The 227,957-nt window shown below is 59.8% G+C and carries 207 protein-coding genes (2 of these 207 only partly in view); 95 read left to right on the forward strand and 112 right to left on the reverse strand.

Features of this window, described 5'->3' with window-relative positions; translation table 11 throughout:
• From clpB to rluD, 3 genes are all read right to left on the reverse strand, one after another.
• A protein-coding gene (gene clpB / locus ACM6JQ_RS28190) for an ATP-dependent chaperone ClpB (RefSeq protein WP_007909871.1) crosses the window boundary here: on the reverse strand, window positions 1-1,580 show its 5' portion. The gene continues 985 nt to the left of window position 1, outside the view; only the first 1,580 of its 2,565 coding nucleotides appear in the window; the start codon lies at window positions 1,578-1,580; its stop codon lies off the left edge, out of view.
• A gap of 130 nt (window positions 1,581-1,710) precedes the next feature.
• The gene (gene pgeF / locus ACM6JQ_RS28195) at window positions 1,711-2,433 is read right to left on the reverse strand and encodes a peptidoglycan editing factor PgeF (protein WP_123375915.1); all 723 of its coding nucleotides are present in this window, start codon (window positions 2,431-2,433) and stop codon (window positions 1,711-1,713) included.
• Window positions 2,430-3,392, reverse strand: a complete 963-nt coding sequence (rluD, locus tag ACM6JQ_RS28200) for a 23S rRNA pseudouridine(1911/1915/1917) synthase RluD (protein ID WP_007909858.1) — start codon at window positions 3,390-3,392, stop codon at window positions 2,430-2,432. Before rluD ends, pgeF begins: the two co-directional genes overlap by 4 nt.
• Window positions 3,393-3,543: 151 nt before the next feature.
• Between rluD and ACM6JQ_RS28205 the strand changes: the two genes are divergently transcribed.
• The 4 genes from ACM6JQ_RS28205 to ACM6JQ_RS28220 all read left to right on the forward strand — a co-directional run bounded on the left by ACM6JQ_RS28205 (window position 3,544) and on the right by ACM6JQ_RS28220 (window position 7,851).
• Window positions 3,544-4,560 (forward strand): outer membrane protein assembly factor BamD, encoded by a 1,017-nt coding sequence (locus ACM6JQ_RS28205; RefSeq protein WP_007909854.1) that lies wholly within the window; start codon window positions 3,544-3,546, stop codon window positions 4,558-4,560.
• 126 nt (window positions 4,561-4,686) lie between these two features.
• On the forward strand, window positions 4,687-4,929 hold the full coding sequence (locus tag ACM6JQ_RS28210; protein WP_007909852.1) for a PP0621 family protein: 243 nt from the start codon (window positions 4,687-4,689) through the stop codon (window positions 4,927-4,929).
• Window positions 4,919-6,508, forward strand: a complete 1,590-nt coding sequence (locus ACM6JQ_RS28215; protein ID WP_007909850.1) for a sensor histidine kinase — start codon at window positions 4,919-4,921, stop codon at window positions 6,506-6,508. The genes ACM6JQ_RS28210 and ACM6JQ_RS28215 overlap by 11 nt, the downstream gene beginning before the upstream one ends.
• Window positions 6,505-7,851, forward strand: coding sequence for a sigma-54-dependent transcriptional regulator (locus tag ACM6JQ_RS28220; protein ID WP_414895056.1), 1,347 nt, complete (start codon window positions 6,505-6,507; stop codon window positions 7,849-7,851). Before ACM6JQ_RS28215 ends, ACM6JQ_RS28220 begins: the two co-directional genes overlap by 4 nt.
• 115 nt (window positions 7,852-7,966) lie before the next feature.
• Here ACM6JQ_RS28220 and thiO read toward each other — a convergent pair whose 3' ends face one another.
• Genes thiO through ACM6JQ_RS28255 form a run of 7 tightly spaced genes read right to left on the reverse strand, consistent with a single transcriptional unit; the run spans window position 7,967 to window position 14,732 of the window.
• Window positions 7,967-9,067 (reverse strand): glycine oxidase ThiO, encoded by a 1,101-nt coding sequence (gene thiO / locus ACM6JQ_RS28225; protein WP_414895057.1) that lies wholly within the window; start codon window positions 9,065-9,067, stop codon window positions 7,967-7,969.
• Between the two features lie 57 nt (window positions 9,068-9,124).
• A complete protein-coding gene (locus tag ACM6JQ_RS28230) occupies window positions 9,125-9,526 on the reverse strand; it encodes a type IV pilin protein (RefSeq protein WP_007909846.1) in 402 nt (133 codons plus the stop codon).
• 15 nt (window positions 9,527-9,541) lie between these two features.
• Entirely contained in the window at window positions 9,542-12,625 is a 3,084-nt protein-coding gene (locus tag ACM6JQ_RS28235; protein ID WP_414895058.1) for a pilus assembly protein, read from the reverse strand.
• The gene (locus ACM6JQ_RS28240) at window positions 12,612-13,091 is read right to left on the reverse strand and encodes a PilX N-terminal domain-containing pilus assembly protein (RefSeq protein WP_007909844.1); all 480 of its coding nucleotides are present in this window, start codon (window positions 13,089-13,091) and stop codon (window positions 12,612-12,614) included. The genes ACM6JQ_RS28235 and ACM6JQ_RS28240 overlap by 14 nt, the downstream gene beginning before the upstream one ends.
• A gap of 11 nt (window positions 13,092-13,102) precedes the next feature.
• Entirely contained in the window at window positions 13,103-13,816 is a 714-nt protein-coding gene (locus tag ACM6JQ_RS28245; protein ID WP_095114075.1) for a PilW family protein, read from the reverse strand.
• Window positions 13,813-14,262 (reverse strand): type IV pilus modification protein PilV, encoded by a 450-nt coding sequence (gene pilV, locus ACM6JQ_RS28250; RefSeq protein ID WP_007909841.1) that lies wholly within the window; start codon window positions 14,260-14,262, stop codon window positions 13,813-13,815. The genes ACM6JQ_RS28245 and pilV overlap by 4 nt, the downstream gene beginning before the upstream one ends.
• Window positions 14,259-14,732 carry a GspH/FimT family pseudopilin gene (locus ACM6JQ_RS28255; RefSeq protein ID WP_095114074.1) on the reverse strand — a complete coding sequence of 158 codons (474 nt, stop codon included), beginning with the start codon at window positions 14,730-14,732 and terminating at the stop codon, window positions 14,259-14,261. The genes pilV and ACM6JQ_RS28255 overlap by 4 nt, the downstream gene beginning before the upstream one ends.
• Before the next feature lie 130 nt (window positions 14,733-14,862).
• Here ACM6JQ_RS28255 and ACM6JQ_RS28260 point away from each other — a divergent pair, with 130 nt between their 5' ends.
• Entirely contained in the window at window positions 14,863-15,417 is a 555-nt protein-coding gene (locus ACM6JQ_RS28260) for a GspH/FimT family pseudopilin (RefSeq protein ID WP_095114073.1), read from the forward strand.
• Here ACM6JQ_RS28260 and ispH read toward each other — a convergent pair.
• From ispH to murJ, 6 genes are all read right to left on the reverse strand, one after another.
• Window positions 15,389-16,333 carry a 4-hydroxy-3-methylbut-2-enyl diphosphate reductase gene (gene ispH / locus ACM6JQ_RS28265; RefSeq protein WP_007909838.1) on the reverse strand — a complete coding sequence of 315 codons (945 nt, stop codon included), beginning with the start codon at window positions 16,331-16,333 and terminating at the stop codon, window positions 15,389-15,391. The two genes, ACM6JQ_RS28260 and ispH, sit on opposite strands and share 29 nt — an antisense overlap.
• A 136-nt stretch (window positions 16,334-16,469) precedes the next feature.
• On the reverse strand, window positions 16,470-16,907 hold the full coding sequence (fkpB, locus tag ACM6JQ_RS28270; RefSeq protein WP_174245140.1) for an FKBP-type peptidyl-prolyl cis-trans isomerase: 438 nt from the start codon (window positions 16,905-16,907) through the stop codon (window positions 16,470-16,472).
• Window positions 16,908-16,914: 7 nt separating this feature from the next.
• Entirely contained in the window at window positions 16,915-17,427 is a 513-nt protein-coding gene (gene lspA, locus ACM6JQ_RS28275) for a signal peptidase II (RefSeq protein ID WP_095114072.1), read from the reverse strand.
• On the reverse strand, window positions 17,420-20,251 hold the full coding sequence (gene ileS, locus ACM6JQ_RS28280; protein WP_414895059.1) for an isoleucine--tRNA ligase: 2,832 nt from the start codon (window positions 20,249-20,251) through the stop codon (window positions 17,420-17,422). The genes lspA and ileS overlap by 8 nt, the downstream gene beginning before the upstream one ends.
• 13 nt (window positions 20,252-20,264) lie before the next feature.
• The gene (ribF, locus tag ACM6JQ_RS28285) at window positions 20,265-21,203 is read right to left on the reverse strand and encodes a bifunctional riboflavin kinase/FAD synthetase (RefSeq protein ID WP_007909828.1); all 939 of its coding nucleotides are present in this window, start codon (window positions 21,201-21,203) and stop codon (window positions 20,265-20,267) included.
• 129 nt (window positions 21,204-21,332) lie between these two features.
• Complete coding sequence (gene murJ, locus ACM6JQ_RS28290; RefSeq protein WP_007909826.1) at window positions 21,333-22,871, reverse strand: murein biosynthesis integral membrane protein MurJ; 1,539 nt, start codon at window positions 22,869-22,871, stop codon at window positions 21,333-21,335.
• 252 nt (window positions 22,872-23,123) lie between these two features.
• On the opposite strand from murJ, the gene rpsT reads away from it, so the two are divergent.
• Window positions 23,124-23,396, forward strand: coding sequence for a 30S ribosomal protein S20 (rpsT, locus tag ACM6JQ_RS28295; RefSeq protein ID WP_003228351.1), 273 nt, complete (start codon window positions 23,124-23,126; stop codon window positions 23,394-23,396).
• A gap of 198 nt (window positions 23,397-23,594) precedes the next feature.
• Here the strand turns inward: rpsT and ACM6JQ_RS28300 are convergent, their stop codons facing one another.
• The 5 genes from ACM6JQ_RS28300 to rplU form a co-directional block, all read right to left on the reverse strand.
• On the reverse strand, window positions 23,595-24,062 hold the full coding sequence (locus ACM6JQ_RS28300; protein WP_007909822.1) for a CreA family protein: 468 nt from the start codon (window positions 24,060-24,062) through the stop codon (window positions 23,595-23,597).
• A 10-nt stretch (window positions 24,063-24,072) separates the two neighbouring features.
• Complete coding sequence (proB, locus tag ACM6JQ_RS28305) at window positions 24,073-25,191, reverse strand: glutamate 5-kinase (RefSeq protein WP_042704923.1); 1,119 nt, start codon at window positions 25,189-25,191, stop codon at window positions 24,073-24,075.
• A gap of 220 nt (window positions 25,192-25,411) precedes the next feature.
• The gene (cgtA, locus tag ACM6JQ_RS28310; RefSeq protein WP_123375908.1) at window positions 25,412-26,635 is read right to left on the reverse strand and encodes an Obg family GTPase CgtA; all 1,224 of its coding nucleotides are present in this window, start codon (window positions 26,633-26,635) and stop codon (window positions 25,412-25,414) included.
• 193 nt (window positions 26,636-26,828) lie between these two features.
• Window positions 26,829-27,086 carry a 50S ribosomal protein L27 gene (rpmA, locus tag ACM6JQ_RS28315; protein ID WP_007909818.1) on the reverse strand — a complete coding sequence of 86 codons (258 nt, stop codon included), beginning with the start codon at window positions 27,084-27,086 and terminating at the stop codon, window positions 26,829-26,831.
• Window positions 27,087-27,120: 34 nt separating this feature from the next.
• Window positions 27,121-27,435 (reverse strand): 50S ribosomal protein L21, encoded by a 315-nt coding sequence (rplU, locus tag ACM6JQ_RS28320; protein ID WP_003176051.1) that lies wholly within the window; start codon window positions 27,433-27,435, stop codon window positions 27,121-27,123.
• A gap of 239 nt (window positions 27,436-27,674) precedes the next feature.
• Between rplU and ACM6JQ_RS28325 the strand changes: the two genes are divergently transcribed.
• The 3 genes from ACM6JQ_RS28325 to ACM6JQ_RS28335 all read left to right on the forward strand — a co-directional run bounded on the left by ACM6JQ_RS28325 (window position 27,675) and on the right by ACM6JQ_RS28335 (window position 29,594).
• On the forward strand, window positions 27,675-28,643 hold the full coding sequence (locus ACM6JQ_RS28325) for a polyprenyl synthetase family protein (RefSeq protein ID WP_007909817.1): 969 nt from the start codon (window positions 27,675-27,677) through the stop codon (window positions 28,641-28,643).
• A 146-nt stretch (window positions 28,644-28,789) separates the two neighbouring features.
• Complete coding sequence (locus ACM6JQ_RS28330) at window positions 28,790-29,131, forward strand: zinc ribbon domain-containing protein YjdM (protein WP_007909815.1); 342 nt, start codon at window positions 28,790-28,792, stop codon at window positions 29,129-29,131.
• Window positions 29,132-29,336: 205 nt separating this feature from the next.
• A complete protein-coding gene (locus ACM6JQ_RS28335) occupies window positions 29,337-29,594 on the forward strand; it encodes a hypothetical protein (protein ID WP_034153845.1) in 258 nt (85 codons plus the stop codon).
• Window positions 29,595-29,725: 131 nt separating this feature from the next.
• Here ACM6JQ_RS28335 and ACM6JQ_RS28340 read toward each other — a convergent pair whose 3' ends face one another.
• From ACM6JQ_RS28340 to ACM6JQ_RS28350, 3 genes are all read right to left on the reverse strand, one after another.
• The gene (locus tag ACM6JQ_RS28340; protein WP_034153844.1) at window positions 29,726-30,343 is read right to left on the reverse strand and encodes an FKBP-type peptidyl-prolyl cis-trans isomerase; all 618 of its coding nucleotides are present in this window, start codon (window positions 30,341-30,343) and stop codon (window positions 29,726-29,728) included.
• 122 nt (window positions 30,344-30,465) lie between these two features.
• A complete protein-coding gene (locus ACM6JQ_RS28345; RefSeq protein WP_007909802.1) occupies window positions 30,466-30,771 on the reverse strand; it encodes a DUF6482 family protein in 306 nt (101 codons plus the stop codon).
• Window positions 30,772-30,906: 135 nt separating this feature from the next.
• Window positions 30,907-31,395: a TIGR00645 family protein gene (locus ACM6JQ_RS28350; protein WP_007909801.1), complete on the reverse strand. Its 489-nt coding sequence runs from the start codon at window positions 31,393-31,395 to the stop codon at window positions 30,907-30,909.
• Window positions 31,396-31,554: 159 nt separating this feature from the next.
• On the opposite strand from ACM6JQ_RS28350, the gene ACM6JQ_RS28355 reads away from it, so the two are divergent.
• A complete protein-coding gene (locus tag ACM6JQ_RS28355) occupies window positions 31,555-33,384 on the forward strand; it encodes a hypothetical protein (RefSeq protein ID WP_414895060.1) in 1,830 nt (609 codons plus the stop codon).
• 36 nt (window positions 33,385-33,420) lie between these two features.
• On the opposite strand, the gene ACM6JQ_RS28360 is transcribed toward ACM6JQ_RS28355, so the two are convergent.
• Together ACM6JQ_RS28360 and ACM6JQ_RS28365 are read right to left on the reverse strand one after the other, a co-directional pair.
• A complete protein-coding gene (locus tag ACM6JQ_RS28360; RefSeq protein WP_007909799.1) occupies window positions 33,421-33,735 on the reverse strand; it encodes a hypothetical protein in 315 nt (104 codons plus the stop codon).
• 309 nt (window positions 33,736-34,044) lie between these two features.
• Window positions 34,045-36,483, reverse strand: a complete 2,439-nt coding sequence (locus ACM6JQ_RS28365) for a Lon protease family protein (RefSeq protein WP_007909798.1) — start codon at window positions 36,481-36,483, stop codon at window positions 34,045-34,047.
• Window positions 36,484-36,784: 301 nt separating this feature from the next.
• Between ACM6JQ_RS28365 and ACM6JQ_RS28370 the strand changes: the two genes are divergently transcribed.
• The 4 genes from ACM6JQ_RS28370 (at window position 36,785) to ACM6JQ_RS28385 (ending at window position 40,298) form a co-directional block, all read left to right on the forward strand.
• Complete coding sequence (locus tag ACM6JQ_RS28370) at window positions 36,785-37,273, forward strand: DUF3015 domain-containing protein (protein ID WP_007909797.1); 489 nt, start codon at window positions 36,785-36,787, stop codon at window positions 37,271-37,273.
• 94 nt (window positions 37,274-37,367) lie between these two features.
• Window positions 37,368-39,221, forward strand: a complete 1,854-nt coding sequence (locus ACM6JQ_RS28375) for a DUF4105 domain-containing protein (RefSeq protein ID WP_007909796.1) — start codon at window positions 37,368-37,370, stop codon at window positions 39,219-39,221.
• Window positions 39,222-39,376: 155 nt separating this feature from the next.
• Entirely contained in the window at window positions 39,377-39,733 is a 357-nt protein-coding gene (locus ACM6JQ_RS28380; protein WP_016986195.1) for a hypothetical protein, read from the forward strand.
• Between the two features lie 70 nt (window positions 39,734-39,803).
• On the forward strand, window positions 39,804-40,298 hold the full coding sequence (locus ACM6JQ_RS28385; protein ID WP_123375906.1) for a GreA/GreB family elongation factor: 495 nt from the start codon (window positions 39,804-39,806) through the stop codon (window positions 40,296-40,298).
• Here the strand turns inward: ACM6JQ_RS28385 and gdhA are convergent.
• From gdhA to ettA, 3 genes are all read right to left on the reverse strand, one after another.
• Complete coding sequence (gene gdhA, locus ACM6JQ_RS28390) at window positions 40,295-41,632, reverse strand: NADP-specific glutamate dehydrogenase (RefSeq protein ID WP_414895061.1); 1,338 nt, start codon at window positions 41,630-41,632, stop codon at window positions 40,295-40,297. The two genes, ACM6JQ_RS28385 and gdhA, sit on opposite strands and share 4 nt — an antisense overlap.
• 101 nt (window positions 41,633-41,733) lie before the next feature.
• Window positions 41,734-41,985, reverse strand: a complete 252-nt coding sequence (locus ACM6JQ_RS28395; protein ID WP_414895062.1) for a hypothetical protein — start codon at window positions 41,983-41,985, stop codon at window positions 41,734-41,736.
• 15 nt (window positions 41,986-42,000) lie between these two features.
• The gene (gene ettA, locus ACM6JQ_RS28400; protein ID WP_007909789.1) at window positions 42,001-43,665 is read right to left on the reverse strand and encodes an energy-dependent translational throttle protein EttA; all 1,665 of its coding nucleotides are present in this window, start codon (window positions 43,663-43,665) and stop codon (window positions 42,001-42,003) included.
• A gap of 285 nt (window positions 43,666-43,950) precedes the next feature.
• On the opposite strand from ettA, the gene morA reads away from it, so the two are divergent.
• The 5 genes from morA (at window position 43,951) to ACM6JQ_RS28425 (ending at window position 52,477) form a co-directional block, all read left to right on the forward strand.
• The gene (morA, locus tag ACM6JQ_RS28405) at window positions 43,951-47,799 is read left to right on the forward strand and encodes a cyclic di-GMP receptor MorA (RefSeq protein WP_414895063.1); all 3,849 of its coding nucleotides are present in this window, start codon (window positions 43,951-43,953) and stop codon (window positions 47,797-47,799) included.
• A 253-nt stretch (window positions 47,800-48,052) separates the two neighbouring features.
• A complete protein-coding gene (gene glyA, locus ACM6JQ_RS28410; protein ID WP_007909785.1) occupies window positions 48,053-49,306 on the forward strand; it encodes a serine hydroxymethyltransferase in 1,254 nt (417 codons plus the stop codon).
• A gap of 335 nt (window positions 49,307-49,641) precedes the next feature.
• Window positions 49,642-50,955 carry a C4-dicarboxylate transporter DctA gene (locus ACM6JQ_RS28415; RefSeq protein WP_007909782.1) on the forward strand — a complete coding sequence of 438 codons (1,314 nt, stop codon included), beginning with the start codon at window positions 49,642-49,644 and terminating at the stop codon, window positions 50,953-50,955.
• Between the two features lie 87 nt (window positions 50,956-51,042).
• On the forward strand, window positions 51,043-51,747 hold the full coding sequence (locus ACM6JQ_RS28420) for a FadR/GntR family transcriptional regulator (protein ID WP_007909780.1): 705 nt from the start codon (window positions 51,043-51,045) through the stop codon (window positions 51,745-51,747).
• Between the two features lie 19 nt (window positions 51,748-51,766).
• Window positions 51,767-52,477, forward strand: coding sequence for a GntR family transcriptional regulator (locus ACM6JQ_RS28425; protein WP_414895064.1), 711 nt, complete (start codon window positions 51,767-51,769; stop codon window positions 52,475-52,477).
• A 98-nt stretch (window positions 52,478-52,575) separates the two neighbouring features.
• Here ACM6JQ_RS28425 and yjiA read toward each other — a convergent pair whose 3' ends face one another.
• The 3 genes from yjiA to ACM6JQ_RS28440 form a co-directional block, all read right to left on the reverse strand.
• Entirely contained in the window at window positions 52,576-53,547 is a 972-nt protein-coding gene (yjiA, locus tag ACM6JQ_RS28430; RefSeq protein ID WP_007909778.1) for a GTPase, read from the reverse strand.
• A gap of 164 nt (window positions 53,548-53,711) precedes the next feature.
• Complete coding sequence (locus ACM6JQ_RS28435; protein ID WP_003228401.1) at window positions 53,712-53,909, reverse strand: YbdD/YjiX family protein; 198 nt, start codon at window positions 53,907-53,909, stop codon at window positions 53,712-53,714.
• A gap of 15 nt (window positions 53,910-53,924) precedes the next feature.
• Window positions 53,925-55,991: a carbon starvation CstA family protein gene (locus tag ACM6JQ_RS28440; RefSeq protein ID WP_414895065.1), complete on the reverse strand. Its 2,067-nt coding sequence runs from the start codon at window positions 55,989-55,991 to the stop codon at window positions 53,925-53,927.
• A 159-nt stretch (window positions 55,992-56,150) separates the two neighbouring features.
• On the opposite strand from ACM6JQ_RS28440, the gene ACM6JQ_RS28445 reads away from it, so the two are divergent.
• The gene (locus ACM6JQ_RS28445; protein WP_007909775.1) at window positions 56,151-56,519 is read left to right on the forward strand and encodes a PilZ domain-containing protein; all 369 of its coding nucleotides are present in this window, start codon (window positions 56,151-56,153) and stop codon (window positions 56,517-56,519) included.
• A 127-nt stretch (window positions 56,520-56,646) separates the two neighbouring features.
• Here the strand turns inward: ACM6JQ_RS28445 and radA are convergent, their stop codons facing one another.
• The 3 genes from radA to katB are packed head-to-tail and all read right to left on the reverse strand — an operon-like array spanning window position 56,647 to window position 60,203.
• Window positions 56,647-58,014: a DNA repair protein RadA gene (gene radA, locus ACM6JQ_RS28450; protein ID WP_007909773.1), complete on the reverse strand. Its 1,368-nt coding sequence runs from the start codon at window positions 58,012-58,014 to the stop codon at window positions 56,647-56,649.
• Window positions 58,015-58,057: 43 nt separating this feature from the next.
• Window positions 58,058-58,603 carry an ankyrin repeat domain-containing protein gene (locus ACM6JQ_RS28455; RefSeq protein ID WP_414895066.1) on the reverse strand — a complete coding sequence of 182 codons (546 nt, stop codon included), beginning with the start codon at window positions 58,601-58,603 and terminating at the stop codon, window positions 58,058-58,060.
• Between the two features lie 58 nt (window positions 58,604-58,661).
• Window positions 58,662-60,203 (reverse strand): catalase KatB, encoded by a 1,542-nt coding sequence (katB, locus tag ACM6JQ_RS28460; RefSeq protein WP_414895067.1) that lies wholly within the window; start codon window positions 60,201-60,203, stop codon window positions 58,662-58,664.
• Window positions 60,204-60,489: 286 nt separating this feature from the next.
• On the opposite strand from katB, the gene mscL reads away from it, so the two are divergent.
• Window positions 60,490-60,903: a large-conductance mechanosensitive channel protein MscL gene (gene mscL, locus ACM6JQ_RS28465; RefSeq protein WP_007909770.1), complete on the forward strand. Its 414-nt coding sequence runs from the start codon at window positions 60,490-60,492 to the stop codon at window positions 60,901-60,903.
• A 46-nt stretch (window positions 60,904-60,949) separates the two neighbouring features.
• On the opposite strand, the gene ACM6JQ_RS28470 is transcribed toward mscL, so the two are convergent.
• Entirely contained in the window at window positions 60,950-61,726 is a 777-nt protein-coding gene (locus ACM6JQ_RS28470; RefSeq protein ID WP_414895068.1) for a ferredoxin--NADP reductase, read from the reverse strand.
• A gap of 282 nt (window positions 61,727-62,008) precedes the next feature.
• Here ACM6JQ_RS28470 and ACM6JQ_RS28475 point away from each other — a divergent pair, with 282 nt between their 5' ends.
• Both ACM6JQ_RS28475 and ACM6JQ_RS28480 read left to right on the forward strand, forming a co-directional pair.
• Window positions 62,009-62,722, forward strand: a complete 714-nt coding sequence (locus tag ACM6JQ_RS28475) for an autoinducer binding domain-containing protein (protein ID WP_176472365.1) — start codon at window positions 62,009-62,011, stop codon at window positions 62,720-62,722.
• 178 nt (window positions 62,723-62,900) lie between these two features.
• On the forward strand, window positions 62,901-64,025 hold the full coding sequence (locus ACM6JQ_RS28480) for a methyltransferase (protein WP_095114061.1): 1,125 nt from the start codon (window positions 62,901-62,903) through the stop codon (window positions 64,023-64,025).
• Window positions 64,026-64,097: 72 nt separating this feature from the next.
• Here ACM6JQ_RS28480 and ACM6JQ_RS28485 read toward each other — a convergent pair whose 3' ends face one another.
• From ACM6JQ_RS28485 to ACM6JQ_RS28495, 3 genes are all read right to left on the reverse strand, one after another.
• Window positions 64,098-64,265 carry a DUF2474 domain-containing protein gene (locus ACM6JQ_RS28485; protein WP_095114060.1) on the reverse strand — a complete coding sequence of 56 codons (168 nt, stop codon included), beginning with the start codon at window positions 64,263-64,265 and terminating at the stop codon, window positions 64,098-64,100.
• A 70-nt stretch (window positions 64,266-64,335) separates the two neighbouring features.
• The gene (cydB, locus tag ACM6JQ_RS28490) at window positions 64,336-65,343 is read right to left on the reverse strand and encodes a cytochrome d ubiquinol oxidase subunit II (RefSeq protein ID WP_007909749.1); all 1,008 of its coding nucleotides are present in this window, start codon (window positions 65,341-65,343) and stop codon (window positions 64,336-64,338) included.
• 3 nt (window positions 65,344-65,346) lie between these two features.
• The gene (locus ACM6JQ_RS28495; RefSeq protein ID WP_007909747.1) at window positions 65,347-66,795 is read right to left on the reverse strand and encodes a cytochrome ubiquinol oxidase subunit I; all 1,449 of its coding nucleotides are present in this window, start codon (window positions 66,793-66,795) and stop codon (window positions 65,347-65,349) included.
• 392 nt (window positions 66,796-67,187) lie between these two features.
• Here ACM6JQ_RS28495 and ACM6JQ_RS28500 point away from each other — a divergent pair, with 392 nt between their 5' ends.
• Window positions 67,188-68,426, forward strand: coding sequence for an MFS transporter (locus tag ACM6JQ_RS28500; RefSeq protein ID WP_007909739.1), 1,239 nt, complete (start codon window positions 67,188-67,190; stop codon window positions 68,424-68,426).
• A 12-nt stretch (window positions 68,427-68,438) separates the two neighbouring features.
• Here ACM6JQ_RS28500 and ACM6JQ_RS28505 read toward each other — a convergent pair whose 3' ends face one another.
• Together ACM6JQ_RS28505 and ACM6JQ_RS28510 are read right to left on the reverse strand one after the other, a co-directional pair.
• Window positions 68,439-68,984 carry a DJ-1 family glyoxalase III gene (locus ACM6JQ_RS28505; RefSeq protein WP_414895069.1) on the reverse strand — a complete coding sequence of 182 codons (546 nt, stop codon included), beginning with the start codon at window positions 68,982-68,984 and terminating at the stop codon, window positions 68,439-68,441.
• 66 nt (window positions 68,985-69,050) lie between these two features.
• Window positions 69,051-69,500, reverse strand: a complete 450-nt coding sequence (locus ACM6JQ_RS28510) for a DUF4879 domain-containing protein (protein ID WP_007909735.1) — start codon at window positions 69,498-69,500, stop codon at window positions 69,051-69,053.
• Window positions 69,501-69,722: 222 nt separating this feature from the next.
• Between ACM6JQ_RS28510 and ACM6JQ_RS28515 the strand changes: the two genes are divergently transcribed.
• A complete protein-coding gene (locus tag ACM6JQ_RS28515) occupies window positions 69,723-71,018 on the forward strand; it encodes an NCS2 family permease (RefSeq protein ID WP_007909733.1) in 1,296 nt (431 codons plus the stop codon).
• Window positions 71,015-72,094 carry a tRNA (uridine(54)-C5)-methyltransferase TrmA gene (trmA, locus tag ACM6JQ_RS28520; RefSeq protein ID WP_007909731.1) on the forward strand — a complete coding sequence of 360 codons (1,080 nt, stop codon included), beginning with the start codon at window positions 71,015-71,017 and terminating at the stop codon, window positions 72,092-72,094. Before ACM6JQ_RS28515 ends, trmA begins: the two co-directional genes overlap by 4 nt.
• Window positions 72,095-72,152: 58 nt before the next feature.
• On the opposite strand, the gene ACM6JQ_RS28525 is transcribed toward trmA, so the two are convergent.
• Both ACM6JQ_RS28525 and ACM6JQ_RS28530 read right to left on the reverse strand, forming a co-directional pair.
• Window positions 72,153-72,596: a DUF2442 domain-containing protein gene (locus ACM6JQ_RS28525; RefSeq protein WP_095114057.1), complete on the reverse strand. Its 444-nt coding sequence runs from the start codon at window positions 72,594-72,596 to the stop codon at window positions 72,153-72,155.
• Entirely contained in the window at window positions 72,593-73,021 is a 429-nt protein-coding gene (locus ACM6JQ_RS28530; RefSeq protein WP_081498730.1) for a DUF4160 domain-containing protein, read from the reverse strand. Before ACM6JQ_RS28530 ends, ACM6JQ_RS28525 begins: the two co-directional genes overlap by 4 nt.
• A 330-nt stretch (window positions 73,022-73,351) precedes the next feature.
• Here ACM6JQ_RS28530 and aroQ point away from each other — a divergent pair, with 330 nt between their 5' ends.
• Both aroQ and ACM6JQ_RS28540 read left to right on the forward strand, forming a co-directional pair.
• The gene (gene aroQ, locus ACM6JQ_RS28535) at window positions 73,352-73,792 is read left to right on the forward strand and encodes a type II 3-dehydroquinate dehydratase (protein WP_007909727.1); all 441 of its coding nucleotides are present in this window, start codon (window positions 73,352-73,354) and stop codon (window positions 73,790-73,792) included.
• A gap of 5 nt (window positions 73,793-73,797) precedes the next feature.
• On the forward strand, window positions 73,798-74,652 hold the full coding sequence (locus ACM6JQ_RS28540) for a shikimate dehydrogenase (protein ID WP_414895070.1): 855 nt from the start codon (window positions 73,798-73,800) through the stop codon (window positions 74,650-74,652).
• 113 nt (window positions 74,653-74,765) lie between these two features.
• On the opposite strand, the gene ACM6JQ_RS28545 is transcribed toward ACM6JQ_RS28540, so the two are convergent.
• Together ACM6JQ_RS28545 and quiC are read right to left on the reverse strand one after the other, a co-directional pair.
• Window positions 74,766-75,443, reverse strand: coding sequence for a TetR family transcriptional regulator (locus ACM6JQ_RS28545; protein WP_007909725.1), 678 nt, complete (start codon window positions 75,441-75,443; stop codon window positions 74,766-74,768).
• 101 nt (window positions 75,444-75,544) lie between these two features.
• Complete coding sequence (quiC, locus tag ACM6JQ_RS28550) at window positions 75,545-77,446, reverse strand: 3-dehydroshikimate dehydratase QuiC (protein WP_007909724.1); 1,902 nt, start codon at window positions 77,444-77,446, stop codon at window positions 75,545-75,547.
• A gap of 356 nt (window positions 77,447-77,802) precedes the next feature.
• Here quiC and ACM6JQ_RS28555 point away from each other — a divergent pair, with 356 nt between their 5' ends.
• The gene (locus ACM6JQ_RS28555) at window positions 77,803-79,140 is read left to right on the forward strand and encodes an MFS transporter (RefSeq protein WP_007909718.1); all 1,338 of its coding nucleotides are present in this window, start codon (window positions 77,803-77,805) and stop codon (window positions 79,138-79,140) included.
• Window positions 79,141-79,266: 126 nt separating this feature from the next.
• Here the strand turns inward: ACM6JQ_RS28555 and ACM6JQ_RS28560 are convergent, their stop codons facing one another.
• The 4 genes from ACM6JQ_RS28560 to ACM6JQ_RS28575 form a co-directional block, all read right to left on the reverse strand.
• A complete protein-coding gene (locus ACM6JQ_RS28560; RefSeq protein ID WP_007909717.1) occupies window positions 79,267-80,145 on the reverse strand; it encodes a DMT family transporter in 879 nt (292 codons plus the stop codon).
• A 99-nt stretch (window positions 80,146-80,244) separates the two neighbouring features.
• Window positions 80,245-81,060 carry a sugar phosphate isomerase/epimerase family protein gene (locus tag ACM6JQ_RS28565; RefSeq protein ID WP_414895071.1) on the reverse strand — a complete coding sequence of 272 codons (816 nt, stop codon included), beginning with the start codon at window positions 81,058-81,060 and terminating at the stop codon, window positions 80,245-80,247.
• A 2-nt stretch (window positions 81,061-81,062) separates the two neighbouring features.
• Window positions 81,063-82,124 carry a Gfo/Idh/MocA family protein gene (locus ACM6JQ_RS28570; protein WP_414895072.1) on the reverse strand — a complete coding sequence of 354 codons (1,062 nt, stop codon included), beginning with the start codon at window positions 82,122-82,124 and terminating at the stop codon, window positions 81,063-81,065.
• 152 nt (window positions 82,125-82,276) lie between these two features.
• Entirely contained in the window at window positions 82,277-83,053 is a 777-nt protein-coding gene (locus ACM6JQ_RS28575) for an IclR family transcriptional regulator (protein WP_414895073.1), read from the reverse strand.
• A gap of 175 nt (window positions 83,054-83,228) precedes the next feature.
• Between ACM6JQ_RS28575 and ACM6JQ_RS28580 the strand changes: the two genes are divergently transcribed.
• From ACM6JQ_RS28580 to ACM6JQ_RS28595, 4 genes are all read left to right on the forward strand, one after another.
• On the forward strand, window positions 83,229-84,968 hold the full coding sequence (locus tag ACM6JQ_RS28580; protein WP_007909713.1) for an FAD-dependent oxidoreductase: 1,740 nt from the start codon (window positions 83,229-83,231) through the stop codon (window positions 84,966-84,968).
• On the forward strand, window positions 84,952-85,785 hold the full coding sequence (locus tag ACM6JQ_RS28585) for an aldo/keto reductase (RefSeq protein WP_414895074.1): 834 nt from the start codon (window positions 84,952-84,954) through the stop codon (window positions 85,783-85,785). The genes ACM6JQ_RS28580 and ACM6JQ_RS28585 overlap by 17 nt, the downstream gene beginning before the upstream one ends.
• Window positions 85,786-85,977: 192 nt before the next feature.
• Window positions 85,978-86,865, forward strand: a complete 888-nt coding sequence (locus ACM6JQ_RS28590; RefSeq protein WP_123375888.1) for a neutral zinc metallopeptidase — start codon at window positions 85,978-85,980, stop codon at window positions 86,863-86,865.
• Entirely contained in the window at window positions 86,866-87,816 is a 951-nt protein-coding gene (locus ACM6JQ_RS28595; RefSeq protein WP_414895075.1) for an alpha/beta hydrolase family protein, read from the forward strand.
• Window positions 87,817-87,930: 114 nt separating this feature from the next.
• Here ACM6JQ_RS28595 and ACM6JQ_RS28600 read toward each other — a convergent pair whose 3' ends face one another.
• The 3 genes from ACM6JQ_RS28600 to ACM6JQ_RS28610 all read right to left on the reverse strand — a co-directional run bounded on the left by ACM6JQ_RS28600 (window position 87,931) and on the right by ACM6JQ_RS28610 (window position 90,069).
• A complete protein-coding gene (locus ACM6JQ_RS28600) occupies window positions 87,931-88,524 on the reverse strand; it encodes an HAD family hydrolase (RefSeq protein ID WP_007909708.1) in 594 nt (197 codons plus the stop codon).
• The gene (gene tesB / locus ACM6JQ_RS28605; protein ID WP_003228466.1) at window positions 88,521-89,390 is read right to left on the reverse strand and encodes an acyl-CoA thioesterase II; all 870 of its coding nucleotides are present in this window, start codon (window positions 89,388-89,390) and stop codon (window positions 88,521-88,523) included. Before tesB ends, ACM6JQ_RS28600 begins: the two co-directional genes overlap by 4 nt.
• 109 nt (window positions 89,391-89,499) lie before the next feature.
• Entirely contained in the window at window positions 89,500-90,069 is a 570-nt protein-coding gene (locus tag ACM6JQ_RS28610) for a GNAT family N-acetyltransferase (RefSeq protein WP_038361818.1), read from the reverse strand.
• Between the two features lie 81 nt (window positions 90,070-90,150).
• Here ACM6JQ_RS28610 and ACM6JQ_RS28615 point away from each other — a divergent pair, with 81 nt between their 5' ends.
• Together ACM6JQ_RS28615 and ACM6JQ_RS28620 are read left to right on the forward strand one after the other, a co-directional pair.
• Entirely contained in the window at window positions 90,151-91,071 is a 921-nt protein-coding gene (locus tag ACM6JQ_RS28615; RefSeq protein WP_007909706.1) for a histone deacetylase, read from the forward strand.
• A gap of 280 nt (window positions 91,072-91,351) precedes the next feature.
• Window positions 91,352-92,599, forward strand: coding sequence for a TIGR03862 family flavoprotein (locus ACM6JQ_RS28620; protein WP_414895076.1), 1,248 nt, complete (start codon window positions 91,352-91,354; stop codon window positions 92,597-92,599).
• Between the two features lie 235 nt (window positions 92,600-92,834).
• Here the strand turns inward: ACM6JQ_RS28620 and ACM6JQ_RS28625 are convergent, their stop codons facing one another.
• Together ACM6JQ_RS28625 and yedA are read right to left on the reverse strand one after the other, a co-directional pair.
• Window positions 92,835-94,172, reverse strand: coding sequence for a DEAD/DEAH box helicase (locus ACM6JQ_RS28625; protein WP_007909704.1), 1,338 nt, complete (start codon window positions 94,170-94,172; stop codon window positions 92,835-92,837).
• Between the two features lie 52 nt (window positions 94,173-94,224).
• Window positions 94,225-95,160: a drug/metabolite exporter YedA gene (gene yedA, locus ACM6JQ_RS28630; RefSeq protein WP_095114045.1), complete on the reverse strand. Its 936-nt coding sequence runs from the start codon at window positions 95,158-95,160 to the stop codon at window positions 94,225-94,227.
• A gap of 162 nt (window positions 95,161-95,322) precedes the next feature.
• Here yedA and ACM6JQ_RS28635 point away from each other — a divergent pair, with 162 nt between their 5' ends.
• Entirely contained in the window at window positions 95,323-95,778 is a 456-nt protein-coding gene (locus ACM6JQ_RS28635) for an Lrp/AsnC family transcriptional regulator (protein WP_123375885.1), read from the forward strand.
• Window positions 95,779-95,908: 130 nt separating this feature from the next.
• Here ACM6JQ_RS28635 and ACM6JQ_RS28640 read toward each other — a convergent pair whose 3' ends face one another.
• The 3 genes from ACM6JQ_RS28640 to ACM6JQ_RS28650 form a co-directional block, all read right to left on the reverse strand.
• Window positions 95,909-96,514, reverse strand: coding sequence for a PolC-type DNA polymerase III (locus ACM6JQ_RS28640; protein WP_123375884.1), 606 nt, complete (start codon window positions 96,512-96,514; stop codon window positions 95,909-95,911).
• Window positions 96,515-96,555: 41 nt separating this feature from the next.
• Complete coding sequence (locus ACM6JQ_RS28645) at window positions 96,556-97,035, reverse strand: NYN domain-containing protein (protein WP_007949802.1); 480 nt, start codon at window positions 97,033-97,035, stop codon at window positions 96,556-96,558.
• Window positions 97,036-97,173: 138 nt separating this feature from the next.
• Window positions 97,174-97,932: a DUF2076 domain-containing protein gene (locus ACM6JQ_RS28650; protein WP_007909684.1), complete on the reverse strand. Its 759-nt coding sequence runs from the start codon at window positions 97,930-97,932 to the stop codon at window positions 97,174-97,176.
• 178 nt (window positions 97,933-98,110) lie between these two features.
• On the opposite strand from ACM6JQ_RS28650, the gene ACM6JQ_RS28655 reads away from it, so the two are divergent.
• The 3 genes from ACM6JQ_RS28655 (at window position 98,111) to ACM6JQ_RS28665 (ending at window position 100,911) form a co-directional block, all read left to right on the forward strand.
• Window positions 98,111-98,785, forward strand: coding sequence for a YciC family protein (locus ACM6JQ_RS28655; protein ID WP_007909682.1), 675 nt, complete (start codon window positions 98,111-98,113; stop codon window positions 98,783-98,785).
• A gap of 74 nt (window positions 98,786-98,859) precedes the next feature.
• Entirely contained in the window at window positions 98,860-99,939 is a 1,080-nt protein-coding gene (locus ACM6JQ_RS28660; protein WP_095114043.1) for an endonuclease/exonuclease/phosphatase family protein, read from the forward strand.
• A gap of 51 nt (window positions 99,940-99,990) precedes the next feature.
• Complete coding sequence (locus ACM6JQ_RS28665) at window positions 99,991-100,911, forward strand: hypothetical protein (protein ID WP_414895077.1); 921 nt, start codon at window positions 99,991-99,993, stop codon at window positions 100,909-100,911.
• Window positions 100,912-100,960: 49 nt separating this feature from the next.
• Here the strand turns inward: ACM6JQ_RS28665 and ACM6JQ_RS28670 are convergent, their stop codons facing one another.
• The 4 genes from ACM6JQ_RS28670 to ACM6JQ_RS28685 all read right to left on the reverse strand — a co-directional run bounded on the left by ACM6JQ_RS28670 (window position 100,961) and on the right by ACM6JQ_RS28685 (window position 105,521).
• Window positions 100,961-101,797 carry an ABC transporter ATP-binding protein gene (locus ACM6JQ_RS28670; protein ID WP_007909677.1) on the reverse strand — a complete coding sequence of 279 codons (837 nt, stop codon included), beginning with the start codon at window positions 101,795-101,797 and terminating at the stop codon, window positions 100,961-100,963.
• Complete coding sequence (locus ACM6JQ_RS28675; protein ID WP_123375883.1) at window positions 101,785-102,588, reverse strand: ABC transporter permease; 804 nt, start codon at window positions 102,586-102,588, stop codon at window positions 101,785-101,787. The genes ACM6JQ_RS28670 and ACM6JQ_RS28675 overlap by 13 nt, the downstream gene beginning before the upstream one ends.
• A gap of 10 nt (window positions 102,589-102,598) precedes the next feature.
• Entirely contained in the window at window positions 102,599-103,585 is a 987-nt protein-coding gene (locus ACM6JQ_RS28680) for an ABC transporter substrate-binding protein (RefSeq protein WP_095114041.1), read from the reverse strand.
• Between the two features lie 445 nt (window positions 103,586-104,030).
• The gene (locus ACM6JQ_RS28685) at window positions 104,031-105,521 is read right to left on the reverse strand and encodes an aldehyde dehydrogenase (RefSeq protein ID WP_414895078.1); all 1,491 of its coding nucleotides are present in this window, start codon (window positions 105,519-105,521) and stop codon (window positions 104,031-104,033) included.
• 221 nt (window positions 105,522-105,742) lie between these two features.
• Here ACM6JQ_RS28685 and ACM6JQ_RS28690 point away from each other — a divergent pair, with 221 nt between their 5' ends.
• Window positions 105,743-106,657, forward strand: a complete 915-nt coding sequence (locus ACM6JQ_RS28690; protein WP_095114039.1) for a LysR family transcriptional regulator — start codon at window positions 105,743-105,745, stop codon at window positions 106,655-106,657.
• Between the two features lie 111 nt (window positions 106,658-106,768).
• Here the strand turns inward: ACM6JQ_RS28690 and hrpB are convergent, their stop codons facing one another.
• Entirely contained in the window at window positions 106,769-109,288 is a 2,520-nt protein-coding gene (hrpB, locus tag ACM6JQ_RS28695) for an ATP-dependent helicase HrpB (RefSeq protein ID WP_414895079.1), read from the reverse strand.
• Between the two features lie 110 nt (window positions 109,289-109,398).
• Between hrpB and ACM6JQ_RS28700 the strand changes: the two genes are divergently transcribed.
• Entirely contained in the window at window positions 109,399-109,818 is a 420-nt protein-coding gene (locus ACM6JQ_RS28700; RefSeq protein WP_007909665.1) for a hypothetical protein, read from the forward strand.
• 12 nt (window positions 109,819-109,830) lie between these two features.
• Window positions 109,831-110,739, forward strand: a complete 909-nt coding sequence (locus ACM6JQ_RS28705) for a cation diffusion facilitator family transporter (protein ID WP_123375878.1) — start codon at window positions 109,831-109,833, stop codon at window positions 110,737-110,739.
• Here ACM6JQ_RS28705 and ACM6JQ_RS28710 read toward each other — a convergent pair.
• The gene (locus ACM6JQ_RS28710; protein ID WP_414895080.1) at window positions 110,733-111,797 is read right to left on the reverse strand and encodes a DUF6515 family protein; all 1,065 of its coding nucleotides are present in this window, start codon (window positions 111,795-111,797) and stop codon (window positions 110,733-110,735) included. The two genes, ACM6JQ_RS28705 and ACM6JQ_RS28710, sit on opposite strands and share 7 nt — an antisense overlap.
• Window positions 111,798-112,248: 451 nt before the next feature.
• On the opposite strand from ACM6JQ_RS28710, the gene ACM6JQ_RS28715 reads away from it, so the two are divergent.
• Window positions 112,249-112,728: an Lrp/AsnC family transcriptional regulator gene (locus ACM6JQ_RS28715; RefSeq protein ID WP_008081091.1), complete on the forward strand. Its 480-nt coding sequence runs from the start codon at window positions 112,249-112,251 to the stop codon at window positions 112,726-112,728.
• Between the two features lie 280 nt (window positions 112,729-113,008).
• Entirely contained in the window at window positions 113,009-113,218 is a 210-nt protein-coding gene (locus ACM6JQ_RS28720; protein WP_007909655.1) for a DUF2788 domain-containing protein, read from the forward strand.
• Here ACM6JQ_RS28720 and ACM6JQ_RS28725 read toward each other — a convergent pair.
• The 4 genes from ACM6JQ_RS28725 to ACM6JQ_RS28740 form a co-directional block, all read right to left on the reverse strand.
• Window positions 113,213-113,848 carry a pseudouridine synthase gene (locus ACM6JQ_RS28725; RefSeq protein ID WP_414895081.1) on the reverse strand — a complete coding sequence of 212 codons (636 nt, stop codon included), beginning with the start codon at window positions 113,846-113,848 and terminating at the stop codon, window positions 113,213-113,215. The genes ACM6JQ_RS28720 and ACM6JQ_RS28725 overlap by 6 nt on opposite strands.
• A 72-nt stretch (window positions 113,849-113,920) precedes the next feature.
• A complete protein-coding gene (gene amn, locus ACM6JQ_RS28730; RefSeq protein WP_414895082.1) occupies window positions 113,921-115,420 on the reverse strand; it encodes an AMP nucleosidase in 1,500 nt (499 codons plus the stop codon).
• A gap of 192 nt (window positions 115,421-115,612) precedes the next feature.
• Window positions 115,613-117,262, reverse strand: coding sequence for an acyl-CoA dehydrogenase family protein (locus ACM6JQ_RS28735; RefSeq protein ID WP_095114034.1), 1,650 nt, complete (start codon window positions 117,260-117,262; stop codon window positions 115,613-115,615).
• Window positions 117,263-117,357: 95 nt separating this feature from the next.
• A complete protein-coding gene (locus tag ACM6JQ_RS28740) occupies window positions 117,358-119,712 on the reverse strand; it encodes a hybrid sensor histidine kinase/response regulator (protein WP_007909651.1) in 2,355 nt (784 codons plus the stop codon).
• 347 nt (window positions 119,713-120,059) lie between these two features.
• Here ACM6JQ_RS28740 and ACM6JQ_RS28745 point away from each other — a divergent pair, with 347 nt between their 5' ends.
• From ACM6JQ_RS28745 to ACM6JQ_RS28760, 4 genes are all read left to right on the forward strand, one after another.
• On the forward strand, window positions 120,060-120,857 hold the full coding sequence (locus ACM6JQ_RS28745; RefSeq protein WP_414895083.1) for a hydroxymethylpyrimidine/phosphomethylpyrimidine kinase: 798 nt from the start codon (window positions 120,060-120,062) through the stop codon (window positions 120,855-120,857).
• 18 nt (window positions 120,858-120,875) lie between these two features.
• A complete protein-coding gene (gene thiE / locus ACM6JQ_RS28750) occupies window positions 120,876-121,499 on the forward strand; it encodes a thiamine phosphate synthase (protein WP_007909649.1) in 624 nt (207 codons plus the stop codon).
• Window positions 121,500-121,514: 15 nt separating this feature from the next.
• Entirely contained in the window at window positions 121,515-122,798 is a 1,284-nt protein-coding gene (gene hemL, locus ACM6JQ_RS28755) for a glutamate-1-semialdehyde 2,1-aminomutase (RefSeq protein ID WP_007909648.1), read from the forward strand.
• A gap of 225 nt (window positions 122,799-123,023) precedes the next feature.
• Complete coding sequence (locus ACM6JQ_RS28760) at window positions 123,024-123,578, forward strand: tetratricopeptide repeat protein (RefSeq protein ID WP_003228518.1); 555 nt, start codon at window positions 123,024-123,026, stop codon at window positions 123,576-123,578.
• Window positions 123,579-123,702: 124 nt separating this feature from the next.
• Here the strand turns inward: ACM6JQ_RS28760 and ACM6JQ_RS28765 are convergent, their stop codons facing one another.
• On the reverse strand, window positions 123,703-124,032 hold the full coding sequence (locus tag ACM6JQ_RS28765) for a DUF1820 family protein (protein WP_003185742.1): 330 nt from the start codon (window positions 124,030-124,032) through the stop codon (window positions 123,703-123,705).
• A gap of 133 nt (window positions 124,033-124,165) precedes the next feature.
• Between ACM6JQ_RS28765 and miaB the strand changes: the two genes are divergently transcribed.
• The 5 genes from miaB to lnt all read left to right on the forward strand — a co-directional run bounded on the left by miaB (window position 124,166) and on the right by lnt (window position 129,540).
• Window positions 124,166-125,494: a tRNA (N6-isopentenyl adenosine(37)-C2)-methylthiotransferase MiaB gene (miaB, locus tag ACM6JQ_RS28770; RefSeq protein WP_007909647.1), complete on the forward strand. Its 1,329-nt coding sequence runs from the start codon at window positions 124,166-124,168 to the stop codon at window positions 125,492-125,494.
• Window positions 125,495-125,671: 177 nt separating this feature from the next.
• Window positions 125,672-126,670: a PhoH family protein gene (locus ACM6JQ_RS28775; protein ID WP_042704951.1), complete on the forward strand. Its 999-nt coding sequence runs from the start codon at window positions 125,672-125,674 to the stop codon at window positions 126,668-126,670.
• Window positions 126,663-127,157: an rRNA maturation RNase YbeY gene (gene ybeY / locus ACM6JQ_RS28780; protein WP_007909643.1), complete on the forward strand. Its 495-nt coding sequence runs from the start codon at window positions 126,663-126,665 to the stop codon at window positions 127,155-127,157. The genes ACM6JQ_RS28775 and ybeY overlap by 8 nt, the downstream gene beginning before the upstream one ends.
• 5 nt (window positions 127,158-127,162) lie before the next feature.
• Window positions 127,163-128,002 carry an HlyC/CorC family transporter gene (locus ACM6JQ_RS28785; protein WP_007909641.1) on the forward strand — a complete coding sequence of 280 codons (840 nt, stop codon included), beginning with the start codon at window positions 127,163-127,165 and terminating at the stop codon, window positions 128,000-128,002.
• A gap of 14 nt (window positions 128,003-128,016) precedes the next feature.
• The gene (lnt, locus tag ACM6JQ_RS28790) at window positions 128,017-129,540 is read left to right on the forward strand and encodes an apolipoprotein N-acyltransferase (RefSeq protein ID WP_123375874.1); all 1,524 of its coding nucleotides are present in this window, start codon (window positions 128,017-128,019) and stop codon (window positions 129,538-129,540) included.
• Window positions 129,541-129,627: 87 nt separating this feature from the next.
• Here the strand turns inward: lnt and ACM6JQ_RS28795 are convergent, their stop codons facing one another.
• Together ACM6JQ_RS28795 and ACM6JQ_RS28800 are read right to left on the reverse strand one after the other, a co-directional pair.
• Window positions 129,628-130,389, reverse strand: coding sequence for a YdcF family protein (locus tag ACM6JQ_RS28795; protein WP_095114029.1), 762 nt, complete (start codon window positions 130,387-130,389; stop codon window positions 129,628-129,630).
• 104 nt (window positions 130,390-130,493) lie between these two features.
• Entirely contained in the window at window positions 130,494-130,817 is a 324-nt protein-coding gene (locus tag ACM6JQ_RS28800) for a hypothetical protein (RefSeq protein ID WP_007909621.1), read from the reverse strand.
• A 255-nt stretch (window positions 130,818-131,072) separates the two neighbouring features.
• Here ACM6JQ_RS28800 and leuS point away from each other — a divergent pair, with 255 nt between their 5' ends.
• The 5 genes from leuS to ACM6JQ_RS28825 all read left to right on the forward strand — a co-directional run bounded on the left by leuS (window position 131,073) and on the right by ACM6JQ_RS28825 (window position 137,172).
• The gene (gene leuS / locus ACM6JQ_RS28805) at window positions 131,073-133,679 is read left to right on the forward strand and encodes a leucine--tRNA ligase (protein WP_414895084.1); all 2,607 of its coding nucleotides are present in this window, start codon (window positions 131,073-131,075) and stop codon (window positions 133,677-133,679) included.
• Between the two features lie 87 nt (window positions 133,680-133,766).
• The gene (gene lptE, locus ACM6JQ_RS28810) at window positions 133,767-134,372 is read left to right on the forward strand and encodes an LPS assembly lipoprotein LptE (RefSeq protein ID WP_007909616.1); all 606 of its coding nucleotides are present in this window, start codon (window positions 133,767-133,769) and stop codon (window positions 134,370-134,372) included.
• A 39-nt stretch (window positions 134,373-134,411) separates the two neighbouring features.
• A complete protein-coding gene (gene holA, locus ACM6JQ_RS28815; RefSeq protein ID WP_007909614.1) occupies window positions 134,412-135,449 on the forward strand; it encodes a DNA polymerase III subunit delta in 1,038 nt (345 codons plus the stop codon).
• Between the two features lie 175 nt (window positions 135,450-135,624).
• Window positions 135,625-135,789, forward strand: coding sequence for an alternative ribosome rescue factor ArfA (gene arfA, locus ACM6JQ_RS28820; protein ID WP_007909612.1), 165 nt, complete (start codon window positions 135,625-135,627; stop codon window positions 135,787-135,789).
• 60 nt (window positions 135,790-135,849) lie between these two features.
• The gene (locus tag ACM6JQ_RS28825; protein WP_007909611.1) at window positions 135,850-137,172 is read left to right on the forward strand and encodes a lytic murein transglycosylase; all 1,323 of its coding nucleotides are present in this window, start codon (window positions 135,850-135,852) and stop codon (window positions 137,170-137,172) included.
• Window positions 137,173-137,275: 103 nt separating this feature from the next.
• Here the strand turns inward: ACM6JQ_RS28825 and ACM6JQ_RS28830 are convergent, their stop codons facing one another.
• The 13 genes from ACM6JQ_RS28830 to ACM6JQ_RS28890 all read right to left on the reverse strand — a co-directional run bounded on the left by ACM6JQ_RS28830 (window position 137,276) and on the right by ACM6JQ_RS28890 (window position 149,854).
• Complete coding sequence (locus ACM6JQ_RS28830; protein ID WP_007909609.1) at window positions 137,276-138,223, reverse strand: S66 peptidase family protein; 948 nt, start codon at window positions 138,221-138,223, stop codon at window positions 137,276-137,278.
• Between the two features lie 171 nt (window positions 138,224-138,394).
• Window positions 138,395-139,393, reverse strand: a complete 999-nt coding sequence (gene lipA, locus ACM6JQ_RS28835) for a lipoyl synthase (RefSeq protein WP_162130178.1) — start codon at window positions 139,391-139,393, stop codon at window positions 138,395-138,397.
• A 25-nt stretch (window positions 139,394-139,418) separates the two neighbouring features.
• A complete protein-coding gene (gene lipB / locus ACM6JQ_RS28840; RefSeq protein WP_008087909.1) occupies window positions 139,419-140,066 on the reverse strand; it encodes a lipoyl(octanoyl) transferase LipB in 648 nt (215 codons plus the stop codon).
• Window positions 140,066-140,341, reverse strand: a complete 276-nt coding sequence (locus tag ACM6JQ_RS28845) for a DUF493 domain-containing protein (RefSeq protein WP_007909603.1) — start codon at window positions 140,339-140,341, stop codon at window positions 140,066-140,068. The genes lipB and ACM6JQ_RS28845 overlap by 1 nt, the downstream gene beginning before the upstream one ends.
• Window positions 140,342-140,426: 85 nt before the next feature.
• A complete protein-coding gene (locus ACM6JQ_RS28850) occupies window positions 140,427-141,584 on the reverse strand; it encodes a D-alanyl-D-alanine carboxypeptidase family protein (protein WP_007909601.1) in 1,158 nt (385 codons plus the stop codon).
• 187 nt (window positions 141,585-141,771) lie between these two features.
• Window positions 141,772-142,782 carry a septal ring lytic transglycosylase RlpA family protein gene (locus tag ACM6JQ_RS28855; protein ID WP_007909599.1) on the reverse strand — a complete coding sequence of 337 codons (1,011 nt, stop codon included), beginning with the start codon at window positions 142,780-142,782 and terminating at the stop codon, window positions 141,772-141,774.
• On the reverse strand, window positions 142,782-143,792 hold the full coding sequence (gene mltB / locus ACM6JQ_RS28860) for a lytic murein transglycosylase B (RefSeq protein WP_007909597.1): 1,011 nt from the start codon (window positions 143,790-143,792) through the stop codon (window positions 142,782-142,784). Before mltB ends, ACM6JQ_RS28855 begins: the two co-directional genes overlap by 1 nt.
• 17 nt (window positions 143,793-143,809) lie before the next feature.
• Window positions 143,810-144,913, reverse strand: coding sequence for a rod shape-determining protein RodA (gene rodA / locus ACM6JQ_RS28865; protein WP_042704880.1), 1,104 nt, complete (start codon window positions 144,911-144,913; stop codon window positions 143,810-143,812).
• Between the two features lie 31 nt (window positions 144,914-144,944).
• Window positions 144,945-146,840: a penicillin-binding protein 2 gene (gene mrdA / locus ACM6JQ_RS28870; RefSeq protein WP_007909593.1), complete on the reverse strand. Its 1,896-nt coding sequence runs from the start codon at window positions 146,838-146,840 to the stop codon at window positions 144,945-144,947.
• A gap of 10 nt (window positions 146,841-146,850) precedes the next feature.
• The gene (gene rlmH, locus ACM6JQ_RS28875) at window positions 146,851-147,318 is read right to left on the reverse strand and encodes a 23S rRNA (pseudouridine(1915)-N(3))-methyltransferase RlmH (RefSeq protein WP_003185785.1); all 468 of its coding nucleotides are present in this window, start codon (window positions 147,316-147,318) and stop codon (window positions 146,851-146,853) included.
• A 9-nt stretch (window positions 147,319-147,327) separates the two neighbouring features.
• Entirely contained in the window at window positions 147,328-147,819 is a 492-nt protein-coding gene (gene rsfS, locus ACM6JQ_RS28880; RefSeq protein WP_007909591.1) for a ribosome silencing factor, read from the reverse strand.
• Window positions 147,820-147,891: 72 nt separating this feature from the next.
• Complete coding sequence (gene nadD / locus ACM6JQ_RS28885; RefSeq protein WP_007909589.1) at window positions 147,892-148,614, reverse strand: nicotinate-nucleotide adenylyltransferase; 723 nt, start codon at window positions 148,612-148,614, stop codon at window positions 147,892-147,894.
• Complete coding sequence (locus ACM6JQ_RS28890) at window positions 148,583-149,854, reverse strand: glutamate-5-semialdehyde dehydrogenase (protein ID WP_095114093.1); 1,272 nt, start codon at window positions 149,852-149,854, stop codon at window positions 148,583-148,585. Before ACM6JQ_RS28890 ends, nadD begins: the two co-directional genes overlap by 32 nt.
• Window positions 149,855-150,031: 177 nt before the next feature.
• Here ACM6JQ_RS28890 and ACM6JQ_RS28895 point away from each other — a divergent pair, with 177 nt between their 5' ends.
• From ACM6JQ_RS28895 to ACM6JQ_RS28920, 6 genes are all read left to right on the forward strand, one after another.
• Window positions 150,032-150,727, forward strand: coding sequence for a DNA-3-methyladenine glycosylase (locus ACM6JQ_RS28895; protein ID WP_007909587.1), 696 nt, complete (start codon window positions 150,032-150,034; stop codon window positions 150,725-150,727).
• 37 nt (window positions 150,728-150,764) lie between these two features.
• Complete coding sequence (locus tag ACM6JQ_RS28900) at window positions 150,765-152,081, forward strand: bifunctional DedA family/phosphatase PAP2 family protein (protein ID WP_007909586.1); 1,317 nt, start codon at window positions 150,765-150,767, stop codon at window positions 152,079-152,081.
• Window positions 152,082-152,431: 350 nt separating this feature from the next.
• Window positions 152,432-154,462: a hypothetical protein gene (locus tag ACM6JQ_RS28905; protein ID WP_414895085.1), complete on the forward strand. Its 2,031-nt coding sequence runs from the start codon at window positions 152,432-152,434 to the stop codon at window positions 154,460-154,462.
• Window positions 154,463-154,514: 52 nt separating this feature from the next.
• On the forward strand, window positions 154,515-157,994 hold the full coding sequence (locus ACM6JQ_RS28910; RefSeq protein ID WP_414895086.1) for a calcium-binding protein: 3,480 nt from the start codon (window positions 154,515-154,517) through the stop codon (window positions 157,992-157,994).
• A gap of 108 nt (window positions 157,995-158,102) precedes the next feature.
• Window positions 158,103-160,088, forward strand: a complete 1,986-nt coding sequence (locus tag ACM6JQ_RS28915) for a hypothetical protein (protein WP_414895087.1) — start codon at window positions 158,103-158,105, stop codon at window positions 160,086-160,088.
• Window positions 160,089-160,243: 155 nt separating this feature from the next.
• On the forward strand, window positions 160,244-162,112 hold the full coding sequence (locus tag ACM6JQ_RS28920; protein WP_414895088.1) for a hypothetical protein: 1,869 nt from the start codon (window positions 160,244-160,246) through the stop codon (window positions 162,110-162,112).
• A 336-nt stretch (window positions 162,113-162,448) separates the two neighbouring features.
• On the opposite strand, the gene ACM6JQ_RS28925 is transcribed toward ACM6JQ_RS28920, so the two are convergent.
• From ACM6JQ_RS28925 to ACM6JQ_RS28935, 3 genes are read right to left on the reverse strand one after another with little or no spacing between them, the layout of a single operon-like run.
• Window positions 162,449-163,039, reverse strand: a complete 591-nt coding sequence (locus ACM6JQ_RS28925) for an LON peptidase substrate-binding domain-containing protein (RefSeq protein ID WP_007909580.1) — start codon at window positions 163,037-163,039, stop codon at window positions 162,449-162,451.
• Window positions 163,040-163,049: 10 nt separating this feature from the next.
• Window positions 163,050-163,766, reverse strand: a complete 717-nt coding sequence (locus ACM6JQ_RS28930) for an LrgB family protein (RefSeq protein WP_108226259.1) — start codon at window positions 163,764-163,766, stop codon at window positions 163,050-163,052.
• Window positions 163,766-164,128, reverse strand: coding sequence for a CidA/LrgA family protein (locus ACM6JQ_RS28935; RefSeq protein WP_007909577.1), 363 nt, complete (start codon window positions 164,126-164,128; stop codon window positions 163,766-163,768). The genes ACM6JQ_RS28930 and ACM6JQ_RS28935 overlap by 1 nt, the downstream gene beginning before the upstream one ends.
• A gap of 194 nt (window positions 164,129-164,322) precedes the next feature.
• Here ACM6JQ_RS28935 and ACM6JQ_RS28940 point away from each other — a divergent pair, with 194 nt between their 5' ends.
• The 3 genes from ACM6JQ_RS28940 (at window position 164,323) to ACM6JQ_RS28950 (ending at window position 167,277) form a co-directional block, all read left to right on the forward strand.
• The gene (locus tag ACM6JQ_RS28940; RefSeq protein ID WP_007909575.1) at window positions 164,323-164,778 is read left to right on the forward strand and encodes a MaoC family dehydratase; all 456 of its coding nucleotides are present in this window, start codon (window positions 164,323-164,325) and stop codon (window positions 164,776-164,778) included.
• Window positions 164,779-164,880: 102 nt separating this feature from the next.
• Window positions 164,881-166,608 carry a C13 family peptidase gene (locus tag ACM6JQ_RS28945; protein WP_414895089.1) on the forward strand — a complete coding sequence of 576 codons (1,728 nt, stop codon included), beginning with the start codon at window positions 164,881-164,883 and terminating at the stop codon, window positions 166,606-166,608.
• A 27-nt stretch (window positions 166,609-166,635) separates the two neighbouring features.
• The gene (locus tag ACM6JQ_RS28950; RefSeq protein ID WP_007909571.1) at window positions 166,636-167,277 is read left to right on the forward strand and encodes an oxidoreductase; all 642 of its coding nucleotides are present in this window, start codon (window positions 166,636-166,638) and stop codon (window positions 167,275-167,277) included.
• A 127-nt stretch (window positions 167,278-167,404) separates the two neighbouring features.
• Here ACM6JQ_RS28950 and ACM6JQ_RS28955 read toward each other — a convergent pair whose 3' ends face one another.
• From ACM6JQ_RS28955 to ACM6JQ_RS28970, 4 genes are all read right to left on the reverse strand, one after another.
• Window positions 167,405-167,689, reverse strand: coding sequence for a YceK/YidQ family lipoprotein (locus tag ACM6JQ_RS28955; RefSeq protein WP_007909569.1), 285 nt, complete (start codon window positions 167,687-167,689; stop codon window positions 167,405-167,407).
• Window positions 167,682-168,329, reverse strand: coding sequence for a flavin prenyltransferase UbiX (gene ubiX / locus ACM6JQ_RS28960; protein ID WP_007909567.1), 648 nt, complete (start codon window positions 168,327-168,329; stop codon window positions 167,682-167,684). Before ubiX ends, ACM6JQ_RS28955 begins: the two co-directional genes overlap by 8 nt.
• On the reverse strand, window positions 168,326-169,675 hold the full coding sequence (mpl, locus tag ACM6JQ_RS28965; protein WP_007909560.1) for a UDP-N-acetylmuramate:L-alanyl-gamma-D-glutamyl-meso-diaminopimelate ligase: 1,350 nt from the start codon (window positions 169,673-169,675) through the stop codon (window positions 168,326-168,328). Before mpl ends, ubiX begins: the two co-directional genes overlap by 4 nt.
• A 266-nt stretch (window positions 169,676-169,941) precedes the next feature.
• Window positions 169,942-171,855 (reverse strand): sigma-54-dependent Fis family transcriptional regulator, encoded by a 1,914-nt coding sequence (locus ACM6JQ_RS28970; protein ID WP_414895090.1) that lies wholly within the window; start codon window positions 171,853-171,855, stop codon window positions 169,942-169,944.
• Between the two features lie 301 nt (window positions 171,856-172,156).
• On the opposite strand from ACM6JQ_RS28970, the gene ACM6JQ_RS28975 reads away from it, so the two are divergent.
• The 12 genes from ACM6JQ_RS28975 (at window position 172,157) to ACM6JQ_RS29030 (ending at window position 184,309) form a co-directional block, all read left to right on the forward strand.
• Entirely contained in the window at window positions 172,157-173,677 is a 1,521-nt protein-coding gene (locus ACM6JQ_RS28975) for an aldehyde dehydrogenase family protein (RefSeq protein WP_016984137.1), read from the forward strand.
• Between the two features lie 178 nt (window positions 173,678-173,855).
• Window positions 173,856-175,307 carry an ethanolamine permease gene (eat, locus tag ACM6JQ_RS28980; protein ID WP_007910884.1) on the forward strand — a complete coding sequence of 484 codons (1,452 nt, stop codon included), beginning with the start codon at window positions 173,856-173,858 and terminating at the stop codon, window positions 175,305-175,307.
• Window positions 175,308-175,359: 52 nt separating this feature from the next.
• Window positions 175,360-176,754 carry an ethanolamine ammonia-lyase subunit EutB gene (locus ACM6JQ_RS28985; protein WP_414895091.1) on the forward strand — a complete coding sequence of 465 codons (1,395 nt, stop codon included), beginning with the start codon at window positions 175,360-175,362 and terminating at the stop codon, window positions 176,752-176,754.
• Window positions 176,755-176,759: 5 nt separating this feature from the next.
• Window positions 176,760-177,584 (forward strand): ethanolamine ammonia-lyase subunit EutC, encoded by an 825-nt coding sequence (gene eutC / locus ACM6JQ_RS28990; RefSeq protein WP_414895092.1) that lies wholly within the window; start codon window positions 176,760-176,762, stop codon window positions 177,582-177,584.
• A gap of 115 nt (window positions 177,585-177,699) precedes the next feature.
• On the forward strand, window positions 177,700-178,161 hold the full coding sequence (locus ACM6JQ_RS28995; RefSeq protein ID WP_007910890.1) for a GNAT family N-acetyltransferase: 462 nt from the start codon (window positions 177,700-177,702) through the stop codon (window positions 178,159-178,161).
• 229 nt (window positions 178,162-178,390) lie between these two features.
• Window positions 178,391-179,041 (forward strand): DedA family protein, encoded by a 651-nt coding sequence (locus ACM6JQ_RS29000; RefSeq protein ID WP_007910892.1) that lies wholly within the window; start codon window positions 178,391-178,393, stop codon window positions 179,039-179,041.
• A 4-nt stretch (window positions 179,042-179,045) separates the two neighbouring features.
• Complete coding sequence (locus tag ACM6JQ_RS29005; RefSeq protein ID WP_414895093.1) at window positions 179,046-179,858, forward strand: zinc-dependent peptidase; 813 nt, start codon at window positions 179,046-179,048, stop codon at window positions 179,856-179,858.
• A 112-nt stretch (window positions 179,859-179,970) separates the two neighbouring features.
• The gene (gene ppa, locus ACM6JQ_RS29010; RefSeq protein WP_003205933.1) at window positions 179,971-180,498 is read left to right on the forward strand and encodes an inorganic diphosphatase; all 528 of its coding nucleotides are present in this window, start codon (window positions 179,971-179,973) and stop codon (window positions 180,496-180,498) included.
• Window positions 180,499-180,721: 223 nt separating this feature from the next.
• A complete protein-coding gene (locus ACM6JQ_RS29015; protein ID WP_042704877.1) occupies window positions 180,722-181,468 on the forward strand; it encodes a helix-turn-helix transcriptional regulator in 747 nt (248 codons plus the stop codon).
• A 483-nt stretch (window positions 181,469-181,951) separates the two neighbouring features.
• Window positions 181,952-183,127 (forward strand): GGDEF domain-containing protein, encoded by a 1,176-nt coding sequence (locus ACM6JQ_RS29020; protein WP_095114013.1) that lies wholly within the window; start codon window positions 181,952-181,954, stop codon window positions 183,125-183,127.
• A gap of 127 nt (window positions 183,128-183,254) precedes the next feature.
• Window positions 183,255-183,812: a hypothetical protein gene (locus tag ACM6JQ_RS29025; protein ID WP_095114012.1), complete on the forward strand. Its 558-nt coding sequence runs from the start codon at window positions 183,255-183,257 to the stop codon at window positions 183,810-183,812.
• A gap of 62 nt (window positions 183,813-183,874) precedes the next feature.
• Entirely contained in the window at window positions 183,875-184,309 is a 435-nt protein-coding gene (locus tag ACM6JQ_RS29030) for a hypothetical protein (protein ID WP_007910907.1), read from the forward strand.
• A 24-nt stretch (window positions 184,310-184,333) separates the two neighbouring features.
• On the opposite strand, the gene ACM6JQ_RS29035 is transcribed toward ACM6JQ_RS29030, so the two are convergent.
• From ACM6JQ_RS29035 to ACM6JQ_RS29060, 6 genes are read right to left on the reverse strand one after another with little or no spacing between them, the layout of a single operon-like run.
• Entirely contained in the window at window positions 184,334-185,146 is an 813-nt protein-coding gene (locus ACM6JQ_RS29035) for a YfaP family protein (protein WP_414895094.1), read from the reverse strand.
• Window positions 185,147-185,149: 3 nt separating this feature from the next.
• Window positions 185,150-186,769 carry a DUF2300 domain-containing protein gene (locus ACM6JQ_RS29040; protein WP_095114010.1) on the reverse strand — a complete coding sequence of 540 codons (1,620 nt, stop codon included), beginning with the start codon at window positions 186,767-186,769 and terminating at the stop codon, window positions 185,150-185,152.
• A gap of 1 nt (window position 186,770) precedes the next feature.
• On the reverse strand, window positions 186,771-191,345 hold the full coding sequence (locus ACM6JQ_RS29045; protein ID WP_414895095.1) for an alpha-2-macroglobulin family protein: 4,575 nt from the start codon (window positions 191,343-191,345) through the stop codon (window positions 186,771-186,773).
• Window positions 191,342-191,992, reverse strand: a complete 651-nt coding sequence (locus ACM6JQ_RS29050; protein WP_007910912.1) for a DUF1175 domain-containing protein — start codon at window positions 191,990-191,992, stop codon at window positions 191,342-191,344. The genes ACM6JQ_RS29045 and ACM6JQ_RS29050 overlap by 4 nt, the downstream gene beginning before the upstream one ends.
• Window positions 191,977-193,689: a DUF2138 domain-containing protein gene (locus ACM6JQ_RS29055; RefSeq protein ID WP_007910914.1), complete on the reverse strand. Its 1,713-nt coding sequence runs from the start codon at window positions 193,687-193,689 to the stop codon at window positions 191,977-191,979. The genes ACM6JQ_RS29050 and ACM6JQ_RS29055 overlap by 16 nt, the downstream gene beginning before the upstream one ends.
• 36 nt (window positions 193,690-193,725) lie before the next feature.
• A complete protein-coding gene (locus ACM6JQ_RS29060; protein WP_007910916.1) occupies window positions 193,726-194,517 on the reverse strand; it encodes a YfaP family protein in 792 nt (263 codons plus the stop codon).
• A 278-nt stretch (window positions 194,518-194,795) separates the two neighbouring features.
• On the opposite strand from ACM6JQ_RS29060, the gene ACM6JQ_RS29065 reads away from it, so the two are divergent.
• The 5 genes from ACM6JQ_RS29065 to ACM6JQ_RS29085 all read left to right on the forward strand — a co-directional run bounded on the left by ACM6JQ_RS29065 (window position 194,796) and on the right by ACM6JQ_RS29085 (window position 201,196).
• Window positions 194,796-195,941 (forward strand): Fic family protein, encoded by a 1,146-nt coding sequence (locus ACM6JQ_RS29065; protein ID WP_007910918.1) that lies wholly within the window; start codon window positions 194,796-194,798, stop codon window positions 195,939-195,941.
• A gap of 112 nt (window positions 195,942-196,053) precedes the next feature.
• On the forward strand, window positions 196,054-196,296 hold the full coding sequence (locus ACM6JQ_RS29070; RefSeq protein WP_003228627.1) for an exodeoxyribonuclease VII small subunit: 243 nt from the start codon (window positions 196,054-196,056) through the stop codon (window positions 196,294-196,296).
• Entirely contained in the window at window positions 196,293-197,180 is an 888-nt protein-coding gene (ispA, locus tag ACM6JQ_RS29075; protein WP_095114006.1) for a (2E,6E)-farnesyl diphosphate synthase, read from the forward strand. The genes ACM6JQ_RS29070 and ispA overlap by 4 nt, the downstream gene beginning before the upstream one ends.
• A gap of 91 nt (window positions 197,181-197,271) precedes the next feature.
• Window positions 197,272-199,170, forward strand: a complete 1,899-nt coding sequence (gene dxs / locus ACM6JQ_RS29080; protein WP_095114005.1) for a 1-deoxy-D-xylulose-5-phosphate synthase — start codon at window positions 197,272-197,274, stop codon at window positions 199,168-199,170.
• Window positions 199,171-199,309: 139 nt separating this feature from the next.
• Entirely contained in the window at window positions 199,310-201,196 is a 1,887-nt protein-coding gene (locus ACM6JQ_RS29085; protein ID WP_095114004.1) for a TonB-dependent receptor domain-containing protein, read from the forward strand.
• Between the two features lie 114 nt (window positions 201,197-201,310).
• Here ACM6JQ_RS29085 and ACM6JQ_RS29090 read toward each other — a convergent pair whose 3' ends face one another.
• From ACM6JQ_RS29090 to nrdR, 12 genes are all read right to left on the reverse strand, one after another.
• Entirely contained in the window at window positions 201,311-202,111 is an 801-nt protein-coding gene (locus tag ACM6JQ_RS29090) for a cobalamin-binding protein (RefSeq protein ID WP_095114003.1), read from the reverse strand.
• A complete protein-coding gene (locus ACM6JQ_RS29095; RefSeq protein WP_122661425.1) occupies window positions 202,111-202,530 on the reverse strand; it encodes an MFS transporter in 420 nt (139 codons plus the stop codon). The genes ACM6JQ_RS29090 and ACM6JQ_RS29095 overlap by 1 nt, the downstream gene beginning before the upstream one ends.
• A complete protein-coding gene (gene ribA / locus ACM6JQ_RS29100; RefSeq protein ID WP_016984117.1) occupies window positions 202,527-203,144 on the reverse strand; it encodes a GTP cyclohydrolase II in 618 nt (205 codons plus the stop codon). The genes ACM6JQ_RS29095 and ribA overlap by 4 nt, the downstream gene beginning before the upstream one ends.
• Window positions 203,145-203,365: 221 nt before the next feature.
• Complete coding sequence (locus ACM6JQ_RS29105; RefSeq protein WP_414895096.1) at window positions 203,366-204,118, reverse strand: substrate-binding periplasmic protein; 753 nt, start codon at window positions 204,116-204,118, stop codon at window positions 203,366-203,368.
• 37 nt (window positions 204,119-204,155) lie between these two features.
• Complete coding sequence (locus ACM6JQ_RS29110; RefSeq protein ID WP_007910933.1) at window positions 204,156-204,659, reverse strand: phosphatidylglycerophosphatase A; 504 nt, start codon at window positions 204,657-204,659, stop codon at window positions 204,156-204,158.
• Window positions 204,656-205,621: a thiamine-phosphate kinase gene (thiL, locus tag ACM6JQ_RS29115; RefSeq protein ID WP_123375853.1), complete on the reverse strand. Its 966-nt coding sequence runs from the start codon at window positions 205,619-205,621 to the stop codon at window positions 204,656-204,658. The genes ACM6JQ_RS29110 and thiL overlap by 4 nt, the downstream gene beginning before the upstream one ends.
• 27 nt (window positions 205,622-205,648) lie before the next feature.
• Window positions 205,649-206,149, reverse strand: a complete 501-nt coding sequence (gene nusB, locus ACM6JQ_RS29120; protein ID WP_007910937.1) for a transcription antitermination factor NusB — start codon at window positions 206,147-206,149, stop codon at window positions 205,649-205,651.
• The gene (ribE, locus tag ACM6JQ_RS29125) at window positions 206,146-206,622 is read right to left on the reverse strand and encodes a 6,7-dimethyl-8-ribityllumazine synthase (RefSeq protein WP_003228649.1); all 477 of its coding nucleotides are present in this window, start codon (window positions 206,620-206,622) and stop codon (window positions 206,146-206,148) included. The genes nusB and ribE overlap by 4 nt, the downstream gene beginning before the upstream one ends.
• A gap of 91 nt (window positions 206,623-206,713) precedes the next feature.
• Complete coding sequence (ribBA, locus tag ACM6JQ_RS29130; protein ID WP_007910939.1) at window positions 206,714-207,805, reverse strand: bifunctional 3,4-dihydroxy-2-butanone-4-phosphate synthase/GTP cyclohydrolase II; 1,092 nt, start codon at window positions 207,803-207,805, stop codon at window positions 206,714-206,716.
• A gap of 16 nt (window positions 207,806-207,821) precedes the next feature.
• On the reverse strand, window positions 207,822-208,499 hold the full coding sequence (locus tag ACM6JQ_RS29135; protein ID WP_414895097.1) for a riboflavin synthase: 678 nt from the start codon (window positions 208,497-208,499) through the stop codon (window positions 207,822-207,824).
• A gap of 47 nt (window positions 208,500-208,546) precedes the next feature.
• A complete protein-coding gene (gene ribD / locus ACM6JQ_RS29140) occupies window positions 208,547-209,680 on the reverse strand; it encodes a bifunctional diaminohydroxyphosphoribosylaminopyrimidine deaminase/5-amino-6-(5-phosphoribosylamino)uracil reductase RibD (protein WP_414895098.1) in 1,134 nt (377 codons plus the stop codon).
• On the reverse strand, window positions 209,677-210,141 hold the full coding sequence (gene nrdR / locus ACM6JQ_RS29145; protein WP_007910946.1) for a transcriptional regulator NrdR: 465 nt from the start codon (window positions 210,139-210,141) through the stop codon (window positions 209,677-209,679). The genes ribD and nrdR overlap by 4 nt, the downstream gene beginning before the upstream one ends.
• 128 nt (window positions 210,142-210,269) lie before the next feature.
• Here nrdR and ACM6JQ_RS29150 point away from each other — a divergent pair, with 128 nt between their 5' ends.
• The 3 genes from ACM6JQ_RS29150 (at window position 210,270) to trxA (ending at window position 212,455) form a co-directional block, all read left to right on the forward strand.
• On the forward strand, window positions 210,270-210,734 hold the full coding sequence (locus ACM6JQ_RS29150) for a YbaY family lipoprotein (RefSeq protein WP_123375935.1): 465 nt from the start codon (window positions 210,270-210,272) through the stop codon (window positions 210,732-210,734).
• A complete protein-coding gene (locus ACM6JQ_RS29155; protein ID WP_414895099.1) occupies window positions 210,731-211,384 on the forward strand; it encodes a class I SAM-dependent methyltransferase in 654 nt (217 codons plus the stop codon). Before ACM6JQ_RS29150 ends, ACM6JQ_RS29155 begins: the two co-directional genes overlap by 4 nt.
• A gap of 198 nt (window positions 211,385-211,582) precedes the next feature.
• Window positions 211,583-212,455: a thioredoxin gene (trxA, locus tag ACM6JQ_RS29160; protein ID WP_414895100.1), complete on the forward strand. Its 873-nt coding sequence runs from the start codon at window positions 211,583-211,585 to the stop codon at window positions 212,453-212,455.
• An 88-nt stretch (window positions 212,456-212,543) separates the two neighbouring features.
• On the opposite strand, the gene ACM6JQ_RS29165 is transcribed toward trxA, so the two are convergent.
• Window positions 212,544-212,903 carry a hypothetical protein gene (locus ACM6JQ_RS29165; RefSeq protein ID WP_123375849.1) on the reverse strand — a complete coding sequence of 120 codons (360 nt, stop codon included), beginning with the start codon at window positions 212,901-212,903 and terminating at the stop codon, window positions 212,544-212,546.
• Window positions 212,904-213,038: 135 nt separating this feature from the next.
• On the opposite strand from ACM6JQ_RS29165, the gene ACM6JQ_RS29170 reads away from it, so the two are divergent.
• The 5 genes from ACM6JQ_RS29170 (at window position 213,039) to ACM6JQ_RS29190 (ending at window position 217,232) form a co-directional block, all read left to right on the forward strand.
• Entirely contained in the window at window positions 213,039-213,638 is a 600-nt protein-coding gene (locus tag ACM6JQ_RS29170) for a DUF2796 domain-containing protein (RefSeq protein WP_414895101.1), read from the forward strand.
• Between the two features lie 139 nt (window positions 213,639-213,777).
• Window positions 213,778-214,488 carry an ABC transporter ATP-binding protein gene (locus tag ACM6JQ_RS29175; protein ID WP_016984101.1) on the forward strand — a complete coding sequence of 237 codons (711 nt, stop codon included), beginning with the start codon at window positions 213,778-213,780 and terminating at the stop codon, window positions 214,486-214,488.
• A 1-nt stretch (window position 214,489) separates the two neighbouring features.
• Window positions 214,490-215,755, forward strand: coding sequence for an ABC transporter permease (locus ACM6JQ_RS29180; RefSeq protein ID WP_095122172.1), 1,266 nt, complete (start codon window positions 214,490-214,492; stop codon window positions 215,753-215,755).
• A gap of 11 nt (window positions 215,756-215,766) precedes the next feature.
• Window positions 215,767-216,285 carry a DUF3299 domain-containing protein gene (locus tag ACM6JQ_RS29185; protein WP_007910961.1) on the forward strand — a complete coding sequence of 173 codons (519 nt, stop codon included), beginning with the start codon at window positions 215,767-215,769 and terminating at the stop codon, window positions 216,283-216,285.
• Window positions 216,286-216,533: 248 nt separating this feature from the next.
• The gene (locus ACM6JQ_RS29190; protein WP_007910962.1) at window positions 216,534-217,232 is read left to right on the forward strand and encodes an OmpW/AlkL family protein; all 699 of its coding nucleotides are present in this window, start codon (window positions 216,534-216,536) and stop codon (window positions 217,230-217,232) included.
• Between the two features lie 367 nt (window positions 217,233-217,599).
• Here the strand turns inward: ACM6JQ_RS29190 and ACM6JQ_RS29195 are convergent, their stop codons facing one another.
• Together ACM6JQ_RS29195 and ACM6JQ_RS29200 are read right to left on the reverse strand one after the other, a co-directional pair.
• Window positions 217,600-218,532, reverse strand: coding sequence for an NAD-dependent epimerase/dehydratase family protein (locus ACM6JQ_RS29195; protein ID WP_095113993.1), 933 nt, complete (start codon window positions 218,530-218,532; stop codon window positions 217,600-217,602).
• Window positions 218,525-219,409 carry a sugar nucleotide-binding protein gene (locus ACM6JQ_RS29200; RefSeq protein ID WP_095113992.1) on the reverse strand — a complete coding sequence of 295 codons (885 nt, stop codon included), beginning with the start codon at window positions 219,407-219,409 and terminating at the stop codon, window positions 218,525-218,527. Before ACM6JQ_RS29200 ends, ACM6JQ_RS29195 begins: the two co-directional genes overlap by 8 nt.
• A 323-nt stretch (window positions 219,410-219,732) precedes the next feature.
• Here ACM6JQ_RS29200 and ACM6JQ_RS29205 point away from each other — a divergent pair, with 323 nt between their 5' ends.
• A complete protein-coding gene (locus ACM6JQ_RS29205; protein WP_414895102.1) occupies window positions 219,733-224,019 on the forward strand; it encodes a DEAD/DEAH box helicase in 4,287 nt (1,428 codons plus the stop codon).
• A gap of 142 nt (window positions 224,020-224,161) precedes the next feature.
• Here ACM6JQ_RS29205 and ACM6JQ_RS29210 read toward each other — a convergent pair whose 3' ends face one another.
• On the reverse strand, window positions 224,162-226,255 hold the full coding sequence (locus ACM6JQ_RS29210) for a mechanosensitive ion channel family protein (protein ID WP_414895103.1): 2,094 nt from the start codon (window positions 226,253-226,255) through the stop codon (window positions 224,162-224,164).
• A 400-nt stretch (window positions 226,256-226,655) separates the two neighbouring features.
• Between ACM6JQ_RS29210 and ACM6JQ_RS29215 the strand changes: the two genes are divergently transcribed.
• Window positions 226,656-227,582 carry a DUF72 domain-containing protein gene (locus ACM6JQ_RS29215; RefSeq protein WP_007917195.1) on the forward strand — a complete coding sequence of 309 codons (927 nt, stop codon included), beginning with the start codon at window positions 226,656-226,658 and terminating at the stop codon, window positions 227,580-227,582.
• Window positions 227,579-227,957, forward strand: partial view of an endonuclease/exonuclease/phosphatase family protein gene (locus ACM6JQ_RS29220; RefSeq protein ID WP_007917196.1) — the 5' end (the start) only. It continues 419 nt past the right edge of the window; 379 of the gene's 798 nt are visible here — the first part of the coding sequence; the start codon lies at window positions 227,579-227,581; its stop codon lies off the right edge, out of view. Before ACM6JQ_RS29215 ends, ACM6JQ_RS29220 begins: the two co-directional genes overlap by 4 nt.

The following is a 227,957-nucleotide window of genomic DNA, read 5'->3' on the forward strand; positions in this document are numbered from 1 at the left end:
AGCAGTTGGTTTTCGCTCTTGCCGTGCTGATCGACCATTTGCAGGCTACGCTCCAGATCCGGGATCACCCCGTACTGCAACTCGGCCATGCGGTTAAGGTCGCCCTTACGGCGTGCGGCTTCCAGCTCCTGACGCGACTGTTCGATCTTCTGCTGAATCTGCGCAGAACCCTGCACCTCGGCTTTCTCCGAGTTCCAGATTTCTTCCAGGTCCGAGTACTCGCGCTCCAGACGGACGATTTCTTCCTGGAGTTTTTCCAGACGTTTCATCGCCGCTTCGTCGCTTTCTTTCTTCAGCGCCTGGGATTCCACCTTCAACTGAATCAGGCGACGCTCCAGACGATCGAGCACTTCCGGCTTGGAATCGATTTCCATGCGGATACGGCTCGCGGCCTCGTCGATCAGGTCGATGGCCTTGTCCGGCAACTGCCGGTCAGTGATGTAGCGATGGCTGAGCTTGGCCGCGGCGATGATCGCGCCGTCGGTGATCGCCACTTTATGGTGAACCTCGTAACGCTCTTTGAGGCCCCGCAGGATGGCGATGGTGTCTTCTTCGCTTGGCTCATCCACCAATACTTTCTGGAAGCGTCGCTCGAGCGCCGCGTCCTTCTCTATATATTGGCGGTACTCGTTGAGCGTGGTCGCACCGACGCAGTGCAACTCGCCGCGCGCCAGTGCTGGCTTGAGCATGTTGCCAGCGTCCATCGAACCTTCGCCCTTACCGGCGCCGACCATGGTGTGCAGTTCGTCGATGAACAGAATGATCTGCCCTTCCTGCTTCGACAGCTCGTTGAGCAGCGATTTCAGGCGCTCTTCGAACTCACCGCGATACTTGGCACCGGCAATCAACGCGCCCATATCCAGCGAGAGCAGACGCTTGCCTTTAAGGCCGTCCGGCACTTCGCCATTGATGATGCGCTGCGCCAGGCCTTCGGCGATTGCGGTTTTACCCACGCCGGGCTCGCCGATCAGCACCGGGTTGTTCTTGGTGCGGCGTTGCAGAACCTGAATGGTGCGACGGATTTCGTCATCACGACCGATCACCGGATCGAGCTTGCCGTCTTCGGCGCGCTTGGTCAGGTCGACGGTGTATTTATCCAGCGCCTGCCGCGACTCTTCGTGGTTGGCGTCGTTAACCGCTTCGCCGCCACGCAGGTTATTGATCGCGTTTTCCAAAGCTTTCTTGCTCACGCCCTGGCCGAGCAGCAACTTGCCGAGCTTGCTGTTCTCGTCCATCGCCGCGAGCAACACCAGTTCGCTGGAAATGAACTGATCGCCCTTCTGCTGGGCCAGCCGGTCAGCCTGGTTAAGCAGGCGCGCCAGATCCTGCGACATGTTGACGTCGCCAGTCGGGTTCTGGATTTTTGGTAATTGGTCGAGCTCTTTGGTCAGCTCTTTACGCAAGCTGTTGACGTCGAAGCCCACCTGCATCAGCAGAGGTTTGATCGAACCACCCTGCTGTTCAAGCATGGCTTGCATCAAGTGCGCCGGCTCGATGGCCGGATGATCGTGGCCGACAGCCAACGACTGGGCGTCGGACAAGGCCAACTGTAATTTGCTGGTTAAACGGTCTATACGCATGGGTCACCTTCCTTTTGAGCAGGCCGGACCTAAAAAACCATCCTGAATAAAGAAACCTGCCAGATACCACTGTAGATGCGGTCGATTCTGCAAGATTCAAGCGTCAGGCAGTTGATGCAGATCAGACAGTCTAGCGGGTGAGCCAAACCAAGGAGGCGAAGCGACCGGTGCGTGAAGCACGGCGATAGGAGAAGAAGCGTGGATCGGTCACGGTGCAGAAGCCACCGCCGTAAACCGCTGTGACACCACGAGCCGCCAGGCGCAGGCGCGCCAGCAAGTAGATGTCAGCCATGAACTTGCCGGCATTGTGGCTCGGCACGAAGGCATCTGCCGCTGCGGGCAATTGATCAATAAAGACTTCCCGCACTTCCGGGCCGACTTCAAAGGCCTTCGGGCCAATCGCCGGGCCGAGCCAGACCAAAACGTCTTCAGCCGGAACATTGAGGCTGTCGAGGGTCGCTTCCAGCACACCCGCCGCCAGACCACGCCAACCGGCGTGAGCCGCTGCGACGCGAGTACCGGCACGATCGCAGAATAATGCTGGCAGACAGTCTGCCGTCATCGCCGCGCAGGCAATGCCCGGCGTTGCCGTCCAGCTGGCATCGGCGGTCGCAACAATGCCCGGATCAGCATGCGCCACGGCAATCCCGTGCACTTGCTGCAACCAGGCAGGCTGTATAGAGAAGTGATCGGTCAGGCGCCGTCGGTTCTCGGCAACAGCCTCAGGACGATCATCGACATGATCGCCGAGATTGAGGCTGTCGAACGGCGCCTCGCTGACACCGCCCTCGCGGGTGGTGACGCAGGCTTTGACGCTGGCCGGCGCAGGCCAGTCCGGCGTCAGCCAGTTCATCCGACGAAGGCCTCGCGATCCTGCTTGAGCAGGGTCAGCAGCCAGACGAAATCTTCTGGCAGCGGCGATTCCCAGCTCATGCGCACACCGGTCGTCGGATGATCGAGTTCAAGGAAGCGCGCATGCAGGGCCTGACGCGGGAAATGCTTGAGGGACTCAACCATCGTCGGGTTTGCCGCCGGCGGAATGCGGAAACGGCCGCCATACGCCGGATCACCGACCAACGGGAAGTTGATATGCGACATGTGCACGCGAATCTGGTGAGTACGACCGGTTTCCAGCTTCACCCGTACGTGGGTGTGGGAGCGGAAGCGCTCCAGCACGCGGTAGTGGCTGACGGCAGGCTTGCCACCTTCCATCACCGCCATGCGCTGGCGCTGCTGGCCGTGACGACCGATCGGGGCGTTGATCTTGCCCCCGGCGGTCACGACACCAATCACGATGCACTCATAGATGCGGCTGACGCTGCGACTCTGCAGTTGAGTAACAAGCTTGGTCTGCGCCTGAATGGTCTTGGCCACCACCATCAGACCGGTGGTGTCCTTGTCCAGACGATGCACGATGCCGGCACGCGGGACATTGATGATGTCCGGCACGTGGTGCAGCAAGGCGTTGAGCAAGGTGCCATCGGCGTGACCGGCAGCCGGGTGTACCACCAGGCCCGCAGGCTTGTTGATCACCAGAATGTCGTCGTCTTCATAGACGATGTCGAGCTCGATGTCTTGGGCGATCCATTCACCCTGGGCTTCCTGCTCGGCAGTCAGCTCAAGGATGGCACCGCCGTGCACGATGTCGCGAGGGCGGATGACCGCCCCGTCCACAGTCAGGCGACCTTCTTTGATCCAGGCGGAAAGGCGCGAGCGTGAGTGCTCAGCGAAGAGTTGGGCAGCGACTTGATCGAGGCGTTGGCCGCCCAATTCGGACGGCACCTCTGCGCGAAGTTCAATTTTATCGGACATGCTCTGACTGTGCGTCGGCACAGCTTTTGGTTTCGGCTGCGCGCTTGTGGTTAAATACGGCGTCTTTTGCCCCGAGGCTTTTCAACGGGGCGCTCATCATAACAGGACGGCCCCGCCCAAGACAGCGGCCGTCATAGGGACGCAAGCCGCCATGCAAGTGAAACACCTGCTGCTGATCGCCATCCTCGCATTGACCGCTGCTTGCTCATCGAAGGAAGTCGTAGACGAAAACCTCAGCGAAGCCGAGCTGTATCAGCAGGCTCAGACTGACCTGGACAACAACAGCTACACCAGCGCCACAGCCAAGCTGAAGGCTCTGGAGTCGCGTTATCCGTTCGGTCGCTACGCCGATCAGGCACAGCTGGAGCTGATCTACGCCAACTACAAGAACGCCGAGCCGGAAGCTGCAAAGTCCGCCGCCGAGCGTTTCATTCGTTTGCATCCGCAGCACCCGAACGTGGATTACGCCTACTATCTGAAAGGTCTGACCTCTTTCGACCAGGACGTCGGCCTGCTGGCGCGCTTCCTGCCGCTGGACATGACCAAGCGTGACCCGGGCGCCGCCCGCGACTCGTACAACGAGTTCGCACAGCTGACCAGCCGTTATCCGAACAGCCGCTACGCGCCGGACGCCAAGCAGCGCATGATCTACCTGCGCAACCTGCTGGCCGCTTACGAAATCCACGTGGCCGACTACTACCTGACCCGTCAGGCGTATGTAGCCGCTGCCAACCGTGGCCGTTACGTAGTGGAAAACTTCCAGGAAACCCCATCGGTCGGCGACGGCCTGGCAGTGATGACTGAAGCCTACCAGCGCCTGCACCTGGACGAACTGGCGGCCACCAGCCTGGAAACCCTGAAGCTCAACTACCCGAACCACCCGAGCCTGCAAGACGGCCAGTTCGTGCCACGGGTTGCCGAAGCCGACAACCGTTCGTTCCTGAGCAAGGCGACGTTGGGTCTGATCGAGTCGCGTCCACCGCTGCCGCCGGGCGAAACCCGCGCCAACCAGGACGTGCAGAAGCAGTTCCAGGACGCGAAAGACGCGATCCCGAACGAGCTCAAGCCTAAAGACGAAAACGGCGACGTGATCGAAGAGCCGGAACCAGAGTCGAGCAACACCGACCGCTCGTGGTTCAGCTACATGACTTTCGGCGTGTTCGACTGATCACACCGGCGGTACAGAAAAGGGAGATCTGCGGATCTCCCTTTTTCATTTCTGCGCTTTAATCCGCTGTGCGCTCGTCAGCTCCTTGGCTAAACTGCCGGATCATCAGTCGAAAAGCCGCTCATCATGCTTCGTTTATTGTTCTGGATCGTCGTGATTTTTGCCGCGATATGGTTGTGGCGTAAATTCAAGGCGCCTGCCGCGTCCAACCCATCCAATCGCCCAAATCGCGAACAGGACGCGCCACCGATGGTGCGCTGCGCCCATTGCGGCGTACATTTGCCGCGCGACCGTGCGCTGAGCGTGCAACAACAGTGGTATTGCAGCCAGGCTCACCTCGAGCAAGGCCCGGGCTCCAGTGATCGCTGAGGCCACCCACGCCGACAGCAAACAGGCGCAGCGCCTGCTGCGCCTTTATCATCTCTACCGCTTAAGCATCGGCATCACCCTGGTGCTGCTGATCTCCAGCAACATGGACAACCGCCTGCTGACGTCGGCCAATGACGAACTGCTGCGCGGTGGCAGTTGGCTGTACCTGATCCTCAATATTCTGTTGGTGGTGTTCCTGGAGAACACACGACGGCCGGCGCAGCTATTCAGCCTGGCCCTCGTCGATATCCTGCTTTTATGCGCATTGTTCTTTGCTGCGGGCGGCGTCGGCAGTGCGCTGGGTAATTTGCTGATTGTCTCGGTGGCGATCAGCAACACCCTGCTACGGCGACGCATCGGCCTGTTGATCGCCGCTATCGGTGCGCTGGGCATCGTCGGCTCGAGTTTCCTGCTCGGCTTCAACCATCCCCTGAGCGCCAATGAATACTTGCAGGCCGGCACCCTCGGCGCTCTGTGCTTTGCCGCCTCGCTGTTGGTGCAAGGCTTGATCCGACGCCTGGAGGTCAGCGAAACCCTGGCCGAGCAACGCGCCAGCGAAGTGGTGGGGCTCGAAGCCCTCAACGCGCTGATCCTGCAACGCATGCGCACCGGCATTCTGGTGCTCGACGAGGCGCGTCGGGTGCAACTGGCCAACCACAGCGCGCAAACCCTGCTCGCGCAATCGCAACTTCAGGGACATCTGATCGATGACTATTCGATGGCGCTGGTTGATCGCCTGCAACTGTGGATGAACAACCCGACCCTGCGCCCACAGAGCCTGAAAATCCCCGGCAACGGCCTGGAGCTGCAACCGAGTTTCATCGCCCTCGAACAAAGCCCAAACCAGCAAACCCTGGTGTTTCTCGAAGACCTCGCGCAAATCGCCCAACAAGCTCAGCAACTGAAACTCGCTGCGTTGGGGCGACTGACCGCTGGCATCTCCCATGAGATCCGCAACCCGCTGGGCGCCATCAGTCACGCCGCACAGCTATTGGCTGAATCCGAGGAACTCGATAGCGCCGATCGGCGTCTGACGCAGATCATTCAAGACCACTCCCAGCGCATGAACCGAGTCATCGAAAACGTCCTGCAACTGTCTCGCCGCCAACAGAGCGCCCCGCAACGACTGGATCTCAAGCCGTGGCTGGAAAACTTCGTTGTTGAAAGCCGCGAACAGGCCAGCGAGCGCCAGCAGATTCACCTGCGAATCAATTCGGGGGATTTCACCACGCTGATGGACCCCAACCAGCTCACGCAAATTCTCGACAACCTGTTACGCAACGGCTGGCGCCACAGCGCCCTGCTGCACGATCAGGCGCAAGTCTGGCTGGCCCTGTTCATCGATCCCGAGAGCCAGTTGGCGGTCCTTGAAGTGCAGGACAACGGCCCCGGCGTGCCTGCCGATGAACAGGCGCATCTGTTCGAACCGTTCTTTACCACCAGCAGCCAGGGCACCGGCCTTGGGCTTTATCTGTCCCGTGAGCTGTGCGAAAGCAACCAAGCGCGCCTAGACTTTCAATCACGCCAAGGCGGCGGCTGCTTTCGCATCACCTTTGCTCACGGACGGAAACAAAGTTGAATACGAGCCCACGGCAAAAAATCCTCATCGTCGACGACGAACCGGACATCCGCGAACTCCTGGAAATCACTCTGGGACGGATGAAGCTCGACACCTACAGCGCACGCAATCTGGCTGAAGCCCAGGCGCTGCTGAACCGCGAGAACTTCGATCTGTGCCTGACCGACATGCGCCTGCCCGATGGTACGGGGCTGGAACTGGTGCAGCACATCCAGCAACGTTATCCACAACTGCCGGTGGCGATGATCACCGCCTATGGCAGCCTGGAAACGGCCATCAACGCTTTGAAAGCAGGTGCTTTCGACTTCCTGACCAAACCGGTCGACCTCACGCGCCTGCGCGAACTGGTCGGCACGGCCCTGCGCATGCCGGCGGCAGGAGGCAGCTCTACAACGATAGAACGGCGCTTGCTGGGCGATTCGCAGCCGATGCGCAGTCTGCGCAAGCAAATCGACAAACTCGCTCGCAGCCAAGCGCCGGTGTACATCAGTGGCGAGTCGGGCAGTGGCAAGGAACTGGTCGCGCGGCTGATCCATGAACAAGGGCCGCGCGCCAGCCAGCCGTTCGTGCCGGTGAACTGTGGGGCAATACCTTCGGAGCTGATGGAAAGCGAGTTTTTCGGCCATCGCAAAGGCAGTTTCACCGGCGCGGTCGAAGACAAGCCGGGGCTGTTTCAGGCGGCCCATGGCGGCACGTTGTTCCTCGATGAAGTGGCAGACTTGCCGCTGTCGATGCAAGTGAAGTTACTGCGCGCGATTCAGGAAAAAGCCGTGCGCAGTGTCGGCGGCCAGCAGGAAAGCGTGGTCGATGTGCGGATCCTCTGTGCCACGCACAAGGACCTCGATGCCGAGGTCGCGGCCGAACGCTTTCGTCAGGACCTTTATTACCGCCTGAACGTGATTGAATTGCGCGTGCCGTCCCTGCGTGAGCGCCGTGATGACATTGAAGTGCTGGCAGCCAATATGCTCAAGCGCCTCGCCAAGGACACCGGCCAACCAGCAGCACGCTTGCATCCGCAGGCGTTGGAAGCGCTGAAGAATTACCGGTTTCCGGGGAATGTGCGGGAGCTGGAAAACGTGCTCGAACGGGCGCACACCTTGTGTGAAAACCGCACGATCGAGGCAGAGGATTTGCGCTTGAGCGAGGGGAACTGCGCGGCGGATGGCGCGATTGCCGATCTGACGCAGATCGACAATCTTGAGGATTACCTGGAGAACGTCGAGCGGAAGCTGATTCTGCAAGCGCTGGAGGAGACGCGCTGGAATCGTACGGCGGCGGCGCAGCGCTTGAGTCTATCGTTCAGGTCGATGCGTTACAGGCTGAAAAAACTCGGTTTGGACTGAGGGCCCCTTCGCGAGCAAGCTCGCTCTCACATTGGATTTTGTGACCGACAAAGATCAACTGTGGGAGCGAGCCTGCTCGCGAAAGCGATCTGCCAGGCTACAGAGAAATATCAGACTAAATGCGGCCTTCAGGCGCATACGGCGCCGGATCAATAATCGGCGCCCTTCCCAGCATCACATCGGCAAACAACTGACACGACGCTGGCGCCAGCACCAGCCCATTGCGGTAATGTCCGCAGTTCAGCCACAACCCGGCAAACCCCGGCACACGGCCAATGTACGGAATGCCCTCCGGCGACCCCGGACGCAACCCTGCCCAGTGCCCTACCACTTCGGCCTCTGCCAGCGCCGGCAACAATTCCACCGCTGAAGCCTTGAGACTTTCCAGCGCAACGTCGGTTGGGGTCTTGTCGTAACCTTCGTGCTCCAGCGTGCTGCCGATCAGGATATGACCGTCACGACGCGGAATCGCATAACGCCCTTTGGCCAGCACCATGCTCGGCAGGAAATCTGCCGCACATTTATAGAGAATCATCTGGCCTTTGACTGGTTCGACCGGCAATGTCAGATCCAGCGTCTTGAGCAGATCACCGCTCCACGCCCCCGCGGTCAGTACGACCTGATCACCGTTGATCACACCCTTCGACGTCTCGACGCCAACAACCTGCCCGCCCTCACGGACAAACCCGCTGACTTCGCACTGTTCGTGAATCGTCACGTTAGGCAGTGCCTGCAACGCCGCTTTCAGTGATTTCACCAGACGCGGATTGCGCACGTTGGCGACATCCGCCATGTAGATCGCTCGGGAGAAACCGCCACCGAGCACCGGCACCGCATCATGCGCCGCCGAGATATCCACAGCCCGCAGCGGCCGGCTTTCCCGCTCGGCCCAAGCCAGCGCTTCGGCTTCATCGTCCAGATCCAGCCAGTACAGGCCGGTGGTATGTACTTCAGGATCCACCCCGGTGTCAGCGAACAAACGCTCGCCGAGCTGTGGATAAAAATCCTGCGACCAGTGCGCCAGTGCCGTGACCGCCGGGCTATAACGCCACGGATATAACGGCGAAACGATACCGCCGCCCGCCCAGGACGATTCCTGGCCGAGGTTCGAGCGATCGAGCAGCACCACGCTGCGTACTTCGGAGGCGAGATTGTAGGCGGTCAGCAGGCCAATCACCCCGCCACCGACAATCACCACTTGCTGTTGCCTGGTCATGTTTGATCCAACCGTAAAAAAGACAGTGGGCGCAAAAGGCACCCGAAAGAAAGCGCCTCAGCGGCCCCAGCAATCCTTGGTGGTCAGCCCGGTAGTCGCGTTGTTCATGCTTCTGACACCGGTGTTGGTCAGGGTGAAATCCCCGCATTTGTCGGTGGCCATGGCCGTGCCCGTCTTGCGGGTGGCGGTCAACAGGAAGGTCTGGTCAGCGATGGTCGGGGTGATGGTGTAGAAATCAGTGCCCGTGCTGAGCCCGGTAACGCCGGTGTAGACATTGCTCTTGGTGTAGAAACGTTCAAGGGTCTGCGCCTGCTCCGAGAGCAGCGACACCACTTCGGCGCGACGGCCCTTTTTCACATATTCGGTATAGCTCGGTGCGGCGATGGTGATGACGATCCCGATGATCGCAATCACGATCATGATTTCGATCAGGGTGAAGCCTCGGTTGGATCTGCGCATGCCTCAAACTCTCGCTTACTGTATTTGTCGCCACATGATACGACGGCTGCCGCCACCGCCCTTTTCTACAATGATCGTGATGGTGCCACTGGTGTCGGTCGTACCCTTGCGCTTGCCATCGCTGGAGACGAAGTTCAGGGTCGGAATGCCACCGGTGAATATCACGCCGCTGGAGATCGAGTCATTGCTGTCGACCAAACCGTCAGAGCTGGTATCGAGCACGGCGTAATTGAGCATCTTACCGCTGAACGCATCCAGTTCGACCAGTTTGCCGGTACCAAAACTCGCACAGGGATCAGTGGTATCAACACTCGCCGTGGTAAAGACAACACGGCCCAGCACGATACTCGCCTGATTGATCACCCGCTCGCCGGTCAGCACGTTGTTGTACACCAGCGGAAGATACCAACCCTTCTCCGCCGGATACGTCGTGTCATTCTGCGTTGTGGTCAGAAACTGTCCAGAGCTGCCGGAGAATGATCCGGTGATCGCCTGCGGCTGCAAACTGCTGACGGTCAACTGTCCAGAACCACCATCGGCGTCCCACACGGAATAGAACGCCTGCAAATCCTTGTTGGTCTTATCGGCCGTTTCATTGAACTTGCCGGTACCGACGAAGACCTGTTTGCCGCCCAGCGCGTTATCCGCCAGTAACGGCTGCGCGGTGATCGGTTGAGTCGCCCCGCCCGCCGTGGTGAACAGTGGCTTGCCGGAAAACGCCACGCCCCAACTATCGGAGGACGTGGCACTCAGGTCGAACTTCCATAACCGCCCCTTCAAGTCGCCACCGTAAGCGGCCTGCACCACATTCGAAGAGTTGACCTTGAGTTTCACCGACGACAAACCGTTGGTGGTTTCCGTGCTGTCGATAACGATTTTCCTGATCAGCGAACCGTCCAGCGCATCCAGTACATACAGGGCCGCCACGCCCGAATTACTGCCGTAGCCATTGGCAATGAATGTCGCCCAGCGACCATTGGCCAAGCGTGCCACTTCCGGACGGGCGTAGGCATAACCCAGATCATTGAATGCGTTCGCAGCACTGGCGGTGGCCGGCGCACTGACCTCCCACAAGGCCTTGATCACATTGCCCGCAGACGCATCAAACAGTTGCAGCCCGTAGAAGGTTTTACCCCCGGCACCGGTGCCGCCAATGGCCAGGGTTTTCCACGCGGTGCCGGACTGCGCGTCGAACACCCCAACCTGACCGTCTACCAAAAACTTGTGGCTCACACCGTTGACGTAGCTGGTATCGGCGATCAGGCGCAATGACGGCAGCACACTGGACGGCATGTAGGCGTAACGGCGAGTACCGTTCGCCGAATTGATCACGTTGACGAAACCATCGTTGGCGTTGACGACCAGGCTGGTGTTCATATTCGCAGCCTTGGTGGCCAGGTAAGTGCTGTAGCTGGTGTCACCGGAAAGATCGGAGGCGGTTTTGTCTGATGGCGAAGCCAGCACCAGCGGCGAATTGATGATGTCGCCGAGCAGCACGCTGCGCACTTTCAGCCCGGCCTTGTTCGTGCCCTTGCTCCACTCCACCAGATCAATGCCACTGATACCGGTGGGCAATCCCTGACTCAGCGTGGTCTGCTGGGCCGGGGAAAAGTTGCCGTAAGCCAGGGTTACCGCTGCGTTGCTCAGGGTATTCCATGACTGAAAGGTCGCGGCGGTGGCGGCTGGCACGATGGTGGTGTCGGTCGTCCACTGCGCCGCCGAGGTATTGACCGTCCCGGTCGAGGTGAACCCGAACGACTTGATCGTGCCGCGCCAGTCCTTGGGGTCATAAGTGGTTTGATAAAAGCTGCTGCTGGACGTCAGTGTGGTTCCGCTGGTGACTCCCGCGCCGCCGGAGCCGGCCTTGGACGTGATGTCGCTCAGCGCCGAGGATAAGGCGGCGTTGAGCCCGGTACTGTCGGTCGCCTGGTAATACCTGCCCTGTCCATAACTGGCGGCGTCCGACAGCATGTCATTATCGGCGGTGAAACCCACGGTGTAGGTGTTCATGTTCTGTTTGGGAAAATCCACCGCATTCCAGCTCTTACCCGCTGCGTCGGTGCCGGTCGAACGCATATCGATGTCAAAGGCAAACTTGGCGATGTCATCCAGATACAGCGTATCCCCTTCACCATCACCGTTAAGGTTGTTGCCGTCATTGTTGACGCCATCCCAGTTCGGCAAACGGCTGCCGCCCAGTGGGTCATTGGTGGGGAAAGTACGGTCGAAGGTCGGCAAGCCGTCGGTGATCACCACACCATAGTTTTTCTGGCAGCGGTACTGAATCGGGCTGGTGTAGGTGGTCGGTGTGCTGTTGTAGTACGGCGCCATGCCACGCATGTAACGAGTGATTTCGTAATAGGTTTCCGCCAACGGCGTGTTGGCCACGGCGCTCAAACCGTTGATGGAAGAGATCAGTGCGTTGTAATTGGTGTCGGCCTGGGCTTGAGTCACGCTGCCGGACACCGGCGACAAATCGCTGATCGCACGAGCAATGAAACCGCCATTGCCGGAATTGTTGCTGGTGGCCGGATTGAATGTCGACAGACCCATACGCAACGTGCGGTTGCTGCTGACCAATGCCGTGGAGACGTTGCGCGCGACGTTGATGCGGTAGTCGTTGGGAATCGCCCCGGTGGTGAAATCGCGTGTGCCGTTGTTGATGGCCAGGCCGAATACGTAGGAAATGTAATCCCCTGAGTAACGCGTATTGCCGCTGCCGACCGGATCCGGCAGCTTCAGGCACAACGGCGCCAGACTGTTGTTATAGAACGCATAGGCGCCGCCGGAGCAACCTGATGTCGGCAGGCTGGACAGAAAGATCGTATCGCCGGTAATCGCTGTCGAACTCAGGCACAGGCCAAGTAAGGCGTTGCATTGCCGGGCCGGGGTGAAATTGTCGGTGGGGTCAAAACCGGTCGCATAGATGATGCTGTTCATACTCCCCGAATCGTCGATCAGCAGCATGACGTTGGGTGGTACCGCTGCCGCACTCAACAGCGGCGAATCGGAAGGCGTGAACGCATACGCCGGCGCGGCCAGATAACAGCTCAGCAGCATGCCGATCCATACTGATATGCAGCGCTCAATACTTCGCATAAACACTCTCCACCACGCTACGCGAAGTGCCGGCGATGCCGACCGCTGTAACCCGATACAACGTCGCCGAGGTGTTGCTCGGTACGTTCACGGCCGTCAGAGTCGTACCGATGTTCTGTACTCCATAGAATCCATTGCCGGCCGCAATCCAGGTCACCCCGGAAGTCGAATTGAGTCCCGCCGCGCTGACCACCGACGACTCCGCCGGCGGCGCGCATTGCGTGGTACCGCTGCATACAGCCAGCGAATAACTGTCCAGTTGCACCGCACTTTCGCCAATGCGCAACGCCGCCTCGGCAGTCTGGAACGACTGATTGCGCAGGCTCACGCTGCCGGCCATTTTTTCCTGCAGGTTGGCGCTCTGCATCGACGACAGACCAATCAGGGTCAGTAACAACAGGAATACCAGACTGACCAGCAAGACCATGCCGTGCTGCGCCTGACGGGTGTGGAGAGTCATCCTCATCGCCGCGCCCCTCACTGCAAGCGGTTGCGCAAAGCGGCAACCACGTTGAAGGTTTGATTGCGCACCCGGTTGTTCGGGTCGGTGAGGGTCAGGCTCAGGCGCACACTGCGGATGCGCGCCGGATCACTGGGATTGGCGCTGTAAGTCGAAGCGGCCACATCCGTTGCCGAACTGGCCAGACCGAACATCACGGTGAACGCACTGACGTTGTTCACCAGCACCTGCTGCGCAGGATTGCCGCTGCCGGTGCCCATGAGAATCTGATTGTTGCTGAAGCTGTAGATCAGACGCCGGATCGGGAACGCGATCTGGCCGCTCGCCGGGGAGCGCAAGCCGGTATAGGCCGTTGCGCTGTTGCGGCAATCGGAGACCACGGTCCAGGTTGGCGTGCCCCCGCCGCTGCCGATATCGGCAGTGACCAGCGTCAGTTTGAGGTTGGCATTGTCCCAGTTGATCGGCGTGACCTGCGCAGCGTTGAAGTCGCCCGCACTGCTCGAATCGGTAATGGTGCCAAGACAGCCGAACATCCCGACCATGCGAATTTCCTGAATCATCTTGCTCAACACAAACCGTGCGTCTTCCTGCATCGCCGCGGCAGTGTTCTGGCTGACATAAGTATTTTTCGCCGCGATGAAAATCTGCACCACGCCCAGCACCACGATGAGCCCCAGTGCCAAAGCAATAAGTAATTCGATCAGACCGAATCCACGGTTTTGCTGCTTCATGGCGTGGCCACCGGATCAACCGCAGCGCGGCTGGTCAGGACAAAGCTGCGCTGGGCGCTGGCGGTGTTGGCGGCTCGCGCATCGCTCCAGTTGATGGTGATGGTGTAGACGCGCTGATTGAGGGTGATGCTGCCAGTCGCGGTCGGCCCACCGAAGTTGGTGATGTTGGTAGTGAAATCGTAGAGGTCCTGATCGCGGGCAACGCTCAGATTGCCCGAGGTCGGCGGCGTGGCGGTGTAGTCGGCGCCGGAGTTGGCGCGGATGCGGTCCATCATGTCGTAGGCAATGAAACTGGCCTGACTGGTCATCCGTGAGCTATCGGTGTACTTCAGCGCATTCAGTTGCACCGCTGCCGCGCCCAGCAGCCCGACCGTCAGAATCAGCAACGCGACCAGCACCTCGATCAGCGTCATGCCGTGCTGTGCATTTTTGCTCCCTGCCCTCATCCGCAACTTCCACCCAATTGAATTCGTCCGTTCAAACACACGCTCAGCGTCCTGCTTTGCGTTCCCAACGTGTAACTGATGACCACCGCCGTCGACGGCGCCGCCAGACCGCCAAGGTTGTTGAAATCCAGTGCGGTCACTCCTGAGGGTAGCGTCAGAGTCGCACCACTGCTCATCGCGGGAACAACCCGCAACACATTGGCCGGAGTGCCAGTACTGTCATAAACCGCCAGTTCACCGGTCCAGACGCTGCCGCCGGCAGTCGGGCGCAGGCGCAAGGTAGTACCTCGATTTATGGCTTCGAGCCTGGCGAAATTGATCGCCCGTTGCAGATCGCCCATCTCGGTATCAGCCCTGCTGCCCTGTACCGAACGGGTGAACGCCGGCACCGCCAGGGTAATCAGGATCACAAAGATCGCGATCGCAACCAACAACTCGATCAGCGTGAAACCTTTTGTACGAAGATCCATCGATGCCCTCCGTTGCCGTCGGCTATACCTGCTTCTACACGCTAGAACATTCAACCGGCCCGCGTCGGTTGATTTGCCCTGCCCGGCGCACGGAGCGCGCCGTTCATCACATTCCACGGAGGGTGTTTTCATGCCGCAACAGGGTTTCAGCCTGATAGAACTGCTTATGGGACTGGCGATTGGCGCAATTGTTCTGCTGCTGGTCAGTCCGGCGTTCGCCACGCTCAGAGAATCGAGCCATCGGGATCAAGCGGCGCAATCGCTGCTCGATGGCCTGCGTAACGCTCGCACACTGGCCATCACGCGCAATCAGAGCGTGGTGATTCATGGCATCAACGGCGACTGGAGTCAGGGCTGGCGGATCATTCTGGATATCAGCGGCAAAGGGCCGAAGGACAGCAGCAATCCGCTGCTGCAAGAGCGTGCGAGTGACACGCAGGTGCCGATTGTCGGCAATTGGTCGGTGAGTCGTTACGTACGTTTCAGCAGTCTGGGGCAACCACTGATGCCCGGGCGGGCGTTTCAGGCTGGGACATTACATGTCTGCTCGGCTCGCGAGCCGGTCAGTCAGCGCCAGATAGTACTGGCGGCGACCGGTCGCGTGCGCCTGAACAGTCAAGAGACTGAGCAGGCGCTGTGTCAAAAAACCGAAAACGTCAGATCGAACGCACGCGCAGCTCTTTAGGCATCGAGAACGTAATGTTCTCTTCACGCCCGGCCAGTTCATCGGCACCGGTAGCGCCCCAGGCCTGCAATTGCTGAATCACGCCGCGCACCAGTACCTCCGGCGCGGAAGCACCGGCGGTAATGCCGATACGCTCAACGCCATCGAACCAGCTCTTTTGCAGGTCTTCGGCACCGTCGATCAGGTAGGCCGGTGTGGCCATGCGCTCGGCGAGTTCACGCAGACGATTGGAGTTGGAGCTGTTCGGGCTGCCGACCACCAACACCACGTCGCACTCGTCAGCCAATTGCTTGACCGCGTCCTGACGGTTTTGCGTGGCGTAGCAGATATCGTCCTTGCGCGGGCCGCCGATAGCCGGGAAGCGCGTGCGCAGCGCATCGATGACACGACTGGTATCGTCCATCGACAGCGTAGTCTGGGTGACGAAAGCCAGTTTGTCCGGGTTGTGTACCTGCAATTCGGCGACGTCTTTCTCGTCTTCAACGAGGTAGATCGCGCCGCCATTGCTGCCGTCGTACTGGCCCATGGTGCCTTCGACTTCCGGGTGACCGGCGTGACCGATCAGGATGCACTCACGACCGTCGCGGCTGTATTTCGCCACTTCGATGTGCACCTTGGTCACCAGCGGGCAAGTGGCGTCGAATACTTTCAGGCCACGGCCGGCGGCTTCGGTGCGCACAGCTTGGGAAACACCGTGAGCACTGAAAATCACGATGACATCGTCCGGCACCTGATCCAGCTCCTCGACGAAGATCGCCCCGCGACTACGCAGGTCTTCAACGACAAACTTGTTGTGCACCACTTCGTGACGCACGTAGATCGGCGGCCCGAAGACTTCCAGGGCGCGGTTGACGATTTCGATCGCCCGGTCCACGCCGGCGCAGAAGCCACGGGGGTTGGCGAGTTTGATTTGCATGCTGTGCCTCGTGTCTTGCGCGCGAAAACAATGAATTACTAATTGTGGGAGCGAGCCTGCTCGCGAAAGCTGACTGACATTCAACACTGATGTCGCCTGACACACCGCATTCGCGAGCAGGCTCGCTCCCACATTTTTACAGCGCTTTAACGTTGATGATCTCGACGTCAAAGGTCAGCGTCTTGCCCGCCAGCGGGTGGTTGAAGTCGATGGTCACTTGCGTGTCGTCGAACTCTTTCACCACACCCGGCAGCTCAGTATTGGCCGCATCGTTGAAGATCACCAGCAAACCCGGTGACAGCTCCATATCGACGAACTGCGAGCGCGGAATGATCTGTACGTTTTGCGGGTTCGGTTGGCCGAAGGCGTTTTCCGGCTCGACGGTCAGCGTGCGCTTGTCGCCGGCCTTGAAGCCGAACAGCGCTGCTTCGAAACCCGGCAGCAGGTTGCCGTCGCCGACCTTGAAGGTCGCCGGGGCTTTGTCGAACGTACTGTCGACGGTGTCGCCGTTCTCCAGGCGCAATGCAAAGTGCAAGGTGACTTCCGTGTTCTGGCCGATGCGTTGCTCAGCCAATACCTGTTCAGTCATGAACGGCTTCTCCGGTCTTTTTACTTTTGAACATATCCAGTGCCAGCATCACCGCGCCAACCGTAATCGCGCTGTCGGCGAAGTTGAACGCCGGGAAGTACCAGCGGTTCTGCCAGTGCACCAGAATGAAATCGATCACATGGCCCAAGGCAATGCGGTCATACAGATTGCCCAGCGCGCCGCCCAATACCAGCGCCAGCGCGACGGCCAGCCAGGTTTCGTTGCGGCCCAGACGCTTGAGCCAGACCACCAGCACCACACTGACCACAATCGCGATCAGGGCGAACAGCCAGCGCTGCCAGCCGGAGCTGTCAGCCAAAAAGCTGAAAGCAGCGCCGGTGTTGTAAGCCAGGGTCCAGCTGAAGTAATCGGGAATGATCACGATCTGCTGGAACATTTCGAGCTTGCCTTCGAAGTAGAACTTGCTGGCCTGGTCGATGACCAGAACCAGCAAGCTCAACCACAGCCAGCTCAACCGTCCGAAACGGCCAACGGCATTAGGCATAGTGACGAACCTCGCCAGCGCCGCTGATGTTGTCGACGCAACGACCGCAGATTTCCGGATGCTCCGGGTTCACGCCGACGTCTTCGCGGCAGTGCCAGCAACGGGCGCACTTCGGGAAGGCCGATTTGACGATCTTCAGCTTCAGGCCGCTGACTTCAGTCACTACCGCATCAGCCGGTGCCTGAACGAACGGCGCAACGCTTGCGGTCGAAGTGATCAGGACAAAGCGCAGTTCGTTGCTCAGCTTGGCCAGATCGGCGCTCAGGGCGTCTTCGGCGTACAGCGTCACTTCGGCTTGCAGGTTGCCACCGACAGCTTTCGCTGCGCGCTGGATTTCCATTTCTTTGTTGACCGCTACTTTGACCGCCATCACGCGTTCCCAGTAGTCGCGACCCAGTTCCACGTCAGCCGGCAGTTCGGTCAGGCCTTCGTACCAGGTGTTGAGCATCACCGATTCGTTACGCTCGCCCGGCAGGTATTCCCACAGTTCGTCAGCAGTAAAGGCGAGGATCGGCGCGATCCAGCGCACCAGCGCTTCGGAGATATGGAACAGCGCGGTTTGCGCCGAACGGCGGGCCTTGCTGTTGGCGCCAGTGGTGTACTGACGGTCCTTGATGATGTCGAGGTAGAAACCGCCCAGCTCCTGCACGCAGAAGTTGTGAATCTTCGAGTAGACGTTCCAGAAACGGTATTCGCCGTAGTGCTCTTGCAGCTCGCGCTGCAGCAGCAAGGTGCGGTCGACCGCCCAACGATCCAGCGCGAGCATTTCTTCGGCCGGAAGGATGTCGGTGGCCGGGTTGAAGCCGGTCAGGTTCGAGAGCAGGAAACGCGCGGTGTTACGGATACGACGATAGGCGTCCGCACTGCGCTGCAGGATCTGGTCGGAAACCGCCATTTCGCCGGAGTAGTCGGTCGAAGCCACCCACAGACGCATGATGTCGGCGCCCAGGGTGTCGTTGACCTTCTGCGGCGCGATCACGTTGCCCAGCGACTTGGACATCTTGCGGCCGGCTTCGTCGACGGTGAAACCGTGGGTCAGCAGTTCGCGGTACGGCGCGTGGTTGTCGATGGCGCAACCGGTCAGCAGCGACGAGTGGAACCAGCCACGGTGTTGATCGGAACCTTCCAGGTACAGGTCGGCACGCGGGCCGCTCTCGTGACCCATCGGGTGCGAACCGCGCAGGACGTGCCAGTGCGTGGTGCCCGAATCGAACCAGACGTCGAGGGTGTCGCTGATCTTGTCGTACAGCGGCGCTTCGTCGCCGAGCAGTTCGGCAGCGTCCATCTTGAACCAGGCTTCGATGCCTTCGACTTCAACGCGTTTGGCGACTTCTTCCATCAGCTCGACGGTGCGTGGGTGCAGTTCGCCGCTTTCCTTGTTGAGGAAGAACGGGATCGGCACGCCCCAGTTACGTTGACGCGAGATGCACCAGTCCGGACGGTTGGCGATCATCGAGTGCAGGCGCGCCTGGCCCCAGGCCGGAACGAACTTGGTGTCTTCAATGGCTTTGAGCGAGCGCACACGCAGGGTGTCACCGCTGGTTGGCTCTTTGTCCATGCCGATGAACCACTGCGCGGTGGCGCGGTAGATCAGCGGGGTCTTGTGGCGCCAGCAGTGCATGTAGCTGTGTTCGATGACGGTGGTGTGCATCAGCGCACCGACTTCGGTCAGCTTGTCGACGATGGCCGGGTTGGCCTTCCAGATGAACTGACCGCCGAAGAACTCCAGCGACGGCACGTACACGCCGTTGCTCTGCACCGGGTTGAGGATGTCGTCGTTGACCATGCCGTATTTCTTGCAGGTCACGAAGTCGTCCACGCCGTAGGCCGGAGCGGAGTGAACCACACCGGTGCCAGCGCCCAGTTCAACGTAGTCAGCCAGGTACACCGGCGACAGACGGTCGTAGAACGGGTGACGGAAGTTGATCAGTTCCAGCTGTTTACCGGTGGTGGTGGCGATGACCGAACCTTCCAGGCTGTAACGCGCCAGGCAGGCCTCGACCAGCTCTTCAGCCAGTACCAGCAGCTTGTCGCCGACATCAACCAACGCGTAGTTGAATTCCGGGTGAACGTTGAGCGCTTGGTTGGCCGGGATGGTCCACGGGGTAGTGGTCCAGATCACGATCGAGGCAGGCTTGCTCAACGATGGCAGACCGAACGCGGCAGCCAGTTGGGCTTCGTCAGCGATCGGGAAGGCCACGTCGATGGTCGAGGACTTTTTGTTCTCGTACTCGACTTCCGCTTCAGCCAAAGCCGAACCGCAGTCGAAGCACCAGTTCACAGGCTTCAAGCCCTTGAACACGAAACCGCCCTTGACGATTTCCGCGAGGGCGCGGATTTCACCGGCCTCGTTCTTGAAATCCATGGTCTTGTACGGGTTAGCCCAATCGCCCAGCACGCCGAGACGGATGAATTCGGACTTCTGCCCTTCGATCTGCTCGGTGGCGTAGGCACGGCACAGTTCGCGGGTCTTGTCCGCGCCCAGATTTTTGCCGTGGGTCACTTCAACCTTGTGCTCGATCGGCAGGCCGTGGCAGTCCCAACCCGGAACATACGGCGCGTCGAAGCCCGACAGGGTCTTCGAGCGGATGATCATGTCCTTGAGAATCTTGTTCAGTGCGTGACCGATGTGGATCGTGCCGTTGGCATACGGAGGGCCGTCATGCAAAACGAACTTCGGACGATCCTTGCCAATCTCGCGCAACTTTCCGTACAGGCCAATACTGTCCCAGCGCTGCAGGATCTGCGGTTCGCGCTGTGGCAGGCCGGCCTTCATTGGGAAGGCGGTGTCCGGAAGGTTAAGCGTGGCTTTATAGTCGGTCATTTAAGGCTCTTCATTAGCGATGGGCGCTAGGTGCGGCTAGTGCACGGGCGGTGGCGACATCCGCATTGATCGCCGTTTTCAATGCCTCCAGGGAGGCGAAGCGCTGCTCTTCACGCAGCTTTTGGTGGAAAACCACCGTCAAACGCCGGTCATACAGATCGCCGGCAAAATCTAAAAGATGGACTTCAAGGTGGGCCTTGCCATCACCTTGCACCGTAGGCCGTACGCCGATATTGGCGACACCGGGCCAGGTCTTGCCGTCGATATCGACATCCACCAGGTACACCCCGGTGAACGGCACGCGACGACGCTTGAGTTGAATGTTCGCAGTCGGCGTACCCAGTTGCCGGGCCAGCTTCTGGCCATGCAGCACGCGACCGGCGATGCGGTACGGGCGGCCGAGCAAACGTTCGGCCAAGGCAAAATCGGCGGCGGCCAAGGCGTTGCGCACTTGTGTGCTGCTGACGCGAATGCCGTCCAGCTCGACGGTTTGTGCCGCTTCGACGGTAAAACCGTGCATCTGCCCGGCCTGCATCAGAAAATCGAAATCGCCGAGGCGGTCGCAGCCGAAGCGGAAATCATCGCCGACTTCCAGGTGCTGCACGCCGAGGCCATCGACGAGGATGGTGTCGACGAACTCACTCGCGCTGAGCTTGCTCAAGCGCTGGTTGAACGCCAGGCACAAGACCCGGTCAACGCCTTCGGCAGCCAACAATTGCAGCTTGTCGCGCAACCTTGCCAGACGCGCCGGCGCAGTCTCGGGGGCAAAGAACTCCCGTGGCTGCGGCTCGAAAATCACCACGCAGCTGGGTACGCCCAACTCGAGCGCACGCTCACGCAGTCGGGCCAGGATAGCCTGGTGACCACGGTGAACACCGTCAAAGTTGCCAATAGTGGCGACGCAGCCCCGATGCTGGGGGCGCAAGTTGTGGAGGCCTCGAACCAGCTGCATAACGCGCTTCTTGCTCATAAAGTGGTCGATTATAACCACACCCGACGGTCGACGACAGGCAACACCGTAACGCAAAGTGAACGAGCCGACAAAACTGCCGGCCCGGGCCTGCTTATAAAGGGTAAAACCTTAGCTCAAGGCCTTGCGATTGAAGTCTCGCAGGCGGAAACCGAGCAGCAGCAACATACCGAAATAAGCGACCACGCCCGCCGCGACCAATGCGCCCAGACGCAGAAAGCGCTCAAGCATGTGCCCCTGATCCCACGCCGGCATGAAATGCATGCCCAGCAACAGCACTGCCGACATCACCGCCACCGCGATAACCAGTTTGAAACCGAACTTGGCCCAGCCCGGCTGCGGCTGATACATCTGCTGCTTGCGCAGTTGATAGAACAGCAATCCGGCGTTGAGACAGGCACCGGCACTGATCGCCAGTGCCAGCCCCGCGTGCGCCAACGGGCCAATCAGCACCAGGTTGAACAACTGAGTAACCACCAGGGTGAAGATTGCGATTTTTACCGGCGTACGGATGTTCTGTTGCGCATAAAAGCCCGGCGCCAGAACCTTGATCACGATAATTCCGAGCAAACCGACAGAGTAAGCAATCAATGCGCGCTGAGTCATTTCGGCGTCGAAGCCACTGAACTGACCGTACTGGAATAACGAAACAGTCAGCGGCTCGGCGAGAATCCCCAGCGCCAGCGCACAGGGCAGCACCAGCACAAAGCACAGGCGCAGGCCCCAATCGAGAATCCGCGAATATTCGTGGCGATCTTTGCTCGCGTAAGTTTTCGCCAGGGTCGGCAGCAGGATTGTGCCCAGCGCCACACCCAGTACGCCGGACGGCAACTCCATCAGGCGGTCGGCGTAATACATCCACGACACCGAGCCTGCGACCAGAAACGAGGCGAAGATGGTGTTGATGATCAGCGAGATCTGGCTGACCGAGACGCCGAGAATCGCCGGCAGCATCTGCTTCATTACGCGCCAGACGCCGGTATCGCGCAGATTCAGACGCGGCAGTACCAGCATGCCGATCTTTTTCAGGTGCGGCAGTTGGTAGAGCAATTGCGCCAGACCACCGACCAGCACCGCCCAACCGAGCGCCATCACCGGCGGGTCAAAGTACGGTGTGAGGAACAGCGAAAACACGATCATGCTGACGTTAAGCAGAGTCGGCACGAAGGCCGGCACGGAGAAACGGTTCCAGGTATTGAGAATCGCGCCCGCCAGTGAGGACAGGGAGATCAGCAATATATAAGGGAAGGTCACCCGCAACAGATCAGAAGTGAGCTGGAATTTTTCCGGCGTGTCGGTAAAACCCGGAGCCGTAGCCCAGATCACCCAGGGTGCGGCAATCATGCCCAGCGCAGTCACCACCGCGAGCACCAGTGTCAGCAAACCCGAGACATAGGCAATGAACGTACGGGTTGCCTCTTCACCTTGCTGGCTTTTGTATTCAGCGAGAATCGGCACAAAAGCCTGAGAGAAAGCACCCTCGGCGAAGATTCGTCGCAACAGATTGGGCAGTTTGAAGGCAATAAAGAAGGCATCCGTCGCCATCCCGGCGCCGAATGTACGGGCAATCAGCGTGTCACGAACAAAGCCCAGAATCCGGGAAAGCATCGTGATAGAGCTGACGGCGGCCAACGATTTGAGCAGATTCATTGAGGGAATTTGTGCCTGTCGATAAACAGCAGGCGAACAAAGCGCCTACTTGTGCGATACTCCGCGCCGCAGCAGCACAGAGCCAAAGCTCGCGAGTTTACAGGTCAAGCGCCGGAAATAAATATCCCGCCTCTTTATACCTACCACTTAGCGGAACGTTTCAAGTGCCCTTGACAAGACTTCAACTCATCGGCATGATTCGCGGCCTATTTTGTTTGCTATTTCCTAAAAAGTCTTTCGAGGAGCTCGACGGTGGCCAACTCACCTTCCGCCAAAAAACGTGCAAAACAGGCTGAGAAGCGTCGCAGCCACAACGCCAGCCTGCGTTCCATGGTTCGCACCTACATCAAGAATGTAGTTAAAGCCATCGACGCAAAAGACGCTGAAAAAGCTCAAGCTGCATACGTTCTGGCTGTGCCAGTTATCGACCGCATGGCCGATAAAGGCATCATCCACAAGAACAAGGCTGCTCGTCATAAGAGCCGTCTGAATGGCCACGTCAAAGCACTGAAAGAAGCTGCTTAATCCGACGTAGTCATTAAAAAACCGACCTTAGGGTCGGTTTTTTATTGCCTGTGATTTAACAAATCCCAGCGCAAAAAAATGTAGGAGTGAGCCCACTCGCGATAGCGGTGTCACAGTCAATAATTGCATCGACTGACACACCGCTATCGTCGGAACGCCGCCCGGAGCAGGCTCACTCCTACAATTGGTTTTGCGGTGCTATTGCTGGACGGGCACCCACGGCAGGATCGGGATGGCGGTCACGGCATTCTGCGGACTGCCTTCGATCAAGCGGTCGCTGTAGACCAGATACACCAGCGTGTTGCGCTTTTTGTCGAGGAAACGCACCACCTGCATGGTCTTGAATACCAGCGAAGTGCGCTCCTTGAACACCTCATCGCCATCCTTCAGATCACCCTTGAACTTGATCGGACCAACCTGGCGACAGGCGATCGACGCCTCGGCGCGATCCTCAGCCAGACCGAGACCGCCCTTCACACCGCCCGTCTTGGCGCGCGACAGGTAACAGGTCACCCCTTCGACTTTCGGATCATCGAAAGCCTCGACCACAATGCGGTCGTTCGGGCCGACAAACTTGAACACCGTCGACACCTGACCGATTTCCTCGGCCGAGGCGAGCAATGGCATTGCCATCAGCAAGCCCAACAATCCTTTCGCTAAACGCATCGAGTTTTCCTTAGACCAGAATCAGGTTGTCACGGTGAACCAGTTCCGGCTCCGCCATGTAACCGAGCAAACCGACAATCGCATCCGACGACTGACCGATGATTTTTTGCGCTTCCAGCGCACTGTAGTTAGCCAGGCCCCGGGCAATCTCACGACCGTCAGGCGCCACACAGACCACCATTTCGCCGCGGCGGAAACTGCCCTGCACCAACTTCACACCGACAGGCAGCAGGCTTTTATTGCCCTTGGACAACGCCGACACCGCCCCCTCATCCAGCACCAGGGTGCCGCGAGTTTGCAGATGCCCGGCCAGCCATTGCTTGCGCGCCGCGAGCATGCCGCGCTCAGGCGACAGCAAGGTGCCAATGCGCTCACCCGCTTTCAGGCGATCAAGCACGCGCTCAAGACGCCCACCGACAATGATGGTGTGCGCACCGGAACGCGCAGCCAGTCGCGCCGCACGCAGCTTGGTCTGCATGCCGCCGCGCCCCAGCGCACCACCCGTGCCGCCCGCTACCGCATCGAGGCTCGGATCATCGGCGCGCGCTTCGTAAATCAGCTGCGCTTCAGGGTTGTTACGCGGATCAGCGTCGAACATGCCGTCGCGATCGGTCAGGATCACCAGCAGATCCGCCTCGACCAGATTCGCCACCAACGCCGCCAGCGTGTCGTTGTCGCCGAAACGGATTTCATCAGTGACCACAGTGTCGTTTTCGTTGATCACCGGGATGACTTTCAGCTCGACCAGTGCGCGCAAGGTGCTGCGGGCGTTCAAGTAGCGCTTGCGGTCGGACAGGTCGTCGTGAGTCAGGAGAATCTGTGCAGTGTGCCGGCCATGCTCAGCGAAGCTCGACTCCCACGCCTGCACCAGACCCATCTGACCAATTGCCGCAGCCGCCTGGAGCTCGTGCATCGCACTGGGTCGTGCGGTCCAGCCCAAACGACTCATGCCGGCCGCCACCGCCCCAGAGGACACCAGCACCAACTCGACGCCAGCCTCATGCAAGGCCACCATCTGCTCGACCCAGACACTCATTGCCGCGCGATCCAGCCCCTTGCCATCAGCTGTCAGCAAAGCGCTGCCGATCTTCACGACCCAACGCTGCGCACCTGTCACCTTGCTCCGCATCATCTTCAACCTTAGCTTGAGGGCAGCGCGACCCAGCGCCGCCCATGACGTTATTTGTGACTTGCGATTTCCAGATACTAAAACGCCGCTCGATTGAGCGGCGCCTTAGAAAAACGGCTTGCAGCGATGATAACACCGCCCTGAGATGAAGACTCAGCAGACACCAGCGATCTTCTGAAGGTCAAAAGATCGCAGCCTGCGGCAGCTCCTACCCAACGAATCAGTCACGCACGTAAATGATTTCCGGACCGTCTTCGTCATCCACATCTTCTTCGTCCCAATCATCGTCGCCGATGTCATGGACCGACTTCACACCGCTGCGACGCAGGGCACGCTTGTCATCCAGCGCCTGCAGTTGCGCGCGAGCTTCGTCTTCGATGCGCTGATCGAGATCGGCCAGCTCTTCCTTATACGCCGGGTCGGCAGCCAAACGGTCGGCACGATCTTCCATGTAACGCATGATGTCGTGGCACAGACGCTCGGTACCGATCTTGGCGATGGCCGAGATCACGTAGACCGGACCGGTCCACTCGAGGCGATCAACGATTTCCTTGACGCGCTCATCGTGATCCTCTTCAAGGATCTGGTCGCACTTGTTCAGTACCAGCCAACGATCACGCTCAGCCAGGGACGGGCTGAACTTGATCAGCTCGTTGACGATCACTTCAGCGGCATCCGGTGCACTGCTGTCATCCAGCGGCGCCATGTCGACGAGGTGCAGCAGCAGACGCGTACGCGCCAAGTGCTTGAGGAAGCGAATACCCAGACCGGCACCGTCGGAAGCACCTTCGATCAGACCCGGAATGTCGGCAATGACGAAGCTCTTCCAGCGATCAACGCTGACCACACCGAGGTTCGGCACCAGCGTGGTGAACGGGTAATCGGCAACTTTCGGCTTGGCGGCCGATACCGAACGGATAAAAGTACTTTTACCGGCATTCGGCAAGCCCAGCAGACCGACGTCAGCCAGGACTTTCATTTCCAGCTTCAGGTCGCGCTGCTCACCCGGCTTACCCGGAGTGGTCTGACGCGGCGCACGGTTGGTACTGGATTTGAAACGAGTGTTACCCAGACCGTGCCAACCGCCCTGCACGACCATCAGCTTCTGGCCAGCCTTGGTCAGGTCGCCAATCACTTCTTGGGTAGCAGAGTCGATCACCGTGGTGCCGACCGGCACGCGCAGGATCAGGTCTTCGCCTTTTTTACCGGTGCAGTCAGTGCTGCCGCCGTTGGAACCACGCTCGGCATCGAAGTGCCGGGTGTAACGGTAGTCGACCAGGGTGTTGAGGTTTTCATCGGCCATCATGTAGATGGAACCGCCATCACCACCATCACCGCCGTTCGGACCACCGTTTTCGATGAACTTTTCCCGACGGAAACTCATGGCGCCATTGCCGCCGTCACCAGCCTTTACGCGAATCGATACTTCATCAACAAACTTCATAACCAACGCCTCTCGCCATACGGACGAGCCGAAAAACAATCAAGACATAAGACTCTTGCAAAAATGAGCGCAGCGACCCCAAAACACGACATGTATCGCACGCCGACAGCCCATACAAACAGTTTTGCAAGAGACTCACCCCACAAACGAAAAAGCCCCGTCGCAAGACAGGGCTCTTCCAGCGATCTCGCGATTAAGCCGCGATTACGCTCACGTAACGGCGGTTGAAAGCGCCTTTTACTTCAAACTTGATCACGCCTTCGATTTTCGCGAAAAGGGTGTGATCTTTACCCATGCCAACGCCGTAACCAGCGTGGAATTGGGTGCCGCGCTGACGCACGATGATGTTGCCGGCCTTGATGACCTGGCCGCCATACATCTTCACGCCAAGGCGTTTGGCTTCTGAGTCGCGACCGTTACGGGTACTACCACCAGCTTTTTTGTGTGCCATGAGTCAATTCTCCTAGTGAGGAATTAGGCTGAAATTAAGCCTGAATACCGGTGATTTTGATCTCGGTGTACCACTGGCGGTGGCCCATACGCTTCATGTGGTGCTTACGGCGACGGAACTTGATGATGCGGACTTTATCGTGACGACCTTGGGAGATCACTTCAGCCACAACGGTAGCGCCAGCAACAACTGGAGCGCCGATATTCACGTCGTCGCCATTGGCAACCAACAGAACGCGATCAAAGGTAACGGATTCGCCGGTAGCGATTTCCAGTTTTTCGATCTTCAGGTATTCACCTGGGGCGACTTTGTACTGCTTGCCGCCAGTAACGATTACTGCATAAGACATGGTATTTCTCCGATAATCCTGCTCACCCAGCTCTTTATAAGAAGAGGTATTGGCTGGCATGGCTGCATTAGGCTGGAAGGCCCGTTGCAATTGCGTAAGGCAGGTGCTGCCCAGGAAGTTCAGGGTGCGCGATTGTACGCAAGGCGCGGCAGCCTTGCAAGTAGCCGTCCATCGCGCCTTGACAGGTCTGGACGGGGGTCCTAGCATGCCGCGCAACCCTTCTGGAGCGACTCTCGCTGATGCAACCCCAAGCTTTCTACCGCGCGGTGGCGGACGATTTTAGCGCCGTCGACGGCATCATCAAGAAGCAGCTGACTTCCCGAGTACCGCTGGTATCGAAAATCGGCGATTACATTACCTCGGCCGGCGGCAAACGTCTGCGTCCTTTATTAGTGTTGCTGTGTGGCAAGGCCCTGGGTCGCGAAGGCGACGACATGCGTCTGCTGGCCGCCACCATCGAATTCCTGCACACCGCCACTCTGCTGCATGACGACGTCGTCGACATGTCCGGCATGCGCCGTGGCCGTTCGACCGCTAACGCCATGTGGGGCAACGCCCCGAGCGTGCTGGTCGGCGACTTCCTGTATTCGCGCTCGTTCGAAATGATGGTCGAACTGGGCTCGATGCCGGTGATGAAGATCCTCTCCCAGGCCACGCGCATCATCGCCGAAGGCGAAGTGCTGCAACTGTCCAAGGTGCGCGACGCCAGCACCACCGAAGAAACCTACATGGAAGTCATCCGCGGCAAGACCGCGATGCTCTTCGAAGCCTCAACCCACAGTGCTGCCGCACTGGCCGGCGCTACCGCCGAACAGAGCGAAGCGCTGCGCACGTTTGGTGATCACCTCGGTGTGGCGTTCCAGTTGGTCGACGACCTGCTCGACTACAAGGGTGACGCCGAAACCCTGGGCAAGAACGTCGGTGACGATCTGGCCGAAGGCAAGCCGACCCTGCCGCTGATCTACACCATGCGCGAAGGCACGCCGGAACAGGCTGCACTGGTACGTCAGGCGATCCAGAAAGGCGGGATCGAAGACCTGGAAAGCATCCGTATTGCCGTAGAAGCTTCCGGTTCGCTGGAGTACACCGCGCAACTGGCCCGTGATTATGTAGCCCGTGCGATCAAGTGCCTTGAGGCGCTGCCAGCCAGTGAATATCGGGATGCACTGGTTGAACTGAGCGAGTTTGCGGTCGCCCGTACGCACTGATATCGCTGAAGCAAGATCAAAAGATCGCAGCCTTCGGCAGCTCCTACAGGGGTTGTCGACGCTGCGATCTTTTGCTTTTGACTGCCTGAAAAGCTAAAACCCTATACAATGTGCGACTTTTAGCGATCCATACCCAAGGAGCCTTAGTGAGCACGTTGCCACCCTGCCCAAAATGCAATTCCGAATACACCTACGAAGACGGTAGCCAACTGGTGTGCCCGGAGTGCGCCCACGAGTGGTCCGCCAGCGGCGAAACCGAAGTGGCGTCCGATGATGCCGTGAAGAAAGATTCGGTCGGCAACGTCCTGCAGGACGGCGACACCATCACCGTGATCAAGGACCTCAAGGTCAAGGGCACCTCGCTGGTGGTCAAGGTCGGCACCAAGGTCAAGAACATCCGCCTGTGCGATGGCGACCACGACATCGACTGCAAGATCGACGGTATCGGCCCGATGAAGCTCAAATCCGAGTTCGTCAGAAAGGTCTGAATCTGTTGTCATCCATCCCGCGCCAGACGTGGGATGGAGCTTCACCCTCCGCGCTCCGCCCCAATAAAACCGCGCAATAGCCAAACGCCAGCCGTTTTGACCTTACGCAATCTTTACCCGGAAAATCTCAGAATCCGCCAATAGACGCTTGCTATTTAATGAATAAGAATTATTCTCATTGAAACCCTTCAAGGAGATGAGAACCATGACTTATTTGATCGACGCGTGGCTGGATCGCCCACACCCTTACCTCAGAATCCTCCATCGGGAAACCGGTGAAGTCTGCGCGGTGCTTGAAGAAGAGGCTCTGCATGAACTGCAGGATCAAGGGGATCTGGACGTCAGCAGCCTCAATTCCAGCGAGCCGCTGGTGCTCAAGGAACTGGTGCGCAATCTGTTCCTGTTCTGCTATGCCCGGGCCTTGCGCCCGACCAGTGAGCTGCATCACAAGATAGAACTATGAGCATCACCCAAAAAACTGTGGGAGCCAGCCTGCTCGCGATGGTATCAACGCGGTCCTGAAGGAAAACCCGGTCGACCCTATCGCCAGCAGGCTGGCTCCCACATTAGCCCGCCATCAAGGCAGGCCCGGTCTTACAGAACGTCCAGCAGCTCGACGTCGAATACCAGAACGCTGTGCGGCGGGATGCTGCCAACGCCTTGAGCGCCGTAAGCCAGTTCGCTCGGCACGTACAGACGCCATTTGCTGCCGGCATTCATCAGTTGCAGGGCTTCGGTCCAGCCGGCGATCACGCCGCCAACCGGGAATTCTGCAGGCTGGCCACGCTCGTAGGAGCTGTCGAACACAGTGCCGTCGATCAGTGTGCCGTGGTAGTGCGTACGTACTTGATCTTCACGGGTCGGCTTGGCGCCTTCGCCCTGAGTCAGCACTTCGAACTGCAGGCCGGAAGCCAGGGTGGTGATGCCTTCACGCTTGGCGTTTTCAGCCAGGAAGGCCAGGCCTTCGCCAGCAGCGGCTTCAGCTTTGGCAGCCGCTTCGGCTTGCATGATCTCGCGGATAACCTTGAAGCTGGCGGACATCTCTTCCTGGCCAACACGGCTTTCCTTACCGGCGAACGCGTCGGTCAGGCCAGCCAGGATCGCGTCCAGGCTCACGCCCGGTGGCGGGTTGTCGCGCAGCTGGTCACCCAGCTGACGGCCGATGCCGTAGCTGACGCGGGTTTCGTCGGTGGACAGATTTACTTCGGACATGACACTGCTCCGCTGTGCGGACGGCCACAAGACTTGCCGTGCGTGCACAGCGCGTCCCGGCGCGCCCGGAACCAAAAGGGCGAGCAGACTAGCACAGATGCTCAGGCGATGGCGCGCAAGGCCTACAGCGCCGAACCCCAGGCCAGTGGCACTTTCAGACTTTCCTCGCTGCTCGGGCCCAGGCCACACATTTCATCGTGTACCGAGGTGTGCACGAGATTGAACGGCAGCACCGGGAAGGCATGCAGCAAATCCCGCGCATGCTCCACCGAACGCAGTGTCAGCATGTTGCCTTTGAGATCACTTAACGGATATGCCGCACCATGCATCCGTGCTTCGAGCAGATAAATCCCGCCTTCCATGGAGATCAGGTTCAACTCATCGACCTTCTTGGCGATGGCATACGCATTCAACTCTTGCAGGTTCATGAACGCACCTCAGACAGTGGCGAATCAGGACCTCTACAGGGATATGCCCGCACGCATCAAAGCACAAGCCACAAATGACACCGCCCGTCTGTTTCGCAACAGACGGGCGGTGTTTTTGCAGCGATCAACGGTTGATCAGTGCTTGGTGACCTTGTCCAGGTAACCCATGGCGAACGCCGAGACGACGAAGGTCATGTGGATGATCACGTACCACATCAAGTGCTCGGGATCGACGTTCTTGGCATCCATGAAGATGCGCAGCAAGTGGATCGAAGAGATCGCCACGATCGAGGCCGCCACTTTCATCTTCAGCGACGAAGAGTCCATGGTGCCGAGCCAGCTGAGTTTTTCCTTGCCTTCATCAATGTTCAGTTCAGAGACGAAGTTCTCGTAGCCGGAAATCATCACCATCACCAGCAGGCCGCCAACCAGCGCCATGTCGATCAGCGACAGCAGCACCAGAATCAGTTCCGACTCGGCCATCGAGAACACGTTGGGCAGGATGTGAAAAACTTCCTGGAAAAATTTCAGTGCCAGCGCCAGCAGCCCGAGGGACAGCCCGATATAGATCGGCGCCAGCAGCCAGCGCGAGGCGTACATTGCATTTTCGATAAAGCGTTCCATTGAATCTCACACAGGGGGCTGGAAATGGCCGCGAGTATACCAGCCCCCCATGACAGCCAGAAACTGCCCGAAAATCCGCCACCTGCGCGTGTGGGTGTTTTTTTTCTGCTAGTGTCCAAACCATTGACAGCCCAGTGACTGTAGACAGGACGTGTGGAAATGGATGTGCGATTACCGATAATGACGGCCGGAATCTGCCTTGCTCTGTTGATCAGCGGTTGCTCGCCCGGCGACGAGAAACACGCCGCCAGCCTTGAAGAAAAAACGGCAAAGTTCGAACAGTCACTGGACGCCATCACCGATCCAAAACTCAAGGACGCCATCACTGAACTCGGCGGCTCGCTGCTGCTGCTCGAACGGGCGCAGATCAAACTCGACGACAACCCACCGCACACCGAATACGGTGAAGACGCCCTCGCCGTGCTCAAGCACTACCCTGCCCCGCAGACGCTGGTCGACACGTTTATCAATGGCTTGTTCGTGCTGCACAAGGACGCCAGTTCCGATTACCTCACCGATCTGCAACCGGTGTTCCCGTTCAACCTGAACATTCCCGGCGGTTTCCTGTTCCCCCATGGCGTGGAATGGCAGTCAGTGACCTTGAGCAACAAACGTGTGATCGCCTATCAGCCGGAATGGTCAGAAACCGATCCTGGCATTCAGCTCAGCCCTTCCAGCTCCAACGTCACCAACCCCGATGACCTGACCGTGACCTATCCGTTCATTGATGGGCTGAACGTGGACAAGAAGTCCCTGCCGCAACCGGTCAGCCTGCAAGGCCAGATCGAAGTCATCGCCCCGCGCCGCCTGTACAGCTTCGACCTGACACAACAGGACGTCGGCCAGACCCGCAGCAATGACAACCTCAGCGTCAAACTGCTGAAACTTGCAAACAACTACGCCGAAGTCGAATTCAGCAACAACCTGCCACTGGCTGCGGAAGTCGCAGAGGCGCAGCTCAATCCGCTGATCGTCCAGGCCCGCGATAAAACCGGGCAGTATCTGGTACGCGCCGGTTCGATCAACGAGAGTCCGGAGCAAGTAGCCTTCTACGAAAAACAACTGACGTACCTGCAACAGCAGAAAGCCTGGAGCGCTACGCTGGAAAAGCAGCTGACCCAGGAACAACAGGATTTCGAGCAGAAACACCCGCGTCGCTACAACAAGGTCTATTTCAATGGCCCGATCGAAACGCTGGAAGTCAGCGTGCTGGATTTTTCTTCGGCGACCGTGACCCGCAAATCGCTGGATCTGCCGATTCGTACGTTCAATCAGCACACCACGGAGAAAACCATCCAGCCGCTGGATCCCTCGGTGACGGTGTACGACGATCTGGCGGTTAGCTGGCTCAAGGGCGCGAGCCTGACCGAAGAGCAATTGAAGGCTGGCATCCGCGTCCATCAGTCCGTGGAAGAACCGAGCGCAGCGCGCATCGAGTTTTCCCATCGCCGCACGTTCAACGATGAGTTGCTGGGCGATGACTTCAGTCCGGGTGTCAGTCCGGTCACGTTCTTTACCGAAAAGCGCAGTGGCAAGCTCGATGAACCGATCGAACTGCCGCCCGAGGCCTATCAAGTCGATCCGCTGCGCGCGACGATCACCTACGACCTGAACCTGTTCCCGGAAACCCCGGCGATTGCGGTAGGCTCAATGCCGCTGTTTCTCGCCACGGTGGCCAAACAGGCATACGACGCCAAGTCCTTGCCCAAAGGCCTGGAGATCAAGAACAACCAATTGGTGGTGGATCTGAAACTGTTCCCGCCCAACGAGTGGCGTTTCTTCGTCAAAGACGACAGTGGCAACTACCTCAAGCAGATTCTCTCGGTCAGCCACGATGCAAGCGCAGAAGGCCCGGCGTTGTTTGGCGTGCATTATTTCTATGGCTGCCCGACCCACGTCGAAGCCTATCAGCGAACCGACCTCGCCACCGTGCAATACGGTTTTGAGGTCAAGCTCGACAAGGCGCCGATGCCTGAGACTGCGCCTTGAAGGGCAAGATCAAAAGATCGCAGCCTGCGGCAGCTCCTACAGGGCGCGGCCGCGACCACCGTTGATCTGCCGCAACTGCGCTTGCAGGTGCAGGCTCCAGATCTGCGGATCGTCAGCCAGTTCGTAGCCATGCAAGGTCAGACTTTCGACAATGGTGTCGAGTATCGATTCGGCGGCGACCGGCCCATGAAACGGGCCCTGGGCTTTGATGGCAGAAGGTTGTTCGCCGGCCATGCCGGCCGCGAAGAGCAGCGTCCACATACCGTTATCGCCGGCCAACGGCTTGATGGCGCATTCGATACGGGTCACAAGACCCAGGCATTGACGGGTGAGACAGAGGTTGCGCGACATGGCGGCGACCCTCGGTGAAGCCGGTATTCAGCCCCCACGGGAGGACTGGCTCGATCCAGTGATACTGTCGATATCCTTGAGCTGAGAATAGAAGAAAAGTCCGCTGCGCAAGCCGAATGAAACCAGAAGGCGCCGAATGGTCATTGTGTGAATATTGGCGCCAGAGTAGTGGCGATTTCCCGAAGATCCCCACAAAAAAAAATGTAGGAGTGAGCCTGCTCGCGATAGCGGTGAACCAGTCGACTTATTCGCCGACTGACACTCCGCTATCGCGAGCAGGCTCACTCCTACAGTTTGACCGCGCCAGGCTTAAGCCGGCTTGGCTTCGGCCAAGGCCTCTTGCGCCAGTTCCTTCTCGGCTTCCTTGAGGTCTTCTTCGCTGATCATTTCAGCGATGTCGCGCAAGCGCTCCACCACCCGCGCGTTGATGCTGCCTTCCGGGAATTCGCCATCGGCATTCGGCTCACCGGCCGGTTCACCGACCAGCAGGCTCAACGCCTCGTCGGCCTGACGCACCGCGTACACGTGGAACTGCCCGGCACGCACTGCCGCCAGGACTTTCTCATCGAGCATTAGCGTAGCGACGTTGGCCTGCGGAATGATCGCGCCCTGCTCGCCCGTCAGCCCGCGTGCTTCGCAGAGACGGAAGAAGCCTTCGATCTTCTCGTTGACCCCGCCCACCGCCTGCACTTCGCCAAACTGATTGATCGAACCGGTGATCGCAAAGCACTGCTTCAACGGGGTTTTCGACAGCGCCGAAATCAGCGTGCACGCCTCACCCAGCGACGCACTGTCGCCATCGACGTAACCGTACGACTGCTCCAGCGCGATGCTCGCGGAAATAGCCAGCGGGAATTCCTGAGCGTAACGGCTGCCCAGATACCCGGTGAGAATCATCACGCCTTTGGAGTGAATCGGCTGCCCAAGGTTGACTTCACGCTCGATGTCGACGATGCCGCTGCCGCCCGGATACACCGTGGCGGAAATCCGCGCCGGCACACCGAATGCCGAATCACCGACTTCGAGTACGGTCAGGCCATTGCATTTGCCGACCGCCGCACCATCAGTGTCGATCAGGATGATCCCGGCGAGCATGTCGTCGAGAATCCGCGCCGACACGCGACCGGTGCGTGTGGCCTTGGCTTTCAACGCACGTTCGATATGCCCGGCATCGGTCATCTCATCGCCGGCCAGATGACGGATGAAATCCGCTTCGCTGACCAGTTGGAACAGATCACCGATACGTGCCGACAAACGCCCCTGGTGCTCGGCCAAACGAGCGCTGTACGTCGCCAGACGTGCCACCGCATCGGCGGTCAACGGTGCCATGCCTTCTTCCGACGTGCGGGTTTTCAACAGCTGGGCAAATTGTTCCAGGCTCTCGTCGACCATCGGGATGTCTTCGTCGAAATCCACGAGGACGCGGAACATCTCCTGGAAGTCCGGATCGAGGTCTTGCAGCGTGTAGTACAGAGAGCGCGCACCGATGATGATGACTTTGACCTGCAACGGAATGTGCTGCGGGTTGAGCGTGACCGTGGCGAAACGGCCCATCTCGCCCAGCGGCGATTCCATTTTCAGCTTGCGCGATTGCAGGGCGCGTTTCAGCGCATCCCACACGAACGGTTCGCTGAGCATTTTTTCCGCTTCAAGAATCAGGAAACCACCGTTGGCGCGGTGCAAGGCACCGGGACGCAACTGCCGATAGGTGGTGTAAAGCGCGCCCTGATCGGTGGTGTATTCGATACGACCAAAGAGGTTTTCGTAAGTCGGGTGCGGCTCGAACACCACCGGCGCACCGCCGCTCACCGGATGGCCGACCACCAGGCTCGGCGCGTATTGCTCTTCCAGCAGCTTGCGCGCGACGGCGTCGGTCTTGCTGTCATCGACCAATTGCTCGACCACGGTTTTCAGCAAGTAGACCTGCATGGCTTGCAGGTAACCGCAGACCGCGGCGTTCTCGGCGTACTTCTCCGACAGCGGCGACAGCAATGGCTGCAGCGCCAAGGTGATGGTTTCTTCGTTGAGCGAACGCAGTTGATTGTTCGACTCGCGCTTCCACTGCGGCAGGCTGGCGAGTTCTTCGTTCAGGCGCTCTTCGAGGCCGGAAATGTCTTCGTGAAAACGCTCGCGATCAGCCTCTGGCAACTGAGCAAATTCCGCTTCGTCCAGAGCCTTGCCGTCGAGCATCGGCGTGAAGGCAACGTTGCTGCTGTCGCGGTACAGGGCGACGTCTTTTTCCAGGGCCAGACGCTCGATGATGTCGAGGGCCTTGTCATAGCGCTGGTTGAAGGCGCGGTCGATGGCGCTTTTCTTTTGCTGGTAGGACGGGTGCTCGAACACCGCTGGAAACGTTGCCAGCAGGTTGTCGATCAAGCCGTTGATGTCACCGATAAAGACGCCGGCAGTGCCCGAAGGCAATTCCAGTGCACGCGGTTCGCGCGGCTCGTCGAAATTATTCACGTAGACCCAGTCGGCCGGGGTCTGCAGGCGCTTGCCTTCTGCTTTCAGGTAGCGTTTGACGAACGAGAAGCGGCCGGTGCCGGGCTCGCCCATCACGAATACGTTGTAACCGGGGCGTGGCATGGCCACACCGAACTGCAAGGCTTCGACCGCGCGTTCCTGGCCGAGCACACCGCGAAAGGGCTCCAGATCATTGGTGGTAGTGAAGCTGAACTGTTCAGCGGAAAACGGACGGGTCAGCGCTTCGGGCGCGAGACGCAAGCTGGCAGCAACAGGATCAGGCATCGGGCTTCCTTAACAATCAGGCGGGGCAGATAGCGGCATTCTGGCGCTGCCCGTGCCCCACTGGCAAGGCGCGCCACACCACAAAGCATAGACAACCGGCCAAGCCGGCGGCCCGCCCCCTGAAACCGGGGTTTATTCCAAATATTTTGCAAAAAACCACGGAACCCCTGGAACGTGCCTAAACTCCAAACTGCGCGGCTGGAACTAATACCGGCCCACTGGCTTCGTTTGGGTCTGTCTCGTACAGAGCTTGGGGGGCCAGAACCCTGTCCATTGGTATGCACACAAAGAGAAAAAAGCTATGAAACGGATTCTTCTCGGTACTCTCTTCACCGCTGTATCCATCAACGCAATGGCGCAAGCTCCAGGCGGCCCGGATTGCGGTTGGGGCAACATGCTGTTCGAAGGTCAGCGTGGCACCCCTGCTCACTTCCTCGCTTCCACCACCAACGGCACTTCCGGTAACGCCACCTTCGGGATGACGTCCGGCACCAACGGTTGCTCGACCAACGCATCGCTGACCTACGGCGGCAAATCCTGGTTTGCCATGAATGGCATGATGAACGAGCTGTCCGAAGACATGGCCAAAGGCAACGGCGAAGCGCTGACGACTTATGCCGTGGTACTGGGCGTGGCGCCGGAAGATCGCGCGCACTTCGCAGCTGTGACTCACGAGCACTTCCAGCAGATCTTCAGCAAGGCTGACGTGACCGCTGAAGACGTGCATACCAACACCCTGGCCGTACTGAAATCGGATCCTCGTCTGGCCAAGTACGCAACTCAGGCTTAAGCTCGACCTCGCCCGCTTCCTTCGGGAAGCGGGTTTTATTTTTTCGGCCCGCCCTCCTTGGGTCTTTATTTCTTTCCTGTTCAAGTTGCCGACTATGCTCAAACGCCTTGCCTGGCTGGCGCTCTGTGTCTGCGCCCCGCTGTCCGCCGCGCCAACCATCGACCCTCAACGTTTGCAGCAACTGGCCAACGACCGCTTCTGGATTTCCCTCGGTCACTACGAAACCGCCAAGCTTGGCGGCTGGCGCAGCTATGTCAGCGACAAGAAGTTTTTTCTGGCGCCCGATGGCAACGAACACCCCGATCATGAACTGGCGGCCACCGTGCAAGCGCTGTACGCACCGGCCAGTCTCGGCGAGCAACATGCGCAATGCGTTTATCCGGCGCGCACCCGCTGGCTGAAAGCGCAGCTCAATCTCGGGGATCTACCGACACCGGCATGCGCTGAATACAAGAAGTGGTTCAAGGATGTCTCGCCGCACAGCGCGGTGATGATCTTCCCGGCGGCTTATTTGAACAGTCCGTCATCGATGTTCGGTCACACCCTGCTGCGTATCGATCAGGCTGACGTGCAGGCCGACAAGACGTCGCTGCTCAGTTATGCGATCAACTTTGGCGCCTACATCGAAGGCTCGGACAACAGCATTCTCTACGCTTGGAAAGGTTTGATGGGCGGTTATCCGGGATTGTTCGCCTTGGTGCCGTATCAGGAAAAACTCTCGGAATACCGCAGCCTGGAAAACCGCGACCTGTGGGAATACCGGCTCAATCTGAGCCAAGAAGAAACCGCTCGCATGGTCGAGCATGTGTGGGAGTTGAAGCAGATCCAGTTCGATTACTTTTTCTTCGACGAAAACTGCTCGTATCGCCTGCTGGAACTGCTGCAAGTCGCACGGCCGAGCCTGCGCCTGACCGAACAATTCCCGCTGACCGCCATTCCTACCGACACCGTTAAAGCGGTGAAAGAAGCCGGGCTGGTGGAAAGCATCGAATATCGTCCGTCCCGCGAGCGCGAACTGCTCAGCCGCGCCGAGCCGCTCAGCGGTGAAGAGCAGCAATGGGTGCTGAACGTCAGCGCCGATCAGCAGCAGTTGCAGGATCCAGCGTTCAAAGCCCTGCCACGGGACCGTCAGGCGTTGATCATCGACGCGGCGTATCGTCTGGAGCGCTACCGCGCCAACGGGCAGGAACGTGATCCGCAACGGGCGCAGCGCAGTTTCGAATTGCTGCGGGCGATCAACAAGAACCCGGCGCCTGAGTTGGACATTCCGCAGCCAGGCTTGCCGGAAGACGGCCACGAATCCCGCACCTGGCAGGCCGGTCTCGGCACCCGTGGTGATCGTGCATTCGGTGAGTACGGTTTGCGCATGGCTTATCACGATCTCAACGACAACGCCGAAAGCTTCCCGCTCGGCGCACAAATCGAGATCCTGCAGATGAAGTTGCGTCAGTACGAAGGCAATCACTGGCAGTTTCAGCAACTGGATCTGGCGACGATTCGTTCGCTGACGCCGCGTAATGAGCTGCTGCAACCGCTGTCGTGGCAAGTCACTGGTGGTCTGGAGCGCGTACCGGGCAAGCATGATGACGAGACGCTGGTCAGCCACGTCAACGGTGGTGGCGGTGGCACGTGGGCGCTGGGTGACGATGTGCTGGGTTTTGCCCTCGGCACCGTGCGCGTTGAACACAACAATGATTTCGCCGAGTTCGTGTCCCCGGCGGGTGGTTTCAATACCGGCGTGTTGTGGAAAAACCCGCTGGGCAATCTCAGTCTGGAGGCCAAGGGCGATTACTTCTTCAATGGCGAAGTGCGCCGCAGCCTGAGTCTGAATCAGCAGTGGGAATTGTCGCGCAACCTTGGTTTGCGCCTGAGTGCGCAGCGTGAGTTCAGCCATCTCGCCACGCCGGAAACCGAGGTCATGCTTGAAGTGAAGTGGTATCACTATTAAAAGATCGCAGCCTTCGGCAGCTCCTACATTTGGAATGTGTTTCACCTGTAGGAGCTGCCGCAGGCTGCGATCTTTTGATCTTTCTTTCACACCCCACCAACGAATCCCCTTCTAGACTTTCCCCATAAGCCGGACAACCGGCGCGGGAGAGTGCGATGTGGCGGTGTGCGGGTTTGTTGGGTGTTGTGTTATTGCTGGGCGGTTGCCAGACCACCCATGAAGATCTGATCGCCAAGGGTTATCCACCGGCCTTCGCCGACGGCTTCGATGACGGTTGCATCAGCGGTCGCCAGGCGGCCGGTTCGATCAGCGGCGAATTCCGCAAGAACGTGCCGCGTTATCTTAAAGACAAGCAATACGCCGAAGGCTGGACCGACGGCTTCCGCCAGTGTCAGGCGATGCTGGAAAACAAGGGACGCGAAGAGTATCGCAACGAACACTGGGACGAACGAGAACGCGCCTGGCAGCAGCAGAAAGATCAGGACGCCGGACGGGCTTATCGCTCGCAATAGGTCGCTTCCAGACATCCAGTGAAACCAAATGCCTGCGAGCATGGCCCAAACCTCATACGAGGAGGACACCATGAGTCGCGCATTCGTCAACGAAGACAACGCCGCCGCGCAAGCCGATCAGCCGGTCGAACGGCAGGTCAGCGAGCAGCCCAATTACGTCACGCCGCAAGGGTTGGCGCAGTTGCAGGCCAAAGTCGCCGAGCTGCAAAGCCTGCATGCCGAACAATCAGCCAGAGGTGAGCAGGCCGACAAGCAACGGCTGGCGGATCTGCAACGTGATTTGCGTTATTTCAATCAGCGCCTGAGCAGCGCACAAGTCGCCGTAGCAGCAACGTCCAGAGACAAAGTGCAGATCGGCAGTTGGGTGACCTACGCCGATGAGCACGACACCGAACGCCGGGTGCAACTGGTCGGCGAAGATCAGGCCGATGCCAGCAAAGGCCTGATCAATTGGGGCTCACCCTTGGGCCGGGCGCTGCTCGGTGCCCGACTCAATGACGAGGTGCTGTGGCAGCGCCCCGCCGGCGATCAAATGATTGAAGTGATCCGCATCGAACCGGCTTAAACCACACCCTGCGCGAGCATTGCATCGGCGACTTTGACGAAGCCGGCGATGTTCGCGCCTTTGACGTAGTTGATCCGGCCGTTCTCTTCACCGTAATGCACGCAAGCGTGGTGGATCGACTGCATGATCGCGTGCAGCTTGCTGTCCACCTCACCTGCCGTCCACAGCAGGCGCATGGCGTTCTGCGACATCTCCAGACCGCTCACCGCGACACCGCCGGCGTTGGATGCTTTGCCCGGGGCGAACAGAATCCCGGCCTCGATAAAGATATCCACAGCCTCCAGTGTGGTCGGCATGTTCGCGCCTTCAGCCACGCACACGCAGCCATTGCGCAATAACGCGTGTGCGGCTTCAGCGTCGAGCTCATTCTGCGTAGCGCACGGCAGCGCGATGTCGCACGGCAGCGACCAAGGCAATTGCCCGGCGCGGAATTCCAGACCGTAAGCTGCCGCCAATTCACTGATGCGCCCGCGTTTAACGTTTTTCAGTTCCAGCAGCGCCAGCCACTGCTCTTCGCTCAACCCGGCTTCGCAATACAACGTGCCTTCGGAGTCGGACAGGGAAATCACCTTGCCGCCCAGATCCATGACCTTGCGCGCCGCGTATTGCGCCACGTTGCCGGAACCGGAGATTGCCACGCGCTTGCCTTCAACGCCCTGCCCGCGACGCTTGAGCATTTCTTCAGCGAAATACACGCAACCGAAACCGGTGGCTTCCGGACGAATCAGGCTGCCGCCGTAGGTCATGCCCTTGCCGGTCAGTACGCTGGTGAACTGGTTGCTCAGGCGTTTGTACTGGCCAAAGAGGAAGCCAATCTCGCGCGCACCGACACCGATATCACCGGCCGGCACGTCAACGTCGGCGCCAATATGGCGATACAACTCGCTCATGAACGCCTGGCAGAAACGCATGACTTCAGCGTCACTTTTGCCCTTCGGATCGAAGTCCGAGCCGCCCTTACCGCCGCCCATGGGCAGCGAGGTCAGCGAGTTTTTAAAGGTCTGTTCGAAGGCGAGGAATTTCAGCACACCCAGGTTCACCGACGGATGGAAGCGCAAGCCGCCCTTGTACGGGCCGATGGCGCTGTTCATCTGGATGCGGAAACCGCGATTGACTTGCACTTTGCCCTGATCGTCGACCCATGACACGCGGAACACCACGGCACGCTCCGGCTCGCAGATACGTTCCAGAATCCCCGAGTTCAGGTAATGCGGATTGGCTTCGAGGAACGGCCACAGACTGCGCAGGACTTCTTCGACGGCCTGGTGAAATTCGGGTTGATCCGGATCGCGTTTTTTCAGGCGGGCGAGGAAGGATTCAACGGATTCGATCATGGCAAAAGTCTCGGCAAATTTATTGTCGTTGGAGGAGATTGGGCCGGACTGTAACAAACGAAATGCGCACAGGAACAGAGCAAAATGTCGCAGTTATGAAATTAAATGGTGCACAGGATATAAATCCGGCTGGTTTTTGCCCAGTTTTGCACCTGAATGGTGAGATCAAATTCAAGTGATGCACCAACAGTTATACCGCCATCGCTGGCAAGCCAGCTCCCACAGTGGACATCGGTGATCTCGAACACCCCACAAAACCCTGTGGGAGCTTGGCTTGCCAGCGATGAATCCAACTCGGTATCCCTGAAAAACCAGGCAAAAAAAAACGGAGCCCGAAGGCTCCGCTTTTTCATGCAACCAACCCGATATCAGGCCAGTTTCTTGTGACGTACCCGGTGTGGCTGGGCAGCCGCTTCGCCGAGACGCTTTTTGCGATCGGCTTCGTACTCGGTGTAGTTACCTTCAAAGAAGATCGCTTGCGAGTCGTCTTCGTACGCCAGGATGTGCGTCGCCACACGGTCAAGGAACCACCGATCGTGAGAGATCACAATCGCAGCGCCCGGGAAGTCCAGCAGGGCTTCTTCCAGGGAACGCAGGGTTTCAACGTCGAGGTCGTTGGACGGTTCGTCGAGCAGCAGGACGTTGCCGCCCTCCTTCAGGGTCAGCGCCAGGTGCAGACGACCGCGCTCACCACCGGACAGGTCTTTGACGAACTTCTGCTGATCGCCGCCCTTGAAGTTGAAGCGACCGACATAAGTACGCGACGGAATCTCGTAGTTGCCGATGCGGATCTGGTCGGAACCGTCGGAGATCTGCTGGAACACAGTCTTGCTGCCATCCAGGTCGTCACGGCTCTGATCGACGCAGGCCAGTTGCACGGTTTCGCCGACTTCGATGCTGCCCGAATCCGGTGTTTCCTTGCCCATCAGCATGCGGAACAGGGTCGACTTACCGGCACCGTTACCGCCGATCACGCCGACGATGGCGCCCTTCGGCATCGAGAACGACAGGTTGTCGATCAGCACGCGATCGCCGTAGCCCTTGGTGACGTTCTTGAATTCGATGACCTTGTCGCCCAGGCGCGGACCGGCCGGGATGTAGATCTCGTTGGTTTCGCTGCGCTTCTGGAATTCCTGCGATTGCATTTCTTCGAAGCGTTGCAGACGTGCCTTGGATTTCGACTGGCGGGCTTTCGCGCCTTTGCGCACCCACTCCAATTCTTCTTTCATGGCTTTTTCGTGGGCCGACTGCTGCTTGGATTCCGCCGCCAGACGATCGGACTTGGCTTCAAGCCAACCCGAGTAGTTGCCTTCGTACGGAATGCCCGCGCCGCGGTCGAGTTCGAGAATCCAGCCGGCGACGTTGTCGAGGAAGTAGCGGTCGTGCGTGATCGCTACCACGGTGCCCGGGAAGTCGTGCAGGAAGTGCTCCAGCCACGCCACGGAGTCAGCGTCCAAGTGGTTGGTCGGTTCGTCGAGCAGCAGCATGTCCGGGGCGGACAGCAGCAGACGGCACAGGGCCACACGACGCTTTTCACCACCGGACAGGTGTTCTACTTTTGCGTCCCAGGCCGGCAGACGCAGTGCATCGGCGGCGACTTCCAGTTGGCGCTCAAGGTTATGACCGTCGCTGGCCTGCAGGATCGCTTCGAGCTTGGCTTGTTCGGCGGCCAGTTTGTCGAAGTCCGCATCCGGGTCAGCGTAAGCGGCGTAGACCTCGTCCAGACGCGCTTGCGCGTCCTTGATCACGCTGACTGCTTCCTCGACCACTTCACGCACGGTCTTGGTCGGATCAAGTTGTGGCTCTTGCGGCAGATAACCGATGTTCAGGTCCGGCATCGGACGGGCTTCGCCCTCGAACTCGGTGTCGACGCCGGCCATGATTTTCAGCAGCGTGGACTTACCCGAACCGTTGAGGCCGAGTACGCCAATTTTGGCGCCGGGGAAGAACGACAGCGAAATGTTTTTGAGAATTTCCCGCTTCGGCGGAACAACTTTGCCCAGCCGATGCATGGTGAAGACGTATTGAGCCATGGAGAACCTTGGGTCAGTGACAGATGAATGATTGCAGCGCAGGCGAAGCCCGGCCAGACCATGCGCGTCGTTCACTTGATGGTTATCAATGCGTGCGCGCTGAAAAAGTCTGAGTCTAGGAGCTGGAACGCTCCCGCGTAACCGGCAAAGCTACCTGAATGACCGGTGGCAGTCCAGCCGCGCGGGGCTGGCACTTCGCCACGACTCAAGGCATGCTAGCCGCCCTTTGGGCGTCCGGCTTATAGTGCACGTCGCGCCAGTCCAGCCAAACCGCAGGATTCCAGCTTGTCCAATGTCACTCCGCCAGCCTCTGTGAGCAGCACCCCACCGGCGCCCGGCTCGTCCCTGCGCGGTACATTAAAGGGTGCGCTGGCGACGCTTGTGCTTTTGTTGCTCGCATTGCTGTTCTGGCAACTGCTCGATCAACTGCGCGAAACCCAGAAAAACCAGCGTCAATACACCATCGATTACACCGCCGACCTCGCCTCGCAGGTCAGCCTGAACATGGCGCTGAACGCGCAAATCGCCCTCAACCTGCTACCGATCGTCGAACAACCGCAATCAGCCGACGAACAGCAGGCGCTATTGCGCAAGCTCCAGCAATCCTTGCCTGATCTGCGCAGCTTGGCCTTGCTCACCCCTTCCGGCAAAATCATCAGCGACAGTGCCGACAACAGCCACGACGCCGATTACCTGAGCGAACTGGTGCGCCGCAGCCGTGCACAGGCACATTACTTCAGCAACGCCGACGACGGTTCTGTGGTGCATCTGTTATTGCATCAGGCCAGCGGCAGCACGCGCGGTTATTGGGTACTGCGCTTGACCCCGACGTTCTTCGACTCGCTGACCAAACAGGGCGAAACCGGCATCCGCCCGTTGTGGCTGGTGGAAAACCGCCTCAACCATCAGATCATCAGCCGCGACGAAGCGCAGCCTTCGGCCAGGCCCGGCGTCTTGAGTCCGGACGACATGGCCAACACGGTGTTGACCGTGCCACTTAGCAGCAGCGACTGGCAATTGCGTGGCCTGTTCGACCGCCAGCGCGTGCTCGAAGAATTGCTGCCGGCGTTTATTGGCAAATGCCTGCTGGGTCTGGCGTTCTCGATGCTGCCGGTGATCGCCCTGCTCAACATGCGCCGCCGCCAGCGCCAGTTGCATGAGGGTCGCCGACGCTATCAAGACATTTTCGAAGGCACCGGCGTGGCGCTGTGTGTGCTTGATCTGTCCGGCCTCAAGCAGGTGTTCGACAAGGCGCAGATCCAGACCAGCGACCAGCTCAAAGCCTGGCTCGACCAGCCGGCGCAACGTCAGCAACTGCTGCAGGAATTGCGCGTCACCGAGGTCAACCAGGTCGCGTTGCAACTGCTCAACGTCAACTCTTGCGAGCACGCCTGGCAACTGTTGATCGATGGCCACCCACACCGTCAGTGCGCCATCGGCAACCAAGTGCTCGACGCCGTCCTGCAGCAACAGAAGCAGCTGGAACTGGAAATCAAACTGCCGGACATCAATGGCCGCGACCAGCACCTGTGGCTGGTGTTGCGCCTGCCGACCGAGCAGCACGACTACAAAGCGGTGATCCTCAGCATCAACGACATCACCAGCCGCAAGCTGATCGAACTGTCGCTGCTCGAACGCGAAGGCTTCTGGTCCGACGTGGTGCGCACCGTGCCGGATCATCTGTACGTGCAGGACGTGATCAGCCAGCGGATGATTTTCAGTAACCACCACCTCGGTCAAACCCTCGGCTACAACCGCACTGAACTGCATCAGATGGGCGAGTATTTCTGGGAAATCCTCCTGCACCCGGAAGACGCCGACTACTACCATCGCTCGCGGCAGATGCAGCGGCACGCCGGTTACAGTCAGTTGCTCCAGTGCCAATTGCGCTTCCGCCATCGCGACGGCAAATGGCGGCGTTTCGACATTCGCGAACAGGCGTTGGCTCGCGACAAACACGATCAGGTGACGCGAATCATCGGCGTGGCCAAGGACATCACCGAACAGATCGAAGCCAGCGAATCGCTGCGCGACAGCGAGCAGCGCTATCGCATGCTCGCCGAAAGCATCAGCGACGTGATCTTCTCCACCGACAGCAAGCTCTCGCTGAACTACGTCAGCCCGTCGGTGCAGGCGGTACTGGGCTACGACGCCGAGTGGATTTTCCAGAACGGCTGGCAATCGACCATCGCCAACCCGCAGCAACTGAGCGGCATTTACACGCTGATGGATCGGGTCAGCAAGGCGCTGGACAAGCCCGAGCAACTGGCGGTGTTGCGCAATCAGGTGCAAACGCAATTGTTCCTGTTCGACTGCCTGCGCGCCGATGGCCGCAAGATCCCGATCGAGTTGCGTCTGGTGCTGGTGTGGGACGAGCACGGCGCGTTCGAAGGCGTGCTCGGTGTCGGTCGCGACATCAGTCAGCAGCGCCGCGCCGAGAAAGACCTGCGCATGGCCGCCACAGTATTTGAACACTCGACCTCGGCGATCCTTATCACCGACCCGGCCGGATACATCGTGCAGGCCAACGAAGCCTTCAGCCGCGTCAGCGGTTACGCGGTGAGCGAAGTGCTTGATCAGTTGCCGAACATGCTCACCGTCGACGAACAACAGGACGCGCACCTGCGTTACGTGCTCAAACAACTGCATCAGCACAGCACCTGGGAAGGCGAAGTCTGGCTCAAGCGCCGCAACGGCGAGCATTACCCGGCGTGGGTCGGCATCACCGCGGTGCTCGACGACGAAGGCGATCTGGCCAGTTATGTGTGCTTCTTCAGCGACATCAGCGAGCGCAAGGCCAGCGAGCAGCGCATTCATCGCCTTGCCTACTACGACGCCCTGACCCATTTGCCGAACCGCACGCTGTTCCAGGATCGCCTGCACACCGCGCTGCAATCGGCCGAGCGGCAGAAGTCGTGGGTGGTGCTGATGTTCCTCGACCTCGACCGTTTCAAACCGATCAACGACTCCCTCGGCCACGCCGCCGGCGACCGCATGTTGAAAGACATGGCCACGCGCCTGCTGGCCTGCGTCGACGATGACGACACTGTGGCGCGCATGGGCGGTGACGAATTCACGCTGCTGCTGCAACATCGCTCCAGTCGCGAAATGGCGTTGAACCGGGCGATTCATGTCGCCGAACAGATCCTCGGCAGCCTGGTGCGGCCGTTCGTGCTCGAAGGTCGCGAGTTCTTCGTCACCGCCAGTATCGGCATCGCCCTGAGTCCGCAGGACGGCAACGAACTCAGCCAGTTGATGAAGAACGCCGACACCGCGATGTACCACGCCAAGGAGCGCGGCAAGAACAACTTCCAGTTCTATCAGGCCGACATGAACGCCAGTGCGCTGGAGCGTCTGGAGCTGGAAAGCGACTTGCGCCACGCCCTGGAACAAAACGAATTCGTCCTGTATTACCAACCGCAATTCAGCGGCGACGGCAAGCGTCTGACCGGCGCCGAAGCGCTGTTGCGCTGGCGCCATCCACGTCGTGGACTGGTGCCGCCGGGGGATTTCATTCCGGTGCTCGAAGAGCTTGGTCTGGTGGTCGACGTTGGCGATTGGGTGATCAGCGAAGCGTGCCGTCAGCTGAAGACCTGGCACCAGAATCGTGTACGCGTGCCGAAGGTGTCGGTGAACATTTCCGCGCGGCAGTTCTCCGATGGCCAGCTCGGCACGCGGATCGCCACGATCCTGCGCGAAACCGGCCTGCCGCCGGCATGCCTGGAGCTGGAACTGACCGAAAGTATCCTGATGCGTGAAGTCAGCGAGGCCATGCAGATTCTTGCCGGGCTGAAAAACCTTGGCCTGAGCATCGCAGTCGATGACTTCGGCACCGGTTACTCATCGCTGAACTACCTCAAGCAATTCCCGATCGACGTGCTGAAAATCGACCGCACGTTTGTCGATGGCCTGCCGTCCGGTGAGCAGGACGCGCAGATTGCCCGGGCGATCATCGCCATGGCGCACAGTCTGAATCTGGCGGTGATCGCCGAGGGTGTGGAGACCCATGAGCAGTTGGACTTCCTGCGCGAACATGGTTGCGATGAGGTTCAGGGCTATCTGTTCGGGCGGCCGATGCCGGCGGGGCGGTTTGAGGCGCAGTTCAGCAATGACGCGCTGTTCATGTTCGACTGAACATCGGCGGCGCGACCGAAAAGATCGCAGCCTTCGGCAGCTCCTGCAAGGATTGATGTCGGTCACAGTATTCGGGATCAGCTCGGATTACTGTAGGAGCTGCCGAAGGCTGCGATCTTTTGAGGCCAGCACAATCACCATCTATCTGCGCATGAACGCCACTTGTCTGCGACATGATGTCGTTTCATATGCCATCCAAAACCCATTGGGTTAGAATGCCCCCCTTTTCTGCCCCCGATCCTTGAGGACCGCCATGTTCAGCCGTGATTTGACTATTGCCAAGTACGACGCCGACCTTTTTGCCGCCATGGAGCAAGAAGCTCAGCGCCAGGAAGAACACATTGAGCTGATCGCTTCGGAAAACTACACCAGCCCAGCGGTGATGGAAGCTCAAGGCTCGGTCCTGACCAACAAGTACGCTGAAGGCTACCCAGGCAAGCGTTACTACGGTGGTTGCGAGTACGTCGACATCGTTGAGCAACTGGCCATCGACCGCGCCAAAGAGCTGTTCGGCGCCGATTACGCCAACGTTCAGCCGCACGCCGGTTCGCAAGCCAACGCCGCTGTTTACCTGGCCCTGCTGCAAGGTGGCGACACCATTCTGGGCATGAGCCTGGCCCACGGCGGTCACCTGACCCACGGCGCCAGCGTTTCCTCCTCGGGCAAACTGTACAACGCTGTGCAGTACGGCATCGACGCCAACGGCCTGATCGACTACGACGAAGTCGAGCGTCTGGCAGTTGAGCACAAGCCGAAAATGATCGTGGCCGGTTTCTCTGCCTACTCGCAAATTCTCGACTTCCCGCGTTTCCGCGCCATCGCGGACAAAGTCGGTGCTTACCTGTTCGTCGACATGGCTCACGTAGCCGGTCTGGTTGCCGCGGGTGTTTACCCGAACCCGGTGCCTTTCGCTGACGTCGTGACCACCACCACGCACAAGACCCTGCGCGGTCCACGTGGCGGTCTGATCCTGGCGCGCGCCAACGCCGACATCGAGAAGAAGCTGAACTCCGCGGTATTCCCGGGCGCCCAGGGTGGCCCGCTGGAGCACGTGATCGCCGCTAAAGCGATCTGCTTCAAGGAAGCGCTGCAGCCAGAGTTCAAGGCCTACCAGGAACAAGTGGTGCTGAACGCCCAGGCCATGGCCGAAGTGTTCATCGAGCGCGGTTTTGACGTGGTTTCGGGCGGTACCAAGAACCACCTGTTCCTGCTGTCGCTGATCAAGCAGGACATCTCCGGTAAAGACGCCGACGCCGCTCTGGGCAAAGCGTTCATCACCGTGAACAAGAACTCCGTGCCAAACGATCCACGCTCGCCGTTCGTCACTTCCGGCCTGCGCTTCGGTACTCCGGCTGTGACCACTCGCGGCTTCAAGCAAGCCGAGTGCAAAGAGCTGGCTGGCTGGATCTGCGACATCCTGGCTGACCTGAACAACGAAGCGGTGATCGACGCCGTTCGTGAGAAAGTCAAAGCCATCTGCAAGAAGCTGCCGGTATACGGCGCTTAATTGCGACGTTAAATCCGCAGCATGAAAAACCGGCCAAGTGATTGGCCGGTTTTTTTTCGCCCCTGATTTCCCGTGTAGGAGCTGCCGCAGGCTGCGATCTTTTGATCTGGATCTTAAAAACAAGATCAAAAGATCGCAGCCTGCGGCAGCTCCTACGGGCTATGGCCGCCGGTCAGACCGGTCATGCCAATTTTCATGTTTTCACTTGTCATCGCGAAAAAACCGAGCGTAGACTGCACCCGCACTGGACATACCGGTAAGACCACAATAATTAAGTCCTGAATCTGATGCGCCCTAAGCGCACGGCAGCCAGGACACCGACCAGGATTCCTCCCATGCTCAGATGGTGCTCGCGTTCAATCTTCCTCCAAGTGGTTCTCGGACTGATGCTCGGCATCGTCTGCGGGCTGACCCTTCCTGAATACTCGGCCCAGCTCAAACCGCTCGGCGACGGCTTCATCAAACTGATCAAGATGCTCATCGGCCTCATCGTGTTCTGCGTGGTGGTCAGCGGCATCAGCGGCGCCGGCGATCTGAAGAAGGTCGGGCGCATCGGCCTCAAGTCGGTGATCTATTTCGAAGTGCTGACCACCATCGCTCTGGTGATCGGCCTGGTCTTCGCCTTCAGCACCGGCATCGGCAGCGGCGCGAACATCCATCTCGAGCAACTGTCTGCGGCCGACATGGGCGATCTCGCCGAACGCAGCCAGCACATGCACACCACCACGCAGTTCCTGATGGACCTGATCCCGACCTCGGTGATCGGCGCCTTCGCTGACAACAACATCCTGCAAGTGCTGCTGTTTTCGGTGCTGTTCGGTAGTGCGTTGAATCTGGTCGGTGAAGCGGCTTCCGGGATCTCGCGGCTGATCAACGAGCTGAGCCATGTGATCTTCCGCATCATGGGCATGATCGTGCGTCTGGCGCCGATCGGCGTGTTCGGCGCCATCGCTTTCACCACCAGCAAATATGGCCTCGACTCCCTGCAACATCTGGGTAGTCTGGTCGGTTTGTTCTACCTGACCTGCATCGCGTTCGTCAGTGTGATTCTCGGTCTGGTGATGCGCGCTTCCGGCCTGCGCATGTGGCCGCTATTGAAGTATCTGCGCGAAGAACTGCTGATCGTCATGGGCACGGCATCGTCCGACGCTGTGCTGCCACAGATCATGCGCAAACTCGAACACCTCGGCATTGGCAGCTCGACCGTGGGTCTGGTGATTCCAACCGGGTACTCGTTCAACCTTGACGGTTTCTCGATCTACCTGACCCTGGCCATCGTGTTCATTGCCAACGCCACCGGCACGCCGCTGGCCATGACCGATCTGCTGACCATTTTGCTGGTGTCGCTGATTACCTCCAAAGGTGCCCACGGGATTCCGGGTTCGGCACTGGTGATTCTGGCGGCAACGCTGACAGCTATTCCGGCGATCCCGGTGGTCGGTCTGGTGCTCGTGTTGGCAGTGGACTGGTTCATGGGCATCGGCCGGGCACTCACCAATCTTATCGGCAACTGCGTCGCCACGGTTGCGATCGCCCGTTGGGAAAAAGACATCGACGTGCAACGCGCCAACAAAGTACTCAGCGGTCAGCAGGGCTACACCTTTCAGCCGCGTAAAACAGCAACTCCGGCGCACCAGCAGGAGTTCTGATTTAACCCCTGTAGGAGCTGCCGCAGGCTGCGATCTTTTGATCTTGAGTTTGCGGCTATCTCCCCCCAGGCAAATGGAGCAAGACCCTTGATAACCACATCAACCGTCGTCAACTCAGTCGTAGAAAAACTCCGCGCCGCATTGGCCCGTGGCCAGTGGCGCTCCGGCGACATGCTGCCGGGCCAGCGCGAACTGGCCGAACAATTGGGCATCAGCCGCCCGAGCCTGCGCGAAGCAGTGATCGTCCTGGAAACCCTCGGCCTCGTCCGTTCGATGCCGGGCAAAGGCGTGGTCGTGCTCGACGCGCAATTGAGCGATAACCAGAGCCACGACAGCGCGGTGGCCGGCGCCAGCCTCGAAGACGTGCTGCAACTGCGTTATACCCTCGAGCCGTTCATTGTCGGTCTGGTTGCGCAGTCGATCAGCAGCAAGGAAGTCGGCCAGTTGCGCCTGACCCTGATGGACATGCGCGAAGCCCTTGAGGCTGGCGACAGTGAAGCCGGAGTCAGCGCCTACATCGCCTTTCACGAAGAGCTGTTCACCCTGACTTCGAACCCGATTTTCCAGAGCGTCGTGCAGCAGACCAGCAACGCCCTCAAGCAGAGCGCCGAGGTGCTGCGTAATTCTCCAGAACATCTGGCCGAGCGCCTCGAAGAAAACGAAGCGGTGGTCCGCGCCATCCGCAGCAAGAACAGCGCACAGGCCAGTGCGCAAATGCGTCGGCACATTCTGCGCGAAGGTCAACGGATGGGCATCGAGTTGAACATCCCGGACGACAACTTGAGTCGCTGATTTCTATTGGAGACAGGCCATGAACAGTTTCGCCTCAGCGTCACACACTCGCCAGACCACGACGCCCCTGCCCTTCTCCCGCCTGCGCGAAACGGCAGAGGGTCTTTATCCGCGATTGTTCGATGCGATTCTGGAACAGCGCATCGATTCGAGCAGCCGATTTACCGAGGACAGCTTGAAAGAGATGTTCTGCGCCAGCCGCGCCGATGTGCGGCGGGTGTTGACGCAGTTGTCGCTTGAGCACGTCATTGTGCTGCGGGCCAACCATCGGCCGCGTGTGGCAGCACCTGATCGGGAGCAGACGCGGCAGGCTCTGCATGCGCGGCGGCTGGCCGAAAGCACGCTGGTACATTTGGCCTGTCAGCGCGCGCAAGCGGAAGGGTTGAAACGCTTGCGCGGGTTGATCGAGCGTGAGCGTCAGGCTGTCGAGCAGGATCGGCGTAGTGCGGCGATTCGCTTGTCCGGGGAGTTTCATCTGCACTTGGCGCAGATGGCGGGGAATGCACCGTTGGCGCATTTTCTCGGCAGTCTGGTGCCGTTGACGTCATTGGCGGTTGCGCGAAGTGAGCGTCAAACGCACAGCTGTTGCGCATGGCAGGAGCATTTGGCATTGGTTGAAGCGCTGGAAAATCGGGATGCTTCCAAGGCAGGGATGCTGATGAATCGGCATCTGGATCATCTTGAGCAGGCGTTGCTGGGTTCAGATCGTGAACATTGTGCTGTCGGTTAGATCGCTTTCGCGAGCAGGCTCACTCCTACATTTGAAACGCGTTCCCCTGTAGGAGTGAGCCTGCTCGCGATGGCGTCATCATTGACACTACAAACCCATCAGGCAGAAGCCACTCTGGCAAACCCCGCCCGAATCTTCTCTTCCGGCAACTCATCAGCAATAAACACAATCACACTTTCCCGCGCCTCACCCTCGGCCCATTCAGTATCCCAGTCGAAACCGTAAAGCTTCAACACACCCTGAAACACCAAGCGCCGATCCTCACCCGCAATGTTCAACACGCCTTTGTAACGCAGCAATTGCTTGCCGTGTTCTTCCAGCAGTTCATTCATGAACTCGCTGAGCTGATCGATATCCAGCGGCTGATCGGTGCGCAACACCAGACTGGAAATGCGATCAATCGACGGTGCCTTGCTCACTGGGCGAAGGCTCAATCCGCCGCCAAGATCGGCATTGAGGTTGAAGCCACGCACATCCAGCAGTTCAGCCAGATCAATGTTGCCATGTTCAACCACGCGGACTGGCGCGCGACGGTTGATTCGCGTCAGGCGTTCGCTCAACGCGTTGAAAGTCGCCTCGTCCACCAGATCAGTCTTGCTCACCAGCAAGCGGTCGGCGAAACCAATCTGCGCCTGAGCGATGGTCTGGGTCAGGTGCACGTCCGCGTGGGCGGCATCGACCAGGGTGATGATGCCATCGAGCAGGTAACGCTCGCGCAGTTCTTCGTCGATGAAAAAGGTCTGTGCCACTGGAGCAGGGTCGGCCAGACCGGTGCACTCGATGACCAGACGGTCGAAGGCGATTTCGCCGCTGTCCAGCCGTTCAAGCAGCAGGTAAAGCGCTTTGGTCAGGTCGGTGTGAATGGTGCAGCACACGCAGCCGTTGGCCAGGGTCATGACTTGCACCGGTTCGTCACCCAACAGCTGCGTGTCGATACCGGCGTCACTGAATTCGTTTTCGATCACGGCGATTTTCAGGCCGTGCTCGGCTTTCAAGATATGGCGCAGCAAAGTGGTCTTGCCGGCGCCGAGGAAACCGCTGAGTACCGTGACCGGGATGGGAGAGGACAAAACTCGATCTCCTTCACAAAATGAATGAACAACACAAAAACAACTGTGGGAGCGAGCTTGCTCGCGAAAGCGGTGTGTCAGTCAAATCATTCATCAACTGACACTCCGTATTCGCGAGCAAGCTCGCTCCCACAGGGGGATTACCTCAACCTTGCGCTGTCAGCTCAACAGCACTTTGGCCCACCCTTGCCACCGTAACGGGCTTCCTGACGTTCGCGGAAGAACATCTCGTAGCTCATCACCGGTTTGTCCGGGTGTTTGGTTTGCATATGCTCGACGTAGGTGTCGTAGTCGGGCATGCCGACCATCAGGCGCGCGGCCTGACCGAGGTATTTACCGAGGCGACTCAGGTCATTGAACATGCTGCAATCCTCTGGTTACGCATCCGGCAGGGCCTGGAATGGCGATTCTTTATCCGTACGCTCTTTTTTGCCCCAGGCGGCGATGCCGACCTTGAGCGCATAGAACAGGATACTGAAGACCACGAACAGGAACAGCGCCGTCAGCGTTGCGTTGGTGTAAGCGTTGAAGATCACGTGCTGCATCTGCTCGACGCTTTTTGCCGGGGCCAGCACCTGACCATTGGCCAGCGCATCGCTGTACTTCTTGGCCAGCGACAGGAAGCCGATCGCCGGGTTGGCATCGAACAGTTTGATGAAGCCCGCAGTCGTGGTGCAGATCAGCAGCCAGGTGGCTGGCAGCAGGGTGACCCAGATGTAGCGCTGACGCTTCATCTTGATCAGGACCACGGTGCCGAGCATCAGCGCGATACCGGCCAGCATCTGGTTAGAGATACCGAACAGTGGCCACAGGGTGTTGATGCCGCCCAGTGGATCGACCACGCCCTGGTACAGCAACCAGCCCCACATTGCCACACAACCGGCGGTGGCGATCAGGTTAGCGGTCCACGATTCAGTACGCTTGAGCGCTGGCACGAAAGAGCCGAGCAGATCCTGCAGCATGAAACGACCGGCACGAGTGCCGGCGTCGACTGCGGTCAGAATGAACAGCGCTTCGAACAGAATCGCGAAGTGGTACCAGAACGCCATGGTGTTTTCACCCGGCAGGACACTGTGCAGGATCTGCGCGATACCGACCGCCAGGGTCGGCGCACCACCGGCACGGGCGAGGATGGTGGTTTCACCAATGTCGTGTGCCACCGCTTGCAGCGCTTCCGGCGTGATCGCGAAGCCCCAGCTGGAGACCACTTGCGCAACCGAAGCAACGTCACTGCCAACCACAGCGGCCGGGCTGTTCATGGCGAAGTACACGCCAGGCTCGATCACCGAAGCGGCAACCATCGCCATGATGGCGACGAACGACTCCATCAGCATGCCGCCGTAACCGATGTAACGGGCGTTGGTTTCGTTATCCAGCAGCTTCGGCGTGGTGCCCGAAGAAATCAGCGCGTGGAAACCGGAAACCGCACCGCAAGCAATGGTGATGAACAGGAACGGGAACAGACCGCCCTTCCACACCGGGCCAGTGCCATCGACAAACTGGGTCAGCGCCGGCATTTTCAGCTCGGGCATGGTGATCAGAATACCGATCGCCAGGGCGACGATGGTGCCGATCTTGAGGAACGTCGACAGATAGTCACGCGGTGCCAGAATCAGCCAAACAGGCAGCGATGCAGCGACGAAACCGTAACCGACCAGCATCCAGGTAATCTGCACGCCGGTGAAGGTGAACGCCTTGGCCCACACCGGATCAGCGGCAATCTGCCCACCGAGCCAGATCGAACCCAGCAGCAGCAACACACCGACCACGGAGATTTCGCCGATACGGCCCGGGCGGATGTAGCGCATGTAAATGCCCATGAACATCGCGATCGGGATGGTCGCCATCACGGTGAAGATGCCCCACGGGCTCTCGGCCAGCGCTTTAACCACGATCAGCGCCAGCACCGCGAGGATGATGATCATGATCAGGAAGCAGCCGAACAGGGCTATGGTACCGGGAATGCGGCCCATTTCTTCACGCACCATGTCGCCCAGGGAACGGCCGTTGCGCCGGGTCGACATGAACAGAACCATGAAGTCCTGCACCGCGCCCGCCAGCACCACACCGGCAATCAGCCAGAGCGTGCCGGGCAAATAGCCCATCTGCGCCGCCAGCACCGGGCCGACCAGAGGTCCGGCGCCCGCGATCGCAGCGAAGTGGTGACCGAAAAGAATGTGTTTGTTGGTCGGCACATAGTCCAGACCATCATTGTTGAGCACGGCGGGGGTCGCCCGACGCGGATCGAGTTGCATCACATTGTTAGCGATGAACAGGCTGTAGTAACGGTACGCAACCAGATAAATGGCCACGGCTGCGACCACAATCCACAAGGCATTGATCGCCTCGCCGCGGCGCAATGCCACTACGCCCAGGGCGCACGCTCCTACGATTGCCAGCACTAGCCAGGGTAAATGGCGTAGCAGGCTATTATTATTTTTCATTTTATTATTCCAGCCAGGGTGGACAAGAAAGACAGCCACCCCGAGTTTAGCGCTTACGGCGCCAAAGGCCATACCCCGACGTTGGTCTAGACGCTTTAGCGATTGGCTGGCGCCCGCATTCGCGGTCTATAGTCAGCGAACCTTCATGAGGATTGCGCCATGAGCGAACACCCAGCCAACCGTCGTCGCTTCAAACGTATTGCGTTCGATGCCAGAACCGAGCTGAGTCAGGGCGATTACATCTGGCCGGTCAAGCTGATCGACCTGTCGCTCAAAGGATTGCTGATCGAAAGGCCGGAGCCGTGGTTGGGGGATGCGGAGAAGGATTTTTTCGTCGACATTCACCTGAGCGATGACGTCGATATCAAGATGGATGTGCATCTGGCACACGAAGAAAATAACCAGTTGGGCTTTGTCTGCCGACATATAAGCCTGGAATCGATCCAGCGCTTGCGTCGCCTGATCGAGTTGAATCTGGCGGATGAGGCCGAACTGGAGCGCGAGTTGGCTGCCCTGATCGAAATCTAGAATCCACAATTGAACCCTGTGGGAGCTGGCTTGCCAGCGATAGCGATTTCAGACTCGACGAATATGTCGACGGACAGAACGCAATCGCTGGCAAGCCAGCTCCCAAAGGTTATGCAGTGGGTTCAAGTTATTCGAAGAGCGCGTCAAGGGCCTGTTCGAGGCGGGTCACGGCGATGATCTGCAGGCCTGGCGGAGATTCCTTCGGCGCATTGCCCTTGGGCACGATCGCCCGTTTGAAGCCATGCTTGGCCGCTTCCTTCAAACGCTCCTGCCCGCTTGGCACCGGCCGCACCTCACCGGACAGCCCCACTTCACCAAATACCAACAGATCATGCGGCAATGGCCGGTTGCGCAGGCTCGACATCACGGCCGCCATCAGCGCCAGATCTGAAGCCGTCTCCAACACCTTCACCCCACCCACGACGTTGAGGAACACATCCTGATCGTGAGTCGGAATTCCGCCGTGGCGATGCAAAACCGCAAGCAACATCGCCAAACGGTTCTGATCCAGGCCCAACGTCACCCGTCGCGGGTTGGCCAGATGGCTGTCATCGACCAGCGCCTGCACTTCCACCAGCATCGGCCGAGTGCCTTCCCACGTCGCCATGACCACACTGCCCGGGACTTCTTCCTGCGCACGGGTGAGAAAAATCGCCGAAGGGTTGGAGACTTCTTTCAAACCCTTGTCGGTCATGCCGAACACGCCCAATTCGTTGACCGCGCCAAAACGGTTTTTCACCGCGCGCAACAAACGCAGACGCCCATCGGATTCGCCTTCGAAATACAGCACGGTATCGACCATGTGCTCGAGAACCCGCGGACCGGCCAGTGCGCCTTCCTTGGTGACGTGGCCGACGAGGAAAATCGCCGTACCGCTCTGCTTGGCATACCGCACCAGCAGCGCCGCGCTCTCACGCACCTGAGAGACGCCACCGGGAGCCGATTGCAACTGTTCGGTGAAGATCGTCTGGATCGAGTCGATCACCATCACCTTGGGTTTTTCCTGACGGGCCGTGGCGATGATGGTTTCGATGCAGGTTTCGGTCATCACCCGCAGTTGATCCTGCGGCAAGCCAAGGCGCCGGGCACGCATGGCCACTTGCTGTTGGGATTCTTCGCCGGTGACGTACAGGGCGGGCATGCTTTTGGCGAGGTTGCACAGGGTCTGCAACAGGATCGTCGATTTGCCGATCCCCGGATCACCACCGATCAGCACCACCGAACCGTCGACCAAACCGCCGCCAAGGACCCGGTCCAGTTCACCGGACGCGGTGGAGAAGCGCGGAATCTCTTCGATGCTGACTTCGGCCAGGGTCTTGATCTGCGCCTGCTGCCCGGCCCAGCCGGTGCGGCCGGTCGGCGCCGTGGCCCCGCCGCTTTCGATCATGGTTTCAGTCAGGGTGTTCCAGGCGCCGCACTCGCCGCACTGGCCCGCCCATTTGGGAAAGGTTGCGCCGCACTCAGTGCAGCCGTACATGCGCTTGGCCTTGGCCATCTGGATCCCCCGGCAAAAACCGCGATGATAACGCAGCCACCGCTCAGCGCGGCGTGGCGGTGCGGATTTCGCCGTTGGCCAGACGCGCGGCGCTGTTGCCCAACGGATCTTCGGCATTCAGGTCCGCGCCCTTGGCCTTCAGTGCATCGAGCAATTCCAGACGCTTGAACAACCCGGCGTACATCGCCGCCGTCTGCCCGGCACCGTTACGCTGGTCGGGGCTGCAATCGGTGGCCATCAGGCGTCGGGCGATCTGTAGTTCACCTTTGAAAATGGCCCCCATCAGCGCGGTGTTGCCGCGTTGATCCTGGGCACAGGCATCGGCGCCAGCAGCGAGCAAACGTTCCACCGCAGGTGCCTGACCGTGATAGGCCGCCAGAATCAGCGCGGTGTAACCCTTGCTGTCACGAGTGTCGAGGGAATAGCCGGACTCGATGAACGTGTCGAGCATCGGCACATCACCGCGCCGGGCCGCGTCGAAATAGTAGTCCTGTAACTGGGCCTTGATCGCCTCGGGAGTCTGCTCGACCGGTGCCGCCCATGCCGCGAACGACAGACAACTGGCCAACAGTAAAAGACAGGTTCGCATCGTAGTCTCCTTGCACGGAACGGGGCCTGGCTCAGGCCCCGTGTGCGCTATGTCGGTATCAGTCGACCAATTTGGCCGCCAGCGCCTTGACCCGGCTCAGGTCACCCTTGGCCACTTCCGTGACGCCGGTGCCGTATTCCGGATCGGCCTTATAAAGGAAGGACAGGATGATGTGCTTGCTCTCGTCATCGGTGGTCGCCAGCGAACCACCGAAGCTGTCGATCAGGTCCCGGCGTTCCTTCTTGCTGAACGAGCGATACAGATCGCCGGCCTGCTTGAAGTTCTGCTCACGCTGGATCTTCGCCTGCTGCGTGCTGCCCGACAGCGCCAACTGGCTGTAACGCGCGCCTGGCGTCTCGTCACGGGGTTGCAGTCGGCTTGGCTGGTAGTTCACACTACTGTTGCTGGCGCCGAAGTTCATCGCGCCATCCTGGTTGCCATTGTTCACGGCAACTTTCGGCGCATTGATCGGCAATTGCAGGGCATTGGCACCCAGGCGATACATTTGTGTATCGGCATAAGAAAACACTCGGCCTTGCAACAAACGGTCTTCAGAAGGTTCGATACCCGGAACAATATTCGCCGGCGCCATGGCCACTTGTTCGGTTTCCTGGAATACATTTGCCGGATTACGGTTCAATACCATTTGTCCAACTTTTCGCTCAGGAATACCTGGCCAGATCTTGGTCGCGTCTAATGGATCAAAATCAAACTTGGACAAATCTTGTGGTTTCAGCACTTGAATGTACAAGTCCCATTTAGGGAAGTTACCTTTATTGATGTTGCTCACCAAGTCATTGGTCATGTGACTGTAGTCCTGACCCTGAACTTTCGCGACTTGCTTTGGCGTAAGGTTATTAAGTCCCTGCAAACTCTTCCAGTGGAACTTGACGTAGTGAACTTCGCCCTTGGCATTAATCAACTTGTAAGCATGTACGCCGTTGCCGTCCATTTCTCGATAACTGGCAGGCGTTCCCGAGTTCGAATACAACTCGGTCAAGGTACGGGTGGCTTCCGGTACATGGGAGAAGAAATCGAATCGGCGCGAATCGTCATCAAGGTTGGTCCGCGGGTCCGGTTTGAACGCGTGCACCATGTCGGGAAACTTGATCGCGTCGCGGATGAAAAAGGTCGGGAAATTGTTACCGACCAGATCCCAGTTGCCGTCGGCGGTGTAGAACTTGGTGGCGAAACCTCGAGGGTCGCGCAGGGTTTCCGGTGAGTGATTGCCGTGCACCACTGCCGAGAAGCGCACGAAGACCGGCGTCGTCTGACCGGCGGCAAAGACCTTGGCCTTGCTCAGGTCGCTGAGATCGTTGGTCACGGTGAAGGTGCCATGGGCGCCGGTACCGCGGGCGTGAACCACACGCTCGGGAATGCGCTCACGGTCGAAACGCTGCAGCTTCTGAATCAGTTGTACATCCTGCAGCAGCACCGGGCCGTTGGCGCCGGCGGTCTGCGAGTTCTGATTGTCGCCGACCGCAGCCCCGTTATCGCGGGTAAGGGGCGCGGCGTTTACGGAGAAGGTCAACAGGCTGGCGGTGAGTACACCGAGGGTGCGGCGACGGGGAAAAGCCCCCAGTCCAAGTGCGGAGTTCATATCAGGATCCTCTGGTTATTTTGGGGCGCATCCAGATGCGCCAAGCCAAGGCTAGAGGCCTGCGACGTCGAACATAAATAGAAAGAACGTAACGCCATGATTGAGAAAATTGGCTGTTCGATCAGCGAGTTACCGTATATTTCGCGCGCGATTGATGGCACTTTGCAAACTAATCGCCGATTGATGTGTCGATAAAAACGGGCATTGTAAGAAGGTGTTTCGCGCAGGACGCGTTTTGCTGATTTACACTGCGTACACCAAACTCATCTGTAACAAGGAAATAACTATGGGCGTGCTAAGTGAGTTCAAGGCCTTCGCGGTCAAAGGCAATGTGGTCGACATGGCCGTCGGTATCATCATCGGTGCGGCCTTCGGCAAGATTGTTTCGTCGTTTGTCGGTGACGTGATCATGCCGCCAATCGGCCTGCTGATCGGTGGGGTGGATTTCAGTGACTTGGCCATCACGCTCAAGGCCGCCGAGGGCAATGCCCCTGCGGTCATGCTGGCTTACGGCAAGTTCATCCAGAGTGTTCTGGACTTCGTGATCGTCGCTTTCGCGATCTTCATGGGCGTCAAAGCCATCAACCGTCTCAAACGCGAAGAAGCCGTGGCCCCTACCCTGCCACCGGTTCCGACCAAGGAAGAAGAGTTGCTCGGCGAGATCCGCGACTTGCTCAAGGCCCAGAACACCCGGCCCTGAATTCTGTGCACGATAGAAACAACGGCGCCTTCGAGGCGCCGTTTGTTTACCAGTAGTTTTCCACCGCCACCTGACCGGGCCGACGCGTCAGGCTTAGGTTCATGTGGCGCTTTTTCAGCAACGCGCGCGTGTCATCGATCATCTGCGGATTGCCGCACAGCATGACCCGTGATTGCTCCGCCGACAGCGCCACGCCCGCTGCGCGCTCCAGCTCACCGTTTTCAATCAATGTGGTGATGCGCCCGTGCAGTGCACCGGGGTGCGCTTCACGCGTCACCGTGGCGATGAACTGCAATTTGTGCGCGTATTCGCTGAGGTATTCGCGCTGCGTAAGTCCGGCAATCAACTCCTGATAAGCCAACTCCCGCGCTTCGCGCACGCTGTACACCAGAATGATGCGCTCGAATTTCTCCCAGACTTCGAAGTCCTGCAGGATCGACAGAAACGGCGCCACCCCGGTGCCTGTGGACAAAAGCCACAGATCGCGCCCGTCGACAAAGCGATCTAGCGTCAGGTAGCCGAATGCCTGGCGATCCACCAGCAAGGTGTCGCCGACCTGCAACCGGCTCAGCTCACTGGTGAACTCCCCGCCCGGCACGACGATGGAAAAGAACTCGAGAAACTCGTCAAAAGGCGACGACACCATCGAATACGCGCGCCACACGATGCTGCCATCGGCTTTGCTCACACCCAGCCTGGCGAACTGCCCGGCGCGGAAGCGGAAACCGGCATCCCGGCTGGTGCGCAGGGTAAACAGGCTCGAGGTCAGGGGTTGGACATCGAGCAACGTCTGCGTGGTGTACTTCTCTGCGCTGGCAGTCATGGGACACTCCATTGAACGATTGCCGACAGTGTCGCGCAAATTAACTGGTCTAAACACTGATGATTGGTAATGACATTCAATCAATTAAGCAAGTCGGCAGTATTATCAGATGACAACATCAATATAAAAATCGCGCATCCTAAGAACGCTTTATGGATATTTGGCTATCTGCAATCTCGAAAAAATTTAAAGCTTATTGTAAGAAACATCCTACACTTCGTTTCGTGCCGGATCCTTTGGATCCATTCGGCGCCCCCCGCAACGCCAGTGGAGTGTTCAGAGATGGAAACGTGGAAGGAGTCACAGTTAAAAAGACTGACTTTTGCCAACGGAGTAGAGACTGCCTATCCGATATTATTGCAATTCGCAGAAAATCTCGGATTCAATTTTTGTGCAATTTCAGTTGTTTCACTACATCGCGATATGCCTCTTAAAACCTTTCAAATCAACAACTACCCTGACGAATGGAATTCACAATACGAGAAAAACAATTACAGCAAAGTTGATCCACTAATAGCACACTGCAATCACTCGATGTCGCCTATTGTCTGGTGCGAGTCGGTATTCGCAAATACTCGACCGTTATGGCAAGGATTACAGCATCACGGTATGCAACATGGCTGGTCCCAGTCGTTCCATCATGAGCAAAGCGGCTTGTGCAGCATTATCAGCCTGGCGCGCAAACACTGTCCGATCAGTCCTCTGGAGCTGTATGAGCACTTTGGTTATATGTTCTACGCCACCAGTCACCTGAGTGAGCTGTTTGCCCGAACCCTGCCGGCAGAGTCCCTCAAACCCCGCCAACCACACCTTTCGCCGCGAGAGCTGGAGGTTCTGCAATTGTCCGCGGGAGGCAAGACAGCCTATGAAATCTCGAAGATCCTCAGCCTGAGCGAGCGCACCGTGAACTACCACGTGCAGAACGTCATCGAGAAGCTCAACGTCTGCAACAAGATTTCCGCTGTCATAGCGGCCGCCAGAGCCGGGATCATCTAGTCGATCCAGCCTTGCCTCCCATAGAAAACTTGCGGGTAATAAAGAAGAAAAAAACGTACCATTCGAGACCCTCCAGAGTGATGACGCGAACGTTAAGCGTTGCATTACACTCGGTCGGTTCCGCTGCACAATGTCAGGGCTGCGGAACACCCCGTTGATTACCCTGAGTTCCCGCCCGATGCCTTTGCTTGATACGCCCTTTGCCCAGCTCGATCTGATCCGCCAGCCTGAACAGCAGAATGAACCGCTGCAAGCCTTCGATGCCGCCGACGAATACCTGCTCAACCATCTGGCGGCGCAGCAACCGATGGCCGACACCCGCGTATTGGTGCTCAACGACAGCTTCGGTGCTTTGGCTGCCAGTCTGTCGGGCAAGGTCAAGGTCAGTAGCAGTGGTGACTCATTCCTGGGTTTTCAGGGGCTGGAGAAAAACCTGCTGCGCAATGGCCAGGCGTTTGACGCTGTTCGCGGGATACCCGCCAGCGAACCATTGGTCGGACCGTTCGACCGGGTACTGATCCGCGTGCCGAAAACCCTCGCGCTGCTGGAAGAACAATTGATCCGCTTGCAAGGGCAACTCGCACCCGGCGCCGAAGTGATCGCAGCGGCGATGGTCAAACACCTGCCACGCGCTGCCGGTGATCTGCTTGAACGCTACATCGGTCCGGTACAAGCCTCGCTAGCGGTAAAAAAGGCACGGCTGTTGATCGCCACGCCAGAAGCCAAAGCCCCGGCCGTGTCGCCCTACCCTTCGCGATATCGCCTCGACGAGCCGTCGATCGAATTGCTCAACCACGCCAACGTGTTTTGCCGCGAAGGTCTGGACATCGGCACACGTGCCTTCCTCCCGCACCTGCCGAAAAACCTTGGCAGTGCCCGAGTCGCCGATCTGGGCTGTGGTAATGGTGTTCTGGCCATCGCGAGTGCACTACAAAACCCCGATGCGCATTACACACTGGTCGACGAATCGTTCATGGCCGTGCAATCGGCTGCCGAGAACTGGCAGGCAGCGCTGGGCGATCGCGAGGTCATCGTGCGTGCCGGCGATGGCTTGGCCGGCCAGGACCCGCAATCACTGGACGTGGTGCTGTGCAATCCGCCATTCCATCAGCAGCAGGTAGTGGGCGATTTCCTCGCCTGGCGCATGTTCCAGCAGGCGCGCGAAGCGCTGGTGGTGGGTGGCGCGCTGTACATCGTCGGCAACCGCCATCTGGGTTACCACAGCAAACTGGCGCGGCTGTTCCGCGGCGTCGAGCAAGTGGCTGCCACGCCGAAATTCGTGATCCTCAAGGCCCGCAAGTAACCTTCAGACAAAAAAAACCCTCCGTGAGGAGGGTTGCAAAGCCGTACCCGAAGGCGCCGGGACGGGGATGATTCAGTGCGTGGTCAGGCCTGCCGCGTTCATGAACATACGCATCAGGCTGGCGGCGATAAACAGCACACCGACGCTACCGACCCAGATCAGGGCCAACCAGCCGAGCCGCAGCCACAGCGGTTTTTTTTCGGCTTCTTCAATGTCGTGCAGGGAATGTTTGCCGGGCATTGTTTCGATCCTCAGTCAGATCGATGGCGCCGCTGCCGACGCCATCGCGAGCGAGCACGCTCCCACAGGTTTAGTGATAACCGTCTTCATGGGTAACCTTGCCGCGGAACACGTAGTAGCTCCAGAAGGTGTAACCGAGGATGAACGGGATGATGAACAGCGTGCCCACCAGCATGAAGCCCTGGCTTTGCGGCGGTGCGGCGGCGTCCCAGATCGAGATCGACGGCGGCACGATGTTCGGCCACAGGCTGATGCCCAAACCGCTGTAGCCGAGGAAGATCAGCACCAGCGTCAGCAGGAACGGCATGTAGTTGGCGTTGCGTGCCACGGCGCGGATCAGACCGTACATCGTCACCAGCACCAGAATCGGCACCGGCATGAACCAGAACAGGTTCGGCATGCTGAACCAGCGGGTGGCAATATCCGGATGAGCCAGCGGCGTCCAGATACTGACAATACCGATCACGGCCAGCAGTACGAAAGCCAATGGCCTTGCCAGGTCATGCATCTGTTCCTGGAGCTTGCCTTCGGTTTTCATGATCAGCCAGGTGCAGCCAAGCAAGGCATAGGCCACCACCAGCGCGGCGCCGCAGAACATTGTGAACGGCGTCAGCCAGTCGAGTGAGCCGCCGGCGAACTGCCGGTTGACCACCGGCAAGCCGTCGATGAACGCGCCCAGCGCCACACCCTGGAAGAAAGTCGCCGCCACCGAGCCGCCGATAAAAGCCTTGTCCCACAGGTGACGTTTGTCATCCTTGGCCTTGAAGCGGAATTCGAACGCTACACCGCGGAAGATCAGACCAATCAGCATGAAAATCAGCGGCAGGTACAGCGCCGACAACACCACCGAATAGGCCAGCGGGAACGCGCCGAACAACGCCGCGCCGCCCAATACCAGCCAGGTTTCGTTGCCGTCCCAGACCGGTGCGACCGTATTCATCATCACGTCACGGTCGACTTTGCCGGGGATGAACGGGAAGAGAATCCCGATCCCCAGGTCGAAGCCGTCCATGACCACGTACATCATGATGCCGAAGATGATGATCACGGCCCAGATCAGCGGAAGATCAATACCCATGATTCAAATCTCCTTGGTCACGCGAATGTCGTCGTCGCCGTGATCGGCATCGGCCGAGTCGTCGGCAGCGGACAACGGACGGGCCGGTGTGCGTTTCTTGCCTGGACCACCGTCGGGCGTTTCCGTGCCCTCGCTGATCTTCGGCCCTTTGCGCACCAGACGCATCATGTAGCCCAGACCTGCGCCGAACAGCGCGAAGTACACCACCACAAACATGATCAGGGTGATGCTCATCTGCATGAAGCTATGGTTGGAGGACGCGTCCGCCGTGCGCATCAGCCCATAGACCACCCACGGCTGACGACCGATTTCGGTGGTGAACCAGCCAGCGAGAATCGCAATCAGACCGGACGGCCCCATCCACAACGCCAGATACAGGAACGGACGTGAGGTGTAGAGCGTGTCGCGTTTACGCAGCCACAAACTCCACAGACCGGTGAAGATCATCAGGAAACCGAGGCCGACCATGATCCGGAACGACCAGAACACGATGGTCGAATTCGGCCGGTCTTCCGGCGGGAATTCCTTGAGCGCTGGCACCTGTTTGTCCAGCGAGTGGGTGAGGATCAAGCTGCCGAGGTACGGAATCTCCACGGCGTATTTGGTCTTCTCTTCTTTCATGTCCGGCCAGCCGAACAGGATCAGCGGCGTTGCCTCGTCACCGTGGTTTTCCCAGTGACCTTCGATCGCAGCGATTTTTGCCGGTTGGTGCTTGAGCGTATTCAAACCATGAAAGTCGCCGATGACGGCCTGGATCGGCGCGACGATCAGCGCCATCCACATTGCCATCGACAGCATGGTGCGGATCGCCGGGTTGTCCTTGCCGCGCAGCAAGTGCCAGGCCGCCGAGGAGCCGACAAAGAATGCCGTCGCGACGAACGCCGCCGTCGCCATGTGCATCAGGCGATACGGGAACGAAGGGTTGAAAATGATCGCCAGCCAATCGGTGGGAATGACTTGCCCGTTAACAATCTCAAAGCCCTGCGGGGTCTGCATCCAGCTGTTGGAAGCGAGAATCCAGAACGTCGAAATCAGCGTACCGATCGCCACCATGACGGTGGAAAAGAAGTGCAGTCCGCGCCCGACCTTGTTCCAGCCAAACAACATCACCCCAAGGAAACCGGCCTCAAGGAAGAATGCCGTGAGTACTTCATAAGTCAGCAACGGCCCGGTGACGGCGCCGGCGAAGTCCGAGAAACGGCTCCAGTTGGTGCCGAACTGGTAGGCCATGACCAACCCCGAGACCACGCCCATGCCGAAGTTGACGGCAAAAATCTTCGACCAGAAATGGTAGAGGTCACGGTAGGTGTCGTTGCGGGTTTTCAGCCACAGGCCTTCGAGTACCGCGAGGTAACTCGCCAGGCCGATGGTGATGGCCGGGAACAGGATGTGGAACGAAATGGTGAACGCGAACTGAATTCGGGCGAGATCTAGTGCCTCTAAACCGAACATATGGCTTCCTCTGTCAGGTAATACCGGCTGCGGACCCGGAGGCCTGCACCCACTGCCCCCACGGATATGGAGTGCGGCGAATTCTGATTCGTTCTTTTTAAACAACCATCGCAACGCAGGGAGTCTGGCCAACTGGCCACCGGATCAATTCCTTCTAGGTCTTGATCTGGATCAAGCAACGTTAAAAGAGTAGTCCCATTTTTGCCGATGAACTGCGTGGTCGTTTGCCGCGTGACAAGTTGCCTCATCGGCGTGGCAATGCTCTGCAATGGATTTCTTGCGGCGAGCTTGTGGAAATCGATGTCTGGCTAACTAAATTTTTTGTCATAGCAACTTCCTGTTACAGACTGGTGATAACCTCGCGGTTCCCCTCGAGCCAGACCTGCCTTCAGATGCCCAGTCAAGAGCCCCTGCTGTTACGTCACCATCGTCCGTTTCTCGCTTTCTGGTTCGCGCGGATTTTTACCGCCAGCGGTTTCCAGATGCTCACCGTGGCGATTGGCTGGAACCTCTACCAATTGACCGGTAACGTCCTCGATCTGGGTCTGGTCGGGCTGGTTGAATTCGCCCCGCGCGTGCTGTTCATGCTGCACACCGGGCATGTCGCCGACCGCTACGACCGGCGCAAAGTCGCGGCGATCTGTCAGTCGTTGCAGGCGTTGATCGCCCTGGCGCTGGCCATCGGCAGCGCCACCGATCACGTCACCCGCGAGATGATCTTCATCCTCGCCTTCCTGCTCGGCGCGGCGCGTTCGTTCGAGATGCCGACCACGCAGGCACTGCTGCCGAGCATCGTGCCCAGCGCGCTGTTTCCTCGGGCAGTGGCGGCGGCGCAGTCAGCGCAGCAGTCGGCAACGATCGTCGCCCCGGCGCTGGGCGGTTTGCTCTATGCATTCGGCAGTGTCTGGGTTTATGGCCCGACAGTGCTGCTCTATGTGATCGCTTGCACGCTGATGCTCAACCTGCCCGCGCGGCAAACGCCGCTGAATAAAGGCAAAGCCACACTGGATTCGTTGCTCGCGGGGATTCGTTTCATTCGCAGCCGCCCGGACATTCTCGGGGCGATTTCGCTGGATCTGTTTGCGGTGTTGCTCGGCGGCGCCACGGCGCTGCTGCCGGTATTTGCCAAAGACATTCTGCTGACCGGGCCGTGGGGCCTCGGGTTGCTGCGTTCGGCACCGGCGGTCGGCGCATTGGGCATGTCGCTGTTCCTCGCGCGATTTGCCGTGGAACGCAATGTTGGCCGGGTGATGTTCACCGCGGTTGGGGTGTTTGGCGTCGCGACCATTGCCTTCGGCCTGTCGACCTCGTTCTGGTTTTCGCTGGCGGTGCTGGTGGTGCTCGGCGCGGCGGACATGATCAGCATGGTCATCCGCGCGTCTTTCGTGCAGCTGGAAACCCCGGACGAAATGCGTGGCCGGGTCAGCGCGGTGAACGGGCTGTTCATCGGCGCCTCGAACCAGTTGGGCGAATTCGAATCCGGCGTCACCGCCCACTGGTTCGGCACGGTGCCGGCGGTGGTGATGGGCGGGATCGGCACGCTGGTGGTGACGGGGACGTGGATCAAGTTGTTCCCGACGCTGGCTAACCGCGATCGGATGCATGTGCCGGTGGAAGAGGTGAAGGTCTGAAGCGATCCAGACCTACAACTCCCCCGCCACTTTCCCCCGCAAGGCCTTGCCGCCGAGTTGCTCGACCAGCGTCAAGGCAAATTCCAGCGCAGCGCTGGAGCCTTGTGCGGTGATGCAGTTGCCGTCGACCACCACCGGTTGATCAACAAACGTACAGCCCGAGAGTAGATGGCTGGCGCTGGGCAGGCAGGTCATGCGCCGCTGGCGCAGCACGCCGAAGGATTGCAGGGCGACGGCCGGGGATTCGGCGATGGCGGCGAACAGGCGTCCGGCGCTGGCCTGATCCTTGAGCAACTGTTGCAGAGGTTGGTGCGCGGCCAGGTGTTGTGAACCGACAACACCGCCGGGCAGGACGATCAGGTCAAAGGTTTGCGCCAGCACATCGACCAGCATGCCGTCGGCGGTCAGGCGTGTGCCACGCGCGCAGGTCAGCATGCGTCGTCCTTCAATACTGGCGGCCACCACTTCGATACCGGCGCGGCGCAGCACGTCGATCAGGGTCACGCTTTGCAGATCATCGATGCCCTCGGCGAGGGTAATCAGGGCTCTAAAGGTCATGGGCGTTATCCGCTGGGTGATGCTTGAAGCGTAGTCAGCTTCAACCGGATCGCGCTGCAGCAGCCGTTACTTGATGTAAAGCTGAGTCGACATTGTGTTGCGCGGCGCATTGATCGAGGTGTTGCTGAAGGTGAAGGTGCCTTCCTGCTTGCCCGCCAGATCGAAGGTATAAAGAGAACCGACGGTTTTATTACCGGGGGTGCATTCGGTCAGGTTGCCGTTATCAAAGGCACACACCGGGGCACGGGTGCCGTTCACTTCAAAGCCGTCCAGTGCGACCTGAGGCTGACTCTTGCCGTAGCCGACTTCGAGCACGTAGACCTTGATATTCGGTCCGCTGTGATTGCACTGGGTCTGCGCCTGGCCATCGGCGATGTCTTCAAGACCACAGGCTGGCGATTGCACCTTGATCACTTTCACTTGCGTCAACGGTGGCGCCGATGCCGCCCAGGCTGTCGACATCCCGGCCATCAGTACGGCAATCAAACCCAAAACCTTCATCCAGCACTTGCTCATGCGCTTCCCGCCCCGAAAAAATCAGCGCGCAGTATGGCGCAGTTGGCGTCAACGCAAAACTTCGCCGACGATCGACACCAACAACCGCCATATTCCTCACGCTGCTGGTATGATGCGCGGCTTTTTCCGGCCCACCACAATTTTCCAGGCGCTTGCGACGGTCTGTGCTTTGCTGTTGAGGTCGATACATTCACGGCGCCACGCGCGCCACGGGGAGCAGACATGCTGGAAAGGCTGTTTCAACTCAAGGCACACAACACCAACGTGCGCACCGAGATTCTCGCGGGCATCACGACTTTCTTGGCCATGGCCTACATCCTGTTCGTCAACCCGAGCATTCTCGGCGAGACCGGCATGGACAAAGGTGCGGTGTTTGTCGCCACCTGCCTGGCGGCTGCGATCGGTTCGACGATCATGGGCCTGATCGCCAACTACCCGATTGCCCTCGCTCCGGGCATGGGCCTGAACGCCTTCTTCACCTACACCGTGGTCTTGCACATGGGTCACACCTGGCAAGTGGCGCTGGGCGCGGTATTCATCTCGGCGGTGTGCTTCTTCCTGCTGTCGATCTTCCGCATCCGTGAATGGATCATCAACAGCATTCCGCTGCCGCTGCGCTCGGCGATTGCCGCCGGTATCGGCCTGTTCCTGGCGTTGATCGCCCTGCACAACGCTGGCATCGTGGTCAGCAACCCGGCGACCATGGTCGGCCTCGGTGACCTGAAAGCCCCGGCCCCGATCCTCGCCACCCTCGGCTTCGCTCTGATCGTCGCGCTCGAAGCGCTGAAAGTGCGCGGTGCGGTACTGATCGGCATTCTGGCAGTGACCATCATTTCCATCGCGATGGGCTTCACCCCGTTCAACGGCGTGACTTCGATGCCACCTTCGCTGGCGCCGACCTTCATGCAACTGGACATCAAAGGCGCACTGGACATCGGTCTGGTCAGCGTGATCTTCGCCTTCCTGTTCGTCGACCTGTTCGACAACTCCGGCACCCTGATCGGCGTCGCCAAACGCGCCGGCCTGATGGGCAAGGACGGCCACATGCCGAAAATGGGCCGCGCCCTGATCGCTGACAGCACTGCGGCCATGGCCGGTTCGTTGCTGGGTACGTCGACCACCACCAGTTACATCGAATCCGCTGCCGGCGTGAGTGCGGGCGGGCGTACTGGTCTGACGGCCATCGTCGTGGCGATTCTGTTCCTGCTGGCGCTGTTTTTCTCGCCACTGGCGGCCAGCGTTCCGGCCTTCGCCACCGCGCCAGCGCTGCTGTTCGTCGCCGTGTTGATGACTTCCGGTCTGGCGGAAATAGACTGGGACGACATCACCGTCGCCGCACCGGTTGTCGTGACCGCGCTGGCCATGCCGTTCACTTACTCGATCGCCAACGGCATCGCGTTTGGTTTCATCGCCTGGACCGTGATCAAGCTGCTGTCCGGCCGCGCTCGTGAGCTGAACCCGGCGCTGGTGATTCTGTCGATTCTGTTTGTGATCAAGTTGGGTTGGTTCAACGCATGACTTTCGATTCCCAGGCTTACGCCGAGCAACTAGAAGCCAAGGTCACGCGCTTGCGTGATCTGCTGGCGCCGTTCGATGCCCCCGAGCCAACGGTGTTCGACTCGCCGCTGCAGAACTTCCGTCTGCGCGCCGAATTCCGCCTGTGGCGCGAGGGTGGCGAGCGGCATTACGCGATGTTCGCTCAGGACGACAAACGCACGCCGATCCTCATTGAAGAATTCCCGATCGCCAGCCTGCGCATCAACCAGTTGATGCCGCAGCTGAAAGCGGCGTGGCAGGCCAGTTCAGCGTTGAGCCACAAGTTGTTTCAGGTCGAGTTCCTGACCACGCTGGCCGGCGATGCAATGATCACCCTGTGCTATCACCGCCCGCTGGACGCGCACTGGCATGCCGCTGCGACCCAGTTGTCGGCAGATCTGGGCGTCAGCATCATTGGTCGCTCGAAGGGCAAACGCGAAGTACTTGGCCTCGATTACGTGGTCGAGAAGCTCGACGTCGGCGGTCGCACCTTCAGCTATCGCCAGCCGGAAGGCGCGTTCACCCAGCCTAACGGCACGGTGAACCAGAAGATGCTCAACTGGGCGTACGAAGCACTGGGCGATCGTACCGATGACTTGCTGGAGTTGTACTGCGGCAACGGCAACTTCACCCTGCCACTCGCCACGCGCGTGCGCAAAGTGCTGGCCACCGAAATCAGCAAGACCTCGGTCAACGCCGCACTGAGCAACCTCAGCGAAAACGCTGTGGACAACGTCACCCTGGTCCGTTTGTCCGCCGAAGAGCTGACCGAAGCGCTCAACGACGTGCGCCCGTTCCGCCGCCTGCAGGGTATCGACCTGAAGAGCTACGAATTCGGCAGCGTCTTCGTCGACCCGCCGCGCGCTGGCATGGATCCGGACACCTGCGAGCTGACCCGGCGCTTCGACAACATCCTCTACATCTCCTGCAACCCGGAAACCCTGGCAGCCAACATCGCCCAGTTGCACGACACGCACCGTATTACCACGTGCGCGTTGTTTGACCAGTTCCCTTGGACGCATCACATGGAATCGGGTGTGTTGCTGACCCGCCGTTGATTGCCGATGCCGGATGCGAAAAAGCCGTCGTGATTGACGGCTTTTTTGTGGGCGCTCACTAAGCGGGATCGACCTTACGCGGACGCCCGCCCTTTTTGCCATTCGCCCGCGCGGCTTCGGACTTTGCGGCACTGCTTTGACGACCGTTACGTGATGCAACCACCGACGCAGCCATCTTCATGAGTGACGGGCTCGCTGAAATCATTCCGGCAATGGAAACGTCAAGGTCTTTGCCCTCATGACAAAGCGCAGTGCCTGCGAATCCGACTGTCAGCCCCTCGTAATCGCCTGCATCAAACCCGTCAAACTCTGGATACTGGTTCACCGGAAGCAACACACCGCTGCCATCCTCAAAACGGATGACCAAAGATGATTTTTCAAAGCACACAGAAACAGCTTGGAAACTGCTGGCCTGTCGTATTTCACCAAGCTTTATGGCTGCATCGAGCATTTCTTCCGTCAGTGGTCGATGTACGGACGGCTTTGCCTTAATGACTTTCATAAATGGATTTCAACTCCTTCCAGTTTGCCAACCAATGTCAGAAGCAACTTGTCTTCTTCTGGTTCGTAGCGCGCCGCAGCGATCCTGTAAGTCGTATCGGTAACCAGTTTCATCACCGGTACCTCGTTTGATTCGCAGTCCCACACTTGATTGCCGAGACAGACGGTTTGCAAACCTGACCACCAGATCCCTCGTGCGCGACGCAGATGAACGGGATGTCCCAACGATCGACACAAACCCTCCAATACAGCCATCGTCGGTCGACGAGACAGCGGCACGACATCCCACAGATCAATGTCGTTGTGCCAAAAGCTGAAATGGAATCGCGCACTCCAGGCGCCCGCATTTACATGAGCGTGCGGTGGGCAATGCTCATTCCGCAACATTACGCGTATCGACAATCCCTTGTAATTGCATACGTTCATGCTAACCCATCCGTTAGGTTAATAAATTTCAGGATTCGATAATCCTTTCAAATCCGACGACCGGTGCCGTAGAACGCAAGTGGCTCCGCTCTTCTCTCAGGCTAGCGCCGGCATGGGCCATGAGTCGGTAAATCTTCGAGGGAAAACGTAAGCAAAGCTGTCGTTACGATTCGAACAACATTAAGTATGAAACAGCCTTGGTGCGATTACCGAACACAAAAATCCTGGGCTCAGGCACTTCGATTGACCATGGTAACCATCTAGTACATTTTATCTCCACAGGCTGAAACCCTCGGCCAAAGCTAAAAACAATAAGTGGAGTTACCCCTCATGCCCCCTATCGTTCTGGTGCTCAACGGCCCGAACCTGAACCTGCTCGGCACCCGCGAGCCGGCGACTTATGGTCACGAAACCCTGGCGGACATCTCGGCGTTGTGCGGTCGCGCTGGCGAAGAATTCGGCCTGGCCGTGGAGTTTCGCCAGACCAACCACGAAGGCGAACTGCTTGACTGGATACACGCCGCCCGTGGTCGCTGCGCCGGGATCGTGATCAATCCGGCGGCGTGGACGCACACCTCGGTAGCGATTCGCGATGCGCTGGTGGCCAGTGAGTTGCCGGTGATCGAAGTACACCTGTCCAACGTCCACGCCCGCGAACCGTTTCGTCATCACTCGTTTGTCTCGGCGATTGCCACAGCGGTAATGGCCGGTTTTGGCAGTCACGGCTATCGACTGGCACTGGAACATTTCAGCCAGCGGCTGAAGGGGTAACGCGCATGTCTCGCTCTAACGTAATACTCGCAGGACTGATCGGCGCCGGCATTCAGGCCTCGCGCACGCCGGCGCTGCATGAGCACGAAGGCGATGCCCAAGGCCTACGTTATCTGTACCGACTGATCGATCTCGATCAGTTGAAAATGGATAGCACCGCCCTGCCCGACCTGTTGCTGGCGGCCGAGCGGATGAATTACACCGGGCTGAACATCACCTTCCCGTGCAAGCAGGCAATCATCCCGCTGCTCGATGAGCTGTCGCCGGAAGCCAAGGGCATCGGCGCGGTGAACACAGTGGTGCTGAAGGACGGCAAGCGTGTTGGCCACAACACCGACTGCCTCGGTTTTGCCGAAGGTTTTCGTCGAGGTTTGAAGGACGCTGCCCGTGAGCGCGTTGTGCAGATGGGCGCTGGCGGCGCTGGCGCGGCAGTGGCCCACGCGCTGTTGAGCGAAGGCGTACAGCAACTGAGCATTTTTGACGTCGACAGTGAGCGCGCCGAGAGCCTGGCGAACAATCTCAATCAGCATTTCGGTTTTGGTCGTGCGTTGGCCGGTCGGGATCTGCCGAGCACGCTGAATCTGGCCGACGGTCTGGTCAATACCACGCCCATGGGCATGGCCAAACTGCCGGGCATGCCGGTACCGGTCGAACTGCTGCGCAAGGAATTGTGGGTGGCGGAGATTGTGTATTTCCCGCTGGAAACCGAACTGCTGCGCAATGCCCGCGCGCTCGGTTGCCGGACGCTGGACGGCGGCAATATGGCGGTGTTTCAGGCGGTGAAGGCGTTTGAGTTGTTCAGTGGCATGGTGCCGGATGCGCAGCGGATGCTCGCGCATTTTCAAAGCATGAATGGCTGAACGCTTTCCCCCTGTGGGAGCGAGCCTGCTCGCGAAAGCGGTGTGTCAGGCAACTAATGTGTTAGCTGACGGTACGCCATCGCGAGCAGGCTCACTCCTACAGGGGAGCTGTGTCAGGCTTGCAGGTAGCGCAACACCGACTCGCAAATCATCTCGCGATGCCGCTGCTTGATGCTTTCATCCGGTAGATCGATCTGGAAAATCTCGCCAAACGTGTGCCGGTTCGATACGCGATAGAAGCAGAACGAACTGATCAGCAAATGCACATCCAGAGCATCCAGCCCGGCACGGAACACACCCTCTTCAGCGCCCCGACGCAGAATCTCGCCGAGCGAATCGAGGATGGTGTTGTTCATCGCCTTGATCGCATCGGAACGCTTCACGTATTCAGCGTTGTGGATGTTTTCGATGCTGACGATGCGCACGAAATCGACGTTGCGATCATGGTGATCGAAGGTGAATTCGACCAGTCGGCGAATCGCGTCCACCGGCGCCAGCTCGGCCAGGTGCAGACGGCTTTCAGTGCTGCGGATATCACCGTAAAGCTTCTCCAGCACCTCAACGTACAACTGCTCCTTACTGCCGAAGTAGTAATAGATCATGCGTTTTGAGGTGTGGATGCGCTCGGCAATCGCATCAACGCGAGCGCCGGACAAACCCTGCTGGACGAACTCGACGATCGCCTCCTGCAGGATATTCTCGCGGGTCTTTTCCGGGTTGTTCTTGCGACTCTTGCGCGGCTCTACGGCGGACACTTCAGGAGCTGCGGAAAGTTCTGTATTCATCGTCATTGCGGGCTCACGGCCATCACTGCACAGGCGGCGATTATGGGCCGCGCAGCACAGTGAAGGAAGCCGCGGGACCTGTGTTTAATCCCGCGTTTACGAATTTCCTACAACTTCGCCTGGCGCACAGCGCCACTGCGTGATTTGGCCATCGCCGCCAGACGCACCGCGACGTTCGCCGCGCCATACCCGGCATAGCCGTTCTTGCGCTGGATGATCTCGAAGAAGAAGCGCCCTTCGAACGGTTCGGTATAGACATGGAACAGCTCGCCGCCCTGGGCATCACGGTCGTACAACACGTTGTAATACGCCAGTTCGCTGAGAAATTCGTCGTCGAAATCGAACCGCGCGGCGAGGTCATCGTAATAGTTGAGCGGAATATCCAGCAACGGTACGCCAGCCTCTTTGGCGCGACTCACTTCGGCGAAGATGTCGTCACAATCGAAGGCGATGTGGTGCACACCGGAGCCGCGATAACTCGACAGCGCATGGGAAATGGCGGTGTTGCGGTTCTCGGAAATGTTCAGCGGCAAGCGGATCGAACTGTCGCGACTGCGCAGTGCGCGGCTCTTCACCAGACCGTACGGATCGGGCAGTACCACTTCATCGTCCGCCTCGAAATCCAGCAGGCTCTTGTAGAACAGCACCCAACTGTCGAGGCTGTCGGCCGGCAGCGCCATGGCCATGTGGTCGATACGTTTAAGGCCGCCACGGGCCGGCGCATCTGCCAGCAGATTGAAATCGGTGCCGTAGACATCGGCCTGTTCATCCACCAGATAAATCAGGCTGCCGTCCGGCGCGCGCACCGCTGCCAGCTCCAGTTCATTGGGGCCGACCAGTCCGCGATAAGGCTGACCTTTGTAAGCGACGGCGCGGGCCAGCGCACTGGCGCTGTCCTTGACCCGCACGGCGGTGGCGCACAGCGACGGGCCGTGAGCCTCGAAAAAGCTGTGAGCAAACGAATACGGTTCGGAGTTGAGGATCAGGTTGATGTCGCCCTGACGCAGCAGGCTCACACTCTTGGAACGATGCTGCCCGGCCTTGACGAAACCGAGGCGCTCCAGCCAGTTCGACAGTTTGGCGCCGAGGCTTTCGTCTACGGCAAACTCAAGAAACTCGATGCCGTTGTACTCGCTGGCCTTCGGTGTTTCGAAAAGGATTTCACGGTTGGCCACAGGTTGGGCTGCCTGCTCCAGACGCTGACGGGTCTTCTCTTCCAGATACAGCAGCGAACGCAAACCGTCGGCGGCATTGGCCCGTGGCGGTGCGGCGCGGAAGCCGTCGTTGAAGATTTCCAGCGACAGCGGCCCGGTGTAACCGCTCTGGATGATCGGCGCGAGGAACCCTGGCAGATCGAATTCGCCCTGACCGGGGAAGCAACGGAAGTGCCGGCTCCACTCCAGCACATCCATGGCCAGAATCGGCGCGTCTGCCATCTGTACGAAGAAGATCTTGTCACCGGGAATGTCGGCGATGGCGCGGGGATCGCCCTTCAGCGACAACGTATGAAAACTGTCGAGCAACACGCCCAGGCTCGGGTGATCGGCTTGGCGCACGATGTCCCAGACCTGTTGATAAGTGTTGACGTGACGGCCCCAGGCCAGTGCTTCGTAACCGATGCGCAAACCACGCGCACCGGCGTGTTCAGCCAGCAGCCGCAGGTCATCGACTAGAATTTGTTGATCGCCGACGCTGTCGGCCGAGGCGTTACTGCAGACCAGCACCAGATCGGTGCCCAGTTCCTGCATCAGGTCGAACTTGCGCTCGGCCCGCTCGAGATTGCGCGCGAGGCGATCACGACGGCAGCCTTCGAAATCGCGGAACGGCTGAAACAGAGTGATGGCGATGCCGAGGTCGGCGCACATCTGTTTAATTTCCCGTGGACTGCCGTCGTAGTACAGGAGGTCGTTTTCGAAAATCTCCACCCCGTCGAACCCGGCGGCGGCAATGGCTTCGAGTTTTTCCGGCAGGGTGCCGCTCAAGGAAACGGTGGCAATGGAACGCTGCATGTTTCAACTCCCGGACTGCGCCGCTTTATCTTTACTGTAGGAGCTGCCGCAGGCTGCGATCGTTTGATCTTTATTCGTGAAAACAGAATCAACAGATCGCAGCCTTCGGCAGCTCCTACATAGGATGGTTTTTATAGTAGGGAAATTATTGGCTGCATCGATCGCGGCAGCAATTTAAAGTGTACTACCCGGTTAGTTTTGCGTGCGATTATCGAACACAATGGCGGTTTGGCGAATTGACGATTTTTCGTCCACTGCCCAACATCGACCGCACATTGAGTCCGGATCTGAACCACCGGTCGCAGCGTGCAAGTAACAAGCACACCAAATAACAAATCCAAAAACGGGTGGAACACATGATTCCTTCACAGACTTCCCGCATGGCTCCGGCCATGAGCACTGCCACGGGTGGCATCGGCGACAAGATCCGCGGCGCCATGGCTGTCGGCAAAACCCGTTGGGGCATGCTGGCGCTGGTGTTTTTCGCCACTACCCTGAACTACATCGACCGCGCCGCCCTCGGCGTCATGCAACCCATCCTCGCCAAGGAAATGAGCTGGACGGCGATGGATTACGCCAACATCAACTTCTGGTTTCAGGTCGGCTACGCGATCGGTTTCGTTCTGCAAGGTCGCTTGATCGACCGGGTCGGCGTCAAACGCGTGTTCTTCTGCGCCGTGCTGCTGTGGAGCCTGGCCACCGGTGCTCACGGCCTGGCGACATCGGCGGTCGGCTTTATGGTCTGCCGATTTATTCTCGGTCTGACCGAAGCGGCGAACTACCCGGCCTGCGTGAAAACCACACGCCTGTGGTTCCCGGCCGGCGAACGTGCGGTCGCCACCGGCATTTTCAACGCCGGCACCAACGTCGGCGCGATGTTCACACCGATGCTGCTGCCACTGGTTCTGCACGTCTGGGGCTGGCAAGCGGCGTTCCTGTGCATGGCGGCACTGGGCGGCATCTGGTTGCTGTTCTGGGGTTTGAAGTACTTCAACCCGGAAGATCACCCGAGCGTTAAACAGTCCGAACTGGACTACATCCAGCAGGAAGTCGAACCGGAACAGGCTCGCGTGCCGTTCTCGAGAATCCTGCGCATGCGCGGCACTTGGGCCTTCGCCATCGCTTATGCGCTGACCGCGCCGGTGTTCTGGTTCTACCTGTACTGGCTGCCACCGTTTCTCAATCAGCAATACAACCTGGGCATCAACGTCACCCAGATGGGTATTCCGCTGATCATCATCTACGTCACGGCTGACTTCGGCAGCGTCGGCGGCGGGATTCTGTCTTCGTTCCTGATCGGTCGCGGCATGAACTCGATCAAGGCGCGGCTGCTGTCGATGTTGCTGTTCGCCTGCTGCATCATCGGCGTGGTCATGGCGGCCGGTTCAGCCAATCTGTGGGTTGCAGTCGCTGCGATCTCTCTGGCCATCGGTGCGCACCAGGCGTGGACGGCGAACATCTGGAGCCTGGTGATGGACTACACGCCCAAGCACATGATGAGCACGGTGTTCGGTTTCGGCGGCATGTGCGCAGCGATTGGCGGGATGTTCATGACCCAGATCGTCGGCCACATCCTGACCGTGACCAACAACAACTACACCGTGTTGTTCACCCTGATTCCGGCGATGTATTTCCTTGCGCTGACGTGGATGTACTTCATGGCCCCGCGCAAGATCCCGACCGTCACCGAATAACCTGCCTACACCCGGCTCCCTTGTAGGAGCTGCGGCACGCTGCGATCTTTTGATCCTGATGTTGAAGATCAAAAGATCGCAGCCTCGTTTCACTCGTCAGCTCCTACACAGCGGGTTGCGGTCTCTTCAGCGGCGGCTCTGCTGCCACGCTGCCGCCAATCCACTGCAACAGATCACCGCAATGCCAATGATCGTCAACAGACTCGGCGTGTGATTGAACAGCAGCCAACCCAACAACCCGGCAAACACGATCTGGCAATAACCGAACGGCGCCAGCAGCGCCGGTGCGGCATGGCGGAAGGCTTGGGTCAGAAACAAATGCGCAGTCATCCCGCAACTGCCCAGCGCCAGCATCAACCCGGCATGGGTCAACGTCGGCACTTGCCAGAAGAACGGCACCAGCGCACTCATCACCAATGTGTTGCACAGCCCGGCGAAGAAGTTGCTGGTGGTCGGGCTGTCGACTTCGGCGAGCTTGCGGGTCAGCAGTTGATAGAAGCAGAAAAACAGCGCCGAGCAGAACGGCAGCAACACCGCCGGAGTGAACAATTCACCGCCCGGGTGGACGATGATCAGCACGCCGATAAAGCCGCAGATCACCGCGATCCATTGGCCGCGTGTCACTCGCTCCTTGAGCAGCGGCACCGACAACGCGGTCACCAATACCGGCGCAAGAAAGTTGACCGCCGTGGCTTCCGCCAGCGGGATATACAGCAAGGCCGTGGTGAAAAACAGGCTGGTACCGAGCAGGCAAAGTGCTCGGGTCAACTGCCATAACGGCTTCTTGGTGCGTAGGACGCGCAACCCGGACTGCGGCAGAAAAATCCCCGCCATCAGTAAGGTGTGCACCAGATAGCGCGCCCAGACCACCATCACGATCGGATAGAAACCCGAGAGATATTTCGACAATGCGTCGTGACTGGAGAACAGGAAGGTCGCCACGACAATCAGCAAGATCCCCTTGAAGGGTTGGTTGACACCAGAGAGCGGAGTGCTGACAGTCATCGGGTTTCCTTGTGGTGCCGTAAAAGATCAAAAGCTTCGCAGGCAGTCTCGCCTCCCCCTGTGGGAGCGGGCTTGCCCGCGACAGGTGCGCAGCCCCGCTTACAGGTGCGCCAACAACTTGCGCGTTCGATCAATCGCCATCTGCGCCCGCTGCAATCCGCTCACGCCCTGCTCCAGCAGTTTAACCGTGGGAATTTCCAGACTCAGTGGGATATTAGCCGGCAGCGCTTTCAGCAGCCCGAGCAGATCACAATCACCCTCGCCGGGAAACCGCCGCTCGTTGCGCGCCTGACGCAAGATCTCGGCCATGTCTGACGGTCGCGGACCCGCGACATCACATAATTGTGCATAACGCAGCCTCGCCGGCGACACCGTTTGCAGATCCTCAAGCCGTGAAGCCGAACGATCAAAGTGAAAGGCATCGACCAGCACCGCAGCATTTTCCCGATCCGCGTTCTCGACAATTCGCAGCGCTTGTTCGAGGTTGCGCGCATCGGTCCAGGGCATGAACTCCAGATGCGGGTGCAACCCGTAAGGCCTGGCCAGATCGCAGAGCGCCGCAAAGTTATCGGTAAGCCGCTGCTCGTCAGGATCGTTACCGGCGACCAGCAATTCGGTAGCGCCAAACTCTGCACCGACCGTTAAAAGTTTCTCGAAATCGGCAACGATGGTTTGCGGCTTCAAGCGCAGGATTTCCACATCGAGCACACGGATGCCGGTATCGCGCAGACGCTGCAACGTCTGACGGCGCAATTCAGCATCGGCGACCAACGGGAAGTGATGCTCCTCGGGCGTTGCCGGTTCCAGGCGCAAACCGACATGGCTGTATCCGGCACGTGCCGCCACCTCGACCATTTGCGGTGGCGATAACTCCAGCACAGTCAGGCTGGCCAGGGATAGGATTCGTTCGCTCATGTTCAAGCCTCGATCAGTGCAGGGGCGCAGGCGCGGCCAGTGGCGGCGGCCTCGCGGATGGCTTCGATCAGCGCCAAAGTGCGCGCAGCGTCGGCCGCACTCACCAGTGGCGCGACTTCACGCCGTGCCACGCGTACGAAATGCTGTAACTGCAAGCGCAAAGCTTCGTCACCGCTGTAGGACTCTTCGACCATCAACAAGGGTTCATGCCAACCGGCATCGACCTGATCAGCGGCGTAATGCCAACGCTTGAGCTGCGGAATGCTCAAGGCGCCAGCAGTCCCGGCCAGCAGATAACACGGCTGATCGGCCTGACGCGGATACACCGGGTTCTCACCGGAATCCAGTTCCCAACTCCACGGCGCAGCCACCGCATCGGACCCGCTCAACGTGCCCAATGTGCCACCTTCGAATTGCAGCAACACCGCCGCGCTGTCTTCATTGGCGAAACCGCGCACTGAGTTGTCAGTGATCGCTTGTACCGAGCGCACTTCGCCGCACAGGTGACGCAGCAGATCGAGATCGTGAATCAGATTAGTCAGCAACATCCCCGCCCCCGCTTCACGGCGCCACGGGACCTCGAAATAGCTATCCGGTTTGCGCAACTGAAACAGCGCGGTGACCGTGGTCAGACGCCCGAGCGCTCCGCGCTGTAACAGCTCATGGGCGCGCACGATCAGTGGATTGTGGCGCCGGTGGTGGCCGACCAGCACTGGCACACCGCTGCGTTTAACCGCCGCGACCAGCTCGCGCGCTTCATCCAGGTGCACGCCGACCGGTTTCTCCAACAGCACCGGTACGCCTGCCGCCAGACAATCGAGCGCCGTAGCGACGTGCTGGTTATTCGGATTGGCGACGATCACCGCGTCGGGCCTGATGTGCTCGAGCATCTGACGATGATCAGCGAAATGCCTTACACCCCACTCAGCCGCAAGCCCTGCTGATTGCGGCCCGGGATCAGCCACCGCGCACAGCGTCGCTTCGGTGAGAGATTGCAGATGCCGATAATGTTGCCGGCCCATGTTGCCGGCGCCGATCAGGGCGATTCGAAGGGGCGAATTCAAGGTGCGGTCCTTTTGTGATTGTTGTTGGAATATCACTCCAGCAACAATTTAGAACCGAGTTCCAGAATCAAACACCCATCCATTCTAAAACCGTGCGAACACCGCACAATTTCACGCCAAACGAAGATCCATGTAGGAGGATTTGCGGCGGATTAGATAAACAGTTCTGAGGCCAGGCTCGCCGCTGACATTTCCTCGGCAGACTTCAGCAACAACGGCGCCAGCTCATGCAACCGTGCCCCCGGCATCCGCGCGCTCGGCCCGGCAATACTGAGTACACCGATCACCCGTCCATCCGCCGGGTGCTTCACCACCGCAGCAATCGCCGAAGTGCCGACTGCCGAGCTCTCCTCGACCCAGGCATAGCCCTGCTCGCGCGCCAGACGCAGGCGTTCCAGCAATTCGATATTCGAGCGCGGCGCATTCGGCCCAATCCCCACAGGCACTTCCGCCGCTTGACGCTCAACCAGCGACAGCGCCTCGGCATCGCTCATGCACGCCAGCCATGCGTGCCCGGACGCGGTGTAAAACAGCGGCGCATCGCGGCCCATGTCCGGGTCGTAACGCAGGCCGGTACGCGCGCCCTGCGCCTTGGCGATCCAGGTCTGCCGCTCGCCATCGATCACGCCCAGACGCACCAGTTCACCGGTTTCCTGCGCCAGTCGATCCAGCACGGGCTGGACAATATCGGCGCCGCTGCTCGATAAATACTGGAAGCCCATCGCCACCAGTTTGGTCGACAAGTGATAACGCAAGGTTTCCCCATTCTGCCGCACGTAGCCCAGGCGGATCAGCTCGGCGAGCAAGCGGTGCGTTGCACTCTTGGGGATGTCCAATTGCTCGGCCAGCGTCTGCATCGGCAGCCCGCGCGGATCACTGGTGAGGCTTTCCAGCACGCTGAAAACCCGTTCGATTTGACTGCCGGCCATAGGGAAATCCAAATGAAATTTCGCCGATTCTAGAAGACATCTACCGCAAAGCGAAATCCGGAACTGCGCGTTCGATAACCGCCCGGTTTGTCGTATCAAGGCTTGTAGGCCGATGGTAGCAATGGTTACTTTCTGGAATCAAATTCCAAAAAAACCAATGCTGGAGCCTTGTTTGATGCCTGCCGAACTTCCCGCTATCGACTGCGACGTCTTAATCATCGGCTCCGGCGCCGCCGGATTGTCAGCAGCCGTCACCGCTGCATGGCATGGCCTGAAAGTCATCGTCGTCGAAAAGGATTCGGTGTTCGGTGGCGCCACCGCGTGGTCGGGTGGCTGGGCGTGGGTGCCGTGCAATCCGCTGGCACGTCGCGCCGGCATCATCGAAGACGTCGAACAACCGCGCACCTATTTGCGCCATGAACTGGGCGAGCATTTCGATCCGGCGATGATCGACGCTTTCCTGGAAGCCGGGCCACGCATGGTTGCGTTTTTCGAGCAGCACACTGCCTTGCAATTCGCCGACGGCAATGCGATCGCCGACATCCATGGCGACACACCGGGCGCAGGCACCGGTGGTCGATCGGTGATCGCCGCACCCTACGATGGCCGCAAGGTCGGACGCTTGCTCAAGCGACTTCGCACGACCATGCGCGAAACGTCCTTCATGGGCATGCCGATCATGGCGGGCGCAGATCTGTCGGCGTTCCTCAACTTGACCCGTTCGCTGAAAGCCGCGTGGCACGTGACGCGACGATTCACTCGGCACTTGTTCGACTTCGCGGTGCATGGCCGGGCGATGCAACTGGTCAACGGCGTGGCGCTGGTGGCAAGGCTGGCGAAGTCCGCCGAAGACCTTGGCGTTCTGCTCTGGGAATCGGCGCCCGTAACGGAACTGCTGCGTGATGGCTCGCGCGTCTCGGGCGCGCAGGTCAGCACCCGCAAGGGCCCGATCCGCATTCATGCACGCAAAGCCGTAGTACTCGCCGCCGGTGGTTTTGCCAATGACATCGAGCGGCGCAAAGCCCTGTTCCCGCGCACGCCGACCGGTCACGAGCATTGGGCGCTGCCACCGCAGGCCATCAACGGCGATGGCCTGCGCCTGGGCGAAAGCGTCGGTGCACGGGTCAATACCGATGTGGCTTCGCCCGTGGCGTGGGCACCGGTTTCGCAAGTGCCACATTCCGACGGCAGCATCGGCCATTTCCCACACATCATCGAGCGCGGCAAACCCGGCATCATCGGCGTGCTCAGCAACGGTCAGCGTTTCGTCAACGAAGCCAACGGCTATTTCGACTACGTCAGCGCCATGGTTGCCGCCGCGCCTGAAGGTGAAGAAGTCGCCTCATGGCTGATCTGCACCCACGCTTTTCAACGCCGTTATGGCCTCGGCATATCGCGGCCATTTCCGCTGCCAGTGTCAGAATTTATCCGCAGCGGCTATCTGAAAAGCGGTAATAGTATTGAAGAATTGGCCCTCGCCTGCGGCATCGACCCGAGCGGCTTGCGCCAGACTGTGGATAACTACAACCGCCATGCCCGTCACGGCGAAGACCCGCAGTTCGGTCGCGGCGCAACACCCTACAACCGCAAACAGGGTGATCCGGCGAACCTTCCCAACCCCTGCGTTGCCCCAATAGATACCGGCCCGTACTACGCCGTAAAAGTCCAACCGGGCTGCTTCGGTACGTTTGCCGGCCTCAAGGTCAATCCACATGCGCAAGTGCTGGATGCCAACCAAAACCCCATCACCGGCCTCTACGCAGCGGGCGGCGACATGGCCAGCATCATGGGTGGCCACTACCCGGCGGGCGGGATCAACCTCGGCCCGGCACTGACTTTCGGCTACATCGCCGCCCGGCACATTGCCGGCATGACTGCTTTCGAACAGGAGATCGACCATGCAGCACATCGTTAACGCCCAAGGTTTGAACATGCCGAAACTCGGTCTCGGCACCTGGCCGATGCTCGGCGACGAATGCACCCGCGCCGTCGAGCAAGCGCTGGAATTGGGTTATCGACACATCGACACCGCGGCGGCCTACAACAACGAAGACGCGGTCGGACAAGCACTGGCGAATACGCCGACACCGCGCGAACAGATTCATGTCACCACCAAGGTCTGGTGGGATCAGCTGCAACCCGACGCGATGCGCCATTCCATGGACCGCAGCCTTAGCGCTTTGCGCAGCGACTACGTCGATCTGTTCATGATCCACTGGCCAGCCACCGACTGGGATCTGCCGCGCACCCTCGAGACGCTGGCATCGTTCAAGGAGCAGGGCCTGGCGCGCAACATCGGCGTGGCGAATTTTCCGCTGCCCCTGCTACGCAAAGTCATCGAGGAATATGGGATTGATCTGTCAGCGATTCAGGTCGAGTACCACGTCCTGCTCGGACAAAACGCCCTGCTCGACTACGCCCGTCAACACGATCTGGCGCTGACGGCCTACACGCCGCTGGCACGCAACAAGGTCTCGGACATCCCGCAGATTCAACAGATCGCCAAAAAGCACGGCGTATTGCCGACGCAGGTCGCACTGAAATGGTTGCTCGATCAGCCCAACGTTGCGGCCATTCCCAAGGCCAGCAGCCAGACCAATCAACTGGCCAACCTGGCCTCGCTGAAAGTCGAACTCGACGATGAAGACCGTGCTTTGATTGCCGCACTGCCGAAAAATCAACGCCAGGTCAGCCCGGATTTCGCACCGCAGTGGGATGCGTTTGATCGCTGATCGATGACCTGCTGAAAGAAACCCGCCAAGGGATTGAATTCCCAGGGCGGGTGATCGTCAATAACAGGCCCGACCTCGTCAGCACGAGGCCGGGCCTGTTTGCGTGTGGCCAATAGACGGACGACCGGACTGGCGCCACACTCACACAGCAGCAACACTCATCATCACCCGATACACACAGAGGATTCCCACATGCTATGGAAAAAAGGCCGACGCAGTGACAACGTCGTCGATGCCCGTGGTGATGATGCCGGCGGCGGTGGCGGCATGCGTTTCGGCGGCGGCAAAGGCCTGAGCCTGGGGGCCATCCTGCTGATTGTCGGCATTGGCTGGATCACCGGGCAGGATCCGCTGCAGATCCTCGGTCAGCTCGCCGGGCAATCGGGGCAACAAGCCGCGCCGACTTCGCAAACCCGTCAGGCGCCGCCGGCCAATGATGAACAGGCCGAATTCGTCCGCTCGATCCTTGGTGACACCGAAGACACCTGGGGTGCGGTTTTCCAGCAGGCTGGCCGGCAATATAAGGACCCGACCTTGGTGCTGTTCAGCAACCGGGTCAATTCCGCCTGCGGTCTGGCGACCTCGGCCACTGGCCCGTTCTATTGCCCGGCGGACCAGAAGGTTTATCTGGACATGGCGTTCTTCCAGGAGATGTCGCAACGCTTCAAGGCTGCCGGAGATTTCGCTCAGGCCTACGTAATCGCGCATGAAGTCGGACACCATGTGCAGACGCTTCTCGGTGTCTCGGCGAAAATTCAGACAGCCCGCCAGCAAGGTCGGCAAATGGAAGGCGACGGCGGTTTGCTGGTGCGTCAGGAATTGCAGGCCGACTGCCTCGCCGGCGTCTGGGCCTACAGCGCACAGAAGCGCTTGAACTGGCTGGAACCGGGCGACATCGAAGAGGCCTTGAATGCGGCCAACGCCATCGGTGATGATCGCTTGCAACAACAAGGTCAGGGCCGTGTGGTGCCGGACTCGTTTACCCACGGTACGTCGGCGCAAAGGGTGCGCTGGTTCAAAACCGGATTCGCACAGGGCCAGGTCGGCCAGTGCGACACCTTCGCGGCGAAAAACCTGTAAATGCATAAATGGCTTTTAGCGTTACTGATGGTTGGCAGCACCGCGCACGCCGCAGGTGTCGATGCGATCAGCCCCGGTCGTTTGCAACTCAAGGCCGGGGAAATGGCGGTAGGCATTGGTCCTGCGCCGGAGAAGATCGAGCGTGTGCTGATCGTCATTCATGGCCGGTTGCGCAACGCCGAGACCTATCGCAAAAGCGCCGAGAGCGCGGCCGAGCTGGCGGGACAAAGCCCCCACACGCTGGTGATTGCGCCGCAGTTCCTCAATGAAAGCGATGTCGCGCTGTACTCGCTCCCCGCTACGTTGCTGCGCTGGCAAGGCAACGAGTGGATGGGCGGCGGGTTATCCACAGGACCGAATCCGTTGAGTTCCTATGCGGCGCTCGATGAGATCGTCGCGCGGATCAGCGACCGCAAACAGTTTCCGGACGTGAAGCAGATCGTGATTTTCGGTCATTCCGGTGGCGGTCAAGTGGTGCAGCGTTATGCCCTGCTCGCCAAGGATCAGCCAGCGCTGAAGGCCAACGGCATTCGCTTGCGTTATGTGGTGGCCAATCCGTCGTCCTATGCGTATTTCAATGAGCAACGGCCGGTGGCGTTCGATCACGCCAAGTGCGCGGGTTTCAATCGCTGGAAGTACGGTCTGTCGGACATGCCGGTGTACGCCGGTGGGCAAACGCCGTTGCAGCTTGAGAGCGGTTACGTCAAACGCGAGGTGATTTATCTGCTTGGGCAGCAGGACACCGATCCTAACCATCCGGCGTTGGACAAGCGTTGTGAAGCCGAAGCGCAAGGGGCGTATCGCCTGGAGCGTGGCAAGTTTTACTTCGGCTATTTGCTGCGTCGCCATCCGGAAGGGGTGAATCAGCGGTTGGTTGAAGTGCCCGGGGTTGGGCATAACGGAGATGGAATGCTGACCTCGCCGGAGGGGCAGAAGGCGTTGTTCGAATAAGTTTTGTGCTGATTGATCTGACGCCATCGCGAGCAGGCTCACTCCTACAGGGGAACGCATTCAATTGTAGGAGTGAGCCTGCTCGCGATGAGGCCCGCTAAAGCAGCCAAGATTTCAGGCCAGCAGCATCCGCCGCAACTCGACACAATCCTTCGCATGCCAATCGGTCAGCTCCGGCCACGGGTTTTCCGGCAGATTCACCAGCACTGTCCGCGCGCCCGCCGCGCGGCCGCAATCCAGATCAAAGCGGTAATCACCGACCATCACCAGCTCACTCGCCGGCACGTCCCAAGCGTCTGCCAGTTTCAGCAAACCACCCGGATGCGGCTTCGGCGGTGCTTCATCACGGCCCAACACATCGTCCACCGCAAAACAGTCAGCCAAACCAATGGCCTCCAGCGTCACATGTGCCAATTCCCGCGCATTTCGGGTCAGAATGCCGAGGCGATAACCGCGTGCGTGCAGATCACGCACCAGCTCTACCGCCCCGTTGGCCGGGGTCGAACCCAGCGCCAGATCGCGCTCGTGCTCCAACAACCAGGCATGTTTCGCTGCTGCCTCATCCGCCGGCAATGCCGCAAGATGAGTGAGGATGTCGTCCTGCGGCGGAATCGCCAGCGCCACGCGAATCGCTGCAAAATCATGCACGGCGACGGTCAGCGTACCGTCCATGTCGAACACCCAGTGCTTCACATCCTTCAGGCTCATGCCCAATCCTTGCGATGGCGGATCAAGCCTTCCTGCGTCACCGAAGCCACCAATTGCCCGGCGCGGTTGTACACGCTGCCACGGGAGAAACCACGGGAATTGCCGGCCCACGGGCTGTCCATCGCATAGAGCAACCAGTCATCGGCGCGCAGATCGTTGTGGAACCACAGCGCGTGATCGAGGCTGGCGACCTGCATGTCTTTCTGCCAGACCGACTTGCCGTGGGGCAGCATCGACGTGGTCAGCAAGCCGAAGTCCGAGGCGTAGGCCAACAGGTATTTGTGCAGGGCCGGAATGTCGGCCAACGCACCGTCAGCACGGAACCACACGTACTTCACCGGATCCGCCGGTTGCGGGTTGTACGGGTCTTTTTCGGTGACCGGGCGCACTTCGATCGGCTTCGGGCACAGCAGTTTTTCACGCATGTGTTCCGGGATCAGGTGCGCGCGTTGCTGGGTCAATTCCAGCTCCGACGGCAGGTTTTCCGGACCGACCACCACCGGCATCTGGCTCTGGTGCTCAAAGCCTGCTTCGTCGTACTGAAACGAAGCACTGCAAGTGAAGATCGGATGGCCCTTCTGGATCGCCGTGACCCGACGAGTGCTGAAGCTGCCGCCATCGCGCACGCGATCAACCGAGTAGACCACCGGCAACTTGGCATCGCCCGGACGCAGGAAATAACCGTGCATCGAATGCACATGGCGCGCCTCTTCAACGGTCTGACTGGCCGCCGACAGCGACTGGCCGAGCACCTGGCCACCGAACAACTGACGGAAACCCAGATCCTGGCTGCGGCCACGGAACAGGTTTTCTTCGATCGGTTCCAGGGTCAGCAGGTCAACCAGATCTTCCAACACTTGGCTCATTCAGACTCTCCTCACACAAAGCTATGCCGCGCAGTCTTGGCTGCGGCGGCCGATTCAGATTCTGGCGCGGGCCAATGATATGGCGGCCATTGTAAACGTCCGTGTCGGCTTATCCATGCAAGGTTTGCAGCCATTGTTCGCGGGTGATGCGGTAGAGCACATGCCGGCGCAACGGATGATCGACGGCAAGCTTGGGGTGATCGAAATCATCGTCCGGGGCGTGATGCATGCCAATCGCCTGCATGACTTTCTCCGACGGCAGATTGGATTGCGCGGTGAAGGAGACGATTTCCTTCAAGGCCAAGCGATCAAAGCCGCAGCGTAGAGCGGTCCATGCCGCTTCACTTGCATAACCGAGCCCCCAATGTTCCTTGGCCAGGCGCCAGCCAATTTCCACCGCCGGGGTGAACGGCGCGTCGAAACCGACCACGCCGAGCCCGGTGAAACCGATGAATTCGCCGCTGTCCTTGCGCTCCAGCGCCCACAAGCCGAAACCGTGCTCGGCAAAATGCCCGCGCACGCGGCCGATCATTGAAGCGCTTTCCAGTCGGCTCAACGGGGCCGGAAAATAACGCATCACTTGAGGATCGGCGCACATCGCGGCAAATGCCGGCAAATCCTCGTCCTGCCACTGACGCATCAGCAAGCGCGCGCTTTCAAGTTCCAGTATCGGCTCCATCGTGCCCTCCGTTTCCATGCCGCAAGTCTACATCGCTGGTAGGATCCTTCACTCTTTCCTACGTTCCTACATGAAACCGCCATGCCACTGCCGCTGATCTACCACGAAGACTACAGCCCCGAGTTTCCGGCGGATCACCGCTTCCCGATGGACAAGTTTCGTTTGCTGCGCGATCACCTGGTCGACAGCGGTCTGACCCGCGATGCCGACCTGCTGCGCCCGGAGATCTGCCCCAACGACATCCTCGCCCTCGCCCATGACCGTGCGTATATCGAACGCTACATGAGCGGCGAGTTGTCCCGCGAAGACCAGCGGCGCCTCGGCCTGCCTTGGAACGAAGCGTTGGCAAGGCGTACGGTGCGGGCCGTCGGCGGTTCGATACTGGCGGCGGAAAAAGCCCTTGAGCATGGCCTCGCCTGCCACTTGGCCGGCGGCACCCATCATGCGCATTACGATTACCCGGCGGGCTTCTGCATTTTCAATGACCTGGCGATCATCAGCCATTACCTGCTGCAAAGCGGTCGCGTGAATCGCGTGCTGATCTTCGATTGCGATGTGCATCAGGGCGATGGCACCGCGCGAATCCTGCATGACACGCCGGAGGCGATTACCGTTTCCCTGCACTGCGAGAAGAATTTTCCTGCACGCAAGGCGGAAAGTGACTGGGATATTCCGCTGCCCAAAGGCATGGGCGATGGCGATTATTTGAAGGTGGTCGATGACACGCTCAGCTATTTGCTGCCGCTGTATCAACCGGATCTGGTGCTATACGACGCCGGCGTCGATGTGCACAAGGACGATGCCCTCGGTTATCTGCAACTGACCGACGCAGGCGTCGCCGCCCGTGATGAAAGCGTGATGCGCCATTGCCTGGGCCGCGATATTCCGGTGATGGGCGTGATTGGCGGCGGCTACAGCAAGGATCGCCACGCCCTCGCCCGTCGCCACGGCATCCTGCATCACAGCGCGCAACGGGTCTGGCAGTCACACGGTTGTCATTGAGTTGTGCTGCGTTACCCACAATCGCTGTGGAACGGCCTGTGGATAACCTGAGTGAAAGGGACTACAGGCCATATCCGACAGGGCCTACAGAGCACTGATCACTTTTCAACCAACAACTCAAGGCCACCTCAAATCCCTGTAGGAGTGAGCCTGCTCGCGATGCGTCAGCACCTTCAACATTAATTTGGCTGACACACCGCTATCGCGAGCAGGCTCACTCCTACAAGAGATCCGCGCTGTTAGAATGCGCGCCTTATCCCGCCATACCGCAGCGCATGCCATGACCCAGACTTCCGCCTCCTCCCCCGCTCACGTCGCCATCATTGGCGGTGGCCCCGCCGGCCTGATGGCCGCTGAAGTACTGAGCCAGGCCGGAATCCGCGTCGATCTCTACGACGGCATGCCCTCGGTGGGACGCAAGTTTCTGCTGGCCGGCGTCGGCGGCATGAACATCACCCACTCTGAAGCGTACCCGGCGTTTCTCTCGCGCTACGCCGAACGCGCGCCACAAATCGCCCCGCTGCTGCGCGGCTTCGACGCCGATGCGTTGTGCACATGGATTCACGATCTGGGCATCGAGACCTTTGTCGGCAGCTCCGGCCGCGTATTCCCCACCGACATGAAAGCCGCGCCGCTGCTGCGCGCCTGGCTCAAACGCTTACGCGACAGCGGCGTAGTTATCCACACCCGCCATCGCTGGCTCGGCTGGGATGAACACGGCGCGCTGCGCATCGACAGCCCGGAAGGTGAAATCACCGTCAAACCCGACGCCACCCTGCTCGCCCTCGGCGGCGGCAGTTGGTCGCGCCTCGGTTCCGACGGTGCCTGGATGCTGCCGCTGGAGCAACGCGGTGTAGGACTTGCGCCGTTGCAGCCAAGTAATTGTGGCTTCGAGGTGCAGGCTTGGAGCGAGTTGATGGTCAGCAAATTCGCCGGCGCACCGCTGAAAAATATCGCCATCGGTTTGAACGATGACACTCCACGCTTGGGCGAATGCGTGATCACCGCGACCGGCATTGAGGGCAGTTTGATTTATGCGCTGTCGGCGCCGATTCGTGAGGCGATCAATCAGTACGGCGCAGCGACCGTTCACATCGATCTGCTGCCCGGCCGGCCTGTGGATAAATTGCAGGCAGCGTTGAGCAAGCCTCGCGGTTCGCGTTCGATGGCCAAGCATTTGCACAGTCAGGTCGGGATTGATGGGGTGAAAGCGGCATTGCTGCGTGAGCTGACCGATGCTGCGACTTTCGCCGATCCGGCGCTATTGGCCCGGGCGATCAAGGCGTTGCCGCTGACCTTGGTGAAAACCCGTCCGCTGGACGAAGCGATCAGCAGCGCTGGTGGCGTGACGTTCGAGGCGATGGATGAGCGTTTGATGCTCAAGGCGTTGCCGGGGGTGTTCTGCGCGGGGGAGATGCTGGATTGGGAAGCACCGACGGGCGGGTATTTGCTGACGGGGTGTTTTGCCAGCGGGCGGGCGGCAGGGTTGGGGATTGTGCAGTGGTTCAAGTCCGAGGCGTCTGCCTGAACCCTCACCCCAGCCCTCTCCCAGAGGGAGAGGGGGCCGACCGAGGTGTCTCACGTCATCCATCGACCTGAAAGACCGAGTCGATTATGGATTTGGTCAGACGACCTAGGTGTCAGGCGAAAGCTTTGTCGATTATGGATTCACAGCCATAGGATCAAGTCGGCGTACTTCGCGAGCATCCCCCAATCAGTCCCCTCTCCCTTGGGGAGAGGGTTAGGGTGAGGGGCTTTTGACCTTAAGGCTTACGCTTGCGCGGTCCAGTGTTAAACACCGGCACTTTACGCACAGGCTTGACCGAAGGCTCCGGCGCCTGCGTCTCGCCGCTATCGACCCACTTACCCAGATTGCGCTTGCCACCACCACCCGAAGCTTTCGGCTTCTTCGGTTTTTTCGGCTTCTTGATCACCTGACCGCTGGCGTCGGTGTCCGGCACGCGGTGCTCAGGTTCGAAATCCGGCTCGTTCTGACGCTTCAAGGTCTGCCGTGTCAGCATTTCAATCGCCGACAACATGTTCACTTCATCCGCACACACCAGCGAAATCGCCTCACCGGTTGCGCCAGCACGGCCGGTACGGCCAATACGGTGAATGTAATCCTCAGCCACGATCGGCAGATCGAAGTTGATCACCAACGGCAGATCTTCGATATCCAGCCCCCGCGCCGCTACATCAGTCGCAACCAGAATCTGCACTTCACTGAGCTTGAAACGATCCAGCGCTCGCTGACGGGTTGCCTGCGGTTTATCACCATGGATACCGTCAGCATTCACACCAAGGCCCTGAAGTTTTTCCACCAGCGCATCCACACCGTTGCGGGTCTTGGCGAACACCAGCACCTGCTTCCACTTGTTCTTGCGCATCAAGTGCACGAACAGCTCAGCCTTGCGCTTCTTGTCCACCGTCACGATCCACTGCTTGACCGTGTTGGCAGCCACGTTGCGCGGGCTGACCTCGACGGTCAGCGGATCGTCGAGCATCTGCCCGGCCAGCAGGCGGATGTCATCGGAGAAGGTCGCGGAGAACAGCAGCGTCTGACGTTTCTTCGGCAGTGCGCGGTAGATGTTCGACAGTTCTTCGGAGAAGCCCAGATCGAGCATGCGATCGGCTTCGTCGAGCACCAGGGTTTGCAGCTGATTGAATTTCAGCGCCTTCTGGCGGAACAGGTCGAGCAGACGGCCCGGCGTCGCCACCAGCAGATCGACGCCGCCGCGCAGCTTCATCATTTGCGGGTTGATGCTGACGCCGCCGTATACCGCGTACGTGCGCAACGGCAGGTTTTCGGCGTACTGGCGCACGGCTTCGTGGACTTGTTCGGCCAGCTCACGGGTCGGCACCAGAATCAGCGCGCGCACCGAATTGGCGGCGACTTTCGGCCCTTCCATGGCCAGCAACTGCAGCAGCGGCAAGGCGAAACCGGCGGTTTTGCCGGTGCCGGTCTGCGCCGCTGCCATCAGGTCACGACCGGCCAGCACGGCCGGAATGGCTTGCGCCTGAACCGGCGTCGGGGTCTGGTAGCCGAGCTTCTCGAGGGAGCGCAGCAAGGGTTCGATCAGGCCAAGGGTGGCGAAAGTCATGGAAGTACCGTAGGAAAAAATGACGCAGGCATGCAATGCCGCGCAGTTTACCCTAATTCGTACGCGTTTCTGTGGGAACGGCTGTCGGCGCCACGACTGGCGGCTGTGCTGGCCGGCGCCACTGTGGCAAGCCAATCAACACCACGGCGCTGATGATCACCAGCATCGCCAGCGCTTCTTCGATGCCGATGGTCTCGCCAACGAACACGATCCCCAGCAACACCGCCACCGCCGGGTTGACGTAGGCATAACTGGTCGCCGCCGCCGGACGCACGTGCTTGAGCAGGTACATATAAGAGTTGAAGGCGATGATCGAGCCGAAGAAGATCAGGTACGCCAGCGCCAGCCAGCCTTCAATCGGCGGCACAGCTTGCAAGTGTTCACCACTGACGGCGCTACCAATCAGCAGCACCACACCGCCAACGAGCATTTCCACCGCACTGGCCATCGCCCCCTGCGGCAATGGCAGATGCTTGCTCCATACCGAACCGAACGCCCAGGTCGCCGCTGCGAAAATCAGCAACGCCGCGCCCAGCGGACTCGATTGCAGGTTGGAACCCATGTTGAGCATGGCGATACCGATAATCCCCAACGCCACCCCGGCCCACTCCAGACGGGTATTGCGCGCGCCCCAGAAATATCCACAGAGCAAGGTGAACAATGGCACCGTTGCCACCGCCAACGCCGCCACGCCGGAGGCCACACCGGTGTGCTCAGCCACACTCACCGCGCCATTACCAAAACTCAACAGCAAAATCCCGATGATACCCGCCGCTTTCCACTGCGCCCAGGTCGGCGCCGGTGCCCCGCGCCAGCGCAGAAAGGCATACATCAACGTACCCGCGATCACAAAGCGCACACCGCCGAGCATCAGCGGTGGCCAGTACTCGACGCCGATGCGGATCACCAGATAGGTCGATCCCCAAATCACATACAACGCAAAAAACGCGGCGATCAGCGGCAAGGAAAAACGGCGCAAGGCAGGCATGGGCAGCTCGAAAGTCTGGGCAGGGGATGGATTATTCTAGAAAGGCCCACGACTAAAAATAAGTTACAAAACCTGTTTATAGCGCCGGTACACTTTGGAAAGAACGGAGATCGACGGCTTAAGCCGTGATTTCGAAAGTCTGGCATTTTCAGGAGTCCGGCCTTGGATAAATACGACCGCATGCTGCTCAGCGCCCTGTTGGAAAACGGCCGTGCGTCCTACGCCGACCTGGCGCGCAAAGTTAACCTCTCCGCCCCGGCAGTTGCCGAGCGCGTGGCCAAGCTTGAGGCATCGGGGGTGATCACCGGCTATGAGGCGAAAATTGACCTGTCGAAAATCGGCCTGCCGATCCAGTGCATGATCGAATTGCGCCTGCACCAGAACGGCAGTCAGAAGGTTTACGACGAACTGGTGAAAATCCCGCAACTGACCGAATGCTTTCGAGTGACAGGTGATCCGTGCGTGATGATGAAGGCTGCGGTGGGATCGATGACGGAGCTGGAGGAGTTGATCAATCGCGTGGCGAAGTTTGGTTTCAGCAAGACCTCGATTGTGCTGTCGAGCGCCATCGAAAAGCGCGTGCCACTCAGCCAGATCGAAGGCAACGGCAAATCCTGAGGATGATGATTCCTCCCTGTAGGAGTGAGCCTGCTCGCGATAGCGGCGCGTCAGTCGAAACGAATGTTGACTGACACACCGTCATCGCGAGCAGGCTCACTCCTACAGGGGGTCTGTGTTGGGCTTGGGATCAGCGATAGCGCTGCAGGTGCTCGCTGACTTTGGCGGCGGGGACTTTCTGCAACTTGCACAGCAGGTCATGCGATAGCTCGCTGACGCCGTGCTTGTGCCGCAACTCATCAGCCAGATGCGCCATCAGATTGGCCGCCATCTCGGCATCGGCCATGGCCCGGTGAGCCTGGCCTGTGTGCGGCAAACGCGCAAACGTGGTGAGCGTACCGAGCTTGTGGTTCGGCGCCGCCGGCATCAGACGCCGGGCCAGCAGCAACGAACAGGCAAAGTTCTGCAACCGCGTGCGTTTGATCCGTCCCAACTCAAAATCCCAGAACTTCTGGTCGAAGGATGCGTTGTGCGCTACCAGCGGCGTGCAGCCGACAAACTCATTGACCTCTTCCATCACCCGCTCCGCCGGCGGCGCGGTGCGCAGCATGGCGTTGCTGATGCCGGTCAGTTGCTCGATAAACGCCGGAACGCGGACGCCGGCGTTCATCAGGCTCTGGTAACGCTCGACGATGCGGCCGTTCTCCAGCATGACCACGGCGATTTCCGTGGCGCGGCAGTTGCTGTTCGGCGACAGGCCAGTGGTTTCAAAGTCGATGACTGCAATGCGTTCCAAACCGGGTTCAACTCCGTACAAATCAATTCTTCAGTAGCTGTTCAATTCTTCAGCAGCAGCGCGCCTTCGATCGGCACGTAACGGCTGGCGGCGCGGATCAGCGAGTTGGCGGTCAGGCCCGGCACGCCGTAGGCGACCGCTTGCACGCCGTGTTTGCTGATAATGCGTTCGAGCAGCATGTCGAAATCGCCGTCACCGGAGGCCAGGACAATTTCGTCGACGTGGTCGGCGGCGTCCATGATGTCGAGGGTGATGCCCACGTCCCAGTCGCCCTTGGCCGAGCCGTCGCTGCGCTGGATGTAGGGTTTGAGTTTCACGGTGAAGCCGAGGTTGCGCAGGATCTGCTGGAACTGCTGCTGCTTGCTGTCGCCACGGTCGATCGCGTAGGCGTAGGCCTCGACGATCTGCCCGTCCTTGCTGATGTCTGCCCACAATGCGGCGTAGTTGAAGTGACAACCATAGGCCTGACGCACGGTGTAGTAGAGGTTCTGCACGTCGGCGAACACTGCGATTTTTTTCACCGGAGTTCCTGTGGGCGCGCAAGCGCACGAAGCGGGATCAGGCGCCAGGCCCGAAAAAGGCGCTCAGTATGCCAGCCATCAGGAGGGTTCCGCGAATAATCGGCCCGGAGCCCTCAAGGGCTCCGGACGAATGGTGAGTCAGACGAAGGAATCGTCGTCATCAAAGAACGAGGAATTGTCGTTGCCGTAGTCGGTGTCGGTGAAGCCGCCCTGGTCATTGCCTGAGAAGCCGTTATCGGCCACACGCTGATCATCGCCCCAGCCGTTGCTGCTCTGGTCGGCGACCTGCGCCGGCTCTTCCTTGATCACTTCAACGATTTCTTCCGGTTGCTGATTGTGATGGAACAAGCTGCTGATGCCCTGCGCCAGCATCACGCCACCGGCCACACCGGCGGCGGTTTTCAAGGCGCCGCCGAGGAAGCTGCTGCCGGCCGCCGGAGCGGCTTGCTGCGCATAGTTAGGCGGCGCTGCGCCGAAGTTCTGTTGTGGCGCAGGAGCACCGAAGTTCTGCTGCGGTGCCGGCTCACGCCAACCGCCAGTGGACGCCGGGGCGGCGCTCTGGGTCGGCGCCGGACGCGGGCTGCCACCAAAAATGCTCGACAGGAAACCGCCACCACCGCTCGGCGCCGGTGCGGCACTCTGCGCTTTGGCCGATTGCAGTTCAGCCTGCAACTGCTGGACCTGTTGAGTCAGTTGCTTGTTCTGCTCATCGAGGCTTTTGAGCGCCGCCTCTTGCACCAGAATCGCCTGGGTCATGAAATAACCTGCCGCTGGCTGGCGGGTCAGGTGTTCCTTGATCCGCGCCTCAGCCTGGGCATCGCGCGGGGCTGCCTCCGTTTCGGCCTGTTGCAGCCGGGAAAACAGTCCATCGATCAGGGTTTGCTCTTCGCTGTTCATGGCGACCTCGTAGATTGCCGGGGATAACATTGCCCTCGTCCACGTTGGCCGAGGTGCTCTCCTGTAATGGAGACGGTGACAAAACGTTTCAATGACCTTTACCGAATGTTTACGTTTGTGTCGCGCCAGCCATCATCGGTTAAAGTGAGCCACTGTTTTCGACCTGCGATACCGACTGATGAATGCCCTCGAAGTGCTGCGCGACTCTCTGTATTTTTTCAAACGCCATTTGGGCAGCATCGTACGGTTGTGCCTGCCGCTGGTGATTTTCGAAGCGTTTTTACAACAAGTGGTCGATCGCGCCAGCGGGCCGGAAAATATCTCGGCCATCAGTATCGTCGTCGGTCTGCTGGTGTATCCGCTGTACACCGCAGCGCTGATCCTGTTCCTCGATGCGCGCAGCCGTGGCGAAGCGCCGCGCAACCGTGACCTGCTGGCAATGGCCGCCACTCTGTGGCCGCGCTTCGCGTTGCTCACGGCGCTCAATACCTTGCTGATTCTGTTGGGCCTGTCGCTGTATTTCCTGCCAGGCCTGATGCTGATGGTCATGCTCGCGTTCGGCGAATACCTGTTGGTGCTGCGCGGCATGGGGCCTTTGCAGGCGATGAAAGAAAGCCTGCGCCTGACCCGTGGACACTTCTGGCGGATCCTGCTGTGCATTCTCTGTGTGATGACGCCACTGTGGTTGCTCAAAGGCGCGACATTGGCGGTGTACCCCGAGCCGCAGAATCCGCTGATTGCCGTACTGATCGACAGTGCTCACAGCTTCCTGCAACTGTTCACCAGCGTGGTGTTGTTCCGCCTGTTCATGCTGATCAGCGAATTGCCTGACAAACGCGACAGAGTGGTCTGACAGCACTGCGCTTGGGCTTCGAGACGGCCGTCAGGTATGCTCGGGCCACTTTCTGTAACGCTATAAGCCGAGCCATGACCCGTCTACTGCGCTACACCCTGTTTCTTTCTGTGCTCGCCCTTGTGCTGATTGGCGCGCTGATCTTCAGCCTGACCTGGCGCCCGGACGCCCGCGAAACCCTGCCAGTCAGTTGCACGGGAACGCCACCGACGCTGGTGCCGGGCCAGGCGCTGAAAGTCATGACCTGGAACGTGCAGTATCTGGCCGGCAAGCGTTACGTGTTCTGGAATGATCTGGCCCAGGGCAACGATGAAGCGCCGACACAGGAAGACATGGCCTTCAGCCTCGACGAAGTGGCGCGGGTGATCCGCGACGAGCAGCCCGATGTGGTGCTGTTGCAGGAGCTCGATGACGGCGCCAAGGCCAGCGATTATCAGAACCAGCTAAAACTGTTGCAGGAACGCGTCGCCGACCTGTACCCGTGCAGCGCCAGCGCATTCGACTGGAAAGCCGATTTCGTCCCTGATCGACACGTTTTCGGCAGCGTTGGCCGGCAACTGGCAACCCTGAGCCGCTATCGCATCGAACACGCCGAACGCCTGCAATTGCCGGTTGCTGCGGCCAATTTCATCAGCCGTCAATTCCAGCCAAAAGACGCCCTGCTCGCGACCAAACTGCCCCTGAGCGATGGTGGGCAACTGACCGTTTTCAATACCCATCTGGAGCGTGCCAGCCAGCCCGATGACACGTTGCAGGCGCAAGTGAGCGCCGTGGCCAAAGTGCTCGACAAGTACGAAAGTCAGGGCCTGCCATGGTTGATCGGTGGCGATTTCAATCTGCTGCCGCTCGGCCAGTTCCGCCGCCTGCCTGCCGAGCAGCGCACGCCCTACTCCGCCGACAGCGAACTGCATCTGCTGTGGGACAAGTACCCGATGATCCCGACCAACAACGAAGCCAGCGGCATCGACCGTGCGCAGTGGCTGACCCACTACCCCAACGACCCCGGCCTGAATGGCCCGGATCGCACGGTCGACTATCTGTTTTACAGCCCGAAGATCAAACGGGTGGAAGCGAGGGTGCGCCAGGACGATACGCTGCGCATCTCCGATCATCTGCCGGTGATTGCGCGCTTCCTGCTGCCGGCGGCGCCCTAGGCAGGGCCGAGGAACATCGACCCGTCGCCCGAATTGACGATATGGAATCTCATGAAAATCTTATTGGTGTGCAAGGACATTGGTGGTTACGCGCGCAAACTGGCGGACTACCTGATGATCGACAATGACGTGTGTTTCATCGATACGTCAGCGATGCAGAACAGCTTTGATCGAGCGCCGAAGATCCTGCGCCGCCCGCTTAAACGCTGGGCGCAGTTACGCCAGTTCAAGAAGAGTATCGGTGCCTCAGGGCGCTTTGACGTTGCGTTGATCATCAACCCGGCGCAAATCGAGCCTAAGCAACTGACCGCCGGCCTCAATGCCAGCGAGCGCAAGATCGCCTACCTCTACGACAGTTTCAGTCGCTGGCCGATGACCCGGGAAGAACTTGCCGGTTATGACGAGGTGTTTTCTTTCGACCCGCAGAATGCTGAAAGCTACGGCCTGAAAAAGCTCCACAACTTCATTTACGACGACTACACCGCAGACGGCGAACCCGGTGAATACTCGGCGTTTGTGGTAATGGCGGGCAAGGATCGGGTGCCGGCACTTGAAGGCCTGGCGCAGGCATTCGATCGTCTCGGGGTGACCGATTACAAGTTTCTGGTGCAGTGCAAACCGATCCCGGGCGCGCATCCGGGTATCACGTTCTTCGAGCAGAGAATGTCACTGGCGTCTGTTGGCGAACTGGTAAAGCGCTCGCGCATCATTCTGGACATTTCCAAGCCTGGCCAGGCCGGGTTGAGCTTCCGTTTCTTTGAAGCCATGGCTTCACGAAAAAAAGTCATCACCACCAACAAGAGCGTGGTCGACTATGACTTTTACAACCCGGCGAACATCCTGGTCATTGATGAGGCCAACCCGGTGATTCCTGAACGGTTCATTACTGATCCGTATGTCGATGTGCCTGAACCCATCTACCAGCAATACACCCTGCAGGGCTGGGTCAGAACCGTGTTTGCCCAGCAGTGAAATCACATCGCCGGCTGCCCCACAATGGCCAGGTGACATGACCGTTGGATCAATGCACTTCTTCCAGGTCATCATGCAGCAACCCGAAGATCTGCCGCTTCATGTCAATGAACGAGCGCTCCATGACCATGTCGAGCGAGCGCGGACGTTCGATTGGCACGTCGAGAATCTGCTTGATCCGCCCCGGTTTCGCGCCCATCACATAGACCCGATCGCCGAGCAGAATGGCTTCGTCGATGTCATGGGTGACGAACAACACGGTCTTCTTGCTGTTGCCCCACACCCGCAGTAACAACTGCTGCATCTGCAGACGTGTCTGGCTATCGAGCGCACCGAACGGTTCGTCCATCAGTAGAATCTGCGGATCATTGGCCAGTGCGCGGGCGATCGCCACGCGCTGCATCATCCCGCCCGACAGTTGCTTGGCGTAGTTGTCGGCGAACCCGCCGAGGCCGACTTCGTTGACGTAATAATCGACGATCTCCTTGCGCCGCGCCGCCGGCATGCCGCGGCGTTTGAGGCCGAACTCGACGTTCTGCCGCACGGTCAGCCACGGGAACAGCGTGTAACTCTGAAAGACCATGCCGCGATCCGCACCGGGGCCTTGCACTTGCTGGCCGCCGACGTAGATCTCACCGGAGGTCGGCTCAGCCAGACCGGCGGTCAGGTACAACAGGCTCGACTTGCCACAACCCGATGGCCCGACCAGCACGGCAAACTGCTGATCCGGCACCTCGAACGAAACTTCTTCCAGCGCGGTAAACGTGCCGCCGTCAGGTTTCCTGTAACGCAGGCTGACCTTGTCCACCTGCAAGCGCGGCGCGGCTTGTGCCGGGGTCGCAACGGGTTCGATAAAACGATGATTGGCAGCAGTCACTGAGCCCATGCGGCAACCCTCAGGCGGAGAAAACGGAACAGTTGATCGGTGACCAGACCGAGCAGGCCGATGATCGCGATGGCGAGGAAAATCACGTCGACCTGAAAACCGCGCATGGCCTTCAGGCTCAGGTAACCCAAACCGCTGGACGCGGCGACCAGTTCAGCCACCACCAGATACGTCCAGGCCCAGCCCATAGTTACCCGTAGGGTATCGAGCACGCCCGGCACCGAGGCCGGCGCGATCACATGCAACACCGCATCGCGGCGACTGGAACCCAAGGTGTAGGAGGCGTTGATCAGGTCCTTGGAAATGCCTTTCGAGACGTCGGCGATCATCACCAACTGCTGAAAGAACACACCGAAGATAATCACCGACACGCGCTGCTCCAGACCGATGCCGATCCACAAGATGAACAGCGGCACAAACGAGGTCACCGGCAGGTAACGAATGAAGTTCACCAGCGGTTCAAGGAACGCCTGAACGATACGGAAGCTGCCCATCAGCAACCCCAACGGCACCGCCACCAACGACGACACGATGAAGCCGACCATCACCACTTCGACACTCGCCCACACATGTGTGCCGAGTGTGCCGTCGCGGCCCAGGCGCACGGCGGCTTCAACCACCGCGCCCGGCGTCGGCAAAAACATCCCTGGGACGATGCCGCCGTAAGACAGCCCGGCCCACAGGCCGACCAACAACACCCAGGCCAGAGCGCTGGCGCTCCACACCACTTGCACCGGCAACGCGGTTTTTGGCGTGAGGCTGCGGCTCAGCCACGAATTGCGCTTGAACATTGCACACCTCCTAGAGCGGGCTGACGAAACGGTTGTCGACCAGCTCGTCGTTGCTGACGTTGTAAGGTTTGCCCTGCAATTCGCTGGCGGTTTCGTTGGCCAGTTTGATCAGCGCTGCGCTGTCACCCGGTTTGCCCGGTGAGCCCAAGAGCTTCTCGCTCATGGCTTGATCGTAGAAACGCACGCCTTGCGCGGCGGCGGCCAGTTCCTTCGGATCGGACAGGTAACCGCCGACACCTTTGGCCATGATTTTGTAAGCGTCTTCCGGATGATCCTTGGTGTATTGCACGGCTTTGTACAACCCGGCGACCAAAGCCTTGACGTCTTCCGGCTGCTTCTCGATCACGCTGCAATTAAGCGCGACCACATCGACGATCACGCCGGGGGTGCTGCTGCTGTCGATCAGCACTTTGCCCTGCTGCTTGTCGCGGACCATCGACAGGTGCGGCTCCCAGGTCACGGCAGCGGGCACGCGACCGGCGATGAACGCGGTGGCGGCATCATCTGCGGTCATGTTCTGCACGGTGATGTCGCTCATCTTCATGCCGTTCTTTTTCAGCAAATAGGAGAGCCAGAACTGCGAGGTCGAACCTTCGTTGACGGCCACGGATTTGCCCTTGAGCTCTTGCAGGCTTTTCACATCCTTGCCGACCAGCACGCCATCGCCGCCATGGCTATCATCCAGCGCCGCGACTGCTTTGAAGCAGAACTGCGGGCGGTATTTGAGCACTTCATCGATGGTCGACGCCGAGCCGGACAGTTGCCCGGACGCCTGCGCGGCCATGTACATCGACGCCTCTTCGACCACCGGCAATTCGACGGTCAGACCGTTTTCCTTGAAATAGCCCAGGTCCTGAGCCAGATACAGGGTGCCGTAGCCGACCCACGTGGTGTGGCCGATGGACAGGGTCCCGGCCTGGGCGCTGGTCGCGACCGTGGCGGCAAGAGCAGTGATTGCCAGAGGGTGAGTGAGACGGAGACACAAGGACTTGATCATGGAGCACTCCCGACGCTGTTGATTTAGTTTTGTCATGGGCAGTACGGTCGCCGGCCGTTGTGCAGTTGCTGCCATGGGTCTCTCGCGGACGTTTGGGCGGACAACATTCGGCTGGCGGGCAAGATCGATGGTGGCCCATGTGCGCGGTGAGGAAAATCAGGAAATTGTTGGCTGCAAATGATGAAAAAACTGGGTAGTGCGCACTGCTAAAGGGCGGGGATTGCGGGGATGCGCGAGGTGGGTGCAGATTGGGGATTTTCGGCGGCTGGGAGAATGCTATCGCTGGCAAGCCAGCTCCCACAGGGATCGTGGATGTGCCTGGATTGTGTGAACAACGCTGAAACCTGTGGGAGCTGGCTTGCCAGCGATGGTGCCGAAGCAGTCAATATCCATGCTGCTGACCCACCGCATTCGCGAGCAAGCTCGCGAAGGGGACAACTCGGTCTCAGCGCAACTGGAACCAGGTGGTTTTCAACTGGGTGTATTTGTCGAACGAGTGCAGCGACAAATCGCGGCCAAAGCCCGATTGCTTGCCGCCGCCGAAAGGCACCGTCACATCCAGCGCATCCACCGTGTTGACCGACACCGTACCCGCTCGCAACTGCCGCGCCACACGATGCGCGCGGTTGAGGTCATCGGTCCACAACGACGCCGCCAGTCCATACACACTGTCATTGGCCAGCCGAATAGCCTCGGCCTCATCATCGAACGGCATCACCGCCAGCACTGGCCCGAATACCTCTTCGCGAAACAGCGGCATGTCGGCGGTTACACCGGTGAAAATCGTCGGCTCAACGAAGTTGTCAGAGCCATTCAAGCGCCGCTGCCCACCGCCACAAACCCGGGTCGCCCCCGACTGCTCGGCGTTGCGAATGAAGCGCATGATGCCCGCCGTCTGCCTGTGATCAACGATGGCGCCAGCGCTGCTCTGCGGATCCAGCGGATCACCGGGTAACCACCGTTCAGCCTGTGCTTTCAGCCGTTCAACGAACTCATCATGAATCGAACGCTCCACCAGCAAGCGCGAATTGGCCGAGCAGACTTCGCCCTGATTGAAGAAGATCCCGAACGCCGCTTTCTCCGCCGCCAGATCCAGATCCTGACAATCGGCGAACACCAGATTGGCGCTCTTGCCACCGCATTCCAGCCACACCTGTTTGAGGTTGGATCGAGCTGAATATTCCATGAAGTATTTACCCACCTGCGTCGAGCCGGTGAACACCAGGCAATCGACATCCGCGTGCAAACCCAACGCCTTGCCGGTCTGTTCGCCAAGCCCCGGCAACACGTTCAACGCACCCGCTGGCAGCCCCGCTTCCAGCGCCAGCTCAGCCAGACGCAAGGCCGAAAACGGCGATTGCTCGGCCGGTTTTAAAATCACCGAATTGCCCGCCGCCAGCGCCGGGGCGAGTTTCCACGCGGCCATGTCCAATGGGAAATTCCACGGCACCACAGCAGCGACTACACCGAGTGCTTCACGGGTGATGGTCGCCAGCACATTCGGCGCACTGGGCGCGACCTGATCGTAGAGTTTGTCGATGCTTTCGGCGTACCAGCGAAACACCCCGGCGGCGCCCGGCACGTCGATGCTGTAAGCGTCCATCACCGGTTTGCCCATGTTCAGCGAGTCGAGCAAGGCCAGCTCTTCGCGATGACTCATCAGCAGATCAGCCAAGCGCAGCAGCACTTGCTTGCGCTCGGCCGGCGGGCGTTGCGACCAGGTGCCAGCCTCGAACACCTGACGCGCATTGCGCACCGCCGCGTCCACATCCTCTTCGCCACACGCAGCGACATTCGCCAGGCATTGCCCGGTCGCCGGGTTGATCGCGGCAAAGGTCTGCCCCGATTGCGCAGCGCAATGTTTGCCGTCGATCACGGCCTGATCGGGAAACTTCAATGCAACGGCGCGGCGCTGCCACTCTGCAAGCTCGAACACGACGGATGCTCCTGAGACGTTATTGTGCCTCGATGGTCGCTCAGGCCCGCACGGGCTAAAAATAGTAAAAATGTCTTCGCAGGCAATAAAAACACTGGGCAATGACTTCCCCCAAACGCTGCACAGGTGGCTATGGTTGAAGGATAAAAACATCGTCGTGCAATGGACGTGGCGGCGCACAAATTGCTTTGAAGTCGAGTCCGCTCGTCCTGAGGTTTGCCGTGGCCGCCTACAATTTGCGTCAGTTGAAGTATTTCATCACCACCGTCGAATGCGGCAGCGTTGCCGAGGCTTCACGCAAGCTGTACATCGCGCAGCCGGCGATTTCCACCGCGATCAAAGGACTGGAAGACAGCTTCGGTGTGCAACTGCTGATCCGTCATCACGCCCAAGGTGTGTCACTGACGCCAAGCGGTGCGCGTTTTTTTCGCAAGGCCCAAGAGTTGCTGCGCATGGCCAAGGAGTTCGAACAGAACGCCCTCGCCGACAACGACGTAGTCGCCGGGCAGATCGATATTGGTTGTTTCGAAACGGTCGCGCCGTTGTACCTGCCGCAGTTGATCGCCGGGTTTTCGGCGCTGTATCCGGGCGTGAAAATCCGCATTCGCGACGGTGAACAGCAAGAGCTGGTGCAAGGCCTGACGTCAGGCGCGTTCGATCTGGTGATTCTGTATGAACATGAACTCGACGCGACCATCCAGACCGAACCGCTGATGCCGGCGCAACGCCCGTATGCGCTATTGCCCGCCGACCACCGTTTTGCCCAATACAAACAAGTGTCGCTGCGCGATCTGTGTCTGGATCCGATGATCCTGCTCGACGTGCAGCCGAGCCGGACTTACTTCGTCAGCCTGTTTGAAGAACTGGGGCTGACGCCGCGCATCGAGTTCAGCTCGCCGTCGATTGAAATGGTACGCGGGATGGTCGGCCAGGGTTTCGGCTTCTCGATTCTGGTGACCAAACCGCATTCGGAATGCACCTACGACGGCAAGAAAGTCGTGTGCGTGGACATCGTCGAAGATGTCACCGGTTCGGGTTTGGTCGCGGCATGGCTCAAGCGCGGGCAACTGACCAAACCGGCGCAGTTGTTCGCCGATTATTGCCGCGAACAACTGACCGCAAAGACTCACCTTTAACAGCAAAGATCGCAGCCTGCGGCAGCTCCTACAGTATGTCGGTGTCGTACCGTCATTTTGTGGCCGACTTCAATTCGGTAGGAGCTGCCGAAGGCTGCGATCTTTTGCTCTTCAGGTGCCGCGCGGTTTGGCTCGCGCGGTCGCTTCGGCCACCAGCGGATCATCCGGCCAATAGTGCTTCGGATAGCGGCCCTTCAAATCCTTCTTCACCTCGGCATAGGTGCTGCGCCAGAAGTTGGCCAAATCCTGCGTCACCTGCACCGGCCGCCGCGCCGGCGACAGCAGATGTAACTTGACCACCTGCCGCCCGCCCGCAATCCGTGGCGTGTCCGCCAGCCCGAACAACTCCTGCAAACGTACAGCCAGAATCGGTGGAAACTCGCTGTAGTCCAGACGAATCGACGACCCCGACGGCACACTCAGATGATGCGGCGCCAGCTCATCGAGCTTTTGCGGCAGCGGCCATGGCAGCAGATTGCGGACGATGCTCGACAGATCGAGATTGGCAAAATGACTGAGTCGCGAGACCTTGCCCAGATACGGCATCAGCCAGTCTTCGAGGGTATCGAGCAACGTCGCATCGCTGACATCCGGCCATTGACTGTCGTCCTGATTGTTCAATTCCAACTGCCGCAACAACGCCACGCGCGCCTGCCACTGGCGCAGCTCCGGCGTCCACGGCAGCAGCTCCAGTCCCTTGCGCCGCACCAGATTGACCAGTGCCTGACTGCGCGCATTTTCATCGAGACCGGTCAGCGGTTCACGGCTGAGAATCAGCTCGCCGACCTTGCGCTGCCGCTCGGCGCGCAACACGCCTTCGCGCTCGTCCCAGTCCAGTTGATCGACGTTGCGTACCTGTTCGGCGAGCACTGAATCGAACAGCGCCGGATCGAAATCCGCCGCCAGATAAATCCGCTCTTCGCGCTGGCCCTGACGGCTGCCGAGGTCGGCAATGACGATCCACGGCTCTTTCATCAGGCTGTCGGCTTCGGCGAATAGCGCCGCACGACCATTGGCCAGGCGATATTCGGCGCCACCGGCACGCCGCTGTTGCGCGACGCGATCCGGATACGCCAGCGCCAGCAAGGCGCCGAGCCAACGCGGATGATCGGGATCGCTGACCGGCTCGCTGGCCTTGCCGCGCAAGTAACCGCGATATTGCCGCGCCAGTTGCTTGGCGCGCTGCACACCACCCTGCGCACCTCGAGCCGCACGTTCTTCACCCGAGAGCAGTACCAGCCGACTGTGCAGATCGGCCCCGGCGCCACGCAAGATATCGCGCTCGCCGAGCAACGCGGCGACATCGCACGCCATGTTGGCCAGACCCAACGCTTGCCCCCGCAGCAGCAAATGGCCGATGCGTGGATGCGCCGGCAACTCAGCCATGGCCTGACCATGAGTGGTCAGCGCTTCACCTTCCAGCGCGCCAAGCCTTTGCAACAAATCCTGCGCCTGCGTATAAGCCGCCGCTGGCGGGACATCCAGCCAGACCAGTTCGCCCGGCGTCACGCCCCAGCGCCCCAGTTGCAGGGCGAGGCTGGCAAGATCCGCCGAAAGAATTTCCGCGCTGCCATACGCTGCCAATTGTTCGTGCTGATCCTGCGACCACAAGCGATAACAAACACCCGGTTCCAGTCGCCCCGCCCGGCCCGCGCGCTGAGTGGCACTGGCCTTGGAAATCCGCTGGGTATCGAGACGCGTCATGCCGCTGCCGGGATCGAAACGCGGCACCCGCGCCAGCCCGGCGTCGATGACTACGCGCACACCGTTGATGGTCAGACTGGTCTCGGCGATATTGGTCGCCAGCACCACTTTGCGCTGCCCGGCCGGCGCCGGATCGATCGCCGCACGTTGCGCATTGAGGTCGAGTTCACCGTGCAACGGACACAGCAATACATCGCTGCGTGAGCCGATGGCATCGGCCAATTGCTGGTGGACGCGACGAATCTCGGCCTGCCCCGGCAGAAACACCAACAGACTGCCGGTTTCGTCGTGCAGCGCTTCAAGCACGGTTTGCGTGACACGTTGATCAATGTATTCGCCGGGCTGAAACGGACGGCCCCAGCGCATCGTCACCGGATACATGCGGCCTTCGCTGCGCAGGATCGGCGCATCATCCAGCAACCCGGCCAGACGTTCACCTTCGAGCGTGGCCGACATCAGCAAAATCTTCAGCGGCTGTTCAGCGCGGAACAGCTCGCGACCGTTCAGACTCAAGGCCAGCGCCAGATCGGCGTCGAGGCTGCGTTCGTGAAATTCGTCAAAGATCAGCAGACCCACGCCTTCCAGCGTCGGGTCATCCTGCAGACGCCGGGTGAGAATGCCTTCGGTGACCACTTCGATACGCGTATCGGGGCCGACCTTGCTGTCGAGACGGATGCGATAACCGACGGTTTCCCCGACCTTTTCGCCCAGCTCACTGGCCAGACGTTCTGCCGCCGCACGCGCGGCGAGACGGCGCGGCTCGAGCATCAGAATGGTCTGCCCGGCCAGCCACGCTTCATTGAGCAAGGCCAAGGGCACACGGGTGGTTTTACCGGCGCCGGGCGGTGCTTCGAGCACGGCTTCGTGGCGCGTCGCCAAGGCTTCACGCAGAGCGGGTAAAACGTCATCGATTGGCAAAGAAATCATGCTGGCTCCAAAACAGAGGCCCGAGTATAACGGCGAACTGGCGGGCGTTCGTCAGGGTCTTAACTTCACACGACGACGCTTCGTTCTTAGATCAATCAGGAGATTTCCCCATGCGCTTACCTTTTCGCCTGATCGGCGGTGTACTGGTCGCCACCCTGCTCACGCAAATCACCGCGTGCGGTTCGATTTTCTACCCGGACCGGCGCGGTCAGATCGACGGCAAGATCGACCCGGCGATTGCCGTGCTCGACGCCGTGGGCCTGCTGTTCTACGTCATTCCCGGGCTGATCGCGTTTGCCGTCGACTTCGCCACCGGCGCGATCTATTTCGAACCGGGCCACACCGCGCAGATCGATCCGGCCAAACTCAAGCAAGCCATTGGCCCGGACGGTCAAGTCGATAATCACAAGTTGCAGGCTATTCTCGAAAGCGAGTTGGGCCGAGATTTCCCACTGGATGACCCGCGCCTGATTCAACACAAGGGCAGCACTCAACAACTGGCGATGTTCGGCCTGCAACCCGCCGCTTAAAAAGGAAGTTAAATGACATCCAGCCCCGAACACGCCCGCCTGCTACGGCTGGCGACCCGCGCCTCGGTGGCGGTGGCGTGCACGCTGATCATCGCTAAAGCCATCGCCTGGTGGCTCAGCGGTTCGGTGAGCATGCTCGCCGGCCTCACCGACTCGGCGCTGGATGGCGTCACTTCGCTGCTCAATCTGCTGGCAGTGCATTACGCGCTGCGCCCGGCCGATGACGATCACCGTTATGGTCACGGCAAGGCGGAATCGCTGGCGGGCATGGCGCAGGCGCTGTTCATTGGCGGCAGTGCGGTGTTGATCGCGCTTCAGGCCTATGAACGCATCCAGCATCCGGAACCGCTTGGCGCGCCGTGGATCAGCATTGGCGTGATCATTTTCTCATTGCTGCTGACGGTGGCCTTGCTGGTGCTGCAGCATCGAGTGATCAAGCAGACCGGTTCCAATGCCGTGCGTGCCGACTCACTGCATTACCGGTCCGACCTGTTACTCAACGGCAGTATTCTGGTGGCGCTCATGTTGGCCGGGTTCGGCTGGCATCAACTGGATGCGTGGTTCGGACTTGGCATTGCCGCCTATATCCTGTGGAGTGCGATCCAGATCGCCCGGGAAAGTTTTTCGGTGTTGATGGATGAAGAACTGCCAACAGATGTCAGTCAGCACATGCTCGAACTGGCGTGCAGTGTGCCGGGCGTATTGGGCGCGCATGACTTGCGCACGAGGATTTCCGGCAACCACTGGTTCGTGCAGTTGCACCTGGAGTTGCCGGGGGAGCTGACCCTGTCAGTGGCGCACGGCATCAGCGACCAAGCCGCCGATGCCATTCACAAGGCCTACCCGCGGGCCGAAGTGCTGGTGCACGCCGACCCGCAGGAAGTGGTCAAGTCAGAGCGGGCGCAAACCCGGCTTCAGTAACTGACCTGATAACCGCGACTGCTCAGGCAATTGCCCTGCGCCTGACGGTACGCCTGCACCACTTCGGGCGCCGGTTGATACGTCGCGGTGCGCGGATCGAAACCGCTTTGCTGCACCGCGTACTGGTAGCACTGATAACCGTCTTGCTGCACCTGCTCCGGCGACTGGCCGTTGGCCGGATACGCTTCGACGTCATAGCCTTGGGATTGCGGCTGCGGCTGTTGCTGCACCGGCGGCTCGACCACCACGTAATCCTGCGTCGCTTCCTGATACGCGTAGTAGGAACCGGCGGCGAGGAACAGCAGCGAACCACCGATCCACACCTCACGGGCGTAATCCGGCAAATACTGGATGCGAATCCCGCGCGGCGGCTGCACGACGATGTAGCGCGGGCCTTGCGGGCGATACCAGTAGCCGCCGGAAAAGAAGTAATCCTGACCACGATACGGCACGCGGTAATCGCGATCCGGGAAGCGGTCGATCACATGTCCCGGCCGGTATTGCGGGCCTGGACCCCAACCGTTGCCATGCCCGTCGGGGCGCCCCGGCCAGCGGTTGTCGTTGGGCCGGTTGCTGGTCTGCCATTGCTGGTTGTGGTAACCGTTCTGCGGACGCTCGTCGCGGTAGTAACCCTGACGCGGCTCTTGAGTCTGGCGTACGGCGTCGGGCCGTGGCTGGATCGGTAGGCTGTTGGCCGGCAGTTGCGGCGGTGGTGGCGGCTGACGTACCGGGTTGGGGTTGTAGGCCGGGCGATTCTGATCGCGGTTCTGCCACTGGCCATTGTTGTTGCCGTTGTGCTCGAACTGGCGGCTGTTGTCGCCACGAATGATTTCGTTGTTCTGCGGGCGCGGCTGATTCTGTTGCGGCTGATTCTGCGATGGATTGTTCTGCGGACGCGGCTGATTGTTGCCGCCACGGCCCTGATTGTTGCCCTGATGATCCTGACCGTGGCCTCCGCCCTCCGGGCCGCGATTCTGTGGCTCATCGGCGAGCGTTTGCACACTGACACTCACACACAGCAAACCAACACTGGCCAGACGCCAAATGCGCGAATTCATGCTTTTTCTCACTGCGGGGCCTGTAAATGTAAGAGGACTTGTAGCTAAGACCGGGATTACACACACCGGGTTCTGCAACAGGTTATCAGTCACGCAACTTATTTATTGAGCGCCAGGCATGAAATCGCAGGCAAGAAAAAAGGGAGACCCGTCGGCCTCCCTTCTAGAGAACTTCGTCCTGGCTCGACGCTTTTGACGTCGGCTCACCTCACGCCGTCTTCTGGACAGTGTGCAGCTCGGGGGCCGGCACAACCCCGGTGGGGGTGGCGGCCGCGGCAGGCCGGATAGGGCGGGCCGCGTGGACTGTGTTACCGAGCAGTGATTCTGGTGATAAGAATAGGCCTGAGACGGCGGCAGAGGATTGCGAAGATTGCTGAAATAAACACCACTTGCGCAATTTTTAACCCTGGATAGATAATCCGCCGCAATAGTTACAACCAAGGACAGATTGATGAGCAAACTCGACCGTTACGACCTGAGCATTTTGGCGGAATTGCAGCGCGACGCCCGCATCTCCAACCAGGAATTGGCCGAGCGCATCGGTCTGTCGCCCTCCCCTTGCTCGCGCCGGGTCAAGCAACTGGAAGACGACGGCTACATCTCACGTCAGGTGGCGTTGCTCGATCGCAAGATGCTCGGGCTGAGCCTAACGGCGTATGTGCTGATCGGCATGGACCGGCATACGCCGGAGCGTTTTGAGAACTTCGAGGCGGCGATTCGCACGTTGCCGCAGGTGTTGGAGTGCAGTCTGGTGACGGGTGTGGATGCCGATTACCAGTTGAAAGTGGTGGTGCCGGATATGGATCACTATCAGAAGCTGTTGCTGGGGCATTTGACCCGGATCGAAGGGGTGACCAGCGTTCGTTCAAGCTTCGTACTGAATCAGGTGCTCAACAGCACAGAACTGCCGCTGACCCACCTGCGCAACTGATCAAAAGCCCCTCACCCCAGCCCTCTCCCGGAGGGAGAGGGGGCCGACCGTGAGATGCTGAAGAAGTACGCCGACCTGAGCGTTCTGCTGTGAATTCATAATCGACTCGATCTTTCAGGTCGATGTATGACGCCAGACACCTCGGTCAGTCCCCTCTCCCTACGGGAGAGGGCTAGGGTGAGGGCAAAGGCTTCGGATCAGACCCAGATCAATGTCACCCCACACACCTTGGCGTATACTCGCCGCGCCCTTTTTGCCCCATGCGCGCCGGAGAAACCCAATGGATCCAGCATTATTAGAAGAGTGGATGATGACCGGCCTGGTCAGCATCCTGATCATTTTCATGGGTTTCATCGTCTGGGATTTGGCGAAGAAGTCCAAGGCCGGGCGCTTTGGCTCGTTCATTCTGTTCTTCGTGCTGGGCCTGGGCGTGGCCGCGTTCATCATCAAGAGTGTGGTGATCGGCCTGATCGAATCCGGCGCTCTATAAGCGCGCCGGCACTTCCTTCCACTGGCCCTGGTCGAGCCCCTCGATCGTCCAGTCACCAATTCTCACCCGCACCAGCCGCAATGTCGGCAGCCCGACCGCCGCGGTCATGCGCCGTACCTGACGGTTGCGCCCTTCGCGAATCACCAGCTCCAGCCATGAAGTCGGTATGGTCGCGCGAAAGCGCACCGGCGGATTGCGCGGCCACAACTCAGGCTCGTCCAGTTGTTGTGCTTCGGCCGGCAAGGTCATGCCGTCATTCAACTCAACACCATCCCGCAGACGCTGCAACTGCTCGGCCGTCGGCACGCCTTCGACCTGCACCCAATAAGTCTTCGCCAGTTTGTGTTTCGGATCGGCGATGCGCGCCTGCAACTGCCCGTCGTTGGTCAGTAGCAACAACCCTTCGCTGTCACGATCCAGGCGACCGGCCGGATAAATGCCGGGCACATCAATGAAATCCTTGAGGGTCGCCCGCCCTTCGCCGTCGCTGAATTGCGTCAGCACATCGAACGGTTTGTTGAACAGGATCAATTTCGGCTCGGCCGGTGGTGCCTTGGCAACACGGCGCGGAAAAGACGACTGAGGCTTCGCGCCAGGGCGGCGGGAAGGTGGACGTGGAGGACGGGACATGGCGAAAAGAACATCTAACGGTCGAGGCTGACAATGCTAGTACCCCGACCGCCAAATGACCACGACTAACCGTTAACGGAACGGCGGTTCGTCGAAGCTGCGCAGTTTACGCGAGTGCAGCGAGTTGAGTTCAGTGCGCAGCAGGTCCACCGCTTCGATGCCGATCTTCAAGTGCTGACTGACCGCGCGTTCATAGAAGGCGTTGGCCGAACCCGGCAGCTTGATTTCACTGTGCAGCGGTTTGTCCGAAACGCACAGCAACGTGCCGTACGGCACCCGCAAGCGATAACCCTGCGCGGCAATCGTGCCGCTTTCCATGTCCACCGCCACGGCGCGGGACAGGTTGATCAACGGCCGCTCCTGCGCCCAGCGCAATTCCCAGTTACGGTCGTCGTAGGTCAGCACGGTGCCGGTGCGCAGGCGTTTTTTCAGGTCATCGCCCTTCTCGCCGGTGACATTCGCCGCTGCTTGTTGCAGCGCCATTTGCACTTCGGCCAGTGCCGGGATCGGAATGTTCGGCGGCACCACGCGGTCGAGAATGCCGTCGCGACGCATATAAGCGTGGGCCAGCACATAGTCGCCAATGGTCTGCGACTGACGCAGGCCACCGCAGTGGCCGATCATCAGCCAGCAATGCGGACGCAGCACCGCCAGGTGATCGGTGATGTTCTTGGCGTTGGACGGGCCGACGCCGATGTTGACCAGGGTCACGCCGTGGCCATCGCTGGCAATCAGGTGATAGGCCGGCATCTGGTAACGGTGCCAGACCACACCGGCAGCAATCGCCGACGCTTCGCCGTGATCCATGCCCTTCTCGATGATCACGTTGCCCGGCAAGACCATGCGCACGAAACGCGGGTCGCTGCGCAGTTGCTCCAGACCATGGACGATGAACTGGTCGACGTAGCGGTGATAGTTGGTCAGCAGAATCCACGGCTGCACATGGCGCCAGTCGCTGCCGGTGTAGTGCACCAGACGACGCAGCGAGAAATCCACGCGCGCGGCGTCGAACAAGGCCAGTGGCAGCGGATCGGTGTTTTCCCAGTCGTAAAGACCGTCGGCGATGCCGTCGGTGGCCGCGGACAGGTCGGTACTCGGGAACACCCGCGCCAGCACGGCAGCGGTGACGCCGGAGCCAGCCAGCTCATCGCCCTGCTCGACCACATACGGATACGGGATATTTTGCTGGCTGACGCCGACTTCCACGGTCACGGTGAAGTCATGCATCAACGGCACAAGTTGTTCGAGCAGGTATTTGCGGAACGCCGACGGGTGGGTGACGGTGACGCTATAAGTGCCCGGCAATTGCACCTTGGCGTAAGCGCGGGTGGTCTGTGGGACTTCGCCCTGGCAATGGTAGGTCAGACGCAGTTCGGGATAACGAAACAGAGCACGCTGCGCAGCGTCGGGTTCGACGCGATCCTTGAGGTAACGCTTGAGCGCCGAGTTCAGCGCAGTGGTGGCCCGCTCGTGCAACTCGGCCAGACGATCCACGGCTTGTTCGGCGGTTTGAACGACAATAAACGCTTCGGTCACGATCAGCTTCCTGTGTTCTGACTTGCAGAGCTTCATCTTGCCTGCATCGTGGCGTCACGGGAACAGTGGCGTTGTGGGTGTACCCAAATCTTTCAGACAAAGCGAACCCCTGTGGGAGCTGGCTTGCCAGCGATGAGGCCGGCACATGCAACATCAGTGTTGACTGACAGGCCGCCATCGCTGGCAAGCCAGCTCCCACAGGGTTTTGTAGTGTTGGGGAGAGTGCGGTCAGAAACCTTGTGGGGTCGAGCGGGCGACGATAGCTTCGACGTCCAGCCCACGCGGCAAGGCGCCGTACACGCGACCGCCACCGCTCAATCGGCTGGCAATGAATGCATCACTGACCGCCGAGTTACCGGCCTCAAGCAACAGCTTGGCCTGCAAACCGAGCGCGATGTCTTCGGTCAGTTGCCGCGCCCGGTACTGAATATCACTGGTGTCCTTGAACTGCGCCTGCAATTGCTGAATATGCGCGGCCAGCCGTTTGTCACCATGTCCATCACCGAGTTCGCTGAACAACACATCCAGCACACCCGGCTCTTTCGACAACGCGCGCAGCACGTCGAGGCACTGCACATTCCCCGAACCTTCCCACGTCGAATTCACCGGCGCCTCGCGGTACAAACGCGGCAGGATGCTGTCCTCGACATACCCGGCGCCGCCCATGCACTCGGCCGCTTCATTGATCATCCCCGGCGCACGTTTGCAGATCCAATACTTGCCCACCGCTGTCACCAGCCGCGCGAATTGCGCTTCATGGCGATCATCCAGATGATCCAGCGCCTTGCCCATCCGCAAACTGAGCGCCAGCGCGGCTTCGCTTTCCAGCGCCAGATCGGCCAACACATTTTGCATCAATGGCTGTTCGCTGAGCAGTTTGCCGCCGACCTTGCGGTGCGCGCAGTGGTGGCTGGCCTGGGTCAGCGCCTGACGCATCAGCGAGCTGGAACCGACCATGCAATCAAATCGGGTCATGGCGACCATTTCGATGATGGTCGGCACACCGCGCCCTTCCTCGCCAACCATCCACGCCAGCGCGCCACGGAACTCCACTTCGCTGGAGGCGTTGGACTGGTTACCGAGTTTGTTTTTCAGACGCTGGATGTAGAACTGATTGCGCGTGTCATCCGGGCGATGGCGTGGCAGCAGGAAGCAGGTCAAACCCTTGTCGGTCTGCGCCAGCGTCAGGAAGGCATCGCACATCGGCGCCGAGCAGAACCACTTGTGCCCGACCAGTTCATAGGCCTCGCCCGGGCCACTGGCGCCGACCGGATACGCCTTGGTGGTGTTGGCGCGCACGTCGGTGCCGCCCTGTTTCTCGGTCATGGCCATGCCGATGGTCACGCCGGCCTTGTGCGCCATACCGACGTTGCGCGGATCGTATTCCGTGGCGAGGACTTTCGGCAGCCATTGTTCTGCCAGATTCGGCTGCAAACGCAGGGCCGGCACGCTGGCGAAGGTCATGGTCAACGGGCAGCCGCTGCCCGCCTCTGCCTGGCTGTGCAGATAGCTCATGGACGCGCGGGCGACGTGAGCACCGTCCTGCGGATGAGTCCATGGCAGCGAGGTCAGACCATGTTCAATCGCGGTGCGCATCAGTTGGTGATATGCCGGATGAAATTCCACCAGATCAATGCGATGGCCGTAGCGATCATGGCTGGCAAACACCGGTTTGTTCTGGTTGGCGAGGAACCCGGCTTCCATCAGCGGGCCACCGGCGAGCGCGCCGTAGGCATCGATCCGCGACTCCGCCCACCCGGCACCAAAGCGCCGCGACCACTCCTGCAATGGCAGGTCGATGCGATACAGATTGGTGCCGTCCAGCGACGGCGGCTGGTTGGTGACTTCGTGGGTTTCGGCGAACTGATGCAGGTTCATGACGGGGCTCCTTGGTCATCCAGAAGGTCAGTTAAGCACCGCCCCAAGATCGATCAAAGTGTCATATCCGCCGATTTTGCGGCGCTTTTACCCTGTCAGCAACACAGCACCCGGCGCTCCAGCGCGGACTGCAACTCTTCGAATTTCACCGGTTTGTTCAAGTAATCGATGGGCGCGCCAGGCGTGCAAAGTTCCCGCTCGACGGTCAGCGCCAGCATAAACACCGGCAGATTCGCGCAGCCCGGCAATGCATGAATCTGGCAGCACAACGCTGCGCCCTCCTGAGCAGGTAGCTGGCAATCGATGAGCACTGCATCGAAGGCCTCACGCTGCAAGCAATCCAGCGCCGCCGCGCCGTTATCGGCGGTACGCACGCGGAAGCCGAGCTTGAGCAGCATGCCGCGCATCACCAGTTGGTTGACGCTGTTGTCGTCCACCAGCAACACCGTGCAGTCCTGTGGTGCGCGCACAAAATGGCGCGAAGGCGCCGGGATCGACGCCGGTTCAATTACCGGTAGTTCGAACTCGACATCCAGCTGGAAGCGGCTGCCACGCCCGGGTTCCGAGCGGTGCGTGAGCTTGCCGTCGAGCAGCTCGACCAACTGTCGGCAGATCGCCAGGCCGACGCCCAATCCGCCATATTCGCGGGTCATCGAGCCGTCGAGCTGGAAGAAGCGCTGATACATCGTCGCCTCGCCCAGATCGGTGAAACCGATGCCGGTGTCGATCACCGCAAACGACAGGGCCAAACGATTGCCCGTCGACGGTTTGCCGGTAACCCGCAGTGCCAGACCACCAACGCGGGTGAACTTGATCGCGTTATCCAGCAGGCATTCCAGGCATTGCGCGAGTTTGGCGCTGTCGCCATACAAGCGATCCGGCAAGGTCGGCAGTACTTCAACCTTGAAATCCAGCGACTTGCTCGCCGCGTTGCCGTCGAACTGCACGCGCAATGCTTCGACCACCGCACGCAGGCTGAAACTGCCCGGAGCAGCCTTGAGTTTGCCGGCCTGCAATTCGGTGAGGGTGAGGATGCCGTTGACCATGCGCATCATGTCCCGCGCGGAACCGGCGGCGGTTTGCTGATATTGCTCAAGCTCCGGATCCAGATCGACGGTCTGCATCAGTTCCAGCGAACCGATCACACCGTTCATCGGCGTGCGCAGTTCATGCGTCAGGGTCGCGAGGAATTCATCCTTGAGCTTGTTGCTGTGGGCCAGTTGCTGGTTGAGCACTTCGAGTTTCTGCCCGGCGTCGTACAACGTCTGCGCCTGTTGCTCACGCATCGCGTTGATGCGGTCGGCCAGCGCCAGCGACAGCAGCGCCACTTCGATGGCCGAACCGATCTGGCTGGCGTACATGGTCAGGAACACATTCGGCAGCAGGCCGAGCACCATCAGGGTGTTGACGATGCCGCCAAGCAGGAACGCCGACCAGGCAATGATGAAGTAACGTGCCACCCGCAAGCCGCGCCACCAGGCCAGAATCCCGGCGGCGAAAATCACGACCGTAAAGGTCAGCGCCAGTATCGTCGCCAGACGCAGCGACAACGCGTAACTGGTCATCAGCGACAAACCAACCACCAGCGCGCCGAACGCGATCAGCGCAATCAGCAAGCGATCGAGCCAACGGCTGTGGTTTTTGGTCTGCAGGAAGCTGCGGGCGAACTGACTGCCGAACAGCCCCGCACAGCCGATGAAGAATGGCGTCGCGGCGTTGGCCCACCATGGGTTGTCAGGCCAGAAGTACTCGACTGCAGCACCGTTCACCGACAGTTGATAGAGGCCGAACGAGGCAATATAGAAGATGTAATAGAGATAGCTGGTGTCGCGCACGCTGAGGAAGATGAACAGGTTGTAAACCAGCATCCCCAACAGCACGCCATAAATGATGCCCAGCACATACAGGCGCACCGGCTGGTCTTCGAGGTACGCAGTACTCGACCATAACGTCACCGGTGCCTGAATCGAGCCTTCGCTGGCCAGTCGCAGGTACACGGTTTGCTGTTGATTCGGCGTGAATGAAAGGTCGAACAAATAGTTGTTCTGGCGGATCTCGCGACTGGCGAACGGCAGGGCGTCGCCGGTTTGCCGGACGAGGCGGTAGTCGCCACTGGCGTCAGGCATGTAGAGGTCGAGATGGTCGAGCGGTGGATACGCCAGTTCCAGCAGCCAGGTGCGTTGGGCGGCGGGATTGCTCGGACGGTAATGCAGGTCGATCTTCAGCCAGAACGCCGAGCGCGAGTATCCGGCATTGAGCGTGGCTTTATCGTGAGGTTTGAAATTACCGGCGGCAGCCTGCGCGCGAACATCGGCAATGCTCGCCTGACCACTGGGGTCTTCGAACACTTGCAGTGATCGGCCCAGAGGGAGGCTCTGGGTAAATTCGTCGAATTCGACGGCGCTCGCCATAAAGGGCAAGCAGAACAGCAACATCAGCAAATAGCGCATTGAAGCCCCAGCGTGGCTCGTCCGGTTGTGTCAGGAAGCCCCCCATTCCCTTTGAGTAGACGTAAAACCGGTATTACCTGTTATTGGTTTGGATCCAGACTAGCATAGCCGTTGATGGCCATTGAGCACCATCGAAATATTTCCTACAAAGGCTCTAGAACGGGCGTTCCAGAGCAAAGCGGCGAGCTAGAGCTGTTGGATCGGTCAGGTAGACAAAAAGATCGCAGACCGCGGCAGCTCCTACACTTGAATGCGTTCCCTAGTAGGAGCTGCCGCAGGCTGCGATCTTTTGATCTTGCTGTTCCACCCACACCCGAAAATCAGCTTTGGTGGTAAGCTCGCGCACCATGAATATCTACAGCTCCCGCCCCGTTGTCCTCTGTCTCTCCGGCCACGACCCCAGTGGTGGCGCCGGCTTGCAGGCAGATATCGAAGCCCTGCTCGCGCAGGGTTGCCATGCGGCTCCGGCCGTCACCGCCCTGACCGTGCAAGACACCGTCAACGTCACTGACTTCCGCGTCCTCGACCGTGAGTGGGTACTGGCTCAAGCCAATGCCGTGCTCAACGACTCCGAAGTCGCGGCGGTCAAACTGGGCATGCTCGGTTCGCTGGAAATGGTCGACACTGTTGTCCAACTGCTTTCTGCACACCCGCACTTGCCGGTGGTCTGCGACCCGGTACTGCGCGCCGGTGGCGGCGGTCGCCTGGGCAAGGACGAAGTCGGTTATGCGATGCGCGAGCGTCTGCTGCCGCTGTCGATCATTGCCACCCCCAACCTTCCCGAAGCGCGCATCCTCGCCGAACTGCCCGAAGGCACCGCGGACGAGTGCGCAGAAAAACTCCTGCCGTTCGTCAAAAACCTGCTGATCACCGGCGGCCACGGCGACGAAACTGAAATCCATAACCGCGTGTACAGCCGCGACGGTCTGCGCGAAACCTTTATCTGCCAGCGTCTGCCGGGCAGTTATCACGGTTCCGGTTGTACCTTGGCCAGCGCATTGGCCGGTCGTCTGGCGCAGGGCGAACACCTCGCCAGCGCCGTGCGCAGTGCATTGGATTACACCTGGCGCACCCTGCGCGATGCCGAACAACTGGGCAAAGGCCAGTTCGTCCCGCGTCGCCTGCCGCTGGATTTCTGCTCGTAACGTCGTGAGGTCTGCCCGATGAAACTACGTGGCCTGTATGCCATCACCGACAGCCAACTGCTGGCGGGCAAGTTTCTGTCTTACGTGGAGGCGGCGCTGGAAGGCGGCGTCACCCTGCTGCAATACCGCGACAAGAGCAGCGACGAGGCCCGCCGCTTGCGCGAGGCCGAGGCACTGCGCGATTTGTGCGAGCGCTATAAGACGCAGCTGATCATCAACGATGACGCTGAACTGGCCGCACGCCTCAACGTCGGCGTGCACTTGGGTCAGACCGACGGTCCACTGTCGCCGACCCGCGCCCTGCTCGGTTCGAAAGCGATCATCGGTTCGACCTGCCACGCGCAAATCGCGCTGGCCGAACAAGCGGCCAAAGAAGGCGCGAGTTATGTCGCCTTCGGCCGTTTCTTCAACTCCAACACCAAGCCCGGCGCGCCGACCTGCAGCCTCGAACTGCTCGACGAAGCCAAGCGCACGCTGCATCTGCCGGTCTGCGCGATTGGCGGCATCACCCTCGACAACGCCGCGCCGCTGGTGGCCCATGGAGTCGACTTGCTGGCCGTGGTTCACGGTCTGTTTGGTGCCGAAAGCACCGCCGAAGTGACCCGCCGCGCCCGCGCGTTCAATGAATTACTGAAAGTCTGATTTGAGAGCCCGATCATGTCTCGTTCCGAAACGCTGTTTGCCAATGCCCAGAAACACATTCCCGGAGGCGTGAACTCGCCGGTTCGCGCGTTCAAAAGCGTGGGCGGCACCCCGCTGTTCTTCAAACACGCCGAAGGCGCTTACGTGACCGACGAAGACGACAAGCGTTATGTCGATTACGTCGGCTCGTGGGGTCCGATGATCCTCGGCCACAGCCACCCGGACGTGCTCGACGCGGTGCGCAATCAGCTGCAACACGGCTTGTCGTATGGCGCGCCGACGGCGATGGAAACCGAGATGGCCGACCTGGTCTGCTCGCTGGTGCCCTCGATGGACATGGTGCGCATGGTCAGCTCCGGCACCGAAGCGACCATGAGCGCGATCCGTCTGGCCCGTGGTTACACCGGCCGCGACAGCATCATCAAGTTCGAAGGCTGCTACCACGGTCACTCCGACAGTCTGCTGGTCAAGGCCGGTTCCGGCGCACTGACCCAGGGCGTGCCGAGCTCCGCCGGCGTACCGGCAGCATTCGCCAAACACACCCTGACCCTGCCGTTCAACGACATCGACGCGGTTGAAAAGATGCTCGCTGAAGTTGGCAAGGACGTGGCGTGCATCATCGTTGAACCGGTGGCCGGCAACATGAACTGCGTGCCGCCAGCGCCAGGTTTCCTCGAAGGTCTGCGTTCACTGTGCGACAAGCATGGCGTAGTGCTGATTTTCGACGAAGTGATGACCGGTTTCCGCGTTGCCCTCGGCGGTGCCCAGGCGTACTACGGGGTCAATCCTGACTTGACCACTTTCGGCAAGATCATCGGCGGCGGCATGCCGGTCGGCTGCTTCGGCGGCAAGCGTGAAATCATGGAACGCATCGCGCCGTTGGGTCCGGTGTATCAGGCCGGTACGCTGTCGGGTAACCCGCTGGCCATGGCCGCCGGGTTGACCACGCTGCGCCTGATCAGCCGTCCGGGTTTCCACGCCGAGTTGACCGACTACACCACGCGTCTGCTCGACGGTCTGCAACAACGCGCCGATGCCGCGGGCATTCCGTTCGTGACCACTCAGGCCGGCGGCATGTTCGGTCTGTACTTCAGCGGCGCCGATGACATCGTCACCTTTGAAGACGTGATGGCCAGCGACGCTGCCCTGTTCGGTCGCTTCTTCCACCTGATGCTGGAAGGTGGCGTTTACCTGGCACCGAGCGCCTTCGAAGCCGGTTTCACCTCGATCGCCCACGGTGAAGCCGAGTTGCAACTGACGCTGGACGCTGCCGAGCGCGCCTTCGCCGCACTGAAATAATCGCACTGCCGCTGACGTTGGCTATCGCCAGCGTCAGCATTCACCTACATCCGCGCTGTTTTTCCGATGCTCCTGCTAAAAATCTCCCCTAAAGTGGGCGATATATTCCCCGTGCAGCAGAAAAACGAGTAAAGACTTTGTAAGGTTGGCCCTGCTTATTTCATAATGCGCGCTTATTGGATCCCTCGATGGGTCCGCGTGCCCTTCAGAGGTAAGTCGATTCCCATGAACCGCACCGGCCGCACCCTTGCCTTGGGCTGCCTGTTGCTCCTTCAGCCCCTGCTCGCGCATGCACAAGCAGGCGGCAACTCGTTGTTGATCCCGGCGATGGGTCGTTGCACCCTCAATACTCAGCCGCAAGACGTCACGCAGGCACTGGCCGCCTGCCAGAAAGCGGCGGACGAAGGGGATGCGCAAGCGCAATACGAGTTGGGTGAGTTCTACTACGACGGCAAGAATGCGCCGCGCGACCTCAATCAAGCCCTGAGCTACTTCGAAAAGGCCTCGCTGCAAGGCCACGCTCAGGCACAGTTCAAACTCGGCACGATGTTCTTCCACGGTGAAGGCGTGCAGGCCAACAACATTCAGGCGTATATCGTGCTGAAGATGGCGGCGGTCAACGGCGCTGAAGATGCGCTGGACACGGCCGACGAAGTCTCCGAAAAAATGTCCCGCGAAGACCTTGAGACTGCCACTCAGGTGCTTGGGCAAATTTTCCGTAAATACCTGATGGAACTGCAGAGCGCCGATGGGCGTACGCCGTTCTCGCCTCTTCCCTGACCGCCGATAGTTCCCACGCTCTGCGTGGGAACTCATCCCGTTACGCTCCACGTCACCGACGCAGAGCGTCGAAGGCGGCATTCCCACGCAGAGCGTGGGAACGATCAAAAATCCAGATCCGGTTTTACTTCTCAGGCATCGGCATCGGGAACGGCATCACGTTGCCGACCGCGCCACGTGCTTCGCTGATTTTCGGGGTACCCAGACGCTCAACCTCGTCGATGCGCACAATCGAATGCATCGGCACAAAGCTGCGCACCACGCCTTCGAACTGCGCCTTGAGCTTTTCTTCGCTCGGATCGACGACCACTTGCGTGCGCTCGCCAAAGACGAACTCTTCCACTTCCAGAAAACCCCACAGATCACTTTGATAGATCTGCTTGGCGTACATTTCGAACACCTGGCCCTGGTTGAGGAAAATCACCTTATAGATTGGAGCTTCGCGTTTGGTCATGGCGGGGGGATAACATCGGGGATAAAAATGAGGGCGCAAACTATAGCATAGCCTCCGGACGCACAGCGGTAGGAACCTGCGGGCTTGTTCCCTATAATGCCGGGTTCTTTGAATCACGTGACGACACTAATCCATGGCCAAGAAGCTTTACATCGAAACCCACGGTTGCCAGATGAACGAGTACGACAGCTCGCGCATGGTCGATCTGCTGGGTGAACATCAGGCCCTGGAAGTCACCGCTCGCGCGGAGGACGCCGACGTGATTCTGCTCAACACCTGCTCGATCCGCGAGCGCGCCCAGGATCGCGTGTATTCGCAGCTCGGCCGCTGGCGCGAACTGAAACTGGCCAACCCGGAGATGGTGATCGCCGTTGGCGGTTGCGTGGCCAGTCAGGAAGGCGCAGCGATTCGTGATCGCGCCCCATACGTCGATGTCGTGTTCGGCCCGCAGACGCTGCACCGCCTGCCGGAAATGATCGACGCCGCGCGCATCACCAAGCTGCCGCAAGTCGACGTGTCGTTCCCGGAAATCGAAAAATTCGACCACTTGCCCGAGCCGCGCATCGATGGCCCGAGCGCTTATGTGTCGGTGATGGAAGGCTGCAGCAAGTACTGCACGTTCTGCGTGGTGCCTTATACCCGCGGCGAAGAAGTCAGCCGGCCGTTCGATGACGTGATCGCCGAAGTCATCCACCTCGCCGAAAACGGTGTGCGTGAAGTGACGCTGCTCGGGCAGAACGTCAACGGCTATCGCGGCACCACCCATGACGGGCGCCTGGCGGATCTCGCTGAGCTGATTCGCGTTGTCGCCGCCATCGACGGCATCGACCGCATCCGCTACACCACTTCGCACCCGCTGGAATTCTCCGACAGCCTGATTCAGGCCCACGCTGACGTGCCGGAACTGGTGAAACACCTGCATTTGCCGGTGCAATCGGGCTCCGACCGGATTCTCGCGGCAATGAAGCGCAACCACACCGCGCTTGAGTACAAATCCAAGCTGCGCAAACTGCGCGCCGCTGTGCCGGGAATCTGCATCAGCTCGGACTTCATCGTCGGTTTCCCCGGCGAGACCGAGAAAGATTTCGAACAGACCATGAAGCTGATTGCCGACGTCGGTTTCGACTTCTCTTATTCCTTCGTTTATAGCCAGCGCCCGGGCACGCCGGCGGCCGATCTGGCCGACGAGACCCCGGAAGAGCTGAAGAAGGAACGCCTGAACGCGCTGCAACATCGCCTGAATCAGCAAGGCTTCGAGATCAGCCGACAAATGGTCGGTTCGATCCAGCGCATTCTGGTCACCGATTACTCGAAGAAAGACCCTGGCGAGCTGCAAGGGCGCACCGAGAATAATCGTATCGTCAACTTCCGCTGCGACAATCCAACCCTGATCGGTCAGTTCGCCGACGTGCACATCGACGCGGCACAGCCGCACTCGCTGCGCGGCTCGCTGATCCAATAAATGCAAAAAATCGCAGCCTTCGGCAGCTCCTACATGGATTACATTCCCCTGTAGGAGCTGCCGAAGGCTGCGATCTTGACGGTGTCGACGCCAAGAATATTTAAGAGCTTTCGCACCCAGGCCTCTGGCGTTATCCTTGATTTCATCTTAATTGCCCCAGGGCGGCTAAATACGACCTTGAACGCTCCCATAGAACCACATCGTTTTATCCTCGAGCCCTTTGAGGCTCGCCGCTTCGCCAATCTGTGCGGGCAATTCGACGAGCATTTGCGCTTGATCGAACAGCGCCTGACCATCGAGATCCGCAACCGCGGAAACCAGTTCGAGCTGATCGGCGACCCCAAACACACCACGTCTGCGGAAAATCTGATTCGTCGCCTGTACCGGGAAACCAAAGGTTCAGAGCTGTCGCCAGATACGGTTCACCTGTTCCTGCAGGAATCAGCCGTGGTCGAGCTGGACAATCACGCCCCCGCCGAAGCCTCCGTCGCCCTGCGCACCAAGAAAGGCATGATTCGCCCGCGCGGCTTGAATCAGTTGCGCTACGTGAAGGAAATTCTCGGTAACGACATCAACTTCGGCATCGGCCCCGCCGGTACCGGCAAGACCTATCTGGCCGTGGCGTGCGCTGTCGATGCCCTGGAGCGCGAGCAGATCCGCCGCATCCTGCTGGTGCGTCCGGCGGTTGAAGCGGGTGAAAAACTCGGCTTCCTGCCCGGCGACCTGTCGCAGAAGATCGACCCGTACCTGCGCCCGCTCTACGACGCGCTCTACGAGATGCTCGGCTTCGAATACGTGGCCAAGTTGATCGAACGTCAGGTCATCGAAGTGGCGCCACTGGCCTATATGCGCGGCCGCACGCTGAACAACAGCTTCATCATTCTCGACGAAAGCCAGAACACCACCGTCGAACAGATGAAGATGTTCCTGACCCGAATCGGCTTCGGCTCTACAGCAGTCATCACCGGTGACATCACCCAGGTCGACCTGCCGAAAGGCACCAAGTCGGGTCTGCACCACGTGATTGAAGTGCTCAAAGACGTTCCGGGCATCAGCTTCACGCACTTCCAGCCTAAAGACGTCGTGCGCCATCCTTTGGTCCAGCGGATCGTCGAAGCCTACGAGCGCTTCGAAAACCGTGATGACGCCCCCAAGGACACTTCGCGAAATGCTTGAGCTAGACCTGCAAATCGCGACTGAAGCGAGCGCGCCGAGTGAAGCCGACTTCCGCCTGTGGTGCGAACTGGCCCTGCGCCAGCGCACCGCCGACTCGGAAATGACCATTCGTCTGGTCGACGAGGAAGAAGGTCGCGAGCTCAATCACACCTGGCGTCACAAGGATTACGCGACCAACGTCCTGTCGTTCCCGGCGGAAGTACCCGACGAGTTTCTCGATATCCCGTTGCTCGGCGATCTGGTGATCTGCGTGGCCGTGGTCGAGCGTGAAGCCGCCGAACAAGGCAAGGAACTAAAGGCCCACTGGGCACATCTGGTCATTCACGGCTGCTTGCATCTACTGGGTTACGACCATATAGATGACGAGGAAGCCGAAGAAATGGAAGCACTGGAACGCGAGTTGCTTGCCGAATTGGGCTATCCCGATCCGTACGCGGACGACGAACCCGAAACATCCCCTATCGTTACAACAAAGGATTCAGAGTAATCGCTATGAGCGAAGATCGATCGAGCAACGGGCAGAAGTCATGGCTGGGCAAACTGACCCAGGCTTTTGCCCACGAGCCGAAGAACCGTCAGGAGCTGCTTGAGCTACTGCGTGATGCACATCAGAACAAACTGCTGGACAGCGAAGCGCTGGCCATCGTCGAAGGTGCCATTCAGGTGGCTGACCTGCAAGTACGCGACATCATGGTGCCGCGCTCGCAGATGATCAGCATCAAGGCGACCCAGACACCGCGTGAATTTCTCCCGGCCGTGGTCGACTCGGCCCACTCGCGCTATCCGGTCATTGGTGAAAGCCATGACGACGTGATGGGCGTGCTGCTGGCCAAGGATCTGCTGCCGCTGATCCTCAAGGAGAACGGCGACAGCTTCAACATCAAGGATCTGCTGCGCCCGGCCACCTTCGTGCCGGAATCCAAGCGTCTGAACGTGTTGCTGCGAGAATTCCGCGCCAACCACAATCATATGGCCATCGTCATCGACGAATACGGTGGTGTGGCCGGCCTGGTAACGATTGAAGACGTGCTGGAACAGATCGTTGGCGACATCGAAGACGAGCACGACGTCGAAGAAGACAGCTATATCAAGCCACTGCCCAGCGGTGACTTCCTGATCAAGGCCCTGACCCCGATCGAGAACTTCAACGAGTTCTTCGACAGCGAGTTCTCCGATGACGAATTCGACACCGTCGGCGGTCTGGTGATGAGCGCGTTCGGGCACTTGCCAAAACGCAACGAAATCACTGAAATCGGCGCCTATCGTTTCCGCATCCTGAACGCCGACAGCCGTCGGATTCATTTGCTGCGACTGACGCCAATTGCTCGTTAATCCTAAGGACTGAAATGCGCTGGACAACCCGCCCCGGCTGGCCCGGTAACCTGCTGGCCGTGGCGGCCGGTGCAATCACCACCTTCGCTCTGGCACCTTTCAACATCTGGCCGCTGGCTTTGCTGGCGGTCGGCTTGTTCTATGCCGGTTTGCGCGAGCTGAGCCCGCGTCAGGCGCTGGGCCGAGGCTGGTGTTTCGGTTTCGGCCTGTTCGGCGCCGGTACCAGCTGGATCTATTACAGCATTCATCATTTCGGCGGCGCTTCGGTGCTGCTGGCCGGGTTCCTGATGCTGCTGTTTACGGCGGCGATTGCCTGGTTCTTCGCCCTGCCCGCCTGGTTATGGGCACGCTGGTTGCGCCGTAACGAGGCGCCGGTGGCCGATGCCTTGGCATTTGCTGCATTGTGGGTCGGCCAGGAAGCATTTCGTGGTTGGTTCCTCACCGGTTTCCCGTGGCTGTACTCAGGTTACAGCCAGCTCGACGGCCCATTGTCCGGACTCGCGCCAGTCGGTGGCATGTGGCTGGTGTCGTTCGTACTGGCGTTGACTGCGGCGCTGATTTACAACGCGCCGCGTCTGTTGCAAACCGGCCGCAAAGGTTTTGTCGTTGCCGGTCTGGTGCTGCTGGTTGGCCCTTGGGTGGCCGGCATTGCGCTCAAGGGCCATGCCTGGACAAGTCCGTCCGGCGCGCCGCTGAGTGTTGCCGCGATTCAAGGCAACGTCGCACAAAGCATGAAATGGGACCCGGCCGAGCTCAACGCGCAGCTGGCCCTGTACCGCGATTTGAGTTTCCGTTCGAAACCGGTGGACCTGCTGATCTGGCCGGAAACCGCCGTGCCCGTGCTCAAGGAGTCCGCCGAGGGCTACCTGAACATGATGGGCACCTTCGCCGCCGAGCGTAAATCGGCGCTGATCACCGGCGTACCGATTCGCGAAACCGTTCGTCATGAAAAACGCTTCTTCAACGGTATTACCGTGGTCGGCGAAGGCGACGGTACTTATCTGAAACAGAAACTGGTGCCCTTCGGCGAATACGTGCCACTGCAGGATGTATTGCGCGGGCTGATCGCCTTCTTCGACCTGCCAATGTCCGACTTTGCCCGTGGCCCGGCGGATCAGGCACTGTTGCAGGCCAAGGGTTATCAGATCGCACCGTTTATCTGCTACGAAGTGGTGTATCCGGAGTTTGCCGCCAGCCTGTCGGCGCGCAGTGATCTGCTGCTGACGATCAGTAACGACACTTGGTTCGGCACCTCGATTGGCCCGCTGCAACATCTGCAGATGGCGCAGATGCGCGCACTTGAGGCCGGGCGCTGGATGATCCGCGCGACCAACAACGGCGTGACCGGGTTGATCAATCCGTTCGGTCAGATCACCGAGCAGATTCCGCAGTTTGAACAGGGCATTCTGTACGGCGAAGTGGTGCCGATGCATAACCTGACGCCGTACCTGCAATGGCGTTCGTGGCCATTGATCATCCTGTGCGTGCTGTTGTTTGGCTGGGCACTGATGGCCAGCCGGATGTCGAAAACCCTTTAAAGCAAAAGATCGCAGCCTGCGGCAGCTCCTACAGGGAAAACGCAAATCCCAATCTAGGAGCTGCCGCAGGCTGCGATCTTTTGATCTTCAGCGATAAAACAACGAATACCCCACCTGCCCCACCGCTTCATTCAACAGTTGCCCGCTCTGCCAGATCGACTTGAACTCCGGAAGCCAGCCACCAAACGGTCTTGCGTTATCCGTGCCCAAAAAGCCCACCGGCGCCGGCACCACTTCAAATCCTGCCTGTTCAAAACTCCAGACTGATCGCGGCATGTGCCAAGCCTGCGTCACCACAACCACGCGCTTGATCCCCTGCGGCAATAGAATGTCAGCGCTGAACTTGGCGTTTTCCCACGTCGTACGACTCTCGCCTTCCTGCCAACGCACCATCACGCCAAAATCGTCGCGCAATGAATCCGACATCAATTTCGCCTCGGTCGGCGGTGTACCGTAATGCAAGCCACCCGTGGTCAGAATCGGCAAACCGGACGCTTTCGCCAGCCGCGCCGCGTAACGTTGACGCTCAAGCCCCACGCCGGTCGGCTGATCCTCACCCCAGGCCAGATCGCCGCGCTCGCGCCCGGAGCCCAGCACCACAATCGCGTCCGCGCGCTGCGCCAGCGTCGCCCATTCTTCACGTGCCAGCGGCGGCTCGCGCTCCAGCGCTTTGGCGCCCCATTGCACGACGACAGGCAGGCTCATGAGCCACAACCCGCCAAAACCAAGGGCAAAACACACGCCAGCCAGTCGCGGCCGTGAGCGGCGTAACCACCACGCAGCCAGCAACAGCAGCAAAAGAATGCCGGGCGGCAATAAAAGTTGTTTGATGAAATAACGAAAGGGCATCGAGCATCTCCAGAGATGCCCGAAGCCTAAGAGTGTTAATAAAGCGTTACAACCAATAGGTGGGATCCTGTTGAAAAAGATCCGGTTCTTGACCTGCCATGCGCTTACTTGGCCTGCAAAGCACGTACTTTGACGGTGTCTCTGCCGGGCGCCTTGTCCTTGAGCCAGATGACCTTGGCCGAATGTGCTGCATCGAGCTGCTTCACTGCCTGTGACAGGCATCCATGCGATTCACGTTCACTGCGATCCAGATAGGCCTTGACCAGTTTGAACTCGGCGGGGCTCAAGCCACGCAATTCCAGTTCCAGGGGGCGCTCGTCGCGCAGCCGGTCAGCGGTTTTTACAGCGTCCAGGGCCATCCCCAGACGATCGATCAACCTTTCGTACAACTCGGGTTTCGTCACGTTTTTTTGCCGTTGCTCCACCATCCCTCACCTCATTGAAGATAAGACTCACTCCCCAGTTAGAGCTTAGCTTCGCTGCACAAACCGGCTGCACGCCGCGACCAACGGCCCTCGCCAAGGATTGACCGGGCCAAACTGCTGTAATCAGGGTTTCCCTAGGCCAAGCGCGGTCATGTATGCTACGGCGCTTCCTGTAATTCCACTTCCAGCTCGTCCGGGCCAACCCCGGAACCTGCGTTGAAGAGGATTAGGCCACCCCTATCCAGTACAAAAGTAGCCATGCACGAACAATATCAGCCCCGTGAAATCGAAGCCGCCGCCCAGTCGTTCTGGGACGAGCAAAAGTCCTTTGAAGTCAGTGAACAGCCAGGCAAGGAAACTTACTACTGCCTGTCGATGTTCCCTTACCCCAGCGGCAAGCTGCACATGGGGCACGTGCGCAACTACACCATCGGCGACGTGATCTCCCGCTACCAGCGCATGCTTGGCAAAAACGTTCTGCAACCAATGGGTTGGGACGCGTTCGGCATGCCGGCGGAAAACGCCGCGATGAAGAACAACGTCGCCCCGGCCAAGTGGACCTACGAAAACATCGCCTACATGAAAACCCAGCTGCGCAGCCTGGGCCTGGCGGTCGACTGGTCGCGCGAAGTCACCACTTGCAAACCGGATTACTACCGCTGGGAACAATGGCTGTTCACTCGCCTGTTCGAAAAAGGCGTGATCTACCGTAAAAACGGCACCGTGAACTGGGACCCGATCGACCAGACCGTTCTGGCCAACGAGCAGGTAATCGACGGTCGCGGCTGGCGTTCCGGCGCGCTGATCGAAAAGCGCGAAATCCCGATGTACTACTTCAAGATCACCGCTTACGCGGATGAGCTGCTGGAGAGCCTCGACGAACTGACTGGCTGGCCTGAACAGGTCAAGACCATGCAGCGCAACTGGATCGGCAAATCCCGTGGCATGGAAGTGCAGTTCCCGTACAACGTCGACTCGATCGGCGAAGCCGGTACCCTCAAAGTCTTCACCACCCGTCCGGACACCCTGATGGGCGCGACCTATGTCGCCGTGGCTGCCGAGCACCCACTAGCCACCCTGGCCGCGAAAAACAACTCCGAGCTGCAAGCGTTCATCGCTGAATGCAAGGGCGGCAGCGTGGCTGAAGCCGACGTCGCCACTCAAGAGAAAAAAGGCCTGCCGACCGGCCTGTTCGTCGAGCACCCACTGACCGGTGAAAAACTCCCGGTGTGGGTCGCCAACTACGTGCTGATGCACTACGGCGACGGCGCTGTAATGGCCGTGCCGGCGCACGACGAGCGCGATTTCGAATTCGCTCACAAGTACAACCTGCCGGTTAAATCGGTCGTACGTACCAGCTCCGGCGACAGCAACCCGGCCCCGTGGCAAGACGCCTACGGCGAGCACGGCACGCTGATCAACTCCGGTGAGTTCGACGGTCTCGACTTCGCGGGCGCGTTCGACGCCATGGAAGTCGCCCTGATCAAGAAAGAACTGGGCGCCTCGCGCACTCAGTTCCGCCTGCGCGACTGGGGCATCAGCCGTCAGCGCTACTGGGGCTGCCCGATCCCGATCATCCACTGCGATGCCTGCGGTGACGTGCCGGTGCCGGAAGATCAACTGCCTGTCGTCCTGCCGGAAGACGTGGTGCCGGACGGCGCCGGTTCGCCGCTGGCACGCATGCCTGAGTTTTACGAGTGCAGTTGCCCGAAATGCGGCCAGCCTGCCAAGCGCGAAACCGACACCATGGACACCTTCGTCGAGTCGTCGTGGTACTACGCCCGTTACGCCTCGCCGCACTTTGAAGGCGGCCTGGTGGAAAAATCCGCAGCCGATCACTGGCTGCCGGTCGATCAGTACATCGGCGGTATCGAACACGCGATTCTGCACCTGCTCTACGCGCGCTTCTTCCACAAACTGATGCGTGACGAAGGTCTGGTCAGCTCCAACGAGCCGTTCAAGAACCTGCTGACCCAAGGCATGGTGATCGCCGAAACCTACTACCGTCGCGAAGCCAATGGTGCTTACACCTGGTTCAACCCGGCGGACGTAGAACTCGAGCGCGACAGCAAAGCCAAGGTCATCAGCGCCAAACTGAAATCCGACGGTCTGCCGGTGGAAATCGGTGGCACCGAGAAAATGGCCAAGTCAAAAAACAACGGCGTCGACCCACAGTCGATGATCGATCAGTTCGGCGCCGATACCTGCCGCCTGTTCATGATGTTCGCTTCGCCGCCAGACATGAGCGCCGAGTGGTCCGATTCCGGTGTTGAAGGCTCGCACCGCTTCCTCAAGCGCGTCTGGCGTCTGGCGCAAGCCCACGTGACACAGGGCTTGCCGGGCAAACTGGACATCGCCAGCCTGAACGACGAACAAAAAGCCGTTCGCCGCGCGATCCATCTGGCCATCAAGCAGGCCAGCCACGACGTCGGCCAGAACCACAAATTCAACACCGCCATCGCTCAGGTGATGACGCTGATGAACGTGCTGGAAAAAGCCGCACAAGGCACCGAGCAGGATCGCGCGCTGGTTCACGAAGGCCTGGAAGCCGTGACGCTGTTGCTCGCACCGATCACGCCGCACATCAGCCACAACCTGTGGAATCAACTGGGTCACGCCGACGCAGTGATCGACGCCGGTTGGCCAGCAGTGGACGAAAGCGCCTTGGTGCAAGACAGCCTGACCCTGGTTATCCAGGTCAACGGCAAGCTGCGTGGCCAGATCGACATGCCAGCCAGCGCAACCCGTGAAGAAGTGGAAGCGGCAGCACGCGCCAACGAAAACGTACTGCGTTTCGTCGACGGTCTGACCATTCGTAAAGTGATCGTAGTGCCCGGGAAACTGGTCAATATCGTCGCCAGCTAATTGGATCGGGCGTCAGGTTCGCCTGGCGCCAAGTAAAACCTTTCGGGCCGCTCGATCGGCCCACCTGGTTTCAAGGGGAGCAACACAATGATCAAACGCAATCTGCTGGTGATGGGCCTCGCCGTTCTCTTGAGCGCCTGCGGTTTCCAGCTGCGCGGCACCGGCACCAACGAGCTGTCAATCAAGGAACTTGATCTGAGCGCCCGCAACGCCTACGGCGAGACGGTCACGCAACTGCGTCAGGTCCTGGAGTCGAGCGGCGTCAAGGTTTACAGCGGCGCTCCGTACAAGCTGTTCCTGGCTGACGAGCAGGAAAGCCAGCGCATCCTCAGCTACGCCGGTGCCGGCCGTACGGGCGAATATCAGGTCAATACAGTCCTGAACTACGAGATCCGTGGCGACAAGAACCTGCAACTGCTGAGCGACAAGCTGGAAGTGCAGAAAGTGTTCATTCACGACGGTAACAACCTCGTGGGCTCCGATCAGGAAGCCAACGACGCCCGCCGCGAAACCCGCCGCGAACTGGTTCAGCGCATGATGCTGCGTCTGCAGCAACTGACGCCGGGCCAACTGCAACAACTGCAGCAAGCGGCCAATGATCGCGCCAAGGCAGAAGCCGATGCACTGCAAGCGGCGCAAAAGGCTGAAGCGGAAACCCCGCGTCAGTCGCCGCTCGAAATACCGCAGCAGTAAGACGTTCGGGGCGCTCAGGCGCCCCGTTCGACCTTTCTTATGAAGCTCGCTCCCGCCCAACTCGGTAAACACCTGCAAGGTGCTCTCGGCCCCGTCTACATCATCAGCGGCGATGACCCGCTGTTGTGTCAGGAAGCCGCCGACGCCATCCGCAGTGCTGCGCGCCAGCAAGGTTTCGACGAACGCCAGGTCTTTGCCGCCGACGCCAATTTCGATTGGGGCACGTTGTTGCAGGCCGGCGCCAGCATGTCGTTGTTCGCAGAAAAGCGTCTGCTGGAACTGCGCCTGCCTTCGGGCAAGCCTGGTGACAAGGGCGCTGCCGCACTCATCGAATATTGCTCGCGTCCGGCTGAAGACACTGTGCTGCTGATCAGCTTGCCCAAACTCGATGGCAGCGCGCAGAAGACCAAGTGGGGCAAGGCGCTGGTTGAAGGCCAACAGACCCAGTTCATTCAGATCTGGCCGGTGGATGCCAATCAGCTGCCGAACTGGATTCGTCAGCGCTTGTCTCAGGCCGGATTGTCGGCCAGCCAGGACGCGGTCGAATTGATTGCTGCACGTGTCGAGGGCAACTTGCTCGCTGCCGCGCAGGAAATCGAAAAGCTCAAGTTGATGGCCGAGGGTGGCCAGATCACAGTCGAAACCGTGCAGGCCGCTGTGGCGGACAGTGCACGTTTTGACGTGTTCGGTTTGACCGACGCCGTGCTCAACGGCGAGCCGGCCCATGCCTTGCGCATGCTGGAAGGCTTGCGTGGTGAGGGTGTCGAGCCACCGGTGATTCTCTGGGCACTGGCGCGGGAGTTGCGTCTGCTGGCCAATATCTCGTTGCAGTACAGCCAGGGCACGCCGCTGGACAAGTGCTTCAGTCAGGCGAAACCGCCGGTCTGGGACAAGCGCAAACCGTTGATGAGCAAAGCCCTGCAACGCTACTCGGCACAACGCTGGGCGCAGTTGTTGCTTGAGGCTCAGCGTATTGACGCGCAGATCAAGGGCCAGGCTGCCGGGTCGCCGTGGATGAGCTTGAGTCGTCTGGCTCTATTGATGGCTGGCCAGCGACTTTCACTGCCTGCCGAATAAGATCAAAAGATCGCAACCTTCGGCAGCTCCTACACCAATCCCTGTAGGAGCTGCGGCACGCTGCAATCTTTTGATCTTGTTTCCTACAATGCACGCCTGCATTTGCACTATAGACAGATGCCCAACATCGGCAGATTATTTCCCCCGCAAAACCCACTCACTCGAGAGAACCCTCATGAGCAAAAAGCCATCGAAACATGGCCCCAACAAGGCCAAATCCATTGTCGCCCAACCCCTGTTCCGCAGCCGCCAGGAACGACCAATCAAGGGTAAAGGCAGCTACCGCCGCGAAGCCTTCCAGTCTGACAGCTGGGAGGCTTCTTACTTTCTGGCCGCTTAAAGCGCAGTACCCCCCGGTCATGTTAAGGTCTGCACCTGATTCGTTTTCCTGGAACTGTGCATGCCCCTAAGTCTTTCCCGTCGTTGGCCTGTTCGCCAACTGATCGCTGCCTCCAGCTTCATTCTGCTTGTCGCTTGTGCGGAAAAACCGACCGCAGCCGATGCGCAACCTCTTCAAGCCGCTCCTGTCGCCACGGCCCCAGCGATCATCCCGCCGGTAGTGCCGTCCGCCGACCCTCTCGATCTGCAGCCAACGCAGACCTTTGCCGAATGGCAGGCGAGCTTTCGCAAAGATGCCCTGGCCGCCGGGATTCGTGCCGAGCTGTTTGATCAGGCGTTTGCCAATGTCAGCTTCGACGCCAGTGTGATTCGTGCCGATCGCAGTCAGCCGGAGTTCTCCCGCCCGGTGTGGGAATACCTCGACGGCGCCCTGTCGCCACTGCGTGTGCGTAAAGGCCAGGCACTGATCAGTCAGTACGCCGATATTCTGCAAAGCATCGAACAGCGATATGGCGTCGACCGCCAGGCGCTGGTGTCGGTGTGGGGCATGGAAAGCAACTTCGGCCAGTTTCAGGGCAGCAAGTCGGTGATCAACTCGCTGGCCACCCTCGCCTACGAAGGCCGCCGCCCGGGCTTTGCTCATGCACAGCTGATCGCCGCCCTGCAGATCCTGCAACAAGGCGATATCACGCCGGAGAAGATGCTCGGTTCCTGGGCTGGCGCGATGGGTCAGACCCAGTTCATTCCGACCACCTACAACACTCATGCCGTGGACTTCGACGGTGACGGTCGCCGCGATATCTGGGGCAGCCCTGCTGACGCACTGGCATCGACCGCGCACTACCTGCAAAGCTCCGGCTGGCAGCGTGGTCAGCCGTGGGGGTTTGAAGTGCAGTTGCCGAGCAGCTTCAACTACACACTGGCTGATGGTGCGATTCGCAAGAGCGTCGCCGAATGGCGTCAGTTGGGCGTGACTCTGCCGAATGGCGGTCAGGTGCCAGCAGGCTCTGAACAGCTTTCTGCCGCACTGCTGCTGCCGGCTGGTTATCGTGGGCCGGCGTTCCTGATCCTCGACAACTTCCGCGCGATCCTCAAGTACAACAACTCCTCGTCGTACGCGCTGGCAGTGAGCCTGTTGTCCGAGCGTTTCAGCGGTGGCGGTTTGATCAACGGCAGTTGGCCGAAAGATGACCTGCCGCTGAGCCGCACCGAGCGTATGGAATTGCAGACATTGCTGAGCGCTCGCAATTACGATGCCGGCACAGCGGACGGGATCATCGGCGCCAATACGCGCAAAGCGATTCGCAGTGCCCAGCAGTCGTTTGGCTGGCCGGCGGATGGGTATCCGACGCACAAGTTGCTGGAAAGCCTGCGCAACCAATAAAGTAAAAATCAAAAGATCGCAGCCTTCGGCAGCTCCTACAGGGCAAATATCAATCCCCTGTAGGAGCTGCCGAAGGCTGCGATCTTTTTGCTTCACCCACACACTATCGGGTGACGACATCCTGCTCCAGCATCAACTCCTGCTTCCCCGCATCCAGCCGCACCAGCGCGCCCATTGGCAACGTCAGGTTCGGATCGCAATGCCCGCTGCGCCACCCCGACAACACCGGAATTCGTAAAGGCTCGAACGTCTGCTTGAGTAGGCGGTTCAGCGCTGCGACATCCACGCCGGCAATGTCCCCGACCAACACCCCCCGCAACTTCGCCAACTTGCCGGCCAGGCGCATCTGGGTCAGCAAGCGATCAATGCGATACAGCGGCTCGTTGATGTCCTCGATCAGCAGAATTACCCCCTCGACATCGATTTCGTAAGGCGTACCCAACGTCGCAGCGATCATCGCCAGATTACCGCCGAGCAATCGGCCGTGCGCGATACCAGGCTCGACAGTGGTCAACGGATACGCCACCGGATGGCTGAACACACTCCCCGCCTTCAATTGCCCACGCAGCATGGCGAAGAACGAAGTAACGGTCGGCGGCTCTTTGTCACCCAACAGGTCGGCGTTGAGCAGTGGCCCGTGAAAGGTCACAAATCCTGCGTATCGACTGATAGCCAGGTGCAGCGCGGTGATATCGCTGTAGCCGACGAACGGCTTGGCGTTGCGGCTCAGCAGGTCATAGTCGATGCGGTCGAGCAAGCGTGGCGTGCCGTAACCGCCGCGCAGGCAAATGATCGCATCGACCTCGGGATCAGCGAACGCTGCGTGCAGGTCACGCAGGCGTATATCGTCACTGCCGGCCAGATAGCCGTCCTTTTCATAAACACCGGGAAACACCTTCAGCCCATAACCACGGGCGCGCATCCATTGCAGCGCTTTCTCGGTGTCCAGAGCTCCGGGGCCCGCCGGCGCAATCACGCCGATCAACCCTTCCGAGGGCAGTGCAGGCACGGCTCTGTGTGGGCAAAGAGTATGGGTCGGTCGAACGGTCATCCTTGGATCTCCCTGTGAGTCATGCACACACAGTAGTCAGGAACGGCGGCAAACAGAAGAGGGTCGGCCACGCCGCAGGTTGCAGGAAAAATCAGCATCGAATGTAAGACGGGCAAAAAAATGCCCGCCGGGCGTTAAACCTCGGCGGGCAGTTTTTCATTCAGCGCCGGATCAGGAACCCAGCAGCTCAGCCTTGACCAACTTCGCTTGCTCGTCGGCATGGTACGAAGATCGCACCAGCGGGCCCGAGGCAACGTTCTTGAAGCCCATCTTGTAACCTTCCTCGGCGAACCAGGCGAAGGTGTCCGGGTGCACGAAACGCTGCACCGGCAAGTGGCTGCGCGACGGCTGCAGGTACTGGCCCAGGGTCAGCATGTCGATGTCGTGTTCGCGCATGCGTTTCATGACTTCGATGACTTCGTCGTCGGTCTCGCCCAGACCCAGCATCAGGCCGGATTTGGTCGGAATGTGCGGCATCATCTGCTTGAAGCGTTGCAGCAGGGTCAGCGACCACTGGTAATCCGAACCCGGACGCGCAGCCTTGTACAGACGTGGCACGGTTTCCAGGTTGTGGTTGAACACATCCGGCGGCTCGGCGGCGGTGATTTCCAGGGCGACGTCCATGCGGCCACGGTAGTCCGGAACCAGGGTTTCCAGCTGCACGTTCGGCGACAGTTTGCGGATTTCGCGGATGCAGTCGGCAAAGTGCTGGGCACCGCCGTCACGCAGGTCGTCGCGGTCAACCGAGGTGATCACCACGTACTTGAGCTTAAGGTCAGCGATGGCGATGGCCAGGCTTTCCGGCTCGTTGACGTCCAATGGCTTCGGACGGCCGTGGCCAACGTCGCAGAACGGGCAGCGACGGGTGCAGATGTCACCCATAATCATGAAGGTCGCGGTGCCACCGGAGAAGCACTCGCCGAGGTTCGGGCAGGACGCTTCTTCGCAGACGCTGTGCAGTTTGTGTTTGCGCAGCAGGCTCTTGATCCGGTCGACTTCCGGCGAAACCGGGATACGTACACGAATCCAGTCAGGTTTCTTCGGCAGCTCGGTGGTCGGAATGATCTTTACCGGGATGCGTGCAACCTTCTCGGCACCGCGCAGCTTGACGCCGGCTTCTACCTTGGGACGCGGGGCCGGGCGCTCGGTCACGTCGAGCGTCGGGATCATGGTTTGCACTGCATCAGTAGTCATATCAGTCGATTCCGCCCGTCAGGGTCGTCTGCTCAGCATAGTCGAGGTGTTTGACGAGCTGCGCACGCAGCCGGGCACTTACCTCGGCAAATTCAATCGATCCTGCGTGGTCGCTCAGCTGGGTCATCGCCAGCCCGGCGTAGCCGCAGGGATTAATCCGTCGAAACGGTTCCAGGTTCATATCCACGTTCAGGGCCAGGCCATGAAAGGAACAACCGTGGCGAATCCGCAAACCCAGAGAAGCGATTTTCGCCCCGTCGACGTACACGCCGGGAGCGTCTGGCTTGGCCGCTGCGGTTACCCCGTAACTGGCCAGCAGTTCGATCAGGCAAAGCTCCATGCGGCTGACCAGATCACGCACGCCGAAACCCAGCTTGCGTACATCCAGCAGCAGGTAGGCCACCAACTGGCCGGGACCATGATAAGTCACCTGCCCGCCGCGATCGACCTGCACTACCGGGATATCGCCCGGTAGCAACAGGTGTTCGGCCTTGCCGGCCTGGCCCTGAGTGAACACCGGCGGGTGTTCGACGAGCCAGATTTCGTCGGCGGCATCGCTGCCGCGTTCGTTGGTAAAACGTTGCATGGCATGCCAGACCGGCTCGTAAGCCATCTGGCCGAGCTCACGAAAGCCCAGCGTGCCCGGCATCACAACACCATGTGCACGAAGCCGGTCGCCCGCAGTTCGCTGTTGATGTTGTACAGCTGATCCTGATCGGTCGCGACGATGTGCAACTGAATGGTGGTGTATTTGCCGTTGGTGCTTTGACGCTCGTCGATGCGTTCATCATTGATGGTCGCGTGTTTCTTGACGATGTCGATGATCTTGTCTTTGTTGCCAACGCCGGTATCGCTGATCACCTTAACGGGATAATCAACCTGGGGAAATTCGATCTTTGGCGCCTTTACTTCGGTATCGGTCATGGCGTAACGGCCTCTAGAGCGCAAGCCGTGGTAACGCACATGGCCCCGCACCGGATCGGGGCGGGGCCATGCAGGTCAACACAAATCAGTTGAACAAGCCGTAGAAGAATAGACGGATGCTATCCCACATGCGGCGGAAGATACCACCCTCCTCGACGCCATCCAGAGCGATCAGGTCGGCGCTGTGCACGACCTTGTCTTCCAGTTTGACTTCGACTTTACCGATCACGTCGCCCTTGGCGATTGGCGCGGTCAGTTGCGGGTTCATGGTCATGCTCGCAGCAAGCTTTTTCAGCTGGCCTTTTGGCAGGGTCATGGTCAGGTCTTCAGCCAGGCCGGCCTTGACTTGATTGGTGGTGCCTTTCCACACCGGGGCCTGAGCCAGTTCGGTGCCCTTCTGATAGAAGGTCTGGGTTTCGAAGAAGCGGAAGCCGTAAGTCAGCAGCTTCTGGGTTTCAGCGGCGCGAGCCACCTCGCTGTTGGTGCCGAACACCACGGCGATCAGGCGCTGGCCGTCACGTACAGCCGAGGACACCATGCAGTAGCCGGCTTCGTCGGTGTGACCGGTTTTCAGACCGTCGACGGTCTTGTCGCGCCACAGCAGCAGGTTGCGGTTAGGCTGCTTGATGCCGTTCCAGAAGAACTCTTTCTGCGAGTAGATCGCATAGTGAGCCGGGTCTTCGTGGATGATCGCACGGGCCAGGATCGCCATGTCGTGAGCCGACGAGTAGTGCTCAGGGTTTGGCAGACCGGTCGGGTTCATGAAGTGGGAATTGGTCATGCCCAGATCAGCGACTGTCTTGTTCATCAGGTCGGCGAACGCGTCTTCGCTGCCGGCGATGTGCTCGGACAGCGCGACGCTGGCGTCGTTGCCGGACTGGATGATGATGCCGTGCAGCAGGTCGCTGACAGTGACCTGCGAGCCGACTTTGATGAACATCCGCGAACCGCCGGTACGCCAGGCGTTTTCGCTGACGGTCACCGGATCGTTTTCACCGATCTGGCCACGACGGATTTCCAGGGTCGCGATGTACGCGGTCATCAGCTTGGTCAGGCTGGCCGGTGGCAGACGCTGGTCGCCATTGTTCTCGACCAGCACGTTGCCGCTGCTGGCATCCATCAGGACGTAGGCTTTGGCGGCCAGTTGCGGTGGCGACGGCATCATCTCGGCCGCGAAGGCGGCTGGCGAGAGGAGCAGCGGGACTAGCAGACACAGGCGTTTGGCAAAGGTGGTGATGTTCATCCGTCTCTCGAAATCGCTAATGGAAACTGTCCTTGCGGACAAAATTTAATCAGATGACTTTCTAACGAGCCATCGCGTGTTCAGTTGCTCACTCCAGTCACCCTTGCCGGGCTTTTGTTCTTCGACGAGCCAACAACCTGGTTCACCCCCCAATACTGCAAGTGAACCGTCAATCAAGTTCTACGTATTACTCGGTGACCACACTTGGCGAACCAAGGTTGGCCAGGCGCACGCTGTTCTGCACCTGGGCAATTTCACCCGGCGAGCCGATCGGCCCCAGTCGCACCCTGTGCAGGGTCTGCTGATTGCGCACGATCGAACTGATGAACACCGGAGCGCTCACCATCCCGCTGAGCTTCGACCTCAGGAGTTCTGCAGCGTCCGGGTTGGCGAACGCGCCCACCTGCAGATACTGGCCAGTTGCTGTTGCAGAAGCGTTTTTTTTTGCACTCATCGGCACGGGGACGGTGTCGGAGGCATGTTGCTGCGGCGGTGGCGTCCATTGCTCGACGGTGCCAGCCGAAGCCGTGATCACCGGAGCGCTGTTCTGCGCGACCTGTGGCTCGTTGAGCATCAACGGTGCCGGACGGCCCTTGGCGGCCCAGTATTGCTGCGGATCGATGCCTTCAACCTTGACGCGCGCAGTACCGGTTTCGGCGTAACCGAGTTTTTTCGCGGCGGCGTACGACAAGTCGATGATGCGATCGGAATAGAACGGCCCACGGTCGTTGACGCGCAGGATCACCGTGCGGTTGTTGTCCAGGTTGGTCACCCGAACGTAACTTGGCAGTGGCAATGTCTTGTGCGCGGCACTCATGCCGTACAGGTCGTAAACCTCGCCATTGGCGGTGTTCTGGCCGTGAAACTTGGTGCCATACCAGGACGCCGTGCCGGAGGCGACGTAGGTCTTGGATTCCTGCAACGGGAAGTAGGTTTTGCCCAGTACGGTGTACGGGTTGGCCTTGTACGGACCGGTGTGCAGGGTTGGTGTGGCATCAGGAATGCGCGAAACATCGACGTCCCACCACGGCGCGCCATCTTTGTGCGCGCGGTTGATATCCAGACCCGGCTGTGCTCGCACAGCGGTATTGGAGGTTTTCGGCGTCGGGGAACGGCTGGTCGTGCAACTGGCGACCAATACCGCCAACGCAGCGAATGCCACCAGCTTCAGGGGTTTATTGTTAGGCAATGCCCGCATTACTTGACGCCCCGTGCTTGTACCAGCTGTTCAGACAGTTGATGTACGGCCATGGCGTACATCACGCTGCGGTTATAACGCGTGATCGCGTAGAAATTCTTCAGGCCCATCCAGTATTCAGGGCCGTTGTCGCCTTCGAGGCGAAATGCAGTCACCGGCATATCATCGCGCAGCGCATCATGACTTGACCAGCCCAGCACCCGCAACTCTCCAACGGTTTTCGTCGGCTCGATGCCGGTGGTCAGGCCTTCATCAACCTGCTCGCCACGCACATCGGCACGGCTGACTACCGGCTCACCGGCAACCCAGCCATGACGTTTGAAATAGCTCGCTACGCTGCCAATCGCATCATCCGGGTTGTTCCAGATATTGATGTGGCCGTCACCGTCGAAATCCACCGCATACGCACGAAAGCTGCTCGGCATGAACTGCGGCAGGCCCATGGCCCCGGCGTACGAGCCTTTGAGGGTCAATGGATCGACCTGTTCTTCACGCGCCAGCAGCAGGAACTCACGCAGTTCCTTGCGGAAAAATTCGGCACGGGGAGGATAGTCGAAACCGAGCGTCGACAAGGCATCGATCACCCGGTAATTACCGGTATTACGTCCGAAAAAGGTTTCAACGCCGATGATCGACACGATGACTTGTGCCGGTACGCCGTATTCCTGCTCGGCACGGGCCAGCGTGGCCTCATGCTGACGCCAGAAATCCACACCACGGGCGATACGCGCGTCGGTGATGAACATCGGGCGGTATTCTTTCCACTGCTTCACGCGCTCGGCAGGTCTGGAAATGGCGTCGAGAATCGCCTGTTTACGCTGAGCCTCGCGGAACACCGCCATCAATTGCTCACCGGCGAAACCATAGTCGCGGGTCATTTCACCGACGAACTCGGCCACCTGAGGCGAGCCTTCGTATTCGCCAGCCAGCGCTTCCTGCACACTGCCCAGCAGGCCCATCAGGCCAACCAGCGGCGCGCATCGAGTCGCCCAGCCACGCATTACTTGCATTGAACTCTTCACCTTATTCAAACCTGTGCGATCCACTTGCGATGGGTATGGATCGACATCAAAACCCCAAACGCTGACAGCAGCGTCACCAGCGAAGTTCCTCCGTAGCTAATGAACGGCAACGGCACCCCTACGACCGGCAACAGGCCACTGACCATACCGATGTTGACGAAAACGTAAACAAAAAACGTCATGGTCAGCGCACCGGCGAGCAATTTGCCGAACAGCGTCTGGGCCTGAGCGGTGATCACCAGTCCTCGGCCGATCAGCAATAGATAGATCAGCAACAGCGCACAGATGCCCACCAGGCCGAACTCTTCGCCGAGTACGGCAATGATGAAGTCGGTGTGGCTTTCCGGCAGAAAATCCAGGTGTGACTGGGTGCCGAGTAGCCAGCCTTTGCCGAACACGCCGCCGGAACCGATCGCGGCTTTCGACTGAATGATGTTCCAGCCCGTGCCGAGCGGATCACTTTCCGGGTCGAGGAAGGTCAGGATTCGCTGCTTCTGGTAGTCGTGCATGATGAAAAACCACATCGCCACCGACACTGGAATCGCCGCCGCCAGCACGCTGAGAATCCAGCGCCAGCGCAGCCCGCCCATGAACAGCACGAACGCACCGCCCGCGAGAATCAGCAGCGAAGTACCGAGATCAGGCTGGCGGACGATCAGGATGAACGGCACGCCGATCAGCATCAAACTGATGCCGACGTGCTTGAGTTGCGGCGGCAACGTGCGTTTGGACAGATACCAGGCGATGGTCGCCGGCATCAGGATTTTCATGAACTCCGAGGGCTGGAAGCGGATCACTCCGGGGATGTTGATCCAGCGTGTGGCGCCCATGGCGTTGTGGCCCATGATGTCCACCACCAACAGCAGCACCACGCCGATCACATAACCAAGCGGCACCCAGCGCGCCATGAAACGCGGCTCGAACTGGGCGATGACGATCATCGACACCAGACCGATGCCGAACGAGGTCGCCTGTTTGGCCAGCAGGTCCCAGCTCTTGCCGCTCGCCGAATACAGCACGAACAGGCTGCCGGCGGCGAGGATCAGCAGCAGGATCAGCAACGGGCCATCGATATGCAGTCTTTGCAGCAGCGTCGCGCGGCGACGCATCACATCCTCACTGGAGAGCATGCGATCAAAGTTATTCATCACGGGCCGTAGCCTCCGCACTGATTGGGCTGGCGTATTCGGCCTTCAAACGTCCGTCCTGATCGAGCAGCCAGGCGTCCATGACCTGACGCACCACGGGTGCGGCAACGCCGGAACCGGACTCACCGTTCTCGACCATCACCGACACGACGATGCGCGGGTCATCGGCCGGAGCGAAACCGACGAACAAGGCGTGGTCGCGGTGACGCTCCTGAACCTTGGAGCGGTCGTACTTCTCGCCCTGCTTGATCGCGACGACCTGCGCCGTACCCGATTTGCCGGCGATACGGTATTGCGCGCCGATGGCCGCTTTGCGCGCGGTACCGCGAGCGCCGTGCATCACTTGCTGCATGCCGTGATTGACCTTGGTCCAGTCCGACGGATCACGCAGGACAATGTCCGGCATCGGATTCTCGTCCACCGGCTTCACCCCTTCGAGGGATTTGGCCAAGTGCGGGCGATTCCAGATGCCTTTGTTGGCGACCAGCGCAGTCGCCTGGGCCAGTTGCAGCGGAGTCGATTGCATGTAGCCCTGGCCGATCCCGAGGATCAGGGTTTCGCCGGGGAACCACGCCTGCTTGCGCGTCGCCCGCTTCCATTCACGGGACGGCATCAGGCCGGGGGATTCTTCGAACATGTCCAGCGAGACCTTCTGGCCGATGCCGAACTTGTTCATGTAGGCCGAGAGCCGATCAATGCCGAGCTTGTGCGCCAGGTCATAGAAGTAGGTGTCGTTGGACCGCATGATCGCCGTGTCGAGGTCGACAAAGCCGTCGCCCGTGCGGTTCCAGTTACGGTATTTGTGATCGTAGTTGGGCAGCATGTAGTAGCCCGGGTCGAACACTCGACTGGACGCCGTCACCACACCGGAATCAAGACCGGCAATCGCCACCGCAGGCTTGATCGTCGAACCCGGCGGATACAGACCGCGCAGCACGCGGTTGAACAAGGGCCGGTCGATGGAATCACGCAACTCGGCGTAGGCCTTGAAGCTGATGCCGGTGACGAACAGGTTCGGGTCAAAGCTCGGCTGACTGACCATCGCCAGCACCTCGCCGGTCTTTGGATCGAGCGCGACGACTGCACCACGACGCCCGCCCAACGCTGCCTCGGCCGCTTCCTGCAACTTGATGTCCAGGCTCAGGACGATGTCCTTGCCGGGAATCGGATCGGTGCGCTTGAGCACTCGCAGTACGCGGCCACGGGCGTTGGTCTCGACTTCTTCGTAACCGACCTGACCGTGCAATTCCGGCTCGTAGAAACGCTCGATGCCGGTTTTGCCGATGTGATGGGTGCCGCTGTAATTGACCGGATCGAGGCTCTTCAGCTCTTTCTCGTTGATCCGCCCCATGTATCCCACCGAATGCGCAAAATGCGCGCCCTGCGGATAGTGACGAACCAATTGTGCAACCACTTCCACGCCCGGCAGGCGGAACTGATTCACCGCGATCCGGGCAATCTGCTCTTCGCTCAGCTCGAACAGGATCGGCACCGGCTCGAACGGCCGGCGCCCCTGACGCATGCGTTTTTCGAAGATAACCCGGTCTTCAGGCGTCAGCTCCAGCACTTCGACGATAACGTCGAGCACTTGCTGCCAGTCGCCGGAGCGCTCGCGGGTCATGCTCAGGCTGAAGCTCGGACGGTTGTCCGCCACCACCACGCCGTTGCGGTCGAAAATCAACCCACGGGTCGGCGGAATCGGCTGCACGTGGACGCGGTTGTTTTCCGAGAGCGTCGAGTGGTACTCGTACTGGATCACCTGCAAGTAATACAGGCGCGCGATCAGCACGCCGATCAGCAACATGATCGCAATGGCCCCGAACACGACGCGGCTACGCACCAGGCGTGCGTCCTTTTCGTGGTCCTTGATGCGGATCGGCTGAGACATGAGGGCTGGATTACTTGTGGTAAGGGTGACCGGACAGCACGGTCCAGGCACGATACAACTGTTCGCCGATCAGGATCCGCACCAGTGGGTGCGGCAACGTCAGCGGCGACAACGACCAACGCTGATCGGCCCGGGCACAGACTTCCGGCGCCAGCCCTTCCGGGCCACCAACCATGAAATTGACCGTGCGCGAATCCAGCCGCCAGCGATCAAGTTCGACCGCCAGTTGCTCGGTGCTCCAGGGTTTGCCGTGGACTTCCAGCGTGACAATCCGCTCGTTCGGCCCTACCTTGGCCAGCATGGCTTCGCCTTCCTGGCGGATGAAACGGGCCACGTCGGCATTCTTGCCACGGGTATTGAGCGGTATTTCCACCAGTTCCAGCGCCAGCTCGGACGGAAGACGCTTGGCATATTCATGCCAGCCTTCTTCCACCCACTTGGGCATGCGTGAACCGACGGCGATCAGGCGCAGTCGCACAGCAATCCCTTACAGCTGGTCTTTGTTGAGCTTGGTGAAGTGCTCGTGGGTGTTTTCCGGGCTGTGGTGCTTGGCGTCGGCCGCACGGCTTTGCTCGGCACCGGCCCACAGGCGCTCCAGGTCGTAGAACTGACGTGCCGAGGCGGTCATCATGTGCACGATCACCAGGTCCAGGTCCAACAGCACCCAGTCGCTGTCGCCCTTGCCTTCTTCGCCCAGCGGCTTGGCGCCCTGCTTTTTGACTTCTTCGCGAACCTTGTCGAGCATCGCGTTGATCTGGCGGTTGGACGTACCGGTAGCGATGATCATGTAGTCAGTGATGCTCTGCTTGTCGCGGACATCAATGATCTGGATATCTTGCGCCTTGACGTCTTCCAGTGCCGCTTCGGCAAGCTTGACCAGCTGATCGCCAGTCAGTGGCTCATTGGTGTTGATCGGCTCAGGCAGCGGAGCGCTCTTGAATGTACCTTTGCGCTTAACTTTCTTTTCGTTGTCAGTCATATAAAACTCGTTTTGCTCATATATTCGGCGGCTTGGCGATACGTGGATTCGTATCAGTGAAGCACGCCTTGCTCAGTTCGACGCACGGTACAGACCGTGCGCATCGATGTAGGCCAGGACCGCGTCGGGCACCAGGAAACGTACCGACTTACCGCTGGCCAGCAGTTGACGGATCTGGGTGGCGGAAACCGCGAGCGGTGTCTGCCAGACGAATGCAATCTGTCCGCTCGGCCCTTTCAGGGCCAGCGGGTCGCTCACCGAACGCGCTGCCAGCAGGTTGCGCAAGGCATCCGGCGGTTCGCTGTCGGCGTCCGGGCGCTGTAGCACCAGGATGTGGCAATGCTGGAGCAACTCCTCCCAGCGGTGCCAAGTGGGCAGGCCGCAAAATGCGTCCCAGCCCAAAAGCAGAAAAACCTGGGTCTCGGCGGGCATTTCAGCCCGCATCGACTCCAGGGTATCAATGGTCCAGGACGGTTTGTCCCGCTGCAATTCGCGGGCGTCCACCACCAGCGGCGGCATTCCGGCCACCGCACACTCGACCATCGCCAGCCGATCCTGCGCCGACACCTGCGGCGTACCGCGATGGGGCGGGCGCGCGTTCGGCATCAGGCGCAACTCGTCGAGCGCCAGCGCTTCGGCAACTTCCAGCCCACCGCGCAGATGACCGATGTGCACCGGATCGAACGTGCCGCCCAGAACGCCAATGCGCCGAGGGCGGGACTCGCTGCCGGGTGCCGGCGCTGTCAGGTCGAGGTCGGTCAAGTCAGACCGTCGCCTGGCCGCGCAACTGGCCATCACCGACCACGACGTACTTCTCGCAAGTCAGTCCTTCGAGGCCCACCGGGCCGCGGGCGTGCAGCTTATCAGTAGAAATGCCGATCTCGGCACCCAATCCGTATTCAAATCCATCGGCGAAACAGGTCGGGGTGTTGATCATCACCGACGCCGAGTCGACTTCCGCGACAAACCGACGGGTGTCGGCGAGGTTTTCGCTGACAATCGAGTCGGTGTGATGGGAGCCGTAATGGTTGATGTGTTCAATGGCCTGATCCAGACCGTCGACCACGCGAATCGACAAAATCGGCGCCAGATACTCGGTGCTCCAGTCGTCTTCGCTGGCGGCAACGGCGTCGATGATCGCCCGCGTACGTTCGCAACCACGCAGTTCGACGCCTTTTTCGCGGAACTGGGCGGCCATCGACGGCAGGAAATCCTTGGCAACAGTTTGATCGACCAGCAATGTCTCCATCGCACCGCAAATACCGTAGCGATAAGTCTTGGCGTTGAAAGCAATGCGTTGGGCTTTCGGCAAGTCGGCATGGGCACTGACGTAAACGTGGCAGATGCCGTCCAGATGCTTGATCACCGGCACACGGGCATCGCGACTGATGCGTTCGATCAGGCCACGGCCACCGCGCGGCACGATCACATCGACGTACTCGGGCATGGTGATCATCGCGCCAACGGCGGCACGGTCAGTGGTTTCGACCACTTGCACCACGGCGGCGGGCAATTCGGCCTCGGCCAGACCGCGTTGAATGCACGCGGCAATCGCCCGGTTGGAATGAATCGCCTCGGAGCCGCCGCGCAGGATGGTCGCGTTGCCGGACTTCAGGCACAGGCTCGCGGCATCGATGGTCACGTTTGGCCGGGATTCGTAGATGATCCCGATCACGCCCAGCGGCACACGCATTTTGCCGACCTGAATCCCCGACGGACGGAAGCTCATGTCGCGGATCGCACCAACCGGGTCCGGCAGTGCAGCGACCTGACGCAGACCGACGATCATGCCGTCGATACGCGCCGGGGTCAGTTCCAGACGCTCCAGCAATGCCGGTTCCAGACCATTGGCGCGGCCGGCAGCCAGATCCTGCTCATTGGCGGCGGCTAGCTCGGCACGCGCGGCGTCCAGGGCATTGGCAGCAGCCTGCAAGGCGCGGTTTTTCTGCGCGGTGCTGGCACGGCCGATGACCCGGGAGGCTTCACGGGCGGCGCGACCCAATCGGGTCATGTAGTCAAGAACGGACTCAGTCATGGTCTGCTGGGGTCTTGGCAAAGAGGAAAGCGGCAGATTATAGCTGTCGCGTCCCGGGACTAACAGCGGTGACGGGCGGATGGTCGAAATGAACGCGGATTCGCCGGTGTTCAGGCCCAATTAAGCCACGCGTTGTTATCATCACGACCTCCTGAGCCTGGATAATCATTGCCTGCCATGTCCGATCTGACCGTTCGCAACCGCGCCGAACGCCTGCCGCTGGGGCTGCCCGACGCCTTTTTCGACCGAGATGCGCAAGTGCTGGCGCAGGACCTGCTCGGCAAAGTCATCCGGCACCGGGTTGGCGATCTGTGGCTGAGCGCGCGAATCATCGAAACCGAAGCCTATTACTGTGCCGAAAAAGGCAGCCATGCCTCGTTGGGCTACACAGAAAAACGTAAGGCTTTGTTTCTGGATGGCGGTCACATCTATATGTATTACGCCCGAGGCGGTGATTCGCTGAACTTCAGCGCGCAGGGGCCGGGCAATGCGGTACTGATCAAATCCGCCTATCCGTGGGTCGATGAAGTCAGCGGGCCGGCGAGTCTGGCGCAAATGCTGCTGAACAATCCCGACGCACAGGGACGTGCGCGTCCTTCGCAAAAACTGTGCGCCGGGCAAACCCTCTTGTGCAAAGCGTTGGGACTGAAAGTGCCAGTGTGGGACGCCAAGCGTTTCGATCATGAAGTCCTTCTGGTAGAAGACACCGGGCCGGCACCTTCGCACATCATTCAAACCACCCGCCTGGGCATTCCCCGCGGCCGCGACGAACACCTGATGTACCGCTTTGTCGACGCAAACCATGCGCAATGGTGCACGCGGAACCCGCTGCGACGCGGTCAGGTCGAAGGCCGGGATTATTTCTTGCTGTAATCCCCACAGGGTTAATCAACGATTGGAGTTTTTCTGTATGGGCCCATGGCTCGATAGCGTTACCGGGTGGCTGGCGGCGAATCCACAATGGCTGGCTGTGGCGGTGTTCATTGTTGCCTTTGTGGAGTGCCTGGCGATTGCCGGTTTGATCGTGCCGGGCACCGTGCTGCTGTTTGCCGTCGCCGTACTGGCCGGCAGCGGCGCTCTTTCGCTGAGCGAGACGCTGTTGCTGGGTTTCCTCGGCGGGATTCTCGGCGATGCCGTTTCGTACTTCCTCGGCCGCCATTTCCACCAGAACATTCGACGCCTGCCGGGGCTACGGCATCATCCGGAATGGATGGCCGGTGCCGAGTCGTATTTCCAGCGCTACGGCATCGCCAGTCTATTGGTCGGCCGCTTCATCGGGCCGTTGCGGCCAATGCTGCCCATGGTCGCCGGCATGTGCGACATGCCCTTCCCGCGTTTCGCCGCTGTCAGCCTGCTGGCGGCTGCCGGCTGGAGTCTGGCCTATTTGCTGCCGGGCTGGGCCACCGGCGCGGCCTTCCGCCTGCCATTGCCAGAAGGGTTCTGGCTGGAAGCCGGGATTGTCGCCGGCAGCATCGCCGTGATGGTCGGCCTCAGCGTCAACAGCAGCCTGCGCCGGCACCGCCGCGCGACGATCTGGATCAGCAGCATGAGCCTGTTGATTCTGATTGGCCTGTTCATCGGCTACCCGTACCTGACCGCGCTCGATCAAGGCGTAATGACGCTGGTGCAGGAACATCGCCAACCAATGCTGGATGAAATTGCGGTCACGCTGACCCTGGTCGGCGAGTTCCGCAACATGCTGTTGTTCAGCGCCCTGCTGACCGGTCTGTTGCTGCTGTGCCGGCAATGGCGCCAGGCGATCTTCGTCGGCGGCACGCTCCTGGTGACCGCACTGGCCAACACCGGAACCAAATATTTCTTTGCCCGGGTGCGCCCGGAAGTGCTGACCGATCCATTGACCACCTACAGCATGCCCAGTGGCCATGCCTCAGGTTCGTTCGCGCTGTTTCTGACCCTGGCAGTACTCGCCGGCCGTGGCCAGCCGCCACGCATGCGCCTGACCTGGTTGCTGATCGCCTGTATTCCGGCTCTTTCCATCGCACTGTCGCGGGTCTATCTGGGGGCTCACTGGCCAACCGACGTATTGGCCGGCGCTATGCTCGCCGCCTGTGTCTGCGCTGCCGCCCTGTGGCTGAGTCAACGCAAAACCGCACTCAATCCCATGCCGTACAAGATCTGGTGGTTGATCTTGCCGGCCATGTTGGCGCTGTTTGGCTTTTTCGTCCTCAGGCATCTGCCTCATACGCTGTTGCGTTACGCCTATTGAACGAGGCAATACACAAGGCTTATTTCCTTCGCGCTGCTCTTTTAAGAAACTTCCGACATGAGCGGCGCACTTCTCCCATTCAAACTTTCTCGCAGCCGGTAAAACTTCCCGCCTGACCAACCGACAACTTCATACATTTAAAAGACGCTATAACAAAAGTTACACTTCCAACAAGAATTAGAACAACAATAACTTTCGCCACGCCGAAAATGCGCTAGATTAAATTCACAAACATTAAAACCCGTCAAACTCACCCCTTCAACTTCAATTCGACGGGCCGCATTGCTGTTACAAAAATTTCACCACTTACATCAGGCTTTTAAACTCTTTAATATTATTTCGAGCATTCCATGAGTCCGAAGATTCCCCGCAAACCGCCCCTGTCTTCCTCGCAACAACCTGATCCGGTCTCCCTACACCATCAGCACGTTGCTCCGGGCGTTCCGCCAGCCTACCGATTGCCGGGTTTTGCGCACCCATCGGATCCCGCTCGCCCCACCGGCACGCATTCAACTTCGCAGAGCATCACTCCCCCCTCCGTGGTCATTCATGCCATGCCGACGCAAAATCCGGCCCATCTCGCGAATGACGGTTCGGTGGAAAGCTACTGGCTTTCCGATGAATTTCTGGTAGGCATGCGACCGGCTGACGACAACGGTTTCCACTGGATCGTCAATCGCCAGTTTGTCGACGTCGAATATGCAGGTGGCCTGCAAACCACCCACGTCGGCCTTGATGAAGCGGGCCACTATCGAAGCAAGTCGCTGTTCGAACGCGTGCCGTCCGGCCCGCGGCTTTACAAAAACGAAGGCCAGGCGACCTGGCGCCTGACAGAACGCCCCTCAGAGCCCGCGCTATCGACAAAGCGCCCCGCCCTGCCAACGGCCGAGCACTCCGGTCTTGCTCCCGTTGCCAAGCGACCGCGCCCCGCCCCCGCCTATCTCAACCAAAGCCATTACGCGGCAACACCGCGCTCACCGGACCCTCAGGGCTATTACGAACTCAAACCGTCTCTCGATCGCCACAGCGCCGACATACAATTTGCCTTCAGGGATCAATTCGGCAACTGGGTTCAAGTCGATCCACCCGCCGCCGGATTCGGCGCACAACACGCCCTGTTAAAGCACTGGACCGATCACGAGATCTGGCAGACATACGGCATTCATGGTCAGGAGATCGTGCGATTTCGAACTGAAGCCCAAGCACTTGGCAAACCGCCGCAGTGGGTCGAATCCGTGGCCACGAACAATCCGCTCACCGATTTGCTGGGCGACTCCCTGCGCTGGCTACATCCCGACATGAATCTCCAGCAGCGCGAAACCCTACTGCAGTCCTACAACTTGCTGCCGAGTCAATTGACGCGCTTGCGAGATGACCTGCTCAGCGAACTGGCCATCCCGCAATGGGCTCAGAAACACAAGCACCTGACAGAGAACCTCGATAACCCGCAGCGTCTGGAGCAACTGAGTCGGGACGCGAGCGAAGAACTCAATCTCAAACGCGGTGCTCAACATGACTGGTACAACCCCAAAGCCAGCATGCCCCCTGAAGTGCTCGAAGCACTGCTGAATAAACTCGGTTATCAGCGCAACCAGAACAATTGCCTGTACCGCACGGACGTGCCGGCCCTGTTCCGCGGCGATGATCGTACGCCTTTCGAACTCGCCAATGACGAGGCGATGCTCCCGCGCTACCACCACGAACCCGGCGCGACGACTCACAAGCCGATGAGCGCCACCTTCAGCCTGAATGAAGGTCAGGTATATGCCCGGGCACCCGACCCCGAGTACTTGCGCTTCAACAGCCAGACCAACAAGCACCCGGGAGGGGACGATGACGGCCAGGCCACAGACAGCGATGCCAGTGACACGCCAAGTACCTCGTCTTCCGAGTGGTCCGAAGCCACAAGCCCGATCCCGTGGGATCACGATCGTCACTACGAGTCCACACGTACGCGCCAGACAGTCATGTTTCTGTATGCGCTTGACACCCGCCGTCTTGAGGTGGTCCCCCATGAAGAAAACATTCGCTTCAACTCAGCGGCCCGCGATACCTCCACGACCTGGTTTCCCTCCGATGATTTCGAAGGGCTGATTTCGGTCACCCGAAGCGGGCTGAATGCCGACCGCGTCTGGCTATTGAACACCGCCCTGACCAAAGGGGTGAAAGTCGACAACATCAGGTACCAGGCCGGAGATCGCGCTGAACGGATCGAGGCCGCCACCCATGCCGGGCACGCCAACAAATTCGAATACGACCTGCTGATCGACCAGGTCGAGGCCGCAGGCAAGCCCGTGCTCAGACTGTCCGGCAACGGCAACGAATTCGCCTACGACATCACTTGGCCCGAAACGGACAAACCACCAACTCAAGGCCAGTGATACGCCGGTAAGGACACCGGATCCATGGGCTTTACATTAAAGGATTAATGACATGTCAAAAATCATCTCCCCACCTATGCAGATTGCCAACGTCAGCCCCGTTCAGGTCGTGCCTCTCGACGTTTCGGCCAATCCTCATACACCGCTGGCGAGCACGCTCCACGACGTCACGCCGTCAGACGACGCTGACGCCCCCTATCGACGCACGCTCAAATCCCTCGACAAGCATTTCGGGCGGCTACGTTTCGGCGAAATACTGACCAGCCGCGTCGAACTTCAGGCATTGGGCGCCACGGTCCACGGCCAACCCATCAGCCCTGCGAACGCAGGCATGCAGACACCGGATCAAACATTTCTCGACGGGCTCAATTTCGAGGAGACCAGAGTCAAGGACCGACTGCGTTCGGCGCATACCCCGGACAGCGACACCCCGGCCATGCTGTTCTTCGAGATCGCCTTGATGCGTTCGGTAGACGCCCCTCCTCTGTTCATCAGCGATACACCGCAGGCTCCAGGCAGCGCGATGGATCGCATGAATCAGTTGGGCAAGGCCGCGCAGAAACTGGATATCCACCGTGCCGACTCTTTCGAAAACGCCCCTGGCTGGATCAGTAAAAACAAAAGCTATCTGATGAGCGGCGCAGGCGTAGGCATGCAGGCATTCGGCATCTACAGCGGCTACAGGGCAATGATCGACGCGATCAGACAAGGCGATGCGCTGGAAGCGATTTTCCAGGGAGGTTCGATCGCTGCCGAATTCGGCTCATTGATCATCGAACGAGGCCTGACCAAGACCGGTGAGGCGATGCTCACGAATGGCGCGACCGCGTTCAAGTATTTCCCGCTGACTTCGGTAGGCAAATACATGAGCCGGGGCGCCGGATTGTTCGCCAGCGTGATCACCCTTCCGTTCGACATCATCGATGCGGTCAAATCGTTCAACGCCGCCGCTGCAGCGCAAGGTAAAGAAGCTCAGGATCACTATGTCAGTGGTGGCCTGAGCGTCGCCGGCGCAGGTATCAGCCTGGTGCTGGGCATCGCTGCACTGGCAGGCTTCGGCAGTACCGCCGGGCCGCTCGGCCTTGCCGCCGCCGGTTTGCTCATCGCCGCCTCGGTGATTTACCAGGCCGCAAGGGTGGTGGATGACATTGATGATTACATTGAACTGACTTTCCACGAACGCTTGCGCTCTGGCTGGTTCGCCTTCACCCGCCAGGACCTGGACACGCAAGTCATGGATCGCTTCAAGCTTTCCAAAGGCTTTATTGATCACGAGAAGCAGCTGGAACTGTCTGCTAAGGACCTGCTTGAAGGCGCCTACAAAAACGCCATCGAGCACGTAGTGAATGGCATTTTCAGCGTCGAATTGAAGCCGGTTGAACTGTGGCGCTATCAATGGAATGAAAGCACCGGCGAGAAGCCGTTCAAACTCGACAGTCAGGCGGTCATCGTCGGCGGTGACGACATCGTGGATGCCAGTAATGGCTTGCCCGCTGATCTCAAAGGCAAGGTCAGCGGCAGTGCAGGCGATGACAAAGGCGTGCTCTGGCGCCTCGGGGATGGAAATGACCGGGTCGTCGGCGTCAGGGCGAAAACCAACCTCTTCACCTACCGCGAAGGACACAAAGCGCTGACCGGGGGTGACAGGAACGATGCGTTTCATCAGGAGATCAACGAACAGGCTTTGAATCTTGCTACCCCACCGGCTCATCTCAATGTGCTGGATGGTGGCGGCGGCTCAGACACCCTGGCCTTTGAAGGCATTCGCCCGCGTTCTGATACTCGTCACATTGGCCACGACATCAATCTGCAAACGGGCCGAGTGGCTTTGCGAGGAATTGATCTCGCTGCTGATGCGATGGAAGTCGCACACCTCACCTCGTTTGAAAACGTCTCGACATTGCACAAGGGGACGAGCAGGGTCATCGGGACTGATGAGGCCAACCGGATTGTCGCCAACGGTTACGACCGCATCAGCACCGGCGCCGGTGACGACACCATTGCCATCTACGGAACTGACTGCCGGGTTGAGGGCGGGGCCGGCACAGATCGGTACTACATTGCCAACACCAATGCACGGACGACGATTGTCGAGGATGGTGAGCAGTCGAGCCTGATCGAGTTCGGTTGGCCAATGGAGGTCATTCAGCAATGGGAGATCGTCGGCACCTCGTTGATCGTGCGCTCCTTGCGCGACGAAGATGGCAGAGATCCCGAACATGTCCTGACCATCGAAAATGTCTACCAATGGATCGAGAACAAACGCCACCTGAGGAACGGCCAGTGGCGATTCATGACGGAGGACGGTTATGAGCTGATGGCGCTGCTGCCAGCGCAACCGGACGACACGGTGAATCAACGCATCGAGATGGCAATAACCGTCAGTGGTCAGGCCGCCCTGCCCCCCCAAATCGTCAACGACGGCACCGTCATCATTGCCGCAGAAGGGTTGAAGCGGCATTTCGTGTCACGCACTGAGCGCAATGTCGAGTTTGTGGCCAAGCGCAATACACCTGAAACCTCCAGAAACGTTTACCTGGATTTCACGGATTCGGAAATTGTCGACGTCGTCGTCAGCTATGAGGTCGAAGTGCGCAAAGGCGTTTCGGGTTACACCTACCTGATTTATAAAGATATCGATCTTTCAATCCGGCTGCCGGAAAAAGTCGTGGCATTCAAAGGGGTGATCCAGCCAATCGCTGCCGCTACGGGCTACGGCGGGAGAAACAGCCTGAAAGTCACCACTGCACACCTTGCACAAAACATCGCCCTGATCCTGCAGGATGAAGTTTCATACCGACTTCAAGTGCCCGACCTGGACTACGAAGACGATGTAAAAAATCCCGGCCGCAGGGTACGTCGCACCCGCAGTTGCCTGATAAAGCGCAATGGCAGATATCTGTTTACCCGACCACAACCCGGCGAGAAGACTCCGCTTCCGGCGTATAACAGCACCGTTGTGATCGACGCCAGGCCTCATACCGGCATTTATCTGCTCGAAGGAAAAGGTGCCACTTACGACATCCACCTTGCGAGCAACTCGATCATTCGCCTCTCCACTCCCGGCGCAACGGCAAAAACAAGCAATGCGTCTACCTGGAATCTTTTCAGCCATACGCTGAAAGAAACCGTGTCACGCAACGACATTCAGTTGAACGCCAACCGCTTGCGAGTCGCCAGCGTCACAATTGAATTGCCCGATATCGAAGACGACGTGCCGGTGGAGTTCATCAGCGTAGCAACTTCATCCGGCAACATTTATGAGGTTTCCCTGCTGTTTGAAGTGTTTCAGCTTTACGTCATAGACGCCCGCAGTCATGCCAGCGTCGAGGCGCTTCTGGCCGAGATCACTGCACATCAGCAACGGAACGAACTGGCGGCAGTCGTTTATGTCACCCACATCGCTCCGACGTCTGGAGAAAGCGGCACAGTGCTTTACAACTCGAAGAGGAAGTATTGGGGGCGTGTTGGCGATCCGGCAGCGCGAATCAAACCCGAAGACCTGCTGATCGAAGCGGCCGTCACTCTCTGAACATTTTCAGCCAATGATCAACAAGCCCGGACGATGCTACTCATTGTCCGGGTGCGTGCATCACTCAGCCAAGGAAAGGCTGTGTCAAACATAAAGGAGATTCACTGCATGCGACAAAAGCAGGGGTCACGTCCCCCCTCACCGACAGTCGACACGCCGGCCACCACAACACGCGCGTCTGCAGATCACTCGGCGAACAAATCGGCAACTCCCACACTGGAAAACATTCCCGGCCATTTTCCACTCCAATCGCCTTCTTCCTCCAAGCGGCCCCGTGTGGATGAGCCAGGCAGCTCCCGACAAGAAACCTCGCCAATCGAAGTCAGCGTCATGTCGCCCGACCGTGCCGACATGCCATTTTTTTCGGCAACCTCACTCGAAGATTTCGTGCAACCCTACTTCGGCGATCTGCCTGCACCCAATGCAACCGGTATCAGGCGTTATCTCACCAAAGAGTGGGTCGATGTCCAGCTTCCGGGCACGCAAGGCCGGCAGCACGTTTGCGTTAAATACGATGCCGACCTCAAGGCATATCGAGTGATGTCCTTCAGACGCCTGGCCCCTGGCCCACCGATATACCGAACCACGCAAGACAATCTGTGGAGCCTGAATCGTCACCGCACGTTCCTGAATGGCGATGATTATGCGTTCTCCGCGACCGCAAACGCTGATGGCCACTACGCATTCCGCGCACTCGGATCGAGCAGTGATTCAGCCATTCTCGGCTATGCCATCAATCACCCGGAGCATCACTGGATTGCCATCGATCCGGCGCAAGCAAAACACGAGAGACTGGCCGACAGGCCGCTGGTGCAATGGTCGGATCAAGACATCCAGCGAATGTACATTCTGGATGACACCCGGATTGCCGCCTTCCGCACTGAAGCGCAAGCCTCCGGCAAGGCACCGGACTGGGCACCCCGGGCGCAGAACAGCGAAGACTATCTGTTTGTCGCCGAGTCATTGAAGTGGCTGCATCCACAACTGCCTCTTGCCCAGCGTCTGGAATTACAGCGCAGCTATAACCTGACCCAGGACCAACTGTGTCGTCTGCGTACAGAATCGGGCGACGGCCAGATACCGGAATGGGCTGAACAGCATAAACGTCTGAGCCTTGACCCGAGCAATGACCAGCGCTTCAAACTGATCGCCGACGAACTGGAAAACTACGTTCAAGACTTGAGAACCCAAGGGCTGGCCTTCGACCATCACTGGCCCGCCACCCGGTACAGCGATGTTTTTTTAGCCGATTACGCGACCCACCTTGGCTACCAGCGAACCCGACACAACATGCTCTACCGCACGGACATTCCGGCGATGTTCCGGGGCGAAACCCGATTACCCTTCGAATTGGCCAGGGACGGGCGGATGATGTACCGCAAAGGCAATCCCACGGGCACCACGAACAAGCGTGCGCTGAGTGCAACGTTCGGGCTGCATGACGCCACCGCTTATGCGGCAACCAGGGGCGGCTTCTATCACGAGCTGCATTACAACTCGCAGGCCAATCGCTTTCCCGGCGTGAATCCACAGAGTTCCAAAGGACGTAGCGGCGAAATCTCGGATTCCGGCGACAGTTCAGTGTCGGACGGTAAACGGACCGGCGACGAAGCCGACTCCGACAGCTCCTTCGTTTTCGATGACTCGAAAGGTTATGAATCCACTCGCCGCCAGCAAAACACGTCCTTTGTGTATGTCATCGACACACGCGGTCTGGAAGTGGTGCCGGGGGCGGAGAACAAGGCATTTAACCCCGGCAACAGTAAATTCTTCTTCGACGAACTGGAGGGGCATATCTCGACACCCACACGCGGCATCAGTGCCGAGCGTATCTGGCTGGTTCGTTCCGATCTGACGCGCGCCGCCCGGGTCAAGGATGTGCTGGAGCAGGCCGCTGACCGAGTCGCGGCAATCGAACAGGCCACCTGGGCAGGAACCGACAGTCAAACAGGCAACTATTTTGGCAGCAACGCTTATGACCGCCTGATCGATGGAATCGCCGATTCAGGCGGCCTGATTCTTGAACTCCCCAAGGGCGACAAGACGTTCGCCGACGACATCGTCTGGCCGGCTCCCGAGCATGACCGGCCCTGACTCATTCAGCCAATGGATGGCTGACTCAATCACATGGAGTGACTTTTATGCGCCAAAAACCCGGGCCACTGCGCCCATCCCCAACCACAGAGACACCCGCCACCTCGACACCCCGTCCTGCGCCCTCCGATCGTCCAGTCGATCTGGATCCCCGTTTGCCTGGCCGCATCAGACCGGACGGGACAAACGAATCACCGGGCATTAACGCCGACGGCCCTCACAGCAGCACCTCAAAAGTGGAATCCGCCATTTCGATTACGCAGATGCTCGAAACGCAAACGCCCCTGCCTTATACAACAACCTCGCCCCTCGAGCCCTATTTGCAGAACGTCGATGCCTCTTTGAGCCACGACGCAGACGGGCTGAAGATTCACAAGGGTCGCACGTTCGCGGACATCGCCCAGGAAGATGGATCAGCCGCCGGGCTGACGGTGATGGTGGCGTTCCACGATCTGATGAAAGCCTACCGGGCCAGGTTGCCGAGTGAGCGGATGCCATCCGGACCTCCGCTTTATCGAGTCGCTGACAGCAACCTCTGGAGCTTGAAAAAGCCCATTGCGTACTACCCTCTTGATCGCTACACCGTGCATGAAAAGGGTAATACCTACTCTGTATATGTGCCAGATGCACAGGGCTACTACGCGGTACACGAATGGAAAAATGTGCCGCATCACGGCGACTTTATCATGCGCCGTGATGTCGGCTTTGCCTTCAAGGATCGACACGGCCAGCTGGTTAAAGTCGACCCGAGCGAGGCTCGCGGAGATGCATCCGTACCCTTGAAGCTCGCGCACTGGACCGATCGCGAAATATGGGACGTTTACAATATCCACGGTGCAGAAGTTGTGGCCTTTCGAGCCGAGGCCCAAGCCAGCGGCAGAGCACCGGACTGGGCAAGACGCACCGATAATGACGATCACCACAAATCCCTCATGAACTCCATGAGATGGTCCTATCCGCAGAAATCCCGGAGCGAATGCGCCGAACTTCTGCGCAGCTACAACTTGACCATCGCCCAGCAAAAACGCTTGCTCCCGGACATGGATAACGGCTTTCCCGAATGGACCGAACAGCACAAACGATTAACTCAGAACACGCTGGACGAACGCCGCTTCGATCAGATTGCAGAGGAAATGCAGCCATTGATTCTAAGAATAAGAGAAGAAGGCGAGCAGCCTGATTTCGACTCACATCCCGTTGAACAACGCTATGAAGAAAGTTTTCTGAAAAGTTATCTGGAATATGCCGGCTACCAGTTCACCAGGCATGGCTACCTTTTCAGAACGGACATCCCGGCCATGTTCCGCGCCGATTTGCGCACGCCTTTCGAACTGGCGCGGGACAAACGACTGGTGAAATTGAGGGGCAACCCTTCAGACTCCACGAACAAATCGGCTTTCAGTGCGACATTCTCTGCGGCCAAGCTCAAGTCCTACATGTTTTTTGATTACTACTCCAACCCTCGGCATTACAACAGCCAGGCTAACCGTTATCCGGGGCATTTCTCTGACAGCGATTCGTCGAGCGGGAATCGACACAGCTCAGCTAACGATTCTGATACATCGTTTGAAATGGACAACTCGCGCGACTATCCATTGCTGCGGCGCAAACAACTTCTTGGCTTCCGTTACGTCATCGACACCCGCGGCATCGAAGTGGTCCCCCGAGATGAAAACATTTACCTGAACGACATGGATTTTGACGGTGATCCATTGGAAGGCCGGATATCAATGCCGACGCGAGGTATCAGCGCAGAAAGAATCTGGCTGGTGAGATCGGACCTGAGCCAGGCAGCCAGAGTCGAGGATATCTTGCGGCAGGCCGGTGACAAAGCTGAGGCTATCGAGAAAGCCACATGGGCAGGTACCGACGGGCACGATGTCTATTTTCATGGACTCACTGCTTACGACAAACTGATAGATCAAATAGCCAACTCCGGCGGTGTCGTGTTGAAGTTGCCAAAAGGCGAAAGCACCTACTCTAACGATGTGACCTGGCCAGTAGCCGAACATTACCGAGCCTGACAAAAGGCGCCATTCATTTAAAAATGAATGGCGCCTTTGTATTAATCAGCGGCTGGACGTTATTTGATCACCTTGATCACGAATGTTGCCGGTTTGCTATTGAACGCATTATGCACCGTCAGATGAGGGTCGACATTGAGGAATGATCCGTTTCGGCATGCTTCAGAATATACTTGCCGGCAATGTCATCCCAAAACTCCCACTCGTCTTCATATACAGTCATGATTTCATCCTTATTTTTATTCAAGTCGCCCGTCTCCTGCGGGCAACTTGAAATCAAGACAAAAACGAAAGCAAACAATGTTGGTAGATGCAATGAGTTAATTCAAAGTGCAACTAGGCGAACAATTCACCCTGTAGCTCGTCAAGCAATGCCTGAATCGCATCCAGCCGTTGCTGGGGATCGTCAAGTTGCAGCAGGTCGATCTTGTCTTCCTCTGCGAACGGCAGCAGATAGGCCAATTGATTAGCCAGCGATTGCTGACCCAGCGCATCGGTGCCCATGTTCAGCGCTTCGACCATCGGATGCTCGGCCAACGCCTTGAGCAGCGCCACCAGGTCAGCGTCTTCGTCCTGAAGCGGTTGCTCGGGCTCGTCATCCAGCCAGTCGACATCGGCGAGGATCAACTGGTCGCGCTGCACCTCGGTACGCGACACCGTGAACCGCCGCCCACCTTGGACACGAATGCCCAGCAAGCCGTTGTCCTGCTGCTGGAAGTCGGTGATGCGTGCTTCGCAGCCGACCAAGGCAAAACCTTGTGGTGCGACGCCGACTTCTTGGCCGTCGAGGATGCACACCACGCCGAAACCGCCGCCCTGTTTCATGCAGCGGCCGATCATGTCCAGGTAGCGCGCTTCGAAGATCTGCAAGTCGAGGTTGCAGCCGGGAAACAGCACTGTGTTCAGCGGGAAAAGCGGCAGACTCATAGACATTTCCTTACACCACCATCGACACCGCCAACGGCAGAAACACCGCCGTGGCCACGCCCATCAGACTCATTGCCAGCGCCGCGAAGGCACCGCACTCATCACTTTCCTGCATGGCCACCGCCGTGCCGACCGCGTGGGCGGTCATACCCAGCGCCATGCCGCGCGCTTCGGGGCTGTGCACACCGAGGCGGTTCAACAGCGTCGGACCAAAGATCGCGCCAATTACCCCGGTGATCAGCACGAACACCGCCGCCAGCGCCGCAACGCCACCGATCTGCTCGGCCACCAGCATGGCGATCGGTGAAGTCACCGACTTCGGCGCCATGGTCATCAGGATCATGTGCTCGGCACCGAACCACCAGCCCAGCAACACGCCCATGCCCGTCGCCACCACCCCGCCTATCACCAGCGTAGTAAAAATCGGCCAGAACAATTGGCGAATACGCCGCAGATTGAGATACAGCGGCACCGCCAGCGCCACGGTCGCCGGGCCAAGCAGAATGCTGAGGATCTCGGTGCTCTTGCGATACTCGGCGTAGGTCAGGCCGCAGCCGACCAGTACGCCGATCACCAACAGCATGGAGACCAGCACCGGCTGCAGAAAGATCCAGCGGGTTTTCTCGAACGCCGCCAGCACCAGTTGATAGGCACCGAGGGTGATGCCGATGCCGAACAGCGGATGATGAATGACCGAAGCCCAGGCGCCCTGCCAATCGAAAAGCATCAGGATTCCTCCGACGCTGGCGCGTGCCGTTTAACCAGGCGCTGCATCAATACCCCGGCGAACGCCATCGACAGCAGCAGCGACAGCACCAGTGCGCCGACAATCGCCCAGAAATCGGCGGCAATGGCTGTGGCGTAAACCATCACGCCGACGGCTGGCGGCACCAGCAGCAATGGCAGATAACGCAGCAGACTGCCGGCCGCAAGGTTCAGCGGTTCGCCGACTTCACCGCGAATGATCAGGAAGACCAGCAACAGCAGCAGGCCGATGATCGGCCCCGGCAGCACCGGCAACAGCAAATGATTGAGCGCCGTGCCGAGCAATTGAAACAGCACCAGCAAGGTCAGGCCACGTAGCAACATCCGACATCTCCGTCTTACTTTTTGCCCAGCAGGGGCTCGGCATTATAAGCACGCCTGCGCTATGGATCGGCATTCGCCAAAAGCATGGTCGGTTGACCGGAGCAAATCGCCATGATGATCTACAGTGGTTCGCAGGGAGGTCAAATCCCCCCACCTGAAAAACTATAAAACCGATGAACCCAAGGAGAGTCTCAATGCCCTATGTTCCCGTTGCAGAGCTCAAAGATTATGTCGGCAAGGAACTCGGACGTTCCGAATGGCTCACCATCGATCAGGAACGCATCAACCTGTTCGCCGAAGCCACCGGTGATTATCAGTTCATTCACGTCGACCCGGTCAAAGCCGCGCAAACGCCATTTGGCAGCACCATTGCCCACGGTTTCCTGTCGTTGTCGCTGATCCCGAAATTGATGGAAGACATCCTGATCCTGCCGCAAGGCGTGAAGATGGTCGTCAACTACGGTCTGGACAGCGTGCGTTTCATCCAGCCAGTGAAGGTCAATTCCAAAGTTCGCCTGAAGGTCGATCTGGGTGAAGTCACCGAGAAAAAACCCGGGCAGTGGCTGCTCAAAGCCACCGCGACCCTGGAGATAGAAGGTTCGGACAAACCGGCCTATATCGCCGAGCCACTGTCGCTCTGCTTCGTCTGATGGTTCCGGATGCGAAGCAGCGCACGCTGTTTCGCGTCACGTCTCTATATATGCGACGCATAGCTGCGGCATACTCGGTCGCCTAATTGCCCGGATCCCGCTATGCGCTCACTCGCTCGTCTTGCACCCCTTGCCTTGACCCTGATGCTCACCGCGTGCGGCGACGGCGAATCGCTGTTGCCGCCGGATGCGCGCCTGCCCGACGGCGGTCGCTATCGCGGTGAACTGGTCGATGGCTTGCTGCAAGGTCAGGGCCGCGTCGACTACCCCAACGGCAGTTGGTACGCCGGCCAGTTCGACAAAGGTCAGTGGCATGGTCAGGGCGAATGGCATGGCAGCAATGGCGAGGTTTATCGCGGGCAGTTTCAGCAAGGTCTGTTCGACGGTCAGGGCAGCCTGACCACCAACGCCAGCAGTTACACCGGCGGCTTCAAGCAGGGCCGGCGCGAAGGCGAAGGCACGCTGAAAGAAAACGCCATGACCTACCGTGGCGAGTTCAAGGCTGATCAATACTCCGGGCTCGGTCGTCTGGAAATGGACGACGGCAGCTCCTATCAAGGCCAGTTCGCCCACGGCAAACCGAACGGCGAGGGTCAGCGCGGCGACGCCAGCGGAAACTCGTTCAGCGGGCATTTCGTCAACGGTCAGCTGGAAGGCAACGGCACCTTCAACAGCGCGGACGGCGATATCTACGTCGGCGGCTTCAAGAACAATCAACTGCACGGCAAAGGTCGCTACGAAAACGCCGACGGCGATGTCTGGCTCGGCCAGTTCAAGGAAGGCGCGCTGACCGGCAAGGGCGAACTGATCGGCGCCGATGGCAGCCATTACATCGGCGTGTTCAGCGACTGGCGCTTCAGCGGTCAGGGCCGTTTGAACCTGCCTGATGGCAGTTTCTACATCGGCGGTTTCGACAACGACAGTTACTCCGGACGCGGCACCCTGGTGCTCACCGATGGCAGCGTCATGAGCGGCACCTGGATCAACGGCCAGCGCGTGCGCGACGCCGACGGCAAGTTGCTGCCCGATACGCTCGAACTCGGTTTGCTCGCTCAGGGCCGTCTGCTCGAGGACGCACTGGCCGCCATTCCCGCGTCGACCCCGGCAGTCGAGCTGTACACCCTGACCCTCGGCGGTGACGGCAAGCAAAGCGTGTTCTTGCGTGAATCCGACTATGTCGCCAACATGCTCAATACGCGCTTCGGCGCTTATGGCCAGATCCGTCTGGTCAACCACCGCGACCACCTCGGCGACCGGCCGATGGCTACCCGCGAGAACCTGCGTCGCGCCGCGCAAACCCTTGCCGAACGCAGTGGCCCGGAAGATCTGCTGTTCATCTACCTGACCAGCCACGGCACCGCCGAACATGAACTGGTGCTCGACCAGCCGCGTATGGAACTGGCCGACCTGCCCGCCGACGAACTCGCCGCCGTACTCGCGCCGCTGAAGAATCGCGACAAGATCATCGTGATCTCGGCCTGCTATTCCGGCGGTTTCATCCCCGCGCTGAAAGACGAACGCACGCTGATCATGACCGCCTCGCGCGCTGACCGGGTGTCCTTCGGCTGCTCGGAAGAAGCTAACTTCACCTACTTCGGCGACGCGCTGTTCGCCCAGGCTCTGAATCAGACCGACGATCTGGAGCAGGCCTTCAAACTGGCCAAAGCCACCGTCGCCGAGCGTGAACTGGCGGACAATTTCGAAGCGTCGGAGCCGCAGATCTGGGCGCCGAAAACCGTGCTCTCGCACTGGCAACTGCTGCGCAAACAGCAAGCCAGAAAAGCATTGCAAAGTGCTGCGTTGAACGACGGAGCGATAAAGAGCAACTAAGCTGAACAGTATCAAGGGAGAGACACTATGTACTTGACGCCTCAGCACGTATTGCTTGCCGGAGCCACCGGTTTGACTGGTGAACATCTACTCGACCGTTTGCTCAACGAGCCAACGATTTCACGCGTGCTCGCCCCTTCGCGTCGACCCTTGGCGGAACATCCGCACCTGGAAAATCCGGTGGGCGATCCGCAGGCATTTCTGCCGCAGCTCAGTGGTCGCGTCGATATCGCCTATTGCTGCCTCGGCACCACCATCAAACAGGCCGGCTCGGAAGCGGCGTTTCGCGCGGTGGATCTGGACATGGTCGTGGCCTTCGCCAAACGCGCGCGAGAGATGGGCGCGCGGCATCTGATTGTGATCAGCGCGATTGGCGCCGATCCGAAATCGTCGGTCTTCTACAATCGGGTCAAAGGCGAAATGGAGCAGGCATTGCGTGCGCAGGACTGGCCGCAACTGACCATTTGCCGGCCATCGCTGTTGTTGGGTGAGCGAACTGAACCGCGTCTTGCCGAGCAACTGGCCGGACCTTTGTCGAAGCTGATTCCGGGTAAATACCGAGGCATCGAAGCTTGCCATTTGGCGCGGGCGATGTGGCGCCTGGCCCTGGAAGAGCAGGATGGGGTGCGGGTGATCGAGTCGGATGAGCTGCGCAAGCTCGGCAAATAATCTTCCGCCGCATGATCGTTCCCACGCTCTGCGTGGGAATGCAGCCACGGACGCTCTGCGTCCCAAAGCATGACGCAGAGCGTCGCCGGAGGCGTTACCACGCAGAGCGTGGCAACGATCTGTCTAACTACAATCCGCCCGTTGCCTGGAAGCTCACACCGATCACCGTCAGCAATGACAATGGCAACAGCAGCGTATCGAGCAACGCACTCGCTGGCAGGTCCACCCCCGGATAGCTCGGCGCCTCAGCCCCGAACCGATCCATCGCGCAACACCCGCCATTCAATGCATACAAATCCAGCCGCGTCCCGGAGTACACCACAGGCGCGCCCGGTTTGGCGGCGTCGAGGGTGCGCGCAGTGGCGCAACCGGTCAGTTGCAGCGCCAGCAAAATCGCCAGCAGCTTATTCATCACTGCTCAGATGATGCTCACCCCAACGCGGCAGCATGTCCTGAGGAATGCCGAGCAGATTGAGAATCCGCGCCACAACGAAATCGATCAGGTCATCGATGGTCTGCGGCTGGTGATAGAAACCCGGCGAGGCCGGCAGAATCGTCACGCCCATGTTCGACAGCTTGAGCATATGCTCCAGATGAATGCTCGAATACGGCGCCTCGCGCGGCACCAGAATCAACTGGCGACGCTCTTTCAAAGTGACGTCGGCGGCGCGCTCGATCAGGTTATTGCAGGCGCCGGTGGCAATCGCCGACAACGTCCCGGTAGAGCACGGCACCACGACCATTGCTGCCGGTGCGCCGGAGCCCGAAGCTACCGGCGACATCCAGTCTTCCTTGCCGTAAACACGGATCTGCCCGGCGGCAGCTCCGGTGTATTCGGTGAGGAAGGCCTGCATCATCTGCGGCTTCGGCGGCAGCGTCACATCGGTCTCGGTGGCCATCACCAGTTGTGCAGCCTTGGAGATCAGGAAGTGCACTTCGCGATCTTCCCGCACCAGACAATCGAGCAGGCGCAAGCCGTACTGAGCGCCGGAGGCACCGGTCATGGCCAGTGTGATGCGTTCCGGGCCATTGCTCTCAAAACGAGTGTTCATTGCAGCGCCTCGGCGAGTTTGCCGTGCAGGCCGCCGAAGCCGCCGTTGCTCATGATCACTACGTGAGTGCCGGGCTGGGCCTGGCTCTTCACGCGCTCGATGATGCCTTCCAACGAATCGCTGACAATCGACGGCACGGTGCACAGTGCGGCGGTGCCGGCGAGGTCCCAGCCGAGGTTGGCCGGGGCGTACCAGATCACCTGATCGGCATCGACCACGCTGTCGGGCAAACCATCACGGTGCGCGCCGAGCTTCATCGAGTTGGAGCGCGGTTCGATGATCGCGATCAGCGGTGCGTCGCCGATGCGTTTGCGCAAACCGTCGAGAGTGGTGGCAATCGCCGTCGGGTGGTGGGCGAAATCGTCGTAGATGGTGATGCCGCGCACTTCGGCGACTTTCTCCATGCGGCGCTTGACGTTCTTGAATGCGCTCAACCCGGCAATGCCCATCGATGGCACCACGCCAACATGACGCGCAGCCGCCAAAGCAGCCAAGGCGTTGGCGACGTTGTGCTGACCGGTCAGCTCCCATTCGACGGTGCCCTGCGACACGCCTTCGAACATCACTTCGAACGCCGAGCCGTCTTCGCTCAGCAGTTTGACCTGCCACTGACCGCCGGCACCGGTGGTTTGCACCGGGGTCCAGCAGCCCATTTCGATCACACGTTGCAAGGCCGGCTCGGTGGTCGGGTGGATGACCAGACCTTCACTTGGGATGGTCCGCACCAAGTGATGGAATTGCCGCTCGATCGCCGGCAGATCCGGGAAGATGTCGGCGTGATCGAACTCAAGGTTATTGAGGATCGCGGTGCGTGGGCGGTAATGAACAAACTTCGAGCGCTTGTCGAAGAATGCGCTGTCGTATTCGTCAGCCTCGATCACGAAGAACGGCGTACCGCCCAAGCGTGCCGACACCGAGAAATTCTGCGGCACGCCGCCGATCAGGAAGCCCGGGCTCATGCCGGCGTGTTCCAGCACCCAGGCGAGCATGCTGCTGGTGGTGGTTTTGCCGTGCGTACCGGCTACCGCCAGTACCCAGCGACCTTGCAGCACGTGGTCAGCCAGCCACTGCGGGCCGGAGACGTACGGCAGGCCTTTGTTCAGGACATATTCCACCGCCGGGTTACCGCGCGACATGGCGTTGCCGATCACCACCAGATCCGGTGCCGGATCGAGCTGCGCCGGGTCATAGCCCTGCGTCAGTTGAATGCCTTGGGCTTCCAGCTGCGTGCTCATCGGTGGATAGACGTTGGCGTCGGAGCCGGTCACGTGATGGCCCAGCTCTTTGGCCAACACCGCCATCGAGCCCATGAAAGTGCCGCAGATACCCAGAATATGAATGTGCATAGTCGACCTCGTAAAACATGGCCGCAGGTTAGCGTAGGGAGGGGGAAATCGCACTCTTTAGGTGAGGGGCGGAGATGGTTGGGCTTGGGGTTCAGGCTCCGCTGTAGATTGCGGCCCCTCACCCCAGCCCTCTCCCGAGGGAGAGGGAGCCGATCTACGTTGCTTTCAAATCCTGAGTTCGGCCCAATATTTCAAGTCGGCGTAGATCAGTAGACCGACTCGGTCAGTCCCCTCTCCCTCTGGGAGAGGGTTAGGGTGAGGGCCTTCTAACTGACTCGCCGCTCAATCCCGTGCTTACGCAGCTTTCTATAAAGAGTATTGCGGCTGACACCCAGTTGCTGCGCCGTGTGGGTCATGTGCCAGCGGGTTTGCTCCAGCGCATTGAGCAGAGCCAACCGTTCGGCGTCTTCCAGCGGATGATCGGACTCCTTAACCGCCATTACTGCCGGACTCCCCTGCCGAATCATTACCGGCAAATCCTCAATCCCGATCCGCCCCTCATCACACAACGCCGCTAACGTGCGCAGCACATTGCGCAACTGCCGCACATTCCCCGGCCAGTTGAAGGCCAGCAATGCCTGACGCGCCGACTCTTCGATCAGGATCGTTTCGCCCCCCGCCTCTTCAGCCAGCAGAAAATCCAGCAACTGCGATTTATCGCCACGTTCACGCAACGCCGGCAGCGCCACTTCCAGCCCGTTGAGCCGGTAATACAAGTCTTCGCGGAAGCTGCCATCGGCGACCCGCTCCAGCAGGTTGCGGTGGGTGGCGCTGATGATTCGCACGTTGACTGCCTCGGGCTCGCCACCGATCGGCACCACTTGCCGATCTTCCAGCACCCGTAATAACCGGGTCTGCAAGGCCAGCGGCATGTCGCCGATTTCATCGAGGAACAACGTGCCGCCATCGGCCTGCTGCAACTTGCCGCGCATGCCGTCCTTTCTTGCGCCGGTGAAACTGCCGCCGCGATAACCGAACAACTCGCTCTCGATCAGGCTTTCCGGGATAGCCGCGCAGTTGAGGGCGACGAAAGCTTTGCGCGAACGCTGGCTGGCCTGGTGCACAGCCTTGGCGAAGGCCTCTTTGCCAGAGCCGGTTTCGCCGTTGATCAGCAGCGGTACATCACGTTCGAAGACGCGCAGGGCTTTACGGAAATCGGCCTGCAACGCCTCGTCACCGAGACAGATGCCCGACAGGCGCGGCGCCTCAGCCACCACCGGTGTCGCTACCATAGGCACAGGTTTGCGCGATTCCCCGCGCAACACCGCAAACAAATGTCGGCCGTCACGGGTGCGCAGCGGCCAACTGGCGCTGGCATGGGCACTGGCGCGGCCAAGCAATTCATCCAGCGAACAATCGAAAAACGCCTCGACCGGTTTACCGAGCAAGCCGCCACGAATATGCCCAAGCAAATTCAGTGCACTCTGGTTGACTGCGCTGATCCGCCCTTCGCCGTCAAACGCCAGCAAACCTTCGCTGAACAACCCGACCGATTCGGCCTGCAAATGAAAACGCAACAACCATTGGTTATCGAAACAGCGCAGGAAGTAGCAACTCTCGATCATCTTCGCCGACAGATTGACCAGCGCCATGGTGTGAAACTGGCTCTGTCGCGAGACATCGTGGCGCGCCGACGACACGTCGAGCACCGCGAGCAGTTCGCCATGCGGGTCAAATACCGGGCTCGCCGAACAGGTCAGGCCGGTGTGGCGACCACGAAAGTGCTCATCCTGATGAATGGTCAGCGCCTGGCGCTCGACCAGGCAGGTGCCGATGCCGTTGGTGCCTTCGCAAGCCTCGCTCCAGTCCGCACCGAGCCAGAGGCCGGCGCGTTCGAAAATCTTGCGTTCAGCGGGCGCGGTGACGCAGTTGAGGATCACCCCGCGCGCGTCGGTCAGCAATACCGCGTGGCCGGCGCCGGAGAGCTGTTGATGCAGGCTGCTCATTTCATTGCCGGCGATCTGCAACACCTGTTGCAGCCGTTCGCGACTTTCGAGAACGCGCCCATGTTCGAGCACGGTCGGCGCCATGCTCAGCGCCGGGTCGAGGTGATAGTCCTCCAGGCAGCGCAGCCACGAACGGGCAATCGATGGATCGGCACCGGGACCATGCAGGTGCGGTTTGCCCTGGGTAGCGGTGAGAACCTGTTGGGCATGGCGACTCAAATGGTTGTCGTGCATTTCTTATTGTTCTCCCCGAGGCTCGACGGCCCAATGCTGAGGTGACGCCCAGCATCCTCCAGCCACCGCCGCATTGCAATGCTGGCAAGACTGCCCGGTCACCGGCTGTGCCGAAAGCGGTACAAACTGTCACCCCCTCTGTACCGAAACCATCACAGGCGCGATCCACTCGTCCGACAGAAATCACGCAACACCTTGATTTACCTGCCCTGCACGGCAGTGGCCCGACCTTTGCTCTACGCTTATAGCAAGCGCACTTGCGCGTTTCTCTAATAAGTACAAAGCCAAGGAGAACATCATCATGCGTTACGCTCACCCCGGTACTGAAGGCGCCAAAGTCTCGTTCAAAGCCAAGTACGGTAACTACATCGGCGGCGAGTTCGTCGCGCCTGTCAAAGGTCAGTACTTCACCAACACCTCGCCAGTGAATGGCCAGCCAATTGCCGAATTCCCACGCTCCACTGCCGAAGACATCGACAAGGCACTGGACGCCGCCCACGCCGCTGCCGATGCGTGGGGCGCGACCTCCGTGCAGGCGCGCTCGCTGATCCTGCTGAAAATCGCCGACCGCATCGAACAGAACCTCGAACTGCTGGCGATCACCGAAACCTGGGACAACGGCAAAGCCATCCGCGAAACCCTCAACGCCGACATCCCGCTGGCGGCCGACCATTTCCGCTACTTCGCGGGATGCCTGCGCGCCCAGGAAGGCAGCGCTGCCGAAATCGACGGCAACACCGTGGCCTATCACATTCATGAACCGCTGGGCGTGGTTGGCCAGATCATCCCGTGGAACTTCCCGATCCTGATGGCCGCGTGGAAACTTGCACCAGCGCTGGCCGCCGGCAACTGCGTGGTACTCAAACCTGCCGAGCAAACCCCGCTGGGCATCACTGTGCTGCTGGAACTGATCGGTGACCTTCTGCCACCGGGCGTGCTGAACATTGTTCAGGGCTACGGCAAAGAAGCTGGCGAAGCGCTGGCGACCAGCAAACGTATCGCCAAGATTGCCTTCACCGGCTCGACGCCGGTCGGCTCGCACATCATGAAATGCGCCGCCGAGAACATCATCCCGTCCACCGTGGAACTGGGCGGCAAATCGCCGAACATCTTCTTCGAAGACATCATGCAGGCCGAACCGACGTTCATTGAGAAAGCCGCCGAAGGTCTGGTGCTGGCGTTCTTCAACCAGGGCGAGGTGTGCACCTGCCCTTCCCGCGCACTGGTACAGGAATCGATCTACGACGAGTTCATGGCTGTCGTGATGAAGAAAGTCCTGCAAATCAAACGTGGCGATCCGCTGGACACCGACACCATGGTCGGCGCGCAGGCGTCCGAGCAGCAATTCGACAAGATTCTTTCGTACCTGGAAATCGCCAAGGGCGAAGGCGCCGAGCTGCTGACTGGCGGCAAGGTGGAAAAACTCGAGGGCAACCTGTCGACCGGCTATTACATCCAGCCGACCCTGCTCAAGGGCACCAACAAGATGCGCGTGTTCCAGGAAGAAATCTTCGGCCCGGTGGTGAGCATCACCACGTTCAAGGACGAAGCCGAAGCCCTGGCGATTGCCAACGACACCGAGTTCGGCCTCGGCGCCGGTCTGTGGACCCGCGACATCAACCGCGCCTATCGCATGGGCCGCGCGATCAAGGCCGGTCGTGTGTGGACCAACTGCTACCACCTGTACCCGGCGCATGCTGCATTTGGCGGGTACAAGAAGTCCGGCGTTGGGCGTGAGACGCACAAGATGATGCTCGATCACTACCAGCAGACGAAAAACCTGCTGGTGAGCTACGACATCAATCCGTTGGGCTTCTTCTAAACCTGCAGCACTGATCGTTCCCACGCTCTGCGTGGGAATGCCGCCCGGGACGCTCCGCGTCCTACCAAAGCCGAACGCAGAGCGTCCGTTGAGGCATCCCCACGCAGAGCGTGGGGACGATCATGCTACCCACCGGCAAAAAAGCCGGACCAATACAACAATAAGAAAGGTAAACCCTATGCCTAGCGAATCCCCAGCTGGCGCTCCGGCGACCGGCGCCTCCGTCGACTTTGAAAAAGTCGGATCGGATTACTTTCAACAACGCGAACTGAAAAAAGGTGCCGCCGGCTGGGTACTGCTGGTCGGTCTGGGCGTTGCCTACGTGATTTCCGGTGACTATGCCGGTTGGAACTTCGGCCTCGCTCAGGGTGGCTGGGGCGGCATGTTCCTGGCGACGCTGCTGATGGCCACCATGTACCTGTGCATGTGCTTTTCTCTGGCCGAGTTGTCTTCGATGATCCCCACCGCTGGCGGTGGCTACGGTTTTGCCCGCAGTGCATTCGGGCCGTGGGGCGGGTTTCTCACCGGCACCGCGATCCTCATCGAATACGCCATTGCCCCTGCGGCTATCGCGGTGTTTATCGGTGCCTACTGCGAATCGCTGTTCGGCATCGGCGGCTGGATGATCTATCTGGCCTTCTACATCATTTTCATTGCCATCCACATATTCGGGGTCGGCGAAGCGCTCAAGCTGATGTTTGTCATCACCGCCGTCGCCGCGTTGGCGCTGGGGGTGTTTCTGGTGGCCATGGTGCCGCACTTCGACGTCGCCAACCTGCTCGACATTCCGGTCACTGCTGCGGCGGGCGCCAGTCCGTTTCTGCCATTCGGCTATGTCGGCGTCTGGGCGGCGATTCCCTATGCGATCTGGTTCTTCCTTGCCGTTGAAGGCGTGCCGCTGGCTGCCGAGGAAACCAAGAACCCAAAACGTGATCTGCCGCGTGGCTTGATCGGCGCCATGTTGGTGCTGCTCATGTTTGCCCTGTTGATTCTGATCGTCGGCCCCGGCGGTGCGGGCGCCAACTCGCTGCTGACCTCCGGTAACCCGTTGGTCGAAGCGTTGAGCAAAGCCTATGGCGGCTCGACCTGGATGGGCAGTTTCGTCAACCTCGTGGGGCTGGCCGGACTGATCGCGAGTTTCTTCTCGATCATCTACGCGTACTCGCGGCAGATTTTCGCGCTGTCACGGGCCGGCTACCTGCCACGCAAACTGTCCGAAACCAATAAAAGCAAGGCACCGGTCCTGGCGCTGGTGATTCCCGGCATCATCGGTTTTGGGCTGTCGCTGACCGGCCAGGGCGATCTGCTGATTCTGGTGGCGGTGTTCGGCGCAACCATTTCCTACGTGCTGATGATGGCCGCGCACATCACCTTGCGGATTCGCCGCCCCAAAATGGACCGGCCGTACCGCACACCGGGCGGCATCTTCACCTCCGGCGTGGCCTTGGTGCTGGCGTGCATCGCCGTGGTCGCGGGTTTCCTGGTCGATCCACGGGTGGTAATCGGTGCCGCCGTCATCTATGGAGTGTTAATTGCTTACTTTGCGTTCTACAGTCGACATCACTTGGTAGCAGGCACGCCGGAAGAAGAATTCGCGGCGATCCAGAAGGCTGAACAAGCCTTGCACTGAGTGCCGACAATCCCGGCGCAGGCTCGGTCTGCGCCGTCACGGAGAATTGTGTATGGCCAGTTTCGCTCACACGGTTGGCGCCCAGACCTATCGCTTCGACAGCCTCAAGGACGTCATGGCCAAGGCCAGCCCGGCGCGCTCCGGGGACTTCCTCGCTGGCGTCGCCGCGCTCAATGACGGCGAGCGCGTGGCTGCGCAAATGGCGTTGGCCGACATTCCGCTCACGCATTTCCTGCAGGAAGCGCTGATTCCTTACGAGTCCGATGAAGTCACCCGGCTGATCATCGACACCCACGACAAACAGGCCTTCGCCGTGGTCAGCCACCTCACCGTGGGTGGTTTCCGCGACTGGTTGCTCAGCGACGCCGCCGACGAAACCAGCCTGCGCAACCTCGCCCCCGGCCTGACCCCGGAAATGGTCGCCGCCGTATCGAAGATCATGCGCGTGCAGGATCTGGTGCTGGTGGCGCAAAAGATTCGCGTGGTAACCAAGTTTCGCGGCACTCTCGGCCTGCGCGGACGGCTGTCGACGCGCCTGCAACCCAATCACCCGACCGACGAACCGTCCGGCATCGCCGCGAGCATTCTCGACGGTCTGCTCTACGGCAATGGCGACGCGATGATCGGCATCAACCCGGCCACCGACAGCATCGCCTCAATCTGCGCGATGCTGGAAATGCTCGACGCGATCATCCAGCGCTACGACATCCCGACCCAGGCCTGCGTGCTGACTCACGTCACCACCTCTATCGAGGCGATCAATCGCGGCGTGCCGCTGGACCTGGTGTTCCAGTCGATTGCCGGCACCGAAGCGGCCAATGCCAGTTTCGGCATCAACCTGAACGTCTTGCAGGAAGGCTACGACGCCGGCCTGAGCCTGAATCGCGGCACCCTCGGGCAAAACCTGATGTATTTCGAAACCGGTCAGGGCAGCGCGCTGTCGGCCAATGCCCATAACGGTGTCGACCAACAGACATGCGAGACGCGAGCCTACGCCGTGGCGCGACATTTCAAGCCGTTCCTGGTGAACACGGTTGTAGGATTTATCGGCCCGGAATACCTCTACAACGGCAAACAGATCATCCGCGCCGGCCTCGAAGACCACTTCTGCGGCAAGCTGCTCGGCGTGCCGATGGGTTGCGACATCTGCTACACCAACCATGCCGAAGCCGATCAGGACGACATGGACACCTTGCTGACGTTGCTTGGGGTCGCCGGGATCAACTTCATCATGGGCATCCCCGGCTCCGACGACATCATGCTCAATTACCAGACCACTTCGTTTCATGACGCGCTCTACGCCCGGCAGACCCAGGGCCTGAAACCGGCGCCGGAGTTCGAGCAATGGCTGGCCAACATGGGCATCTTCACGCAAGCGGACGGCAAGGTTCGCTTTGGCAACAACTTGCCGCCGGCCTTCCGCCAGGCACTGGCGCAACTGGGATGAGTCACATGGAAAAACCGCCCATCGACCCGCAAATCCCGTGGCTGGAACTGCGCCGCCTGACCCCGGCACGCATCGCTCTCGGCCGCACCGGCACCAGCCTGCCGACCAGCGCGCAACTGGATTTCCAATTTGCCCATGCCCAGGCACGTGATGCCGTGCATCTGCCATTTGATCATGCCGGACTCAGCGCGCAACTGAACGAGCGCGGACGCGAATCCTTGTTGCTGCACAGCGCCGCCGTGGATCGCAACAGCTACCTGCAACGCCCGGATCTGGGGCGCAAGCTCAGCGAAGAATCGGCGCAGGCCTTGCGCGAGTACGCAGCGGCGCATCCGGGCGGTGTCGATCTGGCAATTGTCGTGGCTGACGGTTTGTCGGCACTGGCGGTGCATCGGCATACCTTGCCGTTTCTCACGCGACTGGAAGAGCAGATGAGCGCCGACGGCTGGTCGATGGCGCCCGTTGTCCTGGTGGAACAGGGCCGCGTTGCCGTCGGTGATGAGATCGGCCAACTGCTCGGCGCAAAAATGCTGGTGATGCTGATCGGCGAACGCCCGGGACTCAGTTCACCGGACAGCCTCGGTTTATATTTCACCTACAATCCAAAGATCGGCCTGACCGACGCCTACCGCAACTGCATTTCCAATGTACGGCTCGAAGGCTTGAGCTACGGCATGGCGGCGCATCGCTTGCTGTACTTGATGCGGGAAGCTTGTCGCAGACAGCTGTCGGGCGTGAATCTGAAGGACGAAGCACAGGTTCAGACGCTGGAGTCGGACGCCGGTGCGGACATGAAAGGAAACTTCCTACTCAGCCCGCCCCCTGCCTGAACCGTTTCCGCATTGCGTTTCTGCGCAGGTTTCAGGCAGGATCGATGCACGGCCGCACGGGTTTCCCATCGCCGTCAGAGCAGTTGAAGACAGCCACTTGAAGACGAGACCTATCATGCGGATTATTCAAGCGACCCTCGAACATCTGGATTTGTTGACCCCGTTGTTCGTCAAATATCGCGAGTTCTACGGTTCCCTGCCTTACCCGGATTCCTCCCGCGCCTTCCTCGAAAAACGCTTGCGCCGCAAGGAGTCGGTGATCTATCTGGCGCTGGCCGATGATGACGACAAGAAGCTGATGGGGTTCTGTCAGCTGTACCCAAGCTTTTCTTCGCTGTCACTCAAGCGCGTCTGGATCCTCAACGACATCTATGTCGCCGAAGACGCCCGCCGCCAACTGGTCGCCGATAACCTGATCCGCACCGCAAAAAAAATGGCCAAGGAAACCCAGGCGGTGCGTATGCGCGTCTCCACCAGCAGCAACAATGAAGTCGCGCAGAAAACCTACGAGTCCATCGGGTTCAAGGAAGACACCGAGTTCAAGAACTACGTGCTGCCGATCAGCGAAGAGCTCTGACCGCACAGGCAACGTGTGATGAGGGAGCCCGCTCCCTCAGCCACGCCGAATGCAGCCTGACAATTGTTCACATCCCGACATCCCCCGCTACAAAACCAACGCGCTTTTCATCCTTCAGACCGTATAATCCCGAGCTTTCCGGCTTGTAAGAAAAACTACACCCCGCTGTAGGCTTACACGAAGTCATCCGCACAGGCCTGCCGAGTCGGGCCGTCACACAGGTGCCCCCATGGATTTCAACCCGCTCGACCTTATCCTGCATCTCGATGTGTACCTCGATTTGCTGGTGAACAACTATGGGCCATGGATCTACGCCATCCTGTTTCTGGTGATCTTCTGTGAAACCGGTCTGGTAGTGATGCCCTTCCTGCCGGGTGACTCGTTGCTGTTCATTGCCGGTGCCGTTGCGGCTGGCGGTGGCATGGATCCGGTGCTGTTGGGCGGCCTGCTGATGCTCGCGGCGATCCTTGGCGACAGCACCAACTACGTGATCGGACGAACGGCTGGCGAGAAACTGTTCAGCAACCCGAACTCGAAAATCTTCCGTCGCGATTACCTGCAAAAAACCCACGACTTCTACGACAAGCATGGCGGCAAGACCGTAACGCTGGCGCGCTTCCTGCCGATCATCCGTACCTTTGCGCCGTTCGTCGCCGGCGTAGCGAAGATGCCATACCCGCGCTTCTTCGGTTTCAGCGTGCTGGGCACCATCCTCTGGGTCGGCGGTCTGGTGACGCTGGGCTACTTCTTCGGCAACGTACCGTTCATCAAGAAAAACCTGTCGTTGCTGGTGGTGGCGATCATTCTGTTGTCGCTGGTGCCGATGATCCTCGGCGTGGTTCGCAGCCGTTTCGGCGGCACCAAAGCCCAATCGCACTAAGCCGATGTGGTCGCTGAGCGCCTGGCGTCGCCGGCGCATTCTGGCCAGGCACCCGATCGCCGACGACATGTGGCAACGGGTGCGCCATCACCTGAGTTTCCTTGACGGTATCAGCGCTGCCGAAGACCAGTGGCTGCGCGAAGCCTGCGTGCTGTTCCTCGAAGACAAACACCTGAGCGCCCTGCCCGGCGTCGAACTGCATCAGGAACAACGCCTGCTGCTCGCCGCCCAGGCGCAATTACCACTGCTGAATCTGGGCGACCTGAACTGGTATCAGGGTTTTCACGAGATTGTTCTGTATCCCGACGATTTCCTCAGCCCGCAACTTCATCGCGATGCCAGCGGTGTCGAGCATGAGTGGGACGGTGAACACAGCGGCGAAGCCTGGCAACAGGGGCCAATCATCCTCGCCTGGCCGGGCGTGATGGCCAGTGGTGGCTGGGAAGGCTATAACCTGGTGATCCACGAACTGGCGCACAAACTCGACATGCTCAATGGCGACGCCAACGGCCTGCCGCCACTGCATGCTGACATGCGCGTCAGCGACTGGGCCGAAGTGATGCAACACGCCTACGACGATCTCAACCGTCAGCTCGATCGCAATCCTGACGCCGAAACCGCCATAGATCCCTACGCCGCCGAGAACCCGGCCGAATTCTTTGCCGTTACCAGCGAGTACTTTTTCAGCGCCCCGGATCTGCTGCACGAGGCTTATCCACAGGTCTATGCGCAGCTACAGCTTTTCTACCGTCAGGACCCGTTGAGCCGGTTACGGCAACTTCAGGCCACAGACCCGGTCTATCAGGCGCACGACTAAGCTCTGCACGACTTTCGGTACATGGCGCCGACGGCAGAATATGCCTATAATCGCCGCCACTTTTTGGTCAATCCGGCCAAGTGTTTTTGGTCAACTACGGGGGCAACGCCCAATGAGCTACAGCAAGATTCCGGCTGGCAAAGACCTGCCGAACGACATCTACGTCGCGATCGAGATTCCGGCCAACCACGCGCCGATCAAATACGAAATCGACAAAGACAGCGATTGCCTGTTCGTTGACCGTTTCATGGCCACCCCAATGTTCTACCCGGCCAACTACGGTTACATCCCGAACACCCTGGCTGACGACGGTGATCCCCTCGACGTGCTGGTTGTGACCCCTTATCCGGTTGCGCCAGGCTCGGTGATCCGCGCGCGCCCAGTCGGCATCCTGAACATGACTGACGACGGCGGCGGCGATGCCAAAGTCATCGCAGTGCCACACGACAAGCTGTCCCAGCTGTACGTCGATGTGAAGGAATACACCGACCTGCCGCCACTGCTGATCCAGCAGATCGAGCACTTCTTCGCGAACTACAAAGATCTCGAGAAAGGCAAATGGGTCAAGATCGAAGGCTGGGCCGGTGCAGACGCCGCCCGCGAAGCGATCACCAAGTCGGTTGCCGCCTACAAAGGCTAAGCACCTGTGCTACGCGCGAGGCTTGAAGAAAACCCCGGTTGATCCGGGGTTTTTTGTGCTCGGCAAAAGCCGTCTTAAACAGAGTGTTTATGGCGGACTACAGAAAAGTTTTAGCCTGTGTAATTTCCCACAAGATCGTCTTACATCCCGTCGCAAAATTCAGCCCGTTTTTGAACGTCCGGTTTATTCAAACCGCTCTGGCACGGCCGTAGACTCCGTGTTTATGAGAAAGAACACTAGCGGTCCAAGATTCAAGGCACTCCTGGAAGCTGCGAACATCTCGACGACGGGTTTCGCAAAGTTCTGGGGCACGGAAGCCCAAAATGTCCACAACTGGTACACCCGGGGCGTCCCGGCGTATCGCATGGAAGAAGTCTCACGCCTGCTGTCCGTCAACAGCGAATGGCTGAAAACCGGCGAAGGCACAAAAGAGCTGCCGAGCCTCACTCCGCCTGCCAGCAACGGCGACAGCTTCGACGCCCACGATCCCCAGGGCGCCTACCGTTTTATCCATCCCAACGACATTGAACTGGCCTTCTTCAAAGAAACACCCCTGACCAACGGCTCCGACAAAACCCACGTCATTCAGGACCCGGACCTGTCCATCCGCCTGCTGCGTGCACCACTGGATCAACTGGAAATCCGCCACGCCGACGCCATCTGCGCGCACATGATCGGCAACAGCATGGCCGAACGCATCGAAGACGGCTCCATCGTCGCCATCGACCGCGGCCTGACAAAAGTGGTGGACGGCGAAATCTACGCCATCGAACACGACGGCATGCTGCGCATCAAATACCTGCACCGTATGCCCGGCAACGGCTTGCGCCTGCGCAGCCACAACAGCGCCGAATACCCGGACGAAGTGTTCCACCCGGCGCAGATTGAAGAGCAACGGATTCACATATTGGGCTGGGTGTTCTGGTGGTCGACGGTGAGCAAGCGGCGGCCGGTGGTGCCGTTTCTTTGATCTCACGGCCCGCAAAGCCCCCTGTAGGAGTGAGCCTGCTCGCGATGAGGCCCTGATAATCGGTACAAATCTCGAATTTGTTCGACTGCGGTCGCTCTAAACCGCACTTCAGACTGGGAATCCCAAGCAAAACTCAGTATCCTGCGCCCCACATTTGCGCATCGACCCGCCCCGCGGCTCAGACAGCGCCCGACGCGGCAGACCAACGTCTGACCAAGTCCCGCAGCCGGACGCAGATCCGGATGTAAGTTTTGAAGGCTGGCAAGGCTTACCAAAAATAGGCCAAGCCAGTCCCCGAGAAGCCGGCCACAAGCCGGCTTTTTAATGCCTGCAAAAAAACGTTTACCTTGGCGAGCTTGACTCAACACTTGCCAACCTCAACCCCTCAGTGCTAAATCCCGCCCAACACCCACCCCCTCTGTTTTTACCCGCATCCCCGACCCCGGCCGGATTCCGGTATTGAGCCTCACGGGAATCCATGGAATGGCCCTGCATATCCCGACCCTGTTGGTCGTTTCGGTCTTCGTCTTCTTTTTGATGGGGCTTTTGACGCTGCACGCCTGGTATCGCGAAACCCGCGAGCCGCCACTGGCGTACCTCGGAAGCATGATGCTGCTGGGCGCCTTGGGCGTGGTATTGGTCAGTTGGCGTGATCGAGGGGTCGACTTCATTCCCATTGTGTTCGGCAATGTTGTTCTGTTACTCAGTGCAGCGATGAACTGGACGGCCATGCGCACGCTGGTCGGGCGCAGACCGTCAGTGTCCGGCATTCTGGCAGGCGCGTTCGCCTGGCTGACCTTGTGTCTGATTCCCGCCTTCTACGAGTCGATGCCAAATCGGGTTCTGATCTACTCCTTGCTGGCATTCGGTTACGGCGTGCTGACAACGCTGGAGCTCTGGCGCAGCCGCCACACTCTGGACGTCGCGTTTATGCCGGCGCTGGTGCTGACCGTTCTGCACACTGTGTTCTACGCCGTTCGCAGTGCGACCGATGAAGGGCTGCCGGTGACAAAGGCGCTGCTGGGCACTGGCGAGGGTGTGCCGTTTTTCTCGTTCATGCTGTTCGAGTCGATGCTATATGTCATCGGCATTGCCTACATCACCCTGGCGATGGTCAAGGAACGTGCAGAGCTCAAGCTCAAAGCGGCGGCGTTCAGCGATCCGCTGACGGGCATTGGCAATCGTCGCGCGTTCATGATGAACGCCGGGGAGTTGCTTGCCGAAAGTCAGCAATACGGGGAACCGGCGGCGTTGTTGCTTTGCGATCTGGATAACTTCAAGCGTCTGAATGACACCTATGGCCATCCCGTTGGGGATCAGGCGTTGATCGCGTTCGGCCGGATCGTGGCCGAGAGCCTGCGTAAGGAAGATGTTTGCGGGCGGATTGGCGGTGAGGAGTTTGCCTGCCTGCTTAACGATTGCGATGAGCAGACTGCACTGGAAATTGCCGAACGGATCCGCCGTTCGTTCTCGCAATTGTCGATTCTTGAGCCGGGGCTGCTCAGCGTCAGCATCGGAGTTGTGACTACCCGTGAATCCGGCTACGACTTGTCACGCCTGCTATCGGAAGCGGATCAGGCGCTGTACGGCGCCAAAGACAAGGGGCGTAATCGTGTACAGACTTTGCGTTCGCTGTACTTGAGCCTTGCCGATAATTAATGCCCAACAAACGGCCATTTCAATAAGCCATTAGCACATCCGCCCTAATTGCCCCAGCCGGCACCCGCCACTAAATTTCCATTCTGTTTTTGTGCATTACAAAAGCGCCAAGGAATGGAGCAACACCATGTCATCATTTTTCAGATTGAGTAAATCCCTCGCTCTACTGACTGCACTCTTGACTGCCACCTCAGCGTCAGCGGAAGAGCCGAACCCCGTCGGCGACTGGTGGATCATTTACGGCAACGGCGTTCCGCACAAGAACATCATGTATGTCGCCGACAGCACATCAGTTGTGCCGTCGACGCTTACCAAGGGTGCGCAAATGCTGGCGGTGACGCTGGTGTATGAAGAGCCGGGCAAGCCAATGATCGATGCCTACAACCTGGAAGTTCAGTGCAAGACCAACAAGGTGCGGTTTGTTAATGGCCAGTCGGTGGATCGAATTGCCTACATGCTGCGGCACCTGAAAGTAAACGAGCAATGGCAACAGCCGAAAGAATTCTGGGTCCAGCGCGCTTTGGCTTTCGTTTGCACTCCAGAGAAAAAAGACATGATTGCATTGGGCAAGATGGAGCACTTGCTGATGATTCAGGGCATGCAGCAGATGTTCTTCAAACTTGCACCGATTCAAGAGAAAGGCCAGATGATGGACAACCTCGACTCGATACTGGGCAACAAGTAACAGCCTGATTTCTGGGCGCTGCAGCGCGCTATTTCGTCTCGCACATGACACCGGGAGTCATGATGAATCAATGGACTAAAACGTTACTGACGTTGCTGATAACAGCCACAGTCTCAATGATTAATGGCTGCCACCTGATTGCACAGTCGCGCTGGGAAGGACGGGATGTTCAGGAAGCACTCGATCTGTTCGGTAAACCTGACTCAATGAAAAAACAGACCGGTGCCAACGGCGAAAATCTGGCCGTCCTGACCTGGTTCAAATCCTCCAGCTGGACCACCACCGAAGCGGCCGGCACTTCAATGAATCACACCGGCAACGGCATGGTGTACACCGAGTACTACGAGACGGTCGGGCATAGCTCTGACTGCAAACTGGAAGCGACCGTCAATAAAGCCAAAAAGATCGTACTGTTCAGGATCGAGGACGGAAAAATCATTCATGGCAAATGCATCAACGTTCCGTTCGTACCCGGTTACATTCCGCCCGGTTTCTAGTGCTATCCCTGAGCGAGTACCTGCTCAGGGATAACTGAATGACTTCACCAACGTCAGCTCCCCCACCGCGCGCATCGGGATTAGAAACGTCTCCATCTTCTCGCTCGGCGTCCCTTCCTCTGTAATCACCGTCACCTGCGCCGTGGTCAGCGCCTGCACCGCCTCATCGCCGCCATCCTCATCCCCGCGATAGCCACCGCCGTAGTAATTCACATACACCAGATACTGGCCCTTGATCGGCGCCGGCATGGCGAAGATTTCCGGGCCGTAGCCGGTGGTGACGTCGACGTCAAGCGCGGCACCGTTGGCGGCGCTGCGGTTGCCGTACCAGATCTGCGCGCCGTCGGGGGTGACGAGGTGCAGGTCGAGGTCGGTGCCATCGCTGTCCCATGCCAGCAGTACGCGCAGCTTGGCCGGGGTGGCGCCGCCGCTGGTGTTGAGGAATTGCGTGCGGTGACGTTGCTGGCCGTCGGGGCTGCGCACTTCGACGCTGTTGCTGCCGTTGGGGAAGGAAAACGGGCGGTCGAAGCGGCCACTGTCGTCAATTTTCAGCGGCATGCTCACGCCGTTGACGATCAGACGGCCGGGCTCGTTGTCCTTCCGCGCAGCTTTTATCTCGCCGCTGATGCGCGCGGTGTTGGCTTGGCCCACCGGGGTGTTGACCGATGAGGCCGGGTAGTTGACGGTCTGACGGAAGCTTTCGCCCTCGCCTTCGGGAGCGCCACTGCGCCAGCCGCCGACCGGGGTGTCGAGTTTGACGCCACCGGCGGCGATGGCCGGCGAGAGCGCGGTCAACGTGCAGAGCAGCAGCAAGACCTGTGGATAACGGAGTGTCATGGTCTATTCCAGCAAAAGGTGACGGGCGAGCCCTTCGATGTAGGTTTCATCCTGGCCGTTGGGATGTGCTTCAAAAGCCAGGTGCAGATATTCGTGGGTCAGATCGAGGCGATCCTGCAGAGTCAGCACGCCGCGCACGTAGATGCGTTGGCGTTCACGGTCGACAAACGGGCGACCGAACGCCAGTTTGCACACGGCGAATGTGCTGACTTCGTTGTAGCCGGTTTCGCTTTCCAGCTTCGGACGCCAGCCGCGTCGCTGTTTCTGCAGCCAGTCTTGTGCGGCGGGCAGCGCTTCGCAGGAAGCGACGGGGTTGTCCCAGCGGCTGAGGCTGGCGCGCGGATAGGCGTGCAGCAGAATCGCGTCGTAACGTTGACCGGCCTTGGCTTGCTCGACAGCTTGTTGCCAGGCGAGTTTGTCCGGGCCGGGTTGATCGGAGTGATAGGTGACGGTGCTGCCGGCCAACACCAGGTCTGCGGTCCACGCCGCGATGTTGCGTGATTCCAACGAAGCTGGCCGTGGTGCGACGCGCTGGCGATTGCTGCTGTCGTCGATACTCAGGCAGTCGCCGTTGCGCGTGGCGTTTTGCAGCAGATACGTGCGAATCGCCACGGCCAACGCCTTGGCGGCTTCGGCAGGTTCGGGTTTGGCTTCACGTTCCAGTACTCTCGCGACGTATTCTTCGCGATCAAGCCTTGCGACGAGTTTGTCGTTGAGCAGAAACAGTTCGCCGTCGCTGTGGATATCCAGCGCGTTGCCGTTGGCGAATTCGACGCGGTAGTCGCCCTGCAACGGGCCGGAAGTGACCACCCGCTCGCCAGTCAAAACCCGCGAAACCGGATAGCGCGAGAACAATCTGACTTCAACACAACGCCCCGCCTCTGCTGGCCATGCCGCTGGCAACACCGTCGCCAATGCCTGTCCATAATGGCGCAAGACCATCTGGCTGGTGCCACGTCCGCCCGCCCAGATCGGAGCATCATCCGCCGTCCAACCAGCAAACCCGCCCTGCCGCGATTGTGGGTCCTGATCACCGAGCCAGCTCCAGGTTTTCACCCGCAAGCGCCCGCCCAGTTCACCAACGACATTGCCGTCCGCCGCGTTCAGCACCACGTCGAGTAGCACTCGACGCGCCTGATCCTGCGCCGGCAACGAGGCCATAACCTTCAGCAGTTCAACCACGGAAACCCGTTGAGCCGGTTGCACCGAAGGCAGATCCAGCAACCAGGACGGCGCCCTCCGCGCCTGCCAATAGGTTCGCCAATCCGCCGCCGAAATCCCTAACCGCGCAGGCTCGAAATACAACCCGCAGGATTTCACCAACGCCTGATCACGCTCGATCTTGCCACCCGCCGAGCAGCAATAAATCTCGTCTTTCGATTGCCCGCGACATTCATACGCCGGCTCCCGCGCTCCGGTATCCACCAGCCATGCGTAGACAAACAACTTCCACAGACTGCCCAGCGGCGTATCCAGCGATGACGGCAACGGTTCACGCTTGATCAGTTGCGTCTGACTCAACGACAACAATTCGCCCTTGTAGGCCACGCGCAACGGCTCGTCCTGCGCCGTTGCCAGCGCAGGGATCACACACATCAGCAGCCACAGCAGCGGCCGGCTCATGTCAGTTGACCGTGACCTGACCGAGGGCGGCTTTCACTTCCTGGGCCTGATGCTGCGGTGCGTAGACTTGCTTGAAACGCACCGGCGGCAGGCTGAACTGGCCCTTCTGCGAGAAGCGCACCAGATGGCGCAGGCGCAATTCGCCGCTCAGCGCATCGACCGGCACGGCGTAGGCCAACTGGCCCGGTTCGAATCGCGCCTTCTCCAGCGCGGTCGGCTCGGTGCCGTCCTTGCCTTGTAACTTGATGCCCCAGGTGGTGCGCTCGACATCGGCGCCCGGTGGCAGCGGCACTTCAAGCATGCCGTAGCGCAGTGGTTTCGGCGCTTTGCTGGTGAGGATCACTTCGTCCAGATACAGGCTGTCGCTGGACAGCGGCTTGCTGCCGACCGGCTCCAGTTTGAAGGTGAAGGCTTCATCGCCCGGCACCAGTCGCGACAGGCGACGAGTGATGGTCACGGCCATCGGATCGACCGCCGGTTGCTGGGTCTGGAAGCTCAACGCCGCGCGCAGCGGACGCTCTTGCGTACCGGACACCGTCAACACGCTCGGCACCGGAGTGGCGCCTTGCCAAGTCCAGTACATCTCACCGGTTGCACCGTAGTTTTTCTTCCAGCCTTCACCCGGTGTCAGCGCGATGGTCGGCGATGCCTGGGCGATGCTGCGTTGCAGCCAGGTCAGCGCCAGCGCACGTTCGAGGGTCGATTGCTGCGGCAACAGTCGTTGCAACAGAGCTTGCGCACGGGCCTGATCGAACGGTTGCAGCGACAGGTTCAGTGCTTCGGCAAACGGCTGCGAGCTGACCGACAGACGCTGTTGCGCTGCAGCCAGCTGACGATTGAACGCGTCAGGCAAGGCCACTTTCGATTGAGTGGCCAACGAAGCGGTCAACACCCGCGCCGCCGCCAGACCAAGCGCCGAATCCGGATCACTCATCACCAGACTGTCTTCGCCGTCGTCCATCAACGTCTCGGCGTTACCCTCACCGGCCTTGGCCAGATCGTCCATCAACCCGCTGAGCAACGTGTTCACCGGCAAATGCATCTGCTTGGCAAACGACAGAATCAGCGCCCGTTGCAGCAATGGAGTGTTCGGCGCTTGCTTGGCGTACACCTCCAGCACCCGCTGCCAGTGCTCCGGTGGCAAGGTCAACTCCAGCACTTGGCTGGCATTCCAGTCGGCGTAGTAGGCGTAAGCAGTGAGGAACGCATCCGGCTCACCGTCATAACCCCACCAGGTGAAGCTCGCCGATGGCCCGGCCATTTGCACCAGACGCAGCCGGCTGTTCTGCATGATCAGACGCAAGCGATCACGAATCTGCGGATTCGACGCCAGCGATGGATAGGCAATGCTCAACGGCAGCAAACGGCTGGCAGTCTGCTCGACGCCGCCGTACGGGTAGCTCAGCAGATCGTCGAGGGCTGAGCGGAACAACGCTTGCGGACTGTCATCCAGACGCAGACGAATATCGGTGGCATCGGTCGGCAGACTCAACGGTGTGTCACCGCTGGCCACGTCGAGGCTTTGAGTCTGAGTGACTTGCCAGCCGTCACCGGTCGCACTCAGGCGCACGGCGAGGGAGTCGGCGGTCTTGCCGTCCTGCACCAACTCCGCCGTCCATTCGCCGGAAGCCAATGTGAGCGCCGGCAGCGGCAGGTAGTTGATGCCGTTGTTCAGGGTCACCGGCAGACGCTGTTCGGCGCCCGCATAGTGAGTGACCAGTTCAGCCTTGACCGGCTTTTCGGCCTGACTGAACGCAAACACACCGAGTTGCGGCTGATCGCCCTTGCGGAATTTGCTCGGCCCGCTCCACTTCAGGTACAGCGGTTTTTCCGAACGCACGAACTGCTTCTTCTGCCCGACCTGACCGTCATCGGCGATGGCGCGGGCGGTAATGCGCCAGCGGGTCAGCGAGTCCGGCATCTTGAAGGTGAAGCGGGTTTTGCCGTCGGCACCGGTCAACAACTCCGGCTGCCACGCAGCGGTGTCGACGTCTTCACGACGCGGCCGCTCCAGCACTTTCACCCCGCGCTCGCTGCGGTTGGCTTTGCCCGGTGCGCCGGGGCTGCCCGGCAACGCCACGTCGTAACTGATGAACGATAGGCTCGCACTGGTGCGCACGTTGTTACGGCGCGGGTGATAGAAGAACTGGTCGATGGTCGGCGCAACTTCGGGTTGCAGCGCGTAGACCATTTCGTCGACGACGCTGACCGTCAGATGCGCCGGAACGGCTTTGCCGGCGAACTGCGTGCTCAGGTCAACCGTGACCGTGTCGCCCGGCAGATACACCGCTTTGTCGGTGCTGATCGCCACGTCGATTTGCGGCGCGACCACTTTGATCCCGGCGTTCTGGAAGCTGTACTGACCGCCCTTGGTGTACAGCACCGAGAACGTAAGGTTCGGCGCAAAGTTGTCCTTCACCGGGATGCGTGCGCGGTATTGGGTGTCGCTGAGTTTTTCCAGTTTCAGCCAGTCGGCGCCCTTGGCCAGCAGCGCAGTGGCTTCGACCTTGTCGCGTTCCAGCGAGAGCAATGCGTCGCTAACCGGTTCCGGGAACGTGATCAGCGCCAGCGCTTCATCACCGGCCTTGTACTCAGGCTTGTCGAGGACGATTTCCACAGTGCCCGGCACCGCTTTCACACCGTCACCAGTGACCGAATGCCCGGTGGCACCGAGTACGCGACCGTGTTGATCTTTCAAGGTCAGGTTGTAAGTGCCTGGACGCTCGAAAGCGAGGCTGAAGCCTTTATCAGTCGCCGCAAGTTTGCCTTCGCCCGTGCTCTGGTCTTCCAGACGCACCCAGCCATACGTGCTCGGCGTCACCGCTTTGCCTGGCTCGCTGCCGCCCTCGTTGGCGTAGCTGAACGCAACCTTGTCACCGACCGCGCTGAAGCGTTGCGGCGCGTTCAAACGAAAGCTCGCCGCGCCACGGTCGATGAGGATTTCCTTGGTGGTCTTGACCCGATACGCCGCACCATCGCTGGCAAACACGGTGAGCATGTAGCGGCTCGGTTTGTCGGCGGCCGGCAGATCAAGGATCGCGTTACCTTTGCTGTCGGTGGTCAGTTCGGTGCTGGTCAGTTCCACCGGGAATTGCCCGAGGTATTGCAGCTCGTTGTCGACCATCGACAGTTGCTGGGCACGCAGGCTCAGGGTCAGTTTGGCGTTAGCCACCGGTTTGCCGTCCGGATACAGCAGCACCAGACTGCCTTTGACCGGCTCGCCGGTGCGGTAATCCTGCTTGGCCAGATTCAGCGAAATCTCGAAGTGCGGCTTGATGTACTCGGCTACACGGAAGGCGCTGCTGTAAGCCTGATCCTTGTAGTTGAAACGAATCTCGTAACCGCCCGCGACGGCGTTGTCCGGCAACTGGAAGCGGCCCTGAGTGCCAGCCTTCGAATCGAGTTTCAGGTCGAGATGCTGCAACTCGGTACCGGTGGCATCGAGCACGCTGACCGTGACATCTGCAGCGCCCGGCAACACCGAATCCCGCGCATTCTTGAATTCGCGACCGACGATCTTCAGCGATACCCAATCACCTGGGCGATACAGCGGCCGGTCGGTGAAGGCATAGAGTTTGGTGTCGTAGATTTCGCTGTCGTAATAGAAATTTTCCGAGACGAAGACGCCGCCCTCTTCATCCTCGCCAATCACGAACGAACGCTCCGGACTGACGTGTTTCAGACGCAGCAAACCATCGGTATCAGTCGCACCGCTGCTCATCACGCCGAGGCCGTCAGTCCACAACACATTGACCTTCGGTACCGAGCTGCCTTCGTGTTTGCGTGCGGCCCAGACCAGCAATTCATCGCCGGCAATCTTGCTCACCGCCACAGTGTTGGAAACGAAAACCATGGTGGTCGCGCGGTATTTACCGATCAGCGCTTCAACCAGATACAGACCCGGCTTCAGATTGCCCAGCGGGATGTAAACGTTACCCGGCGCGACACTGACGAAATCGCTCGAAGACCCGGCCAGATTGACCCCGGCCGGCGGTTGAATCGGCTTGGCCTGCCACAGCGGATAACGGAACTGGCTGACCACCGGCAGACCCGGGATCAGCGCAAATTGCGGCTGCGCGTCATACGGAGTAGGCGCGGCGATGGCGTTGCCCATCTTCAGTTCCGGCACTTCTTCGGTGACCTGTTTGCGCGATTCATAGGAGAACGCGCGCTGCATCACCCGCCGGGATTTGCGGTACCAGTTGTCCCACAGGTACGCGAGGGTGTTGGACAGGCCTTCGCCCTTGAACTGGCCATCGCTGACCACGCGGTGCAGGTTCTTCTGGCGCTTGAGGAAATCCAGCGGCTTGTCGATGCGGTACACACGAATGTCGGCGCCGCCATACGGTTCCATGCGGAAACGACGGTAATCACGGCCCGGCGCTTCGAGGCGCACCATCGCCTGTTCGTCGGCAGCGAAACTGCTATCGGCGAGCAGGAAGAAGCTTTCACCGGAGACCGGCGTGTAGCCGCTCGGCCCGACCGAATCTTCGGCGCTGACGGTAGCCACTGGCAGCAACAGCGCCAGCAGCAAAGGAATTCGGGAACAGAGTCGCAACATGCGGGCACCGGTCATTGGGAGAGAAAGTTCAGTCGATAGACGCCGATGAAGTTGGGGTTGGCTGCGTCGGGTATCCATCGGGTGTCCTTCCATGTCATGAGTTGCTGCAGGCTTGCCGAACGCATGCCGTTGTCAGTCGGGGTAGTGGTGCCGGTGTGATAGGCGATGTAACGGCCCATCCAGATCATCAAGTGCTGGTCGTCGCCCTGATCGAAAAACATCAAATCACCGGGCCGCGCCTGCGACACGTCGCGGCTGACCAGATGGCTGTTGAACTGAATCAGTTTGATCGCGTTGACGTACGGCCCGACCTTGCCGCCACCCTGCTGCCATTGCTGGGCGAACTTGCGCTGGTCATCGCTGAGCGACAGCTCCGGCGGCAAATAGCGATTGGACAGGCCATTGCTGCGCAGCCATTTTTCGTCATGGACTTTCAGCGCTTCGTTGGCGGCGAAACGCACCAGCCCGGCACAGTCCTGCTGATACCAGCGCGGGCTCGGCCCTTGGCTCAGTTGCTCTTGGGCGATGCGCACGAACCAGGCGCGGAACACCTGGGATTGCGCCGGATCCAGCGCCGGCGCTTCAACGGCTCGGGCGCCCGCACTGAGTAACAGCGCGAGCAGGCCGAGGCTGCGGATCAGTGTGGTCACAGCGCTTTCCATTCCAGCGGCAACCACTGCCAGTGGCCGTCGGGCTCGCTGCCTTCGGGCAAGGTCAGGGCATATTTGCCATAGCCACCGAGGGTGCGCAATTTCGGGATCAGGTAGGTTTGTGCGGCGTTGTAGAACACCGGTTCCATGTCCTGTGGCAGGCTGTCGAGGGTTTCCTGCTGCATCAGTTGCGCCATCGAATCCGGGCCGAAATAGATCGGCATCAGCACGTCTTTGGGCAGCACGTCGGCCATCGGCGGGAAGCGTTTGTCGAGGGTGCCGAGGGCCTTGTCGACCAATTTGTCGTCGAGGGAAAACAGCAGCGTCGAACCGTGACGGGCGAGGCTGACTTTCATGAACGCCTTGCCGGAAATCGCATCTGGATTCTCGGCAGTCTTCGCCGCATACGCGCCGAAATTGGAGCTGACCTGACGCTGCCAGACATGTTTCTGGCCTTCTTGTTTCTCGACCACAGGGAAGACGTTTTCGTCAACGTTGGCTTCGAATGCACCGACCATCGAACCGAACAGTTTGCCAAGATCACCGTCGAGCTTGCTGCTGTCTTCGTCTTTAAGGCTGGCGACCAACAGCGGCGTGTACAAACGCGAATCGGCGTACCAGCAAAGGCCCGCCGCGCCGGCCACGTGCTCGGTGAGGGTCTGCGCTACCGCTTCTTCGGCGCCGAGTTTCACCAGCAATGGTTTTTGCGGTTCGGCCGCGACCGGCAGGGTTACGCAGGCACTGGCGCCGAGTGGCATGGCTTGCCAGACCGGTTTGAAATCGAAGTCGGGCTGGTTTTCCAGTTCGTCCATGGCGAGGTAGCTGTGCCAACCCTTGTCATCCATGTCGAAGCGCAGCCCGGCGAAGTTCGGAATGAAGCGCTGATAGCCCATGGCGAGAACGCTGGAGTTGACCGACAGGCGCTGTTTGGTTTCCGCAGTTTTCGCCGGCAGACCGAAGGCTTCAGGGAACAGTTTTTCGCCATTGAGCAGCGCCGCCAGCGCTTGCGGTGAAACGTGGCCGGACTCTTCGGACACGCCGCTTTCCGGATCGTAGTACTTGGCCGGATTGGACAGCACCACCAGCTTGTCCCCGTGGGAGGCGAACAATAGGGCTTTGCTGGCGTTATAAGTCAGTTGGAACAGCGGTACGCTATCGCCGCCGACTTTGAGTTCGCCCATCTGACTGAGCTGCGTGTCATCCAGCGCGACTTTCGCCAACGGCTCGAGCAGTTTCGCCAGACCACCGCGATCCATCACCAGCAGGAAATCCTTCAAGCGACCATCCGCGCCACGCCACAGCGCGACATCGGCTGGCTGATCGAAAAGTTGCTCGATCAGGCTGTCCTGCAACTTCAGATCATGCTCGTAGATGATCCGGCGCAGACTGCCGATCAAACCGAGGCGATCCGCATGGGTCTCGTAATAGAAGACGAAATCTTCGGTGAGCGTGGCCTTAAGGAACGGCACCGTCAGCAAGTCCTTGGGCAACTGGCTCAGCGAGCGGGTTTCCAGCAGTGCATCGGGGCGGCTCAGGCCAAGTTTGTCACTGGCCAATTCCGCCGGCGGTGCCTTGGGCTTGAGCAGCAGCCAGCCAAAACCACCCGCTACACCGGCCACCAGGCACAGCCCGGCCAGCAGCAACGGCCATTTCCGGGAAGGTTGAGTCGCTGGCGTATCGGCAGCTGGAGTCACAGTGTTATCACTCATCGTTAACAAAACCCGATTTCATCCGTGGCGGGATGCTTAATAGTTGAAAGTCTTGACCAGCAGCAGATCACCGATTGCCCGCAGGGGCACGATGAACGTTTCGCGTTTTTCGTCGACGGTGTTTTCGTTGAGCACCAGCGTGATTTGCGAGGTGATCACCTCGTTCTGGTTGCTGGTCTCCTCGAAGTTATAGCCGCCGTTGCCGAAGTTGCCCCAATAGTTGACGTAAACCAGGTAGGTGCCGTGCAGCGGCGCGGTCATGGTGAACATTTCCGGGCCGGGGCCATCAACGCCATCCGGGTCAAGACCGCCGCCATTGCTCAGCGCCGGACGCGCCCAGAACGCATGCTGACCGTCGGGCGTGACAATGTGCAGATCGAGTTCGGCTTTCGGATCGTCCCAGCCCAAGACAAGACGAATTCGCGCCGGCGTGCGCAAATTGTTTGCTTCATAAAATTGCACACGCTTGAGCGACTGGCCTTCGGCGCTGATCACTTCGACACTGTTGGAGCCGGCGCCGAACGCGTACGGCCGGGCAAAACGGCCCTGGTCGTCGGTGTACAGATTCAGTGGATTGCCATTCACCGCGAGACTGTGCGGCGGGCGCATATGGCCGATGGCCTTGAGCTGGCCCTGGATCATCGTGCGATTGCGCTGGATGCCGCGATCGATCGGCGGCGTCGGGTAGGCGACTTGCGGGTTTTCCGTGCGATCGAGCAAGCCGTGATAGCGCCAGCCACCCACCGGCTCCGATACCTCGGCCGTCGGCGCCGCCAGCAGCGCGGGCGCGCAGGCCAGGCCGATCAGCAGCCAAAGAAATGAACGCATGTAATGCCTCCTGCCATGCCTGAACGAAACCTTGCACCCGATCCTCGGTACTTCACAGCGGTGAAAACTGCGTTTCGTCTGAAAGACCCGTGACTATGGGGTCGTAGAAGGCGCGAAGATTAGCGATTCGGCGGTTTTTTAACAATCAGATACATGTGCTATTGCTGTAGGAATCAAGCCAATCCGGTGGACGGTGAGCCGAATAGGCGTCATATTCGGCTCACAAAATGAGCCGAATAGCATTTCTATTCGGCTCACGGACTCAAGGCAGGCAACGAATGGCAACTTACTGGATCTGGCAGCAGCCCGATTGGCCCTACTTCAACTGGCAGGCGGAACGCCTGGCACCGTTGTTGCGCGAGTGTGTACAGGCCCAAGGTCAGTTGATGGGGATGGCCGGTTCAGTAGGTGACTCTTTGGGGGCTCAGACCGAACTGGACGCCCTTTTGCAGAATATCGTGACGTCTTCGGCCATCGAAGGAGAGCAACTGAATGTCGGCTCCGTGCGGTCATCGTTGGCGCGACGTTTGGGCCTGGAGTTGATCGACGGCGATAAAGTCAGCCAACGCAGTGAAGGTCTGGCGCAGCTTATGCTGGATGTCACCCGTCGATTTGCCGAACCGTTGACGCTGGAACGCCTTCTGGAATGGCACCAATGGCTGTTTCCCGATCAAGAGGCTGACCTTACTGCACGCCGCATGCATGTGGGTGCACTACGCGGTGACGAGCCTATGCAGGTGGTATCGGGTCGCATTGATCGTCCAACGGTTCATTTCGAGGCGCCACCTCGCCAAGGTATTGAGCAGCAGCTCGACCAATTTCTCCAATGGTTCGAGGCCAGCCAGCATCAGACAGCACTGGACCCGATGCTTCGTGCGGGCATCGCCCATTTCTGGTTCGTCACCTTGCATCCGTTCGACGATGGCAACGGCCGTCTGACCCGCACCATCACTGATCTGGCGCTGGCACAGGGCGAAGCGCAAGCCATCCGTTTCTACGCCATGTCGGCGAGCATTCTGGATGATCGGTCCGGCTACTATCGGATTCTTGAATCGAGTCAAAAAGCCACACTGGACATCACTGAATGGCTTACATGGTTCCTGCAAACCTTGCTACGCAGTCTGCAACAAGCCATCACCCGCATTGAAAGCGTGCTGGGCAAGACGCGTTTCTGGCAGGCACACCGCGAGTCCGAACTTTCGGCGGAGCAGGTCAAAGCGCTCAATCGTCTGCTCGACGGCGGCGAGCGGGGCTTTGAGCACGGCATCAGTGCCGGGCAATATCAAGCGGTGGCGAAAGTGTCGAAGGCCACAGCAACCCGACACCTTGCGGAGTTGCTGGAGAAAGGTTGCCTGCAACGCTTGCCGGGTGGGGGGCGTAGCACCCGCTATCAGATCAACTATCCCGACAGAGCTACACATTAATCTCACCCAGCACAGAGCCATTTCTGTCCTTGGGAGCCGGCCCGCTCATTTGCCCATAACCCCCCTATCTGCTAGTGTCGCGCCGGTTTAACGTCAACCGGAAATCGCCGCCATGGCCCGCAAAAAAGCTGCACTGGATTTCGAACAGTCCCTCGCCGACCTGCAAACATTGGTCGAGCGTCTGGAGAACGGTGAATTGTCGCTGGAAGACTCGCTGACCGCTTTCGAGCAGGGCATCGGTCTGACCCGTGACTGCCAGGCAGCGCTGGCGCAAGCCGAGCAGAAGGTGCAGGTGCTGCTGGAGCGCGATGGCGAACTCGCCGAGGAACCCTTCGACGCGGAACAGCCAGAATGATTGCAGCGTATACGGCGACCAGTCAGACCCGGGTTAACGCAGCGCTGGAAACCCTGTTCAACGCACCGTTGCCGGAGTTGGCGCGGCTTTACGAAGCCATGCGCTACAGCGTGATGAACGGCGGCAAACGCGTGCGACCGTTGCTGGCCTACGCGGCGTGCGAAGCGCTCGGTGGCAAGGCTGAGCAAGCCAACGGTGCGGCCTGCGCGGTTGAGCTGATCCACGCCTACTCGCTGGTTCACGATGATTTGCCGGCGATGGACGACGACGATCTGCGTCGCGGCCAGCCGACCACTCACAAAAAATTCGATGAAGCCTGCGCGATCCTGGCCGGTGACGGTTTGCAGAGTCTGGCGTTCAGCGCCCTGCTCGACCCGCGCCTGAGCGATTGCAGCAGCGACATCCGCCTGCAAATGGTCACCGCACTCGCCCAGGCTGCGGGCCCGGCAGGCATGGTCGGCGGTCAGGCGATCGACCTTGGATCGGTCGGCCTCAAGCTCGATCAGAAAGCCCTCGAGCAGATGCACCGGCACAAGACCGGCGCGCTGATCGAAGTCAGCGTCAAACTCGGCGCTCTGGCCAGCGGCCGTGCCGAGCAGGATGAACTCCGTGCCCTGCAGACTTATGCACAGGCCATCGGCCTGGCCTTTCAGGTGCAGGACGACATTCTCGACGTCGAAAGCGATACCGCCACCCTCGGCAAACGCCAGGGCGCCGACATTGCCCGTGACAAGCCGACCTACCCGGCGCTGCTCGGTCTCGACGCCGCCAAGGCATACGCCCTGGAACTGCGCGATCAGGCCCTGCACGCCCTGCGACCGTTTGACGCGGCCGCCGAGCCGTTGCGCGAGCTGGCCCGGTATATCGTCGAGCGGCGTCACTGATCAGCAATCGGTCAAAAAAGACCAACGCGTGGGCAGGGGGCGATGCATCAGGTAAACTGCCGCATCTTCTATACCTATAACGATTCGCCTGATGCCCACGACGTTTCATGAGATTCCCCGCAAGCGCCCGACCACGCCCCTGCTCGACCGCGCGAATACGCCGGACGGCCTGCGCCGGTTAGGCGAAGCCGAGCTGGAAACCCTGGCCGATGAGTTGCGCCTGGAATTGCTTTACACGGTCGGCCAGACCGGTGGGCATTTCGGTGCAGGCCTGGGCGTGATCGAGCTGACCATCGCGTTGCATTACGTCTTCGACACGCCGGACGACCGGTTGGTGTGGGACGTGGGTCATCAGGCGTATCCGCACAAGATCCTTACCGGTCGCCGTGAGCGCATGGAATCGCTGCGCCAGAAGGACGGCATTGCAGCCTTCCCGCGTCGCGCCGAGAGCGAGTACGACACCTTCGGCGTCGGCCACTCCAGCACTTCGATCAGCGCTGCACTGGGCATGGCCATCGCCGCCCGCCTGCAGAACAGTGATCGCAAGGCAATCGCGGTGATTGGCGACGGCGCACTGACCGCCGGCATGGCTTTCGAGGCGCTGAACCACGCGCCGGAAGTCAACGCCAACATGCTGGTGATCCTCAACGACAACGATATGTCGATCTCGCGCAATGTCGGCGGTCTGTCGAATTATCTGGCGAAGATCCTTTCCAGCCGCACTTACGCGAGCATGCGTGAGGGCAGCAAGAAAGTCCTGTCGCGCCTGCCCGGCGCTTGGGAAATCGCTCGTCGCACCGAAGAATACGCCAAGGGCATGCTGGTCCCCGGCACGCTATTCGAAGAGCTGGGCTGGAACTACATCGGCCCGATCGACGGCCACGACCTGCCAACGCTGATCGCCACGCTACGTAACATGCGTGACCTCAAAGGCCCGCAGTTCCTGCACATCGTCACCAAGAAAGGCAAAGGCTTCGCCCCGGCGGAAGTCGACCCGATCGGTTACCACGCCATCACCAAACTCGAACCACTGGACGCTCCGGCCGCCGCGCCGAAGAAGGCCAGCGGGCCGAAATACTCAGCGGTGTTTGGCGAGTGGCTGTGCGACATGGCTGCCGTCGATCCACGTCTGGTCGGGATTACCCCGGCGATGAAGGAAGGCTCGGATCTGGTGGCGTTCAGCGAACGCTTCCCACTGCGCTATTTCGACGTGGCGATTGCCGAACAACACGCCGTGACGTTCGCTGCCGGTATGGCCTGCGAAGGCGCAAAACCGGTGGTGGCGATCTACTCGACATTCCTGCAACGTGGTTACGACCAGTTGGTACATGACGTCGCGGTGCAGAACCTCGACGTGCTGTTCGCCATCGACCGCGCCGGTCTGGTCGGCGAAGACGGCCCGACACACGCCGGCAGCTTCGATCTGTCGTACCTGCGCTGCATCCCGGGCATGGTCATCATGACCCCGAGCGATGAAAACGAACTGCGTAAAATGCTCACCACCGGCCACCTGTACAACGGTCCGGCGGCTGTGCGTTACCCCCGCGGCAATGGCCCGAATGCGGCCATCGACAAAGATCTTGAGCCGATTGAAATCGGTAAAGGCATCGTCCGTCGTCAGGGCAGCAAAGTCGCCTTGCTGGTGTTCGGTGTGCAACTGGCCGAAGCGCTGAAAGTCGCTGAAAAAATCGATGCCACTGTGGTCGACATGCGTTTCGTCAAACCGCTGGATGAAGCGCTGGTGCGCGAGATTGCCGACAGCCACGAATTGCTGGTGACCATCGAGGAGAACGCGATCATGGGCGGCGCCGGTGGCGCGGTCAGCGAGTTCCTCGCGCGCGAGAATATTCTCAAGTCGATGCTGCATCTGGGCTTGCCGGATATCTACGTCGAGCACGCCAAGCCTGCGCAGATGCTGGCCGAGTGCGGGCTGGATGAGGCCGGGATCGAAGCGTCGATTCGTGAGCGTCTGGCCTTACTCGACAAATAAACGCATTACCCTTGTGGGAGCGAGCCTGCTCGCGAAAGCGGACTGTCAGTCAATACATTGCTGACTGATACACCGCATTCGCGGGCAGGCTCGCTCCCACATTTGATTTGTGTACATCTGAAACACCAGTGGACTGTCCATGAAACTCTCGCGCCTCGCCCTGCCCTTCTTCCTGCTGCCGACCGCCAACGCCCTCGCCGACACCTTCGAACGTGATCAAGCATTGAAGCTGCCGGACATGCTGATCTCCGCCAACCGCCAGGTCGAAGCCCGCAACGACAGCAGCGCCGCCAACACGGTATTCACCCGTGAAGACATCGACCGCCTGCAACCGAGCGATGTGCCGGACCTGCTGCGGCGCGTTCCCGGTGTGCAAGTGGCGCAGGCCGGCGGGCGCGGCAGTCTGCCAGGGATCTACATTCGCGGCACGCAGTCGGCGCAGAGTCTGGTGCTGGTCGACGGCCAGCGCATTGGCAGTTCGACGTCCGGCGACAGCAACCTGCAGCATCTGAACATCGAGCAGATCGAGCGGGTGGAAGTGCTGCGCGGTTCGCGTTCGGTGATTTACGGCAGCGACGCGATTGGCGGGGTGATCCAGATCTTCACCCGCCGCGGTACCGAGCAGGGTTTGCAGCCACGGATGCACGTTGGTTTCGGCAGCAACCAGACGTGGGAGCGTAGTCTCGGCTTGTCCGGCGGCGATGACAAAACCCGTTTCAACCTCGGCGCCAGCCTGGATGAAACCGCCGGAATTGACCGCACTCACGAGTCGTATCCAAGTGATGGCGATCATGACGCTTACCGCAATAAATCCGTCAGCCTGAGCCTCAGCCATGCGCTGACCGATGACATCGAAGTCGGCGCCAATCTGCTGGATAACCGGGGCAAGGGCGAGTTCGACAACCCGTTCGGCCGCTTCGACATGAACACTTTCGAATCGGTCCAACAGCAGCCCTACAGCGATTTCAACGTCAGCAGTGTCAGCAGTTACGTCGATGCCCGGGTCAACGAAATCTGGAAAACCCGCGTCGAGTTCGGCCATACCGAGAACCGCGAGAAGACCCTCGACAAGCTCAGCGACGAACGCACGGTGTTCAACACCTACCGCGACTCGGTGAACTGGCAGAACGACCTGACACTGGACGCACGCAACAGCCTGATCCTCGGCGGCGACTGGTACGAAGACCGCGTCAACAGCAGCACCGCATTCGACGAAGACAGTCGCTGGAACCGCGCCGCATTCATCCAGCATCGTTATCAGGCCGACAGCTTCTCCACCGAACTGGGTCTGCGTCACGACGATAACCAGCAGTTCGGTAGCCAGAACACTTGGAGCGGCACCTTCACATTGCCGCTGAACCCGGACAACGATCTGTTGCTGAGCTACAGCGAAGGTTTCCGCGCGCCGACCTTCAACGACTTGTACTACCCGGACTTCAGCAATCCGGATCTGAAACCGGAAACCTCGAAAAGCTACGAGCTGCAATGGCGCAGTCAGTTAAGCGACAGCAGCCGCCTGGAAGCGTCGATTTACCGTACCGACCTGGAAGACGCGATCATCTTCGGCAGCAACTCACGTCCGGAGAACGTCGCTTCGGCGCGAATCAACGGCTTTGAAGCAGCGCTGAAACAGGAACTGTTCGGCTGGCAGAGCAACCTCGGCGTGGCGATCATCGATCCGCGTGATCGCGATACCGGGCACACCTTGGCACGGCGTGCGCGGCGGACGTTGAGTTGGGATCTGGATCGACAGTTTGATCAGGTCAGCCTCGGCGCCAGTTGGCAGGCGGTCAGCAGCAGTTATGACGACCTGAAAAATGAGCAGGCGCTGGGTGGCTATGCGCTGTTCGGCTTGCGCAGCAGTTGGGCGCTGAACCGCGAGATCAAGCTGGATCTGAAGGTCGATAACCTTTTCGACAAAGGCTACAGCCGGGCGAATTACAGCTACGACGGCAGCCAGTATGGTTATCGCGAGGAAGGTCGGGTGTGGATGTTTGGTGTCACCTGGACTCCCGAAATCCACTGAAACCCCCTGTAGGAGCTGCCGAAGGCTGCGATCTTTTGATCTTGATCTTCGGCGATTCCGACTCAGTCAAACAGCAAAATCAAAAGATCGCAGCCTTCGGCAGCTCCTACAGGATTACCTGTCCGGCGCGATCAATTGGCAGAGTTTGGCGGTAGCGCTGATCATTTGGCCACTTGGGCGCTCAAGGCCTTTGTCGGTGACCAACAGCAATTTCCCCTGTTTGACCGCGACTACTTGCGACCACGACTTCCAGGCATTCAACTGCGCCTGATCCCCCGCCAGAATCACCTCTGGATCGCGCTGCAACACCGCCTCAATACTCACCTGCGGCGCCGGCAGACTCAAATCAGCGAACACATTGCGCGCCCCGCACACTTCCAGCGCATCACTGATGATTTGCCCGCCACCGACGGTGTACAGCGGTTTGTCCCAGACCTGATAGAAGACCCGCAACGGCAGGTCCCGGCGATAGCGCTGGCGCAACTCCGTGAGTTGTTGGCGCAACGCCGCCGCCCGTATCACCCCACGTTCAGGTCGCCCCAATTGCGTGGCTATGGCTTCTATCTGGGTAGTGAGTTGCTCGAAGGAATGCGGCTCGGCGACGAAGGTCGGGATACCCAGACGGTTCAATTGATCGCGCTGCCCCGGGCCGACACTCCCGGGCCACAGCAACAACAAATCAGGCTGGAGGCTCAGCAGCTGTTCCATATCGAGTTGGCCATAGCGGCCGACAGAGGGGACGTTGGCAATTTCAGCAGGACGCTCCCCGGCATCGAGCACGCCGACCAGCAGGTCAGCCGAATCCAGCTCAACGACAATTTCAGAAAGCGACGGTGCGAGGCTGACCACCCGCAGTTGCGCCAGCGCAGGGCCACTGACGGCCAGCAGCAGAAGCGCCAGCCACAGACGACGCATCAGCCGAGTTGACGCGGGATACGGTAGAGATAAAACAGTACCGCCGTGGACAACGCCAGCAACATCAACGGTACGGCTTCAAGACCAACAAACACCGCCAGTGCGCCGATCCACGCTGGCAAAGCTGCCGCGAGAAAAGCCGCACGACGACGGGCTGCGAGGGCAATCCACGCGGCCGGTTCATCCGGGGTATCGAGGGCTTTTTGCGTGGCGATCAGCGCATGTTTGTAGCGGCCGAAAAACTTCAGGCTGACAAACATCGACGCGACGCCGGCAATGAAAAACGGCATCGCCAGTACTGGCAGAATCCCTTCGCCCTGACCAAACAGCGCGTTGAGTACGAACAACGGCACCAGCGCCAGCGCGAGGTATTTCCACCAATCGACCGACAATCGGCGCCGCACCTGACCGCGAGTCACGCGCGATCAACCTCGCCCTGATGCTCATTGCCCATCATGTGGTCGAGCTTGCTGGCCTTGGTCGCCAGGTAGAGCTTGTTGTGCGGGTTGTGGCCGGTGTGCAGCGGCACGCGCTCGGCGACGGTGATGCCCATGTCGGTCAAGGCTTTGACCTTGCGCGGGTTGTTGGTCATCAGGCGCAGGGATTTCACGCCCAGATGCTCGAGCATCGGCAGGCACATGGCGTAGTCGCGCTGGTCGGCGGCAAAGCCCAGACGTTCGTTGGCTTCAACGGTGTCGGCGCCGCCGTCCTGCAACTCGTAAGCACGGATCTTGTTCAGCAGACCAATGCCGCGACCTTCCTGACGCAGGTAGAGCAACACGCCACGGCCTTCACGGGCGATGGCTTTGAGGGCGCCTTCGAGTTGCGAGCCGCAGTCGCAGCGCTGGCTGAACAAGGCGTCGCCGGTCAGGCATTCGGAGTGCAAACGGCCGAGTACCGGGGCACCGTCGGCAATTTCACCCAGGCTCAGCACGACGTGCTCACGGCCGGTGGCTTCATCGAGAAAACCGTGCATGGTGAATTGCGCAAAAGGCGTTGGCAGCTTGGAAGCGGCGACAAAGACGACAGGCACCGGTGTGCTCCTGATCTAAAGAGTCTGAAAATTCGCAGGCCGGCATTGTAACAGCAGGTTCCTACCGGCGCTTAGGCTGAATTATCGGGCATAACGATCAAAAAGTTTGATAACTACCCGGTCGACATGGATCCCTGTAGGAGCTGTCGAGTGAAACGAGGCTGCGATCTTTTGATCTGGTTTTAGAATCAAGATCAAAAGATCGCAGCGTGCCGCAGCTCCTACAGGGGATTCGTCGCGCCCCTAGTGAAGGGATACGGCTGCTGCCACTTCTCAAAGATCGGCTTCAACTCGCCGCTCTTCACCAACTGCTCCATACGCTGGTCAAACAGCGCCATCAGCGCCCGTGCCTGTGGCGTGTCGGCAAAGCCGAGGAACAGCGGCAGCTCGGCCAGGTGCGAATAGCGATACTGTGCCGGATCGGCTGCGGTTTTCACCACCGCTTCAATCTCGGTCAGCGCATCGATGTAGTAATCCGCCCGCCCCTGCTTGAGCATCGACAGAATCCCGGTGCGACGCTCGATCTGGTTGTAGCGCTTGATGTTGGGCAAGTAGTTTTCGTAGCGATAACCGCGCACCCAGGCCAGTCGATACTTGCCCAGCGTCGCCTGGGTCGGCACCGGATTGCTCGCCAGGCCCAACGCGTAGATGTGGTCGGAATCGAAATTCCAGCGCGGATACAACACCTGCTCGGCTTCGTCGCGATAGGAACCGACCAGCGCGTCGACTTCCTTCAACTGCACCAGCCCGACCGAACGGGTATAAGGCACGCTGCGGATATCGAGCTTGACCCCAGCCGGCTCGAACACCTTGCGTAGCACGTCCCAGCCTAGGCCATGGCCGTCGGCGGCGGTGTAGTCTTCCCAGTCTTCGCTGGCCAGATGGATGACCGTCGGCGTCGGCGCAGCTTCCTGCGCACCGGCCACGGTGCTCAGCAAAGCCAAAACCACTAGCGCCAACCAGCGTCGAGCCATCCCTAGTCCCCTCACTTGCCCCTGATATCCCTTGGAATCAGGCGAAAATCCACACCAGACCCTGCATCGCCAGCCAAGCGAACACACCGGCCAGTACGTCGTCGAGCATGATCCCTACACCACCGTGGACATGCCGGTCGATCCAGCGAATCGGCCATGGCTTGAGAATGTCGAAGAAACGGAACACCAGAAAACCCGCGAGCAACCAGTACCAGCCTTCCGGCACCAGCCACAGGGTGATCCACATGCCGACCATTTCGTCCCAGACGATGCCTTCGTGGTCGTGGACCCGCAGATCGTCAGCCACTTTGCCGCACAGCCAGAAGCCGAACAGCATGGTGATCCCGAGCATCAGCCAGTAACCCCAGTCGGGCAGCATCTGCCACAACGGGATAAAGGGTAGCGCAACCAGCGAGCCCCACGTGCCCGGCGCCTTGGGCAAGGTGCCGGAACCGAAGCCGAACGCAAGAAAATGCCAGGGATTGCGCCAGACCGACGGCGGAACGAATTCGGCCGGAACCTGTTTCGGGTGATCTGTCACGGTGTCTCCTGAAAATGTTGATAACCCCGAATTTTCGGGGTGATGTCGTGCCCTTCGCGATCCAGCAGAACCACGCCCTGACCTTCTGATACGCGACCGATCACATGGATCGGCCAGCCATTGGCCAGCAGCGACGGCAACTCGACGGACGGTAGCGTAAACGCCAGCACGTAATCATCGCCACCGCTCAGCGCGGCACGCTCGGCGCCGCGCTGACCGAGAAACGCTACTAATGCATCCGACAGCGGTACGCGCTCGCGTTCAATCTCAAGTCGCACCTGCGACGCCAGCGCAATGTGGCCACAGTCGGCGAGCAAGCCGTCGGAGATGTCCAGTGCCGAGGTGGCTTTGCCACGCAGGGCCTGGCCGAGGGCCAGTTGCGGTTGTGGCGACCAGTAATGATCGAGCAGCGGTTGGGCGATGTGTGCTTCGGCCTCACGCTGACCGAGCACCAGTGGCAAGGCGCCGGCCGCATTGCCCAGCTCACCACCGACACATAACAAGTCGCCCGGTTGCGCGCCGCTGCGAGTCAGCGCCTGACCCGCAGGCACACGACCAAACACGGTTAGCGTCAGGCTCAACGGTCCACGCGTGGTATCGCCGCCCACCAGCGCAACGCCGCAGCTCTGCGCCATGCGGTTCAAACCGTGGGCATAGGTTTGCAGCCAATCGGCGGTCACCGTCGGTACAGTCAGGGCAAGGGTAAAGGCAACGGGCGCGGCGCCCATGGCGGCCAGATCGCTGACCGCAACGGCCAGCGAGCGCTGACCGAGCAGAAACGGATCGCAGGGGTCGGCAAAATGCACGCCGGCCACCAGCGTATCGGTGGAGATCGCCAGCTGTTCCCCAGGGGGAACAGCGAGCAAGGCGCAGTCATCGCCGATTCCCAGAGCAACGCCTTCGCCGCCCTGCGCACAAGGCGCGGCGGCGAAGAAATTGCGGATCAGCTCAAACTCGCCCATGGCTGAGACAAAGGATTCAAGCGCCGATCAGCGCTTGAACGCCTTCACTTCAGCTTCACGCAGGCGCGGGGCCAGCTTGTCGAGTACGCCGTTGACGAACTTGTGGCCGTCGGTCGAACCGAAGACTTTCGCCAGCTCGATACCTTCGTTGATCACCACGCGGTACGGCACATCAACGCGCTTGAGCAGCTCCCAGGTCGACAGGCGCAGAACGGCCAGTTCAACCGGGTCGAGCTCTTCGATCGCCAGATCCAGGCAAGGCGTCAGAGCGGTGTCGATTTCAGTCTTGAACTGCGGAACCCCGTGGAGGATTTCACGGAAGTAAGCACCATCGACATCGGTGAAATCGTTATCAACGCGAAACTGCGCTTCGATCTCGTTCAGCGATTGCCGGGCCATGTGCCACTGGTACAGCGCTTGAGTCGCGAGCTGACGGGCTTCGCGACGCTTGACGCTTTTCGAGGGCTTGCCGGCATCCGCAGGTTTCGGATCGCGCGGGTTGAAACGATCGCTTTCGTCGCTAATCACTTGGCCTCCAACTGCGCCAGCAGGCTGACCATTTCCAGAGCGGACAGGGCAGCTTCGGCACCTTTGTTACCGGCCTTGGTGCCGGAACGTTCGATGGCTTGCTCGATGGAATCAACGGTCAGGACGCCGAAAGCAACCGGAACGCCGAACTCCATGGAGACCTGGGCCAGACCCTTGGTGCACTCGCCTGCCACGTATTCGAAGTGCGGGGTGCCGCCACGAATGACCGCGCCCAGCGCAATGATTGCAGCGAACTCGCCTTTCTGGGCGACTTTCTGCGCAACCAGCGGGATTTCGAAGGCGCCAGGTGCGCGGATGATGGTGATGTCGCTTTCGCTCACGCCGTGGCGAACCAGGGCATCAACTGCACCGCTGACCAGGCTTTCAACGACGAAGCTGTTGAAGCGGCCCACTACCAAAGCGTAGCGGCCTTTAGGGGCGATGAAGGTACCTTCGATGGTCTTCAGGGTCATTCGTCAGTTCTCTTAAAGAGCCGGGACGCGTCTGCTACGCGTCCCTCAGTGATTTATTTGCCGCGAATTCGGGTCCGGAAACAACCGGTCATTATTCGGAGGGCACGTATTCTACAACTTCCAGATCGAAACCGGATATCGCATTAAATTTCATTGGTGCAGACATCAAACGCATTTTGCGCACACCAAGGTCGCGCAGGATCTGCGAACCGGCACCGACGATGCTGTAAGTCGTCGGTTTTTTCGGCGCGGCCTGATCGCCGGTTTCACGGATATGTGCCAGCAGCACGTCGCCGTCGAGCGGGTGACCGAGCAACAGCACCACACCGCTGCCCGCCTCGGCAACCGCAGCCATGGCGGCGCGCAGGCTCCAGCGGCCCGGTTGCTTGACCATCAACAGGTCGCGCAGCGGATCCATGTTGTGCACGCGAACCAGCGTTGGTTCTTCGGCGCAAACAGTGCCCAGGGTCAGCGCCATGTGCACGTCGCCTTCCACGGAATCACGATAGGTCACCAGGTTGAATTGGCCCAGTTCGCTGTCCAGTGGCTGCTCGGCAATCCGCTGAACGGTACGTTCGTGGATCATCCGGTAGTGAATCAGGTCGGCGATGGTGCCGATCTTGATGTTGTGTTCAGCGGCAAACTCTTCGAGTTCGGCACGACGAGACATGGTGCCGTCGTCGTTCATCACTTCGCAGATCACGCCACTTGGCTCGAAACCGGCCATGCGCGCCAGGTCGCAAGCGGCTTCGGTATGGCCGGCGCGAGCGAGGGTGCCGCCGGCCTGCGCCATCAGCGGGAAGATGTGGCCCGGGCTGACGATGTCTTCAGCCTTGGCATCCTTGGCGGCAGCCGCTTGCACGGTGCGCGCACGATCAGCGGCGGAGATGCCGGTGGTCACGCCCTCGGCGGCTTCGATCGAAACGGTGAACTTGGTACCGAAACCGGAACCGTTGCGTGGCGCCATCAGTGGCAGCTTCAACAGTTCGCAGCGCTCGCGGCTCATCGGCATGCAGATCAGGCCACGGGCGTGCTTGGCCATGAAATTGATGTGCTCGGCCTGGCAGCATTCGGCGGCCATGATCAGGTCGCCTTCGTTCTCGCGGTCTTCGTCATCCATGAGGATGACCATCTTGCCTTGGCGGATGTCTTCAACCAGTTCTTCGATGCTATTGAGCGCCACAAGGCACCCCCTTCAGTCAGGATTTGAGATAGCCGTTGGCGGCCAGAAAGCTTTCGGTGATGGTGCCGCCAGGCTTTTGTGACGAGCCCGTTTCTGCAGCCTTGTCGCCAAGCAGAAGGCGCTCCAGATAGCGCGCCAGCAAATCGACCTCCAGATTCACCCGGCGACCCGGCGTGTACGACGCCATAATGGTTTCGCTCAGAGTGTGCGGAATGATCGTCAGCATGAACTCGGCGCCATCGACGGCGTTCACGGTCAGGCTGGTGCCGTCGACGGTGATCGAGCCTTTATGGGCGATGTACTTGGCCAATTCTTTCGGCGCGCGGATGCGAAATTCCACGGCGCGGGCGTTGTCGCTGCGCGAGACGATTTCGCCGACGCCGTCGACGTGACCGCTGACCAGATGCCCGCCGAGACGGGTGGTCGGGGTCAGGGCTTTTTCCAGATTGACCGGGCTGCCGCTTTTCAGGTCATTCATGGCGGTGCAGTCAAGTGTTTCACGGCTGACGTCGGCGGCAAAGCCGTCGCCCGGCAGTTCAACGGCAGTCAGGCAAACGCCGTTGACCGCGATGCTGTCGCCGAGTTTGACGTCGCTCAGGTCGAGCTTGCCGGTGGCGACGTGGACCCGCACATCACCGCCCTTTGGGGTCAGTGCGCGGATACTGCCGATGGATTCGATGATGCCGGTAAACATGGGGTTCTCCTTGAGAACTGAGCCAGCGCTAACGCGATGGCCGGGAATTATACGCTCGCCGGTCGAGCAGGGATGGCAGTGACTCGCCAGTCATCGCCCACCGCACGAATTTCAGTGATTTTCAGCTCGGGAGCGTCCTTCATATAGGCCAACGGCCAGTCGAGCAGCGGACGCGCCGAAGAACCGAGGAACTTGCCGGCGATGAAGATCACGAATTCGTCGACCAGACCAAGCTGAGCAAAAGCGCCGGCCAGACGCGGGCCGGCTTCAACCAGCACCTCATTGACGCCACGGTTGGCCAGTTCAATCAGCAACTGATGCAGATCGACCTGACCGTCATCACCCGGCACGATCAGGCACTCGGGGCCGTGAGCGTATTGCTCTTCGATCGCGACACAGGTGGCGACCAACGCCGGGCCGGCCTTGAAGAACGGCGCATCCAGCGGCACCCGCAGGCGTCCATCGATCAGCACGCGCAGTGGTGGACGGCTCATGGCCAATGCGGTTTGTTCGGCATCCAGACCCAACTCGTCGGCCCGCACAGTCAACCGCGCGCCATCGGCCAGCACTGTGTCGGCGCCGGTCAGCACCACGGCGGCCTGAGCGCGCAAACGCTGGACTGCCGAACGAGCAGCGGGACCGGTGATCCATTGACTCTCGCCGCTCTCCATTGCCGTGCGACCATCGAGGCTCATGGCCAACTTGACCCGCACGAACGGCAAGCCGTGTTCCATGCGTTTCAGAAAACCTTGATTGAGCTTGCGCGCTTCGGCTTCGAGCACACCGCTTTCAGTGGCGATGCCGGCATCGGTCAAGCGCTGCAAACCACGCCCAGCCACTTGTGGATTCGGATCACGCATCGCTGCGACCACGCGGCCTACGCCAGCATTCACCAGCGCATCGGCACACGGCGGTGTGCGGCCATGGTGGCTGCACGGTTCGAGAGTTACATAAGCGGTCGCGCCCCGGGCAAGCTCACCGGCGGCGCGCAGGGCATGGACTTCGGCGTGCGGTTCGCCGGCGCGTTCATGCCAGCCTTCGCCGACAATCTGCCCGTCACGCACCACCACGCAGCCAACCCGAGGATTGGGATGGGTGGTGTAGTGACCTTTGCGCGCCAGTTCCAGCGCGCGCGCCATGAAGTGGGCGTCGAGGATGGCCTGCTCGGCGGCGGTGGTCATTCTTTCACCGGTTCGCGGGCGAGGCGGTCGATTTCTTCGCGGAACTCGTTGAGGTCCTGAAAGCGCTTGTACACCGAAGCGAAACGGATGTAGGCAACTTCATCAAGCTTTTGCAACTCGGCCATGACCAGTTCGCCGACCACGAGGGATTTGACCTCGCGCTCGCCGGTGGCGCGCAGCTTGTGCTTGATGTGAACCAGAGAGGATTCGAGGCGCTCGACGCTCACCGGACGTTTCTCCAGCGCGCGTTGCATGCCGGCGCGGAGTTTTTCTTCGTCGAACGGTTGGCGGCTGCCATCGGTTTTGATCAGGCGCGGCAACACCAGTTCGGCCGTCTCGAACGTCGTGAAACGTTCGCCGCAGGCCAGGCATTCACGCCGGCGGCGCACCTGTTCGCCCTCGGCGACCAGACGCGAGTCGATGACCTTGGTGTCGTTGGCACCGCAGAAGGGACAGTGCATGGTGGCTGGCAACAAAAAAAGGGAGGGCCATGGTAGCGCATCCCGGTGGCAAGACAAGCCATAGGCTTTGCGGTATACAGAACGGCATGATCGTTTGATCCATGGATTTCATTTTGCCGGAGCATCCAATGCCGTTACGTCCGCTCGTTTTGCTCAGTCTTTTCAGCCTGCTGGTGGCCTGTGGCAGCGATGCACCCAAGCCTCAGCCGCCAACGCCGGGCCCTGCGCCGCAACAGGCACAGAAAAAAGCCAAGGAAGCCGCCGACCTCGGTCCGCTGCCGGCCTATCAACGCGAATTGAGCGGCACCCTGCAAGGAGTGCCGGCCGGTGCCGAAGTGGAATTGGCGCTGCTGGTGATCGACGAAAAGGATCGCCCGCAACAATTGCTCGCCAGTTCCAGCCTGATCGGCAACAACCAGATCCTGCCATTCCGCCTGCGCTTCAACCCGGATGCTTTTCCGGCCGGTGCGCGGGTCGAGCTGCGTGGCCGCGCCAGCCAGTCCGGCCAGCTGATCCTGCATTTGCCGTCGCAAACCATCAGCCAGCCAACCACTCAGGCGTTGGGCCAACTGCAATTTGTCAAAGCACCATGAATGCACCGCTCGACCTGCAACAGGCGCTGGGTGAATTGCTCGGCGACGCCAGACTCAAGGTCTGTGCCTTGCACGACACTGATTTGCAGTTGTGGCTGATCGATGGCGACAACATGGATCGCGAATTCAGTCAGGAAGAAATTCAGCGAATTCTGCACGAGCCACCGTATTGGGGTTTCTGCTGGGCCAGCGGTCTGGCGGTGGCGCGTTATCTTGCAGAGTTTCCCGAGTGGGTGCGCGGTAAACGCGTGCTGGATTTCGGCGCGGGTTCCGGGATTGCCGGGATTGCGGCGGTGAAAGCCGGGGCTGTGGAGGTGGTGGCGTGCGATCTCGATCCGCTGGCGATTTCCGCCTGCCGGGCGAATGCCGCGTTGAATGATGTCGAGATGGGTTATTCGACGGATTTTTTTGCCGAAGCCGATCGCTTTGATCTGATTCTGGTGGCGGATGTGTTGTATGACCGGGCGAATCTGCCGTTGCTCGATGCGTTTTTGAGCCGTGGGCGAGAGGCGTTGGTGGCGGATTCGCGGGTCAGGGATTTTCGCCATCCGTTGTATGAGCGCATTGAAATGCTTGAGGCGTTGACCTTGCCGGATCTGGCGGAGCCTGAGGAATTTCGGCATGTCAGCCTGTACCACGCGCGGCGCTAGCCAAAAGCATCGCTGGCAAGCCAGCTCCCACAGTGACCGAGTCGAACCAACATTTCGTATACGACACAGAACCCTGTGGGAGCTGGCTTGCCAGCGATGGCGTCCTGCCTAGCGATACACCTCTCAAATCTGCCCCGCTTCCGGCCACACCCCGCCAAGCCGTATAGTTGCCCCATCCACGCTTTGACGAGATCCCCCATGAGCGAGCAAACGCCATACATCTTCGACGCCACGACGGCCGATTTCGACCAGTCGGTGATCGAGGCTTCCTTCAACAAACCGGTGCTGGTGGATTTCTGGGCCGAATGGTGTGCGCCGTGCAAGGCGCTGATGCCGATGCTGCAAAGCATTGCCGAGAGCTATCAGGGCGAGTTGCTGCTGGCCAAGGTCAACTGCGATATCGAGCAGGACATCGTCGCCCGCTTCGGTATTCGCAGCCTGCCAACCGTGGTGCTGTTCAAGGACGGTCAACCGGTCGACGGTTTTGCCGGTGCGCAACCGGAATCCGCCGTGCGTGCCTTGCTTGAGCCGCACGTGCAAATGCCGCCACCGGCCGCGGCCGATCCGTTCGAGCAGGCTCAGGCATTGTTCGATGACGGTCGTTACGCCGACGCCGAAGCGGCGCTGGTGGTGATGCTCACCGAAGACAACACTAACGCCAAGGCGCTAATCCTCTACGCGCGCTGCCTGACTGAACGCGGCGAGCTGGACGAAGCGCAAACCGTGCTGGATGCGGTCAAGAGTGATGAGCACAAAGCCGCACTGGCCGGCGCCAAGGCGCAGATCAAATTCCTTGGCCTGGCGCGTGATCTGCCGGATACCGCCGACCTGAAAGCGCGCCTGGCGAAAGATCCGCAGGACGATGAAGCGGTGTATCAACTGGCGATCCAGCAACTGGCGCGTCAGCAATACGAGGCGGCGCTGGATGCACTACTGAAGCTGTTCATCCGCAACCGCAACTATGGCGAAGGTCTGCCGCACAAAACCTTGCTGCAGGTGTTCGAGTTGCTGGGCAATGATCATCCGCTGGTGACGGTGTACCGCCGCAAGATGTTTGCTGCGCTTTATTAAGATCAAAAGATCGCAGCCTGCGGCAGCTCCTACATTGGGATCGTGTACACCCTTGTAGGAGCTGCCGCAGGCTGCAATCTTTTGCAACTCACTCGATCCAGCTGTAGAGCGGTGTATCCCCGCCGCTCACCACTTTCACGTCCGAGCTATGGCGCAAACGCACCAGCAAGCGCTTGCCCGCTGCCGCGCTGCCGGTCAGCCCTTCCAGCTGATCGAGCAGATCCGGCCCGCTCAGTTGCCCGGCCTTGCGCAACAGGTCCTTGGCGACCTGCCACAAGGCATCGTCCTGATTCAGCGGTTTCGCCGCCGGGGCTGATGCGACCGCCTCAGATTGAGCGACCGGCGCCTGCCCATTCAGCGCTGAACCGAGCTTCGCCCAATCGCCGTCATCCAGTTCAACAGTCAAATCCACCGGCATGTCGCCGACGGTTCCGCGTATCCGCAACATTGAGTTCGCTCCTGCACTTTTCTGACCTGCATGCTCCCACGGGACTTGTGCAACGCCAAGCGCACGGGCAAACTCTGCGCACTTTCGTTATAAGATTACATAACAAACTCTTCACTTTACTTCCCGGAGACCGCCATGCGTCGTCTGCTGCTCGCTTTGCCGTTTGCCCTGTTGCCGCTGGCCATCGCCCATGCTGCCGATGAGCATGACCACGATCACGACCATGAACACGGCAGCCTCGGCGCGCATGAACACGGCGTCGGTCGGTTGAACGCGGCGCTCGATGGTCAAACCCTGGAGCTTGAGCTGGAAAGCCCGGCGATGAACCTCGTCGGTTTCGAACACGTCGCCACCAGCGATGCCGACAAGGCCAAAGTCGCTGCCGCCCGCGCGCAACTGGAAAAACCGCTGGCCCTGTTCAGCCTGCCCGCCGCTGCCGCTTGCAAAGTGGTCAGTCAGGAACTGGAAAGCCCGTTGTTCGGCGACAAGCCGGATGCCGATGATCATGACGACGATGAAGCGGACAAGGACGGCCACGAGCATCACCACGACCACAGCGAAATCCACGCGCACTATCAGTTCAACTGCGCCACACCGGGCGCGCTGAAGACCCTCGATCTGGCGAACGTCTTCAAGACCTTCCCGGCGACGCAGAAAATTCAGGTACAACTGATCAGCGCCAGCGGCCAGCAAGGTACCGAAGTGACGGCCAAGGCTGCAGCCCTGAAATTCTGATCACACCGTAAATCCCCTGTAGGAGCTGTCGAGTGAAACGAGGCTGCGATCTTTTGATTGTAAAAAACCAAGATCAAAAGATCGCAGCCTTCGGCAGCTCCTACAGGGGGAAATGTGTTCACCTCATGAAACTGGTGCCATGACCCAAGCACTCATCGAACTGTCCGACCTGGGCTTCAACTGGCCCGGTCATCCGCCGTTGCTGGACATCCCGGCGTTTCGTCTGGAAGCTGGTGAAACCCTGTTCCTCAAAGGCCCCAGCGGCAGCGGCAAGACCACCCTGCTCGGCCTGCTCGGTGGTGTGCAGAAACCCGGTCGCGGCAGCATTCGTCTGCTCGGCCAGGAACTCACCGAACTCTCCGCCGGCGCTCGCGATACCTTCCGTGTCGATCACACCGGCTACATTTTCCAGCAGTTCAACTTGCTACCGTTTCTCTCGGTGCGCGAGAACGTTGAGCTGCCGTGCCACTTCTCGAAACTGCGTGCGCAACGAGCGAAACAGCGCCACGGCAGCGTCGATCAAGCCGCCGCTACCCTGCTCGCCCACTTGGGATTGAAAGATGAAAGCATCCTCAGCCGCCGCGCCGACTCGCTGTCGATCGGCCAGCAACAACGGGTCGCTGCCGCACGCGCATTGATCGGCCAGCCTGAATTGGTGATTGCCGACGAACCGACCTCGGCATTGGACTACGACGCCCGGGAAAACTTCATCCGCCTGCTGTTCGCCGAATGCCGCGAGGCCGGTTCCAGTCTGCTGTTCGTCAGCCATGACCAGAGCCTGGCGCCACTGTTCGACCGTCACCTGTCCCTGGCCGAACTCAATCGCGCCGCCACGTCTGCCGAGGTCTGAGATGTATCTGTTTCGTCTGGCCATGGCCAGCCTGGCCAACCGCCGCTTTACTGCTCTGCTCACCGCATTTGCGATCGCTCTGTCGGTCTGTTTGCTGCTTGCCGTTGAACGAGTGCGCACCGAAGCCAAAGCCAGTTTTGCCAGCACCATCAGTGGCACCGACCTGATCGTCGGCGCACGCTCCGGCTCGGTAAATCTGCTGCTGTACTCGGTGTTCCGTATCGGCAACGCCACCAACAACATCCGCTGGGACAGCTTCGAACACTTCGCCAGCAACCCGAAAGTGAAGTGGGCGATTCCGATGTCCCTCGGCGACTCCCATCGCGGTTATCGCGTGATGGGCACCACCGAAGCGTATTTCGAGCATTACCAGTACGGTCGCCAGCAACACCTGGCACTGGCCGACGGCCGCGCGTTTGCGACGGACCCGTTTGAAGTGGTGCTGGGTGCCGAGGTCGCAGATGCGCTGCATTACAAGCTCGGTGACAAACTGGTGCTGGCCCACGGCGTGGCCGCGATCAGTCTGGTCAAGCACGACGACAAACCGTTCACCGTGGTCGGCATTCTCAAGCGCACCGGCACCCCGGTCGATCGCACCTTGCACATCAGCCTCGGCGGCATGGAGGCGATTCACATCGACTGGCATAACGGCGTACCGGCGCGAGGTAACGGCCGAATCAGCGCCGATCAGGCACGCAACATGGACCTGACGCCGCAAGCGATCACCGCGTTTATGCTCGGCCTCAACAGCAAGATTTCCACGTTTGCGCTGCAACGCGAGATCAATGAATTCCGTGGCGAACCGATGCTGGCGATTCTGCCGGGCGTGGCGTTGCAAGAGTTGTGGAGCCTGATGAGTACCGCTGAAAAAGCGCTGTTCGTGGTCTCGTTGTTTGTGGTGTTGACCGGGTTGATCGGCATGCTCACAGCGATTCTCACCAGCCTCAACGAGCGTCGCCGCGAGATGGCGATTCTGCGTTCGGTCGGGGCGCGGCCGTGGCATATCGCGAGTCTGCTGGTGCTCGAGGCGTTTGCCCTGGCGCTGACCGGGGTGATTGCCGGCGTTGCGTTGTTGTACATCGGTATCGCCGCTGCGCAGGGTTATGTACAGGCCAATTACGGTTTGTACCTGCCGCTGGCGTGGCCGAGCGAGTATGAATGGACGCTGCTCGGTGGCATTCTGGCGGCCGCGCTGCTGATGGGCAGCGTGCCGGCCTGGCGCGCTTATCGCCAATCCCTGGCCGATGGCCTGTCGATCCGTTTATGAGGATGTTCACCATGCCCCGCGCTGCACTCGCGCTGCTGTTGCTGATCGCCCTGCCCGTGTGGGCAGCAGCGCCGAAAGACCTGACGTGGTCGGAAATGATTCCACCGGACGCCGCGCCGGAAGTGCCGAACATGACGCCGCTGCACGACCTGTCGAAGATGGGCGATGCGTTGTCTGCCGAGTCCGCGCCAGCGGCGAAGCAGGACCTGCCGGACGCGCCGGTGGTGCAGGCACTCGACGGGCAGAACATTCGTTTGCCGGGCTACATCGTGCCTCTGGAAGTCAATGAAGAAGGACGCACCACGGACTTTTTGCTGGTGCCGTATTTCGGCGCCTGCATCCACGTGCCGCCACCGCCGTCGAACCAGATTGTGCATGTGAAAAGCGAGTTGGGCGTGAAGCTCGATGAGCTGTATCAGCCGTATTGGGTCGAGGGACCGTTGCAGGTCAAGGCGTCGAGCAGCGAACTGGCGGATGCCGGGTATCAGATGGATGCCGACAAGATTTATGTGTATGAGCTGCCGGAGTGAATCCCGATAATTTTATGCTGTTTGTAAGGGCCCCATCGCTGGCAAGCCAGCTCCCACGGGGATCGAGTCGTTCACATATTTCGTGAACACCAACGGAACCTGTGGGAGCTGGCTTGCCAGCGATGGGGCCCTCAAGGTTGCACAGAAACCCGCCCCTTCACTGTTTCATTGAGCTGAGTCAAAAGACCGTATCAGTTGGCTTCGTACCATAGGACATCAGACATTTCTAACGTCCTTTCGGAGCCCCCATGAACAAGTCCTTGCTCAGCGCCTCGCTGTTTGCCCTCGCGCTCGCAGCCCCGCTCGCCCACGCCCACGAAGCCGGTGACATCCTCATCCGCGCCGGTGCGATCACCGTCAACCCGAAGGCCGACAGTTCCAGCGTCAAGGTCGATCAGGGTCCGTTGAGCGGCACCAATCTGGGCGGCAAGGCGACCATGAGCAGCGACACGCAACTGGGTCTGAACTTCGCCTACATGCTCACCGACCACGTCGGCCTCGAATTGCTCGCGGCGACGCCGTTCGAGCATGACGTCAAGCTCAAAGGCACTGCCCTGCCAGCGGCCAACGGCAAGCTCGGTACCCTGAAACACCTGCCGCCAACCCTCAGCGTCGTCTACTACCCGCTGGACTCGAAGTCGCCGTTCCAGCCGTATGTCGGTGGTGGTATCAACTACACCTGGATCTATGACGAACACGTCGGCAGCGAAGCGAGTGCCAACGGTTTCAGCAACTTCAAGGCGAAAAACTCCTGGGGTCTGGCCTGGCAGGTCGGTGCCGACTACATGCTGACCGACAACATCATGCTCAACGCCCAAGTGCGTTACATCGACATCGACACCCGCGCCACCGTCGAGAACAACGCCGTTGCCCCAGGCACACGCGCACGGGTAAATGTCGATGTGGATCCGTTCATCTACATGGTTGGTTTGGGCTATAAGTTCTAAGTCGAGTTATCGAACGTTCACGTGGTGGTGGATGAGGCTTGGTGGTGAGCAGGCATAGAACTGACGGCGACCGTACGCAGTTGATCGGGGGATAACATCCCCTTGCCACAGGAGTAGCGACATATTCCGGCCGTGAAAAAGGCGCCTGTCAAAGGGCGCCTTTTTCATGTCTGCCGCAAATGTTTAGCGTGAGTTGGATCATCCCCCTCACCCCAGCCCTCTCCCTCAGGGAGAGGGGGAAAGGGAGCCGATTTGTGTGCTCTTCAAAATCTGAGCTCAACCCGGTATCTCACGTCGGCGCATTTCTCACAAACGCTACGGTCAGTCCCCTCTCCCTCTGGGAGAGGGCTAGGGTGAGGGGCTTTTTTCAGGAGCGACCAAGCAACCGCGCCAAACCCACACTCATCGGCGTCTGCTGTGGCAGCTTGAAGCGTTCCAGCAGACGAGCGTTGTTCGCCCGCGAATGCCGGATATCACCGGAACGCGCCGGGCCATAGCTGATCGGCGGCAGCTCACCGACTACCGATTCAAGCGCCTGAAGCATCTGCTTGAGACTCATCGACTGATTCCAGCCGACGTTCACCGCACCGACTTCGACCTCAGACTTTTCGATCGCCTGCACCAGCAGATCGACCAGATCTTCGACGTACAGGAAATCGCGCGTCTGCTCACCATCACCGAACACGGTAATCGGCAAACCTTTCTGCGCACGTTCGCTGAAAATGCTGATCACCCCGGAATACGGCGAGGACGGATCCTGACGCGGGCCGAAGATATTGAAGAAACGGAAGATCACCGGTTCCAGGCCATGCTGGCGGCGATAGAAATCGAAATAATGCTCGCCCGCCAGTTTGTCCGAGGCATAAGGCGTCAGCGGCGCTTTGGACGTGTCTTCATCAATCGACTCGCCCTCGCCATTGTTGCCGTAGACCGCTGCGCTGGAGGCATACAACACACGTTTGACCCCGGCCAGACGCATGGCTTCGCAGACATTCAGCGTGCCAATGAAATTGCTCTGGTGTGTCTTCACCGGGTCATCCACCGACGCCTGCACCGACGCCACCGCCGCCAGGTGAGCGACCGCGCTGCAGCCCTGCATGGCCTTGGCCACCAGCGCCGCATCGGCGACATCACCGACAATCAGCTCGACCTTTGGATTGTCCAGCGGCAGGTTGCTGCGCTTGCCCGTCGACAAATCGTCGAGGATGCGCACCGAATGGCCTTGAGCAAGCAAGGCATCGGTCAGGTGCGAGCCAATGAAACCGGCTCCGCCGGTGATTAAAACAGTCCCTTCAGCCATGACGGTAGAACCTATCCAGTAAGCCCGGGAGTGCGGCACGCCAGGCGCGCGGCTTGATCCCGAAAGTGTGCAGAATTTTTTTGCAGGCCAGCACGGCGTGTTGCGGCTCTTCGCTAGCGTCCGGCCGCGCGGCGTGAGCCTGGGCGGTCGGCGCTTCGATGGCCAGAGCGTGCAGGCTGCGCGCTTCGGTCAGAATCGCCTGGCCCAGCGCCAGCGGCGTGGTCGCCTCGTGGCCTGCGTAATGGTAAGTGCCCCACAGCGGCGCGGCGCAATCGAGTTGCTTGAGCACCGAAATGATCACGCGCGCGGCATCGTCGACCGGGGTCGGATTGCCACGGCGGTCATCGGCCAGGAGCAATTCTTCTGGCTGCTCGGCACGAGCGAGGAAACGCCCGAGGGTGCCGTCCGGGCTGTCATCAAGCAGCCAGCCGAAGCGCAGCAGTACATGTTGCGGGCACGTGGCGCGAACGCTTTGTTCGATGCGCCACAATGCCTGACCGCGCAGACCCAGCGGCACCGGTTCGTCTTTTTCGCTGTACGCCGTGGCACGCGAACCATCGAACACCCGATAACTGGAAGGCTGGACGAGGACGATGTTGTGGTGCTGGCACAGTTCGGCCAGACGCTCGATCGCACGTTCCTGCCCGGCCATGCGGCTTTCGCTGACGGCCTCGGCCTGGAACCAGTCGAAATAGTAGGCGAGGTTGATCAACGCATCGGGACGGGTGTCGTCGAGCAGTTGCGTCAGGCTCGCGGCATCCCAGCCGTTTTCGGGCGGGCGGGGGGCGAGGAAACCGATGTCTTCCTCTGCACCGAGGCGAATCAGCGCCTGCCCAAGGGCATTTCCGCCGCCCAGTAACATAAGGCGCATTCGCATAGAGTCAGCAGGCCCAGTCTGATTGGAACGATGGCTTTAGCGACGGATCTCGTGGAACCGTCGTCGATAATTACCGGAATCGTTGCATTTTGCGGGTTTAGTGCGCAACCGTCATCCGTAAAGTGTAGATCGCCGGGATTTGTGTCGTGGCAACTGGCACCATCGCTGGCAAGCCAGCTCCCACAGGGTCCAGCGCTGATTACAAATTCTGTGAACGACATCAATCCGTGTGGGAGCTGGCTTGCCAGCGAAGAGGTCCTACCAGACGCTGAAGATCCCAGCGGTACTTGCATCTTCCCACCCGCGCCCGCATAACTTAAGCCATGAATCTGCCCATCCCCACGGACGCGGCCCTGGCAGGCTTTCACCCCGCCGTCAGCGCCTGGTTCAGCAACACGTTCCCGACGGTCACCGCCGCCCAGGCGCGCGCATGGCCGTTGATCCGCCAGCGCCGTTCGACGCTGATCGCCGCGCCCACTGGCTCCGGCAAAACCCTCACCGCGTTTCTCGCCGTGCTCGACGACCTCGTCCACCGAGGCCTGGACAATCCCGACGGTCTACCCGACGAAACGCTGGTGGTCTACGTCTCGCCGCTGAAGGCGCTGTCCAACGACATTCGCATCAACCTGCAAAACCCGCTGGCAGGGATCACCGGACAACTGCGGCAGATGGGTCTGCCCGAGCTGCAAATCACCACCGCCGTGCGCACCGGTGACACCCCGCAGAAAGAACGTGCGGCCATGCGCAAATCGGCGCCGCACATTCTGGTGACCACGCCGGAATCACTCTACGTGCTGCTCGGATCCGAATCCGGACGGAAAATGCTCGGCACCACACGGACAGTGATCATCGATGAAATCCACGCGATGGCCGCTGGCAAACGCGGCAGTCATCTGGCCCTCAGTCTTGAACGCCTGCAGGCGTTGTGCGCCGAACCGCTGACCCGTATCGGTCTGTCCGCTACGCAGAAACCGGTCGAAGCCGTGGCGCAATTTCTTGTCGGCCATGAGCGTCCCTGCGAGATCATCGATATCGGCCACGCCCGGCCACGGGACCTTGGTATTGAGGTGCCGCCGGTGCCGTTGTCGGCAGTGATGGCCAACGACGTCTGGGAATTGGTCTACGACCGCCTCGCTGAACTCGCTCGCGAGCACCGCACCACGCTGATTTTCGTCAACACCCGGCGCCTCGCCGAGCGCCTGAGCCGGCACCTCAGCGAACGCCTCGGCAAGCACGCGGTGGCCGCGCATCACGGCAGTCTGGCCAAGGAGTTTCGCCTCGACGCCGAACAACGCCTCAAGCGCGGCGAACTGCAGGTATTGATCGCTACCGCCTCGCTGGAACTGGGCATCGATATCGGTGAAGTCGATCTGGTCTGCCAGATTGCTTCGCCGCGCTCCATCGCCGGGTTTCTGCAAAGGGTTGGCCGTTCCGGGCACCAGGTGGGCGGCACACCCAAGGGCCGATTGTTCGCCACCACCCGCGACGACCTGATCGAATGCGCCGCCCTGCTCGACTGCGTGCGCCGTGGCGAGCTCGATACCCTGCACATCCCCGAAGCGCCGCTGGATGTGCTGGCGCAGCAGATCATTGCCGAAGTCAGTTGTCAGGAATGGCCGGAGGACGCCTTACTGGCGATGTTCCGCCAAGCCTCGCCTTATCGCGACCTCGACGAAAAACACTATCAGGCCCTGCTGAGCATGCTCGCCGAAGGCTACAACGGTCGCCAAGGCATTCGCAGCGCGTACCTGCACCGCGACGCCGTCAGTCGCACCTTGCGTGGCCGTCGCGGTTCACAACTGACCGCCGTTACCAGCGGCGGCACCATTCCCGATAACGCCGACTACAGCGTCATGCTCGAACCGCAAGGCCTGAACATCGGCAGCGTCAACGAAGACTTCGCGGTGGAAAGCATCGCCGGCGATGTGTTCCAGCTTGGCAATACCTCCTACCGGATCCTGCGCGTGGAAACCGGCAAGGTGCGTGTCGAAGATGCCCACGGCCAGCCGCCGACCATTCCATTCTGGCTCGGCGAAGCGCCGGGGCGCAGCGATGAATTGTCATCCGCTGTCGCACGTCTGCAAGCACAACTCGACGAGCTACTAGGTGCCAGCCCCGGCGATCTGCAACCGGCGCTCGACTGGCTGACGCAGACCCTCGGCCTCAACCGCGCCAGCGCCGAACAACTGGTCGAATACCTCGCTCGCGCCCGGCAAACCCTCGGCGCCCTGCCTTCGCAGGACACGCTGCTGATGGAGCGGTTTTTCGACGAGTCCGGCGGCACCCAACTGATCATCCATTCACCGTTCGGCAGCCGCATCAACCGCGCCTGGGGCCTGGCCCTGCGCAAGCGTTTCTGTCGCACCTTCAACTTCGAATTGCAGGCTGCCGCCAGCGAGGACGCCATCGTGCTGTCGCTGTCCACCAGCCACAGCTTTGAACTCGACGATATCTGGCGTTACCTGCACAGCAACAGCGCCGAGCACATCCTCATTCAAGCGGTGCTTGATGCGCCGCTGTTCGGCGTGCGCTGGCGCTGGAACGCCGGGGTGGCGCTGGCGCTGCCGCGTTTCACCGGCGGGCGCAAAGTTGCGCCGCAGTTGCAGCGGATGAAAAGCGAAGACCTGATTGCCAGCGTGTTTCCCGATCAGATTGCCTGCCTGGAAAACCTCGCCGGTGAACGCGAAATTCCCGAGCATCCGTTGATCGAGCAGACACTGGACGATTGCCTGCATGAGGCGATGGACAGCGAAGGCTGGCTCAATCTGCTGCGGCGCATGGAGCGTGGCGAGGTGCGTTTGATCAGCCGCGACCTGCCGGCGCCCTCGCCGCTCGCCGCTGAAATTCTCAGTGCGCGGCCGTACACCTTTCTCGACGACGCACCGCTGGAAGAACGCCGTACTCAGGCGGTGATCAACCGGCGCTGGAGCGATCCGCAATCGACCGATGATCTCGGTGCACTGGATGCGGACGCGATTGCCGCCGCGCGTGAAGAAGCCTGGCCGACGCCGAACGCTGTGGACGAAATGCATGAGGCGCTGATGAGCCTGGCGTGCATCAGCGATGAGGAAGTGCAAGCGAACGAAGGCTGGCGCGCATGGCTGGAAACCCTGGCCCGCAGCGGGCGCGCCTGCCGTTTGCAGATCGACTCCGAGCATGGCTTGTGGCTGGCCCGCGAACGCCTGACCTGTCTGCAAGCGCTTTATCCACAGGCGATTCTGCAACCCGAGCTGGAGGCGTTGCCGGGATTCGCTGAAATCTGGACGTTCGATGCAGCACTGGTCGAGGTGATCCGCGCACGCCTCGGTGCCTTCGGACCACTGCCGTTATCCGCGATTGCCGAACCGCTCGCGCTGCCGACCGCTCAAGTCCATCAAACCCTCGCGCAACTGGAACGCGAAGGTTATGTGCTGCGCGGTCAGTTCACGCCCAAGGTCAACGTTGAAGAATGGTGCGAACGGCATCTGCTCGCGCGCATTCATCGCTACACGGTCAAGCGCCTGCGCCGGGAAATCGAGCCGGTGGCGTTGCAGGATTTCATGCGCTTTCTGTTCGACTGGCAGCATCTTTCGCCCGCGATTCGCGGTCAGGGCAGCGCCGTATTGCCTGCGATTGTCGGCCAGTTCGAAGGTTACGCGGCGGCGGCTTCGGCGTGGGACAGCGACCTTCTCCCGGCCCGTCTCAGGGACTATTCACCGAGCTGGCTGGATGACCTGTGCCGCAACGGCAAACTGGTGTGGATGCGCCTCAGTGCCCGGCAAAAAGTCAGTGGCACGGCATTGCGCAGCACGCCGATCGTGTTGCTGCCACGCAGTCAGGTCGGTTTGTGGAGCGCGTTGGCCGAACAGACCCCAGTGAGCGAACTCTCGCCGAAAACCCAGAAGGTATTTGAAGCTTTGAGTCAGCACGGTGCGCTGTTTTTCGATGAGCTGATTCATGAAGCGCACCTGCTGCGCACCGAGCTGGAGATCGCCTTGCAGGAGCTGGTCGGCGCCGGCCTGGTGAACGCCGACAGCTTCGCCGGCCTGCGCGCGTTGATCACCCCGGCAAGCAAGCGCCAGCAGCGCAGCAGTAGGCGTGGGCGCGGGGCGTTTATCGGTGGGATGGACGATGCCGGGCGCTGGGCGTTGTTGCGGCGTGGCGCGGCTGTGGATAACAGCGAGACGCTGGAGCACGTCGCGATGACCTTGTTGCGGCGCTATGGCGTGGTGTTCTGGCGCTTGCTGGAGCGCGAGGCGGACTGGTTGCCGAGTTGGCGAGAATTGCTGCGTACGTTTCATCGGCTGGAAGCGCGGGGCGAGATTCGTGGCGGGCGGTTTGTCAGTGGTTTGGCGGGGGAACAGTTTGCCTTGCCTGAGGCGATTCCGTTGTTGCGCGAAGTCCGTCGGCGGCCGCATGACGGCAGTCTGGTGGCAGTGTGTGGGGTTGATCCGCTGAATCTGGCCGGAACGTTATTGCCGGGGATGAAAGTGCCGGCGCTGGTGAGTAATCGGCTGGTGTATCGCGATGGTTTGCCAGTAGCGGCGGAGATTGCCGGCAAGCAACAATTCTGGCTGGAGCTGGATCAGATTGATATGGAGCAGGTGCGCAGCAAGCTGATCCGGCATTGAGGGTGACTGTTCTGGCCTCATCGCTGGCAAGCCAGCTCCCACAGTGATTTGTGGTATGCCTTCTATTCCAGCATCACCCAAAACCCTGTGGGAGCTGGCTTGCCAGCGATGAGGTCAGTATCAACACCAAAAAATCCACCGGTTAAGTCCGCGACTCCTGCGGCACCTCGCTCGCCACCACAGTCCCCTCCTGTTGCCGCTTTGGCAGCAAAACCTGCTGTGGATAAGTCTGCGCGAAATGTACGGTCGCGGTGTTATCCACAAGCTTCTTCAAACGCTGGTTGAATGCCCGGCTCACCGCATACTGCCCACCGGACACCGTGCGGAACTGCGCCGTCAGCACCACGCCGTTCAAATCCATCCTGTCCACGCCAAACACATCCAGCGGCCCTTGCAGGTTGTACTTGAGGAACGGGTCTTCGCGGATCGAATCACCGGTTTCTCGAATCAGCTCGATGGCTTTATCCACATCCGTGTCATAGGTGAACTGCACCGAGAAAAACGCAAACGCAAACTGCCGCGATTGGTTGGTCACTGCCTTGATCTGGCCGAACGGCACCGAGTGCACAAAACCTTTACCGTCACGCAGGCGCAGCGTGCGAATGGTCAGCCCTTCGACTGTACCGGCGTGCCCGGAATCGAGCACCACCCAATCGCCAATCGACAGGGTGTCTTCGATGATGATGAACAGCCCGGTGATCACGTCCTGCACCAGTTGCTGCGAGCCGAAACCGATGGCCAGACCGACCACCCCGGCACCGGCCAGCAATGGCGCGACGTTGATCCCCAGATTGGCCATGGTGGTGATCGCACAGATCACCACGAGGATGATTTTGATCGCGTTGCGCAGCAGCGGCAAAATGGTTTTTACCCGCGTACTCGGCTGGCGCGCCGCGCGTTTGCTGAGCGGCGGCTTCAGCGCTTCCTGGATCGCCGTGTCGAGTACCACCCACAACAACCACGTCACCAGGAAGATCAAACCAATGCTGCTTAACGCGTTGCTGATTGCTCTTCCGACCGTGCTGCTCTGGGCAAAATCGAGCAACGACACGCCCCAGATCCGTCCGAGAATATCGATGAAGGCAATGGCGATGACGATCCGCAGCAACGCGTGAAGCAGACTGAGAAAACGTTCCTTGTAGGCGCTGCTGCGCTGGATCGCTTCGGCCTTTCGTGACTTGAACAAGTGCTGCAGGATCGTGCTGAGGAATACCGTGCCGATTAACAAAACCGTGGTGAACAGCGCGCAGCGCAGGGCTTTCTGATTGTCCTCGCCGATACCGATCAGGTTGACCGCCGAGACCAGCACCATCAACACGATCGGCCAATACCACAGCCCGGAAAAGATCCGCAGCGATTCCTGCAACGAGGGTTGTTTCAAGCGCTGGCTCAGCGAACGATTGCGGATGAGATGCGCCACCGGGCGACGCAGGCGAATCACCAGCAGACCGAAAATCACCGAGGCGATCAGGCCGGTAAATACCGCGACGCTGCTGGTGATATTGCCGCCCAGTTGGCGGGCGATCTGCGGGCTGGTCAGCGCATCGCTGAGGGCTGCGAGAAAGCCGATCAGGAACAGCGGACGCGGGCAGTAATTACGGATGATCCGCGCCGCCGGGCGTTTGTGGCCGACGTTGAACATCACCACCACACACAACAACATCGAGGTGGAAAAGATGCCGCTGCTGGTGGCGTAGGCCAGACACAGCGCCAGCGCGCGTCCCACCGAGGCTTGCAGAAAATGGCTGACGTAGAGGGTCAGCGGCAGGCAGATCAGCGCTGGAATGGTGTAAGGCTGCAAGTAACCAATCAGATCCTGACTACGCTGACGGGTACGCAACCAGCGACCCTCGCGCAGGCGTTTGGTCAACAGGCTGCCGAGCACGGTGAGCAGCGCGAAACTGCCGAGCCAAGTGCCGGACAAAGAGAGGAAATCCCCGGCGACGCTCCAGCCCGAGCGATTCGACGGCTGGTTGACCAGTTTGTCCACTTCATCGGCGGCGCGATCAGCGCGCAGGCGCCAGGCATCGACCAGGTGTTCGTTGAGATCGAGTTTGTCTTGTACATCATCGATGCTCGAACTGATCGCACCGAGCAGCCCGCCCTGCACAATCGGTTCGGGTTTGGCCGCTTCTTCGGTGGCGGCCGGGACGCCCGGCAATGCGGCGGCGTCGATTTCACTGGCGCCGAGAAACAACAGTGCTCCCAGCAGAATAGCGATCCTGAACTTGCCCAAAACTCCGATCTCCCTTGGCTGAACCTGTAAGGAACTGATCAAGTTTTGTGTGGCAAGTTCAAGAGCCCCCTCACCCTAGCCCTCTCCCAGAGGGAGAGGGCTAGGGTGAGTTGCCTGATCCGGCTGCACCGATCTGAAAGTCCGGAGTCGAACTCAGACCCTGAAAACCATAAAAACCAGCTCCCTTCCCCCTTGCTTTTCGAACTCAAACCCTGAAAACCCTGAAGATCTGCTCCCATCCCCCTCGCCCCCTCTGGGGGAGAGGGTTGGGGTGAGGGGAGCGCTTTTGATCTTTGCCTTAAAGACGTGTGACCGTCCGTAATGCCATCGAAACTTTCCCGAACCGCGCGCAGTCATCAAAAGATACCGGCAACACGAGGACTTTCGACGGGAGGGTGGCATGGCAACGATTCACATCGGTATTTCCGGCTGGCGCTACGAACCGTGGCGCGGGGACTTCTACCCCAAGGGACTGGCGCAGAAACGCGAATTGCAGTTCGCTTCGCGGGCGCTCAACAGCATCGAAATCAATGGATCGTTCTACGCCCTGCAACGGCCGGAGCGCTATGCGCAGTGGTACGCCGAAACGCCCGACGACTTCGTCTTCAGCGTCAAGGCGCCGCGTTTCATCACCCACATCCGCCGCTTGCGCGAGATCGAAAAACCGTTGGCGAATTTCTTCGCCTCCGGGGTGCTGGAACTCAAAGAAAAACTCGGACCGATCCTTTGGCAGTTTCCGCCGAACTTCAAATTCGAGCCTGAGCGCTTTGAACATTTCCTCGCACTATTGCCCCACGACACCGAAGCCGCCGCCACCCTCGCCCATCAACACGACGCTCACCTGCACGGCCACGCCAGCATGAAGGCCTGGCGTAAAAAACCACTGCGCCACGCTGTGGAAATCCGCAACGAGAGCTTCATCGACCCCGAGTTCGTACGCTTGTTGAAGCGCCACAACACCGCGCTGGTGATCGCTGACACCGCGAACAAATGGCCGTACCGCGAAGACCTGACCAGCGACTTTGTCTACCTGCGCCTGCACGGCGCCGAAGAACTCTACGCCAGCGGCTACACCGCACCAGCCCTCAAGCGCTGGGCCGAACGCATCGACGCCTGGCACCACGGTGAGCAACCAAAAGACGCGCACCTGATCGCGCCACGCTTGAAGCCGCGCGCGCGCAAATCCCGTGAAGTGTTCTGCTATTTCGACAACGACATCAAAGTCCGCGCACCGTATGACGCGCGCAATCTGTTGCATCGTTTCGAGCTGGACAAGGACCTCGCCACCACCCCCGGCGAACCCGCTGGCGAAGGAGTGTTGGCATGAGCATTCCAGAACCGGTCGGCTTCACCGATGAAGGCTCGGTGGTCGCGCCCTCGGTCCGCACGTTCACCGTACTGACGGTCAATACTCACAAGGGTTTTACCGCACTGAATCGGCGCTTCATCCTGCCGGAACTGCGCGAAGCGGTGCGCAGCGTCGCGGCCGATGTGGTGTTTCTGCAGGAAGTCCACGGCACCCACGAGCATCATCCCAAGCGCTACAGCAACTGGCCGACAATGCCGCAGTACGAGTTTCTCGCCGACAGCCTGTGGCCGCAGTTCGCCTACGGGCGCAATGCGGTGTACCCGGAGGGCGATCACGGCAATGCGCTGCTGTCGAAATTCCAGATCATCCGCCACGACAATCTCGACGTGTCGA

The organism is Pseudomonas sp. IT-232MI5 (assembly GCF_949767845.1).
Lineage (GTDB): Bacteria > Pseudomonadota > Gammaproteobacteria > Pseudomonadales > Pseudomonadaceae > Aquipseudomonas.

What these genes read in the sequence shown, in the direction of transcription:
- ribE (WP_003228649.1), bottom strand. Translation starts at nt 206,622, where the DNA reads ATGACCCTGAAGACCATCGAAGGTACCTTCATCGCCCCTAAAGGCCGC.
- ACM6JQ_RS28260 (WP_095114073.1), top strand. Translation starts at nt 14,863, where the DNA reads ATGCCGCAACAGGGTTTCAGCCTGATAGAACTGCTTATGGGACTGGCG.
- ACM6JQ_RS28930 (WP_108226259.1), bottom strand. Translation starts at nt 163,766, where the DNA reads ATGCTTTTCGATTGGCAGGGCGCCTGGGCTTCGGTCATTCATCATCCG.
- amn (WP_414895082.1), bottom strand. Translation starts at nt 115,420, where the DNA reads ATGAAGCTCTGCAAGTCAGAACACAGGAAGCTGATCGTGACCGAAGCG.
- ACM6JQ_RS28540 (WP_414895070.1), top strand. Translation starts at nt 73,798, where the DNA reads ATGTCTCGCTCTAACGTAATACTCGCAGGACTGATCGGCGCCGGCATT.
- cgtA (WP_123375908.1), bottom strand. Translation starts at nt 26,635, where the DNA reads ATGAAGTTTGTTGATGAAGTATCGATTCGCGTAAAGGCTGGTGACGGC.
- ACM6JQ_RS29070 (WP_003228627.1), top strand. Translation starts at nt 196,054, where the DNA reads ATGGCCCGCAAAAAAGCTGCACTGGATTTCGAACAGTCCCTCGCCGAC.
- ACM6JQ_RS28475 (WP_176472365.1), top strand. Translation starts at nt 62,009, where the DNA reads ATGGAAACGTGGAAGGAGTCACAGTTAAAAAGACTGACTTTTGCCAAC.
- ACM6JQ_RS28940 (WP_007909575.1), top strand. Translation starts at nt 164,323, where the DNA reads ATGCCCTATGTTCCCGTTGCAGAGCTCAAAGATTATGTCGGCAAGGAA.
- ACM6JQ_RS28325 (WP_007909817.1), top strand. Translation starts at nt 27,675, where the DNA reads ATGCAACCCCAAGCTTTCTACCGCGCGGTGGCGGACGATTTTAGCGCC.
- ACM6JQ_RS28795 (WP_095114029.1), bottom strand. Translation starts at nt 130,389, where the DNA reads ATGCCCTTTCGTTATTTCATCAAACAACTTTTATTGCCGCCCGGCATT.
- ACM6JQ_RS28975 (WP_016984137.1), top strand. Translation starts at nt 172,157, where the DNA reads ATGCGTTACGCTCACCCCGGTACTGAAGGCGCCAAAGTCTCGTTCAAA.
- ACM6JQ_RS28955 (WP_007909569.1), bottom strand. Translation starts at nt 167,689, where the DNA reads ATGAATAAGCTGCTGGCGATTTTGCTGGCGCTGCAACTGACCGGTTGC.
- gdhA (WP_414895061.1), bottom strand. Translation starts at nt 41,632, where the DNA reads ATGATCGAATCCGTTGAATCCTTCCTCGCCCGCCTGAAAAAACGCGAT.
- ACM6JQ_RS29060 (WP_007910916.1), bottom strand. Translation starts at nt 194,517, where the DNA reads ATGCGTTCATTTCTTTGGCTGCTGATCGGCCTGGCCTGCGCGCCCGCG.
- ACM6JQ_RS28370 (WP_007909797.1), top strand. Translation starts at nt 36,785, where the DNA reads ATGAAACGGATTCTTCTCGGTACTCTCTTCACCGCTGTATCCATCAAC.
- ppa (WP_003205933.1), top strand. Translation starts at nt 179,971, where the DNA reads ATGAGCTACAGCAAGATTCCGGCTGGCAAAGACCTGCCGAACGACATC.
- ACM6JQ_RS28385 (WP_123375906.1), top strand. Translation starts at nt 39,804, where the DNA reads ATGAGTCGCGCATTCGTCAACGAAGACAACGCCGCCGCGCAAGCCGAT.
- murJ (WP_007909826.1), bottom strand. Translation starts at nt 22,871, where the DNA reads ATGAATCTGCTCAAATCGTTGGCCGCCGTCAGCTCTATCACGATGCTT.
- ACM6JQ_RS28395 (WP_414895062.1), bottom strand. Translation starts at nt 41,985, where the DNA reads ATGAAAAAGCGGAGCCTTCGGGCTCCGTTTTTTTTTGCCTGGTTTTTC.
- ACM6JQ_RS28760 (WP_003228518.1), top strand. Translation starts at nt 123,024, where the DNA reads ATGAACCGCACCGGCCGCACCCTTGCCTTGGGCTGCCTGTTGCTCCTT.
- rodA (WP_042704880.1), bottom strand. Translation starts at nt 144,913, where the DNA reads ATGCGTCGCCGCGCGACGCTGCTGCAAAGACTGCATATCGATGGCCCG.
- glyA (WP_007909785.1), top strand. Translation starts at nt 48,053, where the DNA reads ATGTTCAGCCGTGATTTGACTATTGCCAAGTACGACGCCGACCTTTTT.
- ACM6JQ_RS28825 (WP_007909611.1), top strand. Translation starts at nt 135,850, where the DNA reads ATGCCCCTAAGTCTTTCCCGTCGTTGGCCTGTTCGCCAACTGATCGCT.
- mpl (WP_007909560.1), bottom strand. Translation starts at nt 169,675, where the DNA reads ATGCACATTCATATTCTGGGTATCTGCGGCACTTTCATGGGCTCGATG.
- ACM6JQ_RS28335 (WP_034153845.1), top strand. Translation starts at nt 29,337, where the DNA reads ATGACTTATTTGATCGACGCGTGGCTGGATCGCCCACACCCTTACCTC.
- ACM6JQ_RS28575 (WP_414895073.1), bottom strand. Translation starts at nt 83,053, where the DNA reads ATGGCCGGCAGTCAAATCGAACGGGTTTTCAGCGTGCTGGAAAGCCTC.
- ACM6JQ_RS29215 (WP_007917195.1), top strand. Translation starts at nt 226,656, where the DNA reads ATGGCAACGATTCACATCGGTATTTCCGGCTGGCGCTACGAACCGTGG.
- ACM6JQ_RS29090 (WP_095114003.1), bottom strand. Translation starts at nt 202,111, where the DNA reads ATGCGTCGTCTGTGGCTGGCGCTTCTGCTGCTGGCCGTCAGTGGCCCT.
- ACM6JQ_RS28545 (WP_007909725.1), bottom strand. Translation starts at nt 75,443, where the DNA reads ATGACGATGAATACAGAACTTTCCGCAGCTCCTGAAGTGTCCGCCGTA.
- ACM6JQ_RS29020 (WP_095114013.1), top strand. Translation starts at nt 181,952, where the DNA reads ATGGCCCTGCATATCCCGACCCTGTTGGTCGTTTCGGTCTTCGTCTTC.
- ACM6JQ_RS28610 (WP_038361818.1), bottom strand. Translation starts at nt 90,069, where the DNA reads ATGGAGCCGATACTGGAACTTGAAAGCGCGCGCTTGCTGATGCGTCAG.
- ACM6JQ_RS29180 (WP_095122172.1), top strand. Translation starts at nt 214,490, where the DNA reads ATGTATCTGTTTCGTCTGGCCATGGCCAGCCTGGCCAACCGCCGCTTT.
- thiE (WP_007909649.1), top strand. Translation starts at nt 120,876, where the DNA reads ATGAAACTACGTGGCCTGTATGCCATCACCGACAGCCAACTGCTGGCG.
- ACM6JQ_RS28360 (WP_007909799.1), bottom strand. Translation starts at nt 33,735, where the DNA reads ATGTCGCGCAACCTCTGTCTCACCCGTCAATGCCTGGGTCTTGTGACC.
- ACM6JQ_RS29040 (WP_095114010.1), bottom strand. Translation starts at nt 186,769, where the DNA reads ATGAGCCGGCCGCTGCTGTGGCTGCTGATGTGTGTGATCCCTGCGCTG.
- ACM6JQ_RS28745 (WP_414895083.1), top strand. Translation starts at nt 120,060, where the DNA reads ATGAATATCTACAGCTCCCGCCCCGTTGTCCTCTGTCTCTCCGGCCAC.
- nrdR (WP_007910946.1), bottom strand. Translation starts at nt 210,141, where the DNA reads ATGCACTGTCCCTTCTGCGGTGCCAACGACACCAAGGTCATCGACTCG.
- ettA (WP_007909789.1), bottom strand. Translation starts at nt 43,665, where the DNA reads ATGGCTCAATACGTCTTCACCATGCATCGGCTGGGCAAAGTTGTTCCG.
- ACM6JQ_RS28485 (WP_095114060.1), bottom strand. Translation starts at nt 64,265, where the DNA reads ATGCCCGGCAAACATTCCCTGCACGACATTGAAGAAGCCGAAAAAAAA.
- rplU (WP_003176051.1), bottom strand. Translation starts at nt 27,435, where the DNA reads ATGTCTTATGCAGTAATCGTTACTGGCGGCAAGCAGTACAAAGTCGCC.
- ACM6JQ_RS28615 (WP_007909706.1), top strand. Translation starts at nt 90,151, where the DNA reads ATGCCACTGCCGCTGATCTACCACGAAGACTACAGCCCCGAGTTTCCG.
- ACM6JQ_RS28705 (WP_123375878.1), top strand. Translation starts at nt 109,831, where the DNA reads ATGACATCCAGCCCCGAACACGCCCGCCTGCTACGGCTGGCGACCCGC.
- trxA (WP_414895100.1), top strand. Translation starts at nt 211,583, where the DNA reads ATGAGCGAGCAAACGCCATACATCTTCGACGCCACGACGGCCGATTTC.
- ACM6JQ_RS28505 (WP_414895069.1), bottom strand. Translation starts at nt 68,984, where the DNA reads ATGACCTTTAGAGCCCTGATTACCCTCGCCGAGGGCATCGATGATCTG.
- ACM6JQ_RS29135 (WP_414895097.1), bottom strand. Translation starts at nt 208,499, where the DNA reads ATGTTTACCGGCATCATCGAATCCATCGGCAGTATCCGCGCACTGACC.
- ACM6JQ_RS28895 (WP_007909587.1), top strand. Translation starts at nt 150,032, where the DNA reads ATGTCCGATCTGACCGTTCGCAACCGCGCCGAACGCCTGCCGCTGGGG.
- ACM6JQ_RS28650 (WP_007909684.1), bottom strand. Translation starts at nt 97,932, where the DNA reads ATGAACAGCGAAGAGCAAACCCTGATCGATGGACTGTTTTCCCGGCTG.
- ACM6JQ_RS29055 (WP_007910914.1), bottom strand. Translation starts at nt 193,689, where the DNA reads ATGAGTGATAACACTGTGACTCCAGCTGCCGATACGCCAGCGACTCAA.
- ACM6JQ_RS29150 (WP_123375935.1), top strand. Translation starts at nt 210,270, where the DNA reads ATGCCGTTACGTCCGCTCGTTTTGCTCAGTCTTTTCAGCCTGCTGGTG.
- katB (WP_414895067.1), bottom strand. Translation starts at nt 60,203, where the DNA reads ATGAACTCCGCACTTGGACTGGGGGCTTTTCCCCGTCGCCGCACCCTC.
- ACM6JQ_RS28495 (WP_007909747.1), bottom strand. Translation starts at nt 66,795, where the DNA reads ATGTTCGGTTTAGAGGCACTAGATCTCGCCCGAATTCAGTTCGCGTTC.
- ACM6JQ_RS28905 (WP_414895085.1), top strand. Translation starts at nt 152,432, where the DNA reads ATGAGTCCGAAGATTCCCCGCAAACCGCCCCTGTCTTCCTCGCAACAA.
- ribF (WP_007909828.1), bottom strand. Translation starts at nt 21,203, where the DNA reads ATGCAGCTGGTTCGAGGCCTCCACAACTTGCGCCCCCAGCATCGGGGC.
- ACM6JQ_RS28830 (WP_007909609.1), bottom strand. Translation starts at nt 138,223, where the DNA reads ATGACCGTTCGACCGACCCATACTCTTTGCCCACACAGAGCCGTGCCT.
- ACM6JQ_RS29005 (WP_414895093.1), top strand. Translation starts at nt 179,046, where the DNA reads ATGTGGTCGCTGAGCGCCTGGCGTCGCCGGCGCATTCTGGCCAGGCAC.
- ACM6JQ_RS28655 (WP_007909682.1), top strand. Translation starts at nt 98,111, where the DNA reads ATGAATGCCCTCGAAGTGCTGCGCGACTCTCTGTATTTTTTCAAACGC.
- ACM6JQ_RS28900 (WP_007909586.1), top strand. Translation starts at nt 150,765, where the DNA reads ATGGGCCCATGGCTCGATAGCGTTACCGGGTGGCTGGCGGCGAATCCA.
- ACM6JQ_RS28735 (WP_095114034.1), bottom strand. Translation starts at nt 117,262, where the DNA reads ATGAACCTGCATCAGTTCGCCGAAACCCACGAAGTCACCAACCAGCCG.
- rpmA (WP_007909818.1), bottom strand. Translation starts at nt 27,086, where the DNA reads ATGGCACACAAAAAAGCTGGTGGTAGTACCCGTAACGGTCGCGACTCA.
- ACM6JQ_RS28580 (WP_007909713.1), top strand. Translation starts at nt 83,229, where the DNA reads ATGCCTGCCGAACTTCCCGCTATCGACTGCGACGTCTTAATCATCGGC.
- lspA (WP_095114072.1), bottom strand. Translation starts at nt 17,427, where the DNA reads ATGCCTAATGCCGTTGGCCGTTTCGGACGGTTGAGCTGGCTGTGGTTG.
- ACM6JQ_RS28600 (WP_007909708.1), bottom strand. Translation starts at nt 88,524, where the DNA reads ATGAGCCTGAAGGATGTGAAGCACTGGGTGTTCGACATGGACGGTACG.
- ACM6JQ_RS28915 (WP_414895087.1), top strand. Translation starts at nt 158,103, where the DNA reads ATGCGACAAAAGCAGGGGTCACGTCCCCCCTCACCGACAGTCGACACG.
- ACM6JQ_RS29105 (WP_414895096.1), bottom strand. Translation starts at nt 204,118, where the DNA reads ATGGCTCGACGCTGGTTGGCGCTAGTGGTTTTGGCTTTGCTGAGCACC.
- ACM6JQ_RS28590 (WP_123375888.1), top strand. Translation starts at nt 85,978, where the DNA reads ATGCTATGGAAAAAAGGCCGACGCAGTGACAACGTCGTCGATGCCCGT.
- hemL (WP_007909648.1), top strand. Translation starts at nt 121,515, where the DNA reads ATGTCTCGTTCCGAAACGCTGTTTGCCAATGCCCAGAAACACATTCCC.
- mrdA (WP_007909593.1), bottom strand. Translation starts at nt 146,840, where the DNA reads ATGTCTCAGCCGATCCGCATCAAGGACCACGAAAAGGACGCACGCCTG.
- ACM6JQ_RS28970 (WP_414895090.1), bottom strand. Translation starts at nt 171,855, where the DNA reads ATGCACGACAACCATTTGAGTCGCCATGCCCAACAGGTTCTCACCGCT.
- ybeY (WP_007909643.1), top strand. Translation starts at nt 126,663, where the DNA reads ATGCTTGAGCTAGACCTGCAAATCGCGACTGAAGCGAGCGCGCCGAGT.
- cydB (WP_007909749.1), bottom strand. Translation starts at nt 65,343, where the DNA reads ATGGGTATTGATCTTCCGCTGATCTGGGCCGTGATCATCATCTTCGGC.
- ispA (WP_095114006.1), top strand. Translation starts at nt 196,293, where the DNA reads ATGATTGCAGCGTATACGGCGACCAGTCAGACCCGGGTTAACGCAGCG.
- ACM6JQ_RS28800 (WP_007909621.1), bottom strand. Translation starts at nt 130,817, where the DNA reads ATGGTGGAGCAACGGCAAAAAAACGTGACGAAACCCGAGTTGTACGAA.
- ACM6JQ_RS29015 (WP_042704877.1), top strand. Translation starts at nt 180,722, where the DNA reads ATGAGAAAGAACACTAGCGGTCCAAGATTCAAGGCACTCCTGGAAGCT.
- ACM6JQ_RS28995 (WP_007910890.1), top strand. Translation starts at nt 177,700, where the DNA reads ATGCGGATTATTCAAGCGACCCTCGAACATCTGGATTTGTTGACCCCG.
- ACM6JQ_RS29185 (WP_007910961.1), top strand. Translation starts at nt 215,767, where the DNA reads ATGCCCCGCGCTGCACTCGCGCTGCTGTTGCTGATCGCCCTGCCCGTG.
- rluD (WP_007909858.1), bottom strand. Translation starts at nt 3,392, where the DNA reads ATGTCCGATAAAATTGAACTTCGCGCAGAGGTGCCGTCCGAATTGGGC.
- ACM6JQ_RS28380 (WP_016986195.1), top strand. Translation starts at nt 39,377, where the DNA reads ATGTGGCGGTGTGCGGGTTTGTTGGGTGTTGTGTTATTGCTGGGCGGT.
- leuS (WP_414895084.1), top strand. Translation starts at nt 131,073, where the DNA reads ATGCACGAACAATATCAGCCCCGTGAAATCGAAGCCGCCGCCCAGTCG.
- hrpB (WP_414895079.1), bottom strand. Translation starts at nt 109,288, where the DNA reads ATGATTTCTTTGCCAATCGATGACGTTTTACCCGCTCTGCGTGAAGCC.
- ACM6JQ_RS29175 (WP_016984101.1), top strand. Translation starts at nt 213,778, where the DNA reads ATGACCCAAGCACTCATCGAACTGTCCGACCTGGGCTTCAACTGGCCC.
- lptE (WP_007909616.1), top strand. Translation starts at nt 133,767, where the DNA reads ATGATCAAACGCAATCTGCTGGTGATGGGCCTCGCCGTTCTCTTGAGC.
- ACM6JQ_RS28445 (WP_007909775.1), top strand. Translation starts at nt 56,151, where the DNA reads ATGAGCGAACACCCAGCCAACCGTCGTCGCTTCAAACGTATTGCGTTC.
- ACM6JQ_RS28435 (WP_003228401.1), bottom strand. Translation starts at nt 53,909, where the DNA reads ATGTTCAATGACCTGAGTCGCCTCGGTAAATACCTCGGTCAGGCCGCG.
- ACM6JQ_RS28740 (WP_007909651.1), bottom strand. Translation starts at nt 119,712, where the DNA reads ATGCGCTATTTGCTGATGTTGCTGTTCTGCTTGCCCTTTATGGCGAGC.
- ACM6JQ_RS28910 (WP_414895086.1), top strand. Translation starts at nt 154,515, where the DNA reads ATGTCAAAAATCATCTCCCCACCTATGCAGATTGCCAACGTCAGCCCC.
- eat (WP_007910884.1), top strand. Translation starts at nt 173,856, where the DNA reads ATGCCTAGCGAATCCCCAGCTGGCGCTCCGGCGACCGGCGCCTCCGTC.
- ACM6JQ_RS28680 (WP_095114041.1), bottom strand. Translation starts at nt 103,585, where the DNA reads ATGATCAAGTCCTTGTGTCTCCGTCTCACTCACCCTCTGGCAATCACT.
- ACM6JQ_RS28455 (WP_414895066.1), bottom strand. Translation starts at nt 58,603, where the DNA reads ATGCGAACCTGTCTTTTACTGTTGGCCAGTTGTCTGTCGTTCGCGGCA.
- ACM6JQ_RS28985 (WP_414895091.1), top strand. Translation starts at nt 175,360, where the DNA reads ATGGCCAGTTTCGCTCACACGGTTGGCGCCCAGACCTATCGCTTCGAC.
- ACM6JQ_RS28560 (WP_007909717.1), bottom strand. Translation starts at nt 80,145, where the DNA reads ATGACTGTCAGCACTCCGCTCTCTGGTGTCAACCAACCCTTCAAGGGG.
- ACM6JQ_RS28440 (WP_414895065.1), bottom strand. Translation starts at nt 55,991, where the DNA reads ATGAAAAATAATAATAGCCTGCTACGCCATTTACCCTGGCTAGTGCTG.
- ACM6JQ_RS28660 (WP_095114043.1), top strand. Translation starts at nt 98,860, where the DNA reads ATGACCCGTCTACTGCGCTACACCCTGTTTCTTTCTGTGCTCGCCCTT.
- ACM6JQ_RS28355 (WP_414895060.1), top strand. Translation starts at nt 31,555, where the DNA reads ATGGATGTGCGATTACCGATAATGACGGCCGGAATCTGCCTTGCTCTG.
- ispH (WP_007909838.1), bottom strand. Translation starts at nt 16,333, where the DNA reads ATGCAAATCAAACTCGCCAACCCCCGTGGCTTCTGCGCCGGCGTGGAC.
- mltB (WP_007909597.1), bottom strand. Translation starts at nt 143,792, where the DNA reads ATGCAAGTAATGCGTGGCTGGGCGACTCGATGCGCGCCGCTGGTTGGC.
- ileS (WP_414895059.1), bottom strand. Translation starts at nt 20,251, where the DNA reads ATGACCGACTATAAAGCCACGCTTAACCTTCCGGACACCGCCTTCCCA.
- ACM6JQ_RS28715 (WP_008081091.1), top strand. Translation starts at nt 112,249, where the DNA reads ATGAGCAAACTCGACCGTTACGACCTGAGCATTTTGGCGGAATTGCAG.
- ACM6JQ_RS28530 (WP_081498730.1), bottom strand. Translation starts at nt 73,021, where the DNA reads ATGAACGTATGCAATTACAAGGGATTGTCGATACGCGTAATGTTGCGG.
- ACM6JQ_RS29165 (WP_123375849.1), bottom strand. Translation starts at nt 212,903, where the DNA reads ATGTTGCGGATACGCGGAACCGTCGGCGACATGCCGGTGGATTTGACT.
- ACM6JQ_RS28525 (WP_095114057.1), bottom strand. Translation starts at nt 72,596, where the DNA reads ATGAAAGTCATTAAGGCAAAGCCGTCCGTACATCGACCACTGACGGAA.
- ACM6JQ_RS28710 (WP_414895080.1), bottom strand. Translation starts at nt 111,797, where the DNA reads ATGAATTCGCGCATTTGGCGTCTGGCCAGTGTTGGTTTGCTGTGTGTG.
- ACM6JQ_RS28255 (WP_095114074.1), bottom strand. Translation starts at nt 14,732, where the DNA reads ATGGATCTTCGTACAAAAGGTTTCACGCTGATCGAGTTGTTGGTTGCG.
- eutC (WP_414895092.1), top strand. Translation starts at nt 176,760, where the DNA reads ATGGAAAAACCGCCCATCGACCCGCAAATCCCGTGGCTGGAACTGCGC.
- ACM6JQ_RS28595 (WP_414895075.1), top strand. Translation starts at nt 86,866, where the DNA reads ATGCATAAATGGCTTTTAGCGTTACTGATGGTTGGCAGCACCGCGCAC.
- ACM6JQ_RS28515 (WP_007909733.1), top strand. Translation starts at nt 69,723, where the DNA reads ATGCTGGAAAGGCTGTTTCAACTCAAGGCACACAACACCAACGTGCGC.
- ribD (WP_414895098.1), bottom strand. Translation starts at nt 209,680, where the DNA reads ATGACCACCGCCGCCGAGCAGGCCATCCTCGACGCCCACTTCATGGCG.
- miaB (WP_007909647.1), top strand. Translation starts at nt 124,166, where the DNA reads ATGGCCAAGAAGCTTTACATCGAAACCCACGGTTGCCAGATGAACGAG.
- ACM6JQ_RS28345 (WP_007909802.1), bottom strand. Translation starts at nt 30,771, where the DNA reads ATGAACCTGCAAGAGTTGAATGCGTATGCCATCGCCAAGAAGGTCGAT.
- ACM6JQ_RS28350 (WP_007909801.1), bottom strand. Translation starts at nt 31,395, where the DNA reads ATGGAACGCTTTATCGAAAATGCAATGTACGCCTCGCGCTGGCTGCTG.
- ACM6JQ_RS29205 (WP_414895102.1), top strand. Translation starts at nt 219,733, where the DNA reads ATGAATCTGCCCATCCCCACGGACGCGGCCCTGGCAGGCTTTCACCCC.
- ACM6JQ_RS28470 (WP_414895068.1), bottom strand. Translation starts at nt 61,726, where the DNA reads ATGACTGCCAGCGCAGAGAAGTACACCACGCAGACGTTGCTCGATGTC.
- ACM6JQ_RS29035 (WP_414895094.1), bottom strand. Translation starts at nt 185,146, where the DNA reads ATGACACTCCGTTATCCACAGGTCTTGCTGCTGCTCTGCACGTTGACC.
- ACM6JQ_RS29065 (WP_007910918.1), top strand. Translation starts at nt 194,796, where the DNA reads ATGGCAACTTACTGGATCTGGCAGCAGCCCGATTGGCCCTACTTCAAC.
- ACM6JQ_RS28765 (WP_003185742.1), bottom strand. Translation starts at nt 124,032, where the DNA reads ATGACCAAACGCGAAGCTCCAATCTATAAGGTGATTTTCCTCAACCAG.
- ACM6JQ_RS28415 (WP_007909782.1), top strand. Translation starts at nt 49,642, where the DNA reads ATGCTCAGATGGTGCTCGCGTTCAATCTTCCTCCAAGTGGTTCTCGGA.
- ACM6JQ_RS28845 (WP_007909603.1), bottom strand. Translation starts at nt 140,341, where the DNA reads ATGACCGATACCGAAGTAAAGGCGCCAAAGATCGAATTTCCCCAGGTT.
- ACM6JQ_RS28625 (WP_007909704.1), bottom strand. Translation starts at nt 94,172, where the DNA reads ATGACTTTCGCCACCCTTGGCCTGATCGAACCCTTGCTGCGCTCCCTC.
- yedA (WP_095114045.1), bottom strand. Translation starts at nt 95,160, where the DNA reads ATGCCTGCCTTGCGCCGTTTTTCCTTGCCGCTGATCGCCGCGTTTTTT.
- thiO (WP_414895057.1), bottom strand. Translation starts at nt 9,067, where the DNA reads ATGACCAGGCAACAGCAAGTGGTGATTGTCGGTGGCGGGGTGATTGGC.
- ACM6JQ_RS28210 (WP_007909852.1), top strand. Translation starts at nt 4,687, where the DNA reads ATGCTTCGTTTATTGTTCTGGATCGTCGTGATTTTTGCCGCGATATGG.
- ACM6JQ_RS28855 (WP_007909599.1), bottom strand. Translation starts at nt 142,782, where the DNA reads ATGCGGGCATTGCCTAACAATAAACCCCTGAAGCTGGTGGCATTCGCT.
- ACM6JQ_RS28925 (WP_007909580.1), bottom strand. Translation starts at nt 163,039, where the DNA reads ATGAGTCTGCCGCTTTTCCCGCTGAACACAGTGCTGTTTCCCGGCTGC.
- dxs (WP_095114005.1), top strand. Translation starts at nt 197,272, where the DNA reads ATGCCCACGACGTTTCATGAGATTCCCCGCAAGCGCCCGACCACGCCC.
- ACM6JQ_RS29195 (WP_095113993.1), bottom strand. Translation starts at nt 218,532, where the DNA reads ATGGCTGAAGGGACTGTTTTAATCACCGGCGGAGCCGGTTTCATTGGC.
- ACM6JQ_RS28500 (WP_007909739.1), top strand. Translation starts at nt 67,188, where the DNA reads ATGCCCAGTCAAGAGCCCCTGCTGTTACGTCACCATCGTCCGTTTCTC.
- ACM6JQ_RS28785 (WP_007909641.1), top strand. Translation starts at nt 127,163, where the DNA reads ATGAGCGAAGATCGATCGAGCAACGGGCAGAAGTCATGGCTGGGCAAA.
- ACM6JQ_RS29085 (WP_095114004.1), top strand. Translation starts at nt 199,310, where the DNA reads ATGAAACTCTCGCGCCTCGCCCTGCCCTTCTTCCTGCTGCCGACCGCC.
- ACM6JQ_RS29190 (WP_007910962.1), top strand. Translation starts at nt 216,534, where the DNA reads ATGAACAAGTCCTTGCTCAGCGCCTCGCTGTTTGCCCTCGCGCTCGCA.
- mscL (WP_007909770.1), top strand. Translation starts at nt 60,490, where the DNA reads ATGGGCGTGCTAAGTGAGTTCAAGGCCTTCGCGGTCAAAGGCAATGTG.
- ACM6JQ_RS28945 (WP_414895089.1), top strand. Translation starts at nt 164,881, where the DNA reads ATGCGCTCACTCGCTCGTCTTGCACCCCTTGCCTTGACCCTGATGCTC.
- thiL (WP_123375853.1), bottom strand. Translation starts at nt 205,621, where the DNA reads ATGGGCGAGTTTGAGCTGATCCGCAATTTCTTCGCCGCCGCGCCTTGT.
- ACM6JQ_RS28300 (WP_007909822.1), bottom strand. Translation starts at nt 24,062, where the DNA reads ATGCGTTTAGCGAAAGGATTGTTGGGCTTGCTGATGGCAATGCCATTG.
- lnt (WP_123375874.1), top strand. Translation starts at nt 128,017, where the DNA reads ATGCGCTGGACAACCCGCCCCGGCTGGCCCGGTAACCTGCTGGCCGTG.
- ACM6JQ_RS28480 (WP_095114061.1), top strand. Translation starts at nt 62,901, where the DNA reads ATGCCTTTGCTTGATACGCCCTTTGCCCAGCTCGATCTGATCCGCCAG.
- ACM6JQ_RS28245 (WP_095114075.1), bottom strand. Translation starts at nt 13,816, where the DNA reads ATGAAGCAGCAAAACCGTGGATTCGGTCTGATCGAATTACTTATTGCT.
- ACM6JQ_RS28620 (WP_414895076.1), top strand. Translation starts at nt 91,352, where the DNA reads ATGACCCAGACTTCCGCCTCCTCCCCCGCTCACGTCGCCATCATTGGC.
- ACM6JQ_RS28565 (WP_414895071.1), bottom strand. Translation starts at nt 81,060, where the DNA reads ATGAGCGAACGAATCCTATCCCTGGCCAGCCTGACTGTGCTGGAGTTA.
- ACM6JQ_RS29050 (WP_007910912.1), bottom strand. Translation starts at nt 191,992, where the DNA reads ATGGAAAGCGCTGTGACCACACTGATCCGCAGCCTCGGCCTGCTCGCG.
- ACM6JQ_RS28675 (WP_123375883.1), bottom strand. Translation starts at nt 102,588, where the DNA reads ATGTTCAAGCGCAATTCGTGGCTGAGCCGCAGCCTCACGCCAAAAACC.
- ACM6JQ_RS28375 (WP_007909796.1), top strand. Translation starts at nt 37,368, where the DNA reads ATGCTCAAACGCCTTGCCTGGCTGGCGCTCTGTGTCTGCGCCCCGCTG.
- aroQ (WP_007909727.1), top strand. Translation starts at nt 73,352, where the DNA reads ATGCCCCCTATCGTTCTGGTGCTCAACGGCCCGAACCTGAACCTGCTC.
- ACM6JQ_RS28230 (WP_007909846.1), bottom strand. Translation starts at nt 9,526, where the DNA reads ATGCGCAGATCCAACCGAGGCTTCACCCTGATCGAAATCATGATCGTG.
- quiC (WP_007909724.1), bottom strand. Translation starts at nt 77,446, where the DNA reads ATGCAGCGTTCCATTGCCACCGTTTCCTTGAGCGGCACCCTGCCGGAA.
- ACM6JQ_RS29200 (WP_095113992.1), bottom strand. Translation starts at nt 219,409, where the DNA reads ATGCGAATGCGCCTTATGTTACTGGGCGGCGGAAATGCCCTTGGGCAG.
- ACM6JQ_RS28700 (WP_007909665.1), top strand. Translation starts at nt 109,399, where the DNA reads ATGCGCTTACCTTTTCGCCTGATCGGCGGTGTACTGGTCGCCACCCTG.
- ACM6JQ_RS28425 (WP_414895064.1), top strand. Translation starts at nt 51,767, where the DNA reads ATGAACAGTTTCGCCTCAGCGTCACACACTCGCCAGACCACGACGCCC.
- ACM6JQ_RS28240 (WP_007909844.1), bottom strand. Translation starts at nt 13,091, where the DNA reads ATGAGGATGACTCTCCACACCCGTCAGGCGCAGCACGGCATGGTCTTG.
- pgeF (WP_123375915.1), bottom strand. Translation starts at nt 2,433, where the DNA reads ATGAACTGGCTGACGCCGGACTGGCCTGCGCCGGCCAGCGTCAAAGCC.
- rsfS (WP_007909591.1), bottom strand. Translation starts at nt 147,819, where the DNA reads ATGACTGACAACGAAAAGAAAGTTAAGCGCAAAGGTACATTCAAGAGC.
- ACM6JQ_RS28235 (WP_414895058.1), bottom strand. Translation starts at nt 12,625, where the DNA reads ATGCGAAGTATTGAGCGCTGCATATCAGTATGGATCGGCATGCTGCTG.
- ubiX (WP_007909567.1), bottom strand. Translation starts at nt 168,329, where the DNA reads ATGAACACTCGTTTTGAGAGCAATGGCCCGGAACGCATCACACTGGCC.
- ACM6JQ_RS28555 (WP_007909718.1), top strand. Translation starts at nt 77,803, where the DNA reads ATGATTCCTTCACAGACTTCCCGCATGGCTCCGGCCATGAGCACTGCC.
- ACM6JQ_RS28340 (WP_034153844.1), bottom strand. Translation starts at nt 30,343, where the DNA reads ATGTCCGAAGTAAATCTGTCCACCGACGAAACCCGCGTCAGCTACGGC.
- ACM6JQ_RS29155 (WP_414895099.1), top strand. Translation starts at nt 210,731, where the DNA reads ATGAATGCACCGCTCGACCTGCAACAGGCGCTGGGTGAATTGCTCGGC.
- ACM6JQ_RS29045 (WP_414895095.1), bottom strand. Translation starts at nt 191,345, where the DNA reads ATGACCGGTGCCCGCATGTTGCGACTCTGTTCCCGAATTCCTTTGCTG.
- ACM6JQ_RS28890 (WP_095114093.1), bottom strand. Translation starts at nt 149,854, where the DNA reads ATGACTGAGTCCGTTCTTGACTACATGACCCGATTGGGTCGCGCCGCC.
- ACM6JQ_RS28720 (WP_007909655.1), top strand. Translation starts at nt 113,009, where the DNA reads ATGGATCCAGCATTATTAGAAGAGTGGATGATGACCGGCCTGGTCAGC.
- ACM6JQ_RS28950 (WP_007909571.1), top strand. Translation starts at nt 166,636, where the DNA reads ATGTACTTGACGCCTCAGCACGTATTGCTTGCCGGAGCCACCGGTTTG.
- ACM6JQ_RS28935 (WP_007909577.1), bottom strand. Translation starts at nt 164,128, where the DNA reads ATGTTGCTACGTGGCCTGACCTTGCTGGTGCTGTTTCAATTGCTCGGC.
- trmA (WP_007909731.1), top strand. Translation starts at nt 71,015, where the DNA reads ATGACTTTCGATTCCCAGGCTTACGCCGAGCAACTAGAAGCCAAGGTC.
- pilV (WP_007909841.1), bottom strand. Translation starts at nt 14,262, where the DNA reads ATGAGGGCAGGGAGCAAAAATGCACAGCACGGCATGACGCTGATCGAG.
- arfA (WP_007909612.1), top strand. Translation starts at nt 135,625, where the DNA reads ATGAGCAAAAAGCCATCGAAACATGGCCCCAACAAGGCCAAATCCATT.
- ACM6JQ_RS28510 (WP_007909735.1), bottom strand. Translation starts at nt 69,500, where the DNA reads ATGAGCAAGTGCTGGATGAAGGTTTTGGGTTTGATTGCCGTACTGATG.
- radA (WP_007909773.1), bottom strand. Translation starts at nt 58,014, where the DNA reads ATGGCCAAGGCCAAGCGCATGTACGGCTGCACTGAGTGCGGCGCAACC.
- ACM6JQ_RS28670 (WP_007909677.1), bottom strand. Translation starts at nt 101,797, where the DNA reads ATGGGCTCAGTGACTGCTGCCAATCATCGTTTTATCGAACCCGTTGCG.
- ACM6JQ_RS28205 (WP_007909854.1), top strand. Translation starts at nt 3,544, where the DNA reads ATGCAAGTGAAACACCTGCTGCTGATCGCCATCCTCGCATTGACCGCT.
- ACM6JQ_RS28585 (WP_414895074.1), top strand. Translation starts at nt 84,952, where the DNA reads ATGCAGCACATCGTTAACGCCCAAGGTTTGAACATGCCGAAACTCGGT.
- ACM6JQ_RS29170 (WP_414895101.1), top strand. Translation starts at nt 213,039, where the DNA reads ATGCGTCGTCTGCTGCTCGCTTTGCCGTTTGCCCTGTTGCCGCTGGCC.
- ACM6JQ_RS28850 (WP_007909601.1), bottom strand. Translation starts at nt 141,584, where the DNA reads ATGAACATCACCACCTTTGCCAAACGCCTGTGTCTGCTAGTCCCGCTG.
- ACM6JQ_RS29000 (WP_007910892.1), top strand. Translation starts at nt 178,391, where the DNA reads ATGGATTTCAACCCGCTCGACCTTATCCTGCATCTCGATGTGTACCTC.
- ACM6JQ_RS29030 (WP_007910907.1), top strand. Translation starts at nt 183,875, where the DNA reads ATGAATCAATGGACTAAAACGTTACTGACGTTGCTGATAACAGCCACA.
- tesB (WP_003228466.1), bottom strand. Translation starts at nt 89,390, where the DNA reads ATGAGCCAAGTGTTGGAAGATCTGGTTGACCTGCTGACCCTGGAACCG.
- ACM6JQ_RS28665 (WP_414895077.1), top strand. Translation starts at nt 99,991, where the DNA reads ATGAAAATCTTATTGGTGTGCAAGGACATTGGTGGTTACGCGCGCAAA.
- ACM6JQ_RS28725 (WP_414895081.1), bottom strand. Translation starts at nt 113,848, where the DNA reads ATGTCCCGTCCTCCACGTCCACCTTCCCGCCGCCCTGGCGCGAAGCCT.
- lipB (WP_008087909.1), bottom strand. Translation starts at nt 140,066, where the DNA reads ATGCCGGGCACGCTGGGCTTTCGTGAGCTCGGCCAGATGGCTTACGAG.
- ACM6JQ_RS29025 (WP_095114012.1), top strand. Translation starts at nt 183,255, where the DNA reads ATGTCATCATTTTTCAGATTGAGTAAATCCCTCGCTCTACTGACTGCA.
- nadD (WP_007909589.1), bottom strand. Translation starts at nt 148,614, where the DNA reads ATGGCCAGTTGCGCGGCCAGGCGACGGTCTGACTTGACCGACCTCGAC.
- holA (WP_007909614.1), top strand. Translation starts at nt 134,412, where the DNA reads ATGAAGCTCGCTCCCGCCCAACTCGGTAAACACCTGCAAGGTGCTCTC.
- proB (WP_042704923.1), bottom strand. Translation starts at nt 25,191, where the DNA reads ATGCGGAGCAAGGTGACAGGTGCGCAGCGTTGGGTCGTGAAGATCGGC.
- lipA (WP_162130178.1), bottom strand. Translation starts at nt 139,393, where the DNA reads ATGATCCCGACGCTCGACGTGACCGAGCGCCCGGCCCCGCGTCCCAAG.
- ACM6JQ_RS28365 (WP_007909798.1), bottom strand. Translation starts at nt 36,483, where the DNA reads ATGCCTGATCCTGTTGCTGCCAGCTTGCGTCTCGCGCCCGAAGCGCTG.